Raw genomic sequence first — 224,333 nt, 5'->3', positions numbered from 1 at the left:
GGTCTGGCTGGAGTGCGGCGGCAAGAGCCCGCATATCGTGTTTGCCGATGCGCCCGACCTGGAGCGGGCGGCCAAGGGGGTGGCGCAGGGCATCTTCTTCAACCAGGGAGAAGTCTGCACCGCCGGCTCGCGGCTGCTGGTGCAGCGTTCGATCCGCGAGGAGTTCGTGCATCGGGTGATCGCCCATGGCCAGCGCATGCAGCCGCGCCACCCGTTGGAGGCCGACGCACCGATGGGTGCCCTCGTCGATGCCGCGCATGTGGACAAGGTACTGGCGGACATCGCCATGGCCGAAGCTGACGGAGCGCGCCTGCTGCTGGGGGGACGCCGCGCCGAGGTGGAAGCAGGCGGCTGCTACGTGCAGCCGACCGTGTTCGACCAGGTCCGGCCGGAACAGGCCCTGGCGCGCGAGGAGGTGTTCGGTCCGGTGCTGGCGGTGCTGGGTTTCGACGACGAGGCCGAAGCGGTGCGCCTGGCCAATGACAGCCGCTACGGCCTGGCGGCGGGCGTGTGGACGCGGGACCTGGGCCGGGCACACCGGGTTGCGCGGCAGCTGCGCGCGGGCAGCGTCTGGGTCAACGGCTGGGACGGCGGTGACATGACCGCCCCCTTCGGGGGCTACAAGCAGTCCGGCAATGGGCGCGACAAATCACTGCATGCCTTCGACAAGTACAGCGAGATCAAGGCCACCTGGATCCAGCTGTAGCAGCGGGCCGCGCCCCGAAGGGAGCGGCGGCACCACCGCCCTGAACACATCGCATCGCGTGTGATTGCATCCGTGTCGGCTGAAACCATCGTCACGCCTGCCGGGTCATGCGTGGCAGAATCGGACGATCCGGATTGCCTGCCTTGCCGATGTCGACGATCACCGCTGCCGCGTCACCCGTGAATTCCCCTCGCCGTGTACTGCTGGCCAGCCTGATCGGCACGACCATCGAGTTCTTCGACTTCTACATCTACGCCACCGCCGCGGTGCTGGTGTTCCCGCATCTGTTCTTCCCGGAAAGCAGTGACCAGGCCGCGCTGCTGCAATCCCTGGCCACGTTCGCCGTGGCGTTCATCGCGCGGCCGGTGGGTTCGGCGGTATTCGGCCACTTCGGCGACCGCATCGGCCGCAAGGCCACCCTGGTCGCGGCATTGCTCACCATGGGACTGTCGACTGTCGCAATCGGCCTGCTGCCGACCCATGCGCAGATCGGGCTGTGGGCTCCGGCGCTGCTGGCGCTGTGCCGGTTTGGCCAGGGGCTGGGGCTGGGCGGCGAGTGGGGCGGGGCGGTGCTGCTGGCAACCGAGAACGCACCACCGGGCAAGCGCGCGTGGTACGGCATGTTCCCGCAGCTGGGCGCGCCGCTCGGTTTCCTGCTGTCGGCAGGCATCTTCCTGGTGCTGGGCCGAAGCATGGGGCAGGACGACTTCCTGCAGTGGGGCTGGCGTATTCCGTTCGTGGCCAGCGCATTGCTGGTCGGGCTGGGCCTGTGGGTGCGCCTGAACATCCATGAGACGCCGGACTTCCAGAAGGCGCTGGAACGCAGAGCGCCGGTGCGGCTGCCGATGTGGACGGTGCTGCGCGACCATCCCGTGCCGATGCTGCTGGGTACGCTGGGCGCATTCGCCACCTTCGTGCTGTTCTATCTGATGACGGTATTCAGCCTGGGCCATGGCACGGCGGTACTCGGTTACAGCCGCGAGCAGTTCCTGCTGATGCAGATGGCCGCCATGCTGTTCTTCGCGCTGGGCATCCCGCTGTCGGCGCGCTACGGCGACCGTTGGGGCACCCGCCGGACGATGATCGTGGCCAGCCTGCTGATCCTTGGCTTCGGCCTGCTGTTTGCGCCGTTGTTCCAGCCCGGCAGCCCGTGGCTGGTGCTGGGCTTCCTGTGCCTGGGTCTGTTCCTGATGGGCCTGACCTATGGTCCCTGCGGCACATTCCTGGCCGAGATCTATCCGGTCGAAGTGCGCTATACCGGCGCATCGCTGTCGTTCAATCTGGCCGGCATTCTCGGCGCGGCGCCCGCTCCGTACCTGGCGACCTGGCTGGCCGAGCGCTTCGGCCTGGTCGCGGTCGGCTACTACCTGTGCCTGACCGCGGTTGCGACGTTGGCCGCGCTGGTGGCACTGCAGCGTCGCGTGCGCTGATCAGCCGAAGATCCGCTTGAGCGTGCGGCCCAGCCAGCCCCCGCCCTGGTGTTCACGGGTGAACTGGTTCAGATGTGACTTGACCTGTTCGGCGTAGGCCTGGTCGTCGCCGCGGATGTGGTTGAACAGCCAGCGCGAGAGCATCGTGCGCAGCTCGTCGCTGATGTCCTCGCCGGCCTGGAACCGCAGCCGGTACTCGGCCACGCGCTTGATGAAGACCTCATGCACGCGCTTGTGGGCAGCGCAGAACGGATAGCCGGCTTCCTCCATCAGCTCTTCTTCGAACGCGAAGTGCGACATGGTGTAATCAACCACCTCGTCGATCACTTCGCCGACAGCAGCACGCTGCATGCTGGCCTGGGCCACATGCAGGTGATTGAGCATCTCGATGATGCGGCGGTGTTGTTGGTCGATCACATCGATGCCGATGTTCAGATCGTCCTGCCAGACCAGTAATGCCATCCCCGGCTCCCCTTCATGCGTGATGTCGGGGCCGACTGTAGGGCTGCTGCCGGCAGGCAGCGTTGATCTGGATCAAAGCGGATCGATCAGGGCAGGGCGGGCTCGCGCGGACGCAGCGGGCTGCCCATGGTGGTGCAGCTGACCCGGTTGCGGCCACCGGCTTTGGCCAGGTACAGCTGACGGTCGGCCTCGGAAATCAGGCGATGCAGCGCATCGCGCTGCGGGCGGAGGCAGCACAGGCCGATGCTGACGGTCATGCGCAGTGTGGCGGTGCCGATATCCACTTCCAGCGCCGCGATGCGCTGGCGGAGTTCCTCGAAGTAGAGCATTGCCTCGTCCTGCTCCATGTCCGGCACCAGCAGGCAGAACTCCTCGCCGCCGAAGCGCGCGATCAAGTCCTGGCTGCGCGCATGCACGGCCACCGCCCCGGCCACGGCACGCAGGGCGTCATCGCCGGCCTCATGGCCGTGCGTATCGTTGATGTGCTTGAAGTGATCGATGTCGATCATCGCCACCGCCACGCTCTGGCCATGGGTCTGAAGCTGGGGCAGCTGGCGCTGGCTCTGTTCCAGGAAGCAGCGGCGGTTGGGCAGACCGGTCAGGAAGTCCCGGGTGGCCAGATCCTGCAGGGTGCCGATCAGCTCCAGCTGGTCCACGTTCTGCGACACGCGGCAGAAGAATTCCTCGCGCGAGAAGGGCTTGCGCAGGAAGTCGTTGGCGCCGTTCTTCAGGAAGCGCGGAATCAGTGATGCGTCGGTATTGCCGGAAATGCCGATCACCGCCACCTTGTCGCGCGAGCGCAGGGTGCGCAGGCGGCGGGTGAATTCCACGCCCTGCATGCCGGGCATCTCCTGGTCGACCACCGCCAGTCGGATCGCAGGATGGGACTCGATCGCCGCCAGGCCTTCATTGCCATCGGCTGCCTCGTACACTTCGTGGCCGTACATGCGCAGCAGCGCGGCCGCATAGCCGCGTGCCGAGGGCGAATCGTCCACCACCAGCGCGGCGATGCGACGGTTGCGTTCCAGGCGCTGCACCAGCCACACCAGATAGTCGATGCTGCCGGGCGTGTTCTTCAGGACGTAGTCGATGATCTGCTGCTGCAGCACGCGCTTGCGCAGATCCTCGTCATACACGCCACTGACCACCACGGTGGGCAGATCGCGTTTCAGGAAGAATTCGACCACCGCGTCCCTGTCGCCATCGGCCAGAACCAGGCCGGTCAGGACCAGGAACCAGCCGCCGCTCTCATTGAGCAGGCGGTCGGCCTCGGCCAGGGTGGAAGCGACCACGACGGGCAGCTCCAGGCGCTGTTCGATCGCCTCGCGCAGCATGCCGGTGAAGGCACGGGAGTTTTCGACCAGCAGGATCCGCTGCGGAAGCGGATCGGCGAGGTCGCCATCGACGGCGGCCTGCGGCAGGACGGGCATGATGCGGAGGCTCACGTCAGGGAAGTCTTGGCACGGGTAGCGGCGGTTTCGGCCGTAACTTTAGTGGTGGTACCGCATGCGTTGTCATCGCGTGAACGCCGGCCGACACGTTCAGTGTCGGGGCCCGACGAGCGGAGTGGCGGAAGTTCTGCTCGTGGCGCTGGTGCTGGATGATGGTTATGCTGGCTGCGCCACCCTGCCGGCGGCCTGAGGTTGACTCCGTCCGGCTGAGGCAGCCCGCAAGCGAGGCCGAGAGCCCATCCAGTCATGGGGTGGCGAAGTGAGTTTGCCTGGCGTTGTCCAACCGAACACGGGGGTGAGTGTGAATTTCTCTGGTCTGCGTTTTTTGATGCCTGCAATGACTCTGTTGTCTGCACCTGCCGTCGCCGAGGCGGCATGCTGCCCGAGTGACGACAACGGAACACATATGGCTCAGGCGGGGCTTGGTGAGTCCCGTCCAGCAGCGACGAATCTGAGTGCAGATCCGAACTGGCTGGTGTATGGGTTCGAGCGTGAGGGAATCAACTATTATCAGGTGAATGACCTCTCCGGACAGGTCCTGCTGATAATCGGCAAGGTTGACACCACGTTCTGGACGCTCCCGGCCGGCAAAAGTCCGATTACCGTGTCATTGCCGTCGCAGCGGCTGGCATTGCCGGAAAAGTCCCAGCGGCATGTGGTACTCAGGCAAGCCGAGTTCTCGCTGGTCGTCTATGGTGCTGGTAGCAACGCAACGTGGGCGATCGAACTGCCGGCTACGAGTCGCTGAAGCATGATCTTTTCCTTGATCGAGGCGGATGAGTGAGAGTCAGGTGATGTCGGCGCGAGCAATCCACGCTGCATGCGTGCTGCCGTGGGTTGCACCCGTGGCCGTTTCCTGCAGTAGCACTCTTACGCGGTTTTGACGTGTCTGCACTTTACCGCCATAGGCCAGTGCACGTGAACTCAGGCGCTCGACGATCAGTTTTGCGGTTTCCAGCGACAAGTGGCGATCTCTGTCCAACAGAGATGCACTGATCAGGATGCCCTGTTGACCATGCAGGCTGCCGCAGCGTGCTTGGATCTGGATCTGCCCCCGTTCGTGTTTGAGCAGCAGTGCGACCGTTTCGGTAAGGGTTCGATAGGCAGCAAGCTGCAGTGCAATGCTCAGCCTGCAGGGATCGCCCGTCATGCGGGGGAGCGCAACCCTGCTGGTCCGGTCCCAGTTTTCGCTGATGCCGCTGACCTGCAGGGCAACATACAACCCGACCTGCTCGACTTCGGTTGGATACACCAGGCTTGTGAGTTCACGGAACTGGCGTGAATGTGTCGTCGAGGTGTGCAGCAGATCCATTGCAGGTGCATGGTGTCCGTGCATTTTCAGAAGATCGGCAGTGTGGTTCAGTGATTTCTCGACGCCGTCTGCGATCTTCCTGAGATCAAGCGCCCGCTGCCTCAGATCGAGTTCGCTGGCCATATGAGCAGTTCTCGAAAGTCTGGCCGTCTGACTCCCATCCAGATCATGGCGCGCATGCTGATGATAGTGCTGAGTGATGCGGGAACCGAGTAGAAGAAGCGCCGTCCCTGCAACGGCAATGAGCTGCTGCATCATGAATGTTCGCTGGTCGAACGAACCAGGCAGTCCTGATGCTGGTGTTGTCATTGCAATCACTATGTTCAACAGCGGAACACCCGCAGCTGCTCCTCGCCAGCCATGGATGCAGGTCAAGGCAACAACCGGCAAAGCCATCACCAGTTGCAGGGATGTCTTGGTGGCATCTGGGAGCTCGACACCCGAGGCCATGAATGCGCCCAGTGATATCAGTAGTGCCAATGCGGCTACGGTAGGCGCGTGCTTCCAAAACTTCCACTCGTACAGTGACCGGCGCCGGATCCAGAGCAGTGCGAGTGGGGCGACAGTCAGTATTGCGATGTAATCACCGAGCACGAAGCGGACAGCTCGTGTCGCAAATGGCACGGAAGACGGGTTCTCGGAGAGCAGGTGGGCCAAGCCCAGTTTCAATGCGGTGGCGATGAGCGCGGCGGAAACCGCCATCGAGAGAAGCCAGCCCTCCGTTGTCGCGGTCATGAATCTGCGATGCGCCCGCACGACCAAGGCTACCGCTGGCATGAGGAACACGGAGCCCAGGATCACCCAAGCCAGCCCATACTTCCCGATGAGTGGATATCGCATCTGGGCAAAGTAAGCATATTCGCCAAGCAGCAGATAGGGCCAGAGGCGGGGAGGGCAGAGCAGCAGCGCAGCGACCCGTATGCCTGCCGGCAGGTAAAACTGGTCGAGCGAGACCTGACGAGCGGCCCAGCACGTGACGGCGTACATCCCAGCGATGAAAAGTCCGATGGGGCGTATCCGGAAGCTCAGCTCGACATCGTTCTTCCACCAGTTCAATCCCAAGCCTCCCTTGCTCGTACCATGGTGGCGTTCCATCCACTCTGGACGTCTACACCTCTGGCGACAGTATCGGCAGATTCCCGCCTACGCAATCGGATCTCTTCTTCGTTACCTGGCTCTTTGCCGCCGACACCAGTTCAGCACTGCTGCGAATTAGTGACATCCATCGCGCTTTGACTGGCAATTCTATGTCAGGTTGCAGATTGCCGACCTTGGTCGAACGGCCACGGCGCATCTGGACAGTGTGCTGCCAGAGGGGCCTGCGGATAGGTGGCCAGCCCATCCAGCAAGGCGATCCGGATCCTGTTTTTCTGAACATCGACGACCCCGGAATAGGCGACGATCCGGCCCAATAGCTGTGAACGGACCAGTTCCTGAGTCTGTTGCGAAAGCGCATGGTGAGGATCGACAAGAGCGGCGGAAATCAGTACTCCGTGCATCTGTCTGAAGACGCCGCACCTGATGCGCACGGAGATCTGACCGGGCTCATACCTGAGCAGCAACGATACGGCCTCAACCACGGTCCGGTATGCGGCCAGCTGCAGATCCACTCCCAACTGACATGGGTCGCCCGTCAGCCGGGGCTGCGTAACCCGGTGCGTATTGTCCCATGCCTCCCGCACGCCACCTGCACGAAGAGCGACGTAAAGCCCGAGACGCTCCAGGGCGGATGGGTAGATCATGCTCGCCTGCGCGCGGAATTGGCGCGAATGGACTTCTGATGTGTGTTTCAGGCTGTTGGCGACAGCGTGGTGCCCTTGCGCGTGCAGCCAGTTCACCATCTCGTTGAGCGACAGGTCCATCCCCTCGCCCAGCCTGCGCAGGAGCGCCGCTCGCTCTCGCAGATCCATTTCGCTGGCCATGTGCGTACTGCGGGCCAGTTTCATCGAGTTTCTGCCGTCTTCCTCACGCAGCCGATGCTGGCTCTGGAAATGCGTGATGCGCGCACCCAGCAACAACAGGGCGACGCTGGCGATGGCCATGGCCTGCTGGGTGGCAAAGGTCGCCTGATCGAATGATGCGGGGTGGTCAGAAGGGGTGCTCAGACCAAGAATCATGTTCACTGCGGCGACACCGACGGCCGCCCCGCGCCATCCCAGCAGGCAGGTCAGGGCGATTGCGGGAATAGGCAGGATCAACAACAACTGCAGCGAGCCAGGGGCCGTGATCGAGGCGGGTACCGGCGTCGCCTGCAGGCCAATGACCAGCATGGCTACTAGTGCTCCGACTGTGGCCGCAACGGACCGGGGTGTCCATTGTTCCTCGGCGCGACGGATCCAGAGCAGCGCGAGTGGCGCCAGGATGAGGATCCCAGTGAAGTCGCCCAGCGCATAGCGCATTACGTTGGTGATAAACGACGCGTTATGCAGCGGCTCCCAGAGCAGGTACGAGATTCCGAGGTTGAGCAGGCTGATGATCGTCGCGGCACAGACCGCGATCGAGATCACGCCGAGGACCGTGGTGCGCGCAAGCAACTTCTGGTGCATGCGTACGATCAGCATCACTGCCGGCATGAGAAATGCCGAGGCCAGAAGCACCCATGCCAACCCGTATTTTTCGAGCAGCGGAATCCGCAGATGGGCGAAGTAGGCGTACTCGCCCAGCAACAGGTAAGGCCACAGGCGCGGTGGACAGAGCAGCAAGGCGGCCACACGCACACCTGCCGGCAGGTAGAACTGGTCTACCGAAAGTTTGCGCGTGGCCACGCAGGCGACGGCATAGATGAGCATCAGCACCAGTCCCTGGGGACTGATCCGGATGTTCACCGGTAGACCTTCCTTCCACCACTGCATCCACGTGCTCCCCCTGCTCCTGTGCAGATTATGCAAACAATCGGTGTGAAGGGATCAAGTCGCACTGCCGTGGAGTCCCGTCAAGGGCGCTGATATCGTCACCACAACGCATCCCGCAGCCTGTACCACGACATCGCAGCTACCAGCAGCGGCATGCGCAGCAGGCGCCCGCCCGGGAACGGCGCGTGCTTCAGGCGCTGGAACACGTCCAGGCGCTCGCTCTGGCCGGCGATTGCCGCGGCGATCACGTCACCCGCAAGTCCGGCTGCCGCCACGCCGTGGCCGGAGAATCCCTGCGCGAAGTACAGATTGCCGTCCAGTCGTCCCCAATGCGGGGCGCGGTTGCGGGTGATGTCGACATAGCCGCCCCAGACCTGATCGAGAGCGACGTCGGCCAGCTGCGGGAAAACCGCGTGCATGCGTCGCTGCATCACTCCGCGCAGCCCGGGCGGCGGTAGCGCCGAGTAGCTGGCGCGGCCACCGAACAGCAGACGATGGTCGTGGCTCAGGCGGAAATAGTCCAGCGCCCAGGCAGTGTCTGCTACTGCCATGTCATTACGGATCAGGGCGCGGGCCCGTTCGGGGCCGAGGCACGCACTGGCACCGATATAGGTGCCTACCGGCATGATGCGGTGCTCCAGCACTGGCAGCAGGCCCTGCAGCCAGGCATTGCCGGCGATCACCAGATGCGCGGCGCTGACGCTGCCGTGCGCGGTGTGCAGGGCCGGGCGAGGCCCGCGCTGCACGCGGGTAACCGCAGAGTTCTCATGGATGACCACCCCGGCCGCGCGCGCTGCGTCGGCCAGGCCGCGCGCATACGCCAGGGGGTGCAGGTGCGCGCTGAGTGGATCGAACATGGCCGCGCGATAGCGCGGGCTGTCCAGCTGCCCACGCAGTGTCTGCCGATCCCACCACTGCATCGGGTAATCGTATTGCTGTTGCAGGTGCTCGCAGTGGGCACGCAGCTCGCGCTCGTGGCGGGCACGGATGGCGACGCTGGCGTGGCCCTCACGCCAATGGCAGTCGATGCCGTAGCGGTCGATGCGGGTGCGCATGGCCTGCACGGCGTCACGTGACCAGTCGAACAGATGGCGGGCATCGTCCCGGCCCAGCTGCCGTTCCAGTTCGTCCACCTCGCAGCCATAGCCCACCAGCGCCTGGCCACCGTTGCGACCGGACGCGCCCCAGCCGATCCGGTGGGCGTCCAGCAGGACCACGTGCTGGCCGCGTGAGGCCAGTTCCAGCGCCGCCGTCAGGCCCGTGTAGCCTGCACCGAGCACTGCGACATCGGCCTGCACGTCGCCCTGCAACGGAGGCAGGGCGGCCGGCTCCGGCAGGCTGGCGGCATACCAGCTGGCTGGAAAGGCGGACGTCACTGCGGGCCTCGCGGGCGCAGGGTGGGAAGACGGGGCGGAGGAGGTTGATCGGCGTTCACGCCCCCAGTTTCGCCGATACTTGGCACCTCGCGCGTGATGGCGACGACTTGCCGCACTCGCGGACCTGCGGGTAACGTGTCTGCACGCCAAGGAGTTTCCCCATGCGTCGCCTGCCCTGGGTGGGCCTGCCCACCGACAGTACGGTGCTTGGCCATCATCGCTTTGCGGTGGCCGGCGAGAAGTATGTCCGCGCCCTGGCCGAGGCGGCGGAGGTCACGCCGCTGGTGCTGCCCAGCCTGCAGCCGCCGCTGCCGGCGCGCGATTGGCTGCAGGGCCTCGACGGTCTGCTGCTGACCGGTGCGGTCAGCAACATCGAGCCGCAGCACTACGACGGTGGCCGCAGCTGGCCCGGCAATGCGCATGATCCTGCGCGCGATGCCAATGCCTTCGCACTGCTGGACGAGGCGCTGGCGATGGACCTGCCGGTGCTGGCGATCTGCCGTGGTTTCCAGGAATTGAACGTCGCCCTGGGAGGCAGCCTGCATCCACAGGTCCATCGGGTACCCGGGCTGGCCGATCATCGCGAAGATCCGCAGGCGCCCGTGGACGTGCAGTACGGGCCGTCCCACGCGGTCACACTGGTGGCGGATGGGTGGCTGGCGGACTGGCACGGCGAGGGGAGGGTGCAGGTCAATTCGGTGCACGGCCAGGGCATTGCCCGCCTGGCCAGCGGCTTGCAGGTCGAGGCCCGCGCCGATGACGGGCTGGTCGAGGCGGCACGCAGCCCGCGCCACCGCTTCGTGCTCGGCGTACAGTGGCACCCGGAGTGGCGCGTCATGCAGGCGCCGTTCTATCACGCTATTTTCCGTGCGTTCGGCCAAGCTTGCCGGCAGCATCAACAGAACCAACTGGATTCCCGATGAGTTCCCGAACGCGCCCGCGCAAGACGGCAACGCCCCCCGCACCGCAGGAGAGCAGCCTGCTGCGCTGGCTGAAGGAGCGGCGTATCACCGAAGTCGAATGCCTGGTGCCCGACATCACCGGCAACGCGCGCGGCAAGATCATTCCCGCCGACAAGTTCTCGCACGACTACGGTACCCGCCTGCCCGAGGGCATCTTCGCCACGACCGTCACCGGCGAGTTTCCGGATGACTACTACGAACTGACCTCGCCGTCGGACTCGGACATGATGCTGCGCCCGGATCCGGACACCGTGCGCATGGTGCCGTGGGCCGCCGATGCCACCGCGCAGATCATCCATGACTGCTACACCAAGAATGGCGAGCCGCATGAGCTGGCGCCGCGCAATGTGCTGCGGCGCGTGCTGGCGGCCTACGCCGAGCTGGGCCTGCGCCCGGTGGTGGCGCCGGAACTGGAGTTCTTCCTGGTGCAGAAGAACACCGACCCGGATTTCCCGCTGCTGCCGCCTGCCGGCCGCTCCGGTCGCCCGGAAACAGCGCGGCAGTCGTATTCGATCGATGCGGTCAACGAGTTCGACCCCATCCTCGACCTGATGTACGACTACGCCGATGCCATGAAGCTGGACGTGGACACGCTGATCCACGAATCCGGCGCGGCACAGCTGGAAGTCAACTTCACCCACGCCGATGCGATGGATCTGGCCGACCAGGTTTTCCTGTTCAAGCGCACCATGCGCGAGGCGGCGATGCGCCACGGCGTGTACGCCACTTTCCTGGCCAAGCCGATGGAGAACGAACCGGGCAGCGCCATGCACATCCACCAGAGCCTGGTGCGGGTGAGCGATGGCAGCAACGTGTTCGCCGGTGAGACCGATGCCGAAGGCGAGTTCAGCCCGGTGTTCGGCCATTATCTTGGGGGGCTGCAGAAGTATGCGCCGCAGGCGATGGCGTTCTTCGCGCCGAACGTCAATTCCTATCGCCGGCTGGTGTTCGGCGAGGTGTCCCCGAGCAACGTGCACTGGGGCTTCGACAACCGCACCTGCGGCCTGCGCGTGCCGCTGGATACACCGGAGAACATGCGGGTGGAGAGCCGATTCGCGGGCTCCGACGCCAATCCCTACCTGGCGATGGCCGCCACCCTGGCCTGTGGCCTGCTCGGCATCCGCGAGCGGCTGGCGCCGGATGCGCCGGTCACCGGCAGCGCCAAGGAGCTGGGCTACAACCTGCCGCGCTCGCTGGGCGAAGCGCTGGACGGGCTTGAGCGCTGCGGCGAACTGCAGGCGCTGCTGGGCGAGCGCTTCTGCCGGGCCTACATCTCGGTCAAGCGCAAGGAGTACGAGACCTTCTTCCGTGTCATCAGCTCGTGGGAGCGCGAGTTCCTGCTGCTGAACGTGTGAAAGCGTGGAATAGAAAAATCCGCCGCCGGGGGGTAGGCTGGCATCCGTCGCCGGCCCGAGCCGGCCCCCCTCCCCGCATTCTGGAGCACCCGATGAAGCTGCGTATCCTCACGCTCGGCCTGGCCTCCGCCATGCTCGCCGCCTGTGGCGGTGGCAACGGTGGCAGTCAGGACAGCCAGGTCCTGAACGTCTACAACTACAGCGATTACATTGCCGAGGACACCATCCCGACCTTCGAGAAGGAAACCGGGATCAAGGTGACCTACGACGTGTTCGACAGCGATGAGATGGTCGAGACCAAGCTGCTGGCCGGCAACAGCGGCTACGACGTGGTGGTGCCGACGCTGAACTTCTTCGGCCGGCAGATCCAGGCGGGCGTGTTCCTGCCGCTGGACAAGAGCAAGATCCCGAACCTGGCCAATCTGGACCCGGCGGTGATGAAGCGCATCGCCACCCAGGATCCGGACAACCGCTACGGCGTGCCGTACATGGTCGGCACCACCGGCATCGGCTACAACGTGGACATGCTGAAGGAGCGTTTCGGCGGCAGCACCGACATCGCCAACAGCTGGGACCTGGTGTTCAAGCCGGAGAACATCAGCAAGATGAAGGACTGCGGCGTGACCATCCTGGACACGCCGGCCGACATGATCCCGATCGCACTGCACTATCTGGGCCTGGACCCGCACAGCGGCGATCCGGCCGAGCTGCAGAAGGCGGCCGACCTGTTGAAGTCGATCCGCCCGTACGTGCAGAACTTCCACTCCTCGCAGTACGTCGGTTCGCTGGCCAACGGCGGCACCTGCCTGGTGGTCGGCTGGTCGGGCGACATCATCCAGGCCCGCGACCGCGCCGAGGAGGCCAGCAACGGCGTGCATGTCGCCTATTCGATTCCGAAGGAAGGCGCACCGCAGTGGTTCGACATGCTGGCGATCCCGAAGGACGCCAAGCATCCGGAGGCCGCTTACAAGTTCATCAATTACCTGCTGGAGCCGAAGGTCGCTGCGGCCAATACCAACTTCATCCACTACGCCAACCCGGTGCCGACCGCGACTCCGCTGGTGGACGAGGCGATCCGTACCGACCCGACCATCTACCCGCCGGCCGATGTGGCCGCGAAGATGTTCACCTATTCGATCAACACCCCGGAGACGGACAAGCTGTACACCCGTCTGTGGACCGAGGTGAAGACCGGCAGGTGAGATGACGGTGGCGCCGGGCCATGCCCGGCGGATGCGGGTAGACGTCAGCGCACAGGAAACGGAGGCCAATGGCCTCCGTTTTTTTTTCACCTTGCCTCCGCATCGCTTCCCCTACCGTCCCGTATGGCACCGACCACCGCCTTCAGACAATGACCGAACAGCCCCAGCGCGCCGACGCCGCCCCTGACGAAACGCCTTCCACGGAGGACAAGCCCTCGCCGCTGAAGAACCCCAAGGTGCGCTGGACGCTGGCCATCATCGGCGTCGTCGTGGTCATCGCCCTGGTTGCCTGGCTGATCTACCACCTGCTGGTCGGCCGCTACCTGCAGGACACCAACAACGCCTATCTGCAGGCCGACGCTGTCGCGGTCGCTCCGCGCATCAACGGTTACGTCACCGAAGTGCTGGTGCAGGACAACCAGTGGGTCAAGGCCGGCGAACCGCTGCTGCGCATCGACCCGCGCACCTACCGTGCCACGCTGGACCAGGCCGAGGCCGTGATCGCCGTGCGCGAAGCCGACATCGCCGCTGCTGCCGCTGGGGTGCAGGGCCAGCAGTCCAGCCTGCTGCAGGCACGCACCCAGCTCACCGCGGCCGCCGCCTCGCTGCGTTTCGGCCGGTCAGAGCTGGCGCGCTTCACCCCGCTGGCGGCCAGTGGTGCGGACACCCATGAACACGTTGAAAGCCTGCGCCACGATGTCGAGCGCGCCCAGGCCCAGTACGATGCGGCCAAGGCACAGATCCAGGGCGCGCAGAGCCAGATCGAAGCCAGCCAGGCCCAGCTCGAGCAGGCCCAGGCCGGACTGAAGCAGGCGCAGGCCGACGCTGCGCAGGCCAGAGTGGCGTTTGAGGACACCGAGCTGCGCGCGCGCATCGATGGCCGTGTCGGCAACAAGACCGTGCAGGTCGGCCAGTTTGTTGCTGCCGGTACCCGCACCATGACCATCGTGCCGGTTGCTTCGCTGTACCTCGTTGCCAACTTCAAGGAAACCCAGGTGGGGCTTATGCGCGCCGGCCAGGCGGCCGAAATCAAGGTCGATGCGTTGCCAGGCACCCCATTGCGCGGCACGGTGGAGAGCATTTCGCCGGGTACCGGCTCGCAGTTCGCGCTGCTGCCGCCACAGAACGCCACCGGCAACTTCACCAAGGTCGTGCAGCGCGTGCCGGTGCGCATCCGGGTGGACGCAGGTGCTGAAGCACGCAAGGTGCTGGTGCCGGGCATGTCGGTGGAAGTGACCGTCGATACCCGCAATGCAAAGGATGCGCGCGAGCGCACCCAGGACGAGGCCGAGGCCATGGCCGCGCCGGCGCGATGAACGCCACCCGTGCCCACGCAGCACCTGTCGCCGGAGGCAAGGCGGATGCCGCGGCCTGGCTGGCCGTGGCGGCCGGCACCATCGGTTCGTTCATGGCTACGCTGGACATCTCCATCGTCAACGCCGCGTTGCCCACCATCCAGGGCGAAGTGGGCGCCAGCGGCACCGAAGGCACCTGGATCTCCACCGCCTTCCTTGTCTCGGAAATCGTGATGATTCCGCTGACCGGCTGGTTCGTGCGCACGCTGGGCCTGCGCACTTTCCTGCTGATCTGCGCCACGCTGTTCACTGCGTTCTCGGTGATGTGCGGCCTGGCCGATTCGTTGCCGATGATGATCGCCGGACGGGTAGGGCAGGGTTTTGCCGGTGGTGCGCTGATCCCGACCGCGCTGACCATCGTCGGCACGCGGCTGCCGCCGAAGCAGCAGCCGCTGGGTACGGCGCTGTTCGGCATGACCGTCATCCTGGGCCCGGTGATCGGCCCCTTGCTGGGCGGCTGGTTGACCGAGAACGTCAGCTGGCACTACGCGTTCTTCATCAACGTGCCGATCTGCGCCGGCCTGGTTGCCCTGCTGCTGCTCGGCCTTCCGCATGAAACGTCTGATTGGGGTGGGCTGCTGCGCGCAGACTGGCTGGGCATCGTCGGCATGACCGCCGGCCTTTCCGCACTCACCGTGGTGCTGGAAGACGGCCAGCGCGAGCGCTGGTTCGAATCGACGATGATCGTGGTTCTCAGCATCGTCTCGGTGCTGGGCTTCGCGCTGCTCGCGCTTTCGCAGTTCACCAGCAAGGCGCCGGTCATCCGCCTCAACATCCTGTTCCAGCGCAGTTTCGGCGCAGTGTTCGTGATGGTGATGGCGGTGGGCATGATCCTGTTCGGGGTCATGTACATGATCCCGCAGTTCCTGGCGATCATCGCCGGCTACAACACCGAGCAGGCCGGCTATGTGCTGCTGCTGGCCGGCCTGCCGACCATCCTGCTGATGCCGTTGATGCCGAAGATGCTGGAAACGGTCGACGTACGCATTATGGTGTTCGGCGGCATGCTGTGCTTCGCCGCTGCCTGCTTCGTCAATCTGGGGCTGACTCCGGACAGCATCGGCCCGCACTTCGTCATAGGCCAGCTGCTGCAGGGCTGTGGGCTGGCGCTGGCGATGATGGCGTTGAACCAGGCGGCCATCACCTCGGTGCCGCGCGAGTACACCAGCGATGCGTCCGGCCTGTTCAACGCCGCGCGCAATCTCGGCGGCTCGATCGGGCTGGCCATCATTTCCACCTTCCAGGAACGCCGCACCACCCTGCACATCGATGCGATCGGCAGCAGCGTTACCGCAAACTCGACCATCGCCCAGGACGCGCTGCATGCCTACGGCCAGCAGCTGGGCGACGCGACCCAGGCGATGGCCGTGCTGGCGCAGACGGTGCAGATGCAGGCGATGGTGATGGCCTACAACGACCTGTTCTGGATCTTCGGCCTGATCGTGGTGGCCACCCTGCCGCTGGTCTTCCTGCTCAAGCCCCTGCCCAAGGGCGTTCCATTGGCGATGCACTGATGACTTCGACGACCTTGCCCGTTTCCCCCCTTCTGCGCCGGCTGTGCCCGGCCACCCTGCCGCTGCTGCTGGCGGGCTGCATGGTGGGGCCGGATTACGTGAAACCGGACGTGGCCACGGTCGCTACCGCGCAGGCGCAGCTCCCACGCGCGGCGCAGGCCGGCGTGCAGCCTGCCAGCCCGCCCAGCCAGTGGTGGCGCGCGCTCAACGATCCGCTGCTGGACCAGCTGGTGGACGAAGCGCTGCGCAACAGCCCCAACCTGCGCGCCGCCCAGGCCAAGCTGCTGGCCTCGCGCGCGCTGCGGCGACAGCGCCGCGCCGAGCAGCTGCCCAGCGTGGGCGCGGCGGCGGGCTACGCCAACATCAAGGCACCGGATTCGCTGGAAAACAGCGTGCGCGGTCTGGGCGAGAACATCGCCGGCGTGGCCGAGGCCAACGGCCGTCCGCAGGAGGCGGCGCAGCTGCGCCAGCAGTTCGCCGATATCGATCTGGACACCGAGCTGTACGTGGCCGGCTTCGACGCCAGTTGGGAACTGGACCTGTTCGGCCGCCGACGCCGCGCGGCCGAGCAGGCCGCCGCCGAAGCCGAGGCCAACGCCGCAGCACTGGCCGATGCGCAGGTGCAGCTTGCCGCGGAACTGACCCAGGTCTACCTCGGCTACCGCAGCAGCCGCGAGCGTATCGCCCTGGCCGAGCACAACCTCCGAGCCGCCGATGAAAGCCTGCAGCTGACCCGTCAGCGTCGCCAACGCGGTGCGGATTCGGACCTGCAGGTGGAGCGCGCGCAGGCCCAGCTGCAACAGCAGCAGGCTGCGCTGCCGCCGCTACAGGCACAGGCCGACGAAGCCCGAGATGTGCTGGCCCTGATGGTAGGCCGCGAGCCGGGGGCGCTGGATGCACGGTTGGCGGCAGACCAGCCGCTGCCGGTGCTGCCGGCCAGCGTCCCGGTGGACGATGCGGGCGCGTTGATCCAGCGCCGGCCGGATGTGCGCAAGGCTGAGCGCGAGCTGGCGGCATCCTCGGCGCAGATCGGCCAGGCGATCTCGGCGTATTTTCCGCAGGTGACCCTGCTGGGCAGCATCGGGGCGGGCGCCACCTCGGTTTCCGACCTGGGGCGGGATTCAGCCGCCACCATCGTCGCCCCGTTCCTGCGCTGGTCGCTGTTCGACTTCGGCGTGAACAAGGCCCGTGTGGCCCAGGCTCGGGCCGGCAATGAGGCCCGGTTGGCGGCCTACGAGGGCACGGTGCTGGCTGCACTGCAGGATGCCAACACCGCGTTGGCGCGCTTCGGTGCGGCCCGGCAGCAACTGCAGGCCAGTGTCCGCGCCGAGGCTTCGGCGGACCGTTCGCTGGCGTTGATGAGCCAGCGTCGACAGGCGGGTGCCACCTCGCAGATCGATCTGCTGGACGTACAGCGCCAGCGGCTGCAGGCGCAGGATGCCGCCGCCCAGGCGCGGCTGCAGTTGCTGGTGCGGTATGTGGCGCTGCAGAAGAGCCTGGGGCTGGGCTGGCAGGAGGCACCGCCGGTGGCTGTTCGCTGAACCTCGCCGCGGGGCTGGCCCCGGCGCACCCGGAGCCAGGCCATGCGGGTAGCGCCGGGCCATGCCCGGCGGGCAACGGCCGCTCGCCATACCCCGTCATACCGTCATCGCCCCCTGGCCGGTAGAATGGCGCCCGCTGTCCACCGCCCGCTCCCGGAGCCCCCATGCCCGTTGAAGCCCAGCCGGAAGCCGCCGCCGTTGATTCGGTGAGTGCGCCCGGCTATCTCTCCATTCGTGACCTGCGCAAGGAATTCGACGGTTTCGTCGCCGTCGACGACGTCAATCTGGATGTGCGCAAGGGCGAGATCTTTGCCCTGCTGGGCGGCTCCGGCAGCGGCAAATCCACCCTGCTGCGCTGCCTGGGCGGCTTCGAGACACCCACCAAGGGCAGTATCACCCTTGATGGGCAGCGTCTGGACGCCTTGCCGCCCTATCAGCGGCCGGTCAACATGATGTTCCAGTCCTACGCCCTGTTCCCGCACATGACGGTCGAGCAGAACATCGCGTTCGGCCTCAAGCAGGACGGGCTGGGCAAGGATGCGATCGGCAGGCGCGTCGGCGAAATGCTGGAGCTGGTGCAGATGGGCCACCTCGGCAAGCGCAAGCCGCATCAGCTGTCCGGCGGACAGCAGCAGCGCGTGGCGCTGGCACGCTCGTTGGCCAAGGGCCCCAAGCTGCTGCTGCTGGATGAGCCGATGGGTGCACTGGACAAGAAGCTGCGCTCGCAGATGCAGCTGGAACTGGTCAGCATCATCGAATCGTCGGGCGTGACCTGCGTGATGGTCACCCACGACCAGGAAGAAGCGATGACCATGGCCACCCGCATCGCGGTGATGGATGCGGGCTGGATCCAGCAGGTCGGCAAGCCGGACGAAGTGTACGAGCAGCCGGCCAACCGGTTCGTCGCCGAGTTCATCGGCTCGGTGAACCTGTTCGACGGCGTGATCGACGAGGACCTGCCGGAGTATGTGACCGTACGATCGCCGCTGTTCCCGGCGCCGATCTACATCGCCCATGGCATCACTGGATATGAAGGGCAGCCGGTCGCATTCGCGCTGCGTCCGGAAAAGGTGATGATCGGTAAGGACGAGCCGGAAGGGCACACCAACAAGGCACAGGGTGTGATCGAGGACATCGCCTACTTCGGCAGTCACTCGGTCTACCACGTGCGCCTTCCCAGTGGAGCCAAGGTGCTGGCCAACTTCGCCAATTCGCAGCGCTGGGCCAGCGATGGCCTGACCTGGGGTGACAGCGTGTGGGTGCACTGGCGCGACAATGACGGCGTGGTGCTGACCTCATGAGTGTCGCCGGGCTGAAGCGCTGGCTGCCGGGACTGCGCGCCACGGTGATCGGTGTTCCGTATCTGTGGCTGCTGCTGTTCTTCGCAGTGCCCTTCCTGATCGTGTTGATGATCAGCTTCTCGCACAGCCGTGTCGGCTCGCCGCCGTACACCTGGCTGCTGCAGTACGTGGACGGCGGGTTCTCGCTCAAGCTCAACCTCGAGAACTATCTGGCGCTGTTCCGCGATTCGATCTACGCCCAGGCGTTCCTGAGTTCCATCAAGATCGCAGCGATCTCCACCTTCCTGACCCTGCTGATCGGCTACCCGATGGCCTATGCCATCGCCCGGCTGTCGCCGGCGGCGCGCAACGTGGCGATGATGCTGGTGGTGTTGCCGTCGTGGACCTCGTTCCTGATCCGCGTGTACGCGTGGAAGGCGATCCTGGACCGCAACGGCCTGCTCGACCAGTTCCTGCAGTTCACCGGTCTGCAGACGCTGATGACCGGCATGGGGCTGCCCAGGCTGCAGCTGATCGATACGCCGACCGCGGCCTATATCGGTATCGTCTACTGCTATCTGCCATTCATGGTGCTGCCGCTGTACGCCAACCTGGTCAAGCATGACCACCGCCTGCTGGAGGCGGCCTACGATCTCGGTGCGAAGCCGTGGCAGGCCTTCCTGCGCATCACCCTGCCGCTGTCCAGGGCCGGCATCATCGCCGGCTGCATGCTGGTGATGATTCCGGCGGTCGGCGAGTTCGTCATCCCTGAGATGCTCGGCGGATCGGAGACGTTGATGGTTGGCCGGCAGCTGTGGAACGAGTTCTTCAACAACCGCAACTGGCCGGGCGCCTCGGCGATGGCGGTGGCGATGATCCTGCTGCTGCTGGTGCCGATCCTGCTGTTCAACCGTTCCCAGCAGCGCCTGCTGGAAGGGAAGCAGGCATGAGCCCGCGTACCGCCAAGGGCCTGGGTCTGGGCGTGCTGCTGCTCGGCTTCGCCTTCCTGTACCTGCCGATCCTGCTGTTGATGTTCTATTCGTTCAACAGTTCGCGGCTGGCGATGGTATGGGCGGGCTTCTCCACCCGCGCCTACAGCGATCTGTTCGCCGACCGTGCACTGATGGACGCGATGTGGACCAGCCTGGTGGTGGCGTTCTGGACCGCCTGCACCGCCACGGTGCTCGGTACGCTGGCGGCCATGGTGATGACCCGGTTCAAGCGTTTCCGCGGCAAGCCGCTGTTCGGCGCGCTGGTCACCGCGCCGCTGGTGATGCCGGACGTGATCCTGGGTTTCTCGCTGATGGCGCTGCTGGCCTCGATGGGGGCCATTCCGGGCTTCCCGGCGCGTGGACTGGCGACCATCTGGATCGCCCACGTCACCTTCACCCTGTGCTTCGTCACCGTGGTGGTGTCTTCGCGCCTGCAGGAAATGGACCTGTCGCTGGAAGAAGCGGCGATGGACCTGGGGGCCAGCCGGCTGACCGTGTTCACCCGCATCACGCTGCCGATCATCGCCCCGGCACTGGTAGCGGGCTGGCTGCTGGCCTTCACGCTGTCGCTGGATGACGTGGTGGTGGCCAGCTTCGTCGCCACGCCGGGCTCGACAACACTGCCGATGAAGGTCTTCGCCTCGGTCCGCATGGGCATCAGCCCGAAGATCAATGCGCTGGCCACGCTGCTGGTATCGGCGGTGTCGATCGCGGCGGTGATCGGCTGGTACATCAACGCGCGCGCCGAGAAGCGGCGCCAGCGCGACCTGCAGCTGGCCCGGCAGGACAACGGCTGATCCGGCAACGCGCGGCTCACGGGCAAGGGCGCACACTGGGGATCTGCCTGAAGGAGATCCCCCATGACTGTCGAGATCATCGATCCCACCACCGGCCAGGTGACCTACCGCCATGAACTGATGGGCGCTGCCGACGTCGAGCAGCGCCTGCAGGCCGCGGCCGACGCATTCCCGGGCTGGGCCGCACGTTCGCTGCAGGAGCGGGGTGCCGTCCTGCGAGGGATCGCCGCGCAGCTGCGCACGCGGCGTGACGAGCTGCAGCAGGCGATGACGCACGAGATGGGCAAGCTGAAGGCCGAGGCATTGGCCGAGGTCGACAAATGCGCGGCGGCCTGCGAGTACTACGCCGATCACGCCGCCGACTACCTCAAGCCCCAGCTGATCGATACCGAGGCACAGCGCAGCTACGTGCGCTACGAGCCGATCGGCTGCGTGTTCGCGGTGATGCCATGGAACTTCCCGGTCTGGCAGGTGTTCCGCTTCCTTGCGCCTGCCTTCATGGCCGGCAACGTCGCGCTGCTCAAGCACGCCAGCAACGTGCCCCAGTGTGCGGACCTGATCCTGGCGGTGTGCCGCGACGGTGGCCTGCCGGCCGGTGTGTTCGACGTTCTGCACATCGACAACGACCAGGCAGCCGAGGTGCTGCGCGATGCGCGGGTGAAGGCGGTGACGCTGACCGGCAGCGAACGCGCCGGGCGTTCGATCGCGTCCAATGCGGGCAGCCAGCTGAAGAAGTCGGTGATGGAGCTGGGGGGCAGTGACGCCTTCGTGGTGCTGGACGATGCCGACCTCGACAAGACCGTGGCGGCCGCAGTGAAGTCACGCTTCGACAACAGTGGGCAGACCTGTATCGCTGCCAAGCGCTTCATCGTGGTGGAGCGCGTGGCCGATGAATTCACCCGCCGCTTCGTCGAGGCCGCTGGTCAGCGCCGGTATGGCGACCCCAGCGAGCGCGAGACCACGCTGGCACCGATGGCCCGCGCGGACCTGCGCGACGAGCTGCACAAGCAGGTGCAGGCGAGTGTGGCCAAGGGGGCGCGGGTGCTGCTGGGCGGCGAGCCGATTGCGGGCACGCATGCCGGCTATCCGGCCACCGTGCTGGACCAGGTCGGGCCGGGCGTGCCCGCCTACGACGAGGAACTGTTTGGGCCGGTGGCTGCGGTGATCCGGGTCAAGGATGAAGAGGAAGCGCTGCGCGTGGCCAACGACACCCGCTTCGGGCTGGGCGGCAGTGTCTGGACCGGAGACCCAGTGCGTGGCGAGTCCTTCGCCCAGCGCATGGAATGCGGTGCGGCCTTCGTCAATGCCATCGTCAAGAGTGACGCGCGGCTGCCGTTCGGCGGCAGCAAACAGTCAGGCTTCGGCCGCGAACTGGCGGACCATGGCATCCATGAGTTCATGAACATCAAGACTGTCTACGTGGCCTGATGATGCATTCCGTGTGCCACGGTAAAGAAGCAGCCGAGCCCGAACCTGGGCTCGGCTCTACAACCACCGCGCGCGCTTGAACAACCGGTACAGGCCCACGCAGACACCGCCCACGCCGACGATCATCAGCGGGTACGCCCATGGCTGGCTCAACTCCGGCATGTGACTGAAGTTCATGCCGTACCAGCTCGTGATCAGTGTCGGCGCCGCCAGCAGGGCCGCCCACGCACCCAGCCGCTTCACGGTTTCGCCCTGCGCCAGCGTCACCAGCGAGAGGTTCACGCTCAGTGCGGTACCCAGCATCTCGCGCAGGGTATCGATCACGTCGCTGATGCGCACCGCATGGTCATGCACGTCGCGGACGTAGAGCTTCACTTCGTCCGGAATCAATTCGCCCTGGTAGCGGCGCAGCTGCGCCAGCACGTCCTGCAAGGGGGCCACGGCCATCCGCATCTTGTTCAACTCGCGCTTGAGCTCGTACAGGCGCACCACGGTGCTGCGCTTGTAGCTCTCGGCGAAGATGTCCTTCTCCAGCAGCTCCAGCGTGTCGCGGAAGCGGTTGGTGATCGGCAGGTAGTTGTCGACCACGAAGTCGGTGACGGCATACAGGCAATACGACGGACCCATCTTCAGCAGCTGCGGCTCGCGTTCCACCCGGGCACGTACTGGTGCATACGACAGCGAAGCACCGTGGCGCACGGTCACCAGGAAACGCGGCCCGAGGAAGGCGTGGGTTTCACCGTACTGGATGCGCTCATCGACCATCTGCGCGGTGGTCATCACCACGAACAGCGAGTTGCCGTAGGCTTCCACCTTCGGCCGCTGGTGCGCATTCCGCGCGTCCTCGATCGCCAGGTCGTGCAGGCAGAACTCCTCCTGCAGCTTCAGCAGCACGTCTTCATTGGGGTCGAACAGGCCGACCCAGACGAAGCCGTTGCCGCTGGCGATGACGTCGCTGATGGCGTCCAGGCTGATGTCATGGCGGACGCCCTGCTCATCGTAGTGGACGCAGTTGATGACGCAGGCGGGATTGGCCGAAGCAGGTGCGGCAGCGGAGGCGGGCAGTGACATGCCCGCCATCGTGCGTCAGTGCCGCGTATCCGACAAGTGACGATCGCGCCCCAGCACCCAGGCCAGGGCAGCATGGATCGGCAGCAGCAGCACGATCCATTGCACGTTGTACTGTGCCTGCAGGCTCAGCCAGTGCAGGACCAGCGCGGCCAGGGCCTGCAGTGCCACCAGCCACAGCACGACCGTGAACATGCGGCCCGGCGGGCGACGGCGCAGCAGCCGGACCGCGCCCGGCAGCAGCAGCACGCACAACGGCGAAAGCAGCAGCAGGTTGCGGTTGGCCCAGGCGGCGTAATGGGTGCTGAAGCCCCAGAGGAACACCAGCAGGCCACCTGCGACGGCACACAGCAGCCACAACGGCAGTCCCAGTCCGGCCAGCAGGCGCGGCCGGTTGCGCAACGCCAGCACGCCGGCAGCGATGGCCAGGCCGCACAGCAGCCACGGCCACCAGCGGCGCGGGAATTCCTTGGGCTCCGGATCGATGCGGTGCGGCAGCAGTTCCTGCTCGGACTGCACCAGCGGACGACCGTCGCTGTTACGCGCCTGGCGCAGGGCATCGGCCAGGCGCATCGGCACGAACGCTTCCTGCCAGCGTGACAGCGGCTGATCGGCGAACGGGCCCAGGCCCACGTCGAAGCCCAGCCACATCCACGGCGCGGGCGAGGCCAGGCGGACCGATTCGCTGCGGTAGGTATTACCGCGCGAGCGTCCGGACAGCTGAGCATGCAGTCCACCACCCAGCGCCTTGTCCAGCGTGTCGCGCACCATCGTCGCGCAGTTGGCGGTGTAGTAGTCGTAGTGGTAGCGCGCGTTCTCCGGCCTGGCCCGCTCGGCCAGGTCGGCGGCCAGTGCGCGCGCCTGGTCCGGGCGCAGATCCAGCCACTGCACGCTCGCTCCGCGGCCGGTCTCGTCGTAGTACGACAGGTCCTGCTGAAGGGGCAGCGCCACCAGGTAATACATCATGTCGCCACGCACGAAACGACCGATGAAGTCATCCTCGGACGGATCGAAGTAGCCGAAGTTGTACGACGTTGCCTCACCACTGGCCGGATCGAGCACCACGATGGCGTCATGGCCGAAACGCTCGAAGAACACCGTGCCGGGCTGCATCGTCACCACGCCGATGCGCGGCGCCGGAGTTCCGGCGACTGTAGCCGTCGCCTGCGCGAAGGCGATGGCAGGCACGGCCGTGGCCAGCATGCACAGTGCCAGCCACAGGGTGAGGATCAGCCCGCGCCGTTTCAAGCGTCGTCCTGCGCGTCCGGTGGCAGCACCGTCACGTGGAAGGCCTGTACCCGGCGCGCATCGGCACGCGCGACGCGGAACATGAAGCGGTCCAGCGCCAGTTCGTCTCCGATCTCCGGAAGGTGACCGACCGCTTCCGTGACCAGGCCGCCGATGGTGTCGTAGTCCTCGTCGGAGAACGTGGCACCGAAGCGCTCGTTGAAATCCCCGATCGGGGTCAGGGCATCGACCACGTACTGGCCGTCGGCCTGGATCGCGATCTGTGCCGACGGGTCCTCGGCTTCGTCGTGCTCGTCATCGATGTCGCCGACGATCTGTTCCAGCACGTCCTCGATGGTGACCAGGCCGGCGACGCCGCCGTACTCGTCGACCACGATGGCCATGTGGTTGCGCGACAGGCGGAACTCCTTCAGCAGCACGTTGAGCTTCTTCGCTTCAGGAATCAGCACCGCCGGGCGCAGCAGTTCGCGTACGTTGGCCGGGCCGTGGTCGGCAACCACGCCGCGCAGCAGGTCCTTGGCCAGCAGGATGCCGAGGATGTCGTCCTTGTTCTCGCCATGCACCGGGAAGCGCGAATGGCCGGATTCGACCACCTGCTTCATCAGTTCCAGGAAGGGCGCTTCGACCGGCAGCGAGACCATCTGCGAACGCGAGATCATCACGTCGCCCACGGTCAGCTCGGCCACCGAAATGGCGCCTTCCATCATCTTCAGGGTATCGGCGGCGATCAGACCTTCTTCCTGCGCAGTGTGCAGGACAGCGACCAGCTCGTCGCGGGTATGGGGTTCGCCGGAGAACGCGGACGTCAGGCGTTCCAGCCAGCCGCGCTTCTTTTCACTGTGCTCCTGCAGGGAGCTACTACTGTCGTCTTCAGACATCTCTGGAAAAAGGGCACCCGGCATGCCGGGCGTTGGCGCCAGTCTAGCAGGATGTAGCGGCCTGTCAGCGCCCCCCGCTGCCGGGGCCGGTGATCGGGGGCGGCGCCAGTTCAGGCCGGGACGCCGGTGCTTCGGGCAGGTCCAGGCTGTAGGTGCAACCGGCCAGCGTCCGGCCTGGGTGGGAGGCCACCGTTGAGACACTGAGGATGATCGACTCGATCTGCGCCTCGCCGGTGGTCGGGTCGGTCACGTCACGGCTGACCAGTTCGCGCCCCGCCATGAACTTGCCGTCCTGGTCGTATCCGGTCTCCAGCCCGAGCCGCCTGGCCAGTGGCCGGGGGTCGGCCTCATCGAGGATGGCCATGATGCTGGCACCGGCCATTGCGACCCGGTCCGTGCGGGTGCCGAACACCGTGATGGGCTGCGCCAGACGGTACTCGCTCAGGAACCGGTTGCCCTGCGGCAGGGGTTGCAGGCCGCTGGCGACCGCTTTCAGCGGGTCGGCCAGCAGCGGTGCCAGCGCGGCATGGGCGGCCACGTCCCGGCGGCATTCGATCAGTGCCGGCAGGTCCAGCGGAGCGGCGGACGCAGAGGTGGCAAGCAGCAGGGGCAGGAACACAGCGGCACTCCGTGGTGGCGCCGAGCCTGGGCTCGGCTGCCTTCCGGTCAGGGGGGGCGGGCTCAGCGCTCGCCGGCGTAGGGGTCGGCGATGCCGAGCTCGGCCAGGATCTCGCGTTCCAGCTGCTCCATCGCCTCGGCTTCCTTGTCGTCTTCGTGGTCCCAGCCGAGCAGGTGCAGCACGCCGTGCACGGTGAGGTGCGCATAGTGGGCGTTGAGCGCCTTGCCCTGCTCGCCGGCCTCGCGCTCGACTACCGGGGCACAGATCACCAGGTCGCCCAGCAGCGGGAACTTCACGCCCTTGGGCAGGCCTTCGGGCACTTCGGCCGGGAAGCTGAGCACATTGGTGGCGTAGTCCTTGCCGCGGTAGTGGCGGTTCAGCGACTGCCCCTCCTTGGCATCGACCACGCGGATCGCCAGGTCGGCTTCGCGGATCCGCCCCTTCAGGGCCGCGGCAACCCACCTGCGGAAGCTCACCGCGGCCGGCAGTCCGGCGCGGGGCAGGGCGTAACTAACGGCGACGTCCAGCCGTACGGGACCACGGGTCATGATGTCGCTCCGGGTTGGATCTGATGCAGGTCGCGGCGGTCGTAGGCACTGACGATGCGGGCCACCAGCGGATGGCGGACGACGTCGCGCGATTCGAAGAAGGTGAAGCTCACGCCCTCGACATCGCGCAGCACGTCGATGGCATCGCGCAGGCCCGATTTCAGGTGCTTGGGCAGGTCGGTCTGGGTCAGGTCGCCGGTGACCACGGCGGTGGAGCCGAAGCCCAGCCGGGTCAGGAACATCTTCATCTGCTCGATGGTGGTGTTCTGCGCCTCGTCCAGGATCACGAACGCATCGTTGAGCGTGCGGCCACGCATGTACGCCAGCGGTGCGATCTCGATGACGTTCTTCTCCAGCAGCTTGACCACCTTCTCCACGCCCATCATTTCGTACAGGGCGTCGTACAGCGGCCGCAGGTAGGGGTCGACCTTCTGGGTCAGGTCGCCGGGCAGGAAGCCGAGCTTCTCGCCGGCCTCGACCGCAGGCCGCACCAGGATCAGGCGCTGCACGCGCGACTCGTTCAGCGCTTCCACCGCGCTGGCCACGGCCAGGAAGGTCTTGCCGGTACCGGCCGGGCCGATGCCGAAGTTGATGTCATGGGTGGCGATCTGGTGCAGGTAGCGGCCCTGGTTGGCGCCGCGACCGCGCACGGTGCCACGCTTGACCCGGATCGCCACGTCCTGTGCTTCGTACGAGCGTTCGGCGATCTGCTCCACGTTGGCCTGGGCCAGGCGCAGGTGGATGGCGTGGTTGTCGAAGGTGGTCTCGCCGGCTTCGGCGTACAGGGCCTCGATCAGCTTCTGCGCTTCCACGCTGGCTTCCTTCGGTCCACTGATACGGAACACGAAGCCGCGATTGGCGATCTCCACGCCGAGTTTCAGTTCGATCTGTCGCAAATGGCCGTCGAACGGGCCGCACAGGTTGGCCAGGCGCGCGTTGTCTTCCGGCGACAGGGTGAAGTCTCGATGCTCGATGTTTTTCATTGCTGGAGGTGGGGCGGAAGCCTTCCACCACAGTGTCTTCAAGGGGAAACAAGGGTAGCGCGCGGGGGCGCACACGGCCAGTACGGGGGCTGCGACGCGGTTTTCCACACGGGGTGTGGATCGGACCTGCGGGAACCTGTGGATAGACGTTCGCGATGCTTGTGCCACAAGCTTCCTGCGCCGGTGGTGAAAAAAGCGTCACGACCGGGTGGGGAACGGAAACCGGAAGCAGCGGTGGCCACGGGAAGGTTCACAGGCATTGAGCGTCGGGGCGGAGCGCCCGGCCAGGGAGAGGTCATGGATGTTTCACATACGGCAGCTGCGCACGCGCCGCTGGCGGGGCTCGGGTCGAACGGGCAACTGCATCGGCTGCAGGCTGAGGGCCTGCCTCCCTTGTTCGTCGAACAGTGGTGGGGCCACGAAAGCCTGGTCAACGGTTTCGATTACTGGGTAGATGCCGTGCACCCGGATGCGGGCCTGTCATGCGCAGACTGGCCGGGACTGAGCGCCGCGCTGGTCACCTGCCTCGATGATGGCCAGGACCACCATCGCTGCGGCTACATCGCCGCCGCTCACCTCCTTGGCGCAGACGGCGGTCTGGCGCGCTATCGGCTGCATCTCGTGCCATGGACGTGGTTCCTGCGGCATGCGCGGCGCAGCCGTGTCCATCAGCAGCGGACCGTCCGGGACATCGTCGAGGACGTGTTCGGCACGCACAGCGGACTGGCCCGCTGGCGCTGGAGCGACGATGCCCTGGCCGCTCTGGCCGCCGCACCCGTGCGCGACTGCTGCATCCAGTATCGGGAGCCGGACCTTGAGTTCGTGCAGCGGCTGTTGGCCGATGAAGGCATTGCGGGCACGTTCGAGAGCGACAGCAGCGGCGAATTGACGCTCGTGCTGTTCGCCGACAGCAGCGTGCAACCTGAGAATCCACAATCGGCCCGAGACGGCGGTATCCGTTTCCACCGTGACGACGCCACCGAGCGCGCAGATGCCCTGCAGCAGCTGGGCAGGTGGCGTCGGCTGGGCAGCAGCCGGCTCTCGCTTGTCACCGACGATGGCCCTGCGGCCACCGTCCGACATGTGCAGATGCCACTGCAGGAAGCCGGGCACAGCCCGCGCGAGGTCTATGAGCCGGTGGGCACCCACGCCCTGGCTGGCGCCGATGAGGGGTATCGTCGCGCGCGGCGAGCAGCTGAAGCGCACGAGGCCGGCAGTGCAGGCTGGCTGGCGGCAGGCAGCGTACGCAGCCTGCAGGTCGGTCGCTTCATCCGCGTTCTGGCCGCGAGCGCTGGTTCGACGCCGAGCCTGCTGCCGACCGAACTACTGCATTACGGGTGCAATCCGCCGCCGATCACGCAGGGGGCGGAGCAACCACGCGCTGCGGCACCGGCCCGCTGGCTTGAGGCCGGTTCAGCCATGCCCGGCGTGGCGCTGGAGACAAACGCGCCCCTGGGTTATGCCAATCGCTTCCGCGCCGTCGATCGGAATCGACCGTGGCGGCCCGTGCTGGCCGATGGCACCGGCGAACGCATCCACCCGCGGCCGCTCGCGCCAGGCCATCAGACCGCTACGGTGATCGCTGGCGATGGCCGTGATGATGCCGCTCTGTACGCCGATCACCTGGGCCGGGTACGGGTACGTCTGCATCTTCAGGACGCCACAGATGCCGGTACGACCTGTTGGCTGCGGGTCGCGCAGCGCTACGCTGGACCGGGCGTCGGTGCACAGTTCCTGCCGCGTGTCGGCCAGGAGGTGGTGATCGGCTTTCTGGACGGCAACATCGATCAGCCCTTGGTGCTGGGCGCGCTGTACAACGGTCGTGGCGAGGCGGGCGTTGCGCGCACCCCGGCCGGAGCAGCGGCCGCAGACGAAAGCGGCGGCCTGTTCGGGCATGCCACCGACTCCCGTCCGAGCGCACAGGGCAATGCGGCCGGCGGTCATGCGCCTGTCTGGCACGCGATGGCACCGGGGCAGGACCAGCACCGGCATGCCGGGGCGGTATGGGGCATCCAGTCACGGGAATGGTCCGGAACGGGTTACAACCGGCTGGCCTTCGATGATTCCGACGCACAGCTGCGCGTGCAGCTGGCCAGCAGCCACGCCAGCAGCGAGCTGAATCTTGGTCATCTGCTGCACATGGCTGACAACCATCGTGGTTCCCTGCGCGGAGAAGGCGCGGAACTGCGCACTGACGCGTGGGGCGCGCTGCGTGCCGAACGGGGCGTCTGGTTGACCGCGCGTGGCCACGCTGCGCTGTCACCCGCAGGCGAAGTGGCTGCGGCCGGCGCGCTGCTGCAGCAGGCCGCCCTCCTGGCCGCGTCCAGCCATGGCGCGGCTACGATGCACGGCACGGCTGGCTTGGACAGCCACGCAGTACGGGAGGACAGCACCGGCGTGGCAGGTCTGCAACGGGTTGCGCGGGCCAGTGTGAACGGACTTTCCTATGCGCAGGCCAGCGCCGATGAGGAGGGCCGCCCCGCGCCCGGCGATGTTCCGCATACCGGCCAGCCAACGCTGGGCCTGCATGGGCAGGCCGGTCTGATGATGGTGGCCGGGCAGGCACTGCACTGGGGCGGTGCCCGGAATGTGGCACTGTCCAGTGGCGGGCACACCGATGCCAACGTGGCCGGCGGTGCGCGCCTGCACGCGGCGCAGGCGGTGGGCATGCTGGCGGCCAGTGGCCGCAGCTTTGCCGGTGATGCGGCATTGACCATCGTCGCTGGGCAGGAGGTACTGGACATCCGGGCCCAGTCCGAAACGATCCACCTGCAGGCGCGCAGCACCGTGCGTGCAGCGAGCGGGCAAGGGGCTGTGGAGCTTGCCGCACCGCGCACCCTGCACATCGCCACCGCCGGTGGCGCCAGCATTACGCTGGAAGATGGCAACCTGGTGCTGGTCTGCCCCGGCACGGTGACGGTGCAGGCCGGGCAGCGCACCTTCGTCGGCCCGGCGCAGCTGACCCGTCCCCTGCCGGACATGCCGTCCAGCGCGCTGGACGGGCAGGTTCCGAAGCTTGCCTTCAGGCTGCAGGACATCCCGGGCCCACAGGGTGTGCCGCTGGGCGGGCAGCCCTGGAGGATCGTGCGCACGCACCGCGCCCTGGACGATGAGCAGCGTGACAGCGCCCTGCTGCCGGAACGCTGGGCCGAGACCCTGGCCGAAGGTGAGGCCGACGCACAGGGCGATGTCAGCCTGGACGATGCGCTGTGCGCGAGGATCTGGAGTGACGCAGGCCGCCATCCCGGCTGCCTGTTCCTGGTACACGGAATCGACGTGATCCCGCTGCAGCGGCCCCGGCCATACAGCGGCTCCCCGGGGGTGCGGGCAACCCTGGACACGCTGGAGGCGATCAACTATGGCAAGAGTCTGGCCGACCTGCCTGACGATGCCGCACTGCATGCCTACCGGCAGCGCGCCGAGTACGAGTTCCAGTCCCACATCGACGCCAGCCCGGCCCGGCGCAAGGAGATCTGATCATGGCAGACGCCAACGCATGGGGCAGGGTCGAGCGCGCCTCCCTCATCTGCAGGGATGGCCAGAAAGGCACGACCAGCGGCGACTACTACGCACCACCGGACCGTCAGTTCGCGCCGGTGCGGCACGGGAACCGCGTCGACGCGTTCACCGACGGGCGCTCGGCCATGAAGGCGATGGCCGATGCCATCCGCGGCGCGCAGAAATTCATCTTCATCGCCGACTGGCAGATGAACTTCGATACCGAGATGGACGCGCGCGGTGACGCGCACTCCGCGCGGCTGAGCGAGCTGCTGTTCGACGCGATCAACCAGCGCGGCGTGGATGTGCGGGTACTGCTCTACGACAGCGTGGAGGCGGCCGCCTACACCCACGAGAACGAGGTGCGCACGGCGCTGTACAAGATGCAGGATGACAAGACGCCCGGGCAGGTGCAGGTGGGCCTGCACAACCCGGCGACCGGCCGCGCCGATGCCTTCAACATCGCCTTCTCGCACCACCAGAAGATCCTGGTGGTGGACGGACGCATCGGCTTCGTCGGAGGACTCGACGTCGCCCATGGCCGTTGGGACGACGGCAACTTCGACGTGGTCTGCGACCCGACGCTGCACGTGATCAATGACCATTACAACAACTGCCTGAGCAAGTATCGGAGCATGACGGAGGATGAGACGAAGCTCACGCTGGACAAGCCCGATACCAGCCCGGATGCGGCAGGCCGCGTCCGTCCCGGCTTCGCACAGGCGTATGTGCCCGGCATGGCCATCGCACTGGACCAGATGAAGGCGCAGTGGGATGCCGGTGCCGCATTGGCCGAACTGCAGGACTATGCAGACAAGCTGGGCGTACCCGAAGCACTTGAGCGCGAGGGCATCCGCAAGCTCGCCGAGATGGTCATTCCGGGAATGGAACAAGCTGTCTGGGTACAGCGTTCGGTCGCCAAGACCTTCCTGGCCATTCAAGGGTGGTTGGCCGAGGTCGAAAAGGAGTACGCCGACGTCATCGCCGCTTCCAACCGAACCGCTGACGAGGCGGTCAAGCTGAACGTCGGCGAGGCTGCTGCCGCCGCAGGACGCGCACTGGAAGGCTTTAGGAAAATCCAGGCGAAGAAGTTCGGTGAGTGGGTCGACGAGCGCAAGGCCACGATCAAGGCCGCCATTCTGGGCCCGATCATGACCGCCACCACCGTCGTAGGGTACATGCGTGATCCTGACTCGCTGGTCACGGACGCCATAACCAAATATGACGAGATCGAGAGCAAGTTCAACAAGGCCAAACAGGCATGGGAATCGCTGGTGCAGTGGATCAATACACCAGTTGATCGCACCCAGCGACTGCTCGACAGTGGCCGCCAGCCTCGCATGCCCTGGCAGGACGTGCACGCGCAGATCGCGGGCCCGGCCGTATTCGATATCTGCAGCAACTTCATGCATCGCTGGAATGCCATGGTCTGGCAGAACCAGCGCGGTGACCGGACCGTCGGCTCGCTGCTGCGCAAGGGGCTGAACACGGGTCTTCGCAAGACCAATGAATGGCTCGACACAGCGCTGCCCAAGCAGACCACCCTGGCGCGTGGCATGGACCTGACGCCATTGAGCGATCAGTGGCTGCAGTCCATGGGGGGCATGCAGGCGGTGTTCGGTGACCTGACGGTGCCGGGCACCGCGGGCAAGGTCAGCGTGCAGATCGTGCGTTCCTCGGGCACCGCCCTGCATGCGCTGGAGAAGAAGGGGTGCAGGGAACTTGGCCTGAACCTGGACGACGCCAGCTGCCTGCAGCCGTACTGGGAGCGTGAACAGCCGATGCACTCCATTCTCGACGCGATGGTCAACTGCATCGCATCGGCCCGCGCCTACATCTATCTGGAGACGCAGTTCCTTATTTCCGACTGCGGCTGGTCCGACGCGGATCCGGGCAGCGTGGTGGAAACCGCAGTGAAGGGCGGGGAGCGGCGGGATGCGACGGATGCCGAGAAGGCGAAGCTTGGTCACGTGGAACGTGGCGTGGGGATGAGCGGCCCGGTAGGCAGGGCCGACATCGTGCAGGATGTGATGAAGCGCAGGCAGGGAGTGAAGTCGGCGGCAAGCAACCCGCTGGTGGCCGCCCTCGCCGCGCGCATCCGCCGCGCGATCCTGGCCCGGCAAGGCTTCCATGTGTACATCACCCTGCCGGTGCACCCGGAGGGCAGCCTGGCGGACGGAGCCGTGGTGAAGCAGCAGTACTGGGTGCAGCAGACCCTGCTGCGTGGTGACGACAGCCTGATCCGGCGCATCTGCCGATCATTGATCGCACGCGACAAGGACATCCGCGAGGCCAGCGTGGAAGAGGCCGACCTGCAGGCGGAGGTGAAGGCCGGGCGCTGGAAGGAATACCTGTCGGTGATGAATCTGCGCAGCTACGGCGTGCTGGCCGAAACGCGCAGAAGCGATCATCTGCCGCCGCACACGATCGGCTCCGAGCATGGCCCCTCCCTGTATGTGGTGACCGAGCAGTGCTATGTGCATTCCAAGCTGCTGATCGTTGATGACGCCGTTGCGATCATCGGCAGCGCGAACTGCAATGACCGCAGCCTGCTGGGGACAGGCGATACCGAGATCGCCGCGGTGATCGTTGATGGCGAGGCGAAGCGGATGGATCTGGGCAACGGCGTGCAGGTAATAACCCGAACATTTGCGCGGGAGCTGCGGTTGAAGCTGTGGAGGAAGTTTCTGGGGCAGGAGATTCAAGAGCTGCCGGAGAAGGAGAACAAGCCATACTCTGCAGCGGAAGCGGCGCAGACGTATCTGCCTTGGTTCAACAAGAACGTGCCAACCTTGACGGTGGACAGGCCCGCAAGTGCCGAGACGTGGAGAAGCATCAGGAATCTTGCCGATTCAAATTCCGCCGCTTATCAGCGTGTCTTCACCAATGTCCCCCGCGACTCGTTCCCTCGCTACGACGCCGTGCTTCATGGATTCCCCGCCGCAGGTCTGAGTGACAAAGGGCACGTCAAACGCATCCTGTACGCGCAGCCGGCGGACCTGCAGCCAGGGTTCATGCTGGAGCCAAGCGTTGTAAGCAACTACGTGACCGGTGCGGTGGGGCGGCACGATGCAGAAAGGGCGACAAAGATGCTGAGAGGTAATGAAGAGCGCAAGGGAATTCAGGGCTTCTGGGTCACCATGCCGCTGCTCTGGGGCAGCGGCATGGATGACCCTGCTGCCGCGATGCCGAACGAGATCATTGCAGTCGCGCCTGTTCAGAGGGATAGATCAACTGAACTGGCTTACTCCAGTCGGCAGGTCCCCGAGGAACACGGAGAGCAGGTATGAGTGGGTATCATATGAGTGGGTATCGACTGTTGAGGGGATTCCTCGTTCTTGGTGGCCTGTGTGCCGTACAGACTGCGCTTGCCTATTGTGGTTCGTCAAACGAGAAGAATGCACCGATTTACGGCAATGAAGTAGTGCTCAAGTTCTCGCCGAGGGAGGCTGGTGAAGGGTCTGCAGTAGGCGCCAGTCTCGATCGTGCGAACACGACTGCCCCCTATGTGCGAATTGACATAAGCCCCCATGTCAGTGAGCTGCATAATAAGCCGTTCGACTCGAGTGGTGGTTCGGTTTACTACCTGGAAAGAGGCGTTCAAGGGCGACGGATATGTCGTGCCGAGCAATGGAAGAGGCGAGAGTCAAAATTGATTGACGCACAGGCTCCTGAAAGCCTGCACCCTGCAGTCAGGCATGTGTATCCATATTTCGAGCTTTACAAGACGCAGGAGCTAGACTATGACGGGTCAGGTCAATTGACGTCGATTCATGCAACTGACGCGAAAGGGCATAGGGAGACTACGTTCTGTGCGCTCTATGATGATGATGGCCGCATAGAGGTGGCCAATCAGAGTTCCGGGATGAGTGTTTCGGATGTTCCTGACTTCACTTGCTCGCAGTTACGTGAAAAGGCCTCGAAGAAGATGACCTGGTACTTCACGTATCGGTCGGATGGCGCGTTGGTTTCAGTTGTTAACAAGGAGGCCACAAGGAAGCGTGGCGAGCAGCCAGAACGTGACGACACGGCAACGGGGGGCGAAACTACGGACGGAGCGTGGTTTGCGAGTGGCTACATGTATGTTGATGGGGCGAATGGTCGCAGAGAAGTGGCGATCACCTTTCACGGAAGTGATAGGCAAGGCCTTTTGGGGGTTCGGGACTCCTCCATGACTGTCGTGCAATCCGACGCTACTGCGCTCTTCGCGCAGCGTAGCCGGGACCGTCGGCACAAGCTGCGGTATACCTTCCCCGGCGAGCGCGTTCCAATGGAACTTGCCACGGGATTGTTCGAAGGAGTAACTGACTACACCCGCGTCCGGGAGTACTACCATCGCTCGCATCGACGGATCTTCGAAGTCTTCGGACCGGGTGCCAAGCAGCCCCACGAACGCCAGTGGCGCACGCTGGATCTGAATCGCCAGGAAAACTACGACGCAAACGGCAGGCTCACGCGGGTGATCCTGTTCGGCCCGGTTCCCGGTAGTGGTGGCTACACCGAGAACCTGCGCGCATACGCAGAGAAGGGTGTGTTGAAGCTCACGCCGCTGACCAGCGGCTACAGCTCCTACCGCGTCTACGACTATGACGCAGCAGGCAACGAGACGCTCTCGTTCGTGTGCTGGCGCCATGAAGTCTCGACCAACAAGCCGTATGCCCATTTCCCCTGGTGGGAGCCCGATCCCCGTCCCAAGCGCAGTCGTGAAGCCGAACTGCAGTACGGCAGGACGCAGGTGGGCACACGCTGCGGGACGCCGGACGGCAGGATGATCATAGAGGGCATGGGACCGGTGAAGAAGCTGATGGAGACCCGGTACGGATTCGGGACGACGAAGCTGGGATTCCTGAGCGAGTAGCGCGGTGCGTCCTTCTGAGGCTCAGAGCAGACCCGCTAAGCGAAGGTTGCGGCCAGCAACGAGGCCCGGCGGGCTCGCCCCTGAGACCCACCGCTTTTCCACAATCACTGTGGAACGACGCGCAATCAACCTGTGGATAGGTGACGCAGAGCCTTCTGCACAGAGGGTCTGCGTGGCGTGGTGAGAAAATCACCACGACTGCTGCGTGGGGGGGGCAAGCCGTACATGGCTTCCCCCACTCCGGCGATCAGCCTTCCGTCACCACCCGCCCGCGCAGCGAATTGGTCAATGCCTCGGTGATCACCACATCCACGAACTGACCGATCAGGCGTGCCGGTGCCGGGAAGTTCACCGAGCGCATGTTCTCGGTCTTGCCGGTCAGCTCGTTCGGGTTCTTGCGCGAAGGACCTTCCACCAGCACCGTCTGCACGGTGCCGACCATCTTCGCGGAAATGCCGGCGGCGTGCGCGTTGATTCGTTCCTGCAGGCGCGACAGCCGCGCATGCTTCTCGGCATCGCTGAGCGTGTCTTCCAGGTCGGCGGCCGGAGTGCCCGGGCGTCGCGAATAGATGAAGGAGAAGCTGTGGTCGAAGCCGATGTCCTCGATCAGCTTCATGGTCTTCTCGAAGTCCGCCTCGGTCTCGCCGGGGAAGCCGACGATGAAGTCCGAACTGATCGAGATGTCCGGGCGCACCGCGCGCAGCTTGCGGATCTTCGACTTGAACTCCAGCGCGGTGTAGCCGCGCTTCATCGCCGACAGGACGCGGTCGCTGCCGGCCTGCACCGGCAGATGCAGGAAGTTGGCCAGCTGCGGCACATCGCGGAACGCGTCCACCAGCGAGTCGCTGAACTCCAGCGGGTGCGAGGTGGTGAAGCGGATGCGGCCGACGCCATCGATCTCGGCGATGGTGCGGATCAACAGGCCCAGATCGGCGAACTCGCCATCGCCATACGGGCCACGGTAGGCGTTGACGTTCTGGCCGAGCAGGTTGATCTCGCGTACGCCCTGCGCGGCCAGCTGTGCCACTTCCACCACCACGTCCTCGAATGGACGGCTGACTTCGGTGCCGCGGGTGTAGGGCACCACGCAGAACGAGCAGTACTTCGAGCAGCCTTCCATGATCGACACGAACGCCGACGCGCCTTCAGCGCGCGGCTCCGGCAGGCGGTCGAACTTCTCGATTTCCGGGAAGCTGATGTCCACCTGCGGTCGCTTCTGCTCGCGACGCGCTCGGATCAGCTCCGGCAACCGGTGCAGGGTCTGCGGGCCGAACACCAGGTCCACGAACGGCGCGCGCTTGATGATGGCCTCGCCCTCCTGCGAAGCGACGCAGCCACCGACGCCGATGATGACCTCGCGGCCCTGGTTCTTCAGCCCCTTCCAGACGCCGAGCTGGCTGAACACCTTCTCCTGCGCCTTCTCGCGGATGGAACAGGTGTTGACCAGGATGACGTCGGCATCCTCCGGGGTGTCGGTCAGCACCAGGCCGTCGCTGGCGGCGAGCACGTCGGCCATCTTGGCCGAGTCGTACTCGTTCATCTGGCAACCGTGGGTCTTGATGTACAGCTTGCCCTTGATCTGCTCCGGCGTGCGCGGAGCGGAGGGCAGGGCAACGAGCGGGGTGCCGCCCGGCGTGGCGGGCGGAAAGACGTCTGGCGTCCCGGTCATGGCGCTTAATCCATTCGGGTGGCGGGAAAGCGGGCAATTCTACCCGCATCCTGCGCCTCCCGCCGCGGTGCACGCTCATGGGGCACGGCCCCTGCCGCCCGGTAGCGCCGGGCCGTGCCCGGCGGGCGCCCTTACGCCGCGATCAGCTCCGCGTCGATCTGCCGCGAGCGGTCGAAGGCCGTCAATGCGCCCATCCGGGCGATGTAGTCCGCCGTGGCGGGGGCGGGCTGCACCAGCCCGAAATCGGTGGTCCATTTCAGGGCATTGCCCCACAGCACGTCGGCGGCGCTCATCTCCTCACCCAGCAGGTAAGGCCCCTGCGCCAGCTGCGCCTCGATCACCTGCAGGACGGTTTCGGCGTCGTTGTAGGGCGACATCGACTGCGGTGGCGGGTCGCGGCGCATCGCGCGGTCGATCATCGCCGGCTCGAAACAGGCGCCGTAGAAGGCCATCCAGCGCAGGTAGGGGCCGCGCAGCGGCGAGCCGATCGGCGGCGCCAGGCCGGCTTCGGGGTAGAGATCGGCCAGGTACAGGTAGATCGCCACCTGCTCGGTCACCAGCGCGCCCTCATGGATGATCGCCGGCACTTTGCCCATCGGGTTGATGGCCAGGTAGGCCGGGGCCAGGTTGGCGCCGGCTTTCAGGTCCAGCACATGCAGGCGGTAGTCGGCACCCAGGGCTTCAAGCAGGGCCACGGCGCCGCTCGAGCGTGAACGGGCAGCGTGATAGAGGGTGATCTGGCGGGACGTCATGGCAGTGCTCCTTGCAGCAGAGGGGTGAACTGGGGCCCATGCTGGGGCACTATTGCGGACGACTTCTGTCCTCGATTCCTCATGCGCCATACCGCCCATCGCCTGCTCCGCCTGATCGCCCTGCTGCAGGCCCGCCGACAGTGGTCGGGGGCGGAACTGGCCGAGCGCATGGGGGTGGACCGGCGCAGCATCCGCCGCGACATCGAGCGCCTTCGTGAGCTGGGCTATCCGGTCAGGGCATCGGCCGGGGTAGGGGGCGGCTATCAGCTGGGAGCGGGCGCACCCGTACTCCCGATGCTGCTGGACGAAGAGGAGGCGACGACCCTGGCCATCGCCCTGCGCGCGGCCTCGGCCACGGTGGCCGGCATCGACGAGACCGCGCGCGGTCTGCTGTCCAAGCTCGATCCACTGGTGCCGACCCGCCGCCGCCAGCAGGCCGGCGAGGTGCACGCCGCCACCGCGACGCTGTCGGATCTGCCTTCCACCGACGCACGTCTGCTGGGGCGCCTGGCCCAGCATTGCCGCCAGGCAACCCGGCTGGCCTTCGAGTACCGCAGCGCGCAGGACGCGGTGACCCAGCGCGAGGTCGAGGCCCAGCATCTGGTCAACTACGGACGTCGCTGGTACCTGCTGGCCTGGGATCTGGGCCGCCAGGACTGGCGCACGTTGCGGGTGGACCGGATGGGCGCGGTGCGCGCGCTGGGCGAGCCCGGCCTGCATCGGCGCACGCCCGCACCGCCCGATGTGATGGTGCGGCAGGCGGTCAGCCAGGCGCCGTTCGCACTGCAGGCGGTGCTGCGCCTGGCCGGCAGCCACACCGAGCTGGAAGGTCGCATTCCCCCCTGGTGTGGCGTGCTCGAAGCCGATGGTGCCGATCACTGCCTGCTGCGCATGGGCGCGGAAAGCCGCGGCATGATGCTGGCGCAGATTCTCAGCCTCGCCCGGGTGCCGCTGGAGCTGTGCCCCCCGCCGCCGGCGCTGCGCCAGGAACTGGCGCAGCGCCTGGGCGGGCTGGCGCAGCTGCTGGCTGTGCCTGACATCACAGGCTGAGCCGCACGGCTTGGCAACGCGGGGCGAAGCTGGGACACTCGCGGCCATGAAGGGGAGACTGGGGACAACGGCGATCATCATCGCTGCGCTGACCGCTGCGCCGGCCAGCGCCGGCACCCTGTACAAGTGCCAGGGGGCAGACGGGGTCACCAGCTATGTGAGCAAGCGTGTGGCCGGTGCCCAATGCAGCACCATCAGCTACAGCCGGGAGGCCGCCCGCCCGGCCCGCCCGGCAGCGACTGTTGCCAGGCCTGTGCCGGCCACTGTGGCCAGCATCGAGCGCAATCCGGTGGCGGTGGCCGCCAGTGCAGCCGTGCCCGTGCCGGCTGCACCGGTGCCTGCTTCGACTCCGGCAGTTGCTGCCGGCACGCCCCGCACCGGGCGCATGGTCAGTGGCCAGGTCTATTCCTATATGAAGGATGGGGTGCGCCACTACACCAGTGCGCGGCCCAGCCAGGTTGCCCACCTGGGGCCGGTGCGCACCATCCGCTACAGCTTCATGGAGCGCTGCTACGCCTGTGGGGCCAACCCGCGCGTGGACTTCGGCACCGTGCGTCTGAACACGACAGCCTTCCAGACCGAGATCGCTTCGGCCGCGCGCGAGTTCGGCGTGGAGGAGGCGGTGGTCCGGGCGATCATCCATGCCGAGTCGGCCTACAATCCGACCGCACTCAGCCGCGCCGGTGCGCAGGGCCTGATGCAGCTGATGCCGCCGACTGCCGCGCGCTTCGGGGTCAGTGATTCCTACGATGCGGGCCAGAACATCCGTGGCGGCGTGCAGTACCTGTCGTGGCTGCTGAAGCGATTCAACGGCAACCTCACCCTGGCCGCCGCCGGTTACAACGCCGGGGAAGGTGCGGTCGACCGCCATGGTGGCGTGCCCCCTTACAGCGAAACCCAGTACTACGTGCGTCGGGTGGGCCAGCTGGCCGATCGTTACCGCAGTGCCTTGAGTCACCAGTAGTCCGGCCGGTGCCGGTGCCGACTGACGGCCCATCGCCGGCTGCCGGTCGGCACACGGTGCAAAGAGTTGTTGCAATGCGTTGTGTGGCGCGTAACGGTTCCGCTACACTCGCCCATGATTCAATGCGGCTCTGGCCCCCACCAGACCGCTGGCAGCCTTAAAGCTACCTAATCAATATCGGAGTGCCGGATGGCCAACGATGGGGTACACGATCCAGTCAATACCGGACGTCGGCGTTTTCTTACTGCCACCACAGCCGTGGTTGGCGCCGTCGGCGTCGGATTCACCGCAGTTCCTTTCATCAAATCGTGGAACCCCAGTGCCCGCGCGAAGCTCGCGGGAGCACCGGTGGTGGCCGATATCAGTGCCCTGCAGGAAGGCCAGCGCCTGATCGTGGAATGGCGCGGCCAGCCCATCTGGATCGTCAAACGGTCCAAGGCGATCCTCGACGCGCTGCATGGGCTCGACGACCGCCTCAAGGACCCGGAGTCCGGCGAGAAGGACCAGCAGCCCGCCTACGTGCTCAAGCAGAATCCCGAGCTGCGCTCGATCAAGCCCGACGTGTCGGTGCTGGTCGGCCTGTGCACGCATCTGGGCTGCTCGCCGGAGATGGTGGCCGAGATCCGCCCCGAACCGTATGACCCGCAGTGGAAGGGCGGCTACTTCTGCCCCTGCCACAAGTCGCGCTTCGACATGTCCGGCCGCGTCTTCAAGGACGTGCCGGCGCCGATCAACCTGCTGGTGCCACCGCACCACTACCAGGACGACAACACGCTCATCATCGGTGTCGATCCGGAGGGGGCAGCCTGATGGCCAATATCCTGAGCCGTACCGCGACAGGCGTCGCCGACTGGGTCAACGCCCGCGCGCCGGGGCTGATGCCGATCTACCGCAAGCACGTCAGCGAGTACTACGCGCCGAAGAACTTCAACATCTGGTACTACTTCGGTTCACTGGCGCTGCTGGTGCTGGTCAACCAGATCGTCACCGGCATCTTCCTGACGATGCACTACAAGACCAGCGCGGCGGAGGCCTTCGGCTCCATCGAATACATCATGCGTGATGTCGAGTGGGGCTGGCTGATCCGTTACATGCACTCCACCGGTGCATCGCTGTTCTTCATCGTGGTCTACCTGCACATGTTCCGCGGGCTGCTGTATGGCAGTTACCAGAAACCGCGCGAGCTGGTGTGGATCCTGGGCATGCTGATCTACCTGGTGCTGATGGCCGAGGCCTTCATGGGCTACGTGCTGCCGTGGGGCCAGATGTCGTTCTGGGGCGCCAAGGTGATCATATCGCTGTTCGGCGCGATTCCGGTGATCGGCAATGGCCTGACCGAGTGGATCATGGGCGATTACCTGCCCAGCGATGCCACGCTCAACCGCTTCTTCGCGCTGCACGTGATCGCACTGCCTCTGGTGCTGCTGCTGCTGGTGGTGCTGCACCTGGGCGCGCTGCATGAAGTGGGGTCCAACAACCCGGATGGCGTGGAGATCAAGAAGGGGCCCAAGGGCAACCGCTGGTCGCCCAATGCACCGGCCGATGGCATTCCCTTCCATCCTTACTACACGCTCAAGGATGGCGTCGGCGCCGGCTTCCTGCTGATCATCGCCGCCTTCATCATCTTCTTCGCCCCCGGCTTTGGTGGCCTGTTCCTGGAGCACGACAACTTCACCGAGGCCAACCGGCTGGTGACCCCGGAACACATCAAACCGGTGTGGTACTACACCCCGTACTACGCGATGCTGCGCGTGGTGCCGAACAAGCTCGGTGGCGTGCTGGTGATGTTCTCGGCGATCGCCATCCTGTTCCTGGTGCCCTGGCTGGACAAGGCGCGGGTGAAGTCGGTGCGCTACCGCGGCTGGATCTCGAAGGTGATGCTGGGCATGCTGGCCGTGTGCTTCGTGTGGCTGGGCGTGATCGGCTCCGGTCCGGGTACCGACGTGCACGAGACCTACATCGGGCGGGTGCTGACCTTCCTGTACTTCGCGTTCTTCATCACCATGCCGCTATGGACAAGGCTGGACAAGACCAAGCCGGTACCGGAGAGGGTGACCACGCATGACTGAGCGCTGGATGGTCCGGCTGGCCCTCGCGGCCGCCCTGATGCTGGGCAGTTTCCTGGCCACCGCTGCCGAAGGCGGCACCAAGCTGCTGCAGGCCGGCAACGACCTCGGTGACCGCGCATCGCTGCAGCGCGGCGCGCAGCTGTACATGAACTACTGCTCCAGCTGCCACGCGCTGAAGTACCTGCGCTACTCGCGGATGGCGCAGGACCTGGGGCTGACCGAGGAAGAGGTGATGAACAACCTCAACTTCACCGGTGCGGCAATCGGCGATCCGGTGCCGGTGGCGATGCCCAAGGAGCAGGCCGAGAAGTGGTTCGGCAAGATGCCGCCGGACCTGAGCCTGATCTCGCGTGTGCGGGGCAGCGACTGGGTCTACACCTACCTCAAGTCGTTCTATCTCGACAGCAGCCGCCCGCTGGGCTGGAACAACGCGTTGTTCGCCAACGCCTCCATGCCCAACCCGCTCTGGGAAATGCAGGGCCTGCAGCATGCCGTGCACGGCAAGGCCGAAGGGCCAGGCATGGACCCGCCGGTGACCGGGCTACGCATCGACAGCCCCGGCTCGGTTGATGCCGGCCAGTACGACCAGGCCGTGCGGGACATCACCAACTTCCTCGAATACGCCGGCGAACCGGCCGCGCTCAAGCGGCAGCAGCTGGGCGTGTGGGTGATCCTGTTCCTGGCCCTGTTGACCTTCCTGGTGTACCTGCTGAAGAAGGAATACTGGAAGGACGTTCACTGATTCTGCCGCCGGCCGTTGGCTGGGCCTATTGGCTTTTGTGATGGTCGGTTGCACACTCGGGGAGAAGTCGACCGCCGGCACGGTGCTGGCGGCGCCGATGCGGCAGGCGGTCTCCTGTCGTAGGAGAGCCTTTGATGGCGGCGAGCGTACGCATGCGCAATACACTGACGCTGTTTTCCTCGAACGACGATGTACTGTGCCACCGTGTGCGCCTGGTCCTTGCGGCCAAGGGTGTGACGTTCGATTTCGTTGCGGTCGATCCGCAGAATCCGCCCGAAGACCTGATCGACCTCAATCCGTACCATTCGGTGCCGACCCTGGTCGAGCGCGAACTGGTGCTGTACGCCGCTTCGGTGGTGAGCGAATACCTTGACGAGCGCTATCCGCATCCGCCGCTGATGCCGGTCGATCCGCTGTCACGTGCACGCATCCGCCTGGCGATGCTGCGCATCGAGCACGACTGGGTGCCGCAGGTGCAGGCCATCCAGCTGGGCAACAAGACCCAGGCCGAGGCCGGGCGCAAGCGCTTGAAGGAGTTGCTGACCGCGTCGCTGCCGCTGTTCAAGGCCAGCAAGTTCTTCCTGAACCCGGAAATGAGCCTGGCCGACTGCGCGATGGCGCCGATCATCTGGCGCCTGCAGTCACTGGATGTGCCGTTGCCGAAGGACGGCAAGGCCATCGAGGATTACGGCAACCGCATCTTCCGCCACCCGGGGTTCGTGCGCAGCCTGACCGAGCAGGAAAAGAAGCTGCGCGACCTGCCCGTCTGAGCCGGCCGCTGCTTTCCCGTCTGCACGCCGACCGGCTTGCAGGCGATCCGCCCCGGTCGGGGCGTCGGGCGCGTACACTTCACGCATGACCGAAGACTTCTTCCACATGACCAGCCACCGCCCGTACCTGCTGCGGGCACTGGTGGAATGGATCAATGACAACCAGCTGACCCCGCACATCCTGGTCGACGCCGGCGTCCCCGGCGTGCAGGTGCCGCCTTCGGCGGTCAAGGATGGCAGAGTGGTGCTCAACATCGCCGAACGCGCGGTAGTGCGCCTGATGATCGACAACGAGATGGTGAGCTTCTCGGCGCGCTTCTCCGGTACCAGCTACCCGGTGCAGGTGCCGATCAGTGCCGTGCTGGCCGTCTACGCCCGCGAGACCGGGCAGGGCATGGCACTGCCGGATGACATTCCGGGCAGCGAACCGGCGTCGACCGGCGACGAAGTGCTGCATGACGACGACACGCCGCCGGAGGATACGCCGCCGGCAGGACCGCCGCCGAAGGGCCGGCCGAACCTGCGCGTGGTCAAGTAACAGGAGCGTCCAGCGCAACTTTGCGCCTTGCCGTTCTACAGACCTGGTCGCCGGGCATGGCCCGGCGCTACCGATCCCGGATCAGGAAGATCCACGCCACGCGTGGATGTCCGGGATCAGACATCCTCGGCATCGTCCACATCCGGCCGGATCTGGCTGATCCGCGCCGCGCCCGGGCCGGTGAACGACACCAGCTGATCGCCGCGCAGCACCATCCGGCCCACATGGCGATCGATGCCATCGTAGGAATATTCGAACTTGAAGGTGCGCTCGAAACCGAGCCGGCCATCCTCGCCGCGCGACAGGCGCAGGCCGGTGGCATGCACCGCCTGGTCCAGCCACTGCACATTGGCGGCGCGGCAGGCGTTGCGTCCCAGCTCGACCGCGCGCTCGGCGGCGGAGCGGGCAGCGTTCCAGAAGAAGTAGACGATGGCGCCGGCAATCAGCAACAGCAGCAGGGTGGGCATGGTTCCAGGGCGTCGGGTGTCGATGCGGCAAAGATGGCGGCGAATGCCTGCTGGATCAAGCAGAAGATTCAGTTCATCCGCTGCGGATCACCGGAAGCCGGCTGCACTGCGGGCGCTGTGGTCATCGGTGGCGTTGCCGCTGCCGGTGCCGGTGCGATCAACGGCGCGGTCGCAGTCAGCTGCAGCAGTGCGGCCCAGTCCTGGCGGTTGAAACTGCATTCGTCCTCGCGCCCCGGCGTGCAGCTGGGCTCGATGCCGGTGCTGTCGCGTTCGCGGGCCGCAGGCAACTGGATCAGTCCGGTCCGATCCAGCGGCAGCAGCCGCATCGCCACGGTGTTCATGACGTTGCCGCCTACCAGGTACAAGGTCTGGTCACCGCCGAGATTGGCCGCAACAACGACTTCGCAGTGCGACTTCCAATGGCCGACCGAGCCATTGCCAAGCGCCTGTACCAGTCCGCTGTAGCTGAGCGTGGTGCTGCGGTCGCGCAGGAAGCACAGAAGATCACCGGGGGCCGGCTTAGCCGTGGCTGGATCGGCCAGCCGGTAAGGCACGCCGGAAGGGCCACCCTGGTAGGCAGCACGGATGTAGTCGATGTGGCGCGGCGAGGTGTTGAAGCCGGGGACACCGGCACGCACCATCACCCAGGAAATGAAGGCAGCCGACCAGGGATTGTCGATCAGGAAGGCACGGCAGTCGCTGTCGGTATAGCGCGAGCCCAGTGGCGCGGCACAACTGCTGGCACCGGCGATGCTGCCCATGGCGTTGAGCGTGCCGCTGTCACGCCAGTAGTGGGAGACGCGCTGCCAGGCAATCAGGCCGTTGTCGGCCAGATGCTCGTTCTCGGCTTCCGTGACGCTGAGGCTGGCGGCGCGGCCATCGCGGTCGATGAAGGGGCGGAACCACAGCCGATGCTCGTTGCATGCCGCGTTGCGGATGGCAATGGCCAAGGGGCTCAGGCCGAAGCGCGGCGGGACATCACAGGCCTCGGCCGCTGCGGCGGACAAGGGCATTGACGCGAGCAGCAGACAGGCAGGCAACAGCATCCGGCGCATGCGCGGCTCCAGTGGGGGATGCGCGCAGCGTCGCAGCGCCGTCGTGAACGCCGGGTGGATCCGTCAATGTCGGCCGGGCATGGCCCGGCGCTCCCCAGTGCATGACGCGTCCGGTAGCGCCGGGCCATGCCCGGCGGGCAACGCGGTTGCGTCAGGCGTTACCGGGCCTCAACCCGGCGGTGGGCCCAGCTTCAGTGACAGATCGATGGCCTGTACATGCTTGGTCAGGCCGCCGATGGAGATGCAGTCCACGCCGTCCTCCGCGATCGAGCGCAGGCCGCCAAGGCCGACGCTGCCCGACACCTCCAGCGGAATGCGGCCGGCGGTGATGCGTACGGCTTCACGGCGCAGGTCGGGGCTGAAATCATCGAGCAGGATGCGCTCGCAGCCGGACTCCAGCGCCTGACGGAGCTGGGTCAGGTCTTCGACCTCGACCACCAGTGGCAACCGTGGCCATTGCCGACGCGCGGCCGCCACCGCAGCGGCCAGCGAACCGGCGGCACGAATATGGTTTTCTTTCAGCATCACCGTGTCGTACAGGCCGAAACGATGGTTTTCCCCGCCTCCGCAGCGCACTGCGTATTTCTGTGCAAGGCGCAGGCCGGGCAGGGTCTTGCGGGTGTCGAGAATGCGCGTGCCGGTGCCGGCCACGGCGGCCACGTAGCGCGCCGTGGTGGTAGCGGTGCCGGACAGGGTCTGCAGGAAGTTCAGCGACGTGCGTTCGGCGCTGACCAGGCTGCGGCTGCGGCCGTGCAGCAGTGCAAGTACCGTACCGGCAGTGACGGACTCGCCTTCGGCGATGCGCCATTCAATGCGCACGTCCGGGTCGAGCGCGCGGTGGGTGGCATCGAACCACGGCCGGCCGGCAATCACCGCATCCTGTTTGCACAGCAGGTAGGCGCTGTCAGTCTGGTCGGGCAGCAGGGCGGCGGTGACGTCGCCGCTGCCCAGATCCTCCGCCAGCGCGCGGGCGACATCGGCGGCGACGACGGCCGCATCCGGCGTCGGCAGCATGCTCATGCGGCCGGGAAGTCAGCGATCTGCGCGGTTGGAATGGCCTCCTCGGCCAGCAGCACCGGGATGCCGTCGTCGACCCGGAACACCTGCTTGCGGTCACGGGTGACCAAGGCCTCGCGCAGCGGCTGCGCCAGCGGGTTGCCGTCGGCCTTGTTCACCGCGCCGGCGGAAATCGACTTGTTGAGGGCTTCCAGGCCCTTGCCATCCAGCAGGGACAAGGGCTGGCGGGTGTCCGGCGACACCAGCAGGTCGAGCAGCTTGCGATCCATGGTTCTTCGTCTTGCGTGGAAGACGGCTAGAATACGTCTTTAAGGCAGGTGACGGCCAATGACCCCCAATCCGAACGCGCCGCTCGTCGGCATCGTCATGGGTTCCCGCTCCGACTGGGAAACCATGCAGCACGCCGCCCAGAAGCTTGAGGCCCTGGGTGTTCCGTTTGAAGTGAAGGTGGTGTCCGCCCATCGGACGCCGGATGTGTTGTTCAGCTATGCCGAACAGGCGGGCGGACGTGGCCTGCGCGCGATCATCGCTGGCGCCGGCGGTGCCGCGCATCTGCCGGGCATGATCGCGGCCAAGACCGCGGTTCCGGTGCTGGGCGTGCCGGTGCAGTCCAAGGCGCTCAATGGCATGGACTCGCTGCTGTCGATCGTGCAGATGCCGGCCGGCATTCCGGTGGCTACCTTCGCCATCGGCAATGCGGGTGCCTCCAACGCCGCGCTGTTCGCCGCCGCGATGCTGGCCAGCGACCAGCCGGCCATCGGCCAGGCGCTGGATGCCTTCCGCACGCGCCAGACCGAAGATGTGATGGCCCACGACGACCCGCGCCAATGAACCTGACTGTCGGCATCCTCGGCGGCGGCCAGCTGGCCCGCATGATGGTCCTGGCCGGTGCGCCGCTGGGACTGCGCTTCGAACTGTACGATCCGGCGGCGGACGCCTGCAGCGGGCCGCTGGCACCGCTCACCGTCGGTGCCTTCGATGACCGCCAGGCGCTGGCGGACTTCGCCGCCAAAGTCGATGTAGTGACGTTCGACTTCGAGAATGTGCCCGCGGACAGTGCGCAGTGGCTGGCCGAGCGGGTGCCGGTGTATCCGCCGCCCGCAGCGCTGGCTGTAGCGCAGGACCGCCTGAGCGAGAAGACGCTGTTCCAGCAGCTGGGCATTCCGCTGCCGCCGTTCGCCGATATCCGCAGCCGCGAGGAGCTCGCCGCGAAGGCGGCCGCGTTCGGCCTGCCGTGCATCCTCAAGACCCGTCGCCTCGGCTATGACGGCAAGGGCCAGTTCCGGTTGCGCAGCGAAGCTGACATCGACGCTGCCTGGCAGGCCCTGGGCGCCCAGGTCGAGCACACCGGCCTGATCCTGGAGGGCTTCGTGGCTTTCCAGCGCGAGGTCAGCGTGGTGGCCGTGCGCGGCCGTGACGGCGGTTTCCAGGCCTGGCCGGTGACCGGCAACTGGCATGTGGATGGCGTGCTTTCGGCCAGTGTGGCGCCTGCTGTGCTGTCGGCCGCCGAACAGGATGCCGCCATCGGCTATGCCCGACGGCTGGCCGAGCATCTGCAGTACGTGGGCGTGTTCGCTCTGGAGCTGTTCTGCCGCGACGGCGAACTGCTGGCCAACGAGATGGCGCCGCGCGTGCACAACTCCGGCCATTGGACCATCGAAGGCAGCGAGACCTCGCAGTTCGAGAATCATCTTCGCGCCGTGCTGGGCCTGCCGCTGGGCAGTACCCGCATGCTCGGCCACGCCTGCATGCTCAACTGGCTGGGCGAGATGCCGGACCCGGCGCCGGTGCTGGCCCAGGCAGGCGGCCACTGGCACGACTATGGAAAGCAGCCCCGTGAAGGCCGCAAGGTGGGCCACGCCACGCTGCGCGACGACCAGGCCGGCGCACTGGCCACGGCACTGGAACAGGTGGGCGAGGCACTGGGGCGCCAGCTGCAGGTCGCACCGGCGGTGCGGGCACTGCGCGGTTGACCGCGACGCGGAAGCGCAACGCTGTGACGCGCCGATGCACGCATCGGCGCATCAACCAGGGTGATAGCGTAAGGCTCCTTTCCCCGGAGTCATCGTCATGCTCGACTGGAACGAATACCGCAAGGAACTGAAGGGCCGTATCGGCGAGATCGGCAAGCTCTCGCCGGATACCATCAAGGGCTACGCCACTCTGGCCAATGCCGGTGCCCAGACCAATCATCTCGATGCAAAAACCCGCGAGCTGATCGCGCTGGCGGTCGCCGTGACCACCCGTTGCGACGGCTGCATCACGGTGCACGTCGATGCCGCGCTCAAGCAGGGCGCCAGCCGCGAGGAGATCGCCGAGGCGCTCGGGGTGGCGGTTTCGCTCAACGCCGGCGCGGCACTGGTGTACTCGGCCCGGGTCATGGATGCGGTGGCGGCGCACGAGAGCGCGTGATGCCCATCGCGTCGCCAGGCATGGCCCGGTGCTGCCGGGCCACGCCCGGCGGATGCTCTCAGCGCAGCCGGCTCTCGGCGAATTCCCAGTTGACCATCTGCCAGAACGCCTCCAGGTAGCGTGTACGGTCATTCTGGTAGTCGGTGTAGTACGCGTGTTCCCACACGTCACAGCACAGCAGCGGCGCGCTGTCGCCGGTCAGCGGGGTGCCGGCGTTGCGGGTGGCCTGGATGCCAAGCTGGCCGCCCGGATGCTGCACCAGCCACACCCAGCCGGAGCCGAACAGGCCCAGCGCGGTGCGGTTGAACTCCTCGCGCAGGCGCTGCACGTCGCCGAACTGGCGCTTGACCAGCTCGCCCAGCCGTCCCTGTGGCTCACCGCCGCCGCGCGGGCGCAGGCACTGCCAATAGAAGCCGTGGTTCCAGGCCTGGGCCGCGGCGTCGAACAGGGCGCCCTGGGCATGACGGACGATCTCCTCCAGCGAGGCCTCTTCCCATTCGGTGCCGCGGATGCCGGCATTGACCGCATCGACATAGGCACGATGGTGCTCGCCGTGATGCAGTTCCACGGTCTGCGCGGAAAGATGAGGCTGCAGGGAGCCGGACAGGTAGGGCAGGGCAGGCAGTTCGACGGGCATGGACAGGTTCGTGGACAGAGGGGCGGCGGCAGCCGGTTCCATCCGCTTACAATGGCGGCTACCTTGGGCAGTCTAGCCGACCATCGCGGTCGGTTTGTCCGGCGAAGCAAGGAGTGTGGTTGTGGCGGTAATGCAGCAAATCCAGGCCGAGGTCGATCGTTACCCGCTCGTGCTGTTCATGAAGGGCACCCCGCAATACCCGACGTGCGGCTTCTCCAGCCGCGCCGTACAGGCGCTGATGGCTGCCGGCGCCGTCTCCCTGCGCACCGTCAATGTGCTGGAGGAGCCGGAAATCCGCGCGAACCTGCCGCGTTTCTCCAACCTGCCGACGTTTCCGCAGCTGTTCATCAACGGGGAGTTGATCGGCGGCTGCGACATCATCATGGAGCTGTTCGAATCCGGCGAGCTCAAGCGCATCGTCGAAGAGGCGACCCTGGGATGAGTGCGCCGCCATCGACGTCACCGACCAACGGGGCGCTCGATGGCCGCCCGTTGCAGGACCGCGTGGTGCTTGTGGCCGGTGCCGGTGGTGGTCTCGGAAGTGCCGCCGCAGTGGCCGCCGCCAGCGCAGGCGCGACCGTGGTCCTGCTGGGGCGCAAGCCGCGCCGGCTGGACCGGGTCTACGCCCAGGTGCAGGCAGCCGGTCCCGAGCCCCTGCTGTATCCGCTGGATCTGGAAGGGGCCGGTCCCGATGACTACGCCGATCTCGCCCAGGCGCTGCAGACGGAGCTGGGGCGACTGGACGGGCTACTTGTCTGCGCCGCCCACTTTCCGGGCTTGACCCCGTTCGAACTGGCCGACCCGGCAAGTTTCGCCCGCGCCGTCCACGTCACCCTGACCGCACCCGCCTGGCTGGCGCAGGCCTGCCTGCCGCTGCTGCGCCAGCGCGAGGATGCGGCGCTGGTGTTCACGGTCGATGCGCCGGAACGGGTGGGGCAGGCCTACTGGGGAGGCTATGGCGCCGCCCAGCATGGCCTGCGCGGCCTGATCGCCAGCCTTCATGATGAGCTGGGCCGCAGTCCGGTCCGGGTCAGCGGCCTGTACCCTGGGCCCCTGCGCACGGCCCTGCGCGCCCGCGCCTACTCGATCGACCAGGACCCGGCTGCGCAGGGGCCCGAGGCCGCCGCGGCCGCGGCCGTGACCCTGCTGTCCAGTGCCGGCTCGGCCTGGCGGGGGCAGATCCTGGATGCAGGCAGCGCACGCCCGGCAGAGTGAAGGGCGACGTAAGGCGGGATGAAGATCCCGTCATGATTGCGTTGCGATCCGGTGCCGTTTGTCGCACAACCGTCACATTGATGGCGTAGCGTGTTAATCTAGTGTTAACCGTTATGGCTGCCTTCAGCCAACACGGTCGGGAACCCCAGATCACTGTCCAGTCGGCCACCCGCAAGGCCGCTTGGATGCGTCTTTTTTCCGCCATCGCCAACTCGTATCGAGGCTACCCTAGATGACCCACCCACTCCGGATGTCCAAGCTCACCCTTGGTCTCGTGGCCGCACTTGCTGCCGCTCCCGCCTTCGCCCAGAGCACCTCTGCAGGTGTCGGCGGCCAGGTCGTGTCCGCCGCTGGCCAGCCTGTCGCCGGTGCTGAAGTCACCATCACCCACACCGAGTCGGGCACCGTTTCGCGCGCCACGACCGATGCGTCGGGTCGTTACAACGCGCGCGGCCTGCGCGTGGGTGGTCCGTACACCATCACCATCACCAAGCCGGGTGAAGGCACCAAGACCGAAGAGGGTGTCTACCTGAACCTGAACCAGGTCAACACCGTCAATGCCAACCTGACCGGCGACGTGGCGGCCACCAACCTGGACGCCGTGAATGTTGTCGCCACCGCGGGCGGCCTGGACATCTTCAGCGCCACCAAGATGGGTACCGGCTCGAACGTGACCCGCGAAACGATGGACGCGCTGCCGTCGGCCAACCGCAACATCCAGGACTACATCCGCCTGGACCCGCGCATCTCGCAGGTCAGCAAGGCTGACGGCGCGATCTCGGCTGGCGGTCAGAACACCCGTTACAACGCGATCCGTATCGACGGCATCAGTGCCTCCGATCCGTTCGGCCTGGGCTCCAACAACCTGCCGACCGAGCGTCAGCCGGTGTCGATGGATGCCATCCAGGAAATCAACATCGATCTCGCGAACTACGACACCACCATCGCCGGTGGTACCGGTGCGGTGATCAATGCCGTGACCAAGTCGGGTACCAACGAGTTCCATGGCACTGTCTACGGTTCCTACCGCGACAAGGACATGGTCCGCGAGGAACTGCGTGGCGAGAAGTTCAACGGCTTCGAGGACGAGAAGACCTACGGCATGACCTTCGGCGGCCCGATCGTCAAGGACAAGCTGTTCTTCTTCAGCAACTACGAGAAGTACGAGCGTTCGGCCGCTGGCATCAGCCTGAGCGACACCCCGATCGGCAAGGGCACCATCACCCAGCAGCAGATCACCGACGTCCAGAATTTCCTGGGTGGACTCGGCTATGACCCGGGCAGCCTGACGGCACCGAACAGCAAGACCGAAATCGAAGAGTACGCGGTCAAGCTGGACTGGAACATCAATGAAAACCACCGTGCGGCCCTGCGCTACAACAAGATGGAGCAGAACGTCGTCCGCTTCCCGCAGGTCAGCACCAGTGCGATCTCGCTGAGCAACTTCTGGTACCAGCAGCCGACCGAATACGAAACCTGGATGGGCGAACTGTTCAGCGACTGGTCCGAGAACTTCTCGACCGAGTTCAAGGTCTCGCACAAGGATTACTCGGCCAACCGCGTTCCGCTGGTCGACATGCCGCAGATCCGCATCCGTTCGGGTAACGACTCGCTGTACGTCGGTACCGAGCAGAACACGCACGTCAACATCGTGGAATCGAAGGAACTGAGCGCCTTCGGTGCCGGTACCTGGTACATCGGCGATCACACCGTCAAGTTCGGCTTCGATTACTCGAAGAACGACCTGATGAACTTCTACGGCCGCAACCTCAACGGCGTCTACGAGTTCAACAGCGTCGAGGACTTCCTGAACGGTCGCATCGCGCGCTACCAGCTGCGTGCCCCGCGCGCCGGCGGCAGCCGCAGTGATATCCCGGCAGACTTCACCCTGAAGAACACCGGTGTGTTCGTCCAGGATACCTGGGCCATCAACTACAACCTGAGCCTGATGTTCGGTGTCCGCGTCGACATGCCTGACTTCAGCAGCCAGCGCCTGTACAACCCGCGCATCGAGCAGCTGTACGGCTTCAACAACACCCAGCTGGTCGACAAGAACCTGGTGCAGCCGCGCGTCGGCTTCAACTACACCTTCGACAGCGAGCGCCCGACCCAGCTGCGTGGTGGCGTGGGCCTGTTCGGTGGCGCTGCCCCGAACGTGTGGCTGGCGGGTGCCTACCAGAACACCGGCCTGAACTACATCGAGTACGATGAGCGCAACCTGACCAGCGGCTTCACCCCGGACGGCAACAATCCGTACATTCCGGCTGGTGGCCCCGCAGCTGCGCGCCAGAACGTCGACATCATCGCCCCGGGCACCCGCCTGCCGTCGGTGTGGAAGGCCAACCTGGCGTTCGACCATGAGCTGCCGTGGTACGGCATCGTGGCGTCGGCCGAAGTGCTGATGACCAAGGTCAAGGACGGCATCTACTTCGACCGTCTCGACGTTTCGGCGCCGACCGCTTACGGCCAGGACGGTCGTGCGATCTACTGGGATGCGAATGGCCGTAATCCGGCGAACAGCCGCATGTCGGGTGGCACCAACTTCGGCATGACCACCGGCACCAACCGTGCCACCGACCGTGCCAACCGTCCGAGCGACATCGGCGACGTGCTGGTCATGCGCAACACCGACAAGGGTCGTGGTACGCAGGCCACCTTCTCGCTGGCCAAGCCGCTGACCGAGAACTGGGGCTGGTCGCTGGGTTACACCTATACCAAGTCCAAGGAAGTCAGCCCGCTGACCAGCTCGCAGAACACCTCGAACTGGAACAACACGCTGATCTTCAACGCCAACGAAGACGTGGCCTACGACTCGCGTTACGCGATCAAGGACCGCATCACCGGCACCCTGGAGTGGAAGCACAACTTCTTCGGTGACAACGCCACCCGCGTCGGCCTGTTCTACGAAGGTCGTTCGGGCCGTCCGTACAGCTACATCTTCTACAACGATGCCAACGGCGACGGTGCTACCACCAACGATCTGTTCTATGTGCCGAGCGGCCCGGGTGACGTGCTGTTCGGTTCGGTGGTCGGTGGTCGCTTCGTGCAGAGCGCGCAGATGGAGCAGGACTTCTTCAACTGGCTGGCGCAGAATCCGGAGCTCGATGCCTACCGTGGCAGCGTGGTCCCGGCCAACTCGCACCGTGCCAAGTGGATCAACACCTTCGACGTCCGCATCAGCCAGGAGTTCCCGGGCTTCGTGAAGAGCCACAAGGGTGAGATCGCGCTGGACATCATGAATGTCGGCAACCTGCTGAACAAGAAGTGGGGCCTGATCGACGACTACGGCTTCTACGCCACCCGTCGCGTCGCCAACTACGCGGGTATCGACCCGGCGACCGGCAAGTACGTGTACTCGTTCACCGGTTCCACCGACAACCCCGCGATCCAGGAAAACAACAACGACAAGGGCAACACTGCCGTGTCGCGCTGGTCGATGCAGCTGACCCTGAAGTACAAGTTCTGATCCGTCGGAACATCACGCAGTAGACGGAAACGGCCGGGGTAACCCGGCCGTTTCCCGTTCGGGTGAAAGTTCTTGCAGTGGCCACGACATCGGCGTAGCATCCGGGTTCGTGCGCGGCGCCGATGCCGCAGATGCGGTCCCGGAATGGCGAACGCGGTCAGCACATATCCAACGGTCGGGATTCCCGGCCGTTTTGCTTTTTAAGGGGGCGGCAGTACAGTCGGAAACCTTGAAGGAAGCGAAACGTTGGATATGACCACGAACGAAAAGGCAGCCCGTGCGCTGCCGGTACAGGACGCGCGGATCTACCCGCGCGGTGGGCTGGATGTGCTGTCGCGGGCAGAAGTGGCGCGCCTGCGCGACGCCTCCGGCGGCGGCATGCACGAGCTGCTGCGCCGCTGCGCGCTGGCTGTGCTGACCAGCGGCAGTGCGTCGGATGATCCGCGCGCGGCGCGCGATCTCTATCCCGACTTCGACATCCAGGTCGCGCAGCAGGATCGCGGTGTGCGCATCGACCTGGTCAATGCGCCGGCGATGGCCTTCGTCGATGGCGAAATCATCCGCGGCGTGGCCGAACTGCTGTTTGCCGTGGTCCGCGACCTCGCCTACATGGCCATCGAAATGGGCCCGGCCTACGCGGCCGAACTGGAATCCTCCGAAGGCATCACCAACGCGGTGTTCGGCCTGCTGCGCAACGCGCGCATCCTCAACCCCGGTGACCCGAACCTGGTGGTCTGCTGGGGCGGTCACTCGATCTCGCGCGACGAATACCTGTACACCAAGCAGGTAGGCTACGAGCTGGGCCTGCGCGGCCTGGACATCTGCACCGGTTGCGGACCGGGTGCGATGAAGGGCCCGATGAAGGGGGCCACGATCGCCCACGCCAAGCAGCGCAAGACGGTGACGCGCTACATCGGCCTGACCGAGCCGGGCATCATCGCTGCGGAATCGCCCAACCCGATCGTCAACCACCTGGTGATCATGCCGGACATCGAGAAGCGCCTGGAGGCGTTCGTCCGCATCGGCCACGGCATCATCGTGTTTGCCGGTGGTGTCGGCACCGCCGAGGAGATCCTGTACCTGCTCGGTATCCTGCTGCGCGACGAGAACAAGGACCTGCCGTTCCCGCTGATCCTGACCGGCCCGACCGTGGCTGCACCGTATTTCGAGCAGATCGACCGCTTCATCCGGCTGACCCTGGGCGATGCCGCCGCAGAGCGTTACGAGATCATCATCGGCGACCCGGTTGCCGTGGCCAGGAAGATGTCCGCCGGCATCAAGCGCGTGCGCGAGCATCGCCTGGCGCAGAAGGATTCGTTCTTCTTCAACTGGTCCATCGAGATTCCGTGGGAGTACCAGCAGCCCTTCGTGCCGACGCATGAGGCCATGGCTGCACTGGATCTGCACCATGGGCGTGCGCCGCATGCCCTTGCGGCGGACCTGCGTCGTGCCTTCTCCGGCATCGTTGCCGGCAATGTGAAGGAGGATGGCATGCGCCGCATCGAGCAGTTCGGGCCGTTCCAGATCCACGGTGACCCGGACATGATGCAGGCCCTGGACGCGCTGCTGCGCGCCTTCGTCGAGCAGCGCCGGATGAAGATCTCCGGCGAGTACCAGCCCTGTTACCAGGTGCTGGCCTGAGACCGTGCCGGCGCGATGGGGATCGCGCCGGCAGCGGTGGGGAAGGGCGGTTCGTCAAGCGTTTGACGCCCGTCGCCCCGGATTGACCGTTCATCCTGCCGCCGCTTGCTGGCGGCAGGGTGATGGCCCATGGTGGCGATCAATACGCTGGGGAGCGTCCACATGTCTTTGCGCCGGCAGAACGGCTTCACGCTGGTTGAGTTGATGATCACGGTGGTCGTGCTGGGCGTGCTGGCGACGATCGCGTTTCCGAGCTTCCAGAGCACCATCCGCTCCAACCGCATAGCCACCACCAGCAATGACCTCATCGCGTCGATGGCGCTGGCCCGCAGTGAAGCGGTCAAGAACCGCAGGGGTGGCGGCGTGTGTGCCTCTGCCGGAGGCACGTCCTGTGATGGCGACAGCTGGACCGATGGCTGGCTGGTCTGGGCCGACAGCAACGGCGACGGCGCGCTCAGTGCCGGCGAAACCGTCCTGCGCTACAGCCCCGGACGTTCGGCGCTGGTCGCCGTCGGTACGCCCGACCTGTCGGTGAGTTTCGACCCGCGGGGCCGCAATCGCGCCAATGCCACGCTCGACCTGACGCTGCGCCCGGAAAACTGCGGCAAGCAGCCGCTGCAGCGCACGCTTCGCCTGTCCCCGACCGGGCAGGTGCGTCTGTTGAAGGAGGACTGCAAGTGAGAACGCCCCGTTTCCGTTCCCCGCGCAACGCACAGGGCGGCTTCAGCCTGATCGAGGTATTGATCGCGATCCTGGTGCTGGGGGTCGGTTTGCTGGGTTTCGCACTGCTGCAGACGATGAACGTACGCTTCGTGCAGAGCGCCAACTATCGCACCCAGGCGACCAACCTGACCTACGAAATGCTTGATCAGCTGCGGATGAACCGCTCGATGGCACCGTCCTACGTGGGCGACTACACGGCGACCACCGCGGCCAAGAACTGCCTGCCACCGGTCGGCAACGACATCGGCAAGGACGCGTTCACCCTGGACTGGACCTGCCGTCTCGGCAAGGCGCTGGGGGATGGGGCCACGGCCAAGGTCGCACGTGCTGGCACCCAGTACACGGTCAGCGTGACGTGGGGTGACGAGCGCTGGAACGCTGACGCCAGCGATACCACCTTCAGTGCCGGGAGCCGCCTGTGATGCGCGCGCCTTCCCCGGCCCGGCGCATGGCCGGCCTGTCCATGGTCGAACTGATGATCGCGCTGACCATCGGCGTGATCGTCATGCTCGGTGTCGTCCAGGTGTTCGCGGCCTCGCGTGCTGCCTATCAGCTGTCCGATGGCCTGGCGCGCGTGCAGGAGAACAGTCGCTTCGCCATGGATACCCTGCAGCGCGAACTGCGCATGGCAGGTCATTTCGGCTGCGTCAACGATCAGGCCCGGCAGTCGCCGGATGGCGTCTCGCTGTTTACGACGTTCGCGGCCACGCCTCATCCGGCGCTGGACTTCCAGCGATCCATCCAGGGCTACGAGGCGACCGATACGGCGCCCGGCGATGCGGTGACGCTGCCGGCCACTCCGGCGACGGGCGGCACCGCCTACACACCCGCATTGCCCGATGAATTCGCTGCGGCGCTGCCCAACCGCGTCAATGGCAGCGACATCGTCGCCCTGCGATACCTGATGCCGGACGGCGTGCCGGTCACGGCTTCCGGCGGTACCGTCGCGCAGCCGGTTTTCAGTTTCGACAAGGCGCGACTCGCCGTGCTGCAGAGTGGCGTTGCCGATTCCGGGCTGTACGGCGCTGCCGACTGCGCCAGCGCCACCGTTTTCCAGGCGCGCAGCATCGACAAGGCAGGGGGCACGATCACCTTCGGCGATGCACCGAACAATGCGAGCAACTTCATCCGTCCGGTGACCGCAGGCCAGGCGATGCTGCATCGTGCGGAAAGCGCTGTGTACTACGTGGGCTACGACGCAGCCAGCGCACGTTCCTCACTGTACCGCGTGCGTTTCAACGCCACGCCCAATGGTGCGCTGGTCGCCGGCGCGCCGGAGGCCCTGGTGGAGGGTGTGGAGAACATGCAGCTGCTGTACGGCCAGGATCGTCGCCTGACCAGTGCCTACCCGACCGGCTTCATTGATCGCCAGGGCACCGCGGCCACCGTGCAGGCATCGGCCAATCCCAACATCAACGCCTGGCGGCGCGTGGGTGCCGTGCAGATGGGCCTGGTGATGGCCAGTCCCGATCCCTCGGCCGCCCCTCAGGCCGACCAGAATGCGGTGCTGACCTCGATGGGCGTCACGTTCACCGCGCCCGAGGACGGCCGCATGCGCGCTGTTTACCAGACCACCATCGCCCTCCGCAATCGCCTCTTCGGCAACTGAGGCCGCCATGCATCCGCGCCCGCGCACCCCCTCCTTCGCATCGCACCGCCAACAGCGCGGCGCGGTGCTGTATGTCGCCCTGATCATGTTGATCCTGCTGGCCCTGATCGGCATCGCCGGCATGCAGGTGACCGGCATGCAGGAACGCATGGCCGCCAACTACCTGCGCTCGAACCAGGCGTTCCAGAACGCCGAGGCCGATGTACGTTCGCAGGAGGCGGCGATCCAGGCGGTCATCGACAGCGGCAAGATCTTCGAGGCCAACCAGGAAGAGTGCAGCCCGGTGTTCGACCCGGCGACCTGGGCCGATGGCAAGACCACGGCAACGGCGATCAATACCCGCCGCCTGGACAAATGCGTGCCGGTCGGGCCGCTGGGCCTGGGGCGGCGCAAGAACGAAGAGACCGAGAACATCTACCAGATCACCGTGTTGGCCAGTGACGATCCGGCCAATCCTTCTTCCAGCGCCGTCATCGACACGATCTTCATTCCATGAATACTCCGCGCCGATTCTCCCGCCTTGTCTCCTCCCCGTGGCTGCGTGCAGGCACCGCCGCTGCCGTGCTGGTGGGCGTGGGCGCACTGGTCTATCCGCTGTTCGCTGCGCTTGGCGACTATGACATCGCGCAGGAGCCGCTCTACAGCAAGAAGACACAGCCGCCGCTGATGATGATGGTGATGTCGCGCGACGAGCAGCTGTTCAACAAGGCCTACAGCGACTACAGCGATCTGGACGAGGACGGCACGCTCGACACCACCTACCAGGACAAATTCGACTACTCCGGGTACTTCGACTCCAATCTCTGCTACACGTACAGCAGCAGCCAGTTCAAGGCCACGGCACAGGCGACCGGCGCGCAGAGGCACACCTGCTCGGGTACCTGGTCGGGCAACTTCCTCAACTGGGCGACCATGAGCCGCCTGGATGTGATGCGCTACGTGCTGTACGGCGGCCATCGCATCACCGATACCGCCAGCAAGACGGTGCTGGAGCGGGCGCAGATTCCCAACGACCTGCACGCCTGGGTCAAGGTGTACAGCGGCGCCGACATCAACAACTTCACCCCGTACAAGACGACCATGTCGTTCTGCAATGCCAGCATCAGTGCCACCGGCGCACCGCTGATGCGCGTTGCCAGTGGCAGCTGGGGTGAATGGGCCTCGACTGCCGGCTATCAGTGCATCGTGGGGCGCAGCGACGAGGGCAAGGATGACTCCCCCCGATCGGTCGCGGCCGACCTGAATGTCCGGGTTGAAGTCTGCGCCACCGGTTCTGGAACCTTCCAGGAAGCGTTCTGCCGCAAGTACAACGACGGCACCCGGGACTACCTGAAACCGGCGGGCCTGCTGCAGTCCTACGGTGAAAGTGGCCGTCTGCGGTTTGGTCTGGTCACCGGCACCTATGTCAATCCGCGCGATGGCGGCGTGGTCCGTCGCAACATCGGCAAGATCGCCGGCAACGGCACGACCTTCTGCGCGGCCGGCGACGAGATCAACCTGTCCAATGGCCAGTTCTGCAACACGCTGGCGGGCGGGGCCGAGGGCATCATCAATACGATCTCCAACTTCCGCATCGACCAGTGGAACTGGAAGGACAAATGGACTGACTGTGACGACTACAGCATCCTGAATCGCCAGGGCTTCGACGGCCGGGGCAACCTGACCGACCCGGGCAACGCATCCAAGAAGTGCAGCGCCTGGGGCAATCCGTTGGCGGAGATGTATGCCGAAGCGCTGCGCTACATCAAGGGAGAAACGAAGGGAATCTACAGCGCCAGCGGTGATCTCAGCGGCCTGCCCAATTCGGTGGCCTGGAAGGATCCGTACCGGTCGCCGAACGACGGCGGCAACTCCTACTGCGCTACCTGCAACATCCTGGTGATGTCCTCGGGCCTGCCGTCCTTCGACAGCGACAACATCGGTACGGTCACTGGCCTGACCACGGCAGCGGCGGCGACCGATGCGATCGGCAACCAGGAGAACATCACCGGTGGCAGCTACATGGCAGGCCGTGTCGGCCTGACCAATCGCTATGCCTCGATCAACACCCATGAGGACATCTGCCGTGCGGTCAAGGTGACAGGCCTTTCGCTCGTGCGCGGCATCTGTCCGGACGTGCCGTCCACGGAAGGCAGTTACCTGATCTCGGGGCTGGCCAAGGCCGCTGCCGAGACCGATCTGCGTCCGGGCGTGCAGGACAAACCCAACACCTACAAGCTGACCGCCACCACCTACACCGTGGCCATGGCTGAGAGCCTGCCGAAGTTCGAGATTCCGGTGGGCAATGGCAAGATCACCCTGGCCCCCCTGTGCCAGGCCAACAACACCGAAGGAGCGGGCATCAACAGCAGCGGCTGGCGCAGCTGTTTCCTCGGCTCGGTCGGCGTCGGCACCAAGCGATCAGCGGTATCGCCGAACTACGTCTATGGCCGTGACTACCGAGCCGATGGCAAGGCCGGCAGTTTCTCGCTGGTCTGGGAGGATTCGCTGTGGGGCAATGACCACGACAACGACGTGGTCTCCATGCTCAGCTACTGCGTTGGCAGCACCTGCAGCGACGGTGGCACGACGCCATTCCGCAACATCTGCTGGCGCTCCAACAGTGGTGAATGCAGCAACAACGCCGTTCGCAACAAGGTCGGCGAAGACGAAGTGCTGGTCCGCATCGAGAACCTGTCCGCCTATGCAGGCAACGCGATGCTGACCGGCTACACGATCGTGGGCTCCAATGCGGCTGACAACGTGCAGCGGCTGGTGCTGCGCCCCGGCAACCGCAACGGTTCGGTGCTGAGCACCAGCGCCGATCCGCCGGCTACCTGGACCGGCGCGGTCGTGATGCGCTACAAACTGGGTACCGGCCAGGCCGGGCAGCTGGAAAGCCCGCTGTGGTACGCCGCCAAGTACGGCGTGCCGGAAGGCAGGAAGTGGGACAGCAAGGTGCCGGGTGTACCGGACAACTACTTCCTGGCGCGCAATCCGGCCAAGCTGAAGTCCGCGCTGGAATCGATCTTCGACAGCGCTGCGGCTGGCGAGGCCCCGGTGGGTGGCAGCGGCACCGGCGCCCGTGTCAACGCCGGCTCCTTCACCGTGTCCGCGCACTACACGGTGCCGTCGGGCTCGAACGACTGGACCGGTGATGTCATCGCCAGCCAGACCACGAGCACCGGAGGCGCCGGCGCTGAACTGTGGCGTGCGTCGACCAAGATGAGCGCCTCCGGGCGGACCATCGTGATGTCGACCGCACCCACCTATGTGAACACGTCCAACCAACTGGTGCCGGTGGCAGCGGCTGATTTCACCGCTGACAACGTTCCCGGGCGGGATCGCGCCGAGAAGCTCGGCAACATGGGGCTCAACACGGTGCCGAACTGGTTCGGTTCGCACAGCGTGGCGGACCTGGTCAGCTACCTGCGCGGCTCACCGGTGAGCGGCTTCCGCCCGCGCAGTTCACTGCTTGGCGATATCGTCAATTCCAGCGTGGAGATCGTGTCCAACAAGGACGACTACGGCTTCACCTCCTGGCAGGCGCAGGGCGGAGTGAGCTGGAAGACCTCGCTGGGTTTGAGCTATCGGGCCTACCTGGCGACCAAGGTGGCAAACGGTGGCCCACCTTCGATGGTCTACGTCGGTGCGAACGACGGCATGCTGCATGGCTTCAATGCCAGCACCGGCACCTCGGCGGGCAGCGAGCAGTTCGCCTTCATTCCATCGGCTTCGCTGCAGCACATGGCGGAGCTGGCCAACCCCACCTATGGACATCGCTACTACGTGGACGGCGGACTGACCTCGTCGGACGTCTACTACGGCGATGCCTGGCGCACGGTACTGGTCGGTTCGACCGGCGGCGGCGGCGCGTCGCGCGGGCCGTCGGCCACGGCAGTGGGCAACGGTTCGGTGTTCGCCCTGGATATCAGCAATCCGACCGGATTCACCGCCAGAAACGTGCTCTGGGAGATTTCCGGCAAGACCGAATCGGACCTGGGCTTCGTCATGGGCAAGCCGGTCGTGGTGCCCGTCGCCGGCCCCAACGCGGACAGTCCGCCCCGGTTCGTCGCCCTGTTCGGCAACGGTGTCAATTCCAGCACCGGCCGACCGGTGCTCTATGTGGTCGACATCAGCACCGGCGAGATCCTCAAGCGCGTGTACCCCACGGCGGGCAAGTACGCAGTCGCCAATGGCCTCAACCATGTCACCGCGGTAGCACTGCACAACAGCAGTGGGCTGGCCGATACCGTCTATGGCGGCGACATGCAGGGCAACATGTGGCGCTTTGACCTGCGTGGCGGTGATCCCAGCGCCTGGAATGTGGCCCTCAACGGCACGCCGCTGTTCACCGCCGTGCGCAGCGCTGTCGCCCAGCCGATCACCGGTGCGATCGAAGTCTCGGCAGGGCCGGGCGGTGGCGTCAGCCTGTTCTTCGGTACCGGTCGCTACTTCACCGCTGACGACAATGCAGTGACCCGTAATTCGCCGGTGCAGACGCTGTATGGGCTCTGGGACAACCTCTCCACTGCCATTTCCAGCCGTGATTCGCTGGTGGGGCAGACCGTCAGTGCCAATGGTGCCGGCTTCCGTGACGTGTCGGGCAACGGCGTGGACTACGCGAGCAAGCGCGGCTGGTACGTCGACCTGATCGTGGGTTCCGATGTGGAGGGTGAGCGCTTCTTCGGCTATCCGACGCTGCAGGGCGGCGCGGTGATGTTCACCACCTATGTGCCCGGGCAGGCGGTCTGCGGCACCGGCGGCGGCACCAACTGGCGCTATCGCCTGAACATGCTGACCGGCCAGCCGGCGATGAGCGGCTTGACCGACGAGGTCGGCGGAAACGCGCTGTGCGGCGCCAACTGCGGTGCCGGTGCGCTGACCCGCGGCGGAGACATCGCAACCGGTGCCCCCGTGCTGTCCACCAATGTCAACAGCACCACCTTGAAGGGCTGCGATCCCAGCGATCCGAAGTGCACGGTCGATGGATCGCTGGACCGCTGCATCGTGGCTCTGAACACGCCGGGCGCGGATACTGCGTATGGCCAGCGTGCCTGTGGTCGCCAGTCGTGGCGCCAGATCCGATGACTACCAGGAATACGGGAGCTGCCATGCGCACATCCAGCAGACAACAGCAGGTAACGGGCTTCACCCTGATCGAACTGATGATCACCGTTGCCGTCATCGCGGTACTTGCGGCTGTGGCGTTGCCTTCCTACCAGCGACATGTGCTGAAGACGCACCGCGCGATGGCCAAGGCTGACCTGGTCGAGATCGCGCAGCTGCTCGAACGGCATCACACCGTACAGAACAGCTACGACGGATTCTCGCTGCCGTTCAGCCAGTCGCCGCGGCAGGGCTCGGCCCGCTATGCCATATCGTTCGACGGCAAGGCGACCGCCGGGACCTATACCCTGCAGGCGGTTCCGGAAACCGGCCAGGACAAGGACGCGTGCGGCACGCTGAAACTCGATCAGGCGGGCCGCAAGACGCCGGACAGCAAGACCAACCCGGAGTGCTGGTAGACGGCAGCGGCGAGTGTGGAAGGGGCTTGCACGCCGCTTCTGGAATTGGCTAGAATGCGCACCCCGCCCGAATAGCTCAGCCGGTTAGAGCACTTGACTGTTAATCAGGGGGTCGTTGGTTCGAGTCCAACTTCGGGCGCCAGTTTCGAGAAAGCCGCGAGCAATCGCGGCTTTTTTCGTTGGGGCAGGCCGCGCCGGATCAGCAGGGCGTCGGCACGCGTGGGCGCAGGCTCCGGATCCGTCCGGGGATGTTGATGATCACGCGGCTGTGTTCCAGGCCCTGCACGCACAGCACGATGGACTGGTTGGTGCCGGCGTTGCGCCCGTCAGCGCGGAATCGGATGTGGGCGCGATGGTCGCTCGCCCGCAGTTCCACATGGCGATGGCGGTTCTCCAGGGTGTGCAGCAGGGTGGTCATTCCCCCGCTGGCCACCCGCGGCTCAACCTGAACGCGCCAGCCCTGGCTCCAGCGGTTGTCGCAGCGGCTGCCGTCGCCGGAGCCGCACACGGTGACCGGGCGTCCCTCGGTGATGGCGGTGCTGCGCGCCAGCGACAGGCTGCCGACCAGCTGGGCACGCAGGGATTCGGCCTGCAGCTGGCGCATCGCGCGCTGCCAGGGGCGCCAGGCCACAGCCAGCAGTACGCACAGGATCATCAGGACCACCAGCATTTCAGGCAGGTGGAGCCCCCGGGCCTTGCGCGCGGGGTGTTTGCAGAGGGTCTGGAGCATGCCCCCAGCCTGCCGGCCCCGCCGGCCGGTCTCCATTGGAGGTTGGCGCGTCGGGGTGTCCGGCTTCCCCTCAGCCGGCCGTCACCGGATGCCCCGTATACTGGCCGTTCCCGGGATCTGGCAACATCATGAGCGACAGTTTTGAACTCGTCTCGCCGTATTCACCGGCGGGCGACCAGCCGAACGCCATCGCGAAGCTGACCAGCAATTTCGAGTCCGGCATCGCCAAGCAGACGCTGCTGGGTGTGACCGGCTCGGGCAAGACCTACACCATCGCCAATGTCATCCAGCAGATCCAGAAGCCGACGCTGATCATGGCGCCGAACAAGACGCTGGCCGCACAGCTGTACGGTGAATTCAAGGCGTTCTTCCCGCACAACGCGGTGGAGTATTTCGTCAGCTACTACGACTACTACCAGCCGGAGGCCTATGTGCCGTCGTCGGACACCTTCATCGAGAAGGACAGTTCGATCAACGAGCACATCGAGCAGATGCGGCTGGCGGCGACCAAAACCCTGCTGTCGCGGCCCGACGCGATCGTGGTGGCCACCGTGTCGGCGATCTACGGCCTGGGTGCGCCCGAGGATTACCTGTCGCTGCGCCTGATCCTGTCCAAGGGTGAACGCATCGACCAGCGCGACCTGATCAATCATCTGACGCAGCTGCAGTACACCCGCAACGAATACGAGCTGCAGCGCGGCACCTTCCGCGTGCGCGGCGAAGTGATCGACGTGTTCCCGGCGGAGTCGGACAGCGAGGCGCTGCGCATTGAGCTGTTCGATGGCGAGGTCGAGAAGATCACGATGTTCGATCCGCTCACCGGCGAAACCCTGCGCAACCTGATGCGCTTCACCGTCTACCCGAAGACCCACTATGCGACGACCCGCGAACGCGTGCTCGCGGCGATCGAGACCATCAAGGTGGAACTGAAGGAGCGGCTTGAGCAGCTCTACGCACAGAACAAGCTGGTCGAGGCGCAGCGCCTTGCACAGCGCACCCAGTTCGACCTGGAGATGATGGCCGAGGTCGGCTACTGCAACGGCATCGAGAACTACTCGCGGCATCTCACCGGCAAGGGCCCGGGCGAGCCACCGCCGACCCTGTTCGATTACCTGCCGGCCGACGCGTTGCTGGTGATCGACGAATCGCACGTGACCATTCCGCAGATCGGCGCGATGTTCAAGGGCGACCGGTCGCGCAAGGAAACCCTGGTCGAGTTCGGCTTCCGCCTGCCCTCGGCGCTGGACAACCGCCCGCTGCGTTTCGAAGAGTGGGAAGCGCGCTCGCCGCGCAGCATCTACGTGTCGGCCACGCCGGGCCCGTACGAAATGCGCGAGTCGGGCGACGAAGTGACCGAGCTGGTGGTGCGGCCGACCGGCCTGATCGACCCGATGGTGGAGATCCGCCCGGTCGCTACCCAGGTCGACGATCTGATGAGCGAGGCCAACGAGCGCATCAAGGCTGGCGACCGCGTGCTGGTTACCACGCTGACCAAGCGCATGGCCGAGAACCTGACCGAGTACCTCACCGAGCATGGTATCCGCGTGCGCTACCTGCATTCGGACGTGGACACCGTCGAGCGCGTGGAGATCATCCGTGATCTGCGCCTGGGCAAGTTCGACGTGCTGGTCGGCATCAACCTGCTGCGCGAGGGCTTGGACATGCCCGAGGTGTCGCTGGTAGCGATCCTGGACGCGGACAAGGAGGGTTTCCTGCGCTCCACCGGTTCGCTGATCCAGACCATCGGCCGTGCGGCCCGCAATGTGCGCGGCAAGGCCATCCTGTATGCCGACAAGGTGACCCGTTCGATGCAGGCCGCGATCGACGAGACCGACCGCCGACGCGCCAAGCAGGTCGAGTACAACGAAGAGCACGGGATCATTCCGCGCTCGGTGGCGCGTCCGATCACCGACGTACTGGAAGGTGCCCGATCCGAAGCGGCCGAGAAGGAATCGCGCAAGGGAAAAGGCAAGGGCAGGCCTGGAGTGGCCGAGGATGTGGCCGACTACCGCGCGCTCGGGCCGGCGCAGCTGGCGGCGCGTCTCAAGGCTCTGGAACAGCAGATGTACCAGCACGCCAAGGACCTGGAATTCGAGGACGCGGCCCGCGTCCGCGACCAGATCCGACAGCTGAAGGAGGCCAGCCTGGGCTGAACGCGACAGTGCCGCACGTCTTCACAAAAGTGTTGCGCTTCCGGGCCGGCATCCGTAATATACGCGGCCTGCACCGACGCATTCGCGGACGTTCAGACCCCAAACGGGCGGTTAGCTCAGCGGTAGAGCACTACCTTGACATGGTAGGGGTCACAGGTTCGAACCCTGTACCGCCCACCACGACGTTCTCGAAAGAGGGCGGTCGTGAATTGAAAGCCCGGCCCTGGCGCCGGGTTTTTACGTAAAGAGGCCCGCTGGCGGGCCGCAGTAACACGATGGGCGGTTAGCTCAGCGGTAGAGCACTACCTTGACATGGTAGGGGTCACAGGTTCGAACCCTGTACCGCCCACCACCTGGCTCCCGGCCCTGCCGGTGCAGCGGTGGTAATACGAAAAGCCGGCCATCGCCGGCTTTTTTCATGGGCGCATGCAATGGCCGCGTGATGTCACGTCCGCGTGGCCCGGTGGTCAATGACGAGCGTCCGCCGTATCCGCCAGTGCCCATCGATACGCTCCCACACCTGGATCATGCGTGCCTCGCCGACGATTTCGCGATGGCCATCGGCCTGTTCCTGCGACAGGCACTGCTGTCCCACCCGCAGCAGTCGATCCTGGCGCAGGTGGAAGAGCCGCAGGCTCGCAGGTTCCAGTTCGCGCTGCATGGCGGGCTGCGCCACCCTCGTCGATGATCCGGACTGTAGGTGCAGATCGACCAGCACGGGCTCGTCGGCACTGGTGGCGTGACCGAACGCGCCAGCGCACAGCAGCAACAGGGCAAGCATCGGCATGGCACGGTGCTCCAGCGGGAAAGTGCAGGCAGACTGGCACTTCGCCGCCGGGACCACAGCCGGCCTGCGACGAACACCGGGATTGAGCCGCCAAACGCAGCCAGGCGCCGATGAATCCGCACCGGGCAGGCGTAGACTTGCGGCGCCCGCGCAATCGCGGCCATCACAAGGAGCAGCTGCGATGAGCGATCACGTTCCCGTTTCCAGGCCCAACCCGCTGCTCGACCTGTTGTTCGGCGGCAACATGCTGGCGGGCACGTTCAAGGCCGTGGTCTGGGTGGCCATCCTGTGTGCCGTGCTGGCCTGGACGACCTGCCGCTGATGGCGCACCTGCGTGCCGGCGTGCCGCACACTCGGACACGCGTGGCCCGCATCGGCTGCGGACGGGTGCCGTTCTGGGGGGGCGGTCAGGCGCTGAAGGCCTGGCGCAGGCTGCGCAGTGTCGCCTGGCGGTGCTCCGTCGTGCAGGGCTCACCCATCTCCAGTTCCTGCAGGCGAAGGCCGATCAGGGTCATCGACAGGGCGTAGCCGCGTGCCGCGTCGGCTACCTTCGACAGGCCCACTGCACGACGGGTCAGTGCATCGACGTGGTCCAGGTCCGGCAGAAGGCCGAGATACGCGCGTTCGGCGCTGTCCAGATCGGGGGCGCGCAGGATCGCGTGCGCATCGGCTGCGGGGCTGGGTGAGGCCATGGGGATTCCTCGTCCGGGGAGCGCTCGGTCAGAACGAACGCATCAGGGAAATGAAGGCGGATGTCTGGCTGCCACGGCGCGCCATCGGGCTGTCCTTGACCGCATCGCCGAACCATTGGTTGGCCACTACGCCGGTGGCGCGCCATCTGCTGCCCAGTGGCGTGCTGACCGCGATCTGCACGCTCGGCGAGGTGGCGCTGCCGGGGCTGTAGGCGGCCAGGCCCGAACGCAGTGCTTCCTCGTCGCTGATGCCGTAGTAGTAATCGAGCAGGCGCGCACTGGAATGCACCACTCCGGCCCTCGGCACCCAGGTGAAACGACCGGCCTGCAGCGGATAGCTGTAGTACAGGCTTGATTCCAGGCCGCCACCATGGCCGCTGATCTCGCGCATCACACTGGCTTCGACGATGCCCCAGTCGGCGCTGTATTCGGCATTGATGCCTCCCATCGCCGACATCTGCCGGCTGTGCAGGCGGCGCAGCTGTGGATCGTTCACGTCATCGGTCTTGAAGCGCAGCGTGTAGGGCGTGAGCGCCGCCGACAGGCGCAGGCCCTCGCCCTTGTACAGGTACATGCCCAGCGAGCCGGGGCTGGCGAAGAAGCGCTCGCCCTGCCAGGAGAGGGCGGGCACGACCAATGGCTTGACGTCGTAGTGCGCGTAGGCGCCCGATGTCGCGCCGACCGTGATCCCGGCCTTCACGCCGGGTGTCTGTTCCGCCGCCTGGGCCAGCAGCGGCATCGACAGCACGGCGGAGAACAGCATCGGGCGCAGCAGGGCAGAGGGCGACAAGGGCATCGATCGACAGCTTTGCAGGGGATGAGGCTGCATGCTGCGGTGTCAACATTGTCGCAACATTGCGTCGATGCACACGGAGCGCGACGGGGCCCTGGCTGGCACAATGATCCGAACCGTTTCCCGCAGCAGAGACCTCCATGCGCATTCTTCTGGTCGAAGATGATCCCGACCTCTCGCGGGCCCTGCAGTCCGGGCTGGAGCGGCAGGGCGTAGTCGCCGACGTGGTCGGCAGCCTCGCCGAAGCCGCCATCGCGTTGCGCGAACCGGTGCACCAGCTGATGCTTCTCGACCGCCAGCTGCCGGACGGCGATGGTGCCACCTTCGTCGCTACCGCACGCACGTTGCGACCGAATCTGGCGGTGATCATGCTGACCGCCAAGGGCACGCTGTCGGACAAGGTCGAGGGCCTGGATGTCGGTGCCGATGACTATCTGGTCAAGCCGGTGGCGATCGAAGAACTGATGGCACGCATCCGCGCGGTATCGCGTCGGCCATCGGCGATGGTCACCCCCAGCCTGCGGCTCGGGCAGCTGGAATTCGACTTCGAATCGCTGCAGGCGCAGGTGCAGGGCCAGACACTGGCACTGCCGCGCCGCCAGGTGCTGGTGCTGCAGGCGCTGGCGATGAGGCAGGGGCGCACGGTCACGCGCAGCGCGTTGGAGGCGGCGGTCTACGGTTTCGATGACGAGATCCAGTCCAACGCGCTGGATGCGCACATCTCCAAACTGCGCAAGGCGCTGCAACAGGCGGGCGCTGGCGTGGAGATCCATGTCATCCGCGGCGTCGGCTACCTGCTGGCGGAGGCCTGATATGGCGCGACCGATCCGATCGATCACCCTCGGCCTGGCCTGGCGGTTGTTCCTGGCGCAGGCGTTCACCGTGCTGTTCGCCGTGGTCGCACTGATCCTCACCTGGGGTGACAAGGATTCCTGGGGCATGGACATGTTCACCGCCGAGGCGGTGGCCAAGGCCGTGCACAGCCAGGATGGGGGCCTGGCGCTGGACGAGGCACGCTGGCAGAAGCTGGATGCGCGCGCCGGTGGCAACCTCTGGTTCGCCGCCGTCGATGACCGGGGAGCCTGGCTCGAGCGTGGCAAGGTACCGGCGATCCATGCGCCGCTGCTGGCGCGGCTGCCGACGCTGGGTGCCACCGAACTGGGTTCACTGGTGCCGCCCTATCTGGACGTGGCGCGGGTGATGATCCGCAACGAGGACGGGCGTCGCATCACGGTGATGGTGGGGGGCGCACCGAAGGGCGGCCTGCTGGATGGCGCGCTGATGGTGCTGCGCCTGATTGGCCTGTGGTTCTTCCTGCCACTGATCGTGGTCACCCTGCTGGTGATGCCGACCGTGATCCACCGCGCGATGCGCGGTGTCCGACGCTCCGCGCAGCAGGCCAAGGAACTGGACATCGGCCAGCCGGGCGCGCGGCTGGACGCGCAGCTGGTCTCGACCGAGGTAGCACCCCTGGTGGAGGCGTTCAACGATGCCATCGACAAGGTGCAGCAGGGCTATGCGGCGCGTGACAAGTTTCTTGCTGATGCCGCGCATGAGCTGCGCGTGCCGATTGCCGTGGTGCAGGCGCGCCTGTCGCAGCTGCCGCAGGGCGAGTTGAAATCGCAGTTGCTGACCGACGTTGCGCGCCTGGGCAACGTGGCCGAGCACCTGCTGGATCTGCAGCGGCTGGATCGCAACACCAGTGCGATGCAACGGTTGGATCTGGCCCTGGTGGTGCGCGAAGCGGCGGCCGAACTGGCTCCGTTGGTGGTGGGCGCTGGCTACGGTTTCGAGGTGGACGCACCAGAGACGCCGGTGTGGATCCACGGCGACAGCCTGGCGCTGGGGCGGGTCATCGCCAATCTGGTGCACAACGCCATCGTCCATGGCGGCGGGCGTGGCACGATCTGCGTACGTCTCGACCGGACCGGTCTGCTGGAAGTCAGCGACCAGGGCGCGGGCGTGCCGGTCGGCGACCGCGAGGCGATCTTCGAGCCCTTCCATCGACTGCGTGCGGCGGGCAGTGGAAGCGGGTTGGGCCTGCACCTGGTCAAGGAGATCGTCCAGCATCACGGTGGCTCGGTCAGTGTGGGTGAAGCCGTCGGCGGCGGCGCCAGCTTCCGGGTCAATTTCCATCGCGGCAGCGTGCGGCGCTGACCGCTGCGCGGGTCGTTGCCTGATAGGAGGACAGGGGCAGCACGCGGCAGGCTGATGCGATGGCCGCCGATACTCCGTTGCCCGCTCCCATTGGCGGGGTCTGCACTGCCGCGTTCGTCAGCGGCGCCCTGGCGTGCGTGCTGCTGCCCGCGTTGCCACCGCTCTGGAGCTGCGCGCTGGCGAGCACCGTGGCCGGCCTGGGGTGGGCGCTGCCGTGGCGCGGCCGCGCGGTTGCCGCGCTGCTGTTCGGCGCAGCGTGGGCGGCCCTGCATGGTCAATGGACGCTGCAGCAGCAACTGCCGCCGGCCATGCCGGTCCGCGATGCCGTGGTCAGCGGGCGCGTCGTCGATCTGCCGGTAACGGCGGGCGGCCATACCCGTTTCGTCCTGCAGGTCGGCGATGCACCGGGGCATCCCGCACTGGCGGGCAAGCGCCTGCAGATCACCTGGAGCGATCCATGGCCCGGAACCCGCACGCGCGTTGAGGGTGGGGGCCGTCATCAGGTCCGTGCGGGGGCGCAGTGGCGGTTGCCGTTGCGGCTGCGGGCGCCACGCTCGCGGATCAATCCTGGCGGCTTCGACGCGGAACGTCATGCCGTGCTGGCGGGCATTGCCGGTCACGGCACGGTGCGTGCAGCGGGCAGTGCGCGTGAACTGCAGGCGCCGGACGGGCTGCTGGCCTGGCGCGAGCGCAGCAGCGATGCGATTGCAATGCAGGTTCCCAGCCCCGCATCGCGCTTCATCCGCGCGCTCGCGCTGGGCGATACCCGATGGCTGTCCGACACCGATTGGAATCAGTTGCGTGCGCTGGGGCTGACCCACCTGATCGCCATCTCGGGCTTCCACGTGGGCCTGGTGGGTGGCTGCGCGGCACTGCTGTGCAGCGCAGTGTGGTGGCTGTTGCCGTCGCTGGCCCGTCATTGGCCGCGTCCGCAGGCCGCTGCGTGTTCCGCCGCGCTGGCAGCGGCCGGCTATGCCCTGGTGGCCGGCGCGGAACTGCCGACCGTACGCACGGCGTTGATGATCGGGCTGATCGCCCTGGCACGCGGGGGGCGGCGACCTCCCGACGTGGTCCAGGCCGTGTCACTGGCGGCCCTGGTGCTGCTGTTGCCAGCACCACTGTCCGTGCTGTCGGCCGGCTTCTGGCTCAGCTTCGGTGGCGTGCTCTGGCTGCTGTGGTGCCTGCCGACGGCAAGCGCCGACAGTGTGGGGAGCCGCCTGCAGGCCTTCTTCGCGGCCCAGGGGGTGGCCAGTCTCGGCCTCCTGCCGCTGTGCGTGGCCCTGTTCGGAGGCGCCGCGCGCCTGGGGCCTCTGGTCAATCTGCCGGTCATCCCGTGGTGGAGCCTGCTGGTGGTGCCACTGGCACTGCTTGGCACCGCTCTGGATGCCCTGTACAGCGGGGCGGGACGATGGCCCTGGCGCGCAGCGTCCTGGCTGTTCGACCTCAGCTGGCAGGCCCTGCAGCCGCTGGCAGACCACCCGCAGGCGATGTGGTGGCTGGCCGAGGCTCCGGCGTGGACCGTGCCAGCGGCCTTGGCGGGCCTGTTCTGGTGGTTGCTGCCGCGCGGGGCCGGCGGCGCGCTGGCCGGCGCGCTGCTGTGCCTGCCGCTGTCATGGCCGTCACGTGACATACCGGCTGCCGGGGAGGTGCAGCTGCTGGTGCATGATGTCGGGCAGGGCACGGCGGTGCTGGTGCGCACGGCACGGCATGCATTGTGGTACGACGTCGGCCCTGCGATCGGTGGCGATGGCGATGAACGGGTCCTGCTGCCGGCCGTACGTGCGCTGGGTCAGGTGCCGCCCGGTCGCGTGGTGCTCAGTCATGACCATCTGGATCACACCGGCGCACTGCCGCGGCTGCGCCGGCAGCTGCCGCACCTGGAGCTGCTGGCACCCCCAGGCAGCAGCCTCGACGGTGCCAGCAGCTGCCATCGCGGCGTTCGCTGGCGGTGGGACGGGGTGGACTTCGAGGTGCTGCATCCCGGGCCCGACGTGCCGACGGCCGGCAACGAGGACAGCTGCGTGCTGCGCATCGCCAGCGCACATGGCGTGATCCTGCTGGCCGGCGACATCGGCGCGGCGACCGAACGGCGCCTGGTGGAGCGGGCGCCCGGCGAGCTGCGCGCGGACGTGGTCCTGGTGCCGCATCATGGCAGCGGGGGCAGTTCGGATCCGGCCTGGGTGGCAGCGGTGGCTCCCCGGCTGGCCGTGGTCTCGGCCGGGCACCAGAACCGTTTTGGCCACCCGAAACGTGACGTGGTGCAGCGCTGGCGCGCCGTGGGCGCCGAAGTGCTGGCTACGGCCGAATCCGGCGCGATCCGCATATGGCTTGGCGCACAAGGCCTGCAGCTGCGTGAACAGCGCATCCACGCGGCCCGGTGGTGGGATGCCGCTGGGCGGGCGCGGTCGGCTGCTATCCTATCGCCGATCGAACAGGCGGCCGCTGGGCCGGAGGGTTGAAACGTGTGGGAACTGGTCAAGGCCGGTGGCTGGCCGATGGTGCCGCTGCTGCTGTTGGGCGTACTGGCTTTGGCAATCGTCCTGGAGCGCTTCTGGTCCCTGCGGCGCGCTGAAGTGCTGCCACCGGGGCTGGGCCAGGAAGTGCGCAACTGGGCTGCGCGCGGCAAGCTCGACCCTGCCCATCTGCAGACGCTGCGTGCCAACTCGCCACTGGGAGCGCTGCTGGCCGCCGCGCTGGAAGCACGCAATCGTCCGCGCGACCAGATCCGCGAGCGCATCGAGGACACCGGCCGCCACCTGGTACACCGCATGGAGCGGTTCCTCAACGCGCTCGGCACCATTGCCTCGGCCGGCCCGCTGCTGGGCCTGCTCGGCACGGTGATCGGCATGATCCAGATGTTCCTGGGCATCCTCGACCACGGCGTGGGCGATGTGAACCAGTTGGCCGGTGGCATCGGCAAGGCCCTGGTCTGCACCGCCACCGGCATGATCGTGGCGATTCCTGCGCTGATGTTCCATCGCTATTTCAAGGGCCGGATCCACGGCTACGTGGTGGAGATGGAACAGGAAGCCAGCGCGTTGCTGGATACGCTCGATGGTCGTCCCGGCGTGATGGCGCCCGCACCGGCATCGGCTGCACGTGCCGCTGCGCCCGCCCCGGCGAAGGCCTGATCGATGCGTATCGGCAACGACCGATCCCAGGATGAGCCGCATATCGATCTGGTACCGTTGATCGACGTCATCCTGGTGCTGATCATCTTCTTCGTGGTCACCACCACCTTCGATGCGCGTTCGACGCTGCAGGTGCAGCTGCCCACCGCCAGCCAGCAGCACAGCGATGAACCACCGCGTTCGTTGAGCGTGCTGATCAATGCCGATGGCCGCTATTTCATCAATGACCAGGAAGTGCTGCGCAGCGACGTCGAGTCGGTCAAGCAGACCATTGCCGCTGTGGCGGGCAGTGATCGCGAACAGACCGTGCTGCTGCGTGCCGACGCGCGTACTCCCTACCAGGCCGTCGTGACCGCGCAGGATGCGCTTGGTCAGCTCGGTTTCCGCCGTATTGCAATCGCCACTGCGCCAGAGGTGCGTCCATGAGTTCCAAACACGCGCCGGTGTGGCCGATCTACAAACGCCTGCTGGGATATACCCGGGCCTATTGGGTGTTCATGGTGGCCGCGGTCATCGCGATGGTGGTCGAAGCACTGGCCGGCTATCACTTCACCAAGCTGATGGAGCCGCTGGTCAACCGGGGCTTCGTCAACCCGGAGCCGCGCATGGCGGTGATCCTGCCGCTGACCATCCTGGGCCTGTTCCTGATGCGCAGCCTGGCCACCTGGGTCAGCGACTACACGCTGGCCAAGACCGGGCGCAGCGTGGTCCGCGACCTGCGCGAGCAGGTTCTGCAGAAGTACCTGCACCTGCCGTCTTCGCACTTCGACAACGAGGCGACGCCGGTGATGGTCAGCCGCCTCAACTTCGACACCGAGCAGGTCACCCAGGCCAGCGCCGACGCACTGAAGACCGTGGTCGCCGACACCCTGACCATCATCGCCATGCTGGTGGTGATGCTGCAGATGAGCGTGAAGGTGACCCTGGCGATGCTGCTGGTGGTGCCGCTGATCGGCGGCATCGTGTCCTATGTCGGCAAGCGCTACCGCCGCATCAGCCGCGGCATCCAGGACGGCATGGGCACGATGGCGCAGACGGCGGAACAGTCGCTCGCCGCGCAGCAGGAAGTGAAGGTGCATGGCACGCAGGCGCATGAGATCGCCCGTTACTCGCGCCTGGCCAACCGCATGCTGGCGCTGAACATGAAAGTCGAAGTGACGCGTGCCGCCGCGTCCAGCGTGGTCCAGTTCCTCGCTGCGCTGGCCCTGGCAGTGATCGTCTGGGTGTCCACCCGCGAAGCACTGGCCGGCAAGCTCAATGCGGGCCAGTTCATGGGCCTGATGACCTCGATGATGGCGATCATCCCTTCGCTGCGGCGCCTGACCAGCGTGCAGACCTCGATCTCGCGTGGCGTCGCGGCGGCCGAGCGCCTGTTCGGCATCATCGACATGCCGGTCGAGCGCGACGACGGCACGCATGTCGTGCAGCGCGTACGCGGTGAACTGTCGTTCGAGCACGTGATGCTGCGTTATCGCGAAGACAGCGGCATCGCCCTGGATGACATCAGTTTCGTTGCCAGGCCCGGAACGGTCACCGCCATCGTTGGTCGTTCCGGCAGCGGCAAGACCAGCCTGATCCGGCTGGTGCCACGCTTCTACGAGCCCAATGGCGGCGTCATCCGGCTGGACGGCGTACCCCTGGATGACTATCCGCTGGCTGACCTGCGCCGGCAGGTGGCGATCGTCGGGCAGAAGGTCATGCTGTTCGACGACACCATCGCTGCCAACATCGCCTATGGCATGGATGCGACCGACGAGCAGATCCGTGCCGCGGCCGAAGCGGCCAATGCCTGGGAATTCATCGCACGCATGCCACAGCAGCTGCAGACGCCGGTGGGCGAGAACGGTGCGCTGCTGTCCGGTGGCCAGCGCCAGCGCCTGGCGATCGCCCGCGCGATCCTGCGTGATGCGCCGATCCTGATCCTGGATGAAGCCACCGCGGCGCTGGACAATGAATCCGAACGGCTGGTGCAGGACGCGCTGCAGCGACTGATGCCGGAGCGCACCACGCTGGTGATCGCCCACCGCCTGTCCACCATCGAGCACGCCGACCAGGTGCTGGTGATGGATCACGGCCGCATCGTCGAACGTGGCACCCATCATGAGCTGCTTGCCATGGGTGGCCTGTACCAGCACCTGCACAGCATGCAGTTCCGCGAAAGGCAGGACTGATGGCAGGCAAGGGTACCCAGACCCCGCCGTACTGGTATGACGGCAGTTCGGTTCCATGGCCCATGCGCCTGCTGGCCCCGCTGTATGCCGGCGTCACCGCGCTGCGGCGACGCCTGTACCAGCGCGGTTGGCGCAAGCGCCACACGTTGCCGGTGCCGGTCATCGTGGTCGGCAACATCACCGCTGGCGGCACCGGCAAGACGCCGTTGACCATCGCCCTGGTCGAGCGGCTGCGCGCGGCCGGCTGGACGCCAGGCGTGGCGAGCCGTGGTTATGGCCGCGAGAACGCCGACAAGGCGCAGTGGGTAAAGGCCGATACGCCGGTTGCAACCGGCGGCGATGAGCCGGTGCTGATTGCCTGGAAGACCGGCGTGCCGGTGCGCGTCGATCGCGATCGGGTGGCGGCGGGCCGTGCGCTGATCGAGGCCGGTTGCGATGTGATCGTCTGCGACGACGGCCTGCAGCACTACCGGCTGGCCCGTGACATCGAAATCGAAGTGGTGGATGCGCAGCGCCGCTACGGCAACGGCCGGATGATCCCGGCCGGCCCGTTGCGCGAGCCGGTCAGCCGCGCTGCCGAGTGCGATTTCCGCGTGGTCAACCTGGGCCAGACGGATGAGGACGGCGCGGCGCAGGCCTGCGGATTCGGTCAATGGCCGATGGCCCTGTATATCGACACCGCACAGCCTCTCGCGGGTGGGCGCGCGCGCCCGCTGGGCTATTTCAAGGGCCAGCGCGTGCATGCCGTGGCGGGCATCGCCCATCCACAGCGCTTCTTCGACATGCTGCGCGCGCGCGGCATCGGCGTGGTGCCGCATGCCTTCGCCGATCACCATGCCTACCAGCCGCAGGAACTGTCCTTTGGTAGCCAGCTGCCGGTGTTGATGACCGAGAAGGACGCGGTGAAGTGCCGCGCGTTCGGCAATGACTGGTATTACGCCGTGCCGTTGCGCGCTGAACTGCCTGCCGCGTTCTGGGTGGCGCTGACCGATCGCCTGGACAAGCTGCGACCGAACTGAGCGGCCGGGCGACGCTTGCAATCAGGCGCCGCTGGCCACATTCCCGTTGTAACGAGCCTGCCGAGTACCGCCCGCATGACTGAATTCGTCGTTGCCATCCCCGCCCGCTATGCCGCCTCGCGGCTGCCGGGCAAGCCGCTGCGCCTGCTCGGCGGCGATCCGCTGGTGCTGCATGTGGCGCGCCGTGCGCTGCTGGCTGGCGCGCGCGAGGTATGGGTGGCCACCGACGATCAGCGGATCGCCGACGCACTGGCGGGCCTGGGCGAAGTGAAGGTGGCGATGACCGCCGCATCGCATGCATCCGGCACGGATCGCCTGGCCGAGTGCGCGCGCATCGCCGGCTGGGATGACGACACCGTGGTGGTGAACCTGCAGGGCGATGAGCCGTTCGCGCCGGCGGCCGGCATCCGCGCCGTGGCCGAGGCGCTGGTCGATGGCGCGGCGCCGATGTCGACCCTGGCTACGACGGTCGAGGACGCCGAGACCTTGTTCGATCCGAACGTGGTCAAGCTGGTGCGCAATGTGCGCAACGAGGCGCTGTACTTCAGCCGCGCCCCGATCGCCTGGCACCGGGACGGTTTCGCACGCAGTCGCGAGGCCCTGCCTGAAGGCCACCAGTGGCTTCGTCACATCGGCATCTACGGTTATCGCGCCGGCTTCCTGCAGCAGGTCGCGGCGATGCCGCCGGGCCGGCTGGAGCAGATCGAAGCGCTGGAGCAGCTGCGCGTGCTGGAAGCCGGCTTTTCGATCAGCGTCGCCATCTCGCCTGAAGCGTTTCCGCCTGGCATCGACACCCCGGAGGACCTGGAGCGGGCCGAGGCGGTGCTGCGGGCCATGACCCCGCAATGAAGCTGCTGGTCGTCTGCCTGGGCAACATCTGCCGCTCGCCGATGGCCGAGGGGGCATTGCGCGCGCGCCTGGAGGCATCCCCATTGGCCGGCCGTGTGCAGGTCGATTCGGCCGGCACCGGCGACTGGCATGTGGGCGAGCCGCCGGACCGGCGGGCGATCGCCTGCGCAGCCGGCCATGGCGTTGACATCAGCGGGCTGCGTGCCCGCCAGCTGCGCGCCGATGACTTCCAGCGCTTCGACTGGATTCTCTGCGCCGATGAGGCCAACCTGCGTGATGCCGGGCGGCTGGCCACCGCGCAGGAGCGCCAGCGCCTGGCCCTGTACCTGCCATGGTCAGGCGGGCAGGGCGCGGCCGCCATTCCGGATCCGTACACCGGTGGCAGCGATCATTTCGAGCAGGTCTGGGCCCTGGTTGACCAAGCGGCAGAACGTGCGGTGGCACGACTGTTGCATGACGTCGACTCCGGCATAATCAGGGCATGAACGCCCAGCCTGTCCCGGACCTGCCCGAGTTCGCCACCTGGCTCAATGCCATCCCCTGCACCCTGGCGGAACTGCGCGGCCGGCCGGTCGCGCTGCTGTTCGTCAACGCTGCTTCTGCCTGGAGCGCACAACGCCTGGCCGAGTTCGGCCAATGGCTGTCGCGCCATCCGGGCAAGCTGCAGCCGCTGGTGCTGCAGGTGCCGCGCTTCGACTTCGAGCGCGATCCCGATGCCGCGTTGAAACTGCTGCGCCGCCAGGGCCTGACCGCCCCGGTACTGCTGGATGCGGATTGGGACGGCTGGCGCCGTTTCGGTGTCACCGCGTGGCCGACCCTGATCCTTCTCGACGCGCAGGGACGCGAGCGGCAGCGGCTGGTCGGGCAGGGCGCTGCCGGCGAGCTCGAGCGCGCGCTGAACGCACTGTGCGAGGGTGCACCCTCGGCCCCGCCGCGCGGTGGCAACGAGCTGCACCCCGAGCCGCGGCATGCGTTGCGCTTTCCGCTGGGCCTGGCGGTCAGCACCGAGCGCCTGTACATCGCTGATAGCGGCCATCACCGCATTCTCGAATGCAGCCATGGCGGCCGCGTGCTTCGTCAGTTCGGGCTGGGGACCGCGGATTTCATGGATGGCAATCTGGCCGAGGCCGCCTTCCACAGGCCGCAGGCACTGGTGCTCGAGCGCGACGCCCTGTACGTCGCCGACACCGGCAACCACGCCATCCGCCGGATCAACCTGTTGACCGGTCTGGTCGACACCCTGTGCGGCAATGGGCGCCCGGGCGCGCCGGTGGAAGGGCCTGTCGCCCAGCCGCGACAGGTGCCGCTGGATCATCCGGTCGGCCTCGCCATCGCCGACAACCAGCTGCATATCGCCATGGCGGGTGACAACCGGATCTGGAGCTACCACCTCGGCCAGCGCAGCCTGCAATGGCGCGCAGGCAGTGGCGCGATCGACGAGCGCGACGGCAGTGGGCATCTGGCTGCCTTCGCGCAACCCACCGCGCTTGCCGTAGTACAACAGGTCCTGTACGTGGCCGATGCGCTGGGGTCTTCGATCCGCGCGCTGCAGCTGCGTGGGGATCTGGTGCAGACGCTGCTCGGGCAGGGCACATGGCGCTTCGGTGAAGCCGACGGCCCGCGTGCCCACGCCAGCCTGCAGTTCCCGCAGGCGATTGCGCTGAGTCCGGGCGCACCGCTGCTGTGGATTGCCGATACCGGCAACGGTCGCCTGCGCACGCTGCGCCTGGGCGGCGGCGAACTGACCACGCAACCGTTGCCACGGCGCCTGCATGGCCCGGCCGGCCTTGCCGTGGGCGCGGGCGCGGTGTGGATCGCCGAGACCGACGCGCACGCCGTGCTGCGTTTCGACCCTGACAGTGGTGTACTCAGCGAAGTACCGATCAGCGAATGACCGACGTTCCCGTCCCGGCCTTCGACGGCAAGGCCTTCGCGGCCCAACTCAGTACCGCCCCCGGGGTGTACCGCATGTACGCCGCCGACGACACCCTGCTGTACGTCGGCAAGGCACGCGCGCTTCGCAACCGGGTGGGCAGCTATTTCAATGGCAGCCCGAAGAACGCGCGGATCATGTCGATGATCTCGCAGATCACGCGGATGGATGTGACTGTCACGCGCTCGGAGGCCGAGGCGCTGCTGCTGGAAAACCAGCTGATCAAGTCGCTGGCACCGCGTTACAACGTCTCCCTGCGTGACGACAAGACCTACCCGCACGTGCTGCTGACCCGCGAGGAATGGCCACGCATCGCCCTGCACCGGGGGCCGCGTGCGATCCCCGGCCGCTATTTCGGGCCGTATCCGGGTGTCACCGCGGTGCGCGAGACGCTGAACCTGATGCACAAGCTGTTCAAGCTGCGCAGCTGCGAGGACAGCGTGTTCCGCAACCGCTCACGGCCGTGCCTGCAGTACCAGATCGGCCGCTGCAGTGCCCCCTGCGTCGAGCTGGTACCGGCAGGCGAGTATGCCGAGTCGGTGCGCCGCGCGGCGCTTTTCCTGGAAGGCAAAAGCGATGAGCTGACCCGTGAACTGGGTGAGCAGATGCAGGCTGCCAGTGAAGCACTGGAGTTCGAGCAGGCCGCGCGCCTGCGTGACCTGATTTCGTCGCTGCGCAGCATGCAGACCCGCCAGTACGTCGATGGCCGCGCCGCCGACCTGGACGTGCTGGCAGTGGCCATGCAGGGCTCGCAGGCCTGCGTGCTGCTGCTGGCATTCCGCGATGGGCGCAACCTGGGCACCCGCCCGTTCTTCCCCCGCACCAATGGCGAGGACAGCCCGCAGGAAGTGCTGGCGGCGTTCGTCTCCCAGTACTACATCGAGTTCGAGCCACCGCGCGAGATCCTGCTGGATCGCGAGATTCCGGATGCCGATCTGCTGATGGCCGCGCTGTCTGTTTCGGCCGAGCGCAAGGTGCAGCTGAAGTGGAACGTGCGCGGCGAGCGCGCCGGTTATGTAGAGCTGGCCAGCCGCAACGCGCAGCTGACGCTGGCCACCGAGCTCAACAGCCGCAACGCGCAGCACGTGCGCAGCGAAGCCCTGCGCGAGATGCTGGGCCTGGCCGAGCCGGTCAAGCGCGTGGAGTGCTTCGACATCAGCCACACGCTGGGTGAGGCGACCGTGGCGTCCTGCGTGGTTTTCGATGCGGCCGGTCCGGTGCGTGCCCAGTATCGCCGCTACAACATCAGTGGCATCGAGCCGGGCGACGACTATGCCGCCATGCGTCAGGCCATCGATCGCCGCTTCCGCCGTGCCGTGGAAGAGCAGGGCGTGCTGCCCGACGTGCTGCTGATCGACGGTGGCGCCGGCCAGCTGGCGCAGGCGCAGGCGGCGCTGGCCGACCTGGGCGTGGAGGGCGTATTGCTGGTGGGCGTGGCCAAGGGCGTGGAGCGCCGCGCCGGTCATGAGGCGCTGGTCATGCCCGACGGCCGAGAGCTGCGCCCCGGTGCCGCCAATCCCGCCCTGCAGTTCATCCAGCAGGTGCGCGATGAGGCGCACCGCTTCGCCATCACCGGTCACCGCGGCCGCCGGCAGAAGGCGCGCATGACCAGCAGGCTGGAAGACATCCCGGGCATCGGCCCGCGTCGTCGTGCCAGCCTGCTGAAGCATTTCGGTGGGCTGGTCGGCCTGAAGGCGGCCGGTGAAGCGGAGATCGCCAAGGTGGAAGGCATCAATGATGCCCTCGCGGCCCGTATCTACGCTAACCTGCACGGGTTGGCCACGCCCGATGCGGCCGATTAGAGAGAGAAGCGCGCAAGCATGAAGTTGACCCTGCCCACCTGGCTGACGCTGTTGCGGATCGTGATGATCCCGGTGCTGGTGCTGGTGTTCTACCTGCCCTACACCTGGACCAACTTCGCTTCGGCGGCGATCTTCGGCTTGGCCGCGATCACCGATTGGCTCGATGGCTGGATCGCCCGCCGCTATCAGCTGGAATCGGCGTTCGGCGCCTTTCTCGACCCGGTGGCGGACAAGTTGATGGTGGCGGTGGCGCTGTTCCTGATCGTGCAGGGGCATCCGACGCCGTGGATGGCGTTCTGGGCCGCCGTCATCGTTGGCCGCGAAATCGCGGTATCGGCATTGCGCGAATGGATGGCCGAGCTTGGCCAGCGTGCCAAGGTGCGGGTGGCGATGATCGGCAAGGTGAAGACAACCGCGCAGATGGTTGCGCTCCTGTGCCTGCTGTACTCGGTCGCGCCCAGCGTGGCGGTCGAGGACATCTGGATGGGCTGGCCGATCTTCCACATCGGTGACTGGACGCTGGCCATCGCGGCGGTGCTGACGCTGTGGTCCGGCCTGCAGTATCTGCACGCGGCCTGGCCGAGCCTGCGCGAGGACGAGCGTGCCGCACGCGAGCGCTCACGACAGAAGAAGCTGGGCAACGGTTGATCGGCGGCACACGGGATGCCCGTCAGGTTGCGAAGCGCGCTGGTTGCTGGATGCGCGCGGTTGAAAAAAGGCCTTGACGCCCCTTCCAGAATGGGTAGAATTTCGCCTCCCAAGCGGGAATAGCTCAGTTGGTAGAGCGCAACCTTGCCAAGGTTGAGGTCGCGAGTTCGAGTCTCGTTTCCCGCTCCAGATTCTGAAAGAGAGGTCTCTGGCCTCTCTTTTTTTATGTCGTGCCGGCCCTGGATTGCCGGGCTTTCCGCTCATCCGAACCTGAACGGAAAACGGGAATCGCCGAGGAGATTTCTGTTGACGCATTGCTGCAATCTCGACACAATAGCGCTCCTTCGACGCAGGTCGAACGGAATCTGCGGGAATAGCTCAGTTGGTAGAGCGCAACCTTGCCAAGGTTGAGGTCGCGAGTTCGAGTCTCGTTTCCCGCTCCAGATTCAAGAAAGAACGCTCCCGCAAGGGGGCGTTTTTCGTTTCCGGTCAGGCCGGACCCTCCTGCCCGCCATTGCGGACCGTGCCGAATGGATATCATCCGCTGTAGTCGTCGGGGTGACGCAGGGAGCGGGGCAAGGGCTGGCAGATGGAGGCTGTGCACGAAACGAGGCAGGACGGTGGGCAGACCGCCTACCGGGCGTACCGTGATCGGATGCTGGAGGGTTGCCGGGGACGATCCGCGGGTGCGTTCCACGACGACATCGACGATGAGCGGACGGATGACCGGCCCGAAGCACCGCGCAACCGCATCCGTGGCTTCCGCATCGCAGTGGCCGATGCGCTGCGCGGGCAAGACCCGACTGTGGTCACCGAGGAAGACATGGCGCGCCGTGCGCTGGGCATTCCGGCGGACATCGCGCTGCATCCTGGCAAGGGCCGCGGGTGGCCGCTTCTGGTGCAGGTGTTCATGCCGTTCCCGTGGGTGCTCAGGTACGTGCGACACGCGCTGTCGCGGATCCGGACGTTCGAGGGCCGCCAGTACGTGTACTGCCAGTTCCACGCACGGCTGTTCCTGCATGCGGAAGCACGCATGTACAGCCGCAGCCTGGACATCGCCCTGCGCCGCTTCGAAGCCACGTCGTGGGAAGAACTGCGGGCGCTGCAGCTGCGGGATGCCGGCTGGCTCATCGCTGCCCATCGCCTGGGCCTCCGTCGGCTGACGGACCTCGACCGGTGTGCTGGACGGTCTGAAGCGCCTGGATGGTTTGCGCGGTGGATGGTGGATGAAGGCATCATCCAGCACAAGGAAGAGCTGCAGTGGCTGCAGTCCGCGCACAGGACATGGAGCGTCGGCTGGCGGCCGCGGCGAACGCAGCGCGAGCCGGTGCGTTCCGTTGTGCGCCAACTGATGCGCGCGGGCGTTGCGCGGCCGCACCTGGCGCGCCTTCATGATGTCGACCTGGAAGAATCTGATGCGGCGCGTCTGGCCGCGAATCTGACACTGCTGGCCGATGCCGGCATTGCGCCGGTGCACGGGGTATTCGATTCTGCACGTGATCTGTTATGGCGCACGCCGACGAAGACGTGGGCCTGGGTGGTGGGTGCAGCCGGTGCATGCACACCTGCGGATATCCACACGCTGCGCGGCTACCTGGGGTTTCATGCTCCACCGCCTGACTGGATCGCCCATCATCTGATCGCGTGTGGTGCAGGCCTCGATGCACTTGCCACTTGCTGTCGGTTGCTGGGCGAGCTGAGCGATGATGCCCCGGCCGAAGATGTGGAGGCCGCCATCGATCTTCTGCTGGCAGCACCTCATTGCCTCGACTTCACGCAGTTGGGCGCCTGCGGCCAGTATCTGCGACGGCCCGACCGGCTGAATCGATTCCTGCAGGTGCTGGTTCGCCATGATCTCGGTGCAGCGGGCCACGTTGTTGCGTTCCAGGCCTGCTATCGCGTCGGTGACGCCGATCGCCTGGACGCGTGGTTGACCCTCATTGCGGGGCGCACAGCGGGCATGGACGTCGATGTCCTGGTCGAATGGGTGGGTCGAATGCTTGCACAGGGGAGCCTGGACGCATTCCAGTACCTGCATTCGGCCATTGCGCCTGCTGATTTTGCAGAGCTGCGGAAGCTGGAAGTGCTGGCGTCCCTCGGTCCGGGACTGCTGCGTTACCTGGTTGAAGACAAAGGCCTGGATTCGGTAAAAGCGCTGCGCGACTGGTACTTCGCTACCCGGGGCCTGCACGGGGTGACCTGGTGGAGCGGCAGCGATCCCGAACTGTGTCGGCTGCTGGCGGATGACGCCTTCCAGCGCCACAACTTCGGCTTCATGATGCAGAACCATCGATGCGTCCTGGAGGTGGTCGAACGACGGGCGCACCAGGTGGTTCCGCGCCCGCAGAGAACCGTCGATGCAGATGCCATGGCGCGCTACTACGATGCGCTGGCCAAGCGGCGTCGCGAAGAGATGGCGCGCCTCCTGCCGCAGTTGCCCGCGATGCTGGAGGGAACCGGCGGACTTCTGCTCGCATCGGTCCTTCGCGCAGGCGGAACGTCGATGACAGCACTGCAGGACAGGCTGGCCCGGTTACAGCCCGCGGTCGAGCAGTTGCTGGCCGGGCAGGGAGCAACGTCAGCCGAGCTGGACGAGGTGGATGCGGAGCTCATTTCGATGGTCTACCGCACGTCCGTCGATGTCGTTCGTGGAAGTTGGGCGGCGGCACGCGGATTCCAGTCGCACCTGGATGGATGGAGGCTGGAGCCGTTCCATCCGATGGCCTGGCAACGCTCGATCAGAAAACGCACAGGCGTGCTGGAGCGCAGCAGCCTGCTGGCACTGAAACGCGCCAGCGAACACGCGACGCGGTTCCAGCACGGCCCGGATGAGGGGCCGCGAACGTTCCGTGACCTGCGATCGAAGCGGTTGCTGGATCCCGCGCGGGATCCTTGGTCGGTCTCCGCCCATCTCGGCCTGCTGCTGGCTGCCGCAGGCAATGATCCGGAGATCCTCCAGTGGCGGCGCAGCACCTTCAGCGAGGTCGCCAGCATGCCGGAGGACGGTGCGCAGACCAGCGCGTACCTGGAGCAGCTGGATCGGTTGTTCAACAGCGCATTGCCGGATGCCCTCGACGAACATGCTCAGCGTTTTCTGCATAGCCTCGCTCCCGATGACGCCGGGCAGCTGCTGCAGCGGCTGCTGCCGCCGTCGCCGTCCGCTGACAGCACGGTACCGGTCATGTCACTGGATCAGGCCTTCGCGCAGATGCGCAAGAACGTTCTGGATGTGTGCGTGCGCTGGGTGAAGCGCGAGAAGGGCAGGTATGGCCGCCCGGACCCTTCCGGATCGTGCACGCATCTGCAGGCGACGTTGACCAAGCACCCGGCGGCGTACTTCGCCAAGCATGCCGCCAATCTATGCTCACGCGATCGCGTTGCGATGTGGCAGGAGGCGCGCCACGCCCACCTGGTCGTATTCGATCCGAGGCAGCGACGATTGGCGGGCATGGCCATGGTGAACATCGAGGTCGTGCCGTCCCTGCACGCTTCCGGGAGCTGCCTCATCATCCGCGCGATCAATCCCATGGAAGACATGCTTGCGACGCATTGTCTCCGGTCCATCGTGGAGTCCTTCCTGGACATCGCCATCCAGATCGCAGAACGCAACGACCTGGTTGCGGTACTGATGCCCTGGCACAACGGGGCCCATCTGTTGTCGAACCTTCCCGGGATCGAGAAGTACCTCGAGAAGCAGTACCTGCAGAAGGCCCAGGCGGCATCTGCCGACCGGTCTGGCGAGCTGATGGCCAGCGACGACCTGCGCCGCCGCCCCCGCAAGGTGAAGGCCAGATTCTCGGCATTCGAGCAGGGAATGGAGATCGTCGGAACGCTGTATGCGATCTGGCAGCGGGCCCCGGTGGACCAAGCCGCGCGTCGCACGCCATCGGAAGACTGTTGACGGCGTGAAGGAACTTCGACACAATGGCGCTCCTTCGACGCAGGTCGAAGAATCTGCGGGAATAGCTCAGTTGGTAGAGCGCAACCTTGCCAAGGTTGAGGTCGCGAGTTCGAGTCTCGTTTCCCGCTCCAGATTCTACAGGGCCCCGGTTGGGGCCTTGTTTTTCTCCCGCACTTGGCAAGGCGGGGCCCGTTGAGCCACAAGGCTTTTCGCGCAGTCAGAAAAGTGAAATCAGGTATGAAATCGCTGGTGTGAGTTCCGGGCTTCCGGTATCATGACAGCCTATGCGGGAATAGCTCAGTTGGTAGAGCGCAACCTTGCCAAGGTTGAGGTCGCGAGTTCGAGTCTCGTTTCCCGCTCCATGTTCCGACAGGCCCCATCGCGGGGTTTTGTCATGTCAGGGGCTCCATTCCTGGCGCGCAGTACGTTGGCCTCATGGCAGAGTGGCTATGCACCGGATTGCAAATCCGTTTACAGCGGTTCGATTCCGCTTGAGGCCTCCAATTGAAAAGCCCTGACTTCGGTCAGGGCTTTTTTTTTTGCGCCGTCATCCTGCGCTGCCAAACGTGCCTGACGTCCCAGTCTCAGCCGCCTACGACATGGGAAGGGGGTATGGTCAGTGCAGAGGCCTTCGGGCGCGGCAATGGCAGGCAGGGAGACTATGGCGCGTGGCGGACAGGCGGTGGATCGGCAATGAGCAAACCCACAACGGAAGTACGCTGGCTGACATTCCGGCTGATGAACGGACAATCGATCGGACCGGAGCGCCTGCGCGATGGCTGGAGCACCGCTTCGGAAACCCGCCACTGCGGGGTCCGGCGCGAGGCCATCGAGGGGGCAGGTGTGGTCTACGCGCTGTACGGGCCTGCCAACCTGGCATCGCCGCGTCGTGCCGAGATGCGCATGCGTGAGTTCCTGATGAGCAGCGGCTACACCTTCACCATGGGCACGCTGGGCGGCTAGCGCATCGCGGCAGCCTTCAGGGCCGCGACCACCTGTTCTCCGGAGAAGCCACAGTGGCCCGTGCCTGCTGCGGGCAGTACGCGCGGCAACGGCGTCGCACCCGCGTGCGCGGCCAGTTGCGGATAGCGTTCCTGCATGCGCGGTGCGATGGTGGGATCGTCGTTGTTGAACTGGATCACCAGCGGCCGCTTCAGCGCGCCGGTCAATCCGAGTGTTTCGCGCACACGCGCCTGTGCTGCGGGAACGGCGGCGATGCGCTGCACCCCTGCATTGAACGCAACGTCATCGCCGAATCCACGATAGACGACGCCGATGTTGCCGACTGGCATGCCGCCACTGCGCGTGGCCAGTTCGTGCAGGACCAGCGCGTGCAGGCTGATCGTTCCGGGCAGCGCATCGGATGCGACCTGCAGTTGTGCGGCCAGCAGTGCAGCGGAGTGCGGCGCGCGTTGCAGGGCGTTGACGATGCCTTGGTACAGCTCGCCCTGTGGTACCGAAGCGGCTTCGCTGGATGCCAGGCCAGCAGCAGGCAGTCCTTCGGCATGCGGGAAGAAGTAGTCGAACGCGACCACGGTGGTGAGCAGGTCGCCGGCCAGCTGCTCGCCTGACAGGTTGGCGCCGCATAGCGAAACACCACCGGCGTAGTGGGCCGGATGCCGTTCGAGACTGGCCACGGTCACCGCACCGCCCATCGAAAAACCGAGCAGCCAGGTATTGCGCACACCCTTCAAACCGGCCAGCGTGTGCTGACGCAGGCGTTCCACATCGTTGATGGCATCGGCCACCGCCCACCCCTGGCTCGCGTAGGCGCTCTGTGCGACCGCGTAGCCGGCCGCCAGCAGAGGTGCGGTTGCCTCGTTGGCGGCCATCGGCGATTCGCGTGGCGTGCCCACCGGCTCGTAACCGTGCGCCAGCATCACCAGATCGCCGTTCCAGTCCGCAGGGATGTCCAGGCGCCACGGCGCACCCTGCAGCTCGCCACTGAGCATGCGTGGCGGGGCGGGCGGCGCCGCGAGCAGCGGCATGGAAGGCAGCGCCAGGGCCAGTGCCAGGGTCAGTCGGAGAAGGGCACGCATCGTGTTCATCCGGGCAGGTGATACGCCGAGCATAGAACCGGCCGCGGTGCCGTGCCCGCTGCAATGCGTCAGGTCAGGGGGCCATCACCGGCCCGCCGCAGGCGACGCGGTGCATCGGAAAATCCATGGCCTGTGCCGGATCGTCCTGTGCGATCTCGATACGTGCGTGCAGGCGCTGCCCAGTGACGCGGCGATAGGTGATCCGTTGCGGGAAATCATTGGCCGGATTCTCGAAGACGACCTCGTCGGCCTCCACCCGGACGGCACTGAAATCAGTAGCGTTGCGCCCGGAGGGCAGCGCCGTGAACACCAGCCGCCCATCGTCGTGCTGGCGCAGCTGCATGAACTCGAAACCCACGGTGCGCCCGTCGCGCAGGCTGCGGCTGCTGCCGAACATCGTTCCGCCGGCCACGGTGGACCACTGCTCACCGGCTCCAGGTGGCTGCCCGTCCAGCTGCCAGCAGCCGGAGAGCCAGCCGAGCTGTTCAATGTCTGCGGTTGCAGCGGCGTGCGCATGGGCGGCGAAAAGCAGCAGAGGCAAAACGGCGCGGGCGATCCGGTTCGACATCGTGGGCTCCATGCGCGGGACGGTGGCCCCTGTATAGCGCCGCGCAGCGCCGGCGGCCAGCGCCGCACGCAATGACGCCGAATTCGATACGATCTGCGGGTTCCTCCCCCTTCTGCTTGCCCTGGAGTCCGACATGGTGGATCGCCTCGCCGTCCTGCTTGAGCGTTTCGCGGTCACTGCGTCGGTCTTCCACGCCGGTGCACTGTGCGGCATCAACAGCCTGGAGGGGGAGGACGAAGCCGGCCAGCTGCATCTGGTACGGCGTGGACCGGTGCAGGTCAGCCATGGACAACAGACCGTGCAGGTCGAGGTGCCCAGCCTGCTGCTGTACCCGAGGCCGATGCCCCACCGTTTCCAGACCGACCCGCACCTCGGTGCCGACATGGCCTGCGCCAACCTGCATTTCGAAGGCGGCCGGCTCAATCCGATCAGTGCCGCATTGCCTGATTTCATCTGCCTGCCACTGGCGGACCTGCACGGCAGCGATGCGGTGCTGGAAATGCTGTTCGAGGAGGCGTTCGAGCAGCGTTGTGGCCGTGCGGCAATGGTCAATCGTCTGTTCGAGGTGGTGATGATCCAGGTGCTGCGGCAGCTGATGGAAGGCGGTGAGATGCGCGGCGGTCTGTTTGCTGGCCTCGGTCATCCGCGCCTGCGCCTGGCATTGGTCGCGATGCACGAGGCGCCGTCGCAGGCATGGACGCTGGAAGACCTTGCCGACGTCGCAGGAATGTCGCGCAGCGTATTCGCGGCGAGCTTCCGTGAGGCGATGGGCACCACCCCCGGCCAGTACCTGCAGGGCTGGCGCGTAGGCCTGGCGCAGCAGGCCCTGCGCCAGGGCCGACCGCTGAAACGGATTGCCGACGAGGTGGGCTACGGCAGTGAAGCGGCGCTTTCGCGTGCGTTCAAGGCGCACACCGGGCAATCGCCCCGGCAGTGGCGGGGGCGGGTGCGGACCTCCGCGGCCTGAGCGTTCAGCCCAGCGCGAGGCGGGCCAGCTTCATGCCCACGAACAGGCCGGCCAGTCCCAGTGCGATCGATCCCCCTGCATACAGCGCGGCCAGTCCGTGCTGCCCCCGTTGCAGCAGCAGGCCGATCTCCAGCGAATAGGTGGAGAAGGTGGTGTAGCCGCCCAGGATGCCCGTGGTCAGCAGCAGCCGCAGCTGCGGCGATGCGCCGTTGCGCAGGGCGAAGGCCTCGACGACCGCCCCCATCAGCAGGGCGCCGCTGATGTTGACCAGGAAGGTGGACCAGGGCCATGGACTGCCGACGGCGAACCGCGTGCCGATCAGGTTGCAGGCATGGCGCAGGCAGGCGCCGGCGCCGCCTCCCAGGAAGACCAGGACGTAATTGTTCAGTGCTTGCATGGCGGGCCTCGAGTACGTGTTCGCAGATGCGGAGGCGAACGCGATGGCGGGCACGGCCTGCCATCGACGAACGCCCGGTTCGTCACAGCAGGAGCCATCAGCCATGCCTGGCGGTTATCGGGGGAGCCCCATCCCCATCGGTCCCCATGCTACCAGCGCCGACCCGGTCAGGGCAGGGAGGTCATCACCACGCGCGCCACCCTGCTGCGGCTGACGCCATCCATCAACAGTTCGAATGCCAGCAGATCCAGTGCCGCGTGGCGCCGGTGGTCGATCTCCAGGCCCTTCTCGGCGACCAGCACGCTTACCAGTTCATAGGCATCCTGCCAGACATCCAGGTGCGCTTCGCTGGGCATGTAATAGCTGGTGCGTTCGCCGACGCCCCGCCCATGGATGCCGTACAGCAGTTCGCGTGCATCCAGCTTGGCTGCGTCGGCGATCCGGAACAGCTGTTCGGCCTTCACATGTGAGGGGCTGACGTGGTCGTTGAGCCAGTTGCTGATGGTCGCCGTCGTTGAAGCGGCGGCGCGGGCCAGATCGGCCGGGCGTGGGTGCCCGGCTTTCTTCATGGCAATGGCGAGTCGTTGGCCGAGAGTATTCATCTATGCAAGCCAGCTTAACGCGTGGAAGCGAAAGAATCCTTGCCGCAAGAATAAGTCTGGTTAACGACAGGACCGACCATGACCGATTTCTGGAGCAAACGGCAGGTGCGCACGCGCCTGGGATTCCAGACCGACGCCGAGCTGGCGCAGTTCTTTGGCATAACGCGATCCGCTGTGTCGCAATGGCCCCAGGAAGCGCCCATTCCTCCATTGCGACAGTTCATCCTCCACCAGCGCCATCCCGACCTGTTCCCCTGGGCTGAGGCCTCTGAAGACGAATCAAGCTAGGTTGCGTCTGCAAATGTCGTATTTAGCACGCTTTGCGGTATGTGTTAAGCATGCTTATCAATATAGGGAAAATTGATCGAAACCCGCGTTGCGATTGATCGCGCGGCGAGGCTGCCCTGGCGACGGACGCACCACGGCGTCGGGATCGGCCCCTTCTTTTGCCTGTGCCGATCACAGACCGTTATGTGAACGATTAATAATTTCAATCGAAAAAGTCGCCGCATGTAATTGACCTGTCGTGAAATCTGTGACTAATTGAGGTCAACCGGTCGTGAAGCCCGGGAGTCTTTCAGCACGCAAGTGAGTCGGTAGACCGTCAACGATGCAGGACAAGTCCAACGGAGGTCGTATGGAATACGGCATGCATGGCTTGGCTGAACGGGTACGCCGCGAACTGGAAGCCAGCTATCACAAACACGGATGCGGCCCTGCCTTCTGGGACACGTACCAGCAGGTGCTGGACCGGCTTGTCCCGCAGGGGACCGAGCGCACGGAAGTGACCAATGAAATGGCGCTGATCATCGAGCAGCTCGGAATCGTACGGCGTGCCCAGCTGGTGCCTCCGCACGCCAACGGGTCGCGCTGATTCCGCGCTGATTCAGAGCAGGTGCCAGGCGCCAGCGCTCAGCAGCACCAGCAGCAACGATGCCAGAACCACGGTCCGCGGTCGCCACCCGCGCCGCGGCTGCCCTGCCATCGTCTGCGGGCTGCAGTAGCGGATCAGTCCCGGACCGAAACCGGCCCGGGACTGTTGCTGCTCGCAGGCATCCAGGCAGGCGCCGCACGCCAGGCAGTCGGCCTGCGGGCCCTGGCGGATGTCGAGCTGCATCGGGCAGGCGTGGAGACAGGCCGCGCAATCGGTGCAGTCGCCGAGGCGGTCGGCGCTGAAGGTCGGCATGGGGCCGGCCAGCCATGGGTGCGCGGCGCGGAACACGTAGTCCTGCGCGGAGGTCGGATCGAGCAGGCCGCGACCGCGGCCGATCACGCCGCCAAGGCCAGCGGGCCGGGGCCCGCGGGGTTCGCCGCGGCGCGCGTCATACAGCATCCGGGGGGTCTGGGGGTCGACCAGCAATGGCTGCGCGCGCGCGAAGGGGCACAGCGAACGGCAGACCTGCTCCCGCAGGAAGCCGGCGTTGCCCCATGTGGCTGCCGCGTAGAACAGCACCCAGAAGGTTTCCCAGCCACTCCAGCCGCCCTGGACACTGGCGGTGACGAGGCCGGTGATCGGGCTGAACAATCCCACGAAGGTGATGCCGGTCCATAGCGACAGCAGTAACCATGCGGCCTGCGTGGCAGGACGCGCCAGGGCGCGTGGCAGGCGTTGGGCAAGAAAGCTGTCGATCAGGCTGAAGGCGTAGCTCCACACCGTCTGCGGGCAGGCATGGCCACACCAGATGCGGCCGGCGAGGTGGGTCAACAGCGCCAGTGCCATCGTCAGCGCCAGCAGCAGGCCCAGCAGCAGGCCAACGTCGTCGGGCCACAGGGTCCAGCCGAACAGGTCGAAGCGACGTGCGTCCAGGTCCAGCAGCAGCGCCTGGCGGCCGTCCCAGCGCAACCAGGGCAGCCCAAGGAAGCCAACCAGCACACCGAGCCGCAGTGCGCCACGCCATCGCCACGGTGGGGAAGGGGGCCTTAGTGCGTTCATCCCAGAGGCAGCTCATCATCTGCGTCTGCCGGCATCGGCCGCAGCAGATATCCGGTGATCGCGCTGGACAGCGCCGTCACCGCCCAGAACATGAAGAAGCCGACCGTGTAGCCGAGTTCGCGACTGATCGCCGTGCCCGGAAAACTGATGGCCTGAAGGCGCAACGGGTCGACGAAAGCGAAGAACACCACGCTGGCCAGCCCGGCGGCGATGAAACTGGGCCAGAGGATGGCGCCCCAATGCTGGATCAGGCGCTGACGCGGGGACGAAGTGGGTGTATTCATGCGGTCGCGGGTCGGGAAGGGGGCGGCGCGTATACTCCGCCATGGCTGGCGCAGCATCCGCAGGGCATGTTTCCTGCAGGCATGTCAGCCTAGGCGCGCACACGCGCGCCGACATTGATCTGGATCAACGGCGGTGCCGGCCGGTTGGCGCACTCTGCCGGCAATCGCCTGGTGCCTCTGATGAACGCTACGCCATCACTCGTCCCTCCTGTCGCCTCGCCCGCGCTGTGTACCGAAGAGGACGTGACCCGTCTGGTCCACGACTTCTATGCACGCGTGCGTGAGGAGGAGCGTCTGGGCCCCGTGTTCGACGCGCATGTGCACGATTGGCCCGTGCATCTGGCGCAACTGGTGGATTTCTGGTCCGCAATGCTCAGGGGAACGCGTCGCTTCAAGGGATCGCCCATGTCCAAGCACATGGCCATCGCCCTGGACAAGGACCTGTTCGACCGCTGGCTCGCGCTGTTCCGGCGCACCACCGCCGAATGCGGCAATCCACCGATGCAGGCGTTGGCCGATGATGTGGCCGCGCGCATTGCGGAAACGTTCTGGCGCCGGTACCAGATGCTGCGCTGGCCGCAGGTGGCGCTGCCGGTGCTGGGCGTTCCTGCGCGGGATTGATCTGGGTCAAGGCGGCACTGACTGTCCGGCGCGATGCTGGCGGCATGGACACGTTCTCTCCCGCTGCCGGCGGCCTGGCCTGGACCTTCGACCCCGATCTGCTGCGCCGGCATGACCGGCCCGGACCGCGCTACACCTCGTATCCGACCGCTCCGCACTTCCACGATGGTTTCGGCGCGCCCGCACTGCGCCAGGCGATCGCGGACAGCGACGTGCTGGCGCGCGCGCTGTCGCTGTACGTGCATGTCCCGTTCTGCTCCAGCCCGTGCTTCTACTGCGGCTGCAACCGGGTGATCACCCGTGATCGAAGCCGTGGCCACAGCTACGTCTCACGGGTCCTGGCCGAGGCCGATCTGCTGGCGCCGCAGTTCCAGAAGGGCCGTGAGGTGATCCAGCTGCACCTGGGAGGCGGAACCCCGAATTTCCTGGACGCCGAGGCGATGACCACGCTGATCGACGGCCTTCGCCGGCGTTTTGACTTCAGCTGCTCGGCCGAGCGCGATTTCTCGATCGAGCTTGATCCACGTTTCATCGAAACGCGTGACGTGGCGATCCTGGCACGGCTGGGCTTCAATCGCGCCAGCCTGGGCGTGCAGGACTTCGATCCCTCGGTCCAGACGTCGATCAACCGTGTGCAGGGTGTTCAGCAGACCCTGGACATCCTGCGTGCCTGTCGTGACAGCGGCATGCGCTCGGTCAACGTGGATCTCATCTACGGGCTGCCAGGACAAAGCCAGGAAGGATTCGGCCGCACCCTCGAGCAGGTGCTGGCGCTGCGGCCGGACCGGCTGGCGGTGTATGGCTACGCGCATCTTCCGCATCTGTTCCGCGCGCAGCGGCAGATCGACGAGCGCGCGCTGCCCTCCCCGGAAGACAAGCTTGCGTTGCTGGGACTTGCCGTGCAGCAGCTGTCGGCAGCGGGCTACCAGTACATCGGCATGGATCATTTCGCGCTGCCGGAAGAGGATCTTTCGCGCGCCCAGCGCGCTGGCCAGCTGCATCGCAACTTCATGGGCTACACCACCCATGCCGATACCGACCTGCTGGGCCTCGGCGTCAGCGCGATCAGTCATATCGGCGCGACCTACAGCCAGAACCCACGCGACCTGCCGTCCTGGGAGAGTGCGGTCGATCAGGGCCAGCTGCCGGTCTGGCGCGGCGTGGCGCTCAGCGCCGACGATCAGCTGCGCGCAGACCTGATCCAGCAGCTGATGTGCCAGGGAGAGGTCGATGGACGCGCGCTCGGCGATCGCCACGGCATCGTGTTCGACGACTACTTCGCCGAGGACCTGTGCGCCGTGCGACGGCTGCAGGACGATGGCCTGGTCGAGTATCGCGATGGCGTGGTCCGTGCCAGCGAACGCGGCCGGCCGCTTCTGCGCCTGCTGGCGATGTGCTTCGATCCCCATCTGCGTGCAGCGCACGAGCAGCCGCGCTATTCGCGCGCGATCTGAGCGGTTGGGAGGTTCACGGCAATGCGTGTCGCAATTTGCCCGAAAGCCCTGGTGCCCGGAGCCGGAATCGAACCGGCATGACCTTGCGGTCGGCGGATTTTAAGTCCGATGCGTCTACCAGTTTCGCCATCCGGGCCTGCAGTGCGGCGCCGATTGTAGCCCAGCGGGGGCTCCAGCACCGGCGGCCGGGCATCGCACGGCGTGCTTAACTGTATCGCCCATTCATGCCATAGTCCCGACCATCGTTCCCAGGGGGGGGAGCCACCTGATGTCGCTCTACGCGATCGCCTACGTCAGCGATGCCCGCGCCGATCTGCGGACATCCGATCTTGACCGCCTGCTGGCCGATGCCACGGCGTTCAATCGCGTGGCTGGCGTCACCGGGGTGCTGATGTTCGACGGTGCGCGCTTCCTGCAGTATCTCGAAGGTCCGCAGGATGGCATCGATTCGGTGTTCCCGCGCATCCTCAATGCCCGCAGCCATACCCAGTTGAAGGTGCTGTGCCGGGCGCCCGTGCCGCAGCGGGCGTTCCCCCGCTGGAACATGGGGACGCGACGCATCGAGGCGGAGCTGCTGGCACAGATCGTCGGTGAGGCGTGGCCGGGGTTGACGCTGGGCAGCGTGGGGTTCGAGCACCTGCTGCAGGCCTGGACCGGGGCCGATGGCGAGCTGGAGCCTGCCGCGGTCGCACTGGGCTCCTGACCTTGGCGACAAGGTCCTGACACCGTTACGCTGTAGCCCTCTTGCGAAGACTTCCCGGAGTGGGCAGCGAATGAGCGTGATGGCCGAAGCGGCGGCAGTGGGCGATCCGCCGCTGCCGGCATGGCGGGTGCATTGATGAGCGTGCCGGTGTCGGCGGCGGAAGCGCCCCGGTTCGCGGTGATCGGTCTGGGTTACGTGGGCCTGCCACTGGCGGTGGCATTCGGCCGGGAACAGCCGACGCTCGGCTTCGACATCGACCCCGAACGCATCGCCGAGCTGCGCGCGGGCCAGGACCACACGCTGGAGATGGAGGCCGGGGAACTCGCCGCTGCACGCCAGCTGGAGTACAGCAGCGACCCTGCGCGGCTGGACGAGTGCAACGTGTACATCGTCACCGTGCCGACGCCCATCGATGCCTACGAGCAGCCCGATCTGGAACCCCTGCGCTCGGCGACGCGGTTGATCGCCAGCCATCTGCGCGCCGGCGATCTAGTGATCTACGAGTCCACGGTCTATCCCGGCACGACCGAGGAAGTCTGCGTGCCCTTGCTGGAGCAGGGTTCGGGCCTGCGATTCAATGAAGATTTCTACTGCGGCTACAGTCCGGAGCGGGTCAGCCCGGGGGACCGCCAGCGCCGCCTGGCGGACATCCGCAAGATCACCTCGGGTTCGACACCGGAGGTGGCGTCGGTGGTCGATGGGCTGTACCGCCGCATCATCGACGCAGGCACCTTCCCGGCGCCATCGATGCGCGTGGCCGAAGCGGCCAAGGTGGTCGAGAACATCCAGCGCGACGTCAACATCGCTCTGGTCAACGAGCTGGCGCTGATTTTCGACCGTCTCGGCATCGATACCCAGGACGTGCTGGACGCCGCGGGCAGCAAGTGGAATTTCCTGCCGTTCCGTCCCGGTCTGGTCGGTGGCCACTGCATCGGCGTGGATCCCTACTACCTGCTGCACAAGTCGGAAAGTGTGGGTTACCACCCGGACCTCATCCACACCGCGCGGCAGGTCAACAACCGTGTCGGCGAGCACGTGGCCATGCGCGTCCTGGCCATGTTGGCCGAGCGCGGGCGGACCGCGGCCCAGGCGCGCGTGCTGGTGCTGGGCGTCACCTTCAAGGAAGACTGCCCCGATCTGCGCAACAGTCGTGCGCTGGAGCTGGCGCAGCGCCTGGCAGACGCAGGCGCCCAGGTCGATGTCAGCGATCCATGGGTGGGCCCGGTGGCCTTGGCCGATGCCGGTGTGCGGTGGCTGGCCGAGCCGAAGGCCGGCTGTTACGACGCGGTCGTATTGGCAGTGGCGCATGCCAGTTTCAAGGCGATGGATGAAGCCCGCATCCGCGGCCTGCTGGCGCCCGGCGGCCTGGTGTATGACGTGAAATCGGCCTGGCCGCGCAGCGTGGTCGACGATCGCCTGTAGGCGTTGATGATGGCGGGCGCGGTAGACTCGGCTGCAGTTGCAACCAAGGAACGCCATGCACCGGTATATCGTCTACCTGCTCGCCATCCTGATGTTCCCCGTCTGCCTGTGGCTGGCCACGATATGGCCTGCCTGGTACTGGGGCGTCGGTCTGACCGCCGCGATGGTGGCGCTGGGGACCTGGGATCTGCTGCAGAAGCGCAGCACCCTGCGCCGCAACTATCCGGTGATGGCGCACTTCAGATACGGGCTGGAATCGATCGGCCCGGAGATCCGCCAGTATTTCGTGCAGAGCGATCTGGAAGACGTGCCCTTCTCGCGCCAGCAGCGTGCACTGATCTACCAGCGTGCCAAGAACGAGATGGATACGGTGCCGTTCGGCACGCTGCGTAGTGCATATGCGGTGGACTACGAATGGATCAACCATTCGCTGGCACCGACCACCATCGCCCGGCACGATTTCCGTGTGCTGATCGGCGCAGGCTGCGCCAAGCCCTATTCGGCCAGTGTGTTCAACATCTCGGCGATGAGCTTCGGCTCGCTGTCGGCCAACGCGATCCGCGCGCTCAACGAAGGCGCACGCCGTGGCGGCTTCTATCACGATACGGGCGAAGGCTCGATCTCGCCGTACCACCGTGAGATGGGCGGCGATCTGGTCTGGGAGATCGGCTCGGGCTACTTCGGTTGCCGCGACGAGAAGGGCGGTTTCAGCGAAGAGCGGTTCGTCGCCAACGCCACCCATGACCAGGTGAAGATGATCGAGATCAAGCTGTCCCAGGGGGCCAAGCCCGGTCATGGCGGCGTATTGCCCGCGCCGAAGGTGACGGCCGAGATCTCCGTGACCCGTGGCGTGCCGATGGGGGTTGACTGTGTATCTCCGTCGCGGCACTCGGCGTTTTCCACGCCGGTCGAACTGCTGCAGTTCGTCGCCCGCCTGCGCGAACTGTCCGGTGGCAAACCGGTCGGCTTCAAGCTGGCCATCGGCCATCCCTGGGAGTGGTTCGGCATCGCCAAGGCGATGCAGGAGACCGGCCTGTTGCCGGACTTCATCGTTGTCGATGGCGCCGAGGGCGGCACGGGCGCGGCACCGGCCGAGTTCGTCGATCATGTGGGCGTGCCGATGCACGAGGCGCTGCTGCTGGTCCACAACACCCTGGTCGGGCTGGACCTGCGCGAGCGCATCCGCATCGGTGCGGCCGGCAAGATCACCAGCGCATTCGACATTGCCCGGACCATCGCGCTCGGCGCGGACTGGTGCAATGCCGGTCGTGGCTTCATGTTCGCACTGGGGTGCATCCAGTCGTTGAGCTGCCACACCGACAAATGCCCGACCGGCATCGCCACCCAGGACCCGGCGCGCTGGAAGCATCTCGACGCGCCTGACAAGGCCACGCGCGTGCACAGCTACCACGAGCACACGCTGCATGCTCTGAAGGAGCTGTTGTGTGCCGCCGGCCTGAATGATCCGGCCGAACTGGGGCCGGAGCATATCCTGCGCCGCGTGTCGCCGGTGGAGATCCGCTCGCTGGCGACGCTGTATCGCTATCTGGAGCCGGGAGAGCTGCTGCGGCGGGTGCCGGATCACGCGGTGTTCCATGCGTTCTGGGCAGACGCGCGCAGTGATTCATTCCAGCCGCCGGCGCGGATCCAGGCGCTGAGGGCCAGCAAGTCGCGGTAATGAGGGCCCATACGGAGGTTGCATGCAGTTCAGGACCGGTACGATCGACGATGTCACGCCGCTGTGGGCCCTGCGCACGCGGTGCGTGCGCGAGACCTGCAGCAGTCACTATCCGCCGGAGGTGATCGCACCCTGGGCGGCGTCGCCGCCGCCGGCGCAGTATCCGCGGCTGTTGTCGCAGGGCGGATGCGTGGTGGCCGAAGGCGGGCAGGGCGAGCTGCTCGGTTTTGGCGTACTTGATATCGATGGAAATGAGGTGGATGCGCTGTTCGTCGATCCGGATCGTGGTGGACAGGGTATCGGCCAGGCGCTGATGCAGCGGCTGCTGGCGCTGGCCGATCCGGGGCGCGACGTGGTGCTGTCGGCCTCGCTCAATGCCGTGTCCTTCTATCAGCGGCAGGGTTTCATCCGCGAACGCGAGGAAATCTATCCCCATCCCAGCGGGGTACCACTCGCCTCGGTACGCATGCGAAGGCCGTGGTGAGGCGCTGCTTCCGGTAGCACCGGGCCACGCCCGCTGCTACCGCAGGCAATTCAGCGTGTGGCCAACCACTGGATCACGCCTTCGGCAGCGCGCTGGCCACTGGCAAAGCAGGCCGTCAGCAGGTAGCCGCCGGTCGGCGCTTCCCAGTCCAGCATTTCGCCGGCGCAGAACACGCCGGGCAGGGCACGCAGCATCAGCCCTGCATCGAGCGCGTCCAGCCTTACCCCTCCGGCTGTGCTGATCACCTCGGCCATCGGCCGCGGGCGCAGCAGTTTCAGCGGCAGGCGCTTGAGCGTCGCTGCGACTGCAGCGAGATCGTTGCCCGCGTCCTTGCCGAGGTGCTCGAACACGAGCGCCGCTTTCACTGCGTCCACCCCGGCCTGGCGGCGCAGGTGTTCACCGAAGCTGCGGCCCTTGCGTGGGCGCGACAGATCGGCCAGCAGGCGTGCTTCATCGCGGCCCGGCGCCAGGTCCAGCCACAATGGCGCACACCCCTCGCGGTTGATGGTTTCGCGCAGGTCGGCCGACAGCGCGTAGATCAGGCTGCCTTCGATGCCATAGTCGCTGGCGACGCATTCGCCCTGCAGTGACCGTGGTTGGCCTGTCAGGTCGATCCAGTGCGCCACCACTGGCTTCAAGGGGGCACCGGCATTGCGCTGGGCGAACAGGGGCGTCCAGTCAACATCGAACCCGCAGTTGGCGGCCTGCAACGGCGCGATGTCGACGCCGCGCGCCTGCAGCGGTGCCACCCAGGCACCGTCGCTGCCGAGATGCGGCCAACTGCCGCCGCCCAGTGCCAGCACGGTGGCATCAGCGTGCACGTCGAGGTGGCCGTCTTCGGTGTTGAAGCGCAGCGCGCCGTCGCTGGCCCATCCGCACCAGCGGTGATTCACGTGCAGGCGTACGCCCTGCTCCTTCAAGCGGCGCACCCAGCCGCGCAGCAGGGGCGCAGCCTTGCGATCGACCGGGAACACGCGGCCCGAACTGCCGACATAGGTCTCCACGCCGAGATCGGCGGCCCAGTCGCGCAGTGCCTGCGCGTCGAACCCGTCCAGCCATCCGCCGACTTCACCGGCCTGCTCGCGATAGCGGCTGTCGAACAGCGGGCGCTCATCGGAGTGGGTCAGGTTGAGCCCGCCCTTGCCGGCGATCAGGAACTTGCGACCTGGGGAACCCTTGGCTTCATAGAGGTCCACCTCCAGGCCGGCGGCGCGCAGGCGCTCGGCAGCGAACAGCCCTGCCGGGCCGCCACCGACGACGGCCACGCGGCGCGGTGCATGTGGATCAGGGTTGGACATCGAGCAGCTCGACATCGAACACCAGCGAGGAACCCGGCGGGATCGGGCCGGCGCGACGGCTGCCGTAGCCCAGGTCCGGGGGGATCATCAGGGTGCGCTTGCCGCCGACCTTCATGCCGGCCACACCTTCATCCCAGCCGCGGATGACCTGGCCGGCACCGAGCACGAAGGTGAACGGCTGGCCGCGTCCGACCGAGCTGTCGAATGTCTTGCCATGCTTGCTCTCGGTGCGGTTGTCGTAGATCCAGCCGGTGTAGTGCACGGTGACCTTCCGTCCCGCCACCGCTTCGGCCCCGGTACCGGGCTGGGTGTCGATGCGCTCGAAGGTGGTCAGCGTGCCTCCCGGTGGTGGGCCGGACGGCTCCATCGAGCAGCCGGCAGCAGCAAGGGACAGCAACAGGGGAAGCAGCAGTCGGCGCATCGGGCGTCTCCGTCGGGCGCAGGGCGAGGGCGGCAAGGGTAGCGCATCGGCGCCGGGTATCATGGCGCCATGGCCAAACTCCTGCTCAATCTGCGCAATGTCGGCGATGACGAATATGCCGACGTCTGCACCCTCCTGGATCGCCACGGCATCGCCTGGTACCGCACCGAGCCCAGCCCCTGGGGCATTTCCAATGGCGGGCTGTGGCTGCGCGAGGACGGTGATCATGCGCGCGCCAAGGCATTGATGGCCGAGTACCAGGCCGAGCGCGCGCCACGCATCCGGGCCGAGCGTGAGCAGGCCCTGCGCGATGGCACGGCCGAGACCTTCGGCAGCCTGCTGCGGCGCCGGCCGCTGTATGTCGTGCTGGTACTGCTGGCGATGCTGGGCGCTGCTGCCCTGGTGCTGCTGCCGTTCATGCTGCTGCGGGGGTAGGGCGCTCCAGCCGCCGATCATCGACCCCGGGTCCTGACCCGGTGGCGGCCAGGCGCTAAAATGCGCGGATGATCGCCAATACCGCCGCCTATCATTTCACTGCCATCGACGCCCCCGAGGTTCTGTGCGACCAACTGCTGGCGCGTGCCGAAGCGGCTGGGCTGCGCGGCACGATCCTGGTGGCGGGCGAGGGCCTGAATCTGTTCCTGGCGGGCGCCCCGGCCGCCATCGAGGGCTTCTACGCGGCACTGCGTGAGGATCCGCGTCTGGCCGGAATGCGGGTCAAGACCAGCTTCAGCGAGCATCAGCCCTTCGCGCGGCTCAAGGCCAGAGTGAAGCCGGAGATCATCAGTTTCCGCCGCGATGACGGCCAGCCGCTGGCCTATCCACGCGCGCCGGCGGTCGATCCGGCCACCGTACAGCGTTGGTTGCGGCAGGGCCACGACGATGCGGGAAAGCCGGTGGTGATGCTCGATACCCGCAATCTGCAGGAGGTGGAGTACGGCACGTTCAAGGACGCGCTGGTGCTGCCGATCCACAAGTTCACCGATCTGCCGGAGGCCCTGGCGCCGCACCGCGACGCATTGAAGGACAGCACCGTGGTCAGCTTCTGCACGGGTGGCATCCGCTGCGAGAAGGCCGCACTGTGGATGCTCAATGACGGCATGGACAACGTGCTGCAGCTCGATGGCGGCATTCTCGGCTACTTCGAAGAGGTGGGCGGCGAGGGCTACGACGGGCGCTGTTTCGTGTTCGACGAACGGGTGGCGCTGGATGCGGAGCTCAGGCCGCTGGTGGATGAGCCGCTGCCGGAACCACGCCCCAGCGCCTTCTGAGCGGCTGTCCCGGGCGCCGGTCGTGCACGGCTGTCCGGTCCACCTGGGGAGCTGACCCGCCCGGCAGGAATCAGCGTCCCGCCACCGGCACTGGCCGCCGTGCCGGGCCGACCCCATGCAGAGGGGATCTTTTGACGGAAACCGCCTGATGATCCCGTTTTCGATCCTCGACCTGGCCCCGGTCTGCGAGGGCAGCGATACCACCGCCGCCTTCTCCAACATGCTGGCACTGGCCCAGCATGCCGATGCGCTGGGCTACCGCCGCTACTGGCTGGCCGAACACCACAACATGCCCGGTATCGCCAGCGCGGCCACCGCCGTGCTGATCGGGCACGTTGCCGGTGGCACGCAGCGCATCCGTGTCGGTGCAGGCGGCATCATGCTGCCCAACCATGCGCCGCTGCAGGTGGCCGAGCAGTTCGGCACGCTGGCCTCGCTCTATCCGGACCGCATCGATCTGGGGCTGGGGCGGGCGCCCGGCACCGACCAGCCGACCGCCCGCGCGCTGCGGCGCTATTTCGACAGCGCTGACCAGTTCCCGCAGGATGTGCGTGAGCTGCTGCATTACTTCGAGCCGGTCCAGCCCGGTCAGGCGGTGCAGGCCGTGCCTGGCGGCGGCCTGCGGGTGCCGACGTGGATACTGGGTTCCAGCCTGTTCGGTGCGCGCATGGCGGCATCGATGGGGCTGCCGTACGCCTTCGCCTCGCACTTCGCCCCGGACGCGATGGATGAGGCGCTGGCAGTCTACCGCCGCGAATTCCGTCCTTCGGCCACGTTGAAGCAACCGCACGCGATGCTGGCATTGAACGTGGTGGCCAGCGACAGCGAAGCCGAATCGCGCCGCCTGTTCACCAGCCAGCAGCAGAGCTTCGTCAATCTGCGCCGGGGGCGTCCCGGCAAGATCCCGGCACCGATCGACGACATCGAATCGTTCTGGGAGCCGCACGAAAAACTGGGTGTCGAGCGGGCATTGGCGTGCACGGTGCTGGGTGATCCGCAGCAGGTGGCCGAGGGTATCGCCGCGTTCGTCCAACGCCATCGACCTGACGAACTGATGCTCACCGCCAATCTGTATGACCATCGCGCGAGGCTGCGCTCGTTCGAGCTGACCATGCGGGCGTGGCACGATCGCCACGCGGGCTGAACGATTGCATCACGGCGCATTGCAGACCTTCCGCGTCTGATGGGGGCTCCCTACCCCTGGAGCTCCCCATGTCGGATTCCCGCGCAGAACACATCGCCCAGCTGGCCGAACTGATCAAGGACGTGGAGGTGGCGATGTTCACTACGGTCGGTGTGGATGGTCGCCTGTACAGCCGTCCGCTCGGCACCCAGCAGGTCGCCTTCGATGGTGACCTCTGGTTCGCTACTGCAGCCGACAGCCCGAAAGTGGCGGAAATCGCGCTCAATCCGCGGGTCAACGTGGCCTACGCTTCGACGTCGAAGAACACCTATGTGTCCGTGGCGGGCAATGCGCGCATCGTCGACGATCGGGCCAAGGTGGAAGCGCTGTGGTCGCCAGCGATGAAGCTGTTCTTCCCCGGCGGCAAGGACGATCCGAACCTTCGGCTCATCCACGTGCAGGCTGAATCGGCCGAGTACTGGGATGGACCGGGCACGCTGCTGGGCAGGGCGCTGACGTTCGTGCTGTCTGCGGTACAGGATGAGCCAGGCCAGCTTGCCGACAACGGTTTCGTCGACCTGCGTTGATGGGCCCGGTTCAGAACCAGCGCTGGAACAGTTCGACGGTGTAGCTCACCAGTTGGCCGGAACTGAAACCAAAGAACGCGATTGCCGCCAATGCTCCGATCCAGTTGACCAGCATCAGCGCGCCGTCGCGCTCGAGCAGGGCCAGGGAGAACAGCAGCAGCTGGAAGCCGAACAGATAGTTGGTGAACGGGATCGGTAGCGACAGCAGGATGCCCAGCAGGACCAGCAGTGCGCCGGTGAACGCGTGAGCCGGCAGCGGCTTGAGCAGCTGCGGCAGGCGTGGCTTGAGCATGCGGTCCAAGCGCCGCAGCGGGCGGTCGATGCGGTCCAGGAACCGGTGCATGGTGCCGCGCTTCGGCCCGCGGCGGGCAATGAAGCCCGGCAGCCAGGGGCGCCGCATGCAGCACAGCATCTGCAGGCCGATGAGGATCACCAGGGGGCCACTGACCGCACCGCCCAGCCCCGGAATCGGGATGAACGACGGCAGGATCGCCACGAACAGGAAAACGCCGAAGGCGCTCTGCTGCAGATCCTGCAGGATCTGGCCCAGCTTCATGTGCTGGGCCGGATCACCCCAGGCGAACATTTCCAGCAGCGTGCGGATGCCTTCGTTGCGATAGGCAGGTGCTGCGTCGCGCGGGCCGGACTCAGGCGGTGAGCTCATCGGCCTGCTCGTCCGACAGCGTGCGCAGCAGCAGCTTGTCCACACGTGCACCGTCCAGGTCGACGATCTCGAAGCGCCAGCCGGCCCAGTCGAAGTACTCGCCCGCGTGCGGGATGCGGCCGAAGTAGTGGATGCACATGCCGGCCAGGGTGTAGTAGTCGCCCTCTTCGGCGTCGGGAAGCTCGTTGCTGCCGATCAGCTCGCGGAGGTCGTCCACCGGCAGCGAGCCGTCCACCAGCAGCGAGCCGTCCTCACGGGTCACCACCAGTGCGTCCTCGTCGGCATTCTCCACCGCCTGCAGGCGGCCGACCACTGCGCCCATCAGGTCGCTGATGGTGACCAGTCCCTGGATCTCGCCGTATTCGTCGACGACCAGCGCCATCGACTGCTGTTCTTCCCGGAAGATCTCCAGCAGCTTCATCGCATGGGTGGACTCGGAAACGTACAACGGCTCGCGCAGGGTCTGGAACAGCGCGTTGTCGCCGCGTGCCATGCGGGTCGCCAGCGATTTCAGTTCAAGCACACCGACCACATCCATGTCGTTGTCGCGATAGACCGGATAGCGCGAGAACTCATGCTCGGCCATGATTTCCAGGTTGCGGTCCAGGCCGGCCTGCGTGTCCAGCCAGGCGATCCGGTTGCGCGGCGTCATCAGGCTGTCGGCGGTGCGATCGCCCAGCCGCATCACGCGGTTCATCATGTCGCGCTCATGGGTATCGATCACACCTGCCTCGTGGCTTTCGGCCACCAGCATGCGGATCTCCTCTTCGGTCACCGAGGCGGCTTCGTCCTTGCCCAGGCCAAGTGCCTTCAGCACCAGCTGGGTCGTCCTGGACAGCAGCCAGACGAAGGGCAGGGCCAGTTTGGCCAGCCAGCTCATCGGCATGGCCACCAGGCTGGCAATGGCCTCGGAGCGGGTCAGGGCCAGCCGCTTGGGCACCAGCTCACCAAAGATCAGGGTCACGAAGGTGATGAGGGTCACGGCCAGCGTGGTGCCGACCTGGGAGGCGTAGGCGAAGCCGGGCATCAGGCCCTGCAGCCAGCCGGCGATGGCGTCGCCGATGGCATCGCCGCCCAGGTAGCCGGTCAGCACGCCGATGACAGTGATGCCGATCTGGACCGTGGACAGGAAGCTCTCGGGCTTTTCGGACAGCTCCAGGGCCTTGGCGGCGCGCTTGGAGCTGCCGGCCATCTGCTTGAGACGGCTCTTGCGCGAGGTCATGACCGACATCTCGGACATGGCGAAGAAGCCGTTCAACAGAACCAGCGCGAAGACAATCAGGATCATTTCAAACACGGGCGTCGTCCCCGGTTGGTGGCAGGGAGGGCGGGTGCTTGCGATGGCGGCAGGCGCTCAGGAGCAGAGTCCGGCGCGGCGCTGGGGGATAAGGGTCGTCGTCCATAAGGTGCGCCCGAGGGCGCGCTGGCATCTTAGCAAAGGGCCGTGGCAAGGTGGCAACTGCCTGTTCAGGTTGGCGGGTTCCACCCCCGGAAAGGGGGCGGGGATACCCGAGATGGTCATCTAGCCGTCATAATTCCGTCCGGTGCCGTCCTTCCCGCGACGGCTGACAGGTTTCTCAATGTTCTCTCTGCAGACCATTTTCGGTTCCGGCAAACAGTTCTACACCCTGCTCGATGAGGCTGCCGTCGCGGCCTCCGACGCCGCCAAGGCGCTGCATTCCATGCTGCGCGAGGCCGACCGCCAGCCCGCGCTGGACGCCTTCAAGCTGGCCCGCCTGCGCGAGCGCGCGGCGTCGGACAAGATCAGCCAGGCGCTGGTGGACAGCTTCATGACGCCGATCGAGCGTGAAGACATCGAAGCGCTGGGGTCGGCGCTGTACAAGATCCCCAAGCAGATCGAGAAGTTCGCCGATCGCTATTCGCTGGCCACGACCCACCTGGAGCACATCGACTTCGCGCCGCGCGCGGCGATGCTGGAGCAGGCCGCCGGCGTGGTGGTGGAGATGGTGGCCGACCTGCGCCACATGAACCTGGACCGGATGACCGCGCTCAACGAGAAGCTGCGCTCGCTGGAGAACGAGGCCGACCGGCTGATGCTGGAGCTGTACCGTGACATCTATTCCGGGCGCCTGGACAACCTGCAGATGTTCCTGCTCAAGGAATTCTTCGAGATCCTGGAAAAAGCCATCGACCGTTGCCGCGAGGCCGGCGTGGTGGCGTACCAGATCGTGCTGAAGAACAGCTGACGGACGCCGCCGCATGTTGACCCTCGTCCTGGTGGTGATCCTGGCTGCGCTCGTCTTCGAGTTCATCAACGGCTTCCACGACACCGCCAACTCCATCGCCACCGTGGTGGCGACCAAGGTGCTCTCGCCCGGCTGGGCGGTGATGCTCGCCGCCTTCATGAACCTGATCGGTGCCCTGACCGGTACCGCGGTCGCGCTGACCATTGCGTCGGGCCTGCTCAACACCAACGTGGTCGATGTCACCCCGCAGGTGATCCTGTGCGCCCTGCTGGGCGGCATCATCTGGAACCTGATCACCTGGTGGAAGGGACTGCCGTCCTCGTCCTCGCACGCCCTGATCGGTGGCCTGTGCGGCGCCGGCCTGGCGGCCGCCCACAACAACTGGGATGCGCTGATCTGGTCCGAGCGGCTCGGCAGCTGGGCGCAGAACAAGGGCCTGCTGTGGAAGGTGTTCGTGCCGATGATCACCTCGCCGATTGCCGGCTTCCTGCTGGGCATCGTGGTGATGGTGCTGCTGTGGGGCCTGATTGCGGGTCTGGCCAGGATCGGTGGTGCGATTGGCCGCCTGGCCCGTCCGCGCTGGGTCAATGCCTTCTTCGGCAAGGCGCAGATCGTCTCGGCCGCCTACATGGGCTTCGCACACGGGCACAACGACGCACAGAAGACCATGGGCATCATCGCCATGACCCTGATCGGTGCCGAAGCCACCGGTGCACTGGACAACCTGCCGTCCTGGCTGGCCTTCATGCACCCGGATGCGCAGGCCGGTGACGGCATCGCGATGTGGATCGTGCTGACCTGTGCGGTGGTGATGGCCGCCGGTACGGCTTCGGGTGGCTGGAAGATCATCAAGACGCTGGGCCACAAGATGGTCAAACTGCATCCGATCCACGGCTTCGCGGCGGAGACCAGCTCGGCCACCATCCTGACCCTGGCCGCCCATTTCGGCATGCCGGTCTCGACCACGCACAGCATCTCCACCGCGATCATGGGCGTGGGCTTTGCCAAGAATCCGCGTTCGCTGAAGTTCGGCGTGATCGAGCGCATCGTCTGGGCCTGGATCCTGACCATCCCGGCGGCAGGCGGCTGTGCGTACCTGATCCTGAAGCTGTTCGAGCTGTTCGGCTGGACCTGATGCCAGCAACCCTGGGGTCAGAGCCCTTTCCCTGCAGATAGGGATCTGACCCCGGAAATGAAAAAGCCCGCCGGATTCCGGCGGGCTTTTTTCATGGGCAGATCGTTTTTCCGTATCCAGCGTGTCGACCAAGGTCGACACCCACCAACAGCAGCAGGAACCTCGCCAGCCCACGGAAACCCGGCTTTTGCCGTTGCCGTTGCCGTTGCCGTCAGCGGGCGCCGGGCCACAGGCCCGGCCGAACCCCTTAGTTGCGCTGGAACAGTGCCTGCACATCCTTGCGGAATGCCGCCTGGCTGTCGGCACGGCTGTAGAACATGTGCCCGCCCGGGTAGCTGCGCACCTGCACGCGGTCCGGGTTGCTGCCCATCGCCGGCATCTGGTCCACGGTCAGGATCGAGCCCATGAACGGGCATGACAGGTCATTCCAGCCGTGCGCGATCAGCACCTGCAGATTCGGATCGATCGCCACCGCCTGGCGCAGCTGGGTCACCGCACCCTGGCGCAGGTCGCCGTTGCGGTCCCACAGCCGGTTCACCTCGTAGTTCAATGCCTGGTAGCGCGCATCGACCTTCCAGCCCACCACGCGGGTGACGAAGTCGACCATCGCGGTGGTGGTCGGCGCGATGATGCTGTCGAGCAGGGGATCGTTGGCGCGCTGTTCCGGATCGTTCGGGAACGGATCAAACGCCGTCACGTTCGAGTCGTAGCGGCTGCCCAGCGTGCCCTTGTCGCGGAACACTTCGCGCAGATAGGCCTGGGTTTCCAGGCGGCCGCCGGCACGACGCACGAACTGCGGGTCCAGCCCGGTCAGCTCGGTGACCCGGCGCAGCATCGCCTCGGTGGCCTGCGGATCGCTGCGGCCCTTCATCAGGGCGGTGGCGTAATCGCCGCGGGTGTACTCGATCACCTCACGCATCGCCGCGTCGGTCAGGCGGCCCTGGCGCTCCAGGTGCGCCGCTGCGATCGACGGCAGCGTCTGCATCCACGCCATCGGCGAGACGTCGGCGTTGTCTTCCAGGGTCGGGCTCAGGTACGGCGAGACCAGCACCAGGCCGTTCATCGCAACGCCCAGCCGCGTCTGCAGGTAGTGGGTGATGCGTGGGCCGCGGTAGCCACCGTAGCTCTCACCGGTGAGATACTTGCGCGACGCCATGCGCTGGTTGCGCAGCAACCAGTCGTAGATCGATCGCGACAGGTACTCGATGTCGGCACTGGGGTTGTACAGCGCCTTCTTGGCTTCGTCATCGCCGATGCGGGCACGGCTGAAGCCGGTGCCGACCGGGTCGATGAAGACCAGGTCGGTGAAGTCCAGCCACGTTCCCGGATTGTCGTGCAGCGTGGCCGGCGCCGACGCGCTGTCGCCCTCCGAGCCGAAAGTCACGACCTTCGGGCCGATGGCGCCCAGATTGAGATACACCGAGGACGCGCCGGGCCCGCCGTTGAGCGCGAAGGTCACCGGCCGGTCCTTGCCGGGCATCGTGTAGGCGGTGAACACCACATCGGCGATCACCTTGCCCTTCTCGTCACGTACCGGCAGGGTCCCCACGGTGGCGGTGTAGTCGAGCGTGCGGCCCGCCAGGCGGATGCTCTGGCGGGTGGAGGCGTCGGCCGGCAGCGCAGGTGCTTCGGTCTTGTCGTCCCTGGCGTCGGGCTTGGATTCGGCGGCGGGCGCGGCCAGCACGCTGGCAGGAGCAATGAGCAGGCCGACGCAGAGCGCGGCAGTGTGCAGCAGGAACTTCATGGCACCGGATCGGCAGCGGAAGGGGGTTTCGATGCTAGGCCTCCAGGGTGCCGCGCCGTATGTGTCCAAAGCCATGGCCGGGCGTTGTCGTCGGTTGCGGCCAGATTGGGTCAAGTGGGCAGGGCGCTCGCGGCTTCGTCATCGGCCAGCAGCCCGTACACAGCCGAGTCCGCCAACTCGCCCTGGATGCGCCAGCGTTGGCGCAGGAGGCCCTCACGATGGAAGCCGAGGCGTTCAAGCACGTGCGCGGAGGCCGCATTGCGCGGATCGATCTCGGCTTCGACGCGATGCAGGCGCAGCGTCCGGAACAGGTAGGCCAGCACCTGCTGCAACGCCTCATGCATGTAGCCCCGGCCCTGGACCTCAGGTGCCAGCAGATAGCCGATCTCGGCACGCGCAGCATCGCGATCGACGGCAAACACCACGCAGATGCCCAGCAACGGCCCTTCCAGCGATTCGCGCACGGCCAGCTTGAGCTGGGTGCCGATGGCGTGTGCGGCGAGGTCGTCGTCGATCTGTTCGCGGGCTTCGCCCGGCCGTGTCCAGGCAGGATGGTTCCACCAGCGCATCACCGCCGGGTTGGATTGCAGCGTGAACAACGCAGCAGCGTCATCACGACGGATCGGGCTCAGGACCAGCCGCGTGCTGTGCAGCGGCAGGCCGGGGAACAGCAGCGAGTGGCTGGGCAATGCGGTGGTCCACGCGGATGAGCGCGCATTATGGACCCGCAGGGTTTGCCGATGGGGGTGTAATGCCCCGGTGGGCGGCCTGAACCGGTACTGCCAGGCCATGCAGCCAGAGCCGTTTCCCGACAGGAAACGGCCCCGGCCCGCGCTGGGGTCAGACTTCCAGCGACGCCAGATCGCCCTTGGTCTCCAGCCAGCCCTTGCGGTCAGACGCCCGCTTCTTGGCCAGCAGCATGTCCATCAGCGAACGGGTCTGCTCGCGATCGTCCACGGTCAGCTGCACCAGGCGACGGGTGTCCGGGTGGATGGTGGACTCACGCAGCTGCGACGGGTTCATTTCGCCCAGGCCCTTGAACCGGGTCACGTTGACCGCGCCCTTGATCTTCTCGCGCTCGATCTTGTCCAGCATGGAGCGCTTTTCTTCCTCGTCCAGTGCGTAGAAGACCTGCTTGCCCACGTCGATGCGGAACAGCGGTGGCATTGCCACGAACACGTGGCCAGCGTCGACCAGCGCCGGGAAGTGCTTCAGGAACAGCGCCGTCAACAGGGTGGCGATGTGCAGGCCGTCCGAGTCGGCGTCGGCCAGGATCACCACCTTGCCGTAGCGCAGGCCGCTGATGTCATCCTTGCCCGGATCGCAGCCGATGGCGATGGCCAGGTTGTGCACTTCTTCCGAGGCCAGCACGCTGTTGGAGGAGACTTCCCAGGTGTTCAGGATCTTGCCGCGCAGCGGCATGATCGCCTGGAAATCCTTGTCGCGTGCCTGCTTGGCGCTGCCGCCTGCCGAATCACCTTCCACCAGGAACAGTTCGGTACGCGACAGGTCCTGGCTGATGCAGTCGGCCAGCTTGCCCGGCAGGGCAGGGCCCTGGGTGACCTTCTTGCGGACCACCAGCTTTTCGGTCTTCAGGCGTGCGCTGGCGCGCTCGATGGCGATCTGCGCGATCTTCTCGCCCAGTTCCACGTTCTGGTTCAGCAGCAGGCTGAATGCATCGTGCGCGGCACCTTCCACGAAACCGGCGGCCTGCCGCGAGGACAGGCGTTCCTTGGTCTGCCCGCTGAACTGCGGATCGGTCATTTTCAGCGACAGCACGAACGACACGCGGTCCCACACGTCCTCCGGCGCCAGCTTCACGCCACGCGGCAGCAGGTTGCGGAAGTCGCAGAACTCGCGGAGCGCCTCGGTCAAGCCGGTGCGCAGGCCGTTGACGTGGGTACCGTGCTGGGCAGTCGGGATCAGGTTGACGTAGCTTTCCTGGACCAGCTCGCCTTCCGGCAGCCAGGCCACGGCCCAGTCCACCACTTCGGTGTCCTTCTTCAGGTTGCCGACGAACAGGTCGGCCGGCAGCATTTCGCGCTCGCCCAGCTCCAGCTTCAGGTAGTCGCGCAGGCCGTCCTCGTAGTACCAGGTGTCGACTTCGCCGGTGGCTTCGTCGGTCAGCTTCACGGTCAGGCCCGGGCACAACACCGCCTTGGCGCGCAGCAGATGCTTGAGCGCGCGCACCGCGAACTTCGGTGTATCGAAGTACTTCGGGTCCGGCCAGAAGCGCACGCGGGTGCCCGTGTTCTTCTTGCCGACCGTGCCCACCACTTCCAGCGGCGTGGCGCGGTCACCGTTACGGAAGGTGATGCGGTGTTCGGCACCTTCACGCTTGATGTGCACCTCCACCAGGGTCGACAGCGCGTTGACCACGCTGACGCCGACGCCGTGCAGGCCGCCGGAGAAGGTGTAGTTGTTGTTGCTGAACTTGCCGCCCGCGTGCAGGCGGGTCAGGATCAGCTCGACACCCGGGATCTTCTCTTCCGGATGGATGTCCACCGGCATGCCACGGCCGTCATCGCTGACCTCCACGCTGCCGTCCTTGTACAGGGTGATCTCGATCGAGCGGGCGTGGCCGGCGAGGGCCTCGTCCACCGAGTTGTCGATCACTTCCTGCGCCAGGTGGTTGGGGCGCGCGGTGTCGGTATACATGCCGGGACGGCGCTTGACCGGGTCAAGGCCGGACAGGACTTCAATATCGGCGGCGTTATAGCGGGCGTTCATCTATGTTCTAAAGCGCGGAGCGACGCGCAAGTGTGCGGTCTGGGCGGCGAATTTGCACGCCTGCGGTTCAGCCTCGCCACCGGGGAGGGGGTAAAATGGCAGCCGCTGGAATCCGGACGCCAGCGTCCCCATGTCCCAGCCATACCGCGAGGAGGACTCCATGAAGAAGTTGCTGACCATTGCGATCCTGGCCGCTGCCGCCGTTGCGGTGCCGCTGGTGATGGCGCAGAACGCCGGCCAGCCGGCCCCGCAGCAGGGTGACCAGGCCGACAAGGCACAGGCCGAAGCCGACGCCAAGGCCAAGCGCCGCGCGCAGGCCAATGCGGAGCTGAAGGCCAAGGGCCAGCCGGTTCCGCAGCAGGAAGAAGAGGAAGAGGCGCGCAAGAAGCGCTGAGCGCACGCGCACCCTCCCTTTCCCACGGAAGCCCTGTAGAAGCGGGCTTCTGGCGACGCCACGCCCCCGCAAGGGGGCGTTTTTCGTTCGGTCGGCCTGCACAAGCCTCTTGGGTTGGCGGCCATCTATCTGTAAACTATGGCTTTCCGGGAGTAGTGCGTGTCCACCATTTGCGAATGGGCTGGCACGGCCATGCGTGGCCTCCAGCAATGCGGGTCGCAGGTGACGGTCGATGTGACCGGCGCGGTTGCCCCGACCTCGCGCGATGGTTACCGTCTGGCGCCAGCCGCCGCACGGATCGGCACCTCCCTCGCTGCCCCAGCGAACCGGAAAACCCCCTTCAAGCGCCATGTCCGCCCCCAGGGCGTGCGTGGCGCTGTCGTTTTCCATTTCCAGACAGGATGCTTGCAGCCATGACTCCCTTGATTTTCGTAACCGGCGGCGTGGTGTCCTCGCTCGGCAAAGGCATTGCCGCTGCGTCGCTGGCCGCCATTCTCGAAGCCCGTGGCCTGAAGGTCACGATGATGAAGCTCGACCCCTACATCAACGTTGATCCGGGCACTATGAGCCCGTTCCAGCACGGCGAGGTCTATGTCACCGATGACGGTGCCGAGACCGATCTCGATCTGGGCCACTACGAGCGGTTCGTGCGGACGCGCCTGAGCCGCAAGAATTCGGTCACCACCGGTCGCATCTACGAGAACGTGATCCGCAAGGAGCGTCGCGGCGATTACCTTGGCGCGACCGTGCAGGTCATTCCGCACATTACCGACGAGATCCGTCGTTGCATCGACGAAGCCACCGAAGGCTATGACGTCGCCCTGGTCGAGATCGGCGGCACCGTCGGCGACATCGAATCGCTGCCGTTCCTGGAGGCGATCCGCCAGGTGCGTACCGAGCGTGGTCCGGAGAAGGCGCTGTTCATGCACCTCACCCTGGTGCCGTACATCGGCGCGGCCGGCGAACTGAAGACCAAGCCGACCCAGCACTCGGTGAAGGAGCTGCGTTCGATCGGCATCCAGCCGGATGTGCTGTTGTGCCGTTCGGAGCAGGCCGTGCCCGATTCGGAGCGTCGCAAGATCGCCCAGTTCACCAACGTTTCCGAACGCGCTGTGATCAGCGTGCCGGACGTGGATGTGCTGTATCGCATCCCTTCGGGACTGCATGCGCAGGGCCTGGATGAGATTGTCGTCAACCAGCTGAAGCTCGCTGACAAGGCCGGTCCTGTCGATCTGTCGGTGTGGGAGGACGCGGTCGACGCCACGCTGCATCCGCTCGACGAGGTGACCATCGCCGTGGTCGGCAAGTACGTCGACCACCAGGATGCATACAAGTCGGTCGGCGAAGCACTCAAGCATGGTGGCCTGCGCCAGCGCACCCGGGTCAATCTGAAGTGGCTGGAAGCGCAGGACCTGGAAGGCACAGACATGGCTGCGCTGGCCGATGTCGATGGCATCCTGGTGCCGGGCGGATTCGGCGACCGTGGTTTCGAAGGCAAGGTGCTGACCTCGAAGTTCGCCCGCGAGAACCAGGTGCCGTACTTCGGCATCTGCTACGGCATGCAGGCGGCCGTGGTCGATTACGCGCGCAACGTGGTCGGCCTCGAAGGTGCCAACAGCACCGAGAATGATCGCCAGTCGCCAAATCCGGTGATCGGCCTGATCACCGAGTGGCGCACCGCTGCCGGTGACGTCGAGAAGCGCGACGACAAGAGCGACCTGGGCGGCACCATGCGTCTGGGCCTGCAGGAGCAGCGCCTGAAGCCGGGCACGCTGGCGCGTGAGCTGTACGGCAAGGACGTGGTGGCCGAGCGCCACCGCCACCGGTATGAGTTCAACAACCGTTACCGCACCCAGCTGGAAGACGCCGGCCTGGTGATCGCCGGCAAGTCGATGGACGACACCCTGGTGGAAGTGGTCGAGCTGCCGCGCGATGCGCATCCCTGGTTCCTGGCCTGCCAGGCGCATCCGGAGTTCCTGTCCACGCCGCGTGACGGCCACCCGCTGTTCATCGGCTTCATCCGCGCCGCACGCGAGCGCAAGGCCGGTGGCCAGTTGTTGCAGGAAGCGCGCGCCTGACTTGCGATGGGGCCCACCAGGCCCCATCTTGCTCGCTTGAACCAAGTGCATCGGCCCGTTCGATGTAGCGGACAACTCTTCGGCCCGTTCGATGTAGCGGACAACTCTAAGGAAACGCCATGAAACTGTGTGGATTCGAAGTGGGGCTGGACCAGCCCCTGTTCCTGATCGCCGGCCCCTGCGTGATCGAGTCGATGCAGTTGCAGCTCGATACCGCTGGCAAGCTGAAGGAGATCACCGGCAAGCTCGGTGTGAACTTCATCTTCAAGTCCAGCTTCGACAAGGCCAACCGCACGTCTGGTACCGCTTTCCGCGGCCCGGGCATGGAGGAGGGGCTGAAAGTCCTGGCCGAGGTCAAGAAGCAGATCGGCGTGCCGGTGCTGACCGACGTCCATGAGTACACCCCGATGGACGAAGTGGCTTCGGTCGTGGATGTGCTGCAGACCCCGGCATTCCTTGTTCGCCAGACCGACTTCATCCGCAAGGTGTGCTCGGCCGGGAAGCCGGTCAACATCAAGAAGGGCCAGTTCCTGGCGCCCTGGGACATGAAGCCGGTCGTGGAGAAGGCCAAGGCGACCGGTAACGATCAGATCATGGTCTGCGAACGCGGTGCCAGCTTCGGCTACAACAATCTGGTGAGCGACATGCGTTCGCTGGCGGTGATGCGCGAGACCGGGTGCCCGGTGGTGTTCGACGCCACCCATTCGGTGCAGCTGCCGGGTGGGCAGGGCACCAGCTCCGGCGGCCAGCGCGAACATGTGCCGGTGTTGGCCCGGGCCGCGGTGGCGGTGGGTATCTCCGGTCTGTTCGCCGAGACCCATCCTGACCCGTCCAAGGCCCTCTCCGACGGTCCCAACGCATGGCCGCTGGACCAGATGGAAGCACTGCTCGAAACGCTGATGGAGCTCGATGCGGTGACCAAGAAGCACGGTTTCTCACGCTTCGCGTGAAGTCTGACCCATGGACGGCGCTGGAAACCCAGCGTCGCCGCCGGCACTGGAAACAGTGGCCGTGGGGCCTGATCGCACTGGGCCTGGCGGGGTTGTTCACGGTGGGCGTGTTCGGTCTGGTGCTGATCGGCGCAGCGTCCGTACGGTCACCGGGTGATGGCAGCAGCGTGCTCAATCTGCGGGCGTACTTCATGGCGCTGCTGGCCGGCGAGCTGTTGACTGCCGGCGGCTGCATCGCTGCCGCCGTGCTGGCTTGGCGCCTGAATCGCGGCAGGGTGGCCGCCGGGCTGGCGGTTGTCCTGCTTTCGCTGTGGCTCGGTGCGCTGTCCTACGGGGTGCTCTGATGAATGCGAGCACGTCTGCACGCGATTGGCCCTGGGGCCTGATCGCGCTCAGGCTGGCGGCGCAGGCATGGCGCCGTCTGTCCGGCCATTGCCGCTGCTTTGCGGGTGCTCCTGGTATCGCCGCTGCTGCCGGGGCGGGGGCCAGCCGGGGCTGACGCCGTTCACGCCATTTGGCAACGGGCGGGCAGCCGGGGATAATCACGCGGCATTCGTTTTGTCGCCCCCTCTCCATACAGGTAACCGGCCCGACCATGAGTACGATCCGCAGCATCCACGCCCGTGAAATCCTCGACAGCCGTGGCAACCCCACGCTGGAAGCCGAAGTCACCCTGGAGGACGGTTCGTTCGGTCGTGCCGCGGTTCCCTCCGGCGCCTCGACCGGCACAAAGGAAGCGGTCGAGCTGCGTGACGGCGACAAGACCCGCTACCTGGGCAAGGGCGTGCGCAAGGCTGTCGACAACGTCAACACGACCATCGCTGCCGCGCTGAAGGGCTTCGAGGCCACCGACCAGTCCGGCCTGGACCGCCGCCTGATCGACCTTGATGGCACCGAGAACAAGGGCCGTCTGGGCGCCAACGCGCTGCTCGGTGTCTCGATGGCGGCCGCGCACGCCGCCGCAGCATCCAGCAAGCAGGCGCTGTGGCAGTACCTGGCCGGCAGGACCGGCGTGACCCCGTCTCTGCCGGTGCCGATGATGAACATCATCAACGGCGGCGCGCATGCCGACAACAACGTCGATTTCCAGGAGTTCATGGTGCTGCCGGTCGGCTTCACTTCGTTCTCCGAAGCGCTGCGCGCCGGCACCGAGATCTTCCACTCGCTGAAGTCGGTGCTGAAGGGGCATGGCCTGAGCACCGCGGTCGGTGACGAAGGCGGCTTCGCACCGGACTTCCGCAGCAACGTCGAGGCGCTGGACACCATTCTCGAAGCGATCGGCAAGGCCGGCTACACCGCGGGCGAGGACGTGCTGCTGGGTCTGGACGTGGCCTCCAGCGAGTTCTTCGAGAACGGCAAGTACAACCTGGTCGGCGAGAACAAGCGCCTGACCTCCGAGCAGTTCGTCGACTTCCTTGCCGACTGGGCCGCGCAGTACCCGATCATCACCATCGAGGACGGCCTGGCCGAGAACGACTGGGCGGGCTGGAAGCTGCTGACCGATCGCATCGGCAAGAAGGTGCAGCTGGTAGGCGATGACCTGTTCGTGACCAATCCGAAGATCTTCCAGGAGGGCATCGACTCCGGTACTGCCAATGCCATCCTGATCAAGGTCAACCAGATCGGCACCCTGAGTGAAACCCTGGAAGCGATTGCCATGGCTGACCGCGCAGGTTACGCCGCTGTCGTGTCGCACCGTTCGGGTGAAACCGAAGACACCACCATCGCCGACATCGCCGTGGCGACCACTGCCACCCAGATCAAGACCGGCTCGCTGTGCCGCAGCGATCGCGTGGCCAAGTACAACCAGCTGCTGCGCATCGAGGAAGCCCTCGGTGCCGGCGCGCGTTACGCCGGTCGTGACGCGTTCGTTTCGCTGAAGCGCTGAGGCCATGCGCGATTGGCGCTGGCTGCTGCTGGTGCTGGCCCTGCTGCTGGCATGGCTGCAGTACCGTTTCTGGTTCGGCCCGGGCAATTCGGGGGAAGTGATGATGCTCGAAGCCCAGGTTGCCGGCCAGGAACGGGACAACGAAGGTCTGCAGCAGCGCAATGATGCGCTGGCTGCCGAAGTGAAGGACCTCAAGGAAGGCCAGTCCGCCATCGAAGAGCGCGCACGCAGTGAGCTGGGCATGATCAAGCCCGGCGAGAAGTTCTACCGGGTGGTCGACGACGCGCCGGTTCGTCCGGCGCAGCCGCCGGTGCCGATGCCCGAACAGGCGGGCGACCACCCGGCGGACGTGCCATGAGCGCGGCGATCTGGGTGGTCGTTCCCGCTGCCGGTCGTGGCGCCCGCTTCGGTGCGCCACTGCCCAAGCAGTATCTGCAGGCGGGCGGGCAGATGCTGCTGGCCCACACCCTGCAGGCACTGCTGGCCCACCCGGCCGTTGCCGGCGCGATGGTGGTGATCGGCGAGGATGACGCGGATTGGCCGGGCTGGAGCGAATGGGCCGGCAAGCCGGTGCTGACCTGCACGGGCGGGGCGACCCGCGCCGCCTCCGTGCTGGCCGGCCTGCTTGCGCTGCCGGAGAGCGTCCGCGCCGATGAGTTCGTGCTGGTGCACGATGCCGCGCGGCCCAATCTGTCGCTGGCCGACCTGGGCCGCCTGCTGGAGGTTGGCCGTACCGATCCGGTCGGGGCCATTCTTGCCGCGCCGGTACGCGACACCCTGAAGCGGGCCGGTGACGATGGTGGCATCGACGGCACCGAGCCACGCGAGCGCCTGTGGCGCGCGCTGACCCCGCAGCTGTTCCGCCGCCATCAGTTGATCCGCGCGCTGACTGACGCCTCTGCGTCCGGCGTGGACGTCACCGACGAAGCCATGGCCATGGAACGCCAGGGCCAGCGCCCGCTGCTGGTTGAAGGCAGCGAGGACAACTTCAAGGTCACCACGCCCGCCGACCTGGACCGCTTCGAATTCGTACTTTCCCGCCGCGCCGGCTGAACGCCCGCGCGGCCCTGCTGCAAGGGTTGCATCCATGAGCACTGCTCCGTTCCCGCCCGTCCGCATCGGCCAGGGCTACGACGTCCACGCCTTTGGTGAGGGTGACCACATCATGCTGGGAGGCGTGCGCGTGCCGCACAGCCACGGTGTGCTCGCGCACAGCGATGGCGACGTGATCCTGCACGCGCTGTGTGACGCCATGCTCGGCGCGCTGGCGCTGGGCGACATCGGCCAGCACTTTCCGCCCAGCGATGATCGCTGGAAGGGGGCCGACAGCAGCGACTTCGTCCGCCACTGCGACGCTCTCCTGCGTGAGCGTGGCTGGTGCGTCGGCAACTCTGATGTCACCGTGATCTGTGAACGACCGAAGGTCGGGCCGCATGCGCTGGCAATGCGTGAATGCATCGCGGCACTGTTGCAGCTGCCACTGGATGCGGTCAGCGTAAAGGCCACCACGTCGGAGAAGCTTGGCTTCACCGGTCGCGGTGAAGGCATCGCGGCACAGGCTGTGGTCCTGCTGGTGGCGGTATGATTCCGCTGCCGCTCGCGTTCGGTGCGCCGCTGCTGCAGGCGCGCATCCGCACCACGCCGGAGGATTTCCAGGTCGACGAGCTGCCGGCCTTTGAGGCCACGGGCGAGGGCGAGCATCTGCTGCTGCATGTCCGCAAGCGCGGTGCCAACACCGTGCATGTGGCCAAGGTGCTGGCCAAGTGGGCTGGCTTGCCGGAGATGGCGGTCAGCTATGCCGGGATGAAGGATCGCCACGCGGTCACCACCCAGCGCTTCAGTGTGCATCTGCCCAAGCGCGTCGCGCCGGATCTGGCGCTGCTGGCCAGCGATGATATCGAAGTGCTCGATGCAACCTGGCACAACCGCAAGCTGCAGCGTGGCGCGCTGGCCGGCAATCGTTTCAGGCTGGTGCTGCGCCAGGTACGCGGCGATGCGGTCGCAATCAGCGAACGCCTGCAGCAGATTGCCGATCGTGGTTTGCCGAACTGGTTCGGCGAGCAGCGTTTCGGCCGCGATGGCGGCAACGTTCCGGCAGCGCTGGCGATGTTCGGTGGCCGCCGCATGCGCAAGGACCAGCGCTCGCTGCTGCTGTCGGCTGCGCGTTCAGCACTGTTCAATCGCGTGCTTGCCGCACGCGTGGAGCAGGGTGTCTGGGACCAGCCGCTGGACGGTGAGGTGTGGATGCTGGATGGCAGCCGCAGCGTGTTTGGTCCGGAGCCTTACACCGATGCACTGGCAGCGCGGCTGGCCGGGTTCGATATCCATCCCAGCGCGCCGTTGTGGGGAGAGGGCGAGCTGCGCAGTACCGGCGCCGCCCGCGAGCTCGAACTGCGCGCGCTCGACGACGAGGAATCGAAGGCGCTGCGTGCCGGACTGGAAGAGGCACGGCTGAAGCAGGAGCGCCGCGCGTTGCGCCTGCGTCCTGCGCTGCTGCAGCACCAGTGGCTGGCGGAAGATGTGCTTGAGCTGTCGTTCGCGCTGCCGCCGGGCTGCTACGCCACCGCGGTCCTGCACGAGCTCGGGCCGGTCGAGGACGCGGCGCAGTCCTGAGCGGATTGCATCAGCGCCGGGACAGCAGCACCAGTACGGCACCCGTTCCGCCCTGGCTGGTCGGCGCCGAATGGAAGGCAAGCACATCATTGCGCAGGCGCAGCAGCCGGTCGACCAGATTCTTCAGGACCGGCGCACCACCGTCGGATTGCAGTCCCTTGCCGTGGATGATGCGCACGCAGCCATACTCATGTGCGTGCGCCTCCAGCAGGAACTGGCGCAGCATGGCCTCGGCCTGCGCTGCGGTCGCGCCGTGCAGATCCAGCTCGTCCTGCACCGAGTACTGGCCGCGCTTGAGACGCTGGAACAGCCGCGGCGGAAGGGCGTCGCGCCGGTAGCTGGCCACATCCCCGGCTTCCAGCGGTGCGCTGTCGCGCAACAGCCGGGCGAACTCGCCGGCGGCCTCGGCCTCGTCGCGTTCGGCCATGCGCGCGCGCGGCTTCGGCCGGGCAGCGGCCGGCGCGGGTTCGGCCTCTTTGCGCAGCGGCGTCACTTCGCCGATGGCCGCGCGGAAGAGCGCGGCAGGGTCTTCGTCTTCTGGATGCGACATGCGCACAGGGTAAACCGGTGACGCGGGCCTGCCTATCGCAATGCGAGGCCAGTCGTGACCGCCGGCAGGGTAGGACCTGCGGCTCGCATGCGGCACAATAGATGATGCCCCTGCAGGGTCGTCGGCTTCCGCAGGGAAGCACGACGGTCCCGCCAACACCGCACGGTGACGGAATCGAATTCTTGGAAAATCAAGCGGTTAAATCGAAGATGCGAATTCTGGTCAGTAACGACGATGGCGTCGACGCCGCAGGTATCCGGATGCTTGCCTCGGTACTGCGTGACGCCGGCCACGAAGTGACGGTGGTCGCACCCGACCGCGATCGCTCAGGCGCCAGCAATTCACTGACCCTGGACCTGCCCATCCGGCTCAAGCGCATCGATCACTACACCGTGTCGGTGGCCGGCACGCCCACCGACTGCGTGCATCTGGCGCTGACCGGCCTGCTGGAGTTCGAACCCGACATTGTCGTGTCGGGCATCAACAACGCCGCCAACCTGGGTGACGACGTGATCTATTCCGGAACCGTCTCGGCGGCGATGGAGGGGCGCTTCCTCGGCCTGCCCGCGGTGGCGGTGTCCCTGGTGACCCGCAATCACGATCCCCGTCACTTCGAGACCGCGGCGCGTGCCGCCGTGGAAATCGTCGCCCGCCTCAAGGCCGACCCGCTGCCGGCGGACACCATCCTCAACGTCAACGTGCCCGACCTGCCGTGGACCGAGGTCAAGGGTTTCGAAGTCACCCGGCTGGGCAACCGCCATCGCGCCGAAGGCTGCATCCCGCAGAAGGATCCACGCGGCAACGAGGTGTACTGGATCGGTCCGGCGGGCCGCGAGCAGGACTCCGGCCCCGGCACCGACTTCCACGCGGTGCGTACCGGGCATATCTCGATCACCCCGATCCAGGTGGATCTGACCCGCTATCAGGCGCTTGAGAAAGTGGCCAGCTGGGTCGGCGGTCTTAGCGCCGCGCTGGACCAGCCGGCATGAGCCCACGCCTGCGCCTGCAACCGGAAGCCGTCGGCATCGGCATGACGTCACAGCGCGTCCGCGATCGTCTGGTCGATCGCCTGCGCGAAGCCGGCATCGTCGACGAGTCCACGCTGAACGCGATCCGGGTGGTGCCCCGCCATCTGTTCATCGACGAGGCCCTGGCCTCGCGGGCCTATGAAGACACCGCGCTGCCGATCGGCCACGGCCAGACCATCTCGCAACCCTGGGTGGTGGCCCGGATGACCGAAGCGGTCGTGCAGGTGGCGCCCAAGCGGGTGCTGGAGGTGGGGACGGGCTCCGGCTACCAGGCCGCCGTGCTTGGTGCACTGGGTCTGGAGGTCTACACCGTGGAGCGCATCGGCGACCTGCTGCGGCAGGCCCGCAAGCGGTTCCGCGCACTCGGCATGAACATCCGCACCAAGCACGATGACGGCCGTGTCGGCTGGGCCGAGCACGGCCCGTTCGATGCCATCGTCGTCACAGCTGCGGCCCCGGCGCTGGTCGACGCACTGATCGAGCAGCTGGCCGAAGGTGGCCGGCTGGTGGCGCCGGTCGGCGGTGCCAGTGCACAGTCGCTGGTGCAACTGGACCGCAGGGCCGACGGCAGCGTCGAACAGCGCGTGCTGGCACCGGTCACCTTCGTGCCGCTGCTGTCTGGCATGCTGGATTGAATCCACGGAGCAGGGTTGCATGAAGATTTTCGGACCGCTGTACGAGCGGGCGATGAAGTGGGCGGCGCACGAACGCGCGCCGACCTACCTGACGGTGCTGAGTTTTTTCGAGGCGATCATCTTTCCGGTGATGCCGGAAGTGATGCTGGCCCCGATGTGCGTGGCTCAACCCCGGCGCGGGTGGTGGTTCGCGACCCTCAGCCTGGCCGGTTCGATGGTCGGTGCCGTGGTCGGCTATGCGCTGGGTCACTTCGCATTCGAGGCGATCAAGCCGTTGTTCGAAGTGCTGGGCATGTTGCCGGCAATCGAACAGGGCATCACCACCGTGCAGGAGAAGATGGCCGAATCGCCGTGGGCGGTGTTCACGTTCCTGGTCCTGGGCGGCTTCATGCCGATCCCGATGAAGGTCTTCACGTGGGCATCGGGTATCGTCGGCGTACCGATGCCGCAGTACCTGCTGAGCATGCTGATCGGACGCGGCAAGCGCGTGTATGTGCTCGCTGCCGTGATCCGCATCGGTGGAGCGCGCGCCGAAGCGGCGCTGCGTCGCTGGATTGAACCGCTGGGCTGGATCGCCACCGCGTTGGTGGTGGTGCTGATCGCCTGGCTTGTATGGAGGTCGAAGTTCGCATGAGTGCTGATCGTCTGAGCAAGGGAGTGCGCGTCGGCGCGCTGGTGCTGCTGGTTTCCGGCCTGGCTGCCTGTGGCACTGCCACGGTGGTGCGGCCCAATGGCAGTGGTGGCGGGGCGGCGGTCACTACGCCCAAGACTTCGGTGGCCAAGCCGGGGCAGACCGTGGTCGTGCGCAAGGGCGACACGATCTACGCGCTGGCCCGCATCCACGACATCACCCCGGCCGATCTGATCGCGTGGAACAGCCTGGACAACCCGTCGACGATCTATCCGGGGCAGGTCATCCGCCTGTATCCGCCGGGGGCCAGCAGCGGCCGCGCACCGACCACCGTGGTCACCGCGCCGCGCAGCGGCGGCAGCACGGCACCGGCCACGGCACCGGCCGGTCCGGTGAAGAGCAACATCGCCTGGCGCTGGCCAGCCGATGGCGCGATCGTGGGCCGCTACGTGGCAGGCGACGCAACCAAGCAGGGCGTCGACATTGCCGGCACCAGCGGGCAGGCCGTCAAGGCCACCGCCAACGGTGTGGTGGTGTACTCGGGCGCCGGACTGGTCGGCTATGGCGAGCTGATCATCATCAAGCACAGTGACCAGTGGCTGTCGGCCTACGGCCACAACCGCAAGCGCCTGGTCAATGAGGGACAGAGCGTGAAGGCGGGTGAGCAGATTGCCGAGATGGGGCGCACCGGCGCGAATCGCGACATGCTGCACTTTGAAATCCGCTACAACGGCAAGCCGGTCGATCCGCAGCAGTACCTGCCAGCGCGCTAGCGCAGGCAGGTACGGTAGCGCCGGGCCATGCCCGGCGTACGTGCACCAAGGTAGCGCCGGGCCATGCCCGGCGGTGGTCCTCAACCTTCCAGGATGAACGCGGCCGCCACCTTGCGGCCTTCGCCGGCAAGGATGTTGAAGGTGCGCGCCGCGGCCGGGTTGTTCATCACTTCCAGGCCGATCCCGCGCGACAGGCAGGCGGCCATGACCGCAGCCGACGGAAACACCTGCCGCTCGCCGGTTCCCAGCACGATCAATGCAGGACTCAGTGCCAGCACCGGTTCCAGGTCGGCCACCGTCAGCGCCGCCGCGTCGGCGACAGGCCAATGTTCGACCAGCTGGTCCGGCGTCAGCAGAAAGCTGCTGGCCAGCACCGTGTCATTGACCTTGGCCGAGCGGCCATCGGCAGCGCGCAGGCTGTAGGCGTAATCGGGCGGCTCGTGGTTCAGCTGCATGGCGGTAGCGCGATCAGCCGCGCGGCAGCACGATCTGGCGCTGTTCCCTGCTCGGGCGATACAGCACGGCAACGTGACCGATGCGCTGTACCAGCGCACTGTCGGTGGCTTCGACGATCTCGCCGATCATCGCGTCCCGGGCCTCGCGGTCCTCGGCTGCGACCTTGACCTTGACCAGCTCGTGGCGCTCCAGCACTTCGTTCAGCTCCGCGATGAAGGCCGGGGTCACTCCCTTGCCGCCGGTCTGCAGCAGGGCCTTCAGGTCGTGGGCTTGGCCGCGCAGGAAACGGGTCTGGGAGGCGGTCAGGGCGATGGACATGCAGGAAAAGACGGTTGAATGGGGGGATCAGGGTATCATGACGGCCCCATCAGCCCCTATTTCCAATGGCAACCCGCAGCAAAAGCAGCCAGCGCTGGCTCAAGGAACACTTCTCCGACCCCTTCGTGAAGAAGGCGCAGGCCGAAGGCATGCGCTCGCGGGCGGCCTACAAGCTTGAAGAGTTGCTTGAACGTGACCGCCTGCTGAAGCGGAACATGGTCGTGGTGGACCTCGGTGCCGCCCCTGGCGGATGGTCTCAGCAGGTTCGGAGACAGATGGGCGATACCGGCCGCGTGCTGGCGCTGGACATCCTGGACATGCCGCCGCTGGCGGGCGTGGAGTTCCTTCACGGTGACTTCAGGGAAGAAGCCGTCCTATCTCAGTTCGAAGCCATGCTCGGGGACGAGCCGGTGGACCTTGTGCTGTCGGACATGGCCCCCAATAAAAGTGGCATGGACGCGGTCGACCAGCCGCGGATGATGCATCTGGCGGAGCTGGCGCTGGACTTCGCCGACAACCACCTGAAGACCGGCGGGGCGTTCCTGATCAAGCTGTTCCAGGGTGTGGGCTTTGACGACTACGTGCGTGAAATGCGCCGTCGCTACGACAAGGTCTCCATCCGCAAGCCGGAAGCGTCGCGCAAACGCTCTCCCGAGGTGTACGCCTTGGGTCAGGGCAAACGCGCCCACATGAAGTAAGCTCGCAACGTAAGTTTCAACCCCAACGCAACGCCCGCACTGAGAGGAACACCGGAGCCAATGAGGATGAACGACTTGACCAAGAACCTCCTGCTATGGGTGGTCGTCGCCGTCGTGCTGATGGTGGTCTTCCAGAGCTTCTCGCCCAAGTCCTCCGGGGCCGGTGCGCAGGGTGCGTCCTATTCGCAGTTCCTGGACCAGGTGGACAGCGGCAACGTGCAGAAGGTCGCCTTCGGCGGCGACATGCGCGGCGGCACCAGCCAGATCACCTACACCACCCGTGGTGGACAGTCGTCCACCATCACCGCGCCGTTCGATCGCGACCTGATCAACGTGCTGCGCACCAAGAACGTCGAGATCGTGCAGGAGGAGCCCTCCAGCGGCATCTCCCTGGGCGCGATCCTGATGAATTTCCTGCCGGTCATCCTGATCATCGGCTTCTGGCTGTTCATCATGCGCCAGATGCAGGGCGGCGGCGGCGGCGCCAAGGGCGCGATGTCCTTCGGCAAATCGCGCGCCAAGCTGCAGGGCGAGGACCAGATCAAGGTCACCTTCGCCGATGTCGCCGGCTGCGACGAGGCCAAGGAGGAAGTGGGCGAACTGGTCGACTTCCTGCGCGACCCGTCCAAGTTCACCAAGCTGGGCGGCAAGATTCCGCGTGGCGTGCTGATGGTCGGCCCGCCGGGTACCGGCAAGACGCTGCTGGCCAAGGCCATCGCCGGTGAGGCGAAGGTGCCGTTCTTCTCGATCTCCGGTTCGGACTTCGTGGAAATGTTCGTCGGCGTCGGCGCCAGCCGCGTGCGTGACATGTTCGAGCAGGCCAAGAAGCACGCCCCGTGCATCATCTTCATCGACGAGATCGATGCCGTCGGCCGCCACCGTGGTGCCGGCCTGGGCGGCGGCCACGACGAGCGCGAGCAGACCCTGAACCAGCTGCTGGTCGAGATGGATGGCTTCGAGGGTGGCGAAGGCGTGATCGTGATCGCCGCGACCAACCGCCCGGACGTGCTGGACCCGGCACTGCTGCGCCCGGGTCGCTTCGATCGCCAGGTGGTGGTCGGTCTGCCCGACGTGAAGGGCCGCGAGCACATCCTGAAGGTGCACATGCGCAAGCTGCCGCTGGCCGACGACGTCGAGCCGCTGGTGATCGCACGCGGTACCCCGGGCTTCTCCGGCGCGGACCTGGCCAACCTCTGCAACGAGGCAGCCCTGTTTGCCGCGCGTGGCAACGAGAAGGAAGTCCGCATGGACCACTTCGACCGTGCCCGCGACAAGATCCTGATGGGTGCCGAGCGCCGTTCGATGGCCATGAGCGAGGAGGAGAAGACCCTCACCGCCTACCACGAAGCCGGCCATGCCATCGTCGGCCGCCTGGTGCCCGAGCACGACCCGGTCTACAAGGTCACGATCATTCCGCGCGGCCGCGCCCTGGGTGTGACCATGTACCTGCCTGAGGGCGACAAGTACTCGATGAACCGCGTGGCGATCCAGTCGCAGCTGTGCTCGCTGTACGGCGGCCGCGTCGCCGAAGAGCTGATCTTCGGCACCGACAAGGTCACTACGGGTGCGTCCAACGACATCGAGCGCGCCACCAAGATGGCCCGCAACATGGTCACCAAGTGGGGCCTGTCCGAAGAACTCGGTCCGATCGCCTATGGCGAGGAGGACGACGAAGTCTTCCTGGGCCGCTCGGTGACGCAGCACAAGAGCGTGTCCAACGACACCGCGCGCCGCATTGACGAGGAAGTGCGCAACATCCTCGACAAGGCCTACGCCCGCACCACCCAGCTGCTGACCGACAACATCGACAAGCTGCACACGATGTCGCAGCTGCTGCTGCAGTACGAGACCATCGACGCGCCGCAGATCGACGCCATCATGGAAGGTCGCGAGCCGCCGCCGCCGGCGGGCTGGAACAAGTCGAACAAGGACGGTGGCAGCAACGACAAGGGCGGTGATGCCCGTCCGCTGCCGCCGATCGCCGGTCCGGCCGAATCGCACTGACGGCCCCGCCGCACGTGACATCAGACGAGGCCGGGGCAACCCGGCTTCGTCGTTTCCGGGCCCTCGGCCCACCCCGAAGAACCGATCTGACGCTGGAGCCCGCATGTCCACCCCGAAGCCCGAACCGATTTCCCACACCGTCGAGATGGTCATCGCCACCGTGGTCGGCGTGGGTGTGGGCCTGGGGGCCGACAATCTGCTGCTGGGCTGCGTGGTGGGTATTGCGGTCGGCATCGTCCTGAGCATTGCCAGGACCCTGTACGTGGACCGCAAGCGCCGCCGCCGTTGAGGGGTTTCGGCAGAGCTGACGCCCTGCAACCGGACCGGCCCCGCCTTTCATCAGCAAACCAGCTGTTGCTCTGGCTGTTGTTGTCGCCCTGGCCTCTGCGGGTGCAGGGCGCAGCCCTGCCGAACTAAACTACCCGCCGTTGTCCCTGCAGGATTGCCCATGTTCGATACCTCGCCCCAGCTCGACTGCGCCGGTCGCATCCTGCGCCTGGACCGTGCCCGGGTCATGGGCATCGTCAACGTCACCCCGGATTCGTTCTCTGACGGGGGGCACCATGACACCACGGAGGCCGCAGTCGCGCATGGCCTGAAGCTGGTGGAAGAGGGCGCCGACCTGCTCGACATCGGGGGTGAATCGACCCGTCCCGGCGCTGTACCGGTATCGGTGGAGGAAGAGCTCCGCCGCATCGTTCCGGTCATCGAGCAGCTTGCGGCGCGTACCGCCGTGCCGATCAGCATCGATACCTTCAAGCCTGAGGTGATGCGCGCGGCGGTGGCCGCCGGCGCCGGCATGATCAACGACATCTTCGGCCTGCGCCAGGACGGCGCGCTGGAAGCGGCCGCTGCGGCCAACGTGCCGGTGGTGCTGATGCACATGCAGGGCGAGCCGGGCAACATGCAGGCCGATCCGCACTACGACGACGTCGTTGCCGAAGTCCACGGGTTTCTCGTGCAGCGCCTGTTCGCCGCCGAGATGGCCGGCATCGCGAAGAAGCATCTGGTCATCGATCCGGGTTTCGGCTTCGGCAAGAACACCACGCACAACATGACCCTGTTGGCGCGTTCGGAGCGTTTTCTGGAACTGGGCGTGCCGATGCTGGCGGGCCTGTCGCGCAAGCGCAGCCTTGGCGAGCTGACCGGGCGTGACGCGCCGGCCGAGCGGGTGGCGGCGTCGGTGGCGGCGCACCTAATTGCCGTGCAGCGCGGTGCGCGTATCGTGCGTGTACATGACGTCGCCGCCACCGTCGATGCACTGAAGATCTGGCAGGCAGTGGACGCCGTGCCGGCGCCACGCGATGACACCCGGCCGACGATCAGCTGGCCGGACGAAGACTGATGGGCGTTGACCGGCGGCCGCTGGCGATTGCCGTGATGGGGCCGACCGCCAGTGGCAAGACGGCCACCGCGATCGCCCTGGCCCGGCAGCTGGATGGCGAGATCGTCAGCGTTGACTCGGCGCTGGTCTATCGCCATCTGGATATCGGTTCGGCCAAGCCCGACGTTTCCGAGCGCGCACAGGCGCCGCATCATCTGCTGGACCTGCGTGATCCGTGGCAGACCTACTCAGCGGCGGAGTTCGCCGCCGACGCCGGCCGCGTCGTCGCCGACATCGTTGCGCGTGGACGGATGCCGATCCTGGCCGGGGGCACCGGCCTGTACTTCCGCGCCCTGCTGCAGGGACTGTCCCCCATGCCGGAGGCCGACCCGGCCCTGCGCGCCACGCTGGCAGCCGAGGCCGCCGAGCGCGGTTGGGCCGCGTTGCATGCCGAACTGGCGAAGGTGGACCCCGCCGCTGCTGCCCGCATCCATGCGACAGACCCACAGCGGATCCAGCGGGCGCTGGAGGTCTATCGGCTGACGGGAACGCCGATCAGCGAGTGGCAGCGCCGGCCCGGCGTGGCGCCGCTGCCGGTACGCACCCTGAAGCTGGTCTTGGCGCCGCACGACCGGGCAATCCTGCACCGGCGGATCGAGGCCCGCTTCGATGCCATGCTGGCCCAGGGCTTCCTCGACGAAGTGCGCGATCTGCGCGCGATGCCGGAAATGGCCGCTGTCGCGGCACCGCTGGACCTGCCGGCGGTGCGTGCGGTCGGGTACCGCCAGGCTTGGGATCATCTGGACGGCCGGATCGATGCCGGCGGCTTCCGCGACAAGGCGATCTTCGCCACCAGACAGCTGGCCAAGCGGCAGCTGACCTGGCTGCGGGGTGAGCTTGATGCGCGCTGGTTCGACCCCCATATCGACCACGAGCGGCTGGCCGACGCAGTGTCGACCTTCGTCGCACGCTGAACCGCCGCCAGCCGTGTAACATCACTGTCCGGCGGGCGGCTCGGGGGCCGCGGCGGCCGCCGGCAACCCAATAAGAACAATAATCAGGAGTGAGCAATGTCCAAGGGGCAATCGCTGCAGGATCCTTTCTTGAATGCACTGCGGCGCGAGCGCGTGCCGGTTTCGGTGTACCTGGTCAACGGCATCAAGCTGCAGGGCACGATCGAGTCGTTCGATCAGTTCGTGGTCCTGCTGCGCAATACGGTCAGCCAGATGGTCTACAAGCATGCGATCTCCACCGTGGTGCCGGCACGCAATGTGAAGGTTGGGCCGGGCGGTGGTTATGTGCAGTCGGGTGAAGGTGGTCAGGCGGGTGATGAAGCAGACGAGTAAGACCGGAGCGGTGAATGTTTGACCGCTCGAAAAAGGGTGAACATGCCCTGCTGATCCAGCCGCACTTCGGCAAGCTGGAAGACGACGTGCTGGAAGAGTTCGGTGATCTGGCCCGCTCGGCAGGGGCCAGCATCGCTGCCACGATCACCGCGCGCCTGGACCGTCCCAATCCCTCGACCCTGATCGGCAGCGGCAAGCTGGATGAGATCAAGGCAGCAGCCGACGCCACCGGCGCCGATCTGGTGCTGGTCAACCATGCGCTGAGCCCCGGCCAGGAACGCAACCTGGAACGCTTTCTGGAGCGCCGGGTGATCGACCGTACCGGCTTGATCCTGGACATCTTCGCGCAGCGCGCTCACAGCCACGAAGGCAAGCTGCAGGTCGAGCTGGCGCAGCTGCGCCACCTTGCGACGCGGCTGGTGCGCGGCTGGACCCATCTGGAGCGCCAGCGCGGTGGTTCGATCGGCCTGCGCGGCCCGGGTGAAACCCAGCTGGAAACCGACCGCCGTCTGCTGCAGAAGCGGGTGGAGCAGTTGCAGAAGCGGCTGGAGAAGGTCGAAGTCCAGCGCACCCAGATGCGCCGTGCGCGCGTGCGCAGCGAACTGCCACGTGTGGCCCTGGTGGGTTACACCAATGCCGGCAAGTCGACCCTGTTCAACGCGATGACCGGCGCCGAGGCCTATGCGGCCGACCAGCTGTTCGCGACCCTGGACCCGACGGTGCGCCGCATCGCTGTGCCGGGTGGCAACGTCGTGCTGGCCGACACCGTTGGCTTCGTCCGCGACCTGCCGCACGACCTGGTGGCCGCGTTCCGCTCGACCCTGTCCGAGGCCCGCGAGGCCGATTTCCTGCTGCACGTGGTCGATGCGGCCGATCCGCACCGCGAGGAGCGCATCGCCCAGGTCGACGAGGTGCTGGCTGCGGTCGGTGCGGGTGATCTGCCGCAGCTGCTGGTGTTCAACAAGATCGACCGTATCGAGGGCGCCGAAGTGCGCCACGATGGTCAGGATGGCGTGCCGGACGAGTCGCGCCGCGAGCGGGTCTGGATCTCCGCGCGTGACGGGCAGGGCCTGGAGCTGTTGCAGGCGGTGCTGGGCAAGCGCCTGGGGTTGCAGCATGTGACCGGGGAGCTGCGCCTGCCGCCGGATGCGGGCCGCCTGCGCGCGCGCCTGCATCAGCTGGAAGTGATCCGCAGCGAGCAGGCAGACGAGGAGGGCTGGCTGCTGCAGGTCGATCTTCCGATTGCCGAAGCCGAAAAACTCGCGGCGGGCATTGATGGCGGGCCGATCCGTGCCCTGCTGCCGGAAAAGCTGCCGGAATGGTGAGATAGCGCCGCACAATCCCGGTGCGCGCCGCTGCGTAGTCGGGCGCGTACCGGCCGGGACGCGACACGCGTCTGCGATCTGCGGTACAACAGGCGGGTTCTTCACCCCACTGTCATCTCGATGTCCATCCCTACCGACGCCGACCTCAACGCCCAGGCTGCCGCACTCGGGCAGCGCCTGCAGCAGGCCTCGCTGCAGCTTGTGACGGCTGAAAGCTGCAGTGGCGGCTGGATCGCCAAGACCATGACCGACATCGCCGGTTCCTCGGCGTTCTTCGACTGCGGCATGGTGGTCTACAGCTACGAAGCCAAGCAGCGTCTGCTGGGGGTACGTGCGCAGACGCTGGAGCAGTTCGGTGCGGTGAGCCGCGAAACGGTGCTGGAGATGGTGTCCGGCGCCCTGATCAACTCCGGTGCCGGCATCGCGGTGGCGGTTACCGGCATTGCCGGTCCTGGTGGCGGCAGCCCGGACAAGCCGGTCGGCAGCGTCTGGATCGGCTGGAAGCGCCGCGGCGGATACGCCCGGGCGGAACTGTTCCAGTTCGATGGCGACCGCGAAGCCATCCGCAGGCAAACCGTCGCTGCGGCATTGCACGGTATCGACGCCCAGCTGTGACATGCTGCTGCGGTAATCGTCCGGAGCACGCATGATGTGGGAAACGCTGGGCACCGTCCGTGACCTGGGGAGGCTGCAGGAAATTGCCGCGGTCCTGATCCGTTATGGCTTCGGCGACGTGGTGCGCCGGATCGGCCTGGCCACGGTGCTGGAGCGTGCCGGGCGCCTGCTGCACTGGAACGAGGACCGCCAGCATCTGCTGCGGATGACCGCGCCGGTGCGGGTGCGCAGCGCCCTGCAGGACCTCGGTCCGACGTTCGTCAAACTCGGACAGGTGCTGGCGACCCGTGTCGATCTGCTGCCGCCGGAGTGGATCGCCGAGCTTTCCGAACTCCAGAATGCGGTACCGGCCCTTCCGTATGCGCAGATCCGCGCGCAGCTGGAGGCCGATCTGGGCGCGCCTCCGCAGCAGGTATTCGCCTTCCTCGACGAAACACCGATGGCGGCGGCCTCGCTGGCGCAGGCCCATCGCGCGCGCCTGCTGGACGGCCGCGAAGTGGTGCTGAAGGTGCGTCGTCCCGGCATCCGTGACGTGGTCGAAGCCGACCTGCGCCTGCTGGCACGGCTGGCCGAAATCGTCGAGGCGCGTCTTCCGGATCTGCGCCGTTACCGGCCGGCAGAGGTGGTGCAGCAGTTCACCGTATCGCTGCGGCGCGAACTCGATTTCGCGGCCGAATGCCGCAACGCGGAGCGCATCGCACGCAACTTTGAAGGTCGCGACGACATCCTTGTTCCCGGCGTGCATTGGCAGTGGACCTGCGAAAGCCTGAACGTGCAGGACTTCGTGGACGGCATTCCGGGCCGGGATCTTGCCGGCGTGGACGCAGCAGGGCTGGACCGTCGTGAACTGGCGCGGCGCGGTGCCAACATCGTATTGAAGATGGTGCTGGAGGACGGCAGCTTCCACGCCGATCCACACCCGGGCAACATCATCTATCTGCGTGACGGCCGCATCGGCGTGATCGACTTCGGCATGGTCGGGGCACTGTCCGAAGTGCGTCGCTTCCAGGTTGCGCAACTGCTGCACGGGCTGGTCGAACAGGACCCGCAGGGGGTGGCCGACGTCCTGCTTGACTGGGCCGGGGGCGTGGAGGTGGATGAGAACCGGCTGCAGCACGACATCAGCCAGTTCGTCGACCAGTACCGTGGCGTGCCGCTGAAGGATCTGCGCATCGGCCTGATGCTGGGCGACATCACCCAGTTGCTGCGCAGCTACAGCCTGACCCTGCCGGCCGACCTCGCCCTGATGATCAAGGCGTTCCTCACCCTGGAAGGCATGGGCCGGCAGCTCGACCCGGACTTCGACATGGCCAGTGCCGCACGCCCCTTCCTGGAGCGGGTGGTACTGCAGCGCTACGCGCCGCGGGCATTGCTCAAACGCGGCCGGCGCAGCCTGTTGGGAATGATCGACTTCGCCGGCGATCTGCCGCGCGATCTGCGCAAGCTGGTGCAGGCGGCGCGCCGCGGGCGCCTGCAGCTGAAGGTCGAGACCAGTGCGCTGCAGGGCTTTGGCGAGCAGGTGAACCGTGCGGCCAATCGCATGGTGATGGGCATCGTGACTGCAGCGCTGATCATCGGCTCATCGATCGTCATGCACAGCGTCGGTGGGGTCTCCAGCCGCTGGCTGCTGGCGCTTGGGGTTTCCGGATTCGTCGGGGCCGGTATCTGCGGCGTCTGGATCCTGTTCTCCATCTGGAGAAGTGGCAGGCACGACTGAGTGTCGTTCGCCGCGGTATCGCCCGGCATGCTTTGCCCTGTCGTGTCCGGCACTTGCAGTTCCCGCAGTTAGTAGTAATACTACTAACCATGGACCTGACCGACACCCAGCAGGCGATCCTGCAGTTGATCGCCGAGCGTATCGAGAGCGAAGGCGCGCCGCCGTCGCAGACTGAAATCGCACGTGCGTTCGGCTTCAAGGGCGTACGCGCGGCCCAGTACCACCTGGAGGCGCTGGAGCAGGCGGGAGCGATCCGCCGCATTCCCGGCCAGGCCCGGGGCATCCGCCTGGTGCAGGCTCCCCCCGTGGAGACCCTGGCCGAGCCCGGGCTGCCCGACAGCGTGCTGCGGCTGCCAGTACTGGGGCGGGTCGCCGCCGGCCTCCCTATCGGCGCGGATATCGGCTCGGACGATTTCGTGGTGCTGGACCGGGTGTTCTTTTCGCCCGCGCCGGATTACCTGCTGAAGGTGCAGGGTGACTCGATGATCGACGAAGGCATCTTCGATGGTGACCTGATCGGCGTGCACCGCACCCGCGACGCCCATTCGGGGCAGATCGTGGTGGCGCGCATCGATGATGAGATCACCGTCAAGCTGCTGAAGATCGCGAAGGACCGTATCCGGCTGTTGCCCCGGAACCCCGATTACAAGCCGATCGAAGTGCTTCCCGACCAGGACTTTTCGATCGAAGGCCTGTACTGCGGCCTGTTGCGGCCGAATCGCTGAAGCGTTCGAAGGTGCGTTACCCCGCGGTCTTTTGTGGCGATTCTCTGGTTCCACCGAGGTTGGTACGGATGTCCGATAATTCTTTTCAAAGCGCCGGGCAGAATCTCAGCCTGTGCGATACGTCCGCCTTAAAGTGAACCCATGGCAAAGAAGACCCCCAAAGACAGCACCCCCAACGAAATGACCTCTGCAAGGACCAATACGATGGACGAGAACAAGAAGCGCGCATTGGCTGCTGCTCTGGGCCAGATCGAAAAGCAGTTCGGCAAGGGCTCGGTGATGCGCATGGGCGACCGTGTGGTCGAGCCCGTCGAAGCCATCCCGACCGGTTCGCTGATGCTCGACATCGCATTGGGCATCGGGGGGCTGCCGAAGGGCCGCGTGGTGGAAATCTATGGACCGGAGTCCTCGGGCAAGACCACGCTGACGCTGCAGGCCATCGCCGAGTGCCAGAAGATGGGAGGCACCGCTGCCTTCATCGATGCCGAGCACGCTCTCGACCCGATCTATGCCGCCAAGCTTGGCGTGAACGTGGACGACCTGCTGCTGTCGCAGCCCGATACCGGTGAACAGGCATTGGAAATCGCCGACATGCTGGTCCGTTCCGGCTCGGTGGACATCCTGGTGATCGACTCGGTCGCGGCATTGACCCCGAAGGCCGAAATCGAGGGCGAGATGGGCGACCAGTTGCCGGGTCTGCAGGCCCGCCTGATGAGCCAGGCGCTGCGTAAGCTGACCGGCAACATCAAGCGCTCGAACACGCTGGTGATCTTCATCAACCAGCTGCGCATGAAGATCGGCGTGATGATGCCGGGCCAGAGCCCGGAGACCACTACAGGTGGCAATGCGCTGAAGTTCTACGCCTCGGTCCGCCTGGACATCCGCCGCATCGGTGCGATCAAGAAGGGCGATGAGATCATCGGTAACCAGACCAAGATCAAGGTCGTCAAAAACAAGCTGGCCCCGCCGTTCAAGCAGGTAATCACCGAGATCCTGTATGGCGAAGGCATCAGCCGTGAAGGTGAACTGATCGACATGGGCGTGGATGCCAAGCTGGTCGAGAAGGCCGGTGCCTGGTACAGCTATGGCGAAGAGCGCATCGGCCAGGGCAAGGACAACGCCCGCGGTTATCTGCGTGACAACCCGACCGTCGCCGCCAAGCTCGAAGCCGAGCTGCGCGAGAAATTCCAGCCGTCCGAGGCCGTCCGTGAGGACGGCGACGACGAAGGCGACGACGAGTAAGTCTTGCTGCGGGGTAGGGTGACGCCGTCAGTGACGTCGCTCTACCCCGCAGGTTCGAACCGCCCAGGATGGGCAGGGTGCCAGGGACGGCGCCACCCCTGGAGGGATTGATGTCCGACAGCGACGAACCTACCTCGACAGGCCGAAAGCGCCGGCCTCGCGAGCAGACGCCGGTGCAGCGGGCACTGGGCCTGCTGGTCCGCCGGGAGCATTCACGCAAGGAATTGACCCGCAAACTGACTGCGCGGGGTATCGAAGACGAAGCCGCGCAGGCAGCGGTCGCCAAGCTGACCGAGGCGGGGTGGCAGGACGACACCCGGTTTGCTGAGAACCTGGTACGCATGCGGGCCAACACCGGTTACGGCCCCATCCATGTGCGTGCCGAACTGGGGACCCATGGGCTGGACAGTGCCGCGATTGCCGCAGCGATGGACAGCTACGAGGGCGACTGGCAGGAGAACGCCCGTGATCTGGTCCGCCGCCGCTTTGGCGAGGCCGGCCCACAGGACCTGGCGCAGCGCCGCAAAGCGGCAGATCTGCTGGCGCGGCGGGGCTTCGACGGTGACAGCATCCGCCGTGCGACCCGCTACGACCCTGACGATTGAGACTGGCGGCGCCGGGCCTGATACCCTTTAGGTTTTCGGCGGTCCGTCGCGACCCTGGCCCAGGCGGCCGGTGGTCCGGGTCCGCCGGCCCGCAGACTGCCAGCCCCCAATGAACGCACCCGCTAAATTCACGACCTCCCAGATCCGCAGCGATTTCCTTGAATTCTTCAAGGGCAAAGGCCATACCATCGTGCCGTCGGCACCGCTGGTGCCTGGCAACGATCCGACCCTGCTGTTCACCAACTCCGGCATGGTGCAGTTCAAGGACGTGTTCCTCGGTGCCGAGAAGCGCAGCTACGTGCGCGCGGCCGATGTCCAGCGCTGCCTGCGCGCGGGTGGCAAGCACAACGATCTTGACCAGGTCGGCTACACCGCCCGCCATCACACCTTCTTTGAAATGCTGGGCAACTGGTCGTTTGGTGACTACTTCAAGAAGGACGCGATTGCGTGGGCGTGGGAGCTGCTGACCCAGGTCTGGAAGCTGCCTGCCGAGCGCCTGCTGGTGACTGTCTACCAGACCGACGACGAAGCCTACGAACTGTGGCGCGACATGGTGGGGGTGCCGGAAGAGCGCATCGTGCGGATCGGCGACAACAAGGGCGCGCCGTTCGCTTCGGACAACTTCTGGCAGATGGCCGACACCGGCCCGTGTGGTCCGTGCACCGAGATTTTCTACGACCACGGCGACCACATTGCCGGCGGTCCTCCGGGGTCGCCGGATGAGGATGGCGACCGCTTCATCGAGATCTGGAATCTCGTGTTCATGCAGTTCGACCGCCAGCCGGACGGCACTCTGGTGCCGCTGCCGGCGCCGTGCGTGGATACCGGCATGGGCCTGGAACGTCTTGCGGCGATCCTGCAGCATGTCCACACGAACTACGAGATCGACCTGTTCCAGGCTCTGATCCGCAAGGCCGCCGAGCTAACCGGTACCTCCGACCTGGAGAACAAGTCGCTGCGCGTGATTGCCGACCACATCCGCGCCTGCTCGTTCCTGATCGTCGATGGCGTCCTGCCTTCCAACGAAGGACGGGGCTATGTGCTGCGCCGTATCATCCGCCGCGCGCTGCGCCATGGTTGGATGCTGGGTGTGCGCCAGCCGTTCTTCAGCAAGCTGGTGCCGACGCTGGTTGCACAGATGGGCGAGGCCTATCCGGAGCTGCCGGCGGCAGCGGACACCGTGACCCGCGCGCTGCAGGCTGAGGAGGAGCGGTTCGCCGAGACGCTCGACGCCGGCATGAAAATCTTCGAAGACGTTGCGGCGAGGGCCGGCAATGGCGTGATCCCGGGTAGTGACGCCTTCCGCCTTTACGACACCTATGGCTTCCCCCTGGACCTGACCCAGGACATCGCCCGCGAGCGTGACCTGACGGTCGATATCGCTGGGTTCGATGCGGCGATGGAGCAGCAGCGCGAGACCGCGCGTGCCGCGGGCAAGTTCGGCGGTGGCGTGACCCTGCCGGCCGAGCTGGTGGCGACGCTCACCCCGACCGTGTTCCTGGGCTACGACCGCCTGCAGGCCGGCGACCTGACCGTGCTGGCGCTGCTCAAGGAGGGGCGTCCGGTACAGTCGGCCAGTGCCGGCGATGCCGTCATCGTCATCACCAACCAGACGCCGTTCTATGCCGAGTCCGGCGGCCAGGTCGGCGATACCGGCGTAATGACCGGCAACGGCGTGCGCCTGGCGGTGGAAGACACCCAGAAGTTCGCGGGCCAGTTCCACGGCCATGTCGGTACCCTGACCGAAGGCGACCTGAAGGTGGGCGATGTGCTGGCTGGCGAGGTCGACAGTGAGCGCCGCGGCGCCACCATCCTCAACCACTCGGCCACCCACCTGCTGCACGCGGCCCTGCGCGAAGTGCTGGGCACGCACGTGCAGCAGAAGGGCTCGCTGGTGGCGCCGGACCGCCTGCGTTTCGATTTCTCGCATTTCCAGCCGATCAGTGCCGAAGAACTGGCCGTGATCGAGCGCAAGGTCAATCAGCAGGTGCGTGCCAACAATGTTGCCGAAGTGCACTCCATGGGCATGCAGGAAGCACTCGATTTCGGCGCAATGGCACTGTTCGGAGAGAAGTACGGCGAACAGGTCCGGGTACTGAAAATGGGCGACTATTCCACCGAACTGTGTGGTGGCACCCACGTCAAGCGCACCGGTGATATCGGCCTGTTCAAGATCACCTCGGAAGGCGGTGTCTCTGCGGGCGTGCGTCGCATCGAAGCGGTCACCGGTCAGGGCGCCCTGGATTACGTCGATGCCGAAGAGGCGCGGTTGTCCGAGGCGGCCGAGCTGCTGGGTGGCAGTGCTGCCGACGTGGTCGAGAAGATCCGGGCGCTTGGCCAGCGCCAGAAGCAGCTGGAACGTGAACTGGAAGCGGTGAAGGCCAAGGTTGCCGCGGGTGCGACCGCCGACCTTTCCAGCCAGGCGGTCGAGGTCGCGGGCGTGAAGGTGCTGGCGGCCCGCCTGGAGGGCTTCGACGCCAAGGCGCTGCGCGATGCCGTGGACCGCCTGAAGCAGCAGCTGGGAGACGCGGTGATCGTGCTGGCAGGTGCCCAGGACGGCAAGGCCGCCCTGGTCGCCGGCGTGAACGGCAGTGCAACGGGCCGGGTCAAGGCCGGGGAACTGTTGTCGCATATCGCCGGTCAGATCGGGGGCAAGGGCGGCGGACGCCCGGACCTCGCCCAGGGTGGTGGCGAGGACGGGCCCGCCCTTGCCACTGCACTGGCTGCCGTCGTCGAATGGGTCAGCCCCCGCCTGTGATGAAGCCTGCCGTCCCCCTTCTTGTAGGAGCGGGACGGCTGACGGTACCATTGCGAATCTTTTCCCTTTGTCGTGGTAGCGCTTCTTGACGAAGCGTCAAGCCGGTGGGGGATACCCTTCCACACGGTTCCATGGAGACTTACAAAAATGTTGATCCTGACTCGCCGCGTCGGCGAAACCTTGATGATCGGTGACTCGGTGAGCGTCACCGTGCTCGGCGTCAAGGGTAACCAGGTACGTATCGGCATCACTGCGCCGAAGGACGTCGCTGTGCATCGCGAAGAGATCTACCAGCGCATCCAGCGTGGTGACGAAGCCGGCAGCGCCGGTGGTGAAAATTCTGCGGAATAAGGCTTTACCTTCGCGCGTGATTAACGTTATGATTCACGCCCCGCTGAGGTGCGACGCACCCCTGCGGTGAAATCCCCGGAGTGATGCCCGAGTGGCCGAAGGGGCTCCCCTGCTAAGGGAGTATAGGGTCAAAAGCTCTATCGAGGGTTCGAATCCCTCTCACTCCGCCAGATACTCAGAAAAGCCCCTGGAGACAGGGGCTTTTTTGTGGCCGGAATTCTCCCGTGCAGCACGTTGCCCATCACCTGCAGGAATCGAGTCTGCGCTGATTGCTGGACTTGGATTGCAGGTTCTGATGTGCTGAGCCGGTACGCCGACGGATCGGCGATCGATGGGACGGGAAGTGCGGATGCAGATTTCCTTGAAGCGCGCTCTGATCGTGGGCGGCGTGGCAGTTGTCGTGTTGACCGGCGGTTATGTCCTGTGGGGCCGCGCGGATTCCATGCCGCAGGCGATTGCGGCGCACGCGCCTCACACGCAAGGCCGCACTGACGTCGCACCCGTGCCCTCAAAGCAGCATCGTGCCGCTGCGCGAACGGGTCCACAGCCGCCGAATCCCCAGGTCTTCCGCCGGGTAGGTCCGAAGGCATACGAGATTGCCGGCAACCGTGAGCGGCGGCCGCCGGGCGATGCGCTTGAGTACATGAGGGTGATGAAGCAGCGTTCCGACGCCGGTGATGCGGATGCGAGCTATCTGATGGAGTTGACGGTGCGCGAGTGCAGGAACCTGATCAAGCATGATCCGGTCGCGTCATTCGATTTCCTTCGTAATGCAGGCATGACGCCGGATCCTGCCTCGTTGGTCAATGATGAGCGTCGTCTGGGCGAGTGTGCGTCCCTGGTAGCTGCGCCTGCCTTCTATCATGGAGCATGGCTTGCCAGGGCCGCCTCGCAGGGTTCAATCGAAGCCAAGCTGCTTTACGCGGCCGATCCCGAGAACGTCATCGGCCCTCCGTCGGAGTGGCTTGCGAATCCGGAATCCCTGGTCAGATGGCGGGAGAGTGCGATGCGCCATCTCCATGATGCTGCGGCAACGGGAAGCCTCGATGCGGTCAGTCACCTGTCCAGCGCGTACGACAAGGGAAGAATCACCGCCTACGATGGCGTGAATGCCTATGCATATGCCTTGGCCGCTGCCAAGGCAAATCCGGCACATATGCCGGCGAGGAGCCTGCAGGAGTTGCAGGCGAAGTTGAGCCCTGCGCAGCGCGAGGCTGCGCGCGAGCGGGCGACGCAGGTGTACGCGGACTGCTGCATCGCAGATCAATGACGCGCAGTCCCGATTCCGTCGGTTTCGATGGGGCAGGACGCGGCCTGCCGCGTTTCGTCCTCGACCTCAATCGTGCTGGAACCGCAAGGGTTCACTGCCCATCGCCGGATCGCTGGTGCCGGGGCGGCCATCCTCGACGCGCCCTGCCAGGCGCAGCGCACCGCTTCCAGCGCTGACATGCAGGTCGTACCACCCTGCGGTAGGCGCTGCATCCCAGGCCAGTGATGTTTCCGAGCGCGCGGCAATGTCCAGCGTCTGGTCCGGCATGTGCCCGGCATAGGCGCCTCCCTGCACGCGGACCCGGCAGGGCTCATCGCCTGGATTACGCAGACGCAGGCGAAGCTGGCCATCGGCGCGCTCCATCTCCGCCAGCAACATCGGGGAGGTGGCATCGCCGCGGAAGTGGCGATGGAATCCATTGGGGCCCAGCAGCCACAGGTCGAAGCGGCCATCGGCAGCAAGTGGCCAGCGCGCCTGCACGGGCGTGCCCGGCACCAGCGTGTAACGCCTCGGAATCGCGTCCAGGCGCAGCCGGTCGTAGACATGCAGTACCGCTGCCGCTCCTTCGCAGGCCAGCTGCAGATCGATGCTTCCGGCGGCCAATGCGGTGATCCGGGCCTGCGGCCGATAGGGCAGGGCGCGTGCCGGTCTTACCCCGGCTTCCTGGCGTGCAGGGTGCAACCCCTCCGGCAGTGCAGGCACGGTCCGGCCCGGCAGGGCCGCCGCGCGCGCGGCCACCGCATCGACGTCAGGCAACGCTTGCACGAAGGGGCGGGTATCGCGCTGGGCGAAATCGAACGCGTGGGTCAGATCGCCACAGACCGCGCGCCGCCACGGCGAGATGCCCGGTGCGGGCACACCGAAGCGGCGTTCGATCAGGCGCAGTACCGAGGTGTGGTCATACACCTGCGAATCGACCCAGCCGCCCCGGCTCCAGGGCGAGATCACATACAACGGCACGCGTGGGCCCAGTCCATAGGGGCGGCCACGCAGCTCGGCGGCGTCGTACTTCTCGTCGCCAGGCGCAGGATGCCGATGGTATTCGCCTTCGGTGCCGACCGACGATGCGCCGGCCCAGCCATCCGCCAGCGGTGAAGGCGGGGCGGGCGGCGGCACGTGGTCGAAGAAGCCGTCGTTCTCGTCGAACATCAACAGCAGGGCGGTACGACTCCAGACCTCCGGGTCGGCGGTCAGCGCGTCGAGCACGCGCGCGGTGTAGGCCGCGCCCTGCGCCGGGCTGGAGGGGCCGGGATGTTCGCTGCCGGCAGCGTCGGCGATGATGAAGCTGACCTGTGGCAACTGCCCATCGACCACATCCTGGCGCAGCTGTGCCAGCCCGCGCGTGCTGACCCCGCGTGCGCGAAGTTGTGGATCGTGGCCCGGTGCAGCGCGGTACGCCTGCCGGAAGGTCTCGAATCCGGCCAGCGGGTTGTCGGTGAAGTTGTCGGCCATGTCCTGGTAGATCTGCCAGGACACCCCTGCCTGCTGCAGCTGCTCGACGTAGCTGGCCCACTGGTAGGACGCCGGATGGCCGCCGTGCTCCGGGAAGTTGTCGTGGGAGTTGGCGATCACCGGGCCGCCGGCGCGGGCAAAGGGATCGTTGTGGCCGGTCCACAGGAACACCCGGTTCGGGTTGGTGCCGGCCTGGATCGCGCAGTGATAGGCATCGCAGACGGTGAAGGCATCGGCGAGTGCGAACTGGAAGGGCAGGTCGCTGCGCTGGAAGTAGCCCATGGAGTGATTCTGCTTGGCTTTGGGCCACTGCCCCATGCGCCCATGGTCCCAGGCACGCTGCGCGTCAGGCCAGGTGTGCGGCGTGCCTTCGACGCGCATGTAGCCGAAGTGCGCGGCGGTATCCAGCGGGAACGGTGCGATCGCGCGGCTGCCGCTGGCATCGGGTTGCAGCCACAGGGTGCGCGCAGCGCCACCGCCCGCCAGGGGGGCGGCGGGGGCCACGAAACGATCACCGAATCCGCGCACGCCCGGCAGGGTGCCGAAGTAGTGATCGAACGAGCGGTTCTCCTGCATGAACACCACGATGTGCTGCAGGTCCTGCAGGCTGCGGGTGCGTGCATCGGGGGCGATCGCGGCGGCCCGGGCGATGCTCGGCAGCAGCGGTGAAAGGCCGGCGGCAAGGCCGGCCTGCAACAGTCGGCGACGGCCGATATCGGTCACGGGTTCACTCACAGGTCCACGCGGAAGGAGATGCCGACGGTGCGCGGAGCGCCGATGAAGGCGCTGTCGCGGCCGTCGACACCTGCAAGATACCGCTTGTCGGTGAGATTGCTCACCACCAGGTTCGCACCCATGCCCTTCAGGCGTGGCGACAGGCCCTGCAGATCGAAGCCGATGTTGGCATTGAACACCGTGGCCGAGGGCAGTCTGCTGGCGTTGGCAGCATCGAGGTAGCGCGTTCCCAGGTAGCGGCCTGACAGGCCGAAGTTCCAGTTCTCGCCCTGCCAGTCAGCCGAGACCACCAGGATCTGCTCGGGCTGGCCGATCACCTTGGCGCCATCGACGATGCCCAGCTGGGCGTCACGCGCGGAATCGCCGCTGCCGAGGTACTTCGAGCGGTTGTAGGTATAGGCCGCGTTGATCCGCCAGCCGTTGTCCCAGCCGTATCCGAGCGCCGCTTCCAGGCCATTGCTCTCCACGCCCCCGAAGTTCTCGTAGACGCCGTCGGTCTCGCCCAGGTAGTCGATGCCGCTGACGAAACCGGCCGGCAGGTAGACGATGCGGTTGTCGAACTTGATGTTGTACAGGGTGACCGAGGCGGTCAACGGCCAGCGGCTGATGCGCATGCCGAGTTCGATGTTGTCGGCGGTCTCCGGCTCGACGTTGCGGAAGCGCTGCGGATCGGTCTCGCCCAGCACGCCGGAGGGGATGGCCGCGAAGTTCTGCGAGAAGCCTGCGAACAGTTCCATGCCCTGAACACCGGGTGCCCAGGTGAAGCCGGTGGACAGCAGCGGATCGGACTTTGAATCGGACGTGACGTTCTCGGCGGCGCCGATCACACGCCGGCGGGACTGGTCCACGAAGAACTGCTTCACGCCCAGGCGCGCGCTGAAGGGGCCGAAGCGGGCCACGTCCTCGATGTAGTACATCTGCTCATCGACCTTGTACCGGTCTTCGAACTGGACCCAGTACGGCTGGTGATCGAAGGCGATGTCCTGCCCGACGTTGAGCAGCCGGTGCCAGTCGCGGCGTGCGGAGCGGTCCAGCTTTTCCACCCACAGGCCACCGCGGACCGTGTTGTCGATGCTGCCGAAGGTCTGCCGCCACTCGACGTCGGCAGTGACGCCCATGCGGTCGTTGTCGTAGTGGGTGTGGCGGTAGGACTGGGCGCCGAGCACATTGCCGGCGTAGCAGCCCGGATCATACTCGGCCGTGAAGCCCAGCCGCGGCGTGCAGGTGGCCAGACGCTGGGCGGCGCTGCCATCGGGATTGACGAAGTAGATCTGGCCCCGGTTGCTGCCGCCGTACACGGTGCTGCCGCCGGTGTACTCCGACTCGGGGCGACCGCTGCCATCGTCGCTGACCTGCGCCAGGTACGGCGGCAGCCAGTCGCCGCGACCCTGCATGCGATGACCGTAGGCCGCCATCGAGGCCTTGAAGCCGTTGCCACCGTCGAAGGCGGCGCGCAGGTAACCGAAGGTGTTCTCGCGCAGGGCACGGGAACCGGAACGGAAATTCTGATCCAGATAGGGAATGCCGGTCAGGGTGCCGACCAGGTTGTCGCGGTCCGGATTGGTGGCGAAGCCCTGAGGCGAGACGCTGGTGTATTCCGGTTCGTCGGCATCGTTGTAGGACAGATAGCCGGTGAGTGTCCAGCGGTCCAGTTCGGTGACGAACTTGCCGGCGATATGGTCGTTGCGGGTGCGGCCGCTGCCGTCGATCCAATCGTGCACGCGCGCCGAGGATGCACTGACCCAGGCACGGGTGTGGCCGCCAAGCACGCCGGTGTCATAGCGCACGTAGTACTTGCGCGCTTCATTGTCACCGGCACCGACGACGAAGCGCAGCCGGCTGTCCTGCAGCGGATCGCCGGTGAGGAAGTTCAGGGTGCCGCCCAGCGCCTCGTTCGAGCGCGAGGAGATGTCAGCCGTGCCCTGGCTGACCTCCACCGTTTCCAGGTCCAGGGTGTCGATGTAGCGATTGGCCAGGGAGCCACCGCCGTAGCCCGAGCCACCATTGGGCAGGCCATCGATGGTGGTGCCGATCTGCTGCGTATCGCGGTTGGTGACGAAGCCGCGCATGCTGATCTGCGTGCCCCACACCGACGAACCGGTGGCATCGGCCTCGCTGACGACCACGCCGGGCACTTCGTTGAGCGCGTCGTTGACGCTGCTCATCACCAGCTGCCGGTTGAGTGTTTCCGTGCGCACCGCAGTCTTGGCGTAACTGGTTGCCTGGCCGATCACCTGGACCTGGTCCAGCGTGCGGGCGTCGCTGCGACGTGTCGTGTCACCCTCTCCCTGCGGTGCTTCGGCGAGGGCGTCCAGTGTGGGCGCGATCAGCAGGGCAAGCAACGAGATACGGGGAATACGCGCATGCGTTGGCATCGAAACCGGACCTTCACGAGTGGGGGAAGCCCCGGAGTGTCGGCAGCGGCAGTGACGTGACAGTGACGTGCAGATGCAGCCTTCATTGCACCGGCGGCGCGGGAGGCGCCCTGCACCAAGCTGAATCGATGCTGCGCTGTCATCAAGCCGTCATCGAACCGCGATAGATGGCAAGCGCGGTGCCCGCTAGGCTGCCACGCTGTCGCATTTCTTCCCTGATCGCCCATGAAGCGCCCGCTGCTGCTGTTGCTGGCGTGCGCCGGCCTGTGGCTGGCTGCATGCTCTTCCTCGATGAATGCCGCATCCACCTCGCTCGCCGACCGCCTGGTCGCGCCGGGCGGCGTGTCGACGCTGCTTGACCAGCCGCGCATCGCTGCGGCCATTGCCGGGATTCCCAATCGCCATGGTTTCGCGCCGGGCCGTGATGGCGTGCCGATCTTCTGGCGCGTGTTCGATCCGGGCGACTACGGCGCCCGCTATCGCTATCTGCCGCAGCGCCATGAGAATGGCCTGCCACTGGACACCGGACTCAGCCTGTCGGTGCCGCAGCCGTTCCGGGCACAGGCGCCGCGTGGCACCGTGGTGCTCCTGCACGGCTGGATGATGAACGGCGATTCGATGCTGCCGTGGTCATTGCAGCTGGCCGGATCGGGCTATCGCGTGGTCACGCTCGACCTGCGCAACCACGGTCAGTCCGGGGCTGGACCCTCCGGCTATGGCACCTACGAATCGGACGACGTGGTCGATGTGATCGCTGAGCTGCGCGCACGCGGCGAAGTCACCGGGCCCCTGTATCTGTTCGGCGTGTCCTATGGCGCGGCGACGGCGGTGTTCACCGCTGAAAAGCTCGGTGACCAGGTTGCCGGCGTCGTCGCGATGGAGTCGTTCGCCAATGCCGGCGTAGCCATCCGCACGATGATTCCGCACCTGATGGCGCTGCAGCCGGAAGGGTGGAAGGCACAGGCCGTGGCCTCATATGCGCGGTGGCGTTATGGCGGACAGGACATCGACCAGGTGATTGCTGCGGCCAGCCGCCGCATCGATGTCGATCTTGACCATGTGGATGTGGCTCGCGCGCTGGCCGACACGCGCGCCTGCGTGCTGCTGCTGCACGGGCAGGGCGACCAGCACATTCCTGTGAGCCAGGGGCGCGAACTCGCGCAGGCCAACCCGCGGGCGCACTACATCGAGATGCGCGGCGAGGACCATATCACCCTGCCGCTGCGGCTGGATCTGTTGGCCGGTGTGGTCGACGACTGGATGGCGCGCGACGAACGGCACCCCCCGTCCACCTGCCCGGCGCCGCAGCTGCCGGCACAGGCCGAGTGGCTGGTGCACGATGTGCCGGCAGCGGAGCCGGCACGCGGTTGATGCATCGTCAGGACAGCCGGCGCGCTAGTGCCGGCGCCGACAGCGCGACACCGATCAGCAGTGCCGCCACGCAGAGGAACGCGAAGCCCAGGCTGCTGGCATGGGCCAGTGCGCCGATCGCGGCCGGGCCGGCGAGAATGCCCGCATAGCCGAGTGTGGTGACCGCCGTGATGGCGATGTTCTCGGGCATCGCGCGCTGCTGTCCCGCCATCGAGAACAGTGCCGGCACGATGTTGGCGCAGCCCAGGCCGACCAGCGCATGGCCCGCAAGGGCAACCGGCAACGATGGCACCAGGGTGGCCACGGCAAAGCCGGCCGCAGCGGTGATGCCGCCGATGACAAGGGTGCGGGTGCGGCCGAGACGCTCGACGATGCCATCGCCGAACAGGCGCATGGCTGTCATCGCCAGAGTGAACACCGCGAAGCCCGCGCCGGCCTGGTCGCGAGGCACCTGCCGTACCTCGGCCAGGAACACGGCGCTCCAGTCCAGCATCGAGCCTTCGGCGAGAAACACCACGAATGCCAGCACGCCGATGAACAGCACCACGCCATGTGGCAGTGCCAGCAAGGGGCCTTCGTGCAGGATCCGTTGCGGACGCCAGTGCGGTGCCGACAGCACAGCTACCAGCAGCAGTGCCGCCGCCGCGAGCAGCGCGGCCAGCCAGAGCGGTGTGCCCAGGATCAGCAGACCGGTCATGCAGCCGGCGCCGACAAAGCCACCGATGCTGTAGAAGGCGTGGAAGCCGGACATCATCACCCGGCCGGCTTCGCGTTCGACGGCCACTGCCTGCATGTTCATCGTGCAGTCCATCGCACCCACGCCCGCGCCGAACACGAACAGGGCCGCACCGAGCACGAAGGGCGAAGGCGGCCCCGCCAGCAGCGGCAGTGCCAGCAGCACGAGTGCACAGGTGACCACCAGCAGCCGACGGCAGCCGAAGCGACCGGTCAGCGCACCGGCCAGCGGCATGGCCAGCAGTGAGCCCAGCCCGAGGCACAGCAGCACGGCGCCCAGACCGGCGTCGGACAGCCCTGCCTGGGCCTTGGCGAAGGGCACCATCGGTGCCCACGCGGCGGTGGCGAAGCCGGGAATGAAGAAGGCGGCGCGGGTGGCGTGCTGCTGGGCACGCGGGGAAGAAGGCGTCATGCGCGGTAGGAAGCTCCAGTGAACCGTCATGGAAGCGATTTCATGGCGGTTCGGCAAGTGCCAACGGAGGGGGGGCGACATGCATACGATTGCAGCGCGCCAAGGACGAGGCGGCATCGAACCCCGCCCCGCCCCGCACCGCGACGGTGATCTGTGGCCGCGTATGGACAGACCCCACGAGAGCTTCTGTTCAGAACCCGCAGATGATGGCCGATCGGATCCAGCCCCGGCGTCTTCTGCAACTGGATGCGAGCCATGCTTCGCTGGCGTCGAAACCGGCCGAGGTGACTGCGTTGATTCTGGAGGCCTGCGCCGCCGTCGGCGGTTGAGGCCAGAGGTCGCCCGCGGTACCGGTCGGCACCGCGGGCGTGACTTCACAGCGGCAGGTCGAACACCAGCACTTCGGCGTCGTTGCCGTTCTCCAGCGTCAGCTGCGCTTCGTCGCTGATCTGCAGCGCATCACCGGCTTCCAGGGTGATGCCGTTGACCTGCAGCTGGCCACGGGCGACCTGCACATAGGCACCGCGTCCGCTGCCCAGGGCGTGGTGCAGCTTGTGGCTGCCGTCGAGCAGGGTGGCGAAGATGCGGGCATCCTGGTGGATGCGCAGCGAACCATCTGCACCGTCGGGCGAGGCGATCAGGCGCAGCTGGTTGCGCTTGCTGTCCGGCGTGAAGTGGGTTTCCTCATACGACGGGGTGATGTTCTCCGTGTCCGGGAAGATCCAGATCTGCAGGAAATGCACGGGTTCGGTGGCCGAGTGGTTGAACTCGCTGTGGCTGACGCCGCTGCCGGCGCTCATGCGCTGCACATCGCCGTAGCGCAGTACCGAACCGGTGCCCATCGAGTCCTTGTGTTCCAGTGCGCCGCCCAGCACGTAGGAGACGATCTCCATGTTGCTGTGGCTGTGGGTGCCGAAGCCCTGGCCGCCGATCACCTTGTCCTCGTTGATCACCCGCAGCGGACCGAAGCTGACATAGCGCGGATCGTAGTAGTTGGCGAACGAGAAGGTGTGGCGCGAGGACAGCCAGCCATGTTCGGCCAGGCCACGGGTAGCACTCTTGCGGATCTGCAGCATGGGATATCTCCTTGTTCGATGTTTTCGATGGGGCGGGGCAGGGCATTGATCGCCGTGTTTCCCTGTTGGAGAGAAGTATCCGCTTGCGCCGGTGCTTTGAAAAACGGATAGTTTTGAAAGCCATCATCGAAAAATTCGAATGCTCAAGCTCAGCCTCGAAGCCCTGCAGATCCTGGACGCCATCGATCGCCGCGGTTCGTTTGCGGGCGCCGGCAAGGCCCTGCACAAGGTGCCGTCCACCATTTCCTACACCGTGGCCAAGCTGGAAGAGGATCTTGGCGTGCAGCTGTTCGACCGGGTGGGCCCGCGTGCGGAGCCGACCGAGGCCGGTCGCGCGCTGCTGGATGAGGGCCGGCATCTGCTCCGTGCGGCCCGCGAACTGGAACTGCGGGTGCGCCGGGTGGCCTCCGGCTGGGAAACCGAACTGACCCTGGCAGTGGATTCGGTGTTTCCCACCTGGCTGCTGGGTCCGGACATCGCCGCATTTCGCGGCGCTGAGGCGCCGACCCGCCTGCGCTTGATCGGCGAGGCGCTGTCCGGCACCTGGGAGGCGCTGCTGGACCGGCGTGCCGATCTGCTGGTGGGCGCGCCGGGCGAGGGGCCGAGCGGTGGTGGCTACGTGGTCGAGCCGTTGGGTACGGTCGAGTTCGTGTTCGCGGTTGCCCCGGATCATCCCTTGGCGGCAGTGCCGGGCGTGCTGGGACGTGAGCAGCTGGTCGAGCACTGTGCGATCGCGGTGTCCGATTCGGCGCGGCGCTTGCTGCCCCGTACGGTTGGCCTGCTGATGGGGCAGGAGATGCTGACAGTGCCCGACATGGCCAGCAAGCTGAAACTGCAATGCGAGGGCGTGGGCTTCGGCTTTCTGCCCGAGCCGTGCGCGCGCGCGGCCGTGGCACGAGGCGAACTGGTTATCCGTGAGGTCGAGGAACACAAGCCGGAGGAGACCTTCTGGTTGGCCTGGCGGACCGGTGAGGATGGCGCGGCATTGCGCTGGTGGCGCGAGCGCCTGCGCAGGCCGGAGCTGCTGTCGCAGTGGTGGCAGGCAATGGCCGGGGGATAGGTGTGCGGCAGGGCTGCGCCCTGCACCCGCTACGGGCGGGAACACGGCAACAGCAGCAGCCACGGCCGAAGCGGGTTTGCCGGGGCAGGACGGGGCGGGTCCGGTTGCGGGAGACGCCGTAAACCCGTCCCTGGGGGCTTGGCCGCGGCATTCATGCCGCGGACACTCCCGCAACCGGACCCACCCCGCTATCCCACGGAATGCGCGCTGTTGCTGTTGCTCCGGCTTTGGCTTCGGCGGGTGCAGGGCGCAGCCCTGCCGAAGAACACACATAAAAAAACAGCAGGCCGAGGCCTGCTGTTTCGGTGTAATGGTGCGCCCGGAGAGATTCGAACTCCCGACCGCCTGGTTCGTAGCCAGGTACTCTATCCAACTGAGCTACGGGCGCCAATTACATAAACCTGTTGTGTTGATCGTGTATGGTGCGCCCGGAGAGATTCGAACTCCCGACCGCCTGGTTCGTAGCCAGGTACTCTATCCAACTGAGCTACGGGCGCGCGGTACACAATCAAATTTTACTTCATTTCCAGCGGCGGATGCCGGAAACCTGTCGAGTGGTGCGCCCGGAGAGATTCGAACTCCCGACCGCCTGGTTCGTAGCCAGGTACTCTATCCAACTGAGCTACGGGCGCCCTGCGACAGGAGCGGAATTATGCGGATGTCGGCGCGTACCGTCAACCGTTTTTGTGAAGATTTTCATCCAGCTGAATGAAAAATTGGTGGGCGACCGCCTGTGGCGCCTTCATCCACGCGAAGTGGTCGGCACGCGTGCCCAGTTCCCCGTCGGACAGCACATGCAGGTGTGATGCCACATTCGGCAGTTTGTCCAGCAACGCCTGCATCGAACCGGTCGGTGCCAGCCAGTCGTGTTCCATCACCACGGCCTGCGCGCTGCCATGCACGCGTGCCATCTGCGCATCGAGATCCTCGGTCATGCCCGCGGCTGCGTAATGGTTGCTCAGGCCCACCCGCGACCAGTCGGCAATCAGGCCGCGTGCTTCGGTGCCCCCAAAGCCCAGGCGCCGGCCGTGCAGCACGCCCTGGCGGCGGGCGATCCAGGGGAGGAAGCGGTACACCAGCGGCAGAAGCCATCCGCGCGGAGGCGGAAACGTACGCCAGAACGGCGTGCCACTGGCGGCCAGCCACAGGTGCTCGAAGTGCTGCGGTTGCCGTCCTGCATGCACGCAGGCCAGCTGCCCACCCAGGCTGTGCCCACCGATGATCCAGGGCAGCACGCCTTCGCCGGCATCGGCGTTGGCGAGCAAAGCCTGGCTGGCAGGCAGGTCCTGCTCGAGCACTTCACGATAGCCCCAGTCCTGCGTGCGCGAAGGGCGCAGTGAACTGCTGCCGTTGCCACGCCACTCGTGCAGGTAGACCGCGATGCCTTTCGCAGCCAGGGCCTGTGCCAGTGGCAGGTAGTGGCGCGCGGCCACGCCCAGTGCGGGGAGCCATAGCAGCCGCGCCAGCGGCTGCTCGGGTACGCAGGCCATCACCTCGAAGCGATGGCCGTCGCCGCATTCCACGGCCAGTGTCCGTGATGGCAGGCTCATGCGTGGGGCGCTGCGCCGAAATGATCCAGCACGCGCACATCGCTGCGCCCCGGCATGTAGCCCAGTTGCAGCCCGCGTGCCACGTAGTCGATCGATGCTTCGCAGGCGTTGGCCAGGCTCAGGCCATTGCACAGTTGCGCGGCGATGGCCGAGGCCAGTGTGCAGCCGGTGCCGTGGGCATCCAGCGGCAGGCGCGCGTGACTGAATTCCTCGCTGCTGACGCCATCGAAGTAGCGATCGATCACCCGGTTGCCCTCGTGCAGGTGGCCGCCCTTGAGCAGCACCGCGCCGGCCCCGAGATCCAGCAGTGCCGACGCGGCCCGCTCGGCGTCGTCTCCATCGCCGATCGTGCGGCCCACCAGCAGTTCTGCCTCCGGTGTGTTGGGAGTGACCAGCGTGGCCAGCGGAAGCAGACGCTCGCGCATTGCCTGCAGCGCGCTGTCTTCCAGCAGGCGCGCGCCACTGGTGGCGACCATCACCGGATCCAGCACCACATGTGCGGGCCGGTGACGCTGCAGCGCATCGGCCACGGCGTGGATCACCTGGGCATTGGCCAGCATGCCCAGCTTCACCGCGTGGATGTCGAAATCATCGAAGCACGCGTCGAGCTGCGCGCGCAGGAATTCGATTGGCGGCACATGCACGGCGGTGACACCGCGGGTGTTCTGCGCGGTCAATGCGGCGATCGCGGAGAGGCCATGCACGCGGTGTGCGGCGAAGGCCTTCAGGTCGGCCTGGATGCCGGCGCCTCCGCCGGAGTCGGAGCCGGCGATGGTAAGGGCGGAAACGGGAGTGGTCGGGCTCATGCGGCGATTGTGCCGTGGTCACCGGGATGGGGGTAGTGCCGGCTACGCGCTGCCGGCAGGGGCGGACGCCTCATGCTGCGCGTGCGTGCGGCGACGCTCAGTACCGCCAGCGTACCCATTGCTGGTACAGCACATAGACCAGCCCGGTCGCGCCGGTCAGCAGCGCGGGGGCAAGCAGGGCATCGTACTGCCAGCGCAGGAACAGCCACGCACCCATCACGCCACCGGCCAGGAAGCCGCTGATGATCAGTCCGCTGAGCGTCAGCCGCCGCACCTGCAGCGGCAGCCCGCGCAACAGATGGCCCAGGCCGATGCCAAGATCGGTGAACATGCCGCTGAGGTGGGTGGTCCGTATCACCGCGCCGCTGAAGGTGGTGGCCATCGCGTTCTGCAACCCGCAGGCCATCGCTGCCGACAACGCGCCCCAGATCTGCTGCTGCTTGAACAAGGGAATGGCGGCCAGCAACAGCGCCGATTCCAGTGCCAGAGCGACGCCATAGCGCCGGCCGAGCTGCAGTGCGCTGTCCTGGATCAGCAGCCCGCTGAGCATCGCACCCAGCGAAAAAGCGATCAGCAGGCCCCACAGGTGCCCGACCGCGCGCCAGTCGCCCTGCGCCAGTGCCATGCCGAGCTGGCTGGTACTACCGGTCATGTGGCTGACGGCCTGATGCTCGAAGCCTAGAAACCCGACCACGTTGACCATGCCGGCCACGCACGACAGCGCTACGGCACCGATCCAGACCCAGGTGGGAAGGCGTATGCCCATCGGCGCGACCCTCAGGGACCGCCGAGACCGCCGTTGAACTGCAGCTCGCTGAACGCACCGGTGGCCGGGTCGAACACCGCGCCCCAGAACTGCTTGCCACCATCGCAGACGCGGATGGCCTCGCGCGCCGGCTTGATGCCGCTGTCGTCAGGCAGGCGGAACGCATTGATGTAGATCAGGCGCTTGCCGGCGCTTTCGATGCCGACGTACTGGCGGTCGAAGTCCAGTACGTCGGGCACCTGCGCCTGCAGCGAAGGCAGTGCGGCTTCCAGCTGGTCCACCTGTTGCCGGCTGGGGGCCCAGTAGCCGGTGACGCGGCCGGCATCCCGGCCCGGGCTGTGCCGTGAGCAGGTGTCGAGCACCTGCGCGGCGACGATCGGCCGGGTGACCACCCACGACTGGCCGGTGCGTTCGGCGGTCGGCACGCTGGCCGGCCCGCGGGTGGTGGTGCAGGCACCAAGGACGGCTGCGAGGGTGATCGCAGCCGTCGGCAGCAGCAGACGGGCAGAACGGTTCACAGCACCTCCGAAGCGTAATCGGCCAGCCGCGAGCGTTCGCCACGGCGCAGGGTGATGTGCGCACTGTGCGGCCAGTTCTTGAAGCGGTCCACCGCGTAGGTCAGGCCGGATGTCGTCTCGGTCAGGTACGGGGTGTCGATCTGCTCGACGTTGCCCAGGCAGACGATCTTGGTGCCGGGACCGGCACGGGTGATCAGCGTCTTCATCTGCTTCGGGGTGAGGTTCTGCGCCTCGTCCAGGATCAGATAGCGCGACAGGAAGGTGCGGCCGCGCATGAAGTTCATCGAGCGGATCTTGATGCGGCTGGCCAGCAGATCGTTGGTTGCCTGGCGTCCCCAGGTTCCGCCTTCCTGGTTGTGCGTGAGCACTTCCAGGTTGTCGGTCAGCGCGCCCATCCACGGTGTCATCTTCTCTTCCTCGGTGCCCGGCAGGAAGCCGATGTCCTCGCCGACGCTGACGGTGGCCCGGGTCATGATGATCTCGCGGTAGCGCTGCTGGTCCATCGTCTGTGCCAGCCCCGCGGCCAGTGCCAGCAGGGTCTTGCCGGTGCCGGCGGTGCCGAGCAGGGTGACGAAGTCGATCTCCGGATCCATCAGTGCATTGAGCGCGAAGTTCTGTTCGCGGTTGCGCGCGCTGATGCCCCACACGGCATGGCTGCCGTGGCGGAAATCATCAACCAGCGACAGCACCACCTTGCCATCGCCGACCACGCGGCTGACGCGAAGCTCCACCTCGTCCTCGCCCGGCAGGTAGACGTACTGGTTCGGGTACCACTCCTCGTCGTCCCTGGCCAGGATCTCGTAATGGGTGCGGCCCTTGTCGCTCCAGCTGCGCAGGTCGTCGCCATGGAGCTTCCAGAAATCCTCCGGCAGCTCGGTGGCGCCGGTGTAGAGCAGGCTGAAATCGTCCAGTGCGCGGTCGTTTTCGTAATCTTCCGAAACGATGCCGGCGATGGCCGCCTTGATCCGCAGGTTGATGTCCTTGGAGACGAACACCACCGGGATCTCCGGGGTCTGCTCCTTCAGCGCCAGGATGGCACCGAGGATGGCATTGTCCGGGATGACCTGGCCGAAGCTCTTGCCGGCGTCGAAATGACTGGTCTGGAAACGCAGCTTGCCGGCGCTGTGCTTGCCACGCAGCTGCAGGCCCTGTGGGCGCTGCAGCGGAATGCCGTCGGCCAGATTGTCCAGGCCGGAGGCCTGCACCAGCTCGTTGAGGAAGCGGCTGACCTGGCGGGCGTTGCGGCTTGCCTCGGACGTGCCCTTCTTGCCGTTGTCCAGCTCCTCGATCACCTGCATCGGCAGGTAGACGTCATGCTCCTCGAATTTGAACAGCGCGGTCGGATCGTGCATCAGCACGTTGGTATCCAGCACGTAGATGCGCTTGCCTCGGGTCATCGTCGATTCCTGGTTACGGACAGGGAAAAACCACCACGACCTGCGGGGCAGGGTGATGGCGGACAAAGTGGGCGATGGGAATCACTTGGATTGGGCGGCCTTCAGTTCGGCAAGCACGGCGTCGGCATGGCCGGCGACCTTGACCTTGCGCCAGGACTGCGCGATGCGGCTGTCGGGAGAAATCAGGAAGGTGCTGCGCTCGATGCCACGTACCTGCTTGCCGTACATGTTCTTCATCCGGATCACATCGAAGGCGTTGCACAGCGCTTCGTCGCCATCGCTGACCAGCGGGAACGCGAAGCCCTGTTTGGCACAGAAGTTGTCGTGTGATTTCACCGAGTCACGGGAGACGCCGAGTACGGTGGCGCCGGCCTTGCGGAACTCCGGCAGCAGCGCGTTGAAGTCGATGCCTTCGGTGGTGCACCCCGGGGTGCTGTCCTTGGGGTAGAAGTACAGCACCAGCCATTGGCCCGCGAGGTCGCCGAGGGTGGTGTGTTCGCCGCCTGACAGGGCCAGCGGGAGCGAGAGGGTGGTGCGGTCCAGGGTATCGCCGTTGTTCATGAGGTCCTTGGTTCCGGAGCCTGGGGTATTTCTACGACAGTTGCATGAAACGCCGCGCGCCCGTGACGAACGCGCGAAAAATCAGAACTTCATCGGATCCATGATCGCGTCCAGGTTCAGGTGGTCGCAGAATTCGAGGAAATCATCGCGCAGGGCGGCGATGTGCATGTTGGCCGGCACGCCGATGGTGACCTGCGCGCTGAACATTTCCGCACCGGTCTGCATGGCGCGATAGCGCGTGCTCTGCAGGGTCTCGATGGTGATGCCCTGGCGGTCGAAGAAGTCGGCCAGCTGGAACAGGATGCCCGGCTTGTCAGCGGCGATCACTTCAACGATGTACGGCAGCAGATTGGACTGCGCCTGCTTGGCCTCGGTGCGGTACCAGACCAGTTTCAGGCCTTCCTCGCGCTCGAGCCGGGTCAGCATCGCTTCCAGCTTGGCGACCGAGTCCCACGACCCGGTGGCCAGCGCGGTGACCGATACGTCGCGGCCAACCGTGGCCAGGCGCGCGTCCACCAGATTGCAGCCGCTGTCGGCAATGCGTCGGGTGACGGACAGCAGTGGGGACTCCGGATGCGTCGTATAGGCGTTGATCAGGAGGTGGTTTTCGCTCGGCGCGGGGCGCGGGGTGGTGTCGGTCAAGGCGATTCCGGGTAATGCATGCGTGAGTCTGAATGCCCGCCAGAGGCGGGGATCCACCGGAGTGCAGCATACTTGCCCGTGCTTTCGCGCCGCAAGTAACATTCAAGTCGCCCCCGCCCTTTCGTGGCGGGCGTTTTCCCTTCCCAGCCAAGAGCAGCACGTCCTTGTCCCTTTCCGGCCTCATCACCGCGCTGGCGACCCCGTTCCGGGCCGACGGTGCCCTCGATCCCGACGGTTGGCAGCGCCTGCTGCATCTGCAACTGGAAGGTGGCGTCCATGGCGTTGTCGTCGCCGGCTCGACCGGCGAAGCGGCGACGCTGTCCGATGCCGAGTACGACCAGCTGCTGGCCAGTGCGGTCGAACGCATCGGCGGACGCATCCCGGTCCTGGCCGGTACCGGCCTGTCCGGCACCGCCAAGACCATCGAACAGACCCGTCGCGCTGCCGCGCAGGGTGCCAGTCACGCTCTGGTGGTGACACCGCCTTACGTGCGTCCGACGCAGGCCGGGCTGATCGCGCACTACCGGGCCGTGGCCGACCACGGCGGGTTGCCCGTGGTGCTGTACAACGTACCCGGGCGCACCGGATGCGACATGCTGCCGGAGACCGTGGCCGAGCTGGCGGATCATCCGAACATTGTCGGCATCAAGGAGGCCGTCGGCGACATCGGGCGCGTGAAGGCCCTGCTGGCGCTGCGCAGTTCCAGGTTCGCCGTGCTCAGTGGCGACGACGGCACGGCTGCGCGCTCGATCCAGGCCGGCATCGACGGGCTGATCTCGGTCGGCTCCAACGCGCTGCCTGGTGCGTACCGCCGGATGTGCGAGCTGGCTGCCGCCCACGACCATGACGCCACCGCATCCTGGGACGCGCGCCTGCAGCCGTACCACGATTTCTGCGGTATCGAATCCAACCCGATTCCGGTCAAGGCGCTGCTGCGCCGCATCGGCATCGGCCACGACCTGCGCCTGCCGCTGCTGCCACTGTCGGCAGCGCATCATCCGGCAGCCGATCATCTGGCCGGCGACATCGCCGCGCTTGAAGCCCTTTCCAGCCACTGACCTTCCGTCTTGGTCTGATCCAGGAGATCCACATGCGTCAATCCGTTTCCGCCGTCCGCGTGCTGTCCTTCGCGCTCATCGCCCTCACCACGGTCGTGACCACCACCGGCTGCTTCAAGCGCGGTGCCAAGGGCGACTACGCCCTGGCCCCGGAGATGCGTCCGCTGGAAGTGCCGCCGGACCTGAACCTGCCGTCCGCGTCGGGCGAGAACCAGGTGCCGAGGCTGGCCTCGACCACCGCCCCGGCTGCTGTGGCCGCTCCGGCTGCCCCGGCCGTGGGCAATACCGGTTTCACCATTCCGGGCAGCAAGGACGAGGCGTTCGCCAAGGTCGGCACCGCGCTGGAAGGCGTGCAGGGCGTGACCATCGCCAGCCGTGCCCAGCTGCTGGGCTCCTACGACGTGGCCTATGAAGGCAGTAACTTCCTGGTGCGCGTGGTGGCCGTCGATGCCGGCGCTTATGTCTCTGCGGTCGATCCGCGTGGTCTGCCGGCGACCGCCGAGGCCCCGGTGAAGCTGATTGCCGCACTGAAGGCCGCGCTGGCGAAGTAAGGAACCGCCGGCAGCTGCGGACCGGGCCACGCGCCCGGGTTCGGCCGGGCAGGGTCTGGCGTTGCCGGAACAGGAAAAGGGCGCCCATGGCGCCCTTTTTCATGGCGGCGGGTGCTGGCGCCTCAGCGCTCGAGCAGCTTCAGTTTGTCCGGTTTGCCATCCCACTCACCGGCGTCCGCCGGCGGGTCCTTGCGCACGGTCAGTACCGGCCAGGCCTTGGCCAGTTCGGCATTGAGGGCGACGAAGCCCTCCTGTCCGGCGGGGACATCGTCCTCGGGGAAGATCGCGTTGACCGGGCACTCCGGCTCGCAGAGGGTGCAGTCGATGCACTCATCCGGGTCGATCACCAGGAAGTTCGGGCCTTCGTGGAAGCAATCCACGGGGCACACTTCCACGCAATCGGTGTGCTTGCACTTGATGCAGTTTTCGGTGACGACAAAGGGCATGGGCTTGGGGGTGGATCGATTCCTGAACCCGCCAATTCTAGAACAGGTTGCCCCCCGGTGTCGGCGCGGGCCTGAAAAGGGGGATCTGCCGGGCTCGAGGGCACGGCCCATTGGCGATGGGGCGGCGCCTGTGCGAGGCTGCGCGCTGCTGGCTGCCGTGGCAGCCGGACTGTCCTCCCTCCTGGAATGCCCATGTCCCCAGCTCAGCCTGCCGCCGCCGATGGTGGAGAGAACACCGCGTTCATCGTCCTGATCAGCTGCGTGGCCACCTTGGGAGGCTTCCTGTTCGGATTCGACAGTGGCGTGATCAACGGCACGGTTGATGGCCTGCGGCAGGCCTTCAACTCCAGCGAGGCGGCCCTGGGCTTCGAGGTTGCCTCGATGCTGCTGGGCTGCGCGATCGGCGCGTTTCTCGCCGGCTGGCTGGGCGACCGCCTGGGCCGACGCGGCGTGCTGATCGTGGCGGCGGTGCTGTTCCTGCTGTCGGCGCTGGGTGCGGGCGCCGCGCACGCCTCCTGGCTGTTCGTGACCGCTCGCGTGCTGGGCGGCTTTGCCGTCGGTGCGGCCAGCGTGATGTCGCCGGCCTACATCGCCGAGGTCGCTTCCGCACGCTACCGGGGCCGCCTGGCGACGGTGCAGCAGATGGCGATCATCTGCGGCCTGTTCGCCGCTTTCCTCAGCAACTACCTGCTGGCCCGTGCGGCAGGCACCTCCACCGAGCCGCTGTGGTTCGGGCAGGAGGCCTGGCGCTGGATGTTCTGGATGCAGGCGCTGCCGTCGGCGCTGTTCCTGTTGCTGCTGCTGGTGATTCCGGAAAGCCCGCGCTTCCTGGTGGTGAAGGGGCGCCAGGCGCAGGCCAGGGCGGTTCTGTCGCGGCTGTACGGCGACGCCGCGGCGGCCGCCAAACAGGCGGAGATCGAGGCCAGCCTGGACCAGGACCAGCACAAGCCGCGCTTCGGCGACCTGCTGGACAAGGGCACCGGCAGGCTTCGCCCGATCATCTGGGTGGGCATCGGCCTGGCGATGTTCCAGCAGCTGGTCGGCATCAACGTGGTGTTCTACTACGGCGCGGTCCTGTGGCAGGCCGTCGGCTTCTCGGAAAGCGATGCGCTGCTGATCAACGTTCTTTCCGGTGCGCTGAGCATCGGCGCCTGCCTGTTGACGGTGATGCTGATCGATCGGATCGGGCGCAAGCCGCTGTTGTGGGTCGGTTCGGTCGGCATGTCGGTTGCCCTGGTGCTGATGGTGGTGGCATTCGCCAGCGGCAGCCTGGTCGAAGGGCGCCTGCACCTGTCCGATGGCATGGGCCGGCTGGCGCTGGTGGCGGCCAACGTCTATGTGGTGTTCTTCAACATGTCCTGGGGCCCGGTGATGTGGGTCATGCTGGGCGAGATGTTCCCGAACCAGATCCGCGGCCCGGCGCTCGCGGTGGCCGGTGCGGCGCAGTGGACGTCGAACTTCGCCATCACCGTGACCTTCCCGCTGCTGCTGGCGGGTATCGGCCTGGCCGGTGCCTATGGCATCTACACGGTTGCAGCGATCCTCTCGATCTTCTTCGTCGTCCGCTACGTCCGCGAGACCAAGGGCAAGGAGCTGGAGCAGATGGAAGGCTGATGGCGCCGCCCTGGTTTCCAGCGCCTTCCTGTTCCGTGGCGGCGGCAGGCCAGCCGCTCCAGGACAGGCAGGGGCGGCTCGCCCCCGAGGCGACCCGCTCGACGCAACAGGCAAACCCCGGGAAACAGAAAAGCCCGCACGAGGCGGGCTTTTTCGGTTCCTGCTGTGGCGACTGGCGCTCCCTAGGGGACTCGAACCCCTGTTTTAGCCTTGAGAGGGCCACGTCCTAACCACTAGACGAAGGGAGCGTATATGTGTCGCTGCCGAGGCAGGAGCGCTAGTATATGCACCTCGATGCCATTGGGCAATCCCGAAACTTCAACCGGAAGCGCCAACATCATTTCTCCTGCTCCATCACCGTTCAGCCTGCGCGTCATCCCGCGCGACCAGCACACCATTTCCCGCAAGGACATCAGCCCGAACGCCCTGCGCGTGCTTTATCGCCTGCGCGATGCCGGCTTCGGCGCCTACCTTGTCGGCGGCGCGGTGCGCGACCTGCTGGTCAATGGCCAACCCAAGGATTTCGACGTGGCCACCGATGCCACGCCCGAACAGGTCAAACAGCTGTTCCGCAACTGCCGCCTGATCGGCCGCCGATTCCGCCTGGCCCATGTGGTGTTCGGCCGCGAGATCATCGAAGTCGCCACCTTCCGCGCCAACGTCGATGACGGCAGCGGCGACCGCGAAATGGAAAACGGCATGCTCGTGCGCGACAACGTGTACGGCAGCATCGAAGACGACGCGGTGCGCCGCGACTTCACCTGCAATGCCCTGTACTACGCGATCGAGGATTTCTCGGTGCGCGACTACGTCGGAGGTTTCGAAGACGTCCAGGCGCGCCTGATGAAGCTGATCGGCGACCCCGAACAGCGCTATCGCGAGGACCCGGTGCGCATGCTGCGCGCGGTGCGCCTGGCGGCCAAGCTCGGCTTCCAGATCGAAGAGGGCACCGCCGCGCCGATCCCGCACCTGGCAGGCCTGCTGAACGAAGCCGCGCCCGCGCGGCTGTTCGAGGAAGTGCTGAAGCTGTTCCTGTCCGGCCACGGTGTTGCCAGTTTCGAAGGCCTGGAGCGCTACGGCCTGCTCGACGTCCTGTTCCCTGAAAGTGGCAGGGCGCTGAAGGCGAACCGCACCGGTGCACTGCGCCGCATGCTGGTCGAGGGCCTGGCCAATACCGATGCACGCGTGGCCAACGATGAGCCTGTCTCGCCCGCGTTCCTGTTCGCGCTGCTGCTGTGGCCGGCGTTCTGCCGGGCGCAGGCCACCCTGCTCAAGCAGGGCGTGGCGCCGGAAGAAGCGCAGCGTCGTGCTGCCGACCGCGTGACGGTGCAGCAGCTGAGCACCATCGCGCTGCCGCGCCGTTTCTCGCTGCCGATGCAGGAGATCTGGCTGTTGCAGTCGCGTTTCGGCTCGCGCCAGCGCAAGCGCGTGTTCCGCACGCTCACCCACCCGCGCTTCCGTGCAGCGTTCGATTTCCTGACGCTGCGCCAGGTCGCGTCGGCCGAACACGAGGCAGATGTGGCGTTCTGGCGTGAGGCGCAGGTGCAACCGGGCCGCGAGCTGGAATCCGCGCTGGATGCGATGCATGCCGAACCGGGCGACGAGGAAGAGGGCGCACCGCGCAAGCGCCGGCGCCGCCGTCGGCGCTCCGGTGCCACGGCCGGCAGCGCTGGCGAGTAAGCCGTGACGCTGGCCTGGATCGGCCTGGGCGCCAATCTTGGCGACGCGGCCGCGACCGTCCGTGCGGCGATTGCCGCGTTGGACGCGCTTCCTGACACGCGGCGCTCCCAGGCGTCGCGCCTGTATGCCACGCCGGCCTGGGGCAACGAGGATCAGCCGCCGTTCGTCAACGCGGTGGCGTCGGTGGAAACGCGCCTGCCGGCCTCCGGATTGCTGCGGGCGATGCTGGAGCTGGAGCGGCATTTCGGTCGCGTGCGCGATCCAGCCGTGCACTGGGGACCGCGGGCACTGGATCTGGACCTGCTGCTGTATGGCGCGCAGGTACTGGATGAACCGGGTCTGCAGGTGCCGCATCCCTACCTGCACGAGCGTGCCTTCGTGTTGGTGCCGCTGGCCGAGATCGCGCCGGATCTGGCCATCCCCGGCCATGGTCGCGTGCGGGATGCAGTGATGCGGGTGGATGCCTGCGGGATTGCGCCAATAGGGTGATAATGCCCGGGTTATCTCCCCCGGTTATCAGCACATGAGCACCCACGCAGACAGCAAGCCCTGGACCGTTCCCGCCTTGGCCGAGGCCAAGCGGAATGGCCAGAAGCTGGTCATGTTGACCGCCTACGACGCTGGCTTCGCCCGCACCTTCGACGCCAACGGCGTCGACCTGATCCTGATCGGTGATTCGCTGGGCATGGTCGTGCAGGGGCACGATTCCACCCTGCCGGTGACCGTGGCCGACATGGTCTATCACACCCGCGCCGTGGCCCGCGTGCTGCAGCGCGCGCTGCTGGTTGCCGATCTGCCGTTCGGTGCCGATGCAACCCCGGAACGCGCGCTCGATGCGTCGCTGCAGCTGCTGCAGGCAGGCGCGGAGATGGTCAAGATCGAGGGGGCCGGCTTCAAGGTCGATATCGTCCGTTACCTGGTCGAACGCGAGATTCCGGTCTGCTCGCATCTGGGCCTGACCCCGCAGTCGGTCCTGCGCCTGGGCGGGTTCAAGATCCAGGGCCGTGGCGATGCGGCCCGGCAGCTGGTGGAGGACGCCAGGGCCGTGGCCGACGCGGGCGCCAGCATCATCGTGCTGGAATGCGTGCCAACCCCGGTCGCGGCCGAGGTCACCGCTGCAGTGCCGGTGCCCACCATCGGCATCGGTGCCGGTCCGCAGTGCGATGGCCAGGTGCTGGTCCTGCATGACTTCCTGGGCCTGGACAGCGGCCATCGCCGACCGAAATTCGTCAAGGATTTCCTTGCCGAAGGGGGCTCGGTGGCTGGAGCCACCCGCGCCTACGCCGACGCCGTGCGTGACGGCAGCTTCCCCGACGAACAGCACGCTTACGCCCAATGATCCAGACCTTCAATGAGCTCGGCGCGTTGCGCGGGCAGATCGCCCAGTGGAAGCGCGAAGGCCTGCGCGTCGCGCTGGTGCCGACCATGGGCAACCTGCACGGTGGCCATCACGCGCTGGTGAGCCTGGCCCGCCAGTACGCCGACAGGGTGGTGGCCAGCATCTTCGTCAATCCGACCCAGTTCGGGCCCAACGAGGATTTCAGCCGGTATCCGCGCACGCCCGAGGCCGACCTCGCGGGGCTGGAGCAGGTCGGCTGCGATGCGGTGTGGCTGCCGAGCGTCGAGGCGATGTATCCGCTGGGCGTGGACAAGACCACGCGCATGCACGCGCCCGGCATCAGCGAGGTGCTGGAAGGTGCCAGCCGTCCGGGCCATTTCGATGGCGTCTGCACGGTGGTCGCCCGCCTGTTCCTGCAGGTGCAGCCGGACGTGGCTGTGTTCGGCCGCAAGGACTACCAGCAACTGGCGGTGATCCGCCAGATGGTGGCCGAGCTGTCGTTCCCGGTCCAGATCGTCGGTGCGGAGATCGTCCGTGATGACGATGGGCTGGCCAAGAGTTCGCGCAACCAGTATCTGAGCCCGGAACAGCGCCCCGTCGCGACGACCCTTCATCGGACCCTGCTGGCCATGCGCGAAGGCTATGTGGCTGGCCAACCGCGCGAGCGCATCGAGGCCGATGCCACCGCCGCGCTGCAGGCGGCTGGTTTCCAGGTCGACTACGCCGTGCTGCGCACGCCCGAGCTGGCCGAGCCGGCATTCGAGGGTGGCGGCCGGGTGGCGCTGATCGCCGCGCGGCTGGGCACGACCCGGCTGATCGACAACCTGGAGTTCTGAGTTCCGCTGTGATGGTGGCGCCGGGCCATGCCCGGCGCTACCTGAACGGTTTGCCGGTCGTGATGCCCCGCGTTGTGCGGGTGCTAGAATCCACGCTTTCCTCTGCGTTGTACCGTGCCATGCACCTGTCCCTGCTCAAGACCAAGATCCACCGCGCCACCGTCACCCACTCCGAGCTGAACTACGAAGGCTCGATCGCCATCGATGACAACCTGCTGGCTGCCACCGGTATCCGCGAGTTCGAGCAGGTCCACATCTGGGACGTGACCAACGGTGCGCGCTTCTCGACCTATGCGATCCGCGCCGAAGCCGGCAGCGGCATCGTCTCGCTCAATGGTGGCGCCGCGCGCCACGTGCAGGTCGGCGACATCATCATCATCGCCGCCTTCGCCAGCATGACCGAGCAGGAAGCGGACAGCTTCAAGCCGAAGCTGGTGTACGTGGATGGCAGCAACCAGATCACCCACACCAACGACACGATCCCGACCCAGGCCGCATGACAACGAACAACGGATTCGACTCGCTGCATTCCCACGCCCAGCGCCTGAAGGGCGCAAGCATCCCCAGCCTGCTCGCCGCCGAACCTGGCCGTGTGCAGGAGCTGGCGCTGCGGGTCGGTCCGTTGTACGTGAACTTTGCCCGGCAGAAGTACGACGCCGCGGCGCTGCAGGCGCTGCTGGCGCTGGCAGCAGAACGCGATGTCGGGGGCGCCATCAACCGCCTGATGCGCGGCGAGCAGGTCAACCTGACCGAAGGCCGCGCGGCGCTGCACACGGCGCTGCGTGGTGACGTGGTCGACGCGCCCGTGGCCGCCGATGCCCATGCCACTGCACGCGAAATCCGTCAGCGCATGGGAGCCCTCGTGCGTGCGCTGGAAGACAGCGGCGTGACCGACGTGGTGAGCGTCGGCATCGGGGGATCCGATCTTGGCCCGCGGCTGGTCGCCGATGCGCTGCGCCCGGTCAGCGGCGCGCGCCTGCGCGTGCATTTCGTATCGAACGTGGACGGCGCGGCCATGCAGCGCACGCTGGCCACGCTTGACCCGGCGCGCACCGCCGGCATCCTGATCTCCAAGACTTTCGGCACACAGGAAACCCTGCTCAACGGCCAGATCCTGCACGACTGGCTGGGTGGCAGTGAACGCCTGTATGCCGTCAGCGCCAATCCCGAGCGCGCAGCGAAGGCCTTCGCCATCGGCGCAGAGCGCGTGCTGCCGATGTGGGACTGGGTCGGTGGCCGTTACTCGCTGTGGTCGGCGGTCGGCTTCCCGATTGCGCTGGCGATCGGCTTCGAGCGTTTCGAACAGCTGCTGGAGGGTGCGGCGCAGATGGACGCGCACGCACTGGATGCACCGCTGGAGCGCAATCTGCCGGTGCTGCATGGCCTGACCGACATCTGGAACCGCAACCTGCTGGGCTGCGCCACCCATGCGGTGATGACCTACGACCAGCGCCTGGCGTTGCTGCCGGCCTATCTGCAGCAGCTGGTGATGGAAAGCCTGGGCAAGCGCGTGCAGCGTGATGGCCAGCCGGTGACCACCGATACCGTGCCGGTGTGGTGGGGCGGTGCGGGCACCGATGTGCAGCACAGTTTCTTCCAGGCGCTGCACCAGGGCACCAGCATCGTCCCGGCTGACTTCATCGGCTGTGTGCACAACGACGATCCCTATACCGTCAATCATCAGGCGCTGCTGGCCAACCTGCTGGCGCAGACCGAAGCGCTGGCCAACGGTCAGGGCAGCGACGATCCGCACCGCGACTACCCGGGCGGTCGTCCGAGTACGCTGATCCTGCTCGATGCACTGACGCCGCAGGCGCTGGGTGCGCTGATCGCCATGTACGAGCACGCGGTGTACGTGCAGTCGGTGATCTGGAACATCAACGCCTTCGACCAGTTCGGGGTCGAGCTGGGCAAGCAGCTGGCCAACCAGTTGCTGCCGGCATTGCAGGGCGAGGGCGTGGCGATCGCCGACCCGATGACCCGCGAGATCCTGGCGCAAATCCGGTAGCGCCGGGCCATGCCCGGCGGACGCGACCCCGGGCTCAACGGCTCGGATCGCGTTCCGGGCTTGGCCGCTTGGCCAGTTTGCGCTGCAGCGACCGTCGGTGCATGCCGAGCAGGCGGGCGGCAGCGGACACGTTGCCGCCCGTCTCGTGCATCGCCTGCTGGATGTGTTCCCACTGCAGGCGACTGATCGGCGTCATCGCGTCGGGGACTTCCATCTCGCCGTCGTCGGCCGGGCCGTCGTCCTCTTCGCCCAGCGCGCGCAGGATCATCGGTACCGTTGCCGGCTTGGGCAGATAATCGTCTGCGCCCAGCTTGATGGCTTCCACGGCTGTGGCGATGCTGGCATAACCGGTGACCAGCAGGATCCGCATGTCCGCACGCAGGGCACGCAGGGGCTGGATCAGGGCCAGGCCGGAATCACTGCCGAGCTTGAGGTCGATCAGCGCGAAGGCCGGTGGATGCTGGCGGGCCAGCATCAGCGCAGTGGCCGCGTCCTGCGCGGTCTGCGTTTCCAGTCCCTTGCGCGCCAGGCTGCGCTGCAGGGTACGCAGGTACAGCTCGTCGTCGTCGACCAGCAGGCCCTGGGTGGAGTGGTGCAGGCTCATGGGGTGTCCTCGCGTGGGGCCAGCGGCAGGCGGAAGCCGACGCGACTGCCGGCCCCCTGGGCCGGGCGCATCCACATCTCGCCGTCGAGGCGTTCGATGGTGGCATGGGACAGGGCCAGGCCGACGCCCATGCCCTCGCTCTTGCTGCTGCCGAACAGCGTGCCCGGCAGCACGGCGGCACGGGCATCGAAGCCGTGGCCGTAGTCGCGGACTTCGCCGATCAGGTCGTCGCCGTCGATGCGCAGGCTCAGGTCCACGCGCGGGCGCCCGGCCTGCTCTCCGGCATCGGCCGCGTTGTTGAGCAGGACCATCAGCAGGTGGCCCACGCCGGGGTCCAGCGGCAGCCGCAGCGGCGCATCGTCGTTGCGGTGCAGGTCGATGGTCGGCCGCACCAGCCGCCATTGTTCCAGCACCTGCTGGGCGCTGGAGCGGCTGCGTCCGGGCATGTCGGCCGATGCCGGCGCGGCCAGTGCCAGCACCCGTTCGCGGCACTGCACGAGCAGTTCGCGCAGGGTTTCCATGTCCTCGCGCACTTCCGGCTCCTCGCTGCGCTCGGCAACGTCGTCGGCCAGCAGGGTCATGGTCGCCAGCGGCGTGTTCAGTTCATGCGCCACCGAGGCGGCGTGGGTGGCCAGGGCGACAATGCCCTCGTTGCGGGCGAAGCGTTCACGCAGTGCCGAGAGCTCCAGTTCCCGTTGCCGCAGGGCCAGGGCCAGGCGCGTGGAGAACGTCAGCACGACAGTGGCGGAGATCAGGAAATTGGCGACCACGCCCCAGCGGTTCAGGTCCTGCGCACGGAAGTAGCCGTCCGGCAGCGGCTGGCCGAACAGTCCGCTGGCGGCGTAGCCGAGCAGGCAGGCCAGGGCCACCGCCAACGCCCAGCGCAGGGGCAGGGCGAAGGCGGCCAACGCAATCAGGATCAGGAACAGGGAGCTGAACGGATTGGCCATGCCGCCGCTCCAGCTGATCATCCAGGTCAGGATGATCACGTCCACCAGGATGTGGCCGAAGGCTGTCAGTGGCGCGGTATCGGCCCCTTCCGGCCGCAGCTGGGTGTAGACATTGAACAGCGCGAGCACGGCGACGCCGGCCCACAGCGGCAGTGGCGGCAGCGGCAGGCCCAGCACCCAGGTGGCGACCAGGATGGTGGCGGCCTGGCCGGCCACGGCCAGCCATCGCAGGCTGCACAGGGTGCGGAGAAACGGGGCGTCGGGACCGGTCATTCGCGCCCATCGTATGCGTTCGCGGGCGGGTGTGCCTGCGACAATCGGCCGCAGCCGTGCCGGCGGCTGAATGCGAGTCACCCGGAAACCGGAGGCGGGCGCTAGAATGCCCGCATGCACGACGCCGTTACCCGCCCGACCCCGCCTTCCGAGCCCACCGCCTGGTCCCGTCGCCAGACCCACGCCGTCCAGATCGGCGGAGTCACCGTCGGCGGCGGCAGGCCGGTGGTGGTGCAGTCGATGACGAATACCGACACCTCCGACGTGGCCTCCAGCGTGAAGCAGGTCGCCGAGCTCTGGCGCGCCGGTTCGGAAATGGTGCGCTTGACCGTCAACACCGTCGAGGCCGCGGCCGCGATCCCGCGCATCGTCGACAAGCTGGCGATGATGGGCATCGACGTGCCACTGATCGGTGATTTCCACTACAACGGCCATCAGTTGCTGACCGCCGAACCGGCGTGTGCCGAAGCACTGGCCAAGTACCGCATCAATCCGGGCAATGTGGGCTTCGGCAAGAAGAAGGACCTGCAGTTCGCGCAGTTGATCGAGTTCGCCATCCGCTACAACAAGCCGGTGCGCATCGGCGCCAACTGGGGCTCGCTGGACCAGGCGCTGGCGGCCAGGCTGATGGATGAGAACAACGAGCGCGAGCAGCCCTGGGACGCCGGACGTGTCCTGCGCGAGGCGTTGATCCGGTCAGCGCTGGATTCGGCCGAACAGGCCGTGGAGCTGGGCCTGCCCCGCGACCGCATCGTGCTGTCGGCCAAGGTCAGTGGCGTGCAGGAGCTGATCGCGGTCTACCGTGACCTGGCACAGCGTTCGGAGTTCGCGCTGCATCTGGGCCTGACCGAAGCCGGCATCGGCAGCAAGGGCATCGTTGCGTCGGCAGCGGCGCTGAGCGTGCTGCTGCAGGAAGGTATCGGCGACACCATCCGCATCTCGCTGACGCCCGAGCCGGGCCAGTCGCGGACGCAGGAAGTGATCGTCGCCCAGGAGCTGCTGCAGACCACCGGCCAGCGCGCGTTCACGCCGCTGGTGACAGCCTGTCCGGGATGCGGCCGCACCACCTCCGAGTTCTTCCAGGAGCTGGCCAAGGTGGTGCAGAACCACGTGCGCGAGAAGATGCCGCTGTGGAAAGTGCAGCACCCGGGGGCGGAAAACATGACCCTGGCGGTGATGGGCTGCGTGGTCAACGGCCCGGGAGAATCGCGGCACGCCAACATCGGCATCTCGCTGCCGGGAACCGGGGAGGCGCCGTCGGCGCCGGTGTTCGTCGATGGCGAGAAGAAGGTGACCCTGCGTGGCGAGAACATCGCCCAGGAATTCGTCGCCCTGATCGACGACTACGTCGAACGAACCTATGTCCGAAGCGCAGGATAAGCCCGCGATCCTTGCCGCGCCGGAGCCGGCCTCCGGCTTCCGTCACTGGATGGCGCGCAATGCGTGGCGCCTGGTCCTGCTGTTCGCCGGCGTGCTGTTGCCGCTGGCCGGCTTCGTCGCGCTGGCCGACGAGGTGCATGAGTTTGAATCGTTCCATTTCGACGCGCCGCTGCTGTGGCAGATGCACGGCCTGCATTCGCCGTGGCTGGACCGGTTCTTCGTGCTGCTGTCCCGGCTGGGTTACGAGTGGTTCCTGATTCCCGCCGATGTGCTGATCGTCGCGGCACTGCTGGGCTACCGCCGCTGGCGCGAGGCCACCTTCGTGGCCGTCAGTTTCCTCGGATCGGCACTGTTGAACATGGGCAGCAAGCGGTTCTTCCAGCGGGACCGCCCCAGCCTGTGGGAGTCCATCGCACCGGAATCGACGTTCAGTTTCCCCAGCGGCCACGCCATGGGGTCGATGACCCTGGCGGCAACCCTGGTACTTCTGGCCTGGAATACCCGCTGGCGCTGGCCGGTGCTGGTGCTGGCCCCTGCGTTCAGCTTGCTGGTCAGCGTGTCCCGGGTCTATCTCGGGGTCCATTACCCGTCGGATATCCTGGCCGGATGGTGTGCAGCACTGGTTTGGGTGGTAGGGTGCTACCTGGTCATGTTCAGTCGTCGGCATCCCTGGCGACGCCGCGATTCGCCGCCATCGACGGCCAGCGAAGCATCAACACAGGGGGAGTGACGTGGATGGCTCTTCGCGGGCGTCTACGTGATAGATGAGCTGTTTCGTTGCAGTGGGTTCTGCAAGACAGGGGGTAAGCACAATGCGTGAGACTGTGATCAACCCGGCACTCTTGCCCGGTATGCACTTCGACCGCGCTTGCGAGGGTTCGGCACCCTGCCTAGCTTGACCCGCAATGGCCGCATTCGAAGAGGTACGTGAATGACGATTCGAGTCTACCTGGTGGACGACCACGCACTGGTCCGCACCGGGATGAAGATGATCCTGTCGGGTGAGACCGACATCGAGGTGGTGGGCGAGGCCGAGACCGGCGAGGACGCGCTGCGCGAGATCCGCCAGCTGCAGCCGGACGTGGTGCTGTGCGACCTGCACCTGCCGGGTGTCAGCGGCATGGAAGTGACCGAGCGCATCGTGCGCGGCCATCGCAGCACGCGCGTGGTGATCGTGTCCGTCCTGGAGGATGGCCCGCTGCCGAAGCGGCTGCTGGAAGCCGGCGCGGCTGGGTACATCGGCAAGGGCTGCGACGCCCAGGAACTGCTGCGCGCGGTGCGCGACGTGGCAGGCGGGCGCCGCTACCTGGGCACCAGCATCGCGCAGAATCTGGCGCTGTCGACGGTGGAGGGGAATGGTTCGCCGTTCGACACCCTGTCTCCGCGCGAGCTGGAAGTGGCGCTGCTGCTGACCCAGGGATTGCGCCAGGAAGACATCGCGCGCCGCCTCAGCCTCAGCGCCAAGACCGTCAACACGCACAAGGCACGCCTGTTCGAGAAGATGGGTATCCATGACAACATCGCGCTGGCGCGCATGGCCAGCCAGTACGGGCTGGTGGATCCGGCACGGCCGCTGTGAGGGTTTCAGCCAACGGCTGAGGTGCGTCGCGCGCCCGGAATCTGTCTTCCAGTTCCGGCCCGCGGTCGCGGGGCCAAGCGTCGGCCCCGCGCTCACCCATCGGGCGCTCAGGTGCCGCGCACGCGCTTGACGATGGCCGCCGCCTGCATGGCGCTGGCGCGCACCTTGTCCCAGTCGCCGTCCGCAATCCAGTTGCCGGGCACCATCCATGAGCCACCGATGCAGACGACGTTCTTCTGCTCGAGGTACTCGGCGGCGGTGTTTTCCGTGATGCCGCCGGTCGGGCACAGCTTCAGATCGGCAATTGGACCGGCCACGCCCTTGATCATCGCCAGGCCGCCGACCGCCGTGGCCGGGAACAGCTTGCACACCCGGAATCCGCGCGCATGCAGCGACAGCAGCTCGGTCGGCGTCGCCGCACCGGGCACCACCGGCAGCGGCGCAGCGGCCAGCGCATCGGCCAGCGCGGGCGGCGTACCCGGGGTCACCAGGAAGTCCGCGCCGGCATCAATCGACTGCTGCATCTGCTCAACGGTCAGCACCGTACCGGCACCCACCACCACGTCCGGCAGTTCGCGCTTGAGCATGGCCAACGCCTCCATCGCCACCGGCGTGCGCAACGTCAGCTCGATCGCCGGCAGACCGCCTTCCAGCAGCGCCGCACTCACCGCACGGGCCTGGTCCAGCGTATGAATCGTCACCACCGGCAGGATGCCCGCCGCATGCAACAGCTCCGCCGCCTTCAGCTGATGTTGTTCGATACCCATAGCTCTGCTTCTGCCTTTGCTTCCGAATTTGATTTTCAGTGATCACTTCGCGGCGTTGATGCGCCCGAAAGTGTGACGCCGCCACCAGCACACTCACCGCCGCAACACACCCGCAGCGCTGTTCAACCCTCAGGCGTCCTTCGCCTCATGCGGCGCTGCCGCAGCCGCCGCATCGTGTCCCAGTTCGTACTCGGCGTCGTAATCCCACGGCCCGCCATCGGCCGCTGCCGGCCCGCACGAAATCGAAATGGCCCCCTGATCGGCCGGCCCGACCACACGACGGTTGATCGCGAACAGGTTGCGGCCCAGATCATTGGCCGCGGGTGCGGTGTTCGGAGCCTGCGTGCGTGCTGCCCATTCGGCAGCGTCCACCAGGACCTCCAGCGTGCCTGCCTCGCCGTCCAGGCGGATGATGTCGCCTTCGCGGACTTTCGCCAGCGGACCCCCACGCGCGGCTTCCGGCGTGACATGGATCGCTGCCGGGATCTTGCCCGACGCCCCGGACAACCGGCCATCGGTGACCAGCGCAACGCGTCGGCCCTGGTTCTGCAGAAGGCCCAGCAGCGGCGCCAGCGAATGCAGCTCCGGCATGCCGTTCGCGCGCGGGCCCTGGTAGCGCACCACCGCCACGAAATCCTGGGGAAGCAGCCCGGCAGCATGCAGCTTGTTGAGCACCTGGGGCGCATCAACGACAACGGCCGGTGCTTCGATCGAGCGGTATTGCGGCTTCACCGCCGACAGTTTGATCAACGACCGGCCCAGGTTGCCGCGCAGCAGGCGCAGGCCACCCTGGCTCTCGAACGGAGCGTCGACGCCGCGCACCACCTCCTCGTCGGCACTGCGCTCCAGCCCGGGCAGATAGACCAGGGTGCCGTCACGCAGCTGCGGTTCGCGGGCGTAATCGGCCATGCCGCCGCGCGCCACACTGACCAGGTCGCCGTGCATCAGCCCGGCCCTGATCAGTTCGCCGAACACGAAAGCCGGGCCGCCGGCCGCCGCGAAGCGGTTCACGTCGGCTTCGCCGTTCGGATAGACGCGGGCCAGCAGGGGAATCAGCTGCGACAGCTCGTCGAAGTCGTCCCAGGTCAGCACGATGCCGGCGGCACGTGCGACCGCGATCCAGTGGATGGTGTGGTTGGTCGAGCCGCCGGTGGCCATCAGGGCGATGACGGCGTTGATGATCGCGCGCTCGTCGATGATCCGGCCGAGCGGACGGAAATCCTCGCCCAGCGCGGTGATCTCCAGCGCACGCTCGGTGGCCTCGCGGGTGAGCGCATCGCGCAGCGCAGTGCCCGGGTTGACGAAGGATGCGCCTGGCAGCTGCACGCCCATCGCTTCCAGCAGTACCTGGTTGGAGTTGGCGGTACCGTAGAAGGTGCAGGTGCCTGCGCCATGGTAGGAGGCCGACTCGGCCTCCAGCAGTTCTTCGCGGGTGGCTTCGCCGGCCGCATAGCGTTCGCGCACCTCGGCCTTCTGCTTGTTCGGAATGCCCGGCGTCATCGGGCCGGCCGGAATGAACACCGCCGGCAGGTGGCCGAACGCGAGCGCGCCGATCAGCAGGCCGGGCACGATCTTGTCGCACACGCCAAGGTAGACCGTGGTATCGAACATGTCATGGCTGAGGCCGATCGCGGTGGCCTGCGCGATCACATCGCGCGAGAACAGCGAAAGTTCCATGCCGCCGCGGCCCTGGGTGACGCCGTCGCACATCGCCGGCACACCGCCGGCCACCTGCGCGGTGGCGCCCAGTTCACGGGCGATCCCGCGGATCTGCTCCGGATAGGTCTCGAACGGCTGGTGGGCCGACAACATGTCGTTATAGGCGGTGATGATGCCCAGGTTCGGCGTCACCCCGCCGCGCAGGCGGCTCTTGTCAGTGCCGCCGCAGGCAGCGAAACCATGGGCGAGATTGCCGCAGCTCAGGCGGCTGCGGAAGGGGCCTTCGCGCAGGGCGGCGTCGACAGCGGCCAGGTAGGCCGCGCGCGAGGCAGCGCTGCGACGGATGACGCGGTCGGTGATGGCTTGCAGTTGCGGATGGAGGCTCATTGGCTACCGGCGTTCGAGGTGGCGAGAGGTGGGCGGCGGCGATATGCCGCCACCGACATCAATCTGCCCAGTGGACGCGCAGGCGCGCGCCTTCCAGGTGGATTGCGTTGAGGATCGGGTACTGCTGGGCATTGTTGCTGTCCAGCGCCTGCCGCAGCACCTGCAGCTTCTGCTTGCCGCGCAGCAGCAGCAGGCGCTGGCGGCACTGGCGCAGGCCGTGCGGGGTCAGCGTGATCCGCAGCGGCCACTGGTTGGCGCCCGGGCAGCCGGTCGCATCCAGTGCGGCATAGGGCAGGGGGCTTTCCAGCGCGCGGGCCAGGTCCTTCGAGCCGGGGAACAACGAGGCCGTGTGGCCATCATTGCCCATGCCGAGCGCGACCAGGCTGGGCGGCTGGCTGTGCTGTGCCTGCAGATTGGCGGTGTACACGCATTCCGGAAGCGGCTTGCCGATGCGCACCAGCGGGTCGAAATGTGCACCTTCGGCGCGCTTGAGCAGGTGCTCGCGTACCAGCCAGGCATTGCTGTCGCGATCCTGCGGCGACAGCCAGCGCTCATCGGCCAGGCTCACTTCCACGCGGTCCCAGTGCACTTCCATTTCTGCCAGCGCCTGGTACACCGGCGCCGGCGTGGTGCCACCGGACAGCAGGATGCGTGCGCGGCCGACTTCGTTGATGTCACGGTTGATGGTCTGTGCCATTTCGGTGGCCACCGCTTCGATCCAGCCATCGGCATCGCCGTGACTGACAAAATCGATGCGGTCGTCCTGGAAGACAGGGCTCATGCGGCAACTCCCGGAGCGTCACGTTCGGCATCGGCTGCATAGGCGGCAGCGCCCAGCAGGCCGGGGCAGGGGTGCATGATCGCCAGCGAAGGCACCCGCGCCATGATCGAGGAAAACCGGCCCTTGTGCTCGAAGCGCTGGCGGAAGCCGGAGTGCTGCAGCGAATCCAGCATTTTGGGCACCAGGCCGCCGGTGAGGAACACGCCATCCCAGGCACCCTGGATCAGCACCAGGTCGCCGGCGATGGCGCCGAACACTGCGCAGAACACATCCACGGTGCGCATCGCCTGCGGATCGCCGAGCGCGGCACGGGCGGTGACGTCGGCCGGCTGCAGATGGCCCGGGTCGACACCGGCCATCTCACAGACCGCACGATGGATGTTGACCAGGCCGGGACCGCAGATGAGACGCTCGTTGGACACGCGGCCGAACTGCTCGGACAGGATCTCCAGGATCCGCACTTCTTCCGGCGTGCCCGGCGGGAAGCTGACGTGACCGCCTTCGGTTTCCAGCGGGTAGCTGCGGCCGTGGCGCACCACCAGGCCACCGACGCCGAGGCCCGTGCCAGGGCCGATCACTCCGTAGTTGCGTGGCTGGCCCGGTGCGGCCGGCGTCCAGTGCGCACCGCCGATCTGCACCACATCCTGCGGTTGCAGCAGGGCGACGGCCATCGCCTGTGCGGCGAAGTCGTTGATCAGGTGCAGCTCGTCGAAGCCGAGCATCGCTGCGGTGCGGCTGCGCGAGATCACCCACGGATGGTTGGTGATGCGTGCCTCGTCGCCATCGACGCGGCCGGCCACGGCAAACACGCCGCGGCGCGCGCTGGCCCCGGCCTGCTCAAGGTAGTGGCGGGCGGCATCGCCCAGCGACGGGAACTCGGCGACCGCGAACTCGCGGATGCTGTCCTTCTGCAGCGGCGCATCCAGCGAAGTGTCGGCCAGTGCGAAGCGGGCATTGGTGCCGCCGATGTCGGCGACCAGAACCGGCTGCGAGCTGCCACTCATGCCGAGGCTCCGGTGTCCGGCGCATCCACGCCCTGTGGCAGGAAGCCGGTGGCATCGGCCGGACCCCACTGGCCAGCAGGGTAAGGCTGGAGCGGCAGGCCGGCTGCCTTCCAGGCATCGGCGACGCTGTCGATCCACGCCCAGGCGGCGCGCACTTCGTCGTCGCGCACGAACAGTGCATGGTTGCCGTTGAAGGCGTCCAGGAAAAGGCGCTCGTAAGCGATGCGGCGGTGCAGTCCCGTCGGCACCGACAGCTCCAGTTCCAGCGGATGCAGTTCCAGCGCGCCCCATTCCGGACCGGCCAGGCTGCTCATCAGGCCCAGCTCGATGTTTTCCTGCGGCTGCAGCTGGAACACCAGGCGATTGGGTGCGGCCTGCGCGCGCTGCGGGCGCTCGAACAGCCAATGGGTGACCGGCTTGAGGGTCACCACCACGCGGGTGGTGCGCTCGGGCAGGCGCTTGCCGGTGACCAGATGGAAAGGAACGCCGGACCAGCGCCAGTTGTCGATGTGCGCGGTGACGCCGGCGAAGGTTTCCACGTCGCTGCCTTCCGGCGGCTGGTAGGCCTGTGCCGGCTGGCCGTTGATGGTGCCGGCGGTATAGCGGCCGCGCACGCTGTCGCGGGCGGCATGCTGGGCGTCGAGGGGGCGCAGGGCGCGCAGCACCTTGACCTTCTCGTCGCGGATGCGGTCGGCTTCGAGCGAAGCCGGCGGTTCCATCGCCACCAGGCACAGCAGCTGCAGGATATGGCTCTGCACCATGTCACGCAGGGCGCCGGAGCGTGCGTAGTACGCGTCGCGGCCGTCCACGCCTTCGCTCTCTGCGACCAGGATGTGCACCGACTCGATGTAGTTGCGGTTCCACACCGCCTCCAGCAGGGTGTTGCCGAAGCGCAGGGCGATCAGGTTCTGCACCGCAGCCTTGCCCAGATAGTGATCCAGGCGGAACACGCGGTCTTCGTCGATCCACTGGCCGATGGTGCTGATGATCTCTTCGGCACTTTCGCTGTCGCTGCCGATCGGCTTCTCCAGCATCAGCCGGGCCGGTGCGGCGAGGGCGCCCCCCTTGGCCAGGCCTTCGCAGGTGGAGATGTACAGGCCCGGCGGAATGGCCAGGTAGCTCACGCACCGGCGGTCCACCAGGTCGGAGACGGCGGCGGCGACCGAGTCGACATCGCGCAGGTCCACCGAACGGTAGTCGATGCGGCGCAGCAGCGCGGCGATGTCGTCCTGCGAGGCCATCGGCATGGCCTGCTGCAGGCGCGGACGCAGGATGTCATGGAAGGCGTCGGTGTCATGGCCGGACAGGGCCAGCGCACGGATGCGGAAATCCTCCGGCAGCAGACCATCGCCAAGCAGGCGCAGCAGCGAAGGGAACAGGTAGCGCTGGGCCAGATCACCTGTGGCACCGAACAGGAAGAGGGTGTCGTGCATCGCTCGAGTTTCAGATCCGGGTGACATCGTTGTCAATCGCTTCATGGCTGGGTTCGGGGGACATCCGCGCAACTGCCTGTCCGAGGTTCGCGGAACGCGATCTGCAGGGGATACCAGCAGGCCGTTCCATTCGAAACCACCGCACCGGCGAACGTTCCATTGTCCGCCGACGCAGGTCGGTGCGCACCGACCATCGGATAGTGCCACGTGAAAACGTTTACATGGCAGAATGGGCAACTGTATTCGATTGCAGTGCTCGCCGTCATGCGGCAGTCGCGCAATCATTGCTGCCATCGGGAGGGCCGAGGCAGTCCCAAAAGACAGCCCGGCGTCGGGCAGACCGGATCAGGTGATATGGCAAAAGTGCAGTTGCAGGGTGTGCGCAAGGTCTACGACAACGGCCAGGTTGCGGTGAAGGACGCCACTTTCGAGGTCGCCGATGGCGAACTGATGGTGCTGGTCGGTCCTTCCGGCTGTGGTAAGTCGACCCTGCTGCGGATGGTGGCAGGCCTGGAGGAGATCAGCGGTGGCACGCTGAGCATCGGTGACCGCGTGGTCAACGATGTGGCACCGAAGGATCGCGACATCGCCATGGTGTTCCAGAGTTATGCGCTTTACCCGCACATGACCGTGGCCGAGAACCTGGCGTTCGGCCTGAAGCTGCGTGGCCACGACAAGGCCACCATCGACAGGCGGATTGCCGAAGCGGCGCAGACGCTGGGCTTGACCGAGATGATGGACAAGCTGCCCAAGGCGATGTCAGGTGGCCAGCGCCAGCGTGTTGCGCTGGGGCGCGCGCTGGTGCGCGAACCTGCGGTGTTCCTGCTCGACGAGCCGCTGTCCAATCTCGATGCCAAGCTGCGCCACAGCGTGCGTACCGAGATCGCGCAGCTGCACCGCAAGCTGGGTACGACCATGATCTATGTCACGCACGACCAGGTCGAAGCGATGACGCTGGGCCAGCGCATCGTGGTGCTCAAGGACGGCATCATCCAGCAGATCGATACGCCGATGGCGCTGTATGACCGCCCGGCCAACCTGTTCGTGGCCGGTTTCCTCGGCAGCCCGGCGATGAACGTGCTGCGCGGGACATTGCAGGGCGATGCGGGCGGCGTGACGGTGGTCGAGGGTGAGTGGCGCGCGCCGCTGGGCCAGGCCACGATCGACCCCGCATGGCTGCAGAAGCCGATCAACGTCGGCGTGCGCCCGGAGCACCTGCAGCCCGCCACGGGCGACGACGCGCATGCGTTCACCGCGCGCATCGAGGGCATCGAGCCGGTCGGCAACGAGATCTTCGTCAACCTCAGCAGCGGCCAGCATGCACTGACCATGCGGGTGGCGCCGCAGGCGCTGCCGGCCGTGGGCGAGGACATCCGCGTGGCGATCCATCCGCAGGGCCTGCACTTCTTCAACGCGGAAACCGGCGAGCGCCTGTAAGACTCGGTGGCGCCGGGCCATGCCCGGCGTCATCGGCAGATCCCCGCCCTGCGTGGATGGGGCGCAGCCTCAGCGCGCCAGGCCATCCAGCAGTGGAATCCGCTGCGCGGGCGCATCGCCGACCTGCAGCGCAGCGTCGCTCGTTTCAAGCGGCAGCACCGCCAGCGCGAGATCGCCGGCCACGCTGGCGATCGTGCCCAGTGCCACGCCGTCCTGCTGCACGCCGTCACCGGCCTGCGCCGGCGCACGGGTGTGCAGCAGCTGCACCGCGCGCTTGGCCTTGCCGAGGAAGTGGGTGCGGGCGACGATTTCCTGGCCCGGGTAGCAGCCTTTCTTCACGCTGTAGCCGTTCAGACGGTCCAGCCCCAACTGCTGCGGCGTCCACACCTCGCGCTGGCTCTGCTCCAGCCGGGGCAGGCCATACCGCAGGTCAGCCTGGCGCCAGGCCAATGCAAAGGCCGCGTCGTCGTCCGGCCCACCGGCCGGGAAGGTGTCAGCGGCACCGATGCGCAGCGCGCGCGGCAGCGCGTCGCTGCCCAGGTCCAGCTCCCAACCGCCTGCATTGGCGGCGATCGCCGCGCCGGTAGCCGCTTCCGGTGCGGTGAACGCGCCGGCCACGGCCAGATCGTCGCGCAGCTGCACCTTGACCTTGCGGCGGAACACGAAACGCTGCAGTTGCGACGCAGTCGCATCCGCGTCGCCATCGGCGAACACCAGCATCACGTGATCCTCAGCCAGCCGGAGCAGCTGGAACACCGCCAGGGTGCGGCCCTTGGCACTCAGCCAGGCGCTCCACTGCCAGTGCTGCTGGGGCAGAGCGAGGACATCGCTGCTGAACTGGGCGTGGGCGAAGGCAGCTGCGTCCACGCCCTGCAGGCTCACCAGCTGGTGGCCCGGAAGGCGTGGATATCCGACGAAAGCAGGGGGCAGGTTGTCAGGCACGTGAACGAGGTCTAAAATTTGTGCGTTGCGAGACCGACCATGATAGGCCAAACAACCCCCACTCCCGACGACGAAACTGAAGCCCCGCTGGTCCCTGCGGCACCCGTGCCCGTGGAACAGGAAAAGGCAGAGGAATTCGGCGGCCGCGGCGGACTCGATCCGGTGCGGTATGGCGATTGGGAGAAAAACGGACGCTGCATCGATTTCTGATCAGCATTGAGCCAACGCGGCCGCGTGCCGCCCAGCCGAGACAACGAGCCCAGCGAATGGCGACCAGACAACGCCCACTTTCCCCGCACCTTCAGGTGTATCGCTGGCAGATTCAGATGGCCACCTCGATCCTGCATCGAGCCACTGGCGTCTTTCTGTCTGTTGGTGCCCTCATCATCGCTGCGGGCCTGCTGGCCCTGATGATGGGGCCCGATTCGTGGAACTGCTTCACCGGCCATGCCGGGGCCTGGTATGGCCGCGTGTTCCTGTTCGCGTGGACATGGTCGTTCGCCTATCACCTGTGCAATGGCATCCGCCATGTGGTGCAGGACTTCGCCATCGGCTTCAGCATCCCCGCCTTCATCCGCAGCAGCTGGCTGTCGGTCATCGGCAGCCTGGTGATCACCCTGCTGGTGTGGGCCTACGTGATGTTTGGAGGTGCCGCGTGAGCAAGTTCCGTACTCCGCTGAAGAACGTGCGTGGCCTGGGTTCGGCCAAGACCGGCACCGAGCACTTCGTGCACCAGCGCCTGACCGCCGCCGCCCTGGTGGTGCTGGGGATCTGGTTCCTGGTCTTCGTGCTGGGCCTGCTGGGTTCCGACTACGCGACCGCCACTGCTGCCATCGCCAAGCCGTGGAACGCGGTGCCGCTGATCGGCCTGCTGATCGCCATGTTCTGGCACGCACAGCTCGGCATGCAGGTCGTGCTGGAAGATTACATCCACGAATCGCTGCTGGCCCTGGTGCTGCAGACCGCGGTGAAGTTCGTCGCCGTGCTCGGCATGATCGTCAGTGTGTTCGCGGTGGGCCGCATCGCCCTCGGCGTTGCCTGAGCCCAGGCACCTACACAGGAATCCAGACTAGATGTCCGCTTACAAGATCACCGAACACAAGTACGACATGGTCGTGGTGGGCGCCGGCGGCGCCGGCCTGCGTGCCACGTTCGGCCTGGCCGCCAAGGGCCTGCAGACCGTGTGCCTGACCAAGGTCTTCCCGACCCGTTCGCACACCGTCGCCGCCCAGGGCGGTATCTCCGCCGCGCTCGGCAACATGGGTGAGGACGACTGGCGTTACCACTTCTTCGACACCATCAAGGGGTCGGACTGGCTGGGCGACCAGGACGCCATCGAATACATGTGCCGTGAGGCCATTCCGGCCATCATCGAGCTCGAGCACTACGGCGTGCCGTTCTCGCGTACCGCCGAAGGCAAGATCTACCAGCGCCCGTTCGGTGGCATGACCACCAAGTACGGCGAAGGCCCGGCGGCGCAGCGCACGTGCGCGGCGGCCGACCGTACCGGCCACGCGATGCTGCATACGCTGTACCAGCAGTCGCTGAAGCACGACGCGCGCTTCATGATCGAGTACTTCGCGCTCGACCTGATCTTCGACGACGAAGGCGTCTGCCGCGGCGTGCTGGCCCTGGACATGTCCGACGGCACGCTGCACCTGTTCCGCGCCCAGGGCGTGGTACTGGCCACCGGCGGCTACGGCCGAGCCTATTTCAGCGCAACTTCCGCGCATACCTGCACCGGCGACGGTGGCGGCCTGGCCATGCGTGCCGGCATCGCGATGCAGGACATGGAGTTCGTGCAGTTCCACCCGACCGGCATCTACGGCGCCGGCTGCCTGATCACCGAGGGTGTCCGCGGTGAAGGTGGCATCCTGCGCAACAGCAGCGGCGAGCGCTTCATGGAGCGCTATGCACCGCATTACAAGGATCTGGCATCGCGCGACGTGGTCAGCCGTTCGATGACCATCGAGATCCGCGAAGGCCGCGGTGTCGGCGAGCACAAGGATCACATCCTGCTCGACCTGACCCACCTGGGCCCGGGCGTGATCGATGACAAGCTGCCGGGCATCGCCGAGAGCGCCCGCATCTTCGCCGGCGTCGACGTGCACAAGCAGCCGATCCCGGTCATCCCGACCGTGCACTACAACATGGGTGGCATCCCGACCAACTACCACGGTGAAGTGGTGCGCAAGGTCGGCGACAACCCCGATGCCGTGGTGCCGGGCCTGTACGCCATCGGCGAAGCCGCCTGCGTGTCCGTGCACGGCGCCAACCGCCTGGGCTCCAACTCGCTGCTGGATCTGGTGGTGTTCGGCCGCGCGGTGGCCAACCGCTGTGCCGAGACCATCAAGCCGGGCGCGGCGCACAAGCCGCTGCCGGCCGATGCCTGCGACAAGGCGCTGGGCCTGCTGGACAAGCTGCGCCACGCCAACGGCGATACCCCGACCTCGGTCATCCGCGACCGCATGCAGCGCACCATGCAGGCCGACGCGGCCGTCTTCCGCACCAGCCAGACGCTGAAGGAAGGCTGCGAGAAGATGGACAAGATCTTCGATTCGTTCCAGGACGTGAAGGTCTCGGACCGTTCGCTGGTGTGGAACTCGGACCTGATCGAGACCTACGAGCTGAACAACCTGCTGCTCAACGCGGTGGCGACGATCAACTCGGCCGAACAGCGCAAGGAAAGCCGCGGCGCGCATGCGCACGAGGACTTCCCGGACCGCGACGACGTCAACTGGCAGAAGCACACCCTGGTCAGCGTCGACGAGAAGGGCAAGTGCAGCTTCGACTACCGTCCGGTGCACATGTACACGTTGACCGATGACGTGTCCGTGGTGCCGCCGAAGCCGCGCGTGTACTGATCCGACCCCGCCTACCATGCAATCCGCGCCTTGAGGGCGCGGGCCGCCTGAGCCAACGAGAGCAGCCATGGCCGAGTTTTCACTCCCCAAGAATTCCAAGATCACGAAGGGCCAGCACTTCCCCGTCAAGAACGGCGGCAAGAACGTGCGTACCTTCAAGATCTACCGCTGGAGTCCGGACGACGACAGCAATCCGCGCACCGATACCTATGAGGTCGATCTGGACGCCTGCGGCCCGATGGTCCTGGACGCGCTGATCAAGATCAAGAACGAGATCGACCCGACCCTGACCTTCCGTCGCTCCTGCCGCGAAGGCATCTGCGGTTCGTGCGCGATGAACATCGACGGCACCAACACGCTGGCCTGCACCCGCGCCATCGCGGACTGCGGCAAGAAGGAAGTGCCGATCTACCCGTTGCCGCACATGAACGTGGTCAAGGATCTGGTTCCGGACCTGACCCACTTCTACGCGCAGTACGCCTCGATCAAGCCGTGGATCCGCACGCAGACCCCGGCGCCGCCGGATCGCGAGCGCCTGCAGTCGCCGGAAGACCGCAAGAAGCTCGATGGCCTGTACGAGTGCATCCTGTGCGCCTGCTGCTCGACCAGCTGCCCGAGCTACTGGTGGAACGGCGAGCGTTACCTGGGGCCGGCGATCCTGCTGCAGGCCTACCGCTGGATCATCGACTCGCGCGATGAGGACACCGGTGCGCGCCTGGACGATCTGGAAGATCCGTTCAAGCTGTACCGCTGCCACACCATCATGAACTGCGCCCGCACCTGCCCGAAGGGCCTGAACCCGGCGCTGGCGATTGCCGAGATCAAGAAGCTCATGATGGAGCGTCGCGCCTGATCCATCCCGCATGCGGCCGCATCGACGGCGGCCGCACGCACCCCAGCCGAGCCACGCCATGCGTGGCTTCGCTGTATCTGGAGGCCTGCAATGGATGAAGAAACCCTGCTGAAGAAGCTGCGCTGGCGCTGCCGGCGTGGCATGCGCGAACTGGACCAGCTGTTCGAACGTTACCTCGACCGCGAATGGAGCGCTGCGCCGACCGAAGAGCGCGAGGTTTTCCTGTTCCTGCTCGACTGTGAGGACGATAAATTGTGGCGCTGGTTCATGGGCTACGAGGTCTGCCCGCATGCGCACGCCATCCCGCTCATGGACAGGATCCGCGCCCTCAAGCCTTGAGTGGCGCCCTTCACGGCTGCAGGCGGGTGCCCAGCTGGCGGTACTGCTCGCCGCCCCCTGGCTGCTGCGCGCTTCGGATCTGCCCCGAGACGCCCTGGTTCCCGTCGTACTGCTGGTCTGGGCGCTGGGCCTGGCCGAGCTCTTCTGGCGCCTGCGCCGGCCGAAGGTGAGGGTGTGCCTGCCCGCGTTGCCCGCTCCGCTGCAGGTGGCGGGGCAGGCGCTGGACGCTCCACAGCTGGTGATCCGCGGCCCGTGGCTGTTGCTGCATGGGCACCAGGGGCGGCGGCAACGGCGGCTGCTGTTCTGGCCGGATGTGCTCGATGCCCGGCAGCGACGTGAACTGCGACTGGCCGTCGCCGCACGCGCCGTTTCCCGTCGAGCCCGGTCGATGGCACCATAGGCTGAATCGTCCGGCGTGCCTGCATGTTCAAACCCATTCCCGTGGCCATCGGCCTGCGCTACCTGCGCGCCAAGCGCCGCAACGGCTTCATCTCCTTCATTTCGATGGCATCGATCCTGGGCATCGCGCTCGGGGTTACGGTGCTGATCACCACCCTGGCGGTGATGAGCGGCTTCCAGAAGGAAATCCGCAGCCGCCTGCTGCAGATGACGGCGCATACCACCATCAGTCGCGACGGCGAGCCCATGCCGGACTGGATGCGCGTGGTGGACGTGGCCAACAAGGACCCGCGCGTGGCGGGCGCCGCACCCTATATCGAGATCCAGTCGATGATCAGCGGCCCGCGCGTGCAGGGTGCGATCATCCAGGGCATCGACCCGGCACTGGAGCCGAAGGTGTCGGTGATCGACCAGAAGGTGGTCAAGGGCAGCTACGACAGCCTGAAACCCGGCAGCTTCAATCTGCTGCTGGGCAAGGAACTGGCGATCTGGCTGGGCGTCGATGTCGGCGACCAGGTGCTGGTGACCTTCGCCGAAGTGCAGGGCACACCTGCAGGCGCCGTTCCGCGGATGAAACGCTTCACCGTCAGCGGTATTTTCGAGGCCGGCTACAACGAGGTCGACCGCGGCGTCGGCTTCGCCAACATGAAGGATCTCGAGCGCGTGCTGCGCGCCGATGGCGCGACCGGCGTGCGCCTGAAGCTGCACGACATGGACCGCTCGCTGGAAGTCGGCGTGGACCTTGCGCAGAACCTCGGCGGCGCCTATCGCGTGAGTGACTGGACCCAGCAGAACGCCAATCTCTACCACTCGCTGCGCATGGAAAAAGTGGTGATGGGCATCCTGCTGTCGCTGATCATCGCCATGGGCGCGTTCAATCTGGTGTCCTCGCAGGTGATGCTGGTCACCGACAAGCAGGCGGACATCGCCATCCTGCGCACGCTTGGCCTGACCCCGGCCGGGGTGATGCAGGTGTTCATGGTGCAGGGCTCGTTGATCGGCATCTTCGGCACGCTGGCCGGACTGATCGGCGGCATCACCCTGACCTTCAACCTGGAACGCATCCTCGGTGCCATCGAGCGCGTGTTCAACGTCAAGCTGCTGCCGGAAGACGTGTACTACATCACCGGCCTGCCGACGGACATGCAGACCGGCGACGTGGTGGTGATCACCGTGGTCGCGCTGCTGATGAGCTTCCTGGCCACCCTGTATCCCGCCTGGCGGGCGGCACGCACCCAGCCGGCGGAGGCCCTGCGCTATGAATGAAGCCTTTGACCGCGGCCAGGAAGTGATCCGCGCCGAGCACCTCGGCAAGATCTATGCCGAAGGGCGCATGCAGACCCCGGTATTCGACGGCCTGAACCTGACCGTCACCGCGGGTGAAACCGTGGCCATCATCGGCGCGTCCGGTGCCGGCAAGAGCACGCTGCTGCACCTGCTGGGGGGACTGGACGTACCCAGTGCCGGCGAGGTGTACGTGGCCGGTCAACGCATGTCGGCGCTGTCGGATACCGCGCGTGGCCTGCTGCGCAACCAGGCGCTGGGCTTTGTCTACCAGTTCCATCACCTGCTGCCGGAATTCACCGCGCTGGAAAACGTGATGATGCCGCTGCTGCTGTCCCGCTCGCATTCGCCGATGTCACAGCGGGCGATGTTCGCCGGCCTGGGCGTGGTGGGGACGGCGCTGGCCAGCATCGTCAACGGGGCCACCGCCTTCGTCCGTGGTCGTCCTGAAGTGGAGGAGGCGGCCGCGCGCGCAACCTTGCTGCTGGAGTCGGTCGGGCTGGGCCATCGCCTGGACCACAAACCGGGCGAGCTTTCCGGTGGCGAGCGCCAGCGTGCGGCGGTGGCGCGCGCGCTGGTGAATCATCCGGCCTGCGTGCTGGGCGACGAGCCGACCGGAAACCTGGACGATCGCACGGCCGGCACCGTGTTCGACCTGATGCTCGAACTCAATCGTGCCCGCCATACCAGCCTGGTGCTGGTCACCCACGACCGCGGTCTGGCGCGGCGCCTGGACCGGGTGCTGGAACTGCGCGAAGGGCGCCTGCACGAGCTGGCCCACGCCGACGTCTGAGCGGCCGGCAACGTGCACCTCCCGGCGCCTGAACGGTGGCGCCGGGATTCTCGCCGCCCATACCCGGGCAGGCGCATGATGGCCCCGGTTCCCCGTGGAGATCGACATGAAGACCCCGCTTGTGATCGCAGGGCTCTGCCTTGCCCTGGCCGCGTGTGCGACCACCGGCCGCCTGAGCAGTGCCGAGCGGCTGGACCTGTACCGGGCGCACGCCGGCGCACCGCAGAATGACATGCAGTTCTTCGGCAGCCTCAACGGCTGGACCGAACTGGGCGACAGTGCACTGGCGGTATGGACCCGGCCCAGCGAGGCCTACCTGCTGGAATTGAACGGCCCCTGCCAGGATCTGTCGTTTGCGACCGCCATTGGCCTGACCAGCCGCATGAACCGCGTGTCGGCCCGCTTCGACAAGGTGCTGGTCCGGGACCCGGCCGGAGGCCCGCGCCTGCCGTGCTTCATCAGCAGCATCCGCAAGCTTGACGTGAAGGCGCTGCGTGCTTCGGAACAGGAGCTGCGGCAGGCGCAGGTGCAGGAGCGCGAGGAGCCGGCGAACTAGGCCGGCGCCATCTCCGGATCAGGCTTCCGGGACGAAGCCGGCGGGCTTCTCCGCGTCCTTCTCGAACAGGAACTTGACCAGTTCCCCTTCCAGGAACGCGCGATGCTTCGGATCGCGCGGTGACAGGCGGTTCTCGTTGATCAGCATGGTCTGGTGCGCCAGCCATGCCGCCCAGGCCTGTTTGCCGATGTGGTTGAAGATGCGCTGGCCCAGTTCGCCCGGATAGGGCACGAAGTCCAGGCCCTCGGCATCGCGTTGTTCGTACTGGCAGAAGACGGTTCGGGGCATGGCACTCACTCGTGGTTGCGGGGTTTCTTGGATCTGCGTCGTGGCGGTTTGATCGCAGTGCCATCGAGCAGCTTGCGGATGGGAGCCGGCAAGCCCAGCGTCGGCAGTTCGTCGGCGGTGACCCAGCGCAGCGAGGATTCTTCCACGCGCAGGCCGCGTACCTGTCGCGACAGGATCTGCAGGTGCAGCCTGTAGTGGCTGAAGGTGTGCTGCAGCACCGGCAGCTCGTCGGCATCTTCCAGCGAGCCGTCCACGTGTGCATCGAACCAGTCCTGCAGCGCTTCACCGGCGTCGGCCTGCGGCAGGGTCCACAGTTGCGCCCAGATGCCGGTCTCCGGTCGCTTCTGCAGCAGCACGCGCTGCTGGGCATCGCGCAGCAGCAGGGCCACGGCTTCGCGTTCGGGCAGGGCCTTGCCGGGCTTCGGCGTGGGCAGCTCGGCGGTCCGGCCTTCGCGGCGCGCCACGCAGTCCTGCTGCTGCGGGCAGATCACGCAGGCGGGCCTGGCGCGGCTGCACACGGTGGCACCGAGGTCCATCTGCGCCTGCGTGTAGTCGGCCATCCGGCCATCCGGCACCTGGGCCGCGTGCGCTTCGGCGATGGCCCACAACTGCTTTTCGATGGCTGGCAGGCCGGGGAAGCCTTCGATGCCGTGATACCGGCTGAGCACGCGCTTGACGTTGCCGTCGAGGATCGGAAACCGGTCGTTCCAGGCCTGGCTGAGGATCGCGCCTGCGGTGCTGCGGCCGATGCCGGGCAGCGCATGCAGCGCGTCGAAATCACGCGGCAGTTCGCCGTCATGCAGTTCCACGCAGCGCTGGGCCGCCGCATGCAGGTTGCGCGCACGGGCGTAGTAGCCCAGCCCGGCCCACTGCGCCATCACTGCATCGTTGCTGGCCGCGGCCAGCGCGGGCAGGGTCGGGAAATGCTGCAGGAACCGCTGGAAGTAGGGGATGACCGTGGCCACCTGGGTCTGCTGCAGCATGATCTCCGACAACCAGACCCGATAGGGGCTGCGCGGATGCTGCCAGGGCAGGTCGTGGCGGCCGTGGTCGTCGAACCAGTGCAGCAGGCGGGCGACGAACGGGTCGCCCGCGGGCACGACGGTGGCCTCAGGCACTGCCAAGCGCTTCGGGCAGCAGCGCGTCGACGAAGGCTTCCGGATCGAATTCACGCAGATCTTCAGGGCGTTCACCGATGCCGGCGAAACGGATCGGAATGCCGAACTCGCGGGCCAGTGCGAACACCACGCCGCCCTTTGCGGTGCCGTCCAGCTTGGTCACCACCAGGCCGGTCACGTTCACCGCGGCGTTGAACTGGCGCAGCTGCGACAGCGCGTTCTGGCCGGTGGTGCCGTCGATCACCATCAGCACCTCGTGCGGCGCAGCGGGATCGATCTTGCCGAGCACACGACGGATCTTGCCCAGCTCGTTCATCAGGCCGGACTGGGTATGCAGGCGGCCGGCGGTATCGGCAATCAGCACCGACGTGCCGCGCGCCTTGCCGGCCTGCAGCGCGTCGTAGGCCACCGAGGCGGCGTCGGCGTTCTGGCCCTGGGCCACCACGGCCACGCCGTTGCGCTCGCCCCAGGCCTGCAGCTGGGCCACGGCAGCGGCACGGAAGGTATCGCCGGCGGCCAGCATCAGGCTGTGCCCGTCGTCCTTGAAGCGCTTGGCCAGCTTGCCGATGGTGGTGGTCTTGCCGACACCGTTGACGCCAACGGTCAGCACCACGAAGGGCCTGGCGTTGCGATCGATCACCAGTGGCCTGGCGACCGGCTGCAGGATCGCGATCAGGTCGGCACGCAGTGCGCCCAGCAGTGCGTTGGCATCGGCGAACTCACGTGCCTTCATGCGTCTGCGCAGGCCTTCGACCAGCTCGGTGGTCGCACCGACGCCGACATCGGCGGTGATCAGCGCGGTTTCCAGTTCGTCCAGCAGGTCATCGTCGAGCTTGGGATTGCGCGAGAACAGGCCGCCAAAGCTGCGCGCGATGACGCTGTTGCGCAGGCGTTCGCGCCAGCCGGACTTGCCGGCGGGGGCCGGGGCGGCATCCACCAGCACCGGCAGGTCGGCGGCCGGTGCGGAGGGCTGCTGTGCGGGGATCACCGGAGCCAGCGGGGCGAGCACGGCTGCGGCGGCACGTGCCTCGGCCTCGAAGTCTTCCGGTGCCAGGACGCGTTCGGTCGCTGCCGGCGCCGGCGGGGACGCCGGGGCAGCGGCGGGCGGCGCCGGGACGGGCACCGCCTCAGCCGGAGCCACGGCTGGCGGGGCGTCGGCTACAACCGTGGTGTCCTCGACGGGCGCGGCCGACGGGAATGCCGCCGCCAGCTCTTCAGCCGAGTAGTGCTGGGTCTTGGGCGCGTCCGGTGTGGCGGCGTCCTGGGGCTTCTTGCGGCGGAAAAAACTGAGCATTGGCAAAAGGCGCTGAAATCAGAGGGATATGCTACCACCCGGGCCCGTCTGCCCGATGTGGACTCAAGGTCGCGGCCGGGCAGCCGCTAATGGCTTCGGAGGGCTGCACCGGGCGGCCCGGAGACCGCCATGGACAACGTGATGGCAACGGCCTGGAGCGGCATGCGGGCCGCAGCACAAGGCGTGCAGGTGGCCGCGCACAACGTGGCCAACCTGGCGACAGCCGATGCGCCGCGCCTGCAGGTGCAGCGCGCGGCGGTGGAACAGGGTGGGGTGCAGACCCGGGTGACCGCTGCCGGCGCCGATCCCGCCGCGCCGCTGGCTGATCTGCTGGCGGCAAACGCGGAAGTGGTGGCCTTCGCCGCCAACGCTTCGCTGGTCCGCCGCCAGGACCAGATGCTGGGGTCGCTGCTGGATCGCCGGGCCTGAGCAGCCCGGCCTGGCAGATGACAGCCAGCGCCGGGCCATGCCTGGCGACCACCCAGCGTGTCAGGCCGACAGTTCCAGCAGCAGCTTGTTCAGGCGCGCAACGTAGGCGCCCGGGTCCTTCAGGCTGTCGCCGGCCGCGAGCGCGGCCTGGTCGAACAGCACGCGGCCGAGATCATCGAAACGATCACCATCGGCCTCGCCATCGAGCTTGGCGATCAACGGGTGCCCCGGATTGATCTCCAGCACCGGCTTGCTGTCAGGCACCTTCTGGCCGCTGGCTTCCAGGATCTGGCGCATCTGCAGCCCCAGATCCTGTTCGCCGATGGCCAGCACCGCTGGCGAATCGGTCAGCCGGTGCGACACGCGGACTTCGGCCACGTCGTCGCCAAGCACCGCCTTCAGCCGCTCGATCAGGGCCTGCTTGTCCTTGGCCGCCGCTTCCTGTTCCTGCTTGTCCGACTCGGTCTCCAGCGCGCCGAGGTCGAGGTCGCCACGGGCGATGTCGACAAAGCCCTTGCCGTCGAAGTCGGTCAGGTAACCCATCAGCCATTCGTCGATGCGGTCGGTCAGCAGCAGCACTTCCACGCCCTTCTTGCGGAACACTTCCAGGTGCGGGCTGTTGCGGACCTGGCTGTAGCTCTCGCCGGTCAGGTAGTAGATCTTGTCCTGGCCTTCGGCCATGCGACCGATGTAGTCGGCCAGCGAGACGGTCTGGGCATCGCCCTCGCCACGGGTGGAGGCGAAGCGCAGCAGGCCGGCCACCTTCTCGCGGTTGTTGTAGTCCTCGGCCGGTCCTTCCTTCAGCACCTGGCCGAACTCCTTCCAGAACGTGGCGTACTGCTCGGGCTTGTCGGTTGCCAGCTTCTCCAGCATGTCCAGCGAGCGCTTGGTCAGCGCGGCCTTCATCGAATCGATGACCGGGCCGGACTGCAGGATCTCGCGCGAGACGTTCAGCGACAGGTCGTTGGAATCGACCACGCCCTTGATGAAGCGCAGGTACAGCGGCAGGAACTGCTCGGCCTGGTCCATCACGAACACGCGCTGGACATACAGCTTCAGGCCCTTGGGCGCATCGCGGTGATACAGATCGAATGGTGCACGGCCCGGCACGTACAGCAGCGAGGTGTACTCCAGCTTGCCTTCGACCTTGTTGTGGCTCCACGCCAGCGGATCGCTGTGGTCGTGTGCCACGTGCTTGTAGAACTCGCTGTACTCGGCGTCGCTGATCTCGGTGCGCGGACGGGTCCACAGCGCGCTGGCACGGTTGACGGTTTCCCATTCGACCGCCGCGCCCTCTTCACCCCCTTCCTTCGGCATCTGGATCGGCAGGCCGATGTGGTCGGAGTACTTCTTGAGGATGCTGCGCAGGCGCCAGCCATCGGCAAAGTCGTGTTCGCCGTCCTTCAGGTGCAGCACGATGCGGGTGCCGCGCTCGGGCTTGTCGAGGGTCGCGACATCGAAGTCGCCTTCGCCGCGCGAGGTCCAGCGCACGCCTTCGCTGCTGGCCAGGCCGGCCCGCCGCGAGGTGACTTCGACTTTGTCGGCGACGATGAACGCGCTGTAGAAGCCGACACCGAACTGGCCGATCAGCTGCGAGTCCTTCTTCTGGTCGCCGGACAGCTGGCGCAGGAAGTCGCCGGTGCCGGACTTGGCAATGGTGCCGAGGTGGGCGATGGCCTCGGCGCGGCTCATGCCGATGCCGTTGTCCTCGATGGTGATGGTGTGGGCGGCCGGGTCGAAACTGACGCGCACGCGCAGGTCGCTGTCGTCTTCCAGCAGGGACGGCTGGGTCAGCGCCTCGAAGCGCAGCTTGTCGGCCGCGTCGGCGGCATTGGACACCAGCTCGCGCAGGAAGATCTCCTTGTTGGAGTACAGCGAGTGGATCATCAACTGCAGCAGCTGCTTGACTTCGGTCTGGAAGCCAAGGGTTTCGGTCTGGGTCGTCTCGGTCATCGATAGGGCTCCGTGTGCAATGCCGCGCCAGCGCGTGCGGCCTCGCCAAGGGGTAGGGATGATTGTCCCGAAATCAAGGGGGTTGGTCGGGCAGGGCGGCGCCCTGCACCCGCAGAGGCCAGAGCCAAAGCAAGAGCGGGCACTCCGTGGGATGGCGGGGCACTGTGGGTTCGCGGGGGCGCCGTGAATCCGTCCATGGAGGCTTGGTCGCCGCATCCATGCGGCTCACACCCCGCGAACCCACAGTGCCCCGCCTTCGACAGTTGGCCGGTGGCCAGTAGATCCACGCCGTGCGTGGATGAAATCTCTCAGATCTCGAGATCCAAGCCAGGGTCAGATCCGTTTTCCACAGGAAAACGGATCTGACCCCAAGAGCCGTTCCGACAGATCGCAGGAAACGGTCGAAGGCGGGGTGGGTCAGGTTGTGGGGGTGTCCGCGGCATGGATGCCGCGGCCAAGCCCCCAGGGATGGGTTCACGGCGTCCCCCACAACCTGACCCACCCCGCCAACCCCCAGGAAACCAGCCTTTGCCGTTGCTCCAGCCGTTGCTCCAGCCGTTGCTCTGGCTTCTGCGGGTGCCGGGCGCCGCCCGGCCGAACTACAATCCCGCTCATGCTGAAATTCTCGAACACCCCCCGCAGGTGGCGCCGATGAGCGGCCGTGGAGGCAATGACGGCCAGGTTCGCATCATCGGCGGGCGCTGGCGCAATACCCGCCTGCCGGTGCCGAATCTGCCGGGCCTGCGGCCCAGCAGTGACCGTGTGCGCGAGACCCTGTTCAACTGGCTGATGCCCCGACTGGCCGGGGCCCGCGTGCTGGACCTGTTTGCCGGCAGCGGCGCGCTGGGCCTGGAAGCCGTCTCGCGCGGCGCCGCTCACGCCACCCTGGTCGAGCGCGATGCCCAGCTCGGCCGCAATCTGTCGGCCGCCGTCGCCAAGCTGCAGGCCAGCGCGCAGATCACCGTGGTCCAGGCCGATGCCCTGCGCTGGTTGCAGGGCGCTCCCGCGCAACAGGCGGATCTGGTGTTCATCGACCCGCCGTTCGCCGATGGCCTCTGGCAGGACGTGCTGGCCCAGCTGCCGCGGCATCTGGCAGCCGACGCCTGGCTCTACCTGGAGTCGCCGGCCGGTCACGTCCCGGTGCTGCCGCCGGACTGGCTGCTGCACCGCGAGGGCGGCACCCGTGAGGTGCGCTTTGCCCTGTACCGCCGCGCCGCTGCTACACTTTGACTTCATCTGAACATCTGCAACCGCCCATGACCGTGGCCAACCGCCGCATTGCCGTCTACCCCGGCACGTTCGATCCGATCACCAACGGTCATATCGACCTGGTGAACCGGGCCGCGCCGCTGTTTGAAAAGGTCGTGGTCGGCGTGGCGCAGAGCCCGTCCAAGGGGCCGACCCTGCCGCTGGAACTGCGCGTGCAGCTGGCCCGGGATGCCCTGGGCCACCATGGCAACGTCGAGGTCTGCGGGTTCGATACCCTGCTGGCCCATTTCGTACGCTCCGTCCAGGGCGGGGTCCTGCTGCGCGGCCTGCGCGCGGTGTCGGACTTTGAATACGAGTTCCAGATGGCGAGCATGAACCGCCACCTGATCCCGGAAGTCGAGACCCTGTTCCTGACGCCGGCCGAGCAGCACAGCTTCATTTCGTCTTCGCTGGTCCGCGAGATCGCGCGCCTGGGCGGCGACGTGTCCGGCTTTGTGCCGGCCGCGGTGCTTGAAGCCCTGCGCAGGGTCCGCGAGGCGAAATCGACCCAGTCGTAAGCCCCGCCGTACCCGCACCCCTTACGTACAACACCACGCACCATTCCGGGAGGAAACCATGAACACCACCATGCGCGCGATGCTGATCGCCTCGTTGGCCCTGGCCTTCACCGCCTGCAAGAAGGAAGAGGCCGCTCCGGTCGACGAAGCCAAGCAGGCGCTGGTCGCCCCGTCCAAGGACGACGACGCAGGCTGGAAGAAGTACCTGCAGGAAGTCGCCATCCAGAACATGGGCAATATCTCCAACAGCCCGTTCCTGTACTACCTCTCGCCGGAATCGGACCCGGACTTCCAGGCCAAGTACGAGCGCCAGACCGAGAGCGCGACCCAGGCCGTGGCCCGTGGCGTGCAGCCGGGCAACATGCTGGCCTTCGGTTCGTCGGCCTCGGGCAAGATGGCGGACATGATCCAGGCCGTGTTCAAGGACGTGTCGCCGGATTCGATGAAGGGCGTGCGCGTCGTCTTCATCGGCCAGTCGGCCGACAACGCCCGCGTGCAGGCGGCCGTGCAGCCGACCGGTGCCGAGTACATTTTCGTCGAAGCCAAGTAAGACCGAGCCGTGGCGGCCACGTTGCAACGTGGCCCGGGTGGCGCCTGTAGCGGGCGCCACCGATGACCTGACCGGCCCGCGCGCCCGCGCTGGCCGGTCCTTTGTCCCAAGGCGCGGGCGAGGAGTATCGCCATGTCGCTGAAAATCAATGAGCTCTGCGTCAACTGCGACGTCTGCGAGCCGGCCTGCCCGAACCAGGCCATTGCGATGGGTGAAACCATCTACGTGATCGACCCCGCCCGTTGTACCGAGTGCGTGGGCCATTTCGACGAGCCACAGTGCGTGGTCGTCTGCCCGGTCGAATGCATCGATCCGGACCCGGAGATCGTGGAAACGGAAGACCAGCTGCTGGCCAAACTGCGCCGGCTGCAGCACGATCATCCCGAACTCTACGCGGAGCCCCCATCCGAATGAAGACGCTGCTCGCCCGTCCCGTGTTGCTGCTCGGCCTGTTGCTGAGCCCGCTTGCCTGGGCCGATGCGCCGGCCCGTGCCGAACGTCCCGATGGCGCTGCCATTGCCAGCGGCCACGCGCTGGCCACCCAGGCCGGCGTCGACATCCTTGCGCAGGGAGGCAACGCGTTCGACGCCGCGGTGGCGGTGTCCTCGACGCTGGCGGTGGTCGAGCCGATCAGTTCCGGCCTGGGCGGTGGCGGCTTCTTCCTGCTGCATGATGCGGCCACCGGCAAGGACGTGATGCTGGATGCGCGCGAGACCGCGCCGGCTGCTGCCACGCCGCAGGCCTTCCTCGACGGGAAGGGCAACCTGGACCGCGACCGCTCGGTCAACGGCGCCTGGTCGGCGGGTATCCCCGGCCTGCCTGCGGCACTGGTGGAGCTTTCGGCCCGGCACGGCAGGCTGCCCCTGGCGGTTTCGCTGCAACCGGCCATCCGCATCGCCCGCGACGGCTTCCCGGTGTACGAGCGGATGGCCAAGGGCTATGCCTCGCGCCGCGAGGTGATGGAGCGCTACCCCGGGACCCGCGAGGTGTACCTGCGCAACGGCAGGCCGATCGCCACCGGTGATGTGTTCCGGCAGCCGGAACTGGCGCAGACGCTGGAGCGGCTGGCGGCAGGTGGCTTCGATGGCTTCTACAAGGGCCAGACCGGCAAGCTGCTGCTGGCCGGAGTGAAGCAGGCCGGTGGCCGCTGGACCGCCGAGGAGCTGGCCGGCTACCGGGTGAAGCAGCGCGAGCCGATCGTCTTCGACTACAACGGCTGGAAGATCACCACGGCGCCGCCGCCGTCGTCCGGTGGCATCGCCCTGGCCAGTATGCTGCAGATCCTCGAAGGCTGGGACATCAAGCAGATGGATCCGGCGCACCGCGCCCATCTGGTAGTCGAATCGATGCGGCGCGCCTACCGCGACCGCACGTTCTTCCTGGGCGATCCGGACTTCGTGCAGATCCCGCAGAAAGTGCTGACCAGCAAGGATTATGCCCAGGGCCTGCGTGCCACCATCCATCCGGAGAAGGCCACGCCCAGCGACCTGCTGTCGGGCAATCCGACGCCGCTGGAGGACGACGAGACCACCCATTTCTCGATCATCGACCGTGATGGCAACCGCGTCGGCGCCACCCAGACCGTCAACCTGCTGTACGGCTCGGGCCTGATACCCAAGGGCACCGGTGTGCTGCTGAACAACGAGATGGATGATTTCGCGCTGAAGCCGGGTACGCCCAATGCGTTCGGCGTGATGGGCTACGAGGCCAACGCACCGAAGCCGGGCAAGCGCATGCTCAGCTCGATGACGCCGACCTTCATGGAGAACGCCGACAAGGTCGTGGTGCTGGGCACCCCCGGCGGCAGCCGCATCATCACCATGGTGCTGCTGGGCATCCTCGGTTACGACGCCGGCCTGGACGCGCAGCAGGTCGCCGTGCTGCCACGCTACCACCACCAGTGGCTGCCGGACCTGATCGAGGCCGAAGACAACGCGTTCGACGCGGCCACCGTGAAGCAGCTGCAGGCGATGGGCCACAAGATCGATCTGCCGGGGAATGTCGCCGCCGGTGGCCGCGGCTCCAGCCACGTCTGGGGCAATCTGCAGACGGTGGAATGGGATCGCAGGAGCAACCGGTTGTTCGGCGGCAGCGATCCGCGCAACCCGGTCGGCAGCGCCCAGGTGGTGCCCGGCAGGTAACGGCCGGGCTCGCCGGGTCCCATCCGGCCGACGGTGAGCCGCAGCGCCCTGCCCGCAACGGCAGGGCGCTGCAGTTTCGTTCTAGCGATTATTTAACGGCCTGCCGACGATAATCGGCGCATGAAACTCTGGTCGATTCGTGGTAACTCGCAGCGCCTCGACGGCGGTGCGATGTTCGGCAACGCACCCCGTGCGTTGTGGGAAAAATGGGCGGCACCGGATGAGCTGAACCGTATCGAGCTGGCATGCCGCGCGCTGTTGGCCAGCCCGCTGGAAGGCAAGACGGTCCTGTTTGAAACCGGCATCGGCGCGTTCTTCGATCCGCGCATGCGCGAGCGCTATGGCGTGCAGGAAAGCCAGCATGTGCTGATCGATTCGCTGCGTGAGGCGGGCTTCGAACACGAGGACATCGACGTGGTGGTCCTCAGCCACCTGCACTTCGACCACGCCGGCGGCCTGCTGGCAGCATGGAGCGAGGGGCGCGAGCCCGAACTGCTGTTTCCCAATGCCACCTATGTGGTCGGTGCACAGCACTGGCAGCGCGCACTTCAGCCGCACCCGCGCGACCGCGCCAGTTTCATCCCGGAGCTGCCCGGGCTGCTGCAGGCCAGTGGGCGCCTGGAAGTGGTCGACGGCGAGTTCTCCCGGGCGCTGGGGCGCAGCGTGCGTTTCAGCTACAGCGATGGCCATACGCCCGGGCTGATGCTGGCCGAGATCGTCGGCCATGGGCATGCAGGCGAGGTCGCGCGCGGCGGTGTGGTGTTCTGCGCTGACCTGATTCCGGGGCGCTCGTGGGTGCACGTGCCGATCACCATGGGATATGACCGCAACGCGGAACTGCTGATCGACGAGAAGCGGCAGTTCCTGGAGGACAAGCTGGCGCGCAACGTGCATCTGTTCTTCACCCACGACCCGCAGGTCGCACTGGCCCAGCTGGGTCGCGACGACAAGGGGCGTTTCGTGACCCTGCACGAGCAGGGTGAACTGAAGGCGCGCGCGCTGGGGTGAGTGCCGGGGTCGGAGCCCTTTCTGCGAAAGGGATCTGACCCCGTCGCACCGGTCAGCCGACGCGGGTGCCGAAGATGCGGTCGCCCGCGTCGCCGAGGCCCGGCAGGATGTAGCCCTTTTCGTTGAGCTGGGCGTCGATTGCCGCCGTGTAGATCTCCACATCCGGATGCGCTGCCTTGACCGCGTCGATGCCCTCCGGAGCGGCGACCAGGAAAATGCCCTTGATGCGTCGCGCACCGGCCCGCTTGAGCATGTCGATGGTGGCGATCAGGGTGCCGCCCGTGGCCAGCATCGGGTCCAGGATCAGCGCATCGCGCTCTTCCAGGCGCCCGGTGAGGCGCTCGAAGTACGGCACCGGCTGCAGGGTTTCCTCATCGCGCTGCAGGCCGACCACACTCACGCGGGCGGCAGGGATCAGCGACAGTACGCCGCTGAGCATGCCCAGGCCGGCGCGCAGGATCGGCACCACGGTGATCTTGGCGCCAGCGATGCGCTGCACGGTCACCGGACCGGCCCAGCCGGGCAGGGTGTGCGGCTCGGTGTCCAGGTCAGCGGTGGCCTCATAGGCCAGCAGCGTGCCCAGCTCGTTGGCCAGTTCGCGGAAATCCTTGGTGCTGAGCGCGGCGTTGCGCATCAGGCCGATCTTGTGCTGCACCAGCGGGTGGCGCACTTCGACGATCTTCATGGTCGGAAAGGGGGGAAGGGAGAGGCGATCATTCTGCCGGATCGGGGTGCGGAACCCCAAACGGAGCGCAGCCAGCGGGCGCGGATCGAGGGCGTCTGTCATGGCCATGCAACCTTGCGGACATACCGTCCAGACCCATTCTTAACAGGAATGGGGATTCCCAGTGCATATCAAGACTCCGTTGGCCGTTGCCATCACGCTGACCCTGGCGATGGGGGCCAGCGCTCCGCTGCAGGCCGCCGCGCAGCAGACGGTCGCCGCCACGGGGGCAGCGGCGGTCGATGCGATCGACCTGGACCGCGTCGAGGTGCGTGCGCAGCTCGAATCGCAGATCCGCGCGGTCGATCTGAAGCGCAGCAGCGACGCGATCGAAGACGCCGTGTCTTCCGACGCCCTTGGCCAGTATCCGGACAAGAACGTGGCCGAATCGCTGCAGCGTCTACCCGGCATCAGCGTCACCCGCGACCAGGGCGAAGGCCGTTTCGTGGTCATCCGGGGCCTGGACGCCAACCTCAACAGCGTCAGCGTCGATGGAATCGCCGTGGGTACGCCGGAGGACTCCAGCCGCGCTGCACCGCTGGATGTCATTCCCTCCGACTCCACCGAGCGGCTGCGCGTGGTCAAGTCGCCAACGCCGGACATGCCCGGCGACGCGATCGGCGGTGCGGTCCTGGTCGAATCGGCCTCGGCATTCGATCGCGACGGGCGCAGCCTGCGTGCCAAGATCGAGGGCAGCCACCAGCAGCTCTCGGGCGAAACCAGCCCGAAGGCCGCCTTCAACTACAGCGAAGTGTTCGCCGATACGTTCGGCATCGCGCTGGGCGTGAACTACCAGAAGCGCAGGTTTGAATCGGACAACACCGAAGTGGAGTACGACGGCGAGGATGATGCTGCACCGGGGGATGTCACCGCGATCAACCTGCAGCACCGCAAGTACGAGATCGAGCGCAAGCGCATCGGCGCCAACCTCAACCTGGACTGGCGCCCGAATGAAGACAGCAAGTACTACCTGCGCACGTTGTACAGCCAGTTCGACGATGCCGAGACCCGCCAGCGGGTGATCTTCAATTTCGACGATGCCGACATGGTGCGCACCGGCACCGACCAGTACCGGCTGGATGACATGCCGGGCGATGCGATCGACAAGCGCATGCGTTACCGCACCAAGAAAGAGAACACCTTCGCAGCCAGCCTCGGTGGCGAGAACCGGCTGACCAGCGCGGTGGTCGATTACCGTATCGGCTACACCCGCACCGAGGAGCGGGTGAACGATGAGATGGAGGCGCGGTTCACACTGGATGGTGATGACTTCAACGGCACCCTGGACCAGCGCAGCCGGCTGCCGACCTACAGTTTAGACAACCCGCAGTGGCTGGACAACGGCAACTACGCCTTCGACCGCATCGTGCTTTCGCCCAAGCAGGTCAACGACAAGGAGCACAGCGCGCAGGTCAACGTACGCTTCGACGGCGACAGCAGCAGCCTGAAGTTCGGCCTGCTGGGCCGCTGGCGCGACCGCGATGTCAATACCGACGAGCGTGAGCTGCGGGTGGGCCCGAAGGTGGCACTGTCGAGCTGGACCACGTCGGCCCCCGAGCATCGCCATGGCAACCTGGGCGATGGCATGGATTCGGCGGCGATGCGGGCCTACTGGGCGGCCAATGGCAGCCAGTACAGCGCCCGGCCGCAGGATGCCGGCGCCAATGCCCTGGCCTCACTGGAAGAGGACTATGTGGCCAGCGAAGACATCTTCGCCAGCTATGCGATGGGGACCTGGGATATCGGCGCGCTGCGCATCATCGGCGGCGCACGCGTGGAGAACACCCGTTTCAAGGCGGTGGGCAACCAGGTCGAGGTGGCGGCCAACGGGCGCAGCTTCACCGTCACCCCGCGCGTGGCCAACACCAGCTACACCAATGTGCTGCCGGGCCTGCATCTGCGCTACGACGCAGCCGATGACTGGGTGCTGCGCGCCTCGGCCAACAAGACCGTCTCGCGCCCGTCCTTCGGCGACGTTTCGCCCCGTGTGGGCTACAGCCGCGGCGACGAGGAAGTGCGGCTGGGCAATCCCGAGCTGGATCCGTACGAGTCGAAGAACATCGACCTGTCGGTGGAGAAGTACATCGGCAGGACCGGCATCGTTTCGCTTGGCCTGTTCCACAAGTCCATCGACGGCTATATCGTGGAAACCGTGCGTACCAATGATCCGGACTACGACGGCTTCGACGTGACCCAGCCGATCAATGGCCGCAAGGCCACGGTACGCGGCGCCGAGTTCAACTGGCAGCAGCAGCTGGCCTTCCTGCCGGCAGGCTTCGACGGTCTTCTGGTCGGGGCCAGCGGCACCTGGCTGGATACCGAATTCGATGCCGGCATCGCGGACCGTGCCGGCGAGGACTTCACGCTGCCGCGTGCCTCCAAGCACGTGTACAGCGCGCACGTCGGCTACGAGAAATATGGCCTGAGCACCCGCCTGGCTGCGGTGTACCGCAGCGAATATCTGGACAGCATCGGCAAGGGCCGTGCATTCGACATCTACGTGGCACCCAACACGCAGCTCGACTTCTCGCTGGATTATCGCTTCAGCCCGCGCGTCAGCCTGTACTTCGAGGCGCAGAACCTGCTGGACAAGCCGTTGGAGCTGTACCAGGGCACGCGCTCGCGCACGCTGCAGATGGAAGAATATGGCCGCACCTATGCGTTGGGCCTGAAGGTGGCGCTGTGATGGGGCGGCACGTTCCGGTGCTCGTGGCAGCGATCGCATCCGCGCTGGTCGTGGGCTGCACGCCAGCGGCCGACCGCGCGCCGGCGGCACATGCGGCGTCGCCGACGCCTCCGGCGCGCACGGTGGCCACCGTTGCCGAGGCGTTCGTCTCGCCACTCACGCCCGCCGACAACATCGATTCGCCCGCAACCTGGCGGACGCCGGACGGGCAGATCTGGCTGATCGCCACCGCCAAGGCCACCGACAAACTGGTGGTGTATGACGGCAGCACCGGCCGTCACCTGCGCGACGTCGGTGCCACCGGTACCGGCCTGGGACAGTTCGATCGCCCCAATGGCATCGCCGTGACCGACGACCTGCTGTGGATCGTGGAACGCGACAATCACCGGGTCCAGGTCCTGTCCCTGCCGGACTTCATACCACTGGCGACGTTCGCTGCCGAAGATCTGCGCAAACCCTACGGGCTGTGGGTCGATCGCAGGGCGGACGGCTACAGCGTCTACGTCACGGACTCTTGGGACAACGGCGAGGACGCACAGGGCCGCGACATCCTGCCGCCGCTGGCGGAACTGGACAAGCGCGTGCGCCAGTACCACGTTTCCCGCGACGGCGCGAAGATCGACGCGAAGCGCATCGCCGACATCGGCGACACCAGTGAGGCCGGTGCGCTGCGCGTGGTCGAATCGATCTGGGGCGATCCGGACAACGACCGTCTGCTGATTGCCGAAGAGGATGAGAGCTACGCCAGCGAGTTCAAGGTCTATACGCTGGCAGGCCGCTTCACCGGCACCACCTTCGGCCGTGACGTGTTCAAGGCGCAGGCCGAAGGAGTGACCCTGCGGACCTGCGGCAAGGACGGCTGGTGGATCACCACCGAGCAGGGCAAGCAGCGCAGCGTGTTCCATCTTTTCGATCGGCACACGCTGAAGCCGGTCGGTGCCTTCCAGGGCAATACCGTGGCCAACACCGATGGCATCTGGCTGATGCAGCAGCCCAGCACGCGGTTCCCGCACGGTGCGCTGTACGCGGTGCATGACGATCAGGGCGTGGTCGCCTTTGACTGGGAAAGCATTGCCAGGCAGCTGGCGCTGCCGCTGGAGTGTGGCGCATGAGGCGGCACAGCACGCGCGCGTTCGTCGCCAGCCTGCTGCTGGCCCTGCCTCTGCTGGTCACCGCGGCGGTCGAACCCAACACGCAGGTGCCTGCGGGCAGCCGCCACTATGCGGCATCGCCACTGCCGGATCGTATCGTTGCCTCGCCCTCGGCCGACCCCAGCCACGGATTCGCCGTAGCCTGGCGTACGGATGGCAGCGTACAGGCGCCACTGCTGGAGATCGCGCGTGCCGGCGATTCGCCGGCCATCGAAGGCATTCGCGCGCTGCGCGCGACCACGCAGGCGCTGCAGACCGAGAACGGCCTGTCGCACCATCACCGCGTTGACATCGATGGCCTGCAGCCGGATACCGCATACATCTACCGTGTGCAGGGCAGGGCAGGCTGGAGTGCATGGAACCAGCTGCGCACGCTGGCCACCGCCGGGCAGCCGCTGACGCTGCTGTACTTCGGCGATACCCAGAACAAGAATCTCAGTCACGTCAGCCGCGTGGTCCGGGCCGCGCAGAAGGCGGCACCAGACGCTCGCCTGAGCCTGTTCGCGGGTGACCTGGTCAGCGGCGGCGACGGTGTGGACGACAGTGAATGGGGCGAATGGTTCGCCGCCACCGGCTGGCTGGCGCAGGAAACACTGGTGGCGCCTGCCATCGGCAATCACGAGTATTTCGAGGAGTTCGAGGACACTCCGCAGGAACGCCGTGTGCTGGGCCGGCACTGGCCGGTGACCTTCGCACTGCCGGGCAATGGCGCCGCTGCCGCGCAGCAGACCAGCTACTGGTTCGATGCGCAGGGCGTGCGCGTGGCGGTGCTTGATGGAACCTCGGCACTCGATCTCGGCACCGCCCAGGCCCAGGCACACTGGCTGGACAAGGTGCTGTCCGGCAATCCGCAGCCGTGGACCATCGTAATGCTGCACCAGCCCTTCTACTCGCCGCGCGAAGGCCGCGAGAACGCCGCATTGCGTGACGTGCTGCTGCCGGTGGTGCGTCGTCACCAGGTAGATCTGGTGCTGCAGGGGCACGACCACACCTATGGCCGCCGTGGAGAAGGACAGGCCGCCACACCACAGTACGTGGTGACCGTGGCGGGACCGAAGCAGTACCGTCTTTCCGATGAAGCCCGAAGGACGATGGCCCCGGTGGCCGAGGACACCCAGCTGTTCCAGGTGCTGCGCATCGATCCGCAGCATCTGCGCTATGAGGCGCGCACGGTGACCGGGCAGCTGTACGATGCCTTCGAGCTGCACCGTGACGCCAGCGGGGGCAAGCAGCGCACGGAGCTGACCGAAGGCCGCATCACGCCACGCGACTGCCCGCGCGCGCAGACTGCCAAGGGTCGCGCCGACCGTTGCTGGGAATAAGGAGACGCCGATGACCATGCCCCGACGCATCGTTCCTCTTGCTGCCATCGGTGCCGCTCTGCTGTTGCTGGCCGGTGCGGTGGCCGCCGCTGATGCGGTGCTGCATCCGTTCCTGGTGGCCCAGCCGCAGCAGGCACCGCAGGAGGTGAACCTGGCCGTGGAAATTCCCGCTGGCAGCTTCACCAAGTATGAGATCAAGGACGACGGGCTGGTCCACGTCGACCGCTTCCAGTCGATGCCGGTGGCCTATCCGGCCAACTATGGTTCGATGCCACGCACGCTGGCGGGCGACAACGATCCGCTGGACGCGCTGGTACTGACCCGTGAGCCCCTGCACCCCGGCGTGATCATCCGCTTCCGCCCGATCGGCTATCTGAAGATGATCGATGGCGGCGAACATGACGAGAAGGTCATCGGCGTGCCGACCGACAAGGTTGATCCGAGCTATGCAGGCGTCCGCGATCTGGCCGATCTGCCGGAGATCGAGCGGCAGCGCATCGAGGCGTTCTTCCGCGTGTACAAGGATCTGCCAGCCGGACGCAACCCGGTGCAGCTGCAGGGCTGGGGCAACGCGACCGAGGCGCGTACGCTGATCCGCGAAGCCATGCAGCGTTTCGACGCCCGGAAGTAGTCCGGCTGCGGACGGCGTTGCGCCCCTGCGCGGTCTTCACCTGTGCTGGCTATCATGGCCGCCTTCCACAGCAAAGGCGGTGCACGTGTCGGTAGCGTTGGTCTGGTTCCGTCGCGACCTGCGGCTGCAGGACAATCCGGCCCTGCAGGCCGCACTGGATGCGGGGCACGATGTGGTCCCGGTGTACATCCACGCGCCGCACGAAGAAGGCGAGTGGGCGCCGGGAGCGGCATCCAACGCCTGGCGTCATCGCTCGCTTGCCGCGCTGGATGCGGATCTGCGTGGCCGCGGTTCTTCCCTGGTGCTGCAGATCGGCGACAGCCTGCCGGTGCTGCAGGCACTGATCGCACGGACCGGTGCCACGGCGGTGTACTGGAACCGCAAGTACGAGCCCGCCACCCAGCCACGTGATGCCTCCATCAAGCGCACGCTGCGCGAGCAGGGCATCGATGCGCAGAGCTGCAACGGCAGTCTGCTGTTCGAGCCGTGGGATATCGCCACCCAGCAGGGGCAGCCGTACAAGGTGTTCACCCCCTACTGGCGCAACGTGCTCAGTCACTGGCGCCTGCCCGGGCTGCAGGCGGCGCCCGCGGCACTGGCAACGCATGCCGTCGAAGGCGAGTCGCTGCAGGCGCTCGGGCTGGCACCGGCGCTCGGCTGGGACGAGGGCTTCTGGGAGCACTGGCAGCCGGGAGAGGCCGGCGCGCTGGAGGCGCTTTCGGTGTTCGAGGACGGCGCGCTGCGAGGCTATCGCGCGCAGCGCGACCTGCCGGACCGGGTCGGCACCTCGCGGCTGTCACCGCACCTGCACTTCGGCGAGATCGCGCCCTGGCGCATCGCCCATGCGCTGGAAAGGCTGCGCAGCGCCGGTACCGACGCCGACATCGACGGCTACCTGCGGCAACTGGGCTGGCGTGACTTCGCCTACCACCTGCTGCATCACTTTCCGGAGACCCCCACCGGCAACCTCAACCCGCGCTTCGACCGCTTTCCGTGGGCCACGCCCAGCGCCGGCCAGCTGCATGACTGGCAGCGCGGCAACACCGGCGTACCGATCGTGGATGCCGGCCTGCGCGAGCTGTGGCATACCGGCTACATGCACAACCGGGTGCGGATGATCGTCGCCAGCTACCTGTGCAAGCACCTGCGCGCGCACTGGCTGCATGGCGCACGCTGGTTCTGGGACACACTGGTCGATGCCGACCTGGCCAACAACACGATGGGCTGGCAGTGGGTGGCCGGTACCGGTGCGGATGCAGCGCCTTACTTCCGCGTGTTCAATCCGGTCACCCAGGCCGAAAAGTTCGATCCTCAGGCGCGCTACATCACCCGCTGGGTACCGGAACTGGCGGCGCTGCCGGTGAAGGCGCGCTTCGCGCCGTGGCAGCATCCGCAGTGGCTGGCCGAGCACGCGCCGGAGTATCCGCGCAGCCCCCTGGTGGATCTGGCCGCCGGCCGGGATGCAGCGCTCGCCGCCTACCGCCAGTCGGGAGCGGGGTAAAGCGCCGTCGCGGGGTTCCAGACAGCTAGCTGAACAAGGGCCTGTCGAGCGGCGTGTTCATCATCCCGGCATCGCGTCCTGCTGTTTATCCTCTGGGCGGCCCGCAAGCCGCCGGCCCGACCGGAAACCAAGGAGACCATCATGATCCGCAACACCACCCGCAATGTCGCACTGGCCCTGATGAGCGCGGCCGTCCTGTCGGCCTGCGCCACCGGCGGTTCCTACGTGCAGAGCGATCAGTACGGCAACCCGACCGAGCAGCAGAACCGTACCGGTCGCAACGCGCTGATCGGTACCGCCATTGGCGTGGCCGCCGGCCTGCTCAGCGGCGACAGTGCGACCGAGCGCCGCCAGCACGCGCTGATCGGTGCAGGCATCGGCGCGCTCAGTGGCGCGGCCGTGGGCCAGTACCAGGATCGCCAGGAACGCGCGCTGCGCGAGCGCACTGCCAACACCGGCATCGATGTGCAGCGCCAGGGCGACAACATCATGCTGAACCTGCCCGACGGCATCACCTTCGATTTCGGCAAGTCGGCACTGAAGCCGCAGTTCTACGGCGCGCTCAACGGCGTGGCCGGCACCCTGCGTGATTACAACCAGACCATGATCGAAGTGGTCGGCCATACCGACAGCATCGGCAGCGATGCGGTCAACAACCGCCTGTCCAAGGAGCGCGCCGATTCGGTCGCCCAGTACCTGATCGGGCAGGGCGTGCAGAGCGTGCGTATCGAAACGCTGGGCGCCGGCAAGGCGTACCCGATTGCCGACAACAGCACCGATGCCGGCCGTGCCAAGAACCGCCGTGTTGAAATCCGCGTGATTCCGCTGCAGCAGTAACGCGCGGCGCGTGCGTGCAGGTCCGGCGCAGCCGGAACGGGAATGCCGCCCTTGCAGGCGGCATTTTCGTTGGGCGAGATGCGCGGCGCCTAGCGCAGGAACGGCGGCCGGGTCATGCCGCGGCCGTCGGCCGCACCACGATCTCGTTCACGTCCACGTCGTCGGGCTGCTCGATGGCGAACCGCACCGCGCGCCCGATCGCATCCGGCTGCAGGGCGATGGCGCGATAGCCGACCATCATTTCGGCGGCGACCGGGTCGGTGATGCTGTCCGCAAGCTCGCTTTCCACCACGCCGGGGTGGATGCAGGTGACCCGCAGCTCGCGGTGCTCCTGGCGCAGGCCCTCCGAGATGGCGCGTACCGCGTGCTTGGTGGCGCAGTAGACCGCAGCGGTCGGTACGACCGACAGCGCGCCGATGGACGCGATGTTGATGATCTGTCCGCGGCCGCGTGCGCGCATATGGGGCAACACGGCTGCGATCCCGTGCAGTACACCGCGGATGTTGACGTCGATCATCCGGTCCCATTCGTCCACCTTCAGCGATGCCATCGGCGACAGTGGCATCACACCGGCATTGTTGACGATCACATCGAGGGCGCCGAACTGCTCCAGGGCCGAAGCGGCGAACGCTTCGACCTGCGCGCGCTGTGTCACGTCCAGCGCATGCACGCGTACGTCGGCGCCGTGCTGGCGCAGTTCATCCGCCAGTGCCTGCAACCGTTCGAGGCGGCGCGCGCCCAGCACCAGGCGCGCGCCGGGCTGCGCCAGCGAGCGGGCGATGCCGGCGCCGATGCCGCTGGAGGCACCGGTGATCAGGATGGTTCGGGAATGGCTCATGGCAGGTCTCCGGAAGGGCTAGGGGGAAATGCCGGGTCGTGCCCGGTGCAGTCACGGTAGACGGCCTGCCTCGTCGCGATAAGATGGCGACTGCTGACTAACTTGTATAGATCCGCTAACCAATGTCCGTCGATCTCAATGCCCTCGCGGTGTTCCAGCGGGTAGCCGACTGCAGCAGCTTCACCGCGGCGGCCCAGCAACTGGGCGTGACCCGGTCGGCCGTCAGCCAGACCATCGCCCGGTTGGAACAGTCGCTCGGTGTCGCTCTGGTGCTGCGCACCACCCGCAGCGTCAACCTCACCGATGCCGGCCAGGCGCTGCTTGCGGCGGTCAGACCCGCCCTGGCTGAACTGGACAGCGCCGTGGAGTCCACGCTACGTCGCGGCAGCACCCTCAAGGGCCAGCTGCGCTTGGCCGTGTCCTCCATTGCCGAGCATTTCCTGGCCGGTCCCCTGCTGGCCAGCTTCGCCGCCCGGCACCCGGAGCTGCAGCTGGACATCACGGTGACCGATGAGGAGTTCGACATCGTCGAGGCGGGTTTCGACGCGGGCGTGCGTCTGGGCGAGGTGATCGCCCAGGACATGGTGGCGATTCCGGTGTCCGGCCGGCAGCGGCAGGTGGTGGTGTGCACTCCGCGGTATGGGCAGCAGCACGGCATGCCCAGGCACCCGCGCGAGCTGCCCGGGCACCGTTGCATCGGCTGGCGCGCCGCACCACGCAAGGCGCCCTATCGCTGGGAATTCGAAGAGCGCGGACGCGAGTTCAGCGTCGATGTACAGCCGGAGATCACCAGCAATGACATGGCCACGATGACCCGCCTGGCATTGGCGGGCGCCGGGCTGGCCTTCGGCATGGAGGACACATGGCGCCCGTGGCTGCAGCGTGGGGAACTGGTCAGCGTGCTGGAGCCGTACTGTCCGTGGTTCGCAGGGTTCTTCCTGTATTACCCCAGCCGGCGCCAGGCCGAGCCGAAGCTGCGGGCACTCATCGAGCATCTGCTGGAACAGCGCGCCGCATGACGCCGGGCAGGCCCCGCTTCACGCCGCCGGCGCGGCCACCTTCTCCAGGATCCGCTTGCCGCTGATCTCAAGCGCGGCATCTTCCTGCTCCTGCTGCTGCCGCGCCAGCTTCGCGCCAGGGCACTGCGCCAGCATGTAATTGGCGTCGAAGTTGAGCTTCTCCACCAGGAAGTCGACGAATGCGCGCACCTTCGGCGAGACCAGGCGGCCGCCGGCAAAGACCGCGTTGAAATCCACCTCCGGACCTGTCCACCCGGCAAGCACGCGACGGACCATGCCTGACTCGACGAACGGCTTGGCCATCACATCGCCGGTCAGGAGCAGGCCTTCACCGCACACCAGCGCGCCGTTGAGCGCGGACATGTCGTTGGCCGTCATCAGCGGCGTCACCGGGAAGTCACGCAGTTCCCCTCCGTTCTCGCCCAGCTGCCAGGTAAAGCGCGGTGAATTGCCAGTGTGGTAGGGCTTGCGCATGGCCAGGATGCGATGGAACTGAAGCTCTTCCGGGTGCAGTGGTTCGCCGTAGCGCTCGATGTAGGCTGGGCTGGCGAACACCTGCGTGCGCAGGCTGCCGAGCTTGCGTGCGACCAGGTTGGAATCGGGCAGGGCGCCGACGCGCAGGGCCAGATCGGCTTCACCGGCGATCAGGTCGAGCTTCTCGTTGCCCATGTGCATGTCCAGGCGGATTTCCGGGTACTGCGCATGGAACTGGCCCAGCAACGGCGCGATCCAGGTGATGCCGATGGAGTAGGGCACAGTGAAACGCAGCCAGCCGCGTGGGCCGGACTGCAACTGGCTGACCGCGCTCTCGGCTTCTTCCAGCTCGCGCGCGATGCGCTGGCAGTGCTCGTGGTAGATCGAGCCCGCCTCGGTCAGGCCAAGACGGCGCGTGGTCCGGTGCAGCAGGCGCGCGCCCAGCCGCGTCTCCAGCTCCTGCACCTTGCGGCTGACAGTGGTCTTGGGCAGGCCGAGCGCTTTGGCAGCTGCGATGAAGCTGCCCTGCTCGACCACTTTGACGAAGATCAGCGTTTCATTGAGATCGTGGGACATGGTCGGGAGTCCTGGACGTCGGGGGTGGGACAATCGTGACAGATCGATTGGACCGGGAACGGGATGATTATTCCCCTTAATCAGGACTAATCAAGTAAAGGTTTGAGGTCTATCGTGGCGCCATTCGTGAAATGGAGTCCCCCCGCCATGAGCCTGCGCAACATTCTTGCCCGTTTCCGGCATGCCGGCCAGAACGCCCTGGATCTGGCGATGACCGTTGAGATCCGCCCGAGTTCCTTGGTGCACAAGGATTTCCGTGAGTTTACCGCGCCCATGCGGCAGCAGCGTGGCGGTGCCATCCGCTTGGCGCCGCAGAAGAGCGATCGACTGCGCCGAATCGGGACTATCCCGGATTTGGGAGGAAATGTCCCGTGAATGGGATTCTGATGCCCGAAGTCCTGGTCCTCGGCGGAACCGGTGCGGTCGGCCAGGGCGTGGTCGGTGCGCTGCTGGAAGCCGGCAGCCCGGTGCTGGTGGTCGGCCGCGATCCAGGACGGCTGGCGTCGCTGGAAGCGCAGTTCGCCGATGAGCCCGGCCTGCAGACCATGCTGGGTTCACTGGCAGACGACGGTTCGGCGCAGGTCCTGGCCGAGCGCGTCGCGCAGCGCCCGCGGCCGTTGGCAGCGGTGATCGCGGCCATGGGCGGTCCTTACAACCGTGGCCGGGTGATGGACCGCAAGGGCGACGAACTACTCGGCGCACTGCAGGCCGACCTGATGCCCCATGTGCATGCGGTACGCCACCTGCTGCCGCTGCTGCGTGACAACGTGCATGCGCGGCGCTACGTGATGATCGGCAGCCCTGCCGGTCTCAAGCCCTGGGCCGGCTACGGCGAGACCTCGATCACCACCGCCGCCCTGCGCATGTACGCACAGGTGGTGCACCAGGAAGCACAGGCGGTCGGTGTCCGTGCGCAGATGCTGGAGGTGTGCAGCCCGGTGTGTACACCGGCCAACGCCGCCAACGCCTGCATCGAGTGGCCGAGCTCGCTGCTGGTCGGCCGGCGCGTGGTGTCGCTGCTTGATGGCTGCCGCGACAACCGCGCCATCGTTCGCTGCGACAGCAGCGATGCGGAACTGCCGCGGGGCCTGCTGCGACTGGAAGTTCCACCACCGTGGCGCGACGCCGTCGGTGTCGCTTGACCTTGACCTTGGTTGAGGTTGCAGCATACGCCGCACTTTCTGATAGCCATTCTCATTAGCTGTACCACCCCTCCGTACGGATGCATGCCATGACTTCCCCCAAAACCACCCCACATCGTTTCGGCCATCGCATTGCGATGGTCGGCGTGTCGATCCTCGCCGCGGCGGTGCTCGCTGCCTGCAGTGGCGGCCATGCCGAAGAAGCCGGTGCACCGCCCCCGCCGCAGGTCAGCGCAGCGCCGGTGCTGGTCAAGCAGATCAGCCAATGGGACGAGTTCAGCGGCCGCATCGAGGCGGTGCAGAGCGTTGAACTGCGTCCACGCGTGTCCGGCTACATCGACAAGGTCAACTACGTCGAAGGCCAGGAAGTGAAGAAGGGCGATGTGCTCTTCACCATCGACGCGCGCAGCTACCAGGCCGAGTACGATCGCGCCGCCGCTGAACTGGCCCGCGCCCGCACCCAGGCAACCCTGGCCCGCAGTGAATCGGAGCGGGCCAAGCGCTTGGCCGAGCAGCAGGCGATCTCCACCGAGACCGCCGAGCAGCGTCGCGCTGCGGCAGACCAGTCCGGCGCAGCCGTGCAGGCCGCGCAGGCGGCACTGGATGCTGCCCGGCTCAACCTGGAGTTCACCAAGGTGCGTGCGCCGATCGACGGCCGTGCCGGCCGCGCGATGGTCACCGCGGGCAACCTGGTCACCGCCGGCGACAGCGCCAGCGTGCTGACCACGCTGGTCTCGCTGGACACCGTGTTCGTCTACTTCGATGCCGACGAAAGCACTTTCCTGCGTTACGCGCAGATGGCACGCAAGGGCGAGCGCCCGAGCGAGCGCGACAGCGACCTGCCGGTGAAGGTTGGCCTGTCGGGTGAAGAAGGCTACCCGCACTCGGGCAAGGTCGACTTCCTCGACAACCAGGTCGCACGCAGCACCGGCACCATCCGCGTGCGTGCGCTGCTGGACAATGCCGACCGGCAGTTCACCCCGGGGCTGTTCGCCCGTGTGCAGCTGCTGGGCAGTGGCCAGTTCCAGGCGATGCTGATCGACGACAAGGCTGTGCTGACCGACCAGGACCGCAAGTACGTGTACGTGGTCGACAAGGATGGCAAGGCCCAGCGCCGCGACATCCGCCTTGGCCGCACGGCGGAAGGCCTGCGCATCGTCGAGCAGGGCCTGTCCGCAGGCGACAAGGTCATCATCGATGGCGTGCAGAAGGTCTTCATGCCGGGCATGCCGGTGCAGGCCAAGGCGGTGGCGATGCAGCCGGCTGCGGCCGCCGCACCAGGCCGTGATGCCACTGCTGCGCTGAACCGCTGATCCGCCGTCTCCTGATCCGAGTTTCCGCTTAGCTGCCGGCGCCAGCGGCGGCCTTCCCTGCCTTCGTCATATCGGCGAGGGGCAGGGTGGCTGTTGCCCGCCGGCGGCATTTCCCAGGAATTCCTCCATGGACTTTTCCCGTTTCTTCATCGACAGGCCGATCTTCGCGGCGGTACTGTCGATCGTGATCTTCGCCGCAGGCCTGATCACGATTCCGATCCTGCCGATCAGCGAGTACCCGGAAGTGGTGCCGCCGTCGGTGGTCGTGCGCACGGTCTATCCGGGCGCCAATCCCAAGGTCATCGCCGAAACCGTCGCCACGCCGCTTGAAGAGGCGATCAACGGCGTCGAGGGCATGATGTACCTCAAGTCGGTCGCCGGTTCCGACGGCGTGCTGCAGATGACCGTCACCTTCCGCCCGGGCACTGATCCGGACGCGGCGGCGGTGAAGGTGCAGAACCGTGTGGCGCAGGCGCAGGCACGCCTGCCCGAGGACGTACGCCGGCAGGGCGTGACCACGCAGAAGCAGTCGCCCACCTTCCTGATGGTCGTGCATCTGACGTCGCCCAATGGCAAGTACGACACCCTGTACCTGCGCAACTACGCCCGCCTGCACGTCAAGGACGCGCTGGCACGCATTCCCGGCGTGGGCGACGCGCAGATCTTCGGTGGTGGTGACTACGCCATGCGCGCATGGCTGGACCCGGACAAGGTTGCTTCGCGCGGCCTGACGGCCAGCGACGTGGTGCGTGCCATGCGTGAGCAGAACGTGCAGGTCTCTGCGGGTCAGCTCGGCGCCGAGCCGCTGCCGAACAGCCAGTTCCTGACCCTGATCAATGCCCAGGGCCGCCTGCGCAGCGAGCAGGAGTTCGGCGACATCGTGCTCAAGAGCGGTGTCGACGGCGAGATCGTGCGCCTGTCCGACGTTGCCCGCCTGGAACTGGGCGCTGGCGACTACACCCTGCGCTCGCAGCTCGACGGCAAGAATGCGGTGGGTATCGGCATCTTCCAGTCGCCCGGTGCGAATGCACTGGAGATTCGCGACAACGTCATCGCCACGATGGACGAGATGCAGAAGACCATGCCCGCCGACGTGAAGTACGAAGCGGTGTACGACACCACCATCTTCGTGCGTGATTCGATCAAGGCGGTGGTCTCGACCCTGCTTGAAGCGATCGCCCTGGTGGTGCTGGTGGTGATCCTGTTCCTGCAGACCTGGCGCGCGTCGATCATTCCGCTGATCGCGGTTCCGGTGTCGGTGGTCGGTACCTTCGCAGCGCTGTACGTACTGGGCTTCTCGATCAACACGCTGAGCCTGTTCGGCCTGGTGCTGGCGATCGGCATCGTGGTCGACGACGCGATCGTGGTGGTGGAGAACGTTGAACGCAACATCGAAGAAGGTCTGTCGCCGACCGCAGCCGCCCACCAGGCCATGCGTGAGGTGTCCGGCCCGATCGTTGCGATCGCACTGGTGCTGTGCGCGGTGTTCGTGCCGATGGCGTTCCTGTCGGGCGTCACCGGTCAGTTCTACAAGCAGTTCGCTGTCACCATCGCCATTTCCACGGTGATCTCGGCGATCAACTCGCTGACCCTGTCGCCGGCCCTGGCCGCCCGCCTGCTGAAGGCCCATGGCGCTCCGAAGGATGGCCCGAGCCGTCTGATCGATCGCCTGTTCGGCTGGGTGTTCCGCCCGTTCAACCGCTTCTTCAAGTCCAGCTCGGAGAAGTACGAGCGCGGCGTGGCGCGCATCCTTGGCCGCCGCGGCGCTGTGTTCGTGGTCTACGCGATCCTGCTGGTCGGTACCGGTGTGATCTTCAAGCTGGTGCCGCCGGGCTTCATCCCGACCCAGGACAAGCTGTACCTGATCGCGGGCGTGAAGCTGCCGGAAGGTTCGTCGATCGCACGTACCGATGAAATGCTGCGCAAGGTCGCCAAGATCGCCCAGGAAACCGACGGCGTGGCGCATACCATTTCGTTCCCGGGCCTGAACGCGCTGCAGTTCACCAACACCCCGAACACCGGTGTGGCGTTCATTCCGCTCAAGCCGTTCAACGAGCGTCATGGCCGGACCGCGGCGGAGATCAACGCCGAGATCAACCAGAAGATCGCAGGCCTGCAGGAGGGCTTCGCGTTCGCGATGATGCCGCCGCCGATCCTGGGCCTGGGCAACGGCAATGGCTACCAGATGTTCATCGAGGACCGCGGCAACCTGGGCTACGGCGCGCTGCAGAATGCCGTGCAGGCGATGCAGGGGACCGTTGCACAGACTCCGGGCATGGCCTTCCCGATCAGCAGCTACCAGGCCAACGTGCCGCAGCTGGATGCGGAAGTGGACCGTGTGAAAGCGAAGGCGCAGGGCGTGCAGCTGACCGAGCTGTTCGACACGCTGCAGACCTACCTGGGTTCGGCGTACGTCAACGACTTCAACCAGTTCGGCCGCACCTGGCAGGTGATCGCCCAGGCGGACGGCCCGTTCCGTGAGAGCGTCGAGGACATCGCCAAGCTGCGCACCCGCAACGACCGCGGCGAGATGGTGCCGATCGGTTCGATGGTGACCATCAAGCAGACGTTCGGCCCGGACCCGGTGCTGCGTTTCAACGGCTATCCGGCAGCGGACCTGGCCGGCGAGGCCGACCCGCGCCTGCTGTCCTCGGCGGAAGCGATGAACAAGTTGACCGAGATCGCCGGGCAGGTGCTGCCGGTCGGCATGGCCACCGAATGGACCGACCTGAGCTACCAGCAGGCCACCCAGGGCAAGGCCGCGTTCATCGTGTTCCCCGTGGCGATCATGCTGGCCTTCCTCGTGCTGGCCGCGCTGTACGAGAGCTGGTCGCTGCCGCTGGCGGTGATCCTGATCGTGCCGATGACCCTGCTGTCGGCTCTGTTCGGCGTATGGCTGACCGGCGGCGACAACAACGTGTTCGTGCAGGTGGGCCTGGTGGTGCTGATGGGCCTGGCATGCAAGAACGCGATCCTGATCGTCGAGTTCGCCCGTGAGCTGGAGATGGGCGGCAAGGGCATCGTCGAGGCCGCGCTGGAAGCCTGCCGCCTGCGCCTGCGCCCGATCGTGATGACCTCCATCGCGTTCATCGCCGGCACCGTGCCGCTGGTGCTTTCGCACGGTGCGGGTGCCGAGGTGCGCTCGGTGACCGGTATCACGGTGTTCGCCGGCATGCTGGGCGTCACCCTGTTCGGCCTGTTCCTGACCCCGGTGTTCTACGTCGCCCTGCGCAAGTTCGTCACCCGCAACGGCGGTGGCCAGCTGGTGCAGCACGGCGAGCCCACCATTCATCACTGATACGGAACCCCGTCGCCGCCGGTCGATGATCGGCGGCGGCTTCTCCCTCCAAAGGCATGAATCCATGAACACCCATCAGAACAAGATCGCGCTGGTTACCGGCGCTACCCGTGGCATCGGTGCCGAGACCGTGCGCCAGCTGGCGAAGGAAGGCGTGCACACGCTGCTGGCCGGCCGCAAGCGTGAGACGGCGGTGGAGCAGGCACTGAAGCTGCAGGCGGAAGGCCTGCCGGTGGAAGCGCTGCAGCTGGACGTTACCGATGCTGCGAGCATCGCCGACGCGGTCGAGCAGGTGCGCCAGCGTCACGGCCGGCTGGACATCCTGGTCAACAACGCCGGCATCATGATCGAGAACCCGGCACAGGCACCGTCGGAGCAGTCGCTGGATACGTGGCGTCGCACCTTCGACACCAATGTGTATGCACTGGTGGCGGTGACCCAGGCGTTCCTGCCGCTGCTGAAGCAGGCCAAGGCCGGGCGCATCGTCAACGTGTCCAGCATCCTCGGTTCGCAGACCCTGCATGCCGACCCGGGTTCGGTCATCTATGACTTCAAGATTCCGGCCTACAACGCCTCCAAGGCGGCGGTGAACAGCTGGACGCTGGCCCTGGCGCACGAGCTCCGCAGCTCGCCGATCAAGGTGAATACCGTGCACCCGGGCTACGTCAAGACCGACATGAATGGTGGCCACGGCGAGATCGAGATCGCCGAAGGTGCGCGTTCCAGCGTGCAGATGGCGCTGATCGGCCCTGAAGGCCCGAGTGGCAGCTTCACCTATCTGGGCGAGGTGCTGCCATGGTGATCCGCACCCTGGCGGTGGCCGTTTCCAGCCTCGTGCTGGCCGGCTGTGTCACCGTCGGTCCCAATTACAAGGCGCCCCAGCAGGAGCCTGTCGTCCTGCAGGGCGCGGAGCAGCCGGTGTTCAGCACCACATCGCCCGTTGCCAGCTGGTGGGCGCAGTTCGATGACCCGGTGCTGGAAGAGCTGGTGCACGGCGCACTGTCGAGCAATCTTGACCTGCGCGTGGCCGTGGCGCGTGTCAGCCAGGCGCGGGCGGTGTTCGTCGAAAGCCGCTTCGACCAGGCACCGCACGTGACCGCAGGCGGCAGTTACGACCGCCGCAAGCAACCCGATCCGCAGCTGGGTGGGCAGCGGGTGTTCAGTGAAAGCTACCAGCTCGGGTTCGATGCGGGCTGGGAGCTGGATCTGTTCGGCCGCAAGCGCCGTGCTGCCGAAGCGGCACGCGCCGATCTGGGGGCCGAGCAGGCCAACCTGGCCGATGCGCAGGTACTGGTTGCCGCCGAAGTGGCACGCAACTACTTCGAGCTGCGCGGCACGCAGAAGCGCATCGCCGTGGCCCAGCACACACTGGTCAATCTGCGTGATACGCAGAAGCTGACCGAGGCGCGCTGGGAACTGGGTGCCGGCAGCGAGCTGGATGTGCAGAGCAGCCGTGCCCGGCTGAAGGCGATCGAGGCCGATATTCCCCTGCTGGAAGTGGCCGAGACGCAGTCCCGCAATCGCCTGGCGGTGCTGCTGGGCCAGCGCCCGGAAGTACTGGCCGACATGCTCGCGCCGCATGAGGTGCCGGCGTTCGCCAAGCCGTTGCCGCTGGGCGATACCCGCGAGCTGCTGCGCCAGCGTGCCGACGTGCGTGCGGCCGAGCGGCGGCTGGCAGCCGCCACGGCACGGGTGGGGGTGGCAACGGCCGATCTGTTCCCGCGGTTGTCGCTTTCCGGTTTCGTCGGCTTCCTCGGCGGCGACGCCAATGGCCTGGTCAACGGCAGCAACAAGGCCTGGTCGCTGACGCCGTCGTTGAGCTGGGCAGCCTTCGATTTCGGAACCGTGCGCGCACGTCTGCGTGCCAGCAAGGCCGAGGCCGAGGGCGTTGCCGCGCAGTACGAGCAGACGGTGCTGCTGGCACTGGAAGACACCGAGAACGCGCTGACACGCTACTCCAAGCAGCAGGCACGGCTGGCGATCGTGGTGGAGCAGGCGCAGGCCGCACGACGAGCCGAGTCGCTGGCGCAGATCCGCTATCGCGAGGGCTCGGAAGACTTCCTGACCCTGCTCGACGCGCAGCGCACCCAGCTGGCCGCCGATGATGCACTGGCGGCCGCCGAGGCGGAGGTCAACGTCAGCGTAGTCGGCGTATACAAGGCGCTGGGTGGTTGGGGCCAGTCCCCGCAGGCGCCGAGCGTGGCACAGGTGAATTGACCGGACGGGGACGGAGGCAGTGGCCTCCGTCCCCGTTTCCGGTCAGGGCCACCGATGGGCGGGCGCCTGCCGCCCTGCCATGCCGTCCTCCACACTTTGCGAACTCAGGCAGGGCAGCGCGGCGTGAGCCGTGGACACCGTCACATTCGTGACGCTTCTGACTCTCCCGGAAGCGCCTTCTGCCGTGTAACAAGTGGGGCGGGCCATCAGAGGACAGGCGATGACGGACGGCAAGCGGGATACCCAACGAATGTTGTTCGGCGATCCGGGACCACCCGGTGCAGGACTGTCCGTCGCGGTGGTCGTTCTGCTCGTGCTGGCGATGCTGGCCGCGGCCATCGGCTTCGTGCGGCTGCCGGACTCCATGCTGGGCCTGGGCCTGATCGGCGTGGCCGTGCTGCTGGCCATCGGCGCTCGCATCTGCCAGGCGCGCGATCAGCACCAGGCGCTGTATCGCCTGTTGGCGCGGCAGCCGCCGCGGTGAACGCGGCGGCAACCCGACTCAGGGCCGGGGCCAGTCCAGCTCGACCACCAGCGGGAAGTGATCCGAGGGCAGCACGCCGTCGATGCGACGGTCATCGGTCAGGAAGCTGCGCGCACGGAAGCCTCTCACCAGTACCCAGTCCAGCTGCGTGGTGGCCTTGCCGGTGAAATCATGGAAGGTCAGGCGCGGCCCCTGGGGAGACGCCACCTGGGTGCGTGCGTCCTGCAGAACGCGGGTGAGCGTCGCGTAGGTTCCGCCCCCGGGTTCACTGTTGAAGTCGCCCGTCAGCACCACCGGCAGATCCGGCGGCAGCGTCGCCACCCGCCTGCCGATCAGCTCGGCTCCCTTGACCCGGCGCGGTTCGTCTTCGTCGCGATAGGGCAGGTGGGTGTCCATGAAGTAGAAGCGGCGGCCATCGTCAAGGCGACGGAACAGGGCCCAGGTCACCATGCGCGGGTACAGGTTGCCCCAGGTGATGCTGCCGGCGACCTCCGGTGTATCGGACAGCCAGAAGTTGCCTGATTCCTCCACGGCCAGCACCCGCGTGTCGTAGAACACGCCCATGTGCTCATCGCCGCTGCCACCGCGCCGTCCTTCACCGAACCATGCGTAGCCGGGCAGGTGGCCGGCGAGATAGTCGGCCTGTTCCTGTACCAGCTCCTGGGTGCCGATGACGGCCGGGCGGGCATCCAGGATGACCTTGACCATCGCATCGCGGCGATCCGGCCAGCGCTTGCCTGGCGCGGTGTCGGCCGGGGTGCGGACATTGAAGGACATCACCTTCAGCGGCGCAGGGGCCGCCGCCCAGGCGATGGCGGGAAGAGCGAAGGCCAGCAGCGCACACAGCGCAGGGCGACGGAAACGCGACAGCATCGTGGAATCCCTCCATTCCATGTAAACGATTCCATGAAGGATGGCACGGATTGGCAGGGGAGGGTATGCCGGGATGGGTCATTGGCGTGGCGGCTGCACGGGGGCCCGCTCAGTCTTCGATCTCGCCGCGTCGCGCGGCCGCGCGCACGGCCTGCGCCGTCGTCGCAACGCCCAGGCGCTGGCGCGCGCGGCGCAGGTGGTTCTCCACGGTGCGCGCGGACAACCCCAGCGTGGCGGCGATCTCCGCCTGGCGCCGGCCGGCTGCGACCCAACGCAGAACCTCGCGTTCCCGCGTGCTCAGTTCGCCCAGGGGGCGTTCGGCCGGTGCTTCGGCCAGCCGGCGGGCGGCGCGGAATGCTGCTGTGCCGGCAGACTCCAGCAGCAGCCGGGCAGGCGCGGAAGCGTCGATGATCGTTCCGGCGAAACTGATCGCCCCTTCCAGCCCCGTGGTTCCGAACACGGGTACCTGCAGGCCATGCAGGCCGTCGCCGCGGGGGTGCCTGACCACCTGGTAGCGGGCCCCCCTTACGCCGTCGCGCTTGCTCCAGAAGAACGGGGCATCGCTGTCGAGCACGTGGCGGTTGACCGGGCAGGCATGCAGGTAGCGGGCAAGATCGGTCTCACGCCCTTCGCCCAGCCAGTCGCCCTCGATCCAGTACACGCGGTGTGCGCCGCGTTCCACCCCGCTGCCGGCCGCAAACACCAGCACGCGATCGTAGCCGAGGGGCGCGGCGATCGAGCGAAGCAGCGCGCCGATCTCGGCGATCGAACGCGCCTGCTCCAGTTCCAGCAGCATCGGCACCAGCGCGGCCACGGTGTTCAGCGACCTGCCAGCGCGTCCAGCAGGGTGCGTGCGGCCAACTGGCCGAGTGCATTGCCGGCCAACGGACTATCGCCTGTCAGCAGCAGGCGATCCTGCAGCACGCTGCCGTCAATACCCTCGTTGACGATCTGCACGCCCTGCTGCGCGAGCTTTTCACCGAAGAACCACGGCAGTTGCCCGGGCATGTAGCCGATGTCCGGCGTCTGCCGGTCCATCGCATCGGGGAAGGCGCAGATGCGGTAGCCACGGAACAGCGAATCACCGCCCGCTTCATCGATCCCGGCAGCCAACAGCGCTGCAGGGCCGTGGCAGAGCGTGATGATGTAGCGCTGCTGTGCCATCGCCCAGTGCAGCGCCTTGCTGACCGCGCGGCTCTCCGGCAGACCGATCAGTGCACCATGCCCGCCCGGAATGAAGATGGCTGCATAGTCCGACGCCGCGTCCAGCGAGGCCACGATGTCATCCAGCACCTTCGGCTGGCGGAACCGCGCCTGGTAACGTTCGTACAGACCGCCGATGTCGCGGTCCTCGCCGGGGAACGCCCACCATTCGAACTTCACGGCGTTGCCGGACAGGGTTGCCACATCGAAGTCGAAGCCGGCCTTGTCCAGGTGATACATCGGCAGCAGCGTTTCGACCGGGTGATTGCCGGTGGAGAACAGGTGGCCGTTGGCGGTCGGCAGGTAGCGCTCATCGGCGCCGATCATCAGTATCTTCCAGCGGCCATCCCGGCGTGCGTCGGCATAGTCCGCGCCGGACAGATTGCTGGTGGGTGACGTGAACTGCGAGAGCGACCAGGGCGAGGGAAAGAAGGCATCGCGCTCGGCCGGATCGGGACGGGGTTGGCGGCTGAGGTCCTGGGTGTTCATGTGGCTGGCCTGCTGTCGGGGAGGTGCGGCCAGCATAGGAGGCACTGTGCGTACGTGCGATGAGGGATTTCCCGCAACGCCTGACCCGCCGTCTCCGCCGGTGGCGGAACGGCGATCAGCCTGCGCTATTCATCGCGCCGGTCGTGTGCCTGCATGTCTTCATGCAGGATGCGCCTGAGCTCGACGATGGCGGGCGTGGCTTCCTGCACGCTGTGACCGGACACGATCACCTTCTCCGATTCGGCGCCCGGCAGGTGCGAACTCCAGTAGGGCACCAGTCCGTCGCTGGTCTGCTCCAGCGGTCCATCGGCCTTGGCGCGCGCGATGATGGAGTGGTAGCGCACGCTCGGGGACATCGGCAGATCGGCGACGGCCTTGACGAAGGGGTCATCCTTGTCGAGATTCTGGATGCTGTTCATCTGGTAGCCGTGCTTGCCGTCGTCGCGGTCGACGTGGCCGTCGTTGGCGATCGTCGCCACGTCCTCCAGCACGGTCAGTGGCAGCCGCACCAGACGGCCGATCCAGCGCCCGAGGCGGGTGCCGGCGACGTCGGTGCCGCGATGCGGTGTGGCAATGAATACCACCCGTGAGATCTCCGGTTCCGGCTTGAACGTGAGCACCGGCGCGCCGCGGGTGCGCAGCAGCTCGCGCTGTGCCGGCGTCATCTGCGCGGTTGCCAGCAGGGTCTCGACCAGATGGTCGCCGGACGAAGACACCATCAGCCGCGAGATCACTCCGCCCATGCTGTGCCCGACCAGCACCATGTCATGCGAGGCCGCGGCCTTTCCGGTGGGATCGAAGTGCTGCAGCACATCGGCCAGCATGTGGCGGATCGCATCGTGGCTCATCGCGATGGGCATGTTGGTCGGGTAGTAGAACTGCCACACCTGGAAGTCCCGGCGGATCTCATCGTCGCGCATCAGCTCGTTGGCGACGTTGACCCATGCCTCCGGGCTGCTTGCCAGGCCGTGGATCATCAACAGCACGCGGCGCTTCGGGTCGTAGGGCTGCATCATGTACAGATGCGGCGTATCGATGCCGCCCTTGCTCCCGAACAGCGAGCGCAGCGATTGCCGGCTGAAGTTGGAGCGTGCGAGCCACAGCGCGTAGCCTGCCGTGAAGTTGGCCGCCAGTGGCACCTGCTGGCCATGCAGGGTGACTTCCGAAACCTGGTAGGGATCGTGGATCTCCACCTCCGGCTCGTCGTCGTGCAGCACTTCCCACAGGTTGTTGCCGGAGAACCTCAGCAGCACCGACATCGAGGGTGAAGGCATTTCGCTCCAGCTGCGCTGTACCGGCGCAGCGGCGCTGGCCGCGGCAGCAGCCGTGTCCACGTCGCTGCCGGGATCATCCATCACCGCCACCAGCTCGGCGCCGAAGCCATCCCGGCGATGCACGCTGCGCAGGGTGCCGGTGAACGAGAGCGCTGCGGCGGGAACCAGCTCCCTCGGCGTACGCTCGTCCAATGGCGAGCCGTCGTCCGATGGCGCCAGCACAAAGGTCCATCGTCCCAGCTGGAAGCGGCTGGTGTCGCTGTGCACCCGGCCGGTGGCGTAGGCCTCGAACAGCTGCACGGAGGCTTCCTGCACGGCCAGGTTGTAGTAGTCCCGCACCTGCGTCTGGCGATCCTCGAAACCCCGCTGGTTGGCGGTGCGCTCGGTGAAGAACAGATAGGCGTAAGCCTGCCTCGCAACCTGCATCCACGCATCCAGACGCGGCTGGAAGCCGGCGTCCAGTTCGGTGACCACGGCCTTGGCGCGGCCTTCGGCGGAGTACTCGCGCTTGGGGGCGGGCAGGGTCAATGCGTACTGCAGCCAGAGTTCGGCCAGGGCCGAGCGCTTGTCTTCCTCGCGCACGACGATGCTGGCCTCCATGGCATCGATGCAGGGCGGACCGGGCTTGGCGCAGACACCCTCGTCCAGACCGGCCACGCGCAGGGTTTCCAGGGTGGCCGAGCTGAGCTTGCCGGTGGTGAGGATGTCACCGCGCTTGAGCGCGATGTACTGGCCGGGGGTGACCGAGGCGACCTGCACCGAGGGCCCGAACTGGCGCAGGGTGCCGCAGCCGCTCAGCGCCAGCAGCAGGGTGAAGACGAGAGCCGTGCGGCCGACGATGCCCATTCCCGTGGTTGCCATACGATCCTCCTGCGCGGTCGCGCCACTCTAGCGGGAGGCATGTCAAGGCGGAAGCGGCGTGCGCCGGTTCCCTCAGCAGCCGGTCGTCAATCGTCCAGATCGCTGTTGCGGATTGCCAGGACCGCCGCAGCAATACATGCCAGGACACCGAGCAGGAAGCCGATGGCCATACCGTCGAACCAGTTCATGGGTTTCGTGCCGGGAATGTGGGAGAAGATGGCCTGTTGTGGATCTGACCGGCGGGCAACGCATGGCGCAGCGGCTGTGGCGGGCCGCTGCGCCCGGGCCTCAGTTGCTGGCCTCCCTGACAGCTTCTGCGGCGTCGATGATGCCCGGACCGCAACCGCCCGGGCAGTTGGCCGCCGCGATCGGATGGGCGGTGCGGCGCAGGATGTCCTTGACCTGGCTGGTGGTCTTCGGCACCGGTGCCACCGCCTGCATCAGCGCGACGACGCCGGCCACGTGCGGTGCCGCCATCGAGGTGCCGGACATGAAGTCAAAGGCATTGTTGCCCACCGTGGACAGAACGCCCTGCGCCGGATGCTGGCGGGTCGGTGCGCAGTTGGTCGAGTTCGGCGGTGTGGCCAGGGGCAGGAACTCGCCCACCGAGGCGCGGCACGACCACGTCTCGCCACCGGGCGCGGTGATATGGATGCCTGCACCGTAGTTGGAGTAGAACGCGCGGCGCCCGCCCTGGTCGTTCGCGGCTACCGCGATCACGCCGTTGCAGTTCGCCGGTGCGAACTCGGACACATCGAGGTTGCTGTTGCCCGCCGCGACCACCACGAGGGTGCCGGTGGCCGTGATGTCGTCGATCGCATCCTGCTCGGCCGGCGAGCAGGGCCGACGGCCGCCCAGGCTGAGATTGATGACCTCGGCCGGGTTGGCATTGGCGGGAACACCCGGCACAGCGATGCCAGCGCTCCAGAGCATGCCGTCGATGATGTCATCCGAGCCGCCATTGCCCTGGTTGCCCAGCACGCGTACCGGTACAACCTTCGCGTTGTAGGCCACGCCGGCCACGCCGATCTGGTTGTTGGTTACCGCCGCGACGGTTCCCGCAACGTGGGTGCCGTGCGCGATGCCCGAGGCATCGAAGGCATCCGCATCGCGGCCATCGCCATCGTCGGAACCGCCACAACCGGGATTCAGCCCGCCCAGGATGCACTGCAGATTGCTGAACGGCCGGGTGGAGGAAATCATGTCGTAACCTGGCAGCAGGTTCGGCTGCAGGTCGTTGTTGTCGAGATAGCCCGAATCGATCACCGCCACCACGACCCCTTGGCCGGTGGAGCGATCCCATGCCGCCGGCACGCGTGCGCCACTGACGGGATTGCTGTAGTGCCACTGTTCGGCGTAACGCGGATCGTTGGGCGTGGCGAACGCACTCATCATGAAGTTCGGCTGCACGTATTCGACGTCCGGGTCGTCGGCGATGCGCTGCATCAGGATCTCGGCCTCCGGACGATCCAGTGCCTTGTCTGTCCTGATCACATCGGCGCCGCCACCCATGCGGCGCTGATGCGCCACCGCCGCAGCCTGCGCCGCACCCACCGAGCGCTTGCTGCGCTGCTGCACGCCCAGGCGCTGTTTCAGCGCATCCTGGGCGGTGTCGGCAGAGACGCGTTTGCGGCTGCCATCGCGGTACTTGACGATGAAACTGCTGTACTGCTGGTTGTTGTCCATGCCCCGTGTCCACACCCGTTCGGTGGATTGGGCGAAGGCAGGGGCACTGGCCAGGACCAGGGTGATGGCACTGGCAAGGGAAACCCGAAGCGACGTACGCATGAATACAGTTCCTTTGTGAAAGGTGCGATGAGCCGGTCGTGCCTTGGGGGCTCGACTCGAGATGAAGGGGGTATTTCCGCGCGGTCTCCTTTCTGATGGCGACCTTGAACGAACGGCTTCGCAGACCGTTCTCCCCCAGTGCGGGGGTAGGAAATTTCTGAACTGATTTACCGATGTCGAGATCGACACGCGCGGCGAGCGGTGTATACCGCAGGCAATAAAAAAGCCCGGAGATCCCCTTCTGGCGGGAATGTCCGGGCTTCTCCGGTCCTTGAAGGACCGCTCGTTGGTGGAGGTGGGCCCTACCGCAATGTGAACGTAAGTTGTTGATGGTGAAGGTGGTTGGTGCTGGTGTCCGAAACCGATACCCCCAGCAATACCCCCACTCTATGCAGCCTTGGCG

211 protein-coding genes, 14 tRNA genes, 1 pseudogene and 1 riboswitch (1 of these 227 running past the window's edge) are annotated in these 224,333 nt (G+C 66.5%); of the genes and pseudogenes, 151 read left to right on the top strand and 75 right to left on the bottom strand.

What is annotated here, in order from left to right:
• On the top strand, positions 1-706 hold the end of the coding sequence (locus IMX13_RS01130; RefSeq protein WP_111185727.1) for an aldehyde dehydrogenase. 791 nt of this gene lie to the left of the window's left edge; only the last 706 of its 1,497 coding nucleotides appear in the window; its start codon lies beyond the left edge, outside the window; its stop codon occupies positions 704-706.
• Between the two features lie 149 nt (positions 707-855).
• The gene (locus IMX13_RS01125) at positions 856-2,136 is read left to right on the top strand and encodes an MFS transporter (RefSeq protein WP_053516563.1); all 1,281 of its coding nucleotides are present in this window, start codon (positions 856-858) and stop codon (positions 2,134-2,136) included.
• Here IMX13_RS01125 and IMX13_RS01120 read toward each other — a convergent pair whose 3' ends face one another.
• A complete protein-coding gene (locus IMX13_RS01120) occupies positions 2,137-2,598 on the bottom strand; it encodes a bacteriohemerythrin (RefSeq protein ID WP_053516564.1) in 462 nt (153 codons plus the stop codon).
• A gap of 86 nt (positions 2,599-2,684) precedes the next feature.
• Positions 2,685-4,028, bottom strand: coding sequence for a diguanylate cyclase (locus IMX13_RS01115; protein WP_111185685.1), 1,344 nt, complete (start codon positions 4,026-4,028; stop codon positions 2,685-2,687).
• A 358-nt stretch (positions 4,029-4,386) separates the two neighbouring features.
• Between IMX13_RS01115 and IMX13_RS01110 the strand changes: the two genes are divergently transcribed.
• Complete coding sequence (locus IMX13_RS01110; RefSeq protein ID WP_227255205.1) at positions 4,387-4,797, top strand: hypothetical protein; 411 nt, start codon at positions 4,387-4,389, stop codon at positions 4,795-4,797.
• A 39-nt stretch (positions 4,798-4,836) separates the two neighbouring features.
• On the opposite strand, the gene IMX13_RS01105 is transcribed toward IMX13_RS01110, so the two are convergent.
• The 3 genes from IMX13_RS01105 to IMX13_RS01095 form a co-directional block, all read right to left on the bottom strand.
• Positions 4,837-6,417, bottom strand: coding sequence for an MASE1 domain-containing protein (locus IMX13_RS01105; RefSeq protein WP_227255204.1), 1,581 nt, complete (start codon positions 6,415-6,417; stop codon positions 4,837-4,839).
• 194 nt (positions 6,418-6,611) lie between these two features.
• The gene (locus tag IMX13_RS01100) at positions 6,612-8,213 is read right to left on the bottom strand and encodes an MASE1 domain-containing protein (RefSeq protein ID WP_193395572.1); all 1,602 of its coding nucleotides are present in this window, start codon (positions 8,211-8,213) and stop codon (positions 6,612-6,614) included.
• Positions 8,214-8,311: 98 nt separating this feature from the next.
• Positions 8,312-9,589, bottom strand: a complete 1,278-nt coding sequence (locus IMX13_RS01095) for an FAD-binding oxidoreductase (protein WP_193395571.1) — start codon at positions 9,587-9,589, stop codon at positions 8,312-8,314.
• A gap of 161 nt (positions 9,590-9,750) precedes the next feature.
• Between IMX13_RS01095 and IMX13_RS01090 the strand changes: the two genes are divergently transcribed.
• The 10 genes from IMX13_RS01090 to IMX13_RS01045 all read left to right on the top strand — a co-directional run bounded on the left by IMX13_RS01090 (position 9,751) and on the right by IMX13_RS01045 (position 22,015).
• Positions 9,751-10,512, top strand: coding sequence for a gamma-glutamyl-gamma-aminobutyrate hydrolase family protein (locus IMX13_RS01090; RefSeq protein ID WP_065176208.1), 762 nt, complete (start codon positions 9,751-9,753; stop codon positions 10,510-10,512).
• A complete protein-coding gene (locus IMX13_RS01085; protein ID WP_065181214.1) occupies positions 10,509-11,906 on the top strand; it encodes a glutamine synthetase family protein in 1,398 nt (465 codons plus the stop codon). The genes IMX13_RS01090 and IMX13_RS01085 overlap by 4 nt, the downstream gene beginning before the upstream one ends.
• A 92-nt stretch (positions 11,907-11,998) precedes the next feature.
• Entirely contained in the window at positions 11,999-13,108 is a 1,110-nt protein-coding gene (locus IMX13_RS01080; protein WP_065176209.1) for a polyamine ABC transporter substrate-binding protein, read from the top strand.
• Positions 13,109-13,257: 149 nt separating this feature from the next.
• A complete protein-coding gene (locus tag IMX13_RS01075) occupies positions 13,258-14,424 on the top strand; it encodes an HlyD family secretion protein (protein WP_065176210.1) in 1,167 nt (388 codons plus the stop codon).
• Positions 14,421-15,977, top strand: coding sequence for a DHA2 family efflux MFS transporter permease subunit (locus IMX13_RS01070; protein ID WP_053516574.1), 1,557 nt, complete (start codon positions 14,421-14,423; stop codon positions 15,975-15,977). Before IMX13_RS01075 ends, IMX13_RS01070 begins: the two co-directional genes overlap by 4 nt.
• Positions 15,977-17,518 (top strand): efflux transporter outer membrane subunit, encoded by a 1,542-nt coding sequence (locus IMX13_RS01065; protein ID WP_193395570.1) that lies wholly within the window; start codon positions 15,977-15,979, stop codon positions 17,516-17,518. The genes IMX13_RS01070 and IMX13_RS01065 overlap by 1 nt, the downstream gene beginning before the upstream one ends.
• A gap of 164 nt (positions 17,519-17,682) precedes the next feature.
• A complete protein-coding gene (gene potA, locus IMX13_RS01060; protein WP_193395569.1) occupies positions 17,683-18,819 on the top strand; it encodes a polyamine ABC transporter ATP-binding protein in 1,137 nt (378 codons plus the stop codon).
• Positions 18,816-19,748: an ABC transporter permease subunit gene (locus tag IMX13_RS01055; protein WP_053516578.1), complete on the top strand. Its 933-nt coding sequence runs from the start codon at positions 18,816-18,818 to the stop codon at positions 19,746-19,748. The genes potA and IMX13_RS01055 overlap by 4 nt, the downstream gene beginning before the upstream one ends.
• Positions 19,745-20,587: an ABC transporter permease subunit gene (locus IMX13_RS01050; protein WP_005415928.1), complete on the top strand. Its 843-nt coding sequence runs from the start codon at positions 19,745-19,747 to the stop codon at positions 20,585-20,587. Before IMX13_RS01055 ends, IMX13_RS01050 begins: the two co-directional genes overlap by 4 nt.
• A 63-nt stretch (positions 20,588-20,650) precedes the next feature.
• Positions 20,651-22,015 carry an NAD-dependent succinate-semialdehyde dehydrogenase gene (locus IMX13_RS01045; RefSeq protein ID WP_193395568.1) on the top strand — a complete coding sequence of 455 codons (1,365 nt, stop codon included), beginning with the start codon at positions 20,651-20,653 and terminating at the stop codon, positions 22,013-22,015.
• Positions 22,016-22,072: 57 nt separating this feature from the next.
• On the opposite strand, the gene IMX13_RS01040 is transcribed toward IMX13_RS01045, so the two are convergent.
• From IMX13_RS01040 to IMX13_RS01015, 6 genes are all read right to left on the bottom strand, one after another.
• Positions 22,073-23,095, bottom strand: a complete 1,023-nt coding sequence (locus tag IMX13_RS01040) for a magnesium and cobalt transport protein CorA (RefSeq protein ID WP_053516581.1) — start codon at positions 23,093-23,095, stop codon at positions 22,073-22,075.
• A gap of 6 nt (positions 23,096-23,101) precedes the next feature.
• The gene (locus IMX13_RS01035) at positions 23,102-24,331 is read right to left on the bottom strand and encodes a DUF4105 domain-containing protein (RefSeq protein WP_065181220.1); all 1,230 of its coding nucleotides are present in this window, start codon (positions 24,329-24,331) and stop codon (positions 23,102-23,104) included.
• Positions 24,328-25,209, bottom strand: coding sequence for a transporter associated domain-containing protein (locus IMX13_RS01030; protein ID WP_053516583.1), 882 nt, complete (start codon positions 25,207-25,209; stop codon positions 24,328-24,330). Before IMX13_RS01030 ends, IMX13_RS01035 begins: the two co-directional genes overlap by 4 nt.
• 64 nt (positions 25,210-25,273) lie before the next feature.
• Positions 25,274-25,828, bottom strand: coding sequence for a hypothetical protein (locus IMX13_RS01025; protein WP_193395567.1), 555 nt, complete (start codon positions 25,826-25,828; stop codon positions 25,274-25,276).
• Between the two features lie 62 nt (positions 25,829-25,890).
• A complete protein-coding gene (gene ybeY, locus IMX13_RS01020) occupies positions 25,891-26,376 on the bottom strand; it encodes an rRNA maturation RNase YbeY (protein WP_053516586.1) in 486 nt (161 codons plus the stop codon).
• Positions 26,373-27,359, bottom strand: coding sequence for a PhoH family protein (locus tag IMX13_RS01015; protein WP_053516587.1), 987 nt, complete (start codon positions 27,357-27,359; stop codon positions 26,373-26,375). Before IMX13_RS01015 ends, ybeY begins: the two co-directional genes overlap by 4 nt.
• Before the next feature lie 297 nt (positions 27,360-27,656).
• Here IMX13_RS01015 and IMX13_RS01010 point away from each other — a divergent pair, with 297 nt between their 5' ends.
• The 3 genes from IMX13_RS01010 to IMX13_RS01000 are packed head-to-tail and all read left to right on the top strand — an operon-like array spanning position 27,657 to position 35,715.
• Positions 27,657-30,836: a type VI secretion system Vgr family protein gene (locus tag IMX13_RS01010; protein WP_193395566.1), complete on the top strand. Its 3,180-nt coding sequence runs from the start codon at positions 27,657-27,659 to the stop codon at positions 30,834-30,836.
• Between the two features lie 2 nt (positions 30,837-30,838).
• The gene (locus tag IMX13_RS01005; RefSeq protein ID WP_193395565.1) at positions 30,839-34,147 is read left to right on the top strand and encodes a phospholipase D-like domain-containing protein; all 3,309 of its coding nucleotides are present in this window, start codon (positions 30,839-30,841) and stop codon (positions 34,145-34,147) included.
• Positions 34,144-35,715, top strand: a complete 1,572-nt coding sequence (locus IMX13_RS01000) for a hypothetical protein (RefSeq protein ID WP_193395564.1) — start codon at positions 34,144-34,146, stop codon at positions 35,713-35,715. The genes IMX13_RS01005 and IMX13_RS01000 overlap by 4 nt, the downstream gene beginning before the upstream one ends.
• A 247-nt stretch (positions 35,716-35,962) precedes the next feature.
• Here the strand turns inward: IMX13_RS01000 and miaB are convergent, their stop codons facing one another.
• Together miaB and IMX13_RS00990 are read right to left on the bottom strand one after the other, a co-directional pair.
• Positions 35,963-37,384, bottom strand: coding sequence for a tRNA (N6-isopentenyl adenosine(37)-C2)-methylthiotransferase MiaB (gene miaB / locus IMX13_RS00995; protein WP_065176220.1), 1,422 nt, complete (start codon positions 37,382-37,384; stop codon positions 35,963-35,965).
• Positions 37,385-37,515: 131 nt separating this feature from the next.
• Complete coding sequence (locus tag IMX13_RS00990) at positions 37,516-38,136, bottom strand: glutathione S-transferase (RefSeq protein WP_053516594.1); 621 nt, start codon at positions 38,134-38,136, stop codon at positions 37,516-37,518.
• Positions 38,137-38,217: 81 nt separating this feature from the next.
• On the opposite strand from IMX13_RS00990, the gene IMX13_RS00985 reads away from it, so the two are divergent.
• From IMX13_RS00985 to IMX13_RS00955, 7 genes are all read left to right on the top strand, one after another.
• Positions 38,218-39,186: a WYL domain-containing protein gene (locus IMX13_RS00985; protein ID WP_193395563.1), complete on the top strand. Its 969-nt coding sequence runs from the start codon at positions 38,218-38,220 to the stop codon at positions 39,184-39,186.
• A 46-nt stretch (positions 39,187-39,232) separates the two neighbouring features.
• Entirely contained in the window at positions 39,233-40,150 is a 918-nt protein-coding gene (locus IMX13_RS00980; protein ID WP_193395562.1) for a lytic transglycosylase domain-containing protein, read from the top strand.
• 189 nt (positions 40,151-40,339) lie between these two features.
• Positions 40,340-40,960: a ubiquinol-cytochrome c reductase iron-sulfur subunit gene (gene petA, locus IMX13_RS00975; RefSeq protein ID WP_053516597.1), complete on the top strand. Its 621-nt coding sequence runs from the start codon at positions 40,340-40,342 to the stop codon at positions 40,958-40,960.
• Entirely contained in the window at positions 40,960-42,219 is a 1,260-nt protein-coding gene (locus tag IMX13_RS00970) for a cytochrome bc complex cytochrome b subunit (protein ID WP_053516598.1), read from the top strand. Before petA ends, IMX13_RS00970 begins: the two co-directional genes overlap by 1 nt.
• The gene (locus IMX13_RS00965; protein WP_053516600.1) at positions 42,212-42,961 is read left to right on the top strand and encodes a cytochrome c1; all 750 of its coding nucleotides are present in this window, start codon (positions 42,212-42,214) and stop codon (positions 42,959-42,961) included. The genes IMX13_RS00970 and IMX13_RS00965 overlap by 8 nt, the downstream gene beginning before the upstream one ends.
• Positions 42,962-43,095: 134 nt before the next feature.
• Complete coding sequence (locus IMX13_RS00960) at positions 43,096-43,731, top strand: glutathione S-transferase N-terminal domain-containing protein (RefSeq protein ID WP_053516601.1); 636 nt, start codon at positions 43,096-43,098, stop codon at positions 43,729-43,731.
• 85 nt (positions 43,732-43,816) lie between these two features.
• Positions 43,817-44,269, top strand: a complete 453-nt coding sequence (locus tag IMX13_RS00955; protein WP_053516602.1) for a ClpXP protease specificity-enhancing factor — start codon at positions 43,817-43,819, stop codon at positions 44,267-44,269.
• 116 nt (positions 44,270-44,385) lie between these two features.
• Here IMX13_RS00955 and IMX13_RS00950 read toward each other — a convergent pair whose 3' ends face one another.
• From IMX13_RS00950 to IMX13_RS00935, 4 genes are all read right to left on the bottom strand, one after another.
• The gene (locus IMX13_RS00950; protein ID WP_053516603.1) at positions 44,386-44,736 is read right to left on the bottom strand and encodes a DUF3301 domain-containing protein; all 351 of its coding nucleotides are present in this window, start codon (positions 44,734-44,736) and stop codon (positions 44,386-44,388) included.
• Between the two features lie 68 nt (positions 44,737-44,804).
• Positions 44,805-45,791 carry a DUF2272 domain-containing protein gene (locus tag IMX13_RS00945; RefSeq protein ID WP_053516604.1) on the bottom strand — a complete coding sequence of 329 codons (987 nt, stop codon included), beginning with the start codon at positions 45,789-45,791 and terminating at the stop codon, positions 44,805-44,807.
• A 168-nt stretch (positions 45,792-45,959) separates the two neighbouring features.
• Positions 45,960-46,811: a carboxylating nicotinate-nucleotide diphosphorylase gene (gene nadC, locus IMX13_RS00940; RefSeq protein WP_065181227.1), complete on the bottom strand. Its 852-nt coding sequence runs from the start codon at positions 46,809-46,811 to the stop codon at positions 45,960-45,962.
• Entirely contained in the window at positions 46,808-47,077 is a 270-nt protein-coding gene (locus IMX13_RS00935) for a Trm112 family protein (protein WP_193395561.1), read from the bottom strand. Before IMX13_RS00935 ends, nadC begins: the two co-directional genes overlap by 4 nt.
• Before the next feature lie 58 nt (positions 47,078-47,135).
• On the opposite strand from IMX13_RS00935, the gene purE reads away from it, so the two are divergent.
• The 3 genes from purE (at position 47,136) to IMX13_RS00920 (ending at position 49,220) form a co-directional block, all read left to right on the top strand.
• Complete coding sequence (gene purE, locus IMX13_RS00930; RefSeq protein ID WP_053516607.1) at positions 47,136-47,639, top strand: 5-(carboxyamino)imidazole ribonucleotide mutase; 504 nt, start codon at positions 47,136-47,138, stop codon at positions 47,637-47,639.
• Positions 47,636-48,781: a 5-(carboxyamino)imidazole ribonucleotide synthase gene (locus tag IMX13_RS00925; protein ID WP_193395560.1), complete on the top strand. Its 1,146-nt coding sequence runs from the start codon at positions 47,636-47,638 to the stop codon at positions 48,779-48,781. Before purE ends, IMX13_RS00925 begins: the two co-directional genes overlap by 4 nt.
• Positions 48,782-48,878: 97 nt before the next feature.
• Positions 48,879-49,220: a carboxymuconolactone decarboxylase family protein gene (locus tag IMX13_RS00920; protein ID WP_065175859.1), complete on the top strand. Its 342-nt coding sequence runs from the start codon at positions 48,879-48,881 to the stop codon at positions 49,218-49,220.
• A 58-nt stretch (positions 49,221-49,278) separates the two neighbouring features.
• Here IMX13_RS00920 and IMX13_RS00915 read toward each other — a convergent pair whose 3' ends face one another.
• The gene (locus IMX13_RS00915; RefSeq protein WP_193395559.1) at positions 49,279-49,857 is read right to left on the bottom strand and encodes a superoxide dismutase; all 579 of its coding nucleotides are present in this window, start codon (positions 49,855-49,857) and stop codon (positions 49,279-49,281) included.
• Positions 49,858-49,978: 121 nt separating this feature from the next.
• On the opposite strand from IMX13_RS00915, the gene grxD reads away from it, so the two are divergent.
• The 11 genes from grxD to IMX13_RS00860 all read left to right on the top strand — a co-directional run bounded on the left by grxD (position 49,979) and on the right by IMX13_RS00860 (position 64,160).
• On the top strand, positions 49,979-50,299 hold the full coding sequence (gene grxD / locus IMX13_RS00910) for a Grx4 family monothiol glutaredoxin (RefSeq protein ID WP_053516610.1): 321 nt from the start codon (positions 49,979-49,981) through the stop codon (positions 50,297-50,299).
• Positions 50,296-51,072, top strand: a complete 777-nt coding sequence (locus IMX13_RS00905) for an SDR family NAD(P)-dependent oxidoreductase (RefSeq protein ID WP_053516611.1) — start codon at positions 50,296-50,298, stop codon at positions 51,070-51,072. The genes grxD and IMX13_RS00905 overlap by 4 nt, the downstream gene beginning before the upstream one ends.
• 232 nt (positions 51,073-51,304) lie before the next feature.
• Complete coding sequence (locus IMX13_RS00900) at positions 51,305-54,538, top strand: TonB-dependent receptor (RefSeq protein ID WP_074901106.1); 3,234 nt, start codon at positions 51,305-51,307, stop codon at positions 54,536-54,538.
• Positions 54,539-54,790: 252 nt separating this feature from the next.
• Positions 54,791-56,179 (top strand): nucleotide 5'-monophosphate nucleosidase PpnN, encoded by a 1,389-nt coding sequence (gene ppnN, locus IMX13_RS00895; protein WP_053516614.1) that lies wholly within the window; start codon positions 54,791-54,793, stop codon positions 56,177-56,179.
• Positions 56,180-56,341: 162 nt separating this feature from the next.
• The gene (locus IMX13_RS00890) at positions 56,342-56,860 is read left to right on the top strand and encodes a Tfp pilus assembly protein FimT/FimU (RefSeq protein ID WP_111186083.1); all 519 of its coding nucleotides are present in this window, start codon (positions 56,342-56,344) and stop codon (positions 56,858-56,860) included.
• On the top strand, positions 56,857-57,324 hold the full coding sequence (gene pilV / locus IMX13_RS00885; protein WP_053516615.1) for a type IV pilus modification protein PilV: 468 nt from the start codon (positions 56,857-56,859) through the stop codon (positions 57,322-57,324). Before IMX13_RS00890 ends, pilV begins: the two co-directional genes overlap by 4 nt.
• Positions 57,324-58,511, top strand: coding sequence for a PilW family protein (locus IMX13_RS00880; RefSeq protein WP_065175861.1), 1,188 nt, complete (start codon positions 57,324-57,326; stop codon positions 58,509-58,511). Before pilV ends, IMX13_RS00880 begins: the two co-directional genes overlap by 1 nt.
• Before the next feature lie 7 nt (positions 58,512-58,518).
• The gene (locus IMX13_RS00875) at positions 58,519-59,007 is read left to right on the top strand and encodes a PilX N-terminal domain-containing pilus assembly protein (RefSeq protein ID WP_053516616.1); all 489 of its coding nucleotides are present in this window, start codon (positions 58,519-58,521) and stop codon (positions 59,005-59,007) included.
• Positions 59,004-63,581, top strand: a complete 4,578-nt coding sequence (locus IMX13_RS00870) for a PilC/PilY family type IV pilus protein (protein ID WP_193395558.1) — start codon at positions 59,004-59,006, stop codon at positions 63,579-63,581. Before IMX13_RS00875 ends, IMX13_RS00870 begins: the two co-directional genes overlap by 4 nt.
• Before the next feature lie 23 nt (positions 63,582-63,604).
• Complete coding sequence (locus IMX13_RS00865; RefSeq protein WP_128989571.1) at positions 63,605-64,018, top strand: type IV pilin protein; 414 nt, start codon at positions 63,605-63,607, stop codon at positions 64,016-64,018.
• A gap of 65 nt (positions 64,019-64,083) precedes the next feature.
• Positions 64,084-64,160, top strand: a tRNA-Asn gene (locus tag IMX13_RS00860).
• A 57-nt stretch (positions 64,161-64,217) separates the two neighbouring features.
• Here the strand turns inward: IMX13_RS00860 and IMX13_RS00855 are convergent.
• Positions 64,218-64,748, bottom strand: a complete 531-nt coding sequence (locus tag IMX13_RS00855; protein ID WP_065175863.1) for a GspH/FimT family pseudopilin — start codon at positions 64,746-64,748, stop codon at positions 64,218-64,220.
• Between the two features lie 128 nt (positions 64,749-64,876).
• On the opposite strand from IMX13_RS00855, the gene uvrB reads away from it, so the two are divergent.
• From uvrB to IMX13_RS00840, 3 genes are all read left to right on the top strand, one after another.
• Positions 64,877-66,901 carry an excinuclease ABC subunit UvrB gene (gene uvrB / locus IMX13_RS00850; protein WP_053520440.1) on the top strand — a complete coding sequence of 675 codons (2,025 nt, stop codon included), beginning with the start codon at positions 64,877-64,879 and terminating at the stop codon, positions 66,899-66,901.
• Between the two features lie 105 nt (positions 66,902-67,006).
• Positions 67,007-67,081 (top strand) — tRNA-Val (locus tag IMX13_RS00845).
• A 97-nt stretch (positions 67,082-67,178) separates the two neighbouring features.
• Positions 67,179-67,253 (top strand) — tRNA-Val (locus IMX13_RS00840).
• Positions 67,254-67,346: 93 nt separating this feature from the next.
• Here IMX13_RS00840 and IMX13_RS00835 read toward each other — a convergent pair.
• Entirely contained in the window at positions 67,347-67,688 is a 342-nt protein-coding gene (locus IMX13_RS00835) for a hypothetical protein (protein ID WP_193395557.1), read from the bottom strand.
• Positions 67,689-67,869: 181 nt separating this feature from the next.
• Here IMX13_RS00835 and IMX13_RS00830 point away from each other — a divergent pair, with 181 nt between their 5' ends.
• A complete protein-coding gene (locus tag IMX13_RS00830; RefSeq protein WP_164972405.1) occupies positions 67,870-68,010 on the top strand; it encodes a hypothetical protein in 141 nt (46 codons plus the stop codon).
• An 85-nt stretch (positions 68,011-68,095) separates the two neighbouring features.
• On the opposite strand, the gene IMX13_RS00825 is transcribed toward IMX13_RS00830, so the two are convergent.
• Together IMX13_RS00825 and IMX13_RS00820 are read right to left on the bottom strand one after the other, a co-directional pair.
• Positions 68,096-68,380: a hypothetical protein gene (locus IMX13_RS00825; RefSeq protein WP_065175865.1), complete on the bottom strand. Its 285-nt coding sequence runs from the start codon at positions 68,378-68,380 to the stop codon at positions 68,096-68,098.
• A 28-nt stretch (positions 68,381-68,408) separates the two neighbouring features.
• Entirely contained in the window at positions 68,409-69,176 is a 768-nt protein-coding gene (locus IMX13_RS00820; protein ID WP_053519970.1) for a MipA/OmpV family protein, read from the bottom strand.
• A 137-nt stretch (positions 69,177-69,313) separates the two neighbouring features.
• Between IMX13_RS00820 and IMX13_RS00815 the strand changes: the two genes are divergently transcribed.
• The 19 genes from IMX13_RS00815 (at position 69,314) to IMX13_RS00725 (ending at position 87,747) form a co-directional block, all read left to right on the top strand.
• Positions 69,314-69,985 (top strand): response regulator transcription factor, encoded by a 672-nt coding sequence (locus IMX13_RS00815; RefSeq protein ID WP_065175867.1) that lies wholly within the window; start codon positions 69,314-69,316, stop codon positions 69,983-69,985.
• Between the two features lies 1 nt (position 69,986).
• The gene (locus IMX13_RS00810; protein WP_193395556.1) at positions 69,987-71,330 is read left to right on the top strand and encodes a HAMP domain-containing sensor histidine kinase; all 1,344 of its coding nucleotides are present in this window, start codon (positions 69,987-69,989) and stop codon (positions 71,328-71,330) included.
• Positions 71,331-71,389: 59 nt separating this feature from the next.
• On the top strand, positions 71,390-73,789 hold the full coding sequence (locus IMX13_RS00805; RefSeq protein ID WP_193395555.1) for a DNA internalization-related competence protein ComEC/Rec2: 2,400 nt from the start codon (positions 71,390-71,392) through the stop codon (positions 73,787-73,789).
• 3 nt (positions 73,790-73,792) lie between these two features.
• Positions 73,793-74,461, top strand: a complete 669-nt coding sequence (locus IMX13_RS00800) for a MotA/TolQ/ExbB proton channel family protein (RefSeq protein ID WP_053519966.1) — start codon at positions 73,793-73,795, stop codon at positions 74,459-74,461.
• Between the two features lie 3 nt (positions 74,462-74,464).
• Positions 74,465-74,887 carry a biopolymer transporter ExbD gene (locus tag IMX13_RS00795; RefSeq protein ID WP_053519965.1) on the top strand — a complete coding sequence of 141 codons (423 nt, stop codon included), beginning with the start codon at positions 74,465-74,467 and terminating at the stop codon, positions 74,885-74,887.
• On the top strand, positions 74,884-76,632 hold the full coding sequence (gene msbA, locus IMX13_RS00790) for a lipid A export permease/ATP-binding protein MsbA (RefSeq protein ID WP_053519964.1): 1,749 nt from the start codon (positions 74,884-74,886) through the stop codon (positions 76,630-76,632). Before IMX13_RS00795 ends, msbA begins: the two co-directional genes overlap by 4 nt.
• Positions 76,632-77,651 (top strand): tetraacyldisaccharide 4'-kinase, encoded by a 1,020-nt coding sequence (gene lpxK / locus IMX13_RS00785; protein WP_193395554.1) that lies wholly within the window; start codon positions 76,632-76,634, stop codon positions 77,649-77,651. Before msbA ends, lpxK begins: the two co-directional genes overlap by 1 nt.
• 75 nt (positions 77,652-77,726) lie before the next feature.
• Positions 77,727-78,500 (top strand): 3-deoxy-manno-octulosonate cytidylyltransferase, encoded by a 774-nt coding sequence (gene kdsB / locus IMX13_RS00780; RefSeq protein WP_193395553.1) that lies wholly within the window; start codon positions 77,727-77,729, stop codon positions 78,498-78,500.
• A complete protein-coding gene (locus IMX13_RS00775; protein ID WP_111186051.1) occupies positions 78,497-78,985 on the top strand; it encodes a low molecular weight protein-tyrosine-phosphatase in 489 nt (162 codons plus the stop codon). The genes kdsB and IMX13_RS00775 overlap by 4 nt, the downstream gene beginning before the upstream one ends.
• Positions 78,982-80,394 carry a hypothetical protein gene (locus IMX13_RS00770; RefSeq protein ID WP_193395552.1) on the top strand — a complete coding sequence of 471 codons (1,413 nt, stop codon included), beginning with the start codon at positions 78,982-78,984 and terminating at the stop codon, positions 80,392-80,394. Before IMX13_RS00775 ends, IMX13_RS00770 begins: the two co-directional genes overlap by 4 nt.
• Positions 80,391-82,235 (top strand): excinuclease ABC subunit UvrC, encoded by a 1,845-nt coding sequence (uvrC, locus tag IMX13_RS00765; protein WP_193395551.1) that lies wholly within the window; start codon positions 80,391-80,393, stop codon positions 82,233-82,235. Before IMX13_RS00770 ends, uvrC begins: the two co-directional genes overlap by 4 nt.
• An 18-nt stretch (positions 82,236-82,253) precedes the next feature.
• Positions 82,254-82,883 carry a CDP-diacylglycerol--glycerol-3-phosphate 3-phosphatidyltransferase gene (gene pgsA / locus IMX13_RS00760; protein ID WP_053519958.1) on the top strand — a complete coding sequence of 210 codons (630 nt, stop codon included), beginning with the start codon at positions 82,254-82,256 and terminating at the stop codon, positions 82,881-82,883.
• Between the two features lie 113 nt (positions 82,884-82,996).
• Positions 82,997-83,072 (top strand) — tRNA-Gly (locus IMX13_RS00755).
• Positions 83,073-83,250: 178 nt separating this feature from the next.
• Positions 83,251-83,326 (top strand) — tRNA-Gly (locus IMX13_RS00750).
• A gap of 155 nt (positions 83,327-83,481) precedes the next feature.
• Positions 83,482-86,784, top strand: coding sequence for a hypothetical protein (locus IMX13_RS00745; protein ID WP_193395550.1), 3,303 nt, complete (start codon positions 83,482-83,484; stop codon positions 86,782-86,784).
• Between the two features lie 55 nt (positions 86,785-86,839).
• A tRNA-Gly gene (locus tag IMX13_RS00740) sits at positions 86,840-86,915 on the top strand.
• Between the two features lie 155 nt (positions 86,916-87,070).
• A tRNA-Gly gene (locus IMX13_RS00735) sits at positions 87,071-87,146 on the top strand.
• Between the two features lie 67 nt (positions 87,147-87,213).
• Positions 87,214-87,287, top strand: a tRNA-Cys gene (locus IMX13_RS00730).
• 190 nt (positions 87,288-87,477) lie between these two features.
• Positions 87,478-87,747 carry a hypothetical protein gene (locus IMX13_RS00725; protein ID WP_053520307.1) on the top strand — a complete coding sequence of 90 codons (270 nt, stop codon included), beginning with the start codon at positions 87,478-87,480 and terminating at the stop codon, positions 87,745-87,747.
• Here the strand turns inward: IMX13_RS00725 and IMX13_RS00720 are convergent.
• Together IMX13_RS00720 and IMX13_RS00715 are read right to left on the bottom strand one after the other, a co-directional pair.
• Positions 87,744-88,823 carry a hypothetical protein gene (locus IMX13_RS00720; RefSeq protein ID WP_193395549.1) on the bottom strand — a complete coding sequence of 360 codons (1,080 nt, stop codon included), beginning with the start codon at positions 88,821-88,823 and terminating at the stop codon, positions 87,744-87,746. The two genes, IMX13_RS00725 and IMX13_RS00720, sit on opposite strands and share 4 nt — an antisense overlap.
• A 73-nt stretch (positions 88,824-88,896) precedes the next feature.
• Positions 88,897-89,391, bottom strand: a complete 495-nt coding sequence (locus tag IMX13_RS00715) for a DUF6265 family protein (RefSeq protein ID WP_193395548.1) — start codon at positions 89,389-89,391, stop codon at positions 88,897-88,899.
• A 133-nt stretch (positions 89,392-89,524) separates the two neighbouring features.
• On the opposite strand from IMX13_RS00715, the gene IMX13_RS00710 reads away from it, so the two are divergent.
• The gene (locus tag IMX13_RS00710) at positions 89,525-90,358 is read left to right on the top strand and encodes an AraC family transcriptional regulator (RefSeq protein WP_193395547.1); all 834 of its coding nucleotides are present in this window, start codon (positions 89,525-89,527) and stop codon (positions 90,356-90,358) included.
• Positions 90,359-90,362: 4 nt separating this feature from the next.
• Here IMX13_RS00710 and crcB read toward each other — a convergent pair whose 3' ends face one another.
• Positions 90,363-90,755, bottom strand: a complete 393-nt coding sequence (gene crcB / locus IMX13_RS00705; protein ID WP_053520303.1) for a fluoride efflux transporter CrcB — start codon at positions 90,753-90,755, stop codon at positions 90,363-90,365.
• Between the two features lie 81 nt (positions 90,756-90,836).
• Positions 90,837-90,900: riboswitch (Fluoride riboswitch) on the bottom strand.
• Between the two features lie 22 nt (positions 90,901-90,922).
• Entirely contained in the window at positions 90,923-91,324 is a 402-nt protein-coding gene (locus tag IMX13_RS00700) for a hypothetical protein (RefSeq protein WP_053520302.1), read from the bottom strand.
• A gap of 111 nt (positions 91,325-91,435) precedes the next feature.
• Between IMX13_RS00700 and IMX13_RS00695 the strand changes: the two genes are divergently transcribed.
• Together IMX13_RS00695 and IMX13_RS00690 are read left to right on the top strand one after the other, a co-directional pair.
• Positions 91,436-91,645, top strand: coding sequence for a hypothetical protein (locus tag IMX13_RS00695; RefSeq protein WP_053520301.1), 210 nt, complete (start codon positions 91,436-91,438; stop codon positions 91,643-91,645).
• Positions 91,646-91,994: 349 nt separating this feature from the next.
• Positions 91,995-92,231 (top strand): hypothetical protein, encoded by a 237-nt coding sequence (locus IMX13_RS00690; protein ID WP_019337197.1) that lies wholly within the window; start codon positions 91,995-91,997, stop codon positions 92,229-92,231.
• A gap of 12 nt (positions 92,232-92,243) precedes the next feature.
• Here the strand turns inward: IMX13_RS00690 and IMX13_RS00685 are convergent, their stop codons facing one another.
• Entirely contained in the window at positions 92,244-93,290 is a 1,047-nt protein-coding gene (locus IMX13_RS00685; RefSeq protein WP_193395546.1) for a 4Fe-4S dicluster domain-containing protein, read from the bottom strand.
• Positions 93,287-93,574 (bottom strand): hypothetical protein, encoded by a 288-nt coding sequence (locus IMX13_RS00680; RefSeq protein ID WP_053520310.1) that lies wholly within the window; start codon positions 93,572-93,574, stop codon positions 93,287-93,289. The genes IMX13_RS00685 and IMX13_RS00680 overlap by 4 nt, the downstream gene beginning before the upstream one ends.
• A gap of 180 nt (positions 93,575-93,754) precedes the next feature.
• On the opposite strand from IMX13_RS00680, the gene IMX13_RS00675 reads away from it, so the two are divergent.
• Both IMX13_RS00675 and hemN read left to right on the top strand, forming a co-directional pair.
• Positions 93,755-94,195, top strand: a complete 441-nt coding sequence (locus IMX13_RS00675) for a group III truncated hemoglobin (protein ID WP_193395545.1) — start codon at positions 93,755-93,757, stop codon at positions 94,193-94,195.
• Between the two features lie 44 nt (positions 94,196-94,239).
• On the top strand, positions 94,240-95,649 hold the full coding sequence (gene hemN, locus IMX13_RS00670) for an oxygen-independent coproporphyrinogen III oxidase (RefSeq protein ID WP_193395544.1): 1,410 nt from the start codon (positions 94,240-94,242) through the stop codon (positions 95,647-95,649).
• Positions 95,650-95,698: 49 nt separating this feature from the next.
• Here hemN and IMX13_RS00665 read toward each other — a convergent pair.
• Positions 95,699-95,785, bottom strand: a tRNA-Leu gene (locus tag IMX13_RS00665).
• A 132-nt stretch (positions 95,786-95,917) separates the two neighbouring features.
• Here IMX13_RS00665 and IMX13_RS00660 point away from each other — a divergent pair.
• The 4 genes from IMX13_RS00660 (at position 95,918) to IMX13_RS00645 (ending at position 99,936) form a co-directional block, all read left to right on the top strand.
• Positions 95,918-96,352 carry a BLUF domain-containing protein gene (locus IMX13_RS00660; RefSeq protein ID WP_053519798.1) on the top strand — a complete coding sequence of 145 codons (435 nt, stop codon included), beginning with the start codon at positions 95,918-95,920 and terminating at the stop codon, positions 96,350-96,352.
• 135 nt (positions 96,353-96,487) lie between these two features.
• Positions 96,488-97,774 carry a nucleotide sugar dehydrogenase gene (locus IMX13_RS00655; protein ID WP_193395543.1) on the top strand — a complete coding sequence of 429 codons (1,287 nt, stop codon included), beginning with the start codon at positions 96,488-96,490 and terminating at the stop codon, positions 97,772-97,774.
• 55 nt (positions 97,775-97,829) lie between these two features.
• A complete protein-coding gene (locus IMX13_RS00650) occupies positions 97,830-99,452 on the top strand; it encodes an FMN-binding glutamate synthase family protein (RefSeq protein WP_053519800.1) in 1,623 nt (540 codons plus the stop codon).
• 22 nt (positions 99,453-99,474) lie between these two features.
• Positions 99,475-99,936 (top strand): GNAT family N-acetyltransferase, encoded by a 462-nt coding sequence (locus IMX13_RS00645; RefSeq protein ID WP_193395542.1) that lies wholly within the window; start codon positions 99,475-99,477, stop codon positions 99,934-99,936.
• Between the two features lie 50 nt (positions 99,937-99,986).
• Here the strand turns inward: IMX13_RS00645 and IMX13_RS00640 are convergent, their stop codons facing one another.
• Positions 99,987-101,234, bottom strand: coding sequence for a TIGR03862 family flavoprotein (locus tag IMX13_RS00640; RefSeq protein ID WP_193395541.1), 1,248 nt, complete (start codon positions 101,232-101,234; stop codon positions 99,987-99,989).
• Positions 101,221-101,655 (bottom strand): FKBP-type peptidyl-prolyl cis-trans isomerase, encoded by a 435-nt coding sequence (locus IMX13_RS00635; protein WP_053519803.1) that lies wholly within the window; start codon positions 101,653-101,655, stop codon positions 101,221-101,223. The genes IMX13_RS00640 and IMX13_RS00635 overlap by 14 nt, the downstream gene beginning before the upstream one ends.
• 69 nt (positions 101,656-101,724) lie before the next feature.
• Here IMX13_RS00635 and IMX13_RS00630 point away from each other — a divergent pair, with 69 nt between their 5' ends.
• The 4 genes from IMX13_RS00630 (at position 101,725) to IMX13_RS00615 (ending at position 104,636) form a co-directional block, all read left to right on the top strand.
• Positions 101,725-102,090, top strand: a complete 366-nt coding sequence (locus IMX13_RS00630) for a DUF6164 family protein (protein WP_053519804.1) — start codon at positions 101,725-101,727, stop codon at positions 102,088-102,090.
• A gap of 68 nt (positions 102,091-102,158) precedes the next feature.
• On the top strand, positions 102,159-102,926 hold the full coding sequence (locus tag IMX13_RS00625) for a sulfurtransferase (protein ID WP_053519805.1): 768 nt from the start codon (positions 102,159-102,161) through the stop codon (positions 102,924-102,926).
• 148 nt (positions 102,927-103,074) lie between these two features.
• The gene (locus IMX13_RS00620; protein ID WP_193395540.1) at positions 103,075-104,070 is read left to right on the top strand and encodes an LLM class flavin-dependent oxidoreductase; all 996 of its coding nucleotides are present in this window, start codon (positions 103,075-103,077) and stop codon (positions 104,068-104,070) included.
• A 68-nt stretch (positions 104,071-104,138) separates the two neighbouring features.
• A complete protein-coding gene (locus IMX13_RS00615) occupies positions 104,139-104,636 on the top strand; it encodes a pyridoxamine 5'-phosphate oxidase family protein (protein ID WP_053519807.1) in 498 nt (165 codons plus the stop codon).
• 10 nt (positions 104,637-104,646) lie between these two features.
• Here IMX13_RS00615 and IMX13_RS00610 read toward each other — a convergent pair whose 3' ends face one another.
• Together IMX13_RS00610 and IMX13_RS00605 are read right to left on the bottom strand one after the other, a co-directional pair.
• Complete coding sequence (locus tag IMX13_RS00610; RefSeq protein WP_053519808.1) at positions 104,647-105,300, bottom strand: exopolysaccharide biosynthesis protein; 654 nt, start codon at positions 105,298-105,300, stop codon at positions 104,647-104,649.
• Entirely contained in the window at positions 105,284-106,588 is a 1,305-nt protein-coding gene (locus tag IMX13_RS00605) for a hemolysin family protein (protein ID WP_053519809.1), read from the bottom strand. The genes IMX13_RS00610 and IMX13_RS00605 overlap by 17 nt, the downstream gene beginning before the upstream one ends.
• Positions 106,589-106,880: 292 nt before the next feature.
• On the opposite strand from IMX13_RS00605, the gene IMX13_RS00600 reads away from it, so the two are divergent.
• Positions 106,881-107,507 carry a DUF47 family protein gene (locus IMX13_RS00600; protein ID WP_004152833.1) on the top strand — a complete coding sequence of 209 codons (627 nt, stop codon included), beginning with the start codon at positions 106,881-106,883 and terminating at the stop codon, positions 107,505-107,507.
• 13 nt (positions 107,508-107,520) lie between these two features.
• Positions 107,521-108,642 (top strand): inorganic phosphate transporter, encoded by a 1,122-nt coding sequence (locus tag IMX13_RS00595; RefSeq protein ID WP_053519810.1) that lies wholly within the window; start codon positions 107,521-107,523, stop codon positions 108,640-108,642.
• 247 nt (positions 108,643-108,889) lie between these two features.
• Here the strand turns inward: IMX13_RS00595 and IMX13_RS00590 are convergent, their stop codons facing one another.
• From IMX13_RS00590 to parE, 3 genes are all read right to left on the bottom strand, one after another.
• Positions 108,890-110,386, bottom strand: coding sequence for a S10 family peptidase (locus IMX13_RS00590; RefSeq protein WP_193395539.1), 1,497 nt, complete (start codon positions 110,384-110,386; stop codon positions 108,890-108,892).
• 110 nt (positions 110,387-110,496) lie between these two features.
• The gene (locus IMX13_RS00585; protein ID WP_053519739.1) at positions 110,497-111,075 is read right to left on the bottom strand and encodes a GNAT family protein; all 579 of its coding nucleotides are present in this window, start codon (positions 111,073-111,075) and stop codon (positions 110,497-110,499) included.
• A gap of 151 nt (positions 111,076-111,226) precedes the next feature.
• The gene (parE, locus tag IMX13_RS00580) at positions 111,227-113,116 is read right to left on the bottom strand and encodes a DNA topoisomerase IV subunit B (RefSeq protein WP_053519719.1); all 1,890 of its coding nucleotides are present in this window, start codon (positions 113,114-113,116) and stop codon (positions 111,227-111,229) included.
• Positions 113,117-113,276: 160 nt separating this feature from the next.
• Between parE and IMX13_RS00575 the strand changes: the two genes are divergently transcribed.
• The 9 genes from IMX13_RS00575 to truD all read left to right on the top strand — a co-directional run bounded on the left by IMX13_RS00575 (position 113,277) and on the right by truD (position 121,039).
• Positions 113,277-113,510 carry a hypothetical protein gene (locus IMX13_RS00575; RefSeq protein ID WP_053519720.1) on the top strand — a complete coding sequence of 78 codons (234 nt, stop codon included), beginning with the start codon at positions 113,277-113,279 and terminating at the stop codon, positions 113,508-113,510.
• A 413-nt stretch (positions 113,511-113,923) separates the two neighbouring features.
• Positions 113,924-115,588 carry a CTP synthase gene (locus IMX13_RS00570; RefSeq protein ID WP_065174923.1) on the top strand — a complete coding sequence of 555 codons (1,665 nt, stop codon included), beginning with the start codon at positions 113,924-113,926 and terminating at the stop codon, positions 115,586-115,588.
• 119 nt (positions 115,589-115,707) lie between these two features.
• Complete coding sequence (kdsA, locus tag IMX13_RS00565; protein WP_053519722.1) at positions 115,708-116,538, top strand: 3-deoxy-8-phosphooctulonate synthase; 831 nt, start codon at positions 115,708-115,710, stop codon at positions 116,536-116,538.
• Complete coding sequence (locus IMX13_RS00560; protein WP_053519723.1) at positions 116,535-116,882, top strand: hypothetical protein; 348 nt, start codon at positions 116,535-116,537, stop codon at positions 116,880-116,882. Before kdsA ends, IMX13_RS00560 begins: the two co-directional genes overlap by 4 nt.
• Before the next feature lie 251 nt (positions 116,883-117,133).
• Entirely contained in the window at positions 117,134-118,426 is a 1,293-nt protein-coding gene (eno, locus tag IMX13_RS00555; RefSeq protein WP_053519724.1) for a phosphopyruvate hydratase, read from the top strand.
• 4 nt (positions 118,427-118,430) lie between these two features.
• Entirely contained in the window at positions 118,431-118,784 is a 354-nt protein-coding gene (ftsB, locus tag IMX13_RS00550; RefSeq protein WP_053519725.1) for a cell division protein FtsB, read from the top strand.
• Positions 118,781-119,479: a 2-C-methyl-D-erythritol 4-phosphate cytidylyltransferase gene (gene ispD, locus IMX13_RS00545; protein WP_193395538.1), complete on the top strand. Its 699-nt coding sequence runs from the start codon at positions 118,781-118,783 to the stop codon at positions 119,477-119,479. Before ftsB ends, ispD begins: the two co-directional genes overlap by 4 nt.
• A gap of 34 nt (positions 119,480-119,513) precedes the next feature.
• Positions 119,514-120,011 carry a 2-C-methyl-D-erythritol 2,4-cyclodiphosphate synthase gene (gene ispF / locus IMX13_RS00540; protein ID WP_164152231.1) on the top strand — a complete coding sequence of 166 codons (498 nt, stop codon included), beginning with the start codon at positions 119,514-119,516 and terminating at the stop codon, positions 120,009-120,011.
• Positions 120,008-121,039 carry a tRNA pseudouridine(13) synthase TruD gene (gene truD, locus IMX13_RS00535; RefSeq protein WP_164152232.1) on the top strand — a complete coding sequence of 344 codons (1,032 nt, stop codon included), beginning with the start codon at positions 120,008-120,010 and terminating at the stop codon, positions 121,037-121,039. Before ispF ends, truD begins: the two co-directional genes overlap by 4 nt.
• A 10-nt stretch (positions 121,040-121,049) precedes the next feature.
• On the opposite strand, the gene IMX13_RS00530 is transcribed toward truD, so the two are convergent.
• The gene (locus IMX13_RS00530; protein WP_065181254.1) at positions 121,050-121,589 is read right to left on the bottom strand and encodes a Smr/MutS family protein; all 540 of its coding nucleotides are present in this window, start codon (positions 121,587-121,589) and stop codon (positions 121,050-121,052) included.
• A gap of 209 nt (positions 121,590-121,798) precedes the next feature.
• On the opposite strand from IMX13_RS00530, the gene surE reads away from it, so the two are divergent.
• Genes surE through IMX13_RS00510 form a run of 4 tightly spaced genes read left to right on the top strand, consistent with a single transcriptional unit; the run spans position 121,799 to position 124,656 of the window.
• The gene (gene surE / locus IMX13_RS00525; protein ID WP_053519730.1) at positions 121,799-122,578 is read left to right on the top strand and encodes a 5'/3'-nucleotidase SurE; all 780 of its coding nucleotides are present in this window, start codon (positions 121,799-121,801) and stop codon (positions 122,576-122,578) included.
• Complete coding sequence (locus IMX13_RS00520) at positions 122,575-123,252, top strand: protein-L-isoaspartate(D-aspartate) O-methyltransferase (RefSeq protein WP_053519731.1); 678 nt, start codon at positions 122,575-122,577, stop codon at positions 123,250-123,252. The genes surE and IMX13_RS00520 overlap by 4 nt, the downstream gene beginning before the upstream one ends.
• A 19-nt stretch (positions 123,253-123,271) precedes the next feature.
• On the top strand, positions 123,272-123,886 hold the full coding sequence (locus IMX13_RS00515) for a YqaA family protein (protein WP_053519732.1): 615 nt from the start codon (positions 123,272-123,274) through the stop codon (positions 123,884-123,886).
• On the top strand, positions 123,883-124,656 hold the full coding sequence (locus tag IMX13_RS00510) for a peptidoglycan DD-metalloendopeptidase family protein (protein WP_053519733.1): 774 nt from the start codon (positions 123,883-123,885) through the stop codon (positions 124,654-124,656). Before IMX13_RS00515 ends, IMX13_RS00510 begins: the two co-directional genes overlap by 4 nt.
• 80 nt (positions 124,657-124,736) lie before the next feature.
• Here the strand turns inward: IMX13_RS00510 and IMX13_RS00505 are convergent, their stop codons facing one another.
• Together IMX13_RS00505 and yhbY are read right to left on the bottom strand one after the other, a co-directional pair.
• Positions 124,737-125,111 carry an Mth938-like domain-containing protein gene (locus IMX13_RS00505; RefSeq protein WP_053519734.1) on the bottom strand — a complete coding sequence of 125 codons (375 nt, stop codon included), beginning with the start codon at positions 125,109-125,111 and terminating at the stop codon, positions 124,737-124,739.
• A gap of 13 nt (positions 125,112-125,124) precedes the next feature.
• On the bottom strand, positions 125,125-125,430 hold the full coding sequence (gene yhbY, locus IMX13_RS00500; RefSeq protein WP_053519735.1) for a ribosome assembly RNA-binding protein YhbY: 306 nt from the start codon (positions 125,428-125,430) through the stop codon (positions 125,125-125,127).
• Between the two features lie 65 nt (positions 125,431-125,495).
• Here yhbY and rlmE point away from each other — a divergent pair, with 65 nt between their 5' ends.
• The 16 genes from rlmE to IMX13_RS00420 all read left to right on the top strand — a co-directional run bounded on the left by rlmE (position 125,496) and on the right by IMX13_RS00420 (position 141,410).
• Positions 125,496-126,128, top strand: coding sequence for a 23S rRNA (uridine(2552)-2'-O)-methyltransferase RlmE (rlmE, locus tag IMX13_RS00495; RefSeq protein ID WP_053519736.1), 633 nt, complete (start codon positions 125,496-125,498; stop codon positions 126,126-126,128).
• 66 nt (positions 126,129-126,194) lie between these two features.
• The gene (gene ftsH, locus IMX13_RS00490; RefSeq protein ID WP_053519737.1) at positions 126,195-128,132 is read left to right on the top strand and encodes an ATP-dependent zinc metalloprotease FtsH; all 1,938 of its coding nucleotides are present in this window, start codon (positions 126,195-126,197) and stop codon (positions 128,130-128,132) included.
• A 103-nt stretch (positions 128,133-128,235) separates the two neighbouring features.
• The gene (locus IMX13_RS00485) at positions 128,236-128,421 is read left to right on the top strand and encodes a hypothetical protein (RefSeq protein WP_193395537.1); all 186 of its coding nucleotides are present in this window, start codon (positions 128,236-128,238) and stop codon (positions 128,419-128,421) included.
• Between the two features lie 159 nt (positions 128,422-128,580).
• Positions 128,581-129,477 (top strand): dihydropteroate synthase, encoded by an 897-nt coding sequence (gene folP / locus IMX13_RS00480; RefSeq protein ID WP_193395536.1) that lies wholly within the window; start codon positions 128,581-128,583, stop codon positions 129,475-129,477.
• Entirely contained in the window at positions 129,477-130,430 is a 954-nt protein-coding gene (miaA, locus tag IMX13_RS00475; RefSeq protein ID WP_193395535.1) for a tRNA (adenosine(37)-N6)-dimethylallyltransferase MiaA, read from the top strand. The genes folP and miaA overlap by 1 nt, the downstream gene beginning before the upstream one ends.
• Positions 130,431-130,526: 96 nt before the next feature.
• Positions 130,527-130,802 (top strand): RNA chaperone Hfq, encoded by a 276-nt coding sequence (hfq, locus tag IMX13_RS00470; RefSeq protein WP_004152891.1) that lies wholly within the window; start codon positions 130,527-130,529, stop codon positions 130,800-130,802.
• A gap of 14 nt (positions 130,803-130,816) precedes the next feature.
• Positions 130,817-132,127, top strand: a complete 1,311-nt coding sequence (hflX, locus tag IMX13_RS00465; protein WP_065174932.1) for a ribosome rescue GTPase HflX — start codon at positions 130,817-130,819, stop codon at positions 132,125-132,127.
• A gap of 120 nt (positions 132,128-132,247) precedes the next feature.
• Positions 132,248-132,742, top strand: coding sequence for a CinA family protein (locus tag IMX13_RS00460; protein WP_053520002.1), 495 nt, complete (start codon positions 132,248-132,250; stop codon positions 132,740-132,742).
• Between the two features lie 34 nt (positions 132,743-132,776).
• Positions 132,777-134,459 (top strand): 2-polyprenylphenol 6-hydroxylase, encoded by a 1,683-nt coding sequence (ubiB, locus tag IMX13_RS00455; protein ID WP_065181390.1) that lies wholly within the window; start codon positions 132,777-132,779, stop codon positions 134,457-134,459.
• Between the two features lie 89 nt (positions 134,460-134,548).
• Positions 134,549-135,184, top strand: a complete 636-nt coding sequence (lexA, locus tag IMX13_RS00450) for a transcriptional repressor LexA (protein WP_074901220.1) — start codon at positions 134,549-134,551, stop codon at positions 135,182-135,184.
• Positions 135,185-135,388: 204 nt separating this feature from the next.
• Positions 135,389-136,426: a recombinase RecA gene (gene recA / locus IMX13_RS00445; RefSeq protein WP_128990793.1), complete on the top strand. Its 1,038-nt coding sequence runs from the start codon at positions 135,389-135,391 to the stop codon at positions 136,424-136,426.
• A 110-nt stretch (positions 136,427-136,536) separates the two neighbouring features.
• Entirely contained in the window at positions 136,537-137,031 is a 495-nt protein-coding gene (recX, locus tag IMX13_RS00440; protein WP_111186069.1) for a recombination regulator RecX, read from the top strand.
• A gap of 109 nt (positions 137,032-137,140) precedes the next feature.
• Positions 137,141-139,789: an alanine--tRNA ligase gene (gene alaS / locus IMX13_RS00435; RefSeq protein ID WP_193395534.1), complete on the top strand. Its 2,649-nt coding sequence runs from the start codon at positions 137,141-137,143 to the stop codon at positions 139,787-139,789.
• Positions 139,790-139,936: 147 nt separating this feature from the next.
• Positions 139,937-140,140 (top strand): carbon storage regulator CsrA, encoded by a 204-nt coding sequence (csrA, locus tag IMX13_RS00430; protein ID WP_053520007.1) that lies wholly within the window; start codon positions 139,937-139,939, stop codon positions 140,138-140,140.
• Between the two features lie 77 nt (positions 140,141-140,217).
• Positions 140,218-140,310: transfer RNA gene (locus IMX13_RS00425), tRNA-Ser, on the top strand.
• Between the two features lie 179 nt (positions 140,311-140,489).
• Positions 140,490-141,410, top strand: coding sequence for a hypothetical protein (locus tag IMX13_RS00420; RefSeq protein WP_193395533.1), 921 nt, complete (start codon positions 140,490-140,492; stop codon positions 141,408-141,410).
• Positions 141,411-141,476: 66 nt separating this feature from the next.
• Here the strand turns inward: IMX13_RS00420 and IMX13_RS00415 are convergent, their stop codons facing one another.
• Together IMX13_RS00415 and IMX13_RS00410 are read right to left on the bottom strand one after the other, a co-directional pair.
• Complete coding sequence (locus tag IMX13_RS00415) at positions 141,477-143,585, bottom strand: phospholipase C, phosphocholine-specific (protein WP_193395532.1); 2,109 nt, start codon at positions 143,583-143,585, stop codon at positions 141,477-141,479.
• An 8-nt stretch (positions 143,586-143,593) separates the two neighbouring features.
• The gene (locus IMX13_RS00410; protein ID WP_193395531.1) at positions 143,594-145,972 is read right to left on the bottom strand and encodes a TonB-dependent receptor; all 2,379 of its coding nucleotides are present in this window, start codon (positions 145,970-145,972) and stop codon (positions 143,594-143,596) included.
• Positions 145,973-146,197: 225 nt separating this feature from the next.
• Between IMX13_RS00410 and IMX13_RS00405 the strand changes: the two genes are divergently transcribed.
• Complete coding sequence (locus IMX13_RS00405) at positions 146,198-147,343, top strand: alpha/beta fold hydrolase (protein ID WP_180876655.1); 1,146 nt, start codon at positions 146,198-146,200, stop codon at positions 147,341-147,343.
• A 7-nt stretch (positions 147,344-147,350) separates the two neighbouring features.
• Here the strand turns inward: IMX13_RS00405 and IMX13_RS00400 are convergent, their stop codons facing one another.
• Complete coding sequence (locus tag IMX13_RS00400; protein WP_193395530.1) at positions 147,351-148,490, bottom strand: MFS transporter; 1,140 nt, start codon at positions 148,488-148,490, stop codon at positions 147,351-147,353.
• A gap of 206 nt (positions 148,491-148,696) precedes the next feature.
• On the opposite strand from IMX13_RS00400, the gene IMX13_RS18970 reads away from it, so the two are divergent.
• A complete protein-coding gene (locus tag IMX13_RS18970; RefSeq protein WP_262917636.1) occupies positions 148,697-148,819 on the top strand; it encodes a hypothetical protein in 123 nt (40 codons plus the stop codon).
• Positions 148,820-148,864: 45 nt separating this feature from the next.
• Here IMX13_RS18970 and IMX13_RS00390 read toward each other — a convergent pair whose 3' ends face one another.
• Complete coding sequence (locus IMX13_RS00390; RefSeq protein WP_053520377.1) at positions 148,865-149,566, bottom strand: pirin family protein; 702 nt, start codon at positions 149,564-149,566, stop codon at positions 148,865-148,867.
• Between the two features lie 139 nt (positions 149,567-149,705).
• Here IMX13_RS00390 and IMX13_RS00385 point away from each other — a divergent pair, with 139 nt between their 5' ends.
• On the top strand, positions 149,706-150,626 hold the full coding sequence (locus IMX13_RS00385; RefSeq protein ID WP_053520376.1) for a LysR family transcriptional regulator: 921 nt from the start codon (positions 149,706-149,708) through the stop codon (positions 150,624-150,626).
• Positions 150,627-150,937: 311 nt separating this feature from the next.
• Here the strand turns inward: IMX13_RS00385 and IMX13_RS00380 are convergent.
• The 10 genes and pseudogenes from IMX13_RS00380 to IMX13_RS00335 form a co-directional block, all read right to left on the bottom strand.
• Positions 150,938-151,014, bottom strand: a tRNA-Arg gene (locus IMX13_RS00380).
• A gap of 32 nt (positions 151,015-151,046) precedes the next feature.
• Positions 151,047-151,123: transfer RNA gene (locus IMX13_RS00375), tRNA-Arg, on the bottom strand.
• Between the two features lie 58 nt (positions 151,124-151,181).
• Positions 151,182-151,258, bottom strand: a tRNA-Arg gene (locus IMX13_RS00370).
• A pseudogene (locus IMX13_RS00365) lies at positions 151,249-152,176 on the bottom strand (alpha/beta fold hydrolase). Before IMX13_RS00365 ends, IMX13_RS00370 begins: the two are co-directional and overlap by 10 nt.
• Positions 152,173-152,982, bottom strand: a complete 810-nt coding sequence (thiD, locus tag IMX13_RS00360; protein ID WP_065174940.1) for a bifunctional hydroxymethylpyrimidine kinase/phosphomethylpyrimidine kinase — start codon at positions 152,980-152,982, stop codon at positions 152,173-152,175. Before thiD ends, IMX13_RS00365 begins: the two are co-directional and overlap by 4 nt.
• A 97-nt stretch (positions 152,983-153,079) precedes the next feature.
• Positions 153,080-153,748: a YoaK family protein gene (locus IMX13_RS00355; protein ID WP_053517265.1), complete on the bottom strand. Its 669-nt coding sequence runs from the start codon at positions 153,746-153,748 to the stop codon at positions 153,080-153,082.
• 11 nt (positions 153,749-153,759) lie between these two features.
• Positions 153,760-154,266, bottom strand: coding sequence for a hypothetical protein (locus IMX13_RS00350; RefSeq protein ID WP_053517266.1), 507 nt, complete (start codon positions 154,264-154,266; stop codon positions 153,760-153,762).
• Positions 154,263-155,663, bottom strand: coding sequence for a PhoH family protein (locus IMX13_RS00345; RefSeq protein WP_065181271.1), 1,401 nt, complete (start codon positions 155,661-155,663; stop codon positions 154,263-154,265). The genes IMX13_RS00350 and IMX13_RS00345 overlap by 4 nt, the downstream gene beginning before the upstream one ends.
• An 81-nt stretch (positions 155,664-155,744) precedes the next feature.
• Complete coding sequence (locus IMX13_RS00340) at positions 155,745-156,224, bottom strand: peroxiredoxin (protein ID WP_065174941.1); 480 nt, start codon at positions 156,222-156,224, stop codon at positions 155,745-155,747.
• An 81-nt stretch (positions 156,225-156,305) separates the two neighbouring features.
• Complete coding sequence (locus tag IMX13_RS00335; RefSeq protein ID WP_025879444.1) at positions 156,306-156,866, bottom strand: glycine cleavage system protein R; 561 nt, start codon at positions 156,864-156,866, stop codon at positions 156,306-156,308.
• Between the two features lie 164 nt (positions 156,867-157,030).
• Between IMX13_RS00335 and dapA the strand changes: the two genes are divergently transcribed.
• Positions 157,031-157,924, top strand: coding sequence for a 4-hydroxy-tetrahydrodipicolinate synthase (gene dapA / locus IMX13_RS00330; RefSeq protein WP_053517270.1), 894 nt, complete (start codon positions 157,031-157,033; stop codon positions 157,922-157,924).
• 32 nt (positions 157,925-157,956) lie between these two features.
• Complete coding sequence (locus tag IMX13_RS00325; RefSeq protein WP_065174942.1) at positions 157,957-158,475, top strand: hypothetical protein; 519 nt, start codon at positions 157,957-157,959, stop codon at positions 158,473-158,475.
• Positions 158,476-158,597: 122 nt separating this feature from the next.
• Here the strand turns inward: IMX13_RS00325 and fdxA are convergent, their stop codons facing one another.
• A complete protein-coding gene (gene fdxA / locus IMX13_RS00320) occupies positions 158,598-158,921 on the bottom strand; it encodes a ferredoxin FdxA (protein ID WP_049411316.1) in 324 nt (107 codons plus the stop codon).
• A gap of 192 nt (positions 158,922-159,113) precedes the next feature.
• Here fdxA and IMX13_RS00315 point away from each other — a divergent pair, with 192 nt between their 5' ends.
• A complete protein-coding gene (locus IMX13_RS00315; protein WP_053517272.1) occupies positions 159,114-160,535 on the top strand; it encodes a sugar porter family MFS transporter in 1,422 nt (473 codons plus the stop codon).
• A gap of 173 nt (positions 160,536-160,708) precedes the next feature.
• Here IMX13_RS00315 and IMX13_RS00310 read toward each other — a convergent pair.
• Positions 160,709-160,783, bottom strand: a tRNA-Glu gene (locus IMX13_RS00310).
• 52 nt (positions 160,784-160,835) lie between these two features.
• Here IMX13_RS00310 and pcnB point away from each other — a divergent pair.
• The 6 genes from pcnB (at position 160,836) to pgi (ending at position 166,398) form a co-directional block, all read left to right on the top strand.
• Positions 160,836-162,215 (top strand): polynucleotide adenylyltransferase PcnB, encoded by a 1,380-nt coding sequence (gene pcnB, locus IMX13_RS00305; RefSeq protein ID WP_065181273.1) that lies wholly within the window; start codon positions 160,836-160,838, stop codon positions 162,213-162,215.
• A 3-nt stretch (positions 162,216-162,218) separates the two neighbouring features.
• Positions 162,219-162,704 (top strand): 2-amino-4-hydroxy-6-hydroxymethyldihydropteridine diphosphokinase, encoded by a 486-nt coding sequence (gene folK, locus IMX13_RS00300; protein ID WP_193395528.1) that lies wholly within the window; start codon positions 162,219-162,221, stop codon positions 162,702-162,704.
• Positions 162,705-162,738: 34 nt separating this feature from the next.
• Complete coding sequence (panB, locus tag IMX13_RS00295) at positions 162,739-163,554, top strand: 3-methyl-2-oxobutanoate hydroxymethyltransferase (protein ID WP_053517276.1); 816 nt, start codon at positions 162,739-162,741, stop codon at positions 163,552-163,554.
• A complete protein-coding gene (gene panC / locus IMX13_RS00290; RefSeq protein WP_193395527.1) occupies positions 163,551-164,390 on the top strand; it encodes a pantoate--beta-alanine ligase in 840 nt (279 codons plus the stop codon). The genes panB and panC overlap by 4 nt, the downstream gene beginning before the upstream one ends.
• Before the next feature lie 119 nt (positions 164,391-164,509).
• A complete protein-coding gene (panD, locus tag IMX13_RS00285) occupies positions 164,510-164,890 on the top strand; it encodes an aspartate 1-decarboxylase (protein WP_053517331.1) in 381 nt (126 codons plus the stop codon).
• Complete coding sequence (pgi, locus tag IMX13_RS00280; protein ID WP_193395526.1) at positions 164,887-166,398, top strand: glucose-6-phosphate isomerase; 1,512 nt, start codon at positions 164,887-164,889, stop codon at positions 166,396-166,398. Before panD ends, pgi begins: the two co-directional genes overlap by 4 nt.
• A gap of 34 nt (positions 166,399-166,432) precedes the next feature.
• On the opposite strand, the gene IMX13_RS00275 is transcribed toward pgi, so the two are convergent.
• Positions 166,433-167,002: a response regulator transcription factor gene (locus IMX13_RS00275; protein WP_053517280.1), complete on the bottom strand. Its 570-nt coding sequence runs from the start codon at positions 167,000-167,002 to the stop codon at positions 166,433-166,435.
• Positions 166,999-168,225 carry an ATP-binding protein gene (locus IMX13_RS00270; protein WP_065174948.1) on the bottom strand — a complete coding sequence of 409 codons (1,227 nt, stop codon included), beginning with the start codon at positions 168,223-168,225 and terminating at the stop codon, positions 166,999-167,001. The genes IMX13_RS00275 and IMX13_RS00270 overlap by 4 nt, the downstream gene beginning before the upstream one ends.
• Positions 168,226-168,339: 114 nt before the next feature.
• Between IMX13_RS00270 and ispG the strand changes: the two genes are divergently transcribed.
• The 3 genes from ispG to IMX13_RS00255 all read left to right on the top strand — a co-directional run bounded on the left by ispG (position 168,340) and on the right by IMX13_RS00255 (position 171,184).
• Positions 168,340-169,605, top strand: coding sequence for a flavodoxin-dependent (E)-4-hydroxy-3-methylbut-2-enyl-diphosphate synthase (ispG, locus tag IMX13_RS00265; RefSeq protein ID WP_053517283.1), 1,266 nt, complete (start codon positions 168,340-168,342; stop codon positions 169,603-169,605).
• Positions 169,586-170,335 carry a phosphatase PAP2 family protein gene (locus IMX13_RS00260; protein ID WP_053517284.1) on the top strand — a complete coding sequence of 250 codons (750 nt, stop codon included), beginning with the start codon at positions 169,586-169,588 and terminating at the stop codon, positions 170,333-170,335. Before ispG ends, IMX13_RS00260 begins: the two co-directional genes overlap by 20 nt.
• A gap of 201 nt (positions 170,336-170,536) precedes the next feature.
• On the top strand, positions 170,537-171,184 hold the full coding sequence (locus IMX13_RS00255) for a response regulator (RefSeq protein WP_065174949.1): 648 nt from the start codon (positions 170,537-170,539) through the stop codon (positions 171,182-171,184).
• Positions 171,185-171,291: 107 nt separating this feature from the next.
• Here IMX13_RS00255 and eda read toward each other — a convergent pair whose 3' ends face one another.
• The 5 genes from eda to zwf all read right to left on the bottom strand — a co-directional run bounded on the left by eda (position 171,292) and on the right by zwf (position 177,215).
• On the bottom strand, positions 171,292-171,951 hold the full coding sequence (gene eda / locus IMX13_RS00250; RefSeq protein ID WP_128989062.1) for a bifunctional 4-hydroxy-2-oxoglutarate aldolase/2-dehydro-3-deoxy-phosphogluconate aldolase: 660 nt from the start codon (positions 171,949-171,951) through the stop codon (positions 171,292-171,294).
• Positions 171,952-172,080: 129 nt separating this feature from the next.
• Positions 172,081-173,997 carry a phosphogluconate dehydratase gene (gene edd, locus IMX13_RS00245; protein ID WP_111185432.1) on the bottom strand — a complete coding sequence of 639 codons (1,917 nt, stop codon included), beginning with the start codon at positions 173,995-173,997 and terminating at the stop codon, positions 172,081-172,083.
• A 58-nt stretch (positions 173,998-174,055) separates the two neighbouring features.
• Positions 174,056-174,778, bottom strand: a complete 723-nt coding sequence (gene pgl / locus IMX13_RS00240; protein ID WP_053517289.1) for a 6-phosphogluconolactonase — start codon at positions 174,776-174,778, stop codon at positions 174,056-174,058.
• Positions 174,775-175,782, bottom strand: coding sequence for a glucokinase (gene glk / locus IMX13_RS00235; RefSeq protein ID WP_053517290.1), 1,008 nt, complete (start codon positions 175,780-175,782; stop codon positions 174,775-174,777). Before glk ends, pgl begins: the two co-directional genes overlap by 4 nt.
• Positions 175,779-177,215: a glucose-6-phosphate dehydrogenase gene (gene zwf / locus IMX13_RS00230; RefSeq protein WP_193395525.1), complete on the bottom strand. Its 1,437-nt coding sequence runs from the start codon at positions 177,213-177,215 to the stop codon at positions 175,779-175,781. The genes glk and zwf overlap by 4 nt, the downstream gene beginning before the upstream one ends.
• 354 nt (positions 177,216-177,569) lie before the next feature.
• Here zwf and ugpC point away from each other — a divergent pair, with 354 nt between their 5' ends.
• Positions 177,570-178,652, top strand: a complete 1,083-nt coding sequence (ugpC, locus tag IMX13_RS00225; protein ID WP_065181281.1) for a sn-glycerol-3-phosphate ABC transporter ATP-binding protein UgpC — start codon at positions 177,570-177,572, stop codon at positions 178,650-178,652.
• 69 nt (positions 178,653-178,721) lie between these two features.
• On the opposite strand, the gene IMX13_RS00220 is transcribed toward ugpC, so the two are convergent.
• The gene (locus tag IMX13_RS00220; RefSeq protein ID WP_193395524.1) at positions 178,722-179,594 is read right to left on the bottom strand and encodes a folate-binding protein YgfZ; all 873 of its coding nucleotides are present in this window, start codon (positions 179,592-179,594) and stop codon (positions 178,722-178,724) included.
• 39 nt (positions 179,595-179,633) lie between these two features.
• On the opposite strand from IMX13_RS00220, the gene IMX13_RS00215 reads away from it, so the two are divergent.
• From IMX13_RS00215 to IMX13_RS00170, 10 genes are all read left to right on the top strand, one after another.
• Positions 179,634-179,804, top strand: a complete 171-nt coding sequence (locus IMX13_RS00215) for a DUF1674 domain-containing protein (protein WP_074901279.1) — start codon at positions 179,634-179,636, stop codon at positions 179,802-179,804.
• Between the two features lie 56 nt (positions 179,805-179,860).
• Positions 179,861-180,253 carry a succinate dehydrogenase, cytochrome b556 subunit gene (gene sdhC, locus IMX13_RS00210; protein ID WP_004153151.1) on the top strand — a complete coding sequence of 131 codons (393 nt, stop codon included), beginning with the start codon at positions 179,861-179,863 and terminating at the stop codon, positions 180,251-180,253.
• Positions 180,250-180,636 carry a succinate dehydrogenase, hydrophobic membrane anchor protein gene (sdhD, locus tag IMX13_RS00205; RefSeq protein ID WP_053517295.1) on the top strand — a complete coding sequence of 129 codons (387 nt, stop codon included), beginning with the start codon at positions 180,250-180,252 and terminating at the stop codon, positions 180,634-180,636. Before sdhC ends, sdhD begins: the two co-directional genes overlap by 4 nt.
• Positions 180,637-180,667: 31 nt before the next feature.
• On the top strand, positions 180,668-182,458 hold the full coding sequence (gene sdhA / locus IMX13_RS00200; protein WP_053517296.1) for a succinate dehydrogenase flavoprotein subunit: 1,791 nt from the start codon (positions 180,668-180,670) through the stop codon (positions 182,456-182,458).
• A gap of 67 nt (positions 182,459-182,525) precedes the next feature.
• The gene (locus IMX13_RS00195) at positions 182,526-183,311 is read left to right on the top strand and encodes a succinate dehydrogenase iron-sulfur subunit (protein ID WP_053517298.1); all 786 of its coding nucleotides are present in this window, start codon (positions 182,526-182,528) and stop codon (positions 183,309-183,311) included.
• 90 nt (positions 183,312-183,401) lie between these two features.
• A complete protein-coding gene (locus tag IMX13_RS00190) occupies positions 183,402-183,650 on the top strand; it encodes a succinate dehydrogenase assembly factor 2 (protein WP_053517299.1) in 249 nt (82 codons plus the stop codon).
• Complete coding sequence (locus IMX13_RS00185) at positions 183,601-184,050, top strand: hypothetical protein (protein ID WP_193395523.1); 450 nt, start codon at positions 183,601-183,603, stop codon at positions 184,048-184,050. The genes IMX13_RS00190 and IMX13_RS00185 overlap by 50 nt, the downstream gene beginning before the upstream one ends.
• A gap of 23 nt (positions 184,051-184,073) precedes the next feature.
• Positions 184,074-185,315: a lipoprotein-releasing ABC transporter permease subunit gene (locus tag IMX13_RS00180; protein ID WP_065174956.1), complete on the top strand. Its 1,242-nt coding sequence runs from the start codon at positions 184,074-184,076 to the stop codon at positions 185,313-185,315.
• Positions 185,308-186,126, top strand: a complete 819-nt coding sequence (locus IMX13_RS00175) for an ATP-binding cassette domain-containing protein (protein ID WP_065174957.1) — start codon at positions 185,308-185,310, stop codon at positions 186,124-186,126. The genes IMX13_RS00180 and IMX13_RS00175 overlap by 8 nt, the downstream gene beginning before the upstream one ends.
• A 106-nt stretch (positions 186,127-186,232) precedes the next feature.
• Positions 186,233-186,682: a DUF6491 family protein gene (locus tag IMX13_RS00170; RefSeq protein WP_193395522.1), complete on the top strand. Its 450-nt coding sequence runs from the start codon at positions 186,233-186,235 to the stop codon at positions 186,680-186,682.
• An 18-nt stretch (positions 186,683-186,700) separates the two neighbouring features.
• On the opposite strand, the gene IMX13_RS00165 is transcribed toward IMX13_RS00170, so the two are convergent.
• Genes IMX13_RS00165 through ftsY form a run of 3 tightly spaced genes read right to left on the bottom strand, consistent with a single transcriptional unit; the run spans position 186,701 to position 189,382 of the window.
• Positions 186,701-186,970, bottom strand: coding sequence for an oxidative damage protection protein (locus tag IMX13_RS00165; RefSeq protein WP_053517303.1), 270 nt, complete (start codon positions 186,968-186,970; stop codon positions 186,701-186,703).
• 5 nt (positions 186,971-186,975) lie between these two features.
• Positions 186,976-188,088: an A/G-specific adenine glycosylase gene (gene mutY / locus IMX13_RS00160; RefSeq protein WP_319637152.1), complete on the bottom strand. Its 1,113-nt coding sequence runs from the start codon at positions 188,086-188,088 to the stop codon at positions 186,976-186,978.
• Positions 188,081-189,382, bottom strand: a complete 1,302-nt coding sequence (gene ftsY / locus IMX13_RS00155) for a signal recognition particle-docking protein FtsY (RefSeq protein ID WP_065181286.1) — start codon at positions 189,380-189,382, stop codon at positions 188,081-188,083. The genes mutY and ftsY overlap by 8 nt, the downstream gene beginning before the upstream one ends.
• Positions 189,383-189,511: 129 nt before the next feature.
• Here ftsY and IMX13_RS00150 point away from each other — a divergent pair, with 129 nt between their 5' ends.
• Positions 189,512-189,811, top strand: a complete 300-nt coding sequence (locus tag IMX13_RS00150; protein WP_193395520.1) for a hypothetical protein — start codon at positions 189,512-189,514, stop codon at positions 189,809-189,811.
• A gap of 60 nt (positions 189,812-189,871) precedes the next feature.
• On the opposite strand, the gene htpG is transcribed toward IMX13_RS00150, so the two are convergent.
• Positions 189,872-191,764, bottom strand: coding sequence for a molecular chaperone HtpG (gene htpG, locus IMX13_RS00145; RefSeq protein ID WP_193395519.1), 1,893 nt, complete (start codon positions 191,762-191,764; stop codon positions 189,872-189,874).
• A gap of 651 nt (positions 191,765-192,415) precedes the next feature.
• Here htpG and rsmD point away from each other — a divergent pair.
• The 6 genes from rsmD (at position 192,416) to IMX13_RS00115 (ending at position 197,229) form a co-directional block, all read left to right on the top strand.
• On the top strand, positions 192,416-192,994 hold the full coding sequence (gene rsmD / locus IMX13_RS00140) for a 16S rRNA (guanine(966)-N(2))-methyltransferase RsmD (RefSeq protein ID WP_053517311.1): 579 nt from the start codon (positions 192,416-192,418) through the stop codon (positions 192,992-192,994).
• A gap of 26 nt (positions 192,995-193,020) precedes the next feature.
• The gene (coaD, locus tag IMX13_RS00135; protein ID WP_053517312.1) at positions 193,021-193,530 is read left to right on the top strand and encodes a pantetheine-phosphate adenylyltransferase; all 510 of its coding nucleotides are present in this window, start codon (positions 193,021-193,023) and stop codon (positions 193,528-193,530) included.
• Positions 193,531-193,588: 58 nt separating this feature from the next.
• Positions 193,589-194,080: a hypothetical protein gene (locus tag IMX13_RS00130; protein WP_053517314.1), complete on the top strand. Its 492-nt coding sequence runs from the start codon at positions 193,589-193,591 to the stop codon at positions 194,078-194,080.
• Between the two features lie 132 nt (positions 194,081-194,212).
• Positions 194,213-194,494, top strand: coding sequence for a YfhL family 4Fe-4S dicluster ferredoxin (locus IMX13_RS00125; protein ID WP_053517316.1), 282 nt, complete (start codon positions 194,213-194,215; stop codon positions 194,492-194,494).
• Positions 194,491-196,221, top strand: a complete 1,731-nt coding sequence (gene ggt, locus IMX13_RS00120) for a gamma-glutamyltransferase (protein ID WP_193395518.1) — start codon at positions 194,491-194,493, stop codon at positions 196,219-196,221. Before IMX13_RS00125 ends, ggt begins: the two co-directional genes overlap by 4 nt.
• Positions 196,222-196,341: 120 nt before the next feature.
• Positions 196,342-197,229: an MBL fold metallo-hydrolase gene (locus tag IMX13_RS00115; protein ID WP_074901296.1), complete on the top strand. Its 888-nt coding sequence runs from the start codon at positions 196,342-196,344 to the stop codon at positions 197,227-197,229.
• A gap of 52 nt (positions 197,230-197,281) precedes the next feature.
• Here the strand turns inward: IMX13_RS00115 and upp are convergent, their stop codons facing one another.
• A complete protein-coding gene (gene upp / locus IMX13_RS00110) occupies positions 197,282-197,914 on the bottom strand; it encodes a uracil phosphoribosyltransferase (protein ID WP_053517320.1) in 633 nt (210 codons plus the stop codon).
• 163 nt (positions 197,915-198,077) lie between these two features.
• On the opposite strand from upp, the gene IMX13_RS00105 reads away from it, so the two are divergent.
• From IMX13_RS00105 to IMX13_RS00080, 6 genes are all read left to right on the top strand, one after another.
• The gene (locus IMX13_RS00105) at positions 198,078-200,639 is read left to right on the top strand and encodes a TonB-dependent receptor (protein WP_193395517.1); all 2,562 of its coding nucleotides are present in this window, start codon (positions 198,078-198,080) and stop codon (positions 200,637-200,639) included.
• The gene (locus tag IMX13_RS00100; RefSeq protein ID WP_193395516.1) at positions 200,639-201,751 is read left to right on the top strand and encodes a phytase; all 1,113 of its coding nucleotides are present in this window, start codon (positions 200,639-200,641) and stop codon (positions 201,749-201,751) included. The genes IMX13_RS00105 and IMX13_RS00100 overlap by 1 nt, the downstream gene beginning before the upstream one ends.
• The gene (locus IMX13_RS00095) at positions 201,748-203,112 is read left to right on the top strand and encodes a metallophosphoesterase family protein (protein WP_053517322.1); all 1,365 of its coding nucleotides are present in this window, start codon (positions 201,748-201,750) and stop codon (positions 203,110-203,112) included. The genes IMX13_RS00100 and IMX13_RS00095 overlap by 4 nt, the downstream gene beginning before the upstream one ends.
• Positions 203,113-203,122: 10 nt before the next feature.
• Positions 203,123-203,743: an inorganic diphosphatase gene (locus IMX13_RS00090; RefSeq protein WP_193395515.1), complete on the top strand. Its 621-nt coding sequence runs from the start codon at positions 203,123-203,125 to the stop codon at positions 203,741-203,743.
• An 85-nt stretch (positions 203,744-203,828) separates the two neighbouring features.
• Positions 203,829-205,244: a deoxyribodipyrimidine photo-lyase gene (locus IMX13_RS00085; RefSeq protein WP_193395514.1), complete on the top strand. Its 1,416-nt coding sequence runs from the start codon at positions 203,829-203,831 to the stop codon at positions 205,242-205,244.
• A gap of 141 nt (positions 205,245-205,385) precedes the next feature.
• Positions 205,386-206,081, top strand: coding sequence for an OmpA family protein (locus IMX13_RS00080; protein ID WP_053517326.1), 696 nt, complete (start codon positions 205,386-205,388; stop codon positions 206,079-206,081).
• Between the two features lie 112 nt (positions 206,082-206,193).
• On the opposite strand, the gene IMX13_RS00075 is transcribed toward IMX13_RS00080, so the two are convergent.
• A complete protein-coding gene (locus IMX13_RS00075; protein WP_111185460.1) occupies positions 206,194-206,919 on the bottom strand; it encodes an SDR family oxidoreductase in 726 nt (241 codons plus the stop codon).
• A 122-nt stretch (positions 206,920-207,041) separates the two neighbouring features.
• Between IMX13_RS00075 and IMX13_RS00070 the strand changes: the two genes are divergently transcribed.
• Positions 207,042-207,938, top strand: a complete 897-nt coding sequence (locus IMX13_RS00070) for a LysR family transcriptional regulator (protein ID WP_193395513.1) — start codon at positions 207,042-207,044, stop codon at positions 207,936-207,938.
• A gap of 18 nt (positions 207,939-207,956) precedes the next feature.
• On the opposite strand, the gene IMX13_RS00065 is transcribed toward IMX13_RS00070, so the two are convergent.
• Positions 207,957-208,988 carry a LysR family transcriptional regulator gene (locus tag IMX13_RS00065; protein ID WP_065174970.1) on the bottom strand — a complete coding sequence of 344 codons (1,032 nt, stop codon included), beginning with the start codon at positions 208,986-208,988 and terminating at the stop codon, positions 207,957-207,959.
• Positions 208,989-209,135: 147 nt separating this feature from the next.
• Between IMX13_RS00065 and IMX13_RS00060 the strand changes: the two genes are divergently transcribed.
• The 7 genes from IMX13_RS00060 to IMX13_RS00030 all read left to right on the top strand — a co-directional run bounded on the left by IMX13_RS00060 (position 209,136) and on the right by IMX13_RS00030 (position 217,442).
• The gene (locus IMX13_RS00060) at positions 209,136-209,363 is read left to right on the top strand and encodes a hypothetical protein (protein WP_053517540.1); all 228 of its coding nucleotides are present in this window, start codon (positions 209,136-209,138) and stop codon (positions 209,361-209,363) included.
• Positions 209,360-210,130 carry an SDR family NAD(P)-dependent oxidoreductase gene (locus IMX13_RS00055; protein ID WP_053517454.1) on the top strand — a complete coding sequence of 257 codons (771 nt, stop codon included), beginning with the start codon at positions 209,360-209,362 and terminating at the stop codon, positions 210,128-210,130. Before IMX13_RS00060 ends, IMX13_RS00055 begins: the two co-directional genes overlap by 4 nt.
• 89 nt (positions 210,131-210,219) lie before the next feature.
• Entirely contained in the window at positions 210,220-211,443 is a 1,224-nt protein-coding gene (locus IMX13_RS00050; protein ID WP_065174971.1) for an efflux RND transporter periplasmic adaptor subunit, read from the top strand.
• Positions 211,444-211,570: 127 nt separating this feature from the next.
• Entirely contained in the window at positions 211,571-214,741 is a 3,171-nt protein-coding gene (locus tag IMX13_RS00045; protein ID WP_193395512.1) for a multidrug efflux RND transporter permease subunit, read from the top strand.
• Positions 214,742-214,805: 64 nt separating this feature from the next.
• Complete coding sequence (locus tag IMX13_RS00040; protein ID WP_193395511.1) at positions 214,806-215,543, top strand: SDR family oxidoreductase; 738 nt, start codon at positions 214,806-214,808, stop codon at positions 215,541-215,543.
• Complete coding sequence (locus IMX13_RS00035; RefSeq protein WP_065174973.1) at positions 215,537-216,958, top strand: efflux transporter outer membrane subunit; 1,422 nt, start codon at positions 215,537-215,539, stop codon at positions 216,956-216,958. The genes IMX13_RS00040 and IMX13_RS00035 overlap by 7 nt, the downstream gene beginning before the upstream one ends.
• Before the next feature lie 220 nt (positions 216,959-217,178).
• A complete protein-coding gene (locus tag IMX13_RS00030; protein ID WP_053517461.1) occupies positions 217,179-217,442 on the top strand; it encodes a hypothetical protein in 264 nt (87 codons plus the stop codon).
• A gap of 18 nt (positions 217,443-217,460) precedes the next feature.
• Here IMX13_RS00030 and IMX13_RS00025 read toward each other — a convergent pair whose 3' ends face one another.
• The 5 genes from IMX13_RS00025 to IMX13_RS00005 all read right to left on the bottom strand — a co-directional run bounded on the left by IMX13_RS00025 (position 217,461) and on the right by IMX13_RS00005 (position 223,930).
• A complete protein-coding gene (locus tag IMX13_RS00025) occupies positions 217,461-218,315 on the bottom strand; it encodes an endonuclease/exonuclease/phosphatase family protein (RefSeq protein ID WP_065181299.1) in 855 nt (284 codons plus the stop codon).
• Between the two features lie 109 nt (positions 218,316-218,424).
• Entirely contained in the window at positions 218,425-219,129 is a 705-nt protein-coding gene (locus IMX13_RS00020) for a PA1136 family autoinducer-binding transcriptional regulator (protein ID WP_193395510.1), read from the bottom strand.
• A 5-nt stretch (positions 219,130-219,134) separates the two neighbouring features.
• A complete protein-coding gene (gene hchA / locus IMX13_RS00015; RefSeq protein ID WP_065175070.1) occupies positions 219,135-220,007 on the bottom strand; it encodes a glyoxalase III HchA in 873 nt (290 codons plus the stop codon).
• 125 nt (positions 220,008-220,132) lie between these two features.
• A complete protein-coding gene (locus tag IMX13_RS00010) occupies positions 220,133-222,142 on the bottom strand; it encodes an alpha/beta fold hydrolase (protein ID WP_193395509.1) in 2,010 nt (669 codons plus the stop codon).
• Between the two features lie 288 nt (positions 222,143-222,430).
• A complete protein-coding gene (locus IMX13_RS00005) occupies positions 222,431-223,930 on the bottom strand; it encodes a S8 family serine peptidase (protein WP_227255201.1) in 1,500 nt (499 codons plus the stop codon).
• Positions 223,931-224,333 lie beyond the last annotated feature (403 nt).

This window comes from Stenotrophomonas sp. B2, assembly GCF_014947095.1.
In the GTDB taxonomy this organism is placed as follows: domain Bacteria; phylum Pseudomonadota; class Gammaproteobacteria; order Xanthomonadales; family Xanthomonadaceae; genus Stenotrophomonas; species Stenotrophomonas maltophilia_P.
The sequence above is the reverse complement of the archived record's forward strand: the minus strand, read 5'-3'. Positions and strand labels throughout refer to the sequence as shown.

Bases quoted from the DNA above. Each gene is read 5' to 3' on its own strand.
- IMX13_RS01125 (WP_053516563.1), top strand. From the start codon at position 856: ATGTCGACGATCACCGCTGCCGCGTCACCCGTGAATTCCCCTCGCCGT.
- IMX13_RS01120 (WP_053516564.1), bottom strand. From the start codon at position 2,598: ATGGCATTACTGGTCTGGCAGGACGATCTGAACATCGGCATCGATGTG.
- IMX13_RS01115 (WP_111185685.1), bottom strand. From the start codon at position 4,028: ATGCCCGTCCTGCCGCAGGCCGCCGTCGATGGCGACCTCGCCGATCCG.
- IMX13_RS01110 (WP_227255205.1), top strand. From the start codon at position 4,387: ATGACTCTGTTGTCTGCACCTGCCGTCGCCGAGGCGGCATGCTGCCCG.
- IMX13_RS01100 (WP_193395572.1), bottom strand. From the start codon at position 8,213: ATGCAGTGGTGGAAGGAAGGTCTACCGGTGAACATCCGGATCAGTCCC.
- IMX13_RS01090 (WP_065176208.1), top strand. From the start codon at position 9,751: ATGCGTCGCCTGCCCTGGGTGGGCCTGCCCACCGACAGTACGGTGCTT.
- IMX13_RS01085 (WP_065181214.1), top strand. From the start codon at position 10,509: ATGAGTTCCCGAACGCGCCCGCGCAAGACGGCAACGCCCCCCGCACCG.
- IMX13_RS01080 (WP_065176209.1), top strand. From the start codon at position 11,999: ATGAAGCTGCGTATCCTCACGCTCGGCCTGGCCTCCGCCATGCTCGCC.
- IMX13_RS01075 (WP_065176210.1), top strand. From the start codon at position 13,258: ATGACCGAACAGCCCCAGCGCGCCGACGCCGCCCCTGACGAAACGCCT.
- IMX13_RS01070 (WP_053516574.1), top strand. From the start codon at position 14,421: ATGAACGCCACCCGTGCCCACGCAGCACCTGTCGCCGGAGGCAAGGCG.
- IMX13_RS01065 (WP_193395570.1), top strand. From the start codon at position 15,977: ATGACTTCGACGACCTTGCCCGTTTCCCCCCTTCTGCGCCGGCTGTGC.
- potA (WP_193395569.1), top strand. From the start codon at position 17,683: ATGCCCGTTGAAGCCCAGCCGGAAGCCGCCGCCGTTGATTCGGTGAGT.
- IMX13_RS01055 (WP_053516578.1), top strand. From the start codon at position 18,816: ATGAGTGTCGCCGGGCTGAAGCGCTGGCTGCCGGGACTGCGCGCCACG.
- IMX13_RS01050 (WP_005415928.1), top strand. From the start codon at position 19,745: ATGAGCCCGCGTACCGCCAAGGGCCTGGGTCTGGGCGTGCTGCTGCTC.
- IMX13_RS01045 (WP_193395568.1), top strand. From the start codon at position 20,651: ATGACTGTCGAGATCATCGATCCCACCACCGGCCAGGTGACCTACCGC.
- IMX13_RS01040 (WP_053516581.1), bottom strand. From the start codon at position 23,095: ATGGCGGGCATGTCACTGCCCGCCTCCGCTGCCGCACCTGCTTCGGCC.
- IMX13_RS01030 (WP_053516583.1), bottom strand. From the start codon at position 25,209: ATGTCTGAAGACGACAGTAGTAGCTCCCTGCAGGAGCACAGTGAAAAG.
- ybeY (WP_053516586.1), bottom strand. From the start codon at position 26,376: ATGACCCGTGGTCCCGTACGGCTGGACGTCGCCGTTAGTTACGCCCTG.
- IMX13_RS01015 (WP_053516587.1), bottom strand. From the start codon at position 27,359: ATGAAAAACATCGAGCATCGAGACTTCACCCTGTCGCCGGAAGACAAC.
- IMX13_RS01010 (WP_193395566.1), top strand. From the start codon at position 27,657: ATGGATGTTTCACATACGGCAGCTGCGCACGCGCCGCTGGCGGGGCTC.
- IMX13_RS01005 (WP_193395565.1), top strand. From the start codon at position 30,839: ATGGCAGACGCCAACGCATGGGGCAGGGTCGAGCGCGCCTCCCTCATC.
- IMX13_RS01000 (WP_193395564.1), top strand. From the start codon at position 34,144: ATGAGTGGGTATCATATGAGTGGGTATCGACTGTTGAGGGGATTCCTC.
- miaB (WP_065176220.1), bottom strand. From the start codon at position 37,384: ATGACCGGGACGCCAGACGTCTTTCCGCCCGCCACGCCGGGCGGCACC.
- IMX13_RS00990 (WP_053516594.1), bottom strand. From the start codon at position 38,136: ATGACGTCCCGCCAGATCACCCTCTATCACGCTGCCCGTTCACGCTCG.
- IMX13_RS00985 (WP_193395563.1), top strand. From the start codon at position 38,218: ATGCGCCATACCGCCCATCGCCTGCTCCGCCTGATCGCCCTGCTGCAG.
- IMX13_RS00980 (WP_193395562.1), top strand. From the start codon at position 39,233: ATGAAGGGGAGACTGGGGACAACGGCGATCATCATCGCTGCGCTGACC.
- petA (WP_053516597.1), top strand. From the start codon at position 40,340: ATGGCCAACGATGGGGTACACGATCCAGTCAATACCGGACGTCGGCGT.
- IMX13_RS00970 (WP_053516598.1), top strand. From the start codon at position 40,960: ATGGCCAATATCCTGAGCCGTACCGCGACAGGCGTCGCCGACTGGGTC.
- IMX13_RS00965 (WP_053516600.1), top strand. From the start codon at position 42,212: ATGACTGAGCGCTGGATGGTCCGGCTGGCCCTCGCGGCCGCCCTGATG.
- IMX13_RS00960 (WP_053516601.1), top strand. From the start codon at position 43,096: ATGGCGGCGAGCGTACGCATGCGCAATACACTGACGCTGTTTTCCTCG.
- IMX13_RS00955 (WP_053516602.1), top strand. From the start codon at position 43,817: ATGACCGAAGACTTCTTCCACATGACCAGCCACCGCCCGTACCTGCTG.
- IMX13_RS00950 (WP_053516603.1), bottom strand. From the start codon at position 44,736: ATGCCCACCCTGCTGCTGTTGCTGATTGCCGGCGCCATCGTCTACTTC.
- IMX13_RS00945 (WP_053516604.1), bottom strand. From the start codon at position 45,791: ATGCGCCGGATGCTGTTGCCTGCCTGTCTGCTGCTCGCGTCAATGCCC.
- nadC (WP_065181227.1), bottom strand. From the start codon at position 46,811: ATGAGCATGCTGCCGACGCCGGATGCGGCCGTCGTCGCCGCCGATGTC.
- IMX13_RS00935 (WP_193395561.1), bottom strand. From the start codon at position 47,077: ATGGATCGCAAGCTGCTCGACCTGCTGGTGTCGCCGGACACCCGCCAG.
- purE (WP_053516607.1), top strand. From the start codon at position 47,136: ATGACCCCCAATCCGAACGCGCCGCTCGTCGGCATCGTCATGGGTTCC.
- IMX13_RS00925 (WP_193395560.1), top strand. From the start codon at position 47,636: ATGAACCTGACTGTCGGCATCCTCGGCGGCGGCCAGCTGGCCCGCATG.
- IMX13_RS00920 (WP_065175859.1), top strand. From the start codon at position 48,879: ATGCTCGACTGGAACGAATACCGCAAGGAACTGAAGGGCCGTATCGGC.
- IMX13_RS00915 (WP_193395559.1), bottom strand. From the start codon at position 49,857: ATGCCCGTCGAACTGCCTGCCCTGCCCTACCTGTCCGGCTCCCTGCAG.
- IMX13_RS00905 (WP_053516611.1), top strand. From the start codon at position 50,296: ATGAGTGCGCCGCCATCGACGTCACCGACCAACGGGGCGCTCGATGGC.
- IMX13_RS00900 (WP_074901106.1), top strand. From the start codon at position 51,305: ATGACCCACCCACTCCGGATGTCCAAGCTCACCCTTGGTCTCGTGGCC.
- ppnN (WP_053516614.1), top strand. From the start codon at position 54,791: ATGACCACGAACGAAAAGGCAGCCCGTGCGCTGCCGGTACAGGACGCG.
- IMX13_RS00890 (WP_111186083.1), top strand. From the start codon at position 56,342: ATGTCTTTGCGCCGGCAGAACGGCTTCACGCTGGTTGAGTTGATGATC.
- IMX13_RS00880 (WP_065175861.1), top strand. From the start codon at position 57,324: ATGCGCGCGCCTTCCCCGGCCCGGCGCATGGCCGGCCTGTCCATGGTC.
- IMX13_RS00875 (WP_053516616.1), top strand. From the start codon at position 58,519: ATGCATCCGCGCCCGCGCACCCCCTCCTTCGCATCGCACCGCCAACAG.
- IMX13_RS00870 (WP_193395558.1), top strand. From the start codon at position 59,004: ATGAATACTCCGCGCCGATTCTCCCGCCTTGTCTCCTCCCCGTGGCTG.
- IMX13_RS00865 (WP_128989571.1), top strand. From the start codon at position 63,605: ATGCGCACATCCAGCAGACAACAGCAGGTAACGGGCTTCACCCTGATC.
- IMX13_RS00855 (WP_065175863.1), bottom strand. From the start codon at position 64,748: ATGCTCCAGACCCTCTGCAAACACCCCGCGCGCAAGGCCCGGGGGCTC.
- uvrB (WP_053520440.1), top strand. From the start codon at position 64,877: ATGAGCGACAGTTTTGAACTCGTCTCGCCGTATTCACCGGCGGGCGAC.
- IMX13_RS00835 (WP_193395557.1), bottom strand. From the start codon at position 67,688: ATGCCGATGCTTGCCCTGTTGCTGCTGTGCGCTGGCGCGTTCGGTCAC.
- IMX13_RS00830 (WP_164972405.1), top strand. From the start codon at position 67,870: ATGAGCGATCACGTTCCCGTTTCCAGGCCCAACCCGCTGCTCGACCTG.
- IMX13_RS00825 (WP_065175865.1), bottom strand. From the start codon at position 68,380: ATGGCCTCACCCAGCCCCGCAGCCGATGCGCACGCGATCCTGCGCGCC.
- IMX13_RS00820 (WP_053519970.1), bottom strand. From the start codon at position 69,176: ATGCCCTTGTCGCCCTCTGCCCTGCTGCGCCCGATGCTGTTCTCCGCC.
- IMX13_RS00815 (WP_065175867.1), top strand. From the start codon at position 69,314: ATGCGCATTCTTCTGGTCGAAGATGATCCCGACCTCTCGCGGGCCCTG.
- IMX13_RS00810 (WP_193395556.1), top strand. From the start codon at position 69,987: ATGGCGCGACCGATCCGATCGATCACCCTCGGCCTGGCCTGGCGGTTG.
- IMX13_RS00805 (WP_193395555.1), top strand. From the start codon at position 71,390: ATGGCCGCCGATACTCCGTTGCCCGCTCCCATTGGCGGGGTCTGCACT.
- IMX13_RS00795 (WP_053519965.1), top strand. From the start codon at position 74,465: ATGCGTATCGGCAACGACCGATCCCAGGATGAGCCGCATATCGATCTG.
- msbA (WP_053519964.1), top strand. From the start codon at position 74,884: ATGAGTTCCAAACACGCGCCGGTGTGGCCGATCTACAAACGCCTGCTG.
- lpxK (WP_193395554.1), top strand. From the start codon at position 76,632: ATGGCAGGCAAGGGTACCCAGACCCCGCCGTACTGGTATGACGGCAGT.
- kdsB (WP_193395553.1), top strand. From the start codon at position 77,727: ATGACTGAATTCGTCGTTGCCATCCCCGCCCGCTATGCCGCCTCGCGG.
- IMX13_RS00775 (WP_111186051.1), top strand. From the start codon at position 78,497: ATGAAGCTGCTGGTCGTCTGCCTGGGCAACATCTGCCGCTCGCCGATG.
- IMX13_RS00770 (WP_193395552.1), top strand. From the start codon at position 78,982: ATGAACGCCCAGCCTGTCCCGGACCTGCCCGAGTTCGCCACCTGGCTC.
- uvrC (WP_193395551.1), top strand. From the start codon at position 80,391: ATGACCGACGTTCCCGTCCCGGCCTTCGACGGCAAGGCCTTCGCGGCC.
- pgsA (WP_053519958.1), top strand. From the start codon at position 82,254: ATGAAGTTGACCCTGCCCACCTGGCTGACGCTGTTGCGGATCGTGATG.
- IMX13_RS00725 (WP_053520307.1), top strand. From the start codon at position 87,478: ATGAGCAAACCCACAACGGAAGTACGCTGGCTGACATTCCGGCTGATG.
- IMX13_RS00720 (WP_193395549.1), bottom strand. From the start codon at position 88,823: ATGCGTGCCCTTCTCCGACTGACCCTGGCACTGGCCCTGGCGCTGCCT.
- IMX13_RS00715 (WP_193395548.1), bottom strand. From the start codon at position 89,391: ATGTCGAACCGGATCGCCCGCGCCGTTTTGCCTCTGCTGCTTTTCGCC.
- IMX13_RS00710 (WP_193395547.1), top strand. From the start codon at position 89,525: ATGGTGGATCGCCTCGCCGTCCTGCTTGAGCGTTTCGCGGTCACTGCG.
- crcB (WP_053520303.1), bottom strand. From the start codon at position 90,755: ATGCAAGCACTGAACAATTACGTCCTGGTCTTCCTGGGAGGCGGCGCC.
- IMX13_RS00700 (WP_053520302.1), bottom strand. From the start codon at position 91,324: ATGAAGAAAGCCGGGCACCCACGCCCGGCCGATCTGGCCCGCGCCGCC.
- IMX13_RS00695 (WP_053520301.1), top strand. From the start codon at position 91,436: ATGACCGATTTCTGGAGCAAACGGCAGGTGCGCACGCGCCTGGGATTC.
- IMX13_RS00690 (WP_019337197.1), top strand. From the start codon at position 91,995: ATGGAATACGGCATGCATGGCTTGGCTGAACGGGTACGCCGCGAACTG.
- IMX13_RS00685 (WP_193395546.1), bottom strand. From the start codon at position 93,290: ATGAACGCACTAAGGCCCCCTTCCCCACCGTGGCGATGGCGTGGCGCA.
- IMX13_RS00680 (WP_053520310.1), bottom strand. From the start codon at position 93,574: ATGAATACACCCACTTCGTCCCCGCGTCAGCGCCTGATCCAGCATTGG.
- IMX13_RS00675 (WP_193395545.1), top strand. From the start codon at position 93,755: ATGAACGCTACGCCATCACTCGTCCCTCCTGTCGCCTCGCCCGCGCTG.
- hemN (WP_193395544.1), top strand. From the start codon at position 94,240: ATGGACACGTTCTCTCCCGCTGCCGGCGGCCTGGCCTGGACCTTCGAC.
- IMX13_RS00660 (WP_053519798.1), top strand. From the start codon at position 95,918: ATGTCGCTCTACGCGATCGCCTACGTCAGCGATGCCCGCGCCGATCTG.
- IMX13_RS00655 (WP_193395543.1), top strand. From the start codon at position 96,488: ATGAGCGTGCCGGTGTCGGCGGCGGAAGCGCCCCGGTTCGCGGTGATC.
- IMX13_RS00650 (WP_053519800.1), top strand. From the start codon at position 97,830: ATGCACCGGTATATCGTCTACCTGCTCGCCATCCTGATGTTCCCCGTC.
- IMX13_RS00645 (WP_193395542.1), top strand. From the start codon at position 99,475: ATGCAGTTCAGGACCGGTACGATCGACGATGTCACGCCGCTGTGGGCC.
- IMX13_RS00640 (WP_193395541.1), bottom strand. From the start codon at position 101,234: ATGTCCAACCCTGATCCACATGCACCGCGCCGCGTGGCCGTCGTCGGT.
- IMX13_RS00635 (WP_053519803.1), bottom strand. From the start codon at position 101,655: ATGCGCCGACTGCTGCTTCCCCTGTTGCTGTCCCTTGCTGCTGCCGGC.
- IMX13_RS00630 (WP_053519804.1), top strand. From the start codon at position 101,725: ATGGCCAAACTCCTGCTCAATCTGCGCAATGTCGGCGATGACGAATAT.
- IMX13_RS00625 (WP_053519805.1), top strand. From the start codon at position 102,159: ATGATCGCCAATACCGCCGCCTATCATTTCACTGCCATCGACGCCCCC.
- IMX13_RS00620 (WP_193395540.1), top strand. From the start codon at position 103,075: ATGATCCCGTTTTCGATCCTCGACCTGGCCCCGGTCTGCGAGGGCAGC.
- IMX13_RS00615 (WP_053519807.1), top strand. From the start codon at position 104,139: ATGTCGGATTCCCGCGCAGAACACATCGCCCAGCTGGCCGAACTGATC.
- IMX13_RS00610 (WP_053519808.1), bottom strand. From the start codon at position 105,300: ATGAGCTCACCGCCTGAGTCCGGCCCGCGCGACGCAGCACCTGCCTAT.
- IMX13_RS00605 (WP_053519809.1), bottom strand. From the start codon at position 106,588: ATGATCCTGATTGTCTTCGCGCTGGTTCTGTTGAACGGCTTCTTCGCC.
- IMX13_RS00600 (WP_004152833.1), top strand. From the start codon at position 106,881: ATGTTCTCTCTGCAGACCATTTTCGGTTCCGGCAAACAGTTCTACACC.
- IMX13_RS00595 (WP_053519810.1), top strand. From the start codon at position 107,521: ATGTTGACCCTCGTCCTGGTGGTGATCCTGGCTGCGCTCGTCTTCGAG.
- IMX13_RS00590 (WP_193395539.1), bottom strand. From the start codon at position 110,386: ATGAAGTTCCTGCTGCACACTGCCGCGCTCTGCGTCGGCCTGCTCATT.
- parE (WP_053519719.1), bottom strand. From the start codon at position 113,116: ATGAACGCCCGCTATAACGCCGCCGATATTGAAGTCCTGTCCGGCCTT.
- IMX13_RS00575 (WP_053519720.1), top strand. From the start codon at position 113,277: ATGAAGAAGTTGCTGACCATTGCGATCCTGGCCGCTGCCGCCGTTGCG.
- IMX13_RS00570 (WP_065174923.1), top strand. From the start codon at position 113,924: ATGACTCCCTTGATTTTCGTAACCGGCGGCGTGGTGTCCTCGCTCGGC.
- kdsA (WP_053519722.1), top strand. From the start codon at position 115,708: ATGAAACTGTGTGGATTCGAAGTGGGGCTGGACCAGCCCCTGTTCCTG.
- eno (WP_053519724.1), top strand. From the start codon at position 117,134: ATGAGTACGATCCGCAGCATCCACGCCCGTGAAATCCTCGACAGCCGT.
- ftsB (WP_053519725.1), top strand. From the start codon at position 118,431: ATGCGCGATTGGCGCTGGCTGCTGCTGGTGCTGGCCCTGCTGCTGGCA.
- ispD (WP_193395538.1), top strand. From the start codon at position 118,781: ATGAGCGCGGCGATCTGGGTGGTCGTTCCCGCTGCCGGTCGTGGCGCC.
- ispF (WP_164152231.1), top strand. From the start codon at position 119,514: ATGAGCACTGCTCCGTTCCCGCCCGTCCGCATCGGCCAGGGCTACGAC.
- truD (WP_164152232.1), top strand. From the start codon at position 120,008: ATGATTCCGCTGCCGCTCGCGTTCGGTGCGCCGCTGCTGCAGGCGCGC.
- IMX13_RS00530 (WP_065181254.1), bottom strand. From the start codon at position 121,589: ATGTCGCATCCAGAAGACGAAGACCCTGCCGCGCTCTTCCGCGCGGCC.
- surE (WP_053519730.1), top strand. From the start codon at position 121,799: ATGCGAATTCTGGTCAGTAACGACGATGGCGTCGACGCCGCAGGTATC.
- IMX13_RS00520 (WP_053519731.1), top strand. From the start codon at position 122,575: ATGAGCCCACGCCTGCGCCTGCAACCGGAAGCCGTCGGCATCGGCATG.
- IMX13_RS00515 (WP_053519732.1), top strand. From the start codon at position 123,272: ATGAAGATTTTCGGACCGCTGTACGAGCGGGCGATGAAGTGGGCGGCG.
- IMX13_RS00510 (WP_053519733.1), top strand. From the start codon at position 123,883: ATGAGTGCTGATCGTCTGAGCAAGGGAGTGCGCGTCGGCGCGCTGGTG.
- IMX13_RS00505 (WP_053519734.1), bottom strand. From the start codon at position 125,111: ATGCAGCTGAACCACGAGCCGCCCGATTACGCCTACAGCCTGCGCGCT.
- yhbY (WP_053519735.1), bottom strand. From the start codon at position 125,430: ATGTCCATCGCCCTGACCGCCTCCCAGACCCGTTTCCTGCGCGGCCAA.
- rlmE (WP_053519736.1), top strand. From the start codon at position 125,496: ATGGCAACCCGCAGCAAAAGCAGCCAGCGCTGGCTCAAGGAACACTTC.
- ftsH (WP_053519737.1), top strand. From the start codon at position 126,195: ATGAACGACTTGACCAAGAACCTCCTGCTATGGGTGGTCGTCGCCGTC.
- IMX13_RS00485 (WP_193395537.1), top strand. From the start codon at position 128,236: ATGTCCACCCCGAAGCCCGAACCGATTTCCCACACCGTCGAGATGGTC.
- folP (WP_193395536.1), top strand. From the start codon at position 128,581: ATGTTCGATACCTCGCCCCAGCTCGACTGCGCCGGTCGCATCCTGCGC.
- miaA (WP_193395535.1), top strand. From the start codon at position 129,477: ATGGGCGTTGACCGGCGGCCGCTGGCGATTGCCGTGATGGGGCCGACC.
- hfq (WP_004152891.1), top strand. From the start codon at position 130,527: ATGTCCAAGGGGCAATCGCTGCAGGATCCTTTCTTGAATGCACTGCGG.
- hflX (WP_065174932.1), top strand. From the start codon at position 130,817: ATGTTTGACCGCTCGAAAAAGGGTGAACATGCCCTGCTGATCCAGCCG.
- IMX13_RS00460 (WP_053520002.1), top strand. From the start codon at position 132,248: ATGTCCATCCCTACCGACGCCGACCTCAACGCCCAGGCTGCCGCACTC.
- ubiB (WP_065181390.1), top strand. From the start codon at position 132,777: ATGTGGGAAACGCTGGGCACCGTCCGTGACCTGGGGAGGCTGCAGGAA.
- lexA (WP_074901220.1), top strand. From the start codon at position 134,549: ATGGACCTGACCGACACCCAGCAGGCGATCCTGCAGTTGATCGCCGAG.
- recA (WP_128990793.1), top strand. From the start codon at position 135,389: ATGGACGAGAACAAGAAGCGCGCATTGGCTGCTGCTCTGGGCCAGATC.
- recX (WP_111186069.1), top strand. From the start codon at position 136,537: ATGTCCGACAGCGACGAACCTACCTCGACAGGCCGAAAGCGCCGGCCT.
- alaS (WP_193395534.1), top strand. From the start codon at position 137,141: ATGAACGCACCCGCTAAATTCACGACCTCCCAGATCCGCAGCGATTTC.
- csrA (WP_053520007.1), top strand. From the start codon at position 139,937: ATGTTGATCCTGACTCGCCGCGTCGGCGAAACCTTGATGATCGGTGAC.
- IMX13_RS00420 (WP_193395533.1), top strand. From the start codon at position 140,490: ATGCAGATTTCCTTGAAGCGCGCTCTGATCGTGGGCGGCGTGGCAGTT.
- IMX13_RS00410 (WP_193395531.1), bottom strand. From the start codon at position 145,972: ATGCCAACGCATGCGCGTATTCCCCGTATCTCGTTGCTTGCCCTGCTG.
- IMX13_RS00405 (WP_180876655.1), top strand. From the start codon at position 146,198: ATGAAGCGCCCGCTGCTGCTGTTGCTGGCGTGCGCCGGCCTGTGGCTG.
- IMX13_RS00400 (WP_193395530.1), bottom strand. From the start codon at position 148,490: ATGACGCCTTCTTCCCCGCGTGCCCAGCAGCACGCCACCCGCGCCGCC.
- IMX13_RS18970 (WP_262917636.1), top strand. From the start codon at position 148,697: ATGGCCGATCGGATCCAGCCCCGGCGTCTTCTGCAACTGGATGCGAGC.
- IMX13_RS00390 (WP_053520377.1), bottom strand. From the start codon at position 149,566: ATGCTGCAGATCCGCAAGAGTGCTACCCGTGGCCTGGCCGAACATGGC.
- IMX13_RS00385 (WP_053520376.1), top strand. From the start codon at position 149,706: ATGCTCAAGCTCAGCCTCGAAGCCCTGCAGATCCTGGACGCCATCGAT.
- thiD (WP_065174940.1), bottom strand. From the start codon at position 152,982: ATGAGCCCGACCACTCCCGTTTCCGCCCTTACCATCGCCGGCTCCGAC.
- IMX13_RS00355 (WP_053517265.1), bottom strand. From the start codon at position 153,748: ATGGGCATACGCCTTCCCACCTGGGTCTGGATCGGTGCCGTAGCGCTG.
- IMX13_RS00345 (WP_065181271.1), bottom strand. From the start codon at position 155,663: ATGACCCGAGGCAAGCGCATCTACGTGCTGGATACCAACGTGCTGATG.
- IMX13_RS00340 (WP_065174941.1), bottom strand. From the start codon at position 156,224: ATGAACAACGGCGATACCCTGGACCGCACCACCCTCTCGCTCCCGCTG.
- IMX13_RS00325 (WP_065174942.1), top strand. From the start codon at position 157,957: ATGCGTCAATCCGTTTCCGCCGTCCGCGTGCTGTCCTTCGCGCTCATC.
- fdxA (WP_049411316.1), bottom strand. From the start codon at position 158,921: ATGCCCTTTGTCGTCACCGAAAACTGCATCAAGTGCAAGCACACCGAT.
- IMX13_RS00315 (WP_053517272.1), top strand. From the start codon at position 159,114: ATGTCCCCAGCTCAGCCTGCCGCCGCCGATGGTGGAGAGAACACCGCG.
- panB (WP_053517276.1), top strand. From the start codon at position 162,739: ATGAGCACCCACGCAGACAGCAAGCCCTGGACCGTTCCCGCCTTGGCC.
- panC (WP_193395527.1), top strand. From the start codon at position 163,551: ATGATCCAGACCTTCAATGAGCTCGGCGCGTTGCGCGGGCAGATCGCC.
- panD (WP_053517331.1), top strand. From the start codon at position 164,510: ATGCACCTGTCCCTGCTCAAGACCAAGATCCACCGCGCCACCGTCACC.
- pgi (WP_193395526.1), top strand. From the start codon at position 164,887: ATGACAACGAACAACGGATTCGACTCGCTGCATTCCCACGCCCAGCGC.
- IMX13_RS00275 (WP_053517280.1), bottom strand. From the start codon at position 167,002: ATGAGCCTGCACCACTCCACCCAGGGCCTGCTGGTCGACGACGACGAG.
- IMX13_RS00270 (WP_065174948.1), bottom strand. From the start codon at position 168,225: ATGACCGGTCCCGACGCCCCGTTTCTCCGCACCCTGTGCAGCCTGCGA.
- ispG (WP_053517283.1), top strand. From the start codon at position 168,340: ATGCACGACGCCGTTACCCGCCCGACCCCGCCTTCCGAGCCCACCGCC.
- IMX13_RS00260 (WP_053517284.1), top strand. From the start codon at position 169,586: ATGTCCGAAGCGCAGGATAAGCCCGCGATCCTTGCCGCGCCGGAGCCG.
- IMX13_RS00255 (WP_065174949.1), top strand. From the start codon at position 170,537: ATGACGATTCGAGTCTACCTGGTGGACGACCACGCACTGGTCCGCACC.
- eda (WP_128989062.1), bottom strand. From the start codon at position 171,951: ATGGGTATCGAACAACATCAGCTGAAGGCGGCGGAGCTGTTGCATGCG.
- edd (WP_111185432.1), bottom strand. From the start codon at position 173,997: ATGAGCCTCCATCCGCAACTGCAAGCCATCACCGACCGCGTCATCCGT.
- pgl (WP_053517289.1), bottom strand. From the start codon at position 174,778: ATGAGCCCTGTCTTCCAGGACGACCGCATCGATTTTGTCAGTCACGGC.
- glk (WP_053517290.1), bottom strand. From the start codon at position 175,782: ATGAGTGGCAGCTCGCAGCCGGTTCTGGTCGCCGACATCGGCGGCACC.
- zwf (WP_193395525.1), bottom strand. From the start codon at position 177,215: ATGCACGACACCCTCTTCCTGTTCGGTGCCACAGGTGATCTGGCCCAG.
- ugpC (WP_065181281.1), top strand. From the start codon at position 177,570: ATGGCAAAAGTGCAGTTGCAGGGTGTGCGCAAGGTCTACGACAACGGC.
- IMX13_RS00215 (WP_074901279.1), top strand. From the start codon at position 179,634: ATGATAGGCCAAACAACCCCCACTCCCGACGACGAAACTGAAGCCCCG.
- sdhC (WP_004153151.1), top strand. From the start codon at position 179,861: ATGGCGACCAGACAACGCCCACTTTCCCCGCACCTTCAGGTGTATCGC.
- sdhA (WP_053517296.1), top strand. From the start codon at position 180,668: ATGTCCGCTTACAAGATCACCGAACACAAGTACGACATGGTCGTGGTG.
- IMX13_RS00195 (WP_053517298.1), top strand. From the start codon at position 182,526: ATGGCCGAGTTTTCACTCCCCAAGAATTCCAAGATCACGAAGGGCCAG.
- IMX13_RS00190 (WP_053517299.1), top strand. From the start codon at position 183,402: ATGGATGAAGAAACCCTGCTGAAGAAGCTGCGCTGGCGCTGCCGGCGT.
- IMX13_RS00185 (WP_193395523.1), top strand. From the start codon at position 183,601: ATGCGCACGCCATCCCGCTCATGGACAGGATCCGCGCCCTCAAGCCTT.
- IMX13_RS00180 (WP_065174956.1), top strand. From the start codon at position 184,074: ATGTTCAAACCCATTCCCGTGGCCATCGGCCTGCGCTACCTGCGCGCC.
- IMX13_RS00175 (WP_065174957.1), top strand. From the start codon at position 185,308: ATGAATGAAGCCTTTGACCGCGGCCAGGAAGTGATCCGCGCCGAGCAC.
- IMX13_RS00170 (WP_193395522.1), top strand. From the start codon at position 186,233: ATGAAGACCCCGCTTGTGATCGCAGGGCTCTGCCTTGCCCTGGCCGCG.
- IMX13_RS00165 (WP_053517303.1), bottom strand. From the start codon at position 186,970: ATGCCCCGAACCGTCTTCTGCCAGTACGAACAACGCGATGCCGAGGGC.
- ftsY (WP_065181286.1), bottom strand. From the start codon at position 189,382: ATGCTCAGTTTTTTCCGCCGCAAGAAGCCCCAGGACGCCGCCACACCG.
- IMX13_RS00150 (WP_193395520.1), top strand. From the start codon at position 189,512: ATGGACAACGTGATGGCAACGGCCTGGAGCGGCATGCGGGCCGCAGCA.
- htpG (WP_193395519.1), bottom strand. From the start codon at position 191,764: ATGACCGAGACGACCCAGACCGAAACCCTTGGCTTCCAGACCGAAGTC.
- rsmD (WP_053517311.1), top strand. From the start codon at position 192,416: ATGAGCGGCCGTGGAGGCAATGACGGCCAGGTTCGCATCATCGGCGGG.
- coaD (WP_053517312.1), top strand. From the start codon at position 193,021: ATGACCGTGGCCAACCGCCGCATTGCCGTCTACCCCGGCACGTTCGAT.
- IMX13_RS00130 (WP_053517314.1), top strand. From the start codon at position 193,589: ATGAACACCACCATGCGCGCGATGCTGATCGCCTCGTTGGCCCTGGCC.
- IMX13_RS00125 (WP_053517316.1), top strand. From the start codon at position 194,213: ATGTCGCTGAAAATCAATGAGCTCTGCGTCAACTGCGACGTCTGCGAG.
- ggt (WP_193395518.1), top strand. From the start codon at position 194,491: ATGAAGACGCTGCTCGCCCGTCCCGTGTTGCTGCTCGGCCTGTTGCTG.
- IMX13_RS00115 (WP_074901296.1), top strand. From the start codon at position 196,342: ATGAAACTCTGGTCGATTCGTGGTAACTCGCAGCGCCTCGACGGCGGT.
- upp (WP_053517320.1), bottom strand. From the start codon at position 197,914: ATGAAGATCGTCGAAGTGCGCCACCCGCTGGTGCAGCACAAGATCGGC.
- IMX13_RS00100 (WP_193395516.1), top strand. From the start codon at position 200,639: ATGGGGCGGCACGTTCCGGTGCTCGTGGCAGCGATCGCATCCGCGCTG.
- IMX13_RS00095 (WP_053517322.1), top strand. From the start codon at position 201,748: ATGAGGCGGCACAGCACGCGCGCGTTCGTCGCCAGCCTGCTGCTGGCC.
- IMX13_RS00090 (WP_193395515.1), top strand. From the start codon at position 203,123: ATGACCATGCCCCGACGCATCGTTCCTCTTGCTGCCATCGGTGCCGCT.
- IMX13_RS00080 (WP_053517326.1), top strand. From the start codon at position 205,386: ATGATCCGCAACACCACCCGCAATGTCGCACTGGCCCTGATGAGCGCG.
- IMX13_RS00075 (WP_111185460.1), bottom strand. From the start codon at position 206,919: ATGAGCCATTCCCGAACCATCCTGATCACCGGTGCCTCCAGCGGCATC.
- IMX13_RS00070 (WP_193395513.1), top strand. From the start codon at position 207,042: ATGTCCGTCGATCTCAATGCCCTCGCGGTGTTCCAGCGGGTAGCCGAC.
- IMX13_RS00065 (WP_065174970.1), bottom strand. From the start codon at position 208,988: ATGTCCCACGATCTCAATGAAACGCTGATCTTCGTCAAAGTGGTCGAG.
- IMX13_RS00060 (WP_053517540.1), top strand. From the start codon at position 209,136: ATGAGCCTGCGCAACATTCTTGCCCGTTTCCGGCATGCCGGCCAGAAC.
- IMX13_RS00050 (WP_065174971.1), top strand. From the start codon at position 210,220: ATGACTTCCCCCAAAACCACCCCACATCGTTTCGGCCATCGCATTGCG.
- IMX13_RS00045 (WP_193395512.1), top strand. From the start codon at position 211,571: ATGGACTTTTCCCGTTTCTTCATCGACAGGCCGATCTTCGCGGCGGTA.
- IMX13_RS00040 (WP_193395511.1), top strand. From the start codon at position 214,806: ATGAACACCCATCAGAACAAGATCGCGCTGGTTACCGGCGCTACCCGT.
- IMX13_RS00035 (WP_065174973.1), top strand. From the start codon at position 215,537: ATGGTGATCCGCACCCTGGCGGTGGCCGTTTCCAGCCTCGTGCTGGCC.
- IMX13_RS00030 (WP_053517461.1), top strand. From the start codon at position 217,179: ATGACGGACGGCAAGCGGGATACCCAACGAATGTTGTTCGGCGATCCG.
- IMX13_RS00025 (WP_065181299.1), bottom strand. From the start codon at position 218,315: ATGCTGTCGCGTTTCCGTCGCCCTGCGCTGTGTGCGCTGCTGGCCTTC.
- hchA (WP_065175070.1), bottom strand. From the start codon at position 220,007: ATGAACACCCAGGACCTCAGCCGCCAACCCCGTCCCGATCCGGCCGAG.
- IMX13_RS00010 (WP_193395509.1), bottom strand. From the start codon at position 222,142: ATGGCAACCACGGGAATGGGCATCGTCGGCCGCACGGCTCTCGTCTTC.
- IMX13_RS00005 (WP_227255201.1), bottom strand. From the start codon at position 223,930: ATGCGTACGTCGCTTCGGGTTTCCCTTGCCAGTGCCATCACCCTGGTC.